This is a genomic window from Laspinema sp. D2d, from assembly GCF_025370755.1.
In the GTDB taxonomy this organism is placed as follows: Bacteria; Cyanobacteriota; Cyanobacteriia; order Cyanobacteriales; family Laspinemataceae; genus Laspinema.
Genome location: NZ_JAMXFC010000006.1, coordinates 1 through 208,584 on the forward strand (window position 1 = coordinate 1; position 208,584 = coordinate 208,584).

General features: G+C 47.1%; 173 protein-coding genes, 2 tRNA genes, 4 pseudogenes and 1 riboswitch. Of the genes and pseudogenes, 100 read left to right on the forward strand and 79 right to left on the reverse strand.

The annotated features are described in order from the left end of the window. Positions 1-149 precede the first annotated feature (149 nt). Positions 150-563: pseudogene (locus tag NG796_RS05695) on the forward strand (transposase family protein); the annotation flags it as partial. Between the two features lie 174 nt (positions 564-737). On the opposite strand, the pseudogene NG796_RS05700 reads toward NG796_RS05695, so the two are convergent. After that, positions 738-1,160: pseudogene (locus NG796_RS05700) on the reverse strand (DUF4277 domain-containing protein); the annotation flags it as partial. Positions 1,161-1,186: 26 nt separating this feature from the next. On the opposite strand from NG796_RS05700, the gene NG796_RS05705 reads away from it, so the two are divergent. Together NG796_RS05705 and NG796_RS05710 are read left to right on the forward strand one after the other, a co-directional pair. Beyond that, complete coding sequence (locus tag NG796_RS05705) at positions 1,187-1,990, forward strand: calcium-binding protein (RefSeq protein ID WP_261205136.1); 804 nt, start codon at positions 1,187-1,189, stop codon at positions 1,988-1,990. Between the two features lie 173 nt (positions 1,991-2,163). Continuing rightward, positions 2,164-2,898, forward strand: coding sequence for a Uma2 family endonuclease (locus tag NG796_RS05710; protein WP_261204952.1), 735 nt, complete (start codon positions 2,164-2,166; stop codon positions 2,896-2,898). A gap of 53 nt (positions 2,899-2,951) precedes the next feature. Here NG796_RS05710 and ilvD read toward each other — a convergent pair whose 3' ends face one another. After that, positions 2,952-4,634 carry a dihydroxy-acid dehydratase gene (ilvD, locus tag NG796_RS05715; RefSeq protein WP_261204953.1) on the reverse strand — a complete coding sequence of 561 codons (1,683 nt, stop codon included), beginning with the start codon at positions 4,632-4,634 and terminating at the stop codon, positions 2,952-2,954. A gap of 354 nt (positions 4,635-4,988) precedes the next feature. Here ilvD and NG796_RS05720 point away from each other — a divergent pair, with 354 nt between their 5' ends. From NG796_RS05720 to NG796_RS05760, 9 genes are all read left to right on the forward strand, one after another. After that, entirely contained in the window at positions 4,989-5,828 is an 840-nt protein-coding gene (locus tag NG796_RS05720; protein ID WP_261204954.1) for a pentapeptide repeat-containing protein, read from the forward strand. 376 nt (positions 5,829-6,204) lie between these two features. After that, on the forward strand, positions 6,205-6,849 hold the full coding sequence (locus NG796_RS05725; RefSeq protein ID WP_261204955.1) for a hypothetical protein: 645 nt from the start codon (positions 6,205-6,207) through the stop codon (positions 6,847-6,849). A gap of 96 nt (positions 6,850-6,945) precedes the next feature. Further along, complete coding sequence (locus NG796_RS05730; protein WP_261204956.1) at positions 6,946-7,560, forward strand: CP12 domain-containing protein; 615 nt, start codon at positions 6,946-6,948, stop codon at positions 7,558-7,560. Positions 7,561-7,884: 324 nt separating this feature from the next. Next, entirely contained in the window at positions 7,885-8,889 is a 1,005-nt protein-coding gene (locus NG796_RS05735) for a pentapeptide repeat-containing protein (protein ID WP_261204957.1), read from the forward strand. A 657-nt stretch (positions 8,890-9,546) separates the two neighbouring features. Beyond that, positions 9,547-10,539 (forward strand): pentapeptide repeat-containing protein, encoded by a 993-nt coding sequence (locus tag NG796_RS05740; RefSeq protein WP_261204958.1) that lies wholly within the window; start codon positions 9,547-9,549, stop codon positions 10,537-10,539. 978 nt (positions 10,540-11,517) lie between these two features. Continuing rightward, on the forward strand, positions 11,518-14,376 hold the full coding sequence (locus tag NG796_RS05745) for a COR domain-containing protein (protein ID WP_261204959.1): 2,859 nt from the start codon (positions 11,518-11,520) through the stop codon (positions 14,374-14,376). A 147-nt stretch (positions 14,377-14,523) separates the two neighbouring features. Then, on the forward strand, positions 14,524-14,670 hold the full coding sequence (locus NG796_RS05750) for a type II toxin-antitoxin system HicA family toxin (RefSeq protein ID WP_261204960.1): 147 nt from the start codon (positions 14,524-14,526) through the stop codon (positions 14,668-14,670). A 38-nt stretch (positions 14,671-14,708) separates the two neighbouring features. Then, complete coding sequence (locus NG796_RS05755) at positions 14,709-15,491, forward strand: leucine-rich repeat domain-containing protein (protein WP_261204961.1); 783 nt, start codon at positions 14,709-14,711, stop codon at positions 15,489-15,491. Positions 15,492-15,585: 94 nt separating this feature from the next. Next, positions 15,586-15,765 (forward strand): hypothetical protein, encoded by a 180-nt coding sequence (locus NG796_RS05760; RefSeq protein WP_261204962.1) that lies wholly within the window; start codon positions 15,586-15,588, stop codon positions 15,763-15,765. Between the two features lie 9 nt (positions 15,766-15,774). On the opposite strand, the gene NG796_RS05765 is transcribed toward NG796_RS05760, so the two are convergent. The 4 genes from NG796_RS05765 to groES all read right to left on the reverse strand — a co-directional run bounded on the left by NG796_RS05765 (position 15,775) and on the right by groES (position 18,459). Next, positions 15,775-15,993, reverse strand: a complete 219-nt coding sequence (locus NG796_RS05765; protein ID WP_261204963.1) for a hypothetical protein — start codon at positions 15,991-15,993, stop codon at positions 15,775-15,777. Positions 15,994-16,000: 7 nt separating this feature from the next. Next, the gene (locus NG796_RS05770) at positions 16,001-16,273 is read right to left on the reverse strand and encodes a BrnT family toxin (protein WP_261204964.1); all 273 of its coding nucleotides are present in this window, start codon (positions 16,271-16,273) and stop codon (positions 16,001-16,003) included. A 148-nt stretch (positions 16,274-16,421) separates the two neighbouring features. Next, on the reverse strand, positions 16,422-18,056 hold the full coding sequence (groL, locus tag NG796_RS05775) for a chaperonin GroEL (protein WP_261198494.1): 1,635 nt from the start codon (positions 18,054-18,056) through the stop codon (positions 16,422-16,424). A gap of 91 nt (positions 18,057-18,147) precedes the next feature. After that, complete coding sequence (groES, locus tag NG796_RS05780; protein WP_015147152.1) at positions 18,148-18,459, reverse strand: co-chaperone GroES; 312 nt, start codon at positions 18,457-18,459, stop codon at positions 18,148-18,150. A 284-nt stretch (positions 18,460-18,743) separates the two neighbouring features. Here groES and NG796_RS05785 point away from each other — a divergent pair, with 284 nt between their 5' ends. Beyond that, positions 18,744-19,196, forward strand: a complete 453-nt coding sequence (locus NG796_RS05785; RefSeq protein WP_261204965.1) for a (2Fe-2S) ferredoxin domain-containing protein — start codon at positions 18,744-18,746, stop codon at positions 19,194-19,196. Between the two features lie 435 nt (positions 19,197-19,631). On the opposite strand, the gene NG796_RS05790 is transcribed toward NG796_RS05785, so the two are convergent. Beyond that, positions 19,632-19,763 carry a hypothetical protein gene (locus NG796_RS05790; protein ID WP_261204966.1) on the reverse strand — a complete coding sequence of 44 codons (132 nt, stop codon included), beginning with the start codon at positions 19,761-19,763 and terminating at the stop codon, positions 19,632-19,634. A 39-nt stretch (positions 19,764-19,802) separates the two neighbouring features. On the opposite strand from NG796_RS05790, the gene NG796_RS05795 reads away from it, so the two are divergent. The 3 genes from NG796_RS05795 to NG796_RS05805 all read left to right on the forward strand — a co-directional run bounded on the left by NG796_RS05795 (position 19,803) and on the right by NG796_RS05805 (position 23,635). Further along, on the forward strand, positions 19,803-20,450 hold the full coding sequence (locus tag NG796_RS05795; RefSeq protein WP_261204967.1) for a response regulator transcription factor: 648 nt from the start codon (positions 19,803-19,805) through the stop codon (positions 20,448-20,450). A 931-nt stretch (positions 20,451-21,381) separates the two neighbouring features. Continuing rightward, on the forward strand, positions 21,382-21,903 hold the full coding sequence (locus NG796_RS05800) for an NYN domain-containing protein (protein WP_015147155.1): 522 nt from the start codon (positions 21,382-21,384) through the stop codon (positions 21,901-21,903). Between the two features lie 124 nt (positions 21,904-22,027). Continuing rightward, on the forward strand, positions 22,028-23,635 hold the full coding sequence (locus tag NG796_RS05805; RefSeq protein WP_261204968.1) for a 2-isopropylmalate synthase: 1,608 nt from the start codon (positions 22,028-22,030) through the stop codon (positions 23,633-23,635). 193 nt (positions 23,636-23,828) lie between these two features. On the opposite strand, the gene NG796_RS05810 is transcribed toward NG796_RS05805, so the two are convergent. The 3 genes from NG796_RS05810 to NG796_RS05820 form a co-directional block, all read right to left on the reverse strand. Further along, positions 23,829-24,365, reverse strand: a complete 537-nt coding sequence (locus NG796_RS05810) for a Uma2 family endonuclease (protein ID WP_261204969.1) — start codon at positions 24,363-24,365, stop codon at positions 23,829-23,831. A 216-nt stretch (positions 24,366-24,581) separates the two neighbouring features. After that, on the reverse strand, positions 24,582-25,460 hold the full coding sequence (locus tag NG796_RS05815; RefSeq protein ID WP_261204970.1) for a M28 family peptidase: 879 nt from the start codon (positions 25,458-25,460) through the stop codon (positions 24,582-24,584). A gap of 75 nt (positions 25,461-25,535) precedes the next feature. Further along, positions 25,536-26,189, reverse strand: a complete 654-nt coding sequence (locus NG796_RS05820; protein WP_261204971.1) for a response regulator — start codon at positions 26,187-26,189, stop codon at positions 25,536-25,538. Positions 26,190-26,305: 116 nt separating this feature from the next. Here NG796_RS05820 and NG796_RS05825 point away from each other — a divergent pair, with 116 nt between their 5' ends. Beyond that, positions 26,306-26,608: a hypothetical protein gene (locus NG796_RS05825; RefSeq protein WP_261204972.1), complete on the forward strand. Its 303-nt coding sequence runs from the start codon at positions 26,306-26,308 to the stop codon at positions 26,606-26,608. Positions 26,609-26,971: 363 nt separating this feature from the next. Further along, positions 26,972-27,343 (forward strand): response regulator transcription factor, encoded by a 372-nt coding sequence (locus tag NG796_RS05830; protein ID WP_261204973.1) that lies wholly within the window; start codon positions 26,972-26,974, stop codon positions 27,341-27,343. A 424-nt stretch (positions 27,344-27,767) separates the two neighbouring features. Here NG796_RS05830 and NG796_RS05835 read toward each other — a convergent pair whose 3' ends face one another. From NG796_RS05835 to NG796_RS05855, 5 genes are all read right to left on the reverse strand, one after another. Further along, positions 27,768-28,253: a DUF2721 domain-containing protein gene (locus NG796_RS05835; RefSeq protein ID WP_261204974.1), complete on the reverse strand. Its 486-nt coding sequence runs from the start codon at positions 28,251-28,253 to the stop codon at positions 27,768-27,770. A 46-nt stretch (positions 28,254-28,299) separates the two neighbouring features. After that, positions 28,300-29,049 (reverse strand): sirohydrochlorin chelatase, encoded by a 750-nt coding sequence (locus tag NG796_RS05840; RefSeq protein ID WP_261204975.1) that lies wholly within the window; start codon positions 29,047-29,049, stop codon positions 28,300-28,302. A 206-nt stretch (positions 29,050-29,255) separates the two neighbouring features. Further along, a complete protein-coding gene (locus NG796_RS05845; RefSeq protein ID WP_261204976.1) occupies positions 29,256-29,615 on the reverse strand; it encodes a rhodanese-like domain-containing protein in 360 nt (119 codons plus the stop codon). A 131-nt stretch (positions 29,616-29,746) separates the two neighbouring features. Then, positions 29,747-31,318 (reverse strand): serine/threonine-protein kinase, encoded by a 1,572-nt coding sequence (locus NG796_RS05850; protein WP_261204977.1) that lies wholly within the window; start codon positions 31,316-31,318, stop codon positions 29,747-29,749. 92 nt (positions 31,319-31,410) lie between these two features. Then, positions 31,411-31,779, reverse strand: coding sequence for a DUF4359 domain-containing protein (locus NG796_RS05855; protein ID WP_261204978.1), 369 nt, complete (start codon positions 31,777-31,779; stop codon positions 31,411-31,413). A 152-nt stretch (positions 31,780-31,931) separates the two neighbouring features. Between NG796_RS05855 and NG796_RS05860 the strand changes: the two genes are divergently transcribed. Together NG796_RS05860 and NG796_RS05865 are read left to right on the forward strand one after the other, a co-directional pair. Next, positions 31,932-32,004: transfer RNA gene (locus NG796_RS05860), tRNA-His, on the forward strand. Positions 32,005-32,125: 121 nt separating this feature from the next. Continuing rightward, positions 32,126-33,061, forward strand: coding sequence for an RluA family pseudouridine synthase (locus tag NG796_RS05865; protein WP_261204979.1), 936 nt, complete (start codon positions 32,126-32,128; stop codon positions 33,059-33,061). Positions 33,062-33,180: 119 nt separating this feature from the next. Here NG796_RS05865 and rnc read toward each other — a convergent pair whose 3' ends face one another. After that, entirely contained in the window at positions 33,181-34,323 is a 1,143-nt protein-coding gene (gene rnc, locus NG796_RS26420; RefSeq protein WP_317619276.1) for a ribonuclease III, read from the reverse strand. Positions 34,324-34,454: 131 nt separating this feature from the next. On the opposite strand from rnc, the gene NG796_RS05880 reads away from it, so the two are divergent. Both NG796_RS05880 and NG796_RS05885 read left to right on the forward strand, forming a co-directional pair. Next, positions 34,455-34,658 (forward strand): hypothetical protein, encoded by a 204-nt coding sequence (locus NG796_RS05880; protein ID WP_261204980.1) that lies wholly within the window; start codon positions 34,455-34,457, stop codon positions 34,656-34,658. 525 nt (positions 34,659-35,183) lie between these two features. After that, the gene (locus NG796_RS05885) at positions 35,184-37,259 is read left to right on the forward strand and encodes a thioredoxin domain-containing protein (protein ID WP_261204981.1); all 2,076 of its coding nucleotides are present in this window, start codon (positions 35,184-35,186) and stop codon (positions 37,257-37,259) included. A gap of 120 nt (positions 37,260-37,379) precedes the next feature. Here NG796_RS05885 and NG796_RS05890 read toward each other — a convergent pair whose 3' ends face one another. Together NG796_RS05890 and NG796_RS05895 are read right to left on the reverse strand one after the other, a co-directional pair. Continuing rightward, entirely contained in the window at positions 37,380-39,329 is a 1,950-nt protein-coding gene (locus NG796_RS05890) for a peptidoglycan D,D-transpeptidase FtsI family protein (protein WP_261204982.1), read from the reverse strand. A 123-nt stretch (positions 39,330-39,452) separates the two neighbouring features. Then, positions 39,453-40,049 carry a hypothetical protein gene (locus NG796_RS05895; RefSeq protein WP_261204983.1) on the reverse strand — a complete coding sequence of 199 codons (597 nt, stop codon included), beginning with the start codon at positions 40,047-40,049 and terminating at the stop codon, positions 39,453-39,455. A 713-nt stretch (positions 40,050-40,762) separates the two neighbouring features. On the opposite strand from NG796_RS05895, the gene NG796_RS05900 reads away from it, so the two are divergent. The 3 genes from NG796_RS05900 to glgB all read left to right on the forward strand — a co-directional run bounded on the left by NG796_RS05900 (position 40,763) and on the right by glgB (position 44,435). Next, the gene (locus NG796_RS05900; protein WP_261204984.1) at positions 40,763-41,032 is read left to right on the forward strand and encodes a hypothetical protein; all 270 of its coding nucleotides are present in this window, start codon (positions 40,763-40,765) and stop codon (positions 41,030-41,032) included. A gap of 351 nt (positions 41,033-41,383) precedes the next feature. After that, positions 41,384-41,746 carry a hypothetical protein gene (locus NG796_RS05905; protein ID WP_317619277.1) on the forward strand — a complete coding sequence of 121 codons (363 nt, stop codon included), beginning with the start codon at positions 41,384-41,386 and terminating at the stop codon, positions 41,744-41,746. 379 nt (positions 41,747-42,125) lie between these two features. After that, entirely contained in the window at positions 42,126-44,435 is a 2,310-nt protein-coding gene (glgB, locus tag NG796_RS05910) for a 1,4-alpha-glucan branching enzyme (protein WP_261204985.1), read from the forward strand. Positions 44,436-44,571: 136 nt separating this feature from the next. Here glgB and NG796_RS05915 read toward each other — a convergent pair whose 3' ends face one another. From NG796_RS05915 to htpG, 8 genes are all read right to left on the reverse strand, one after another. Beyond that, a complete protein-coding gene (locus NG796_RS05915; RefSeq protein WP_261204986.1) occupies positions 44,572-45,105 on the reverse strand; it encodes a Tfp pilus assembly protein FimT/FimU in 534 nt (177 codons plus the stop codon). Between the two features lie 143 nt (positions 45,106-45,248). Beyond that, the gene (locus NG796_RS05920) at positions 45,249-45,860 is read right to left on the reverse strand and encodes a Tfp pilus assembly protein FimT/FimU (RefSeq protein WP_261204987.1); all 612 of its coding nucleotides are present in this window, start codon (positions 45,858-45,860) and stop codon (positions 45,249-45,251) included. A 92-nt stretch (positions 45,861-45,952) separates the two neighbouring features. Further along, positions 45,953-46,858 (reverse strand): PilW family protein, encoded by a 906-nt coding sequence (locus tag NG796_RS05925; RefSeq protein ID WP_261204988.1) that lies wholly within the window; start codon positions 46,856-46,858, stop codon positions 45,953-45,955. A gap of 181 nt (positions 46,859-47,039) precedes the next feature. Further along, complete coding sequence (locus NG796_RS05930; RefSeq protein WP_261204989.1) at positions 47,040-47,690, reverse strand: type II secretion system protein; 651 nt, start codon at positions 47,688-47,690, stop codon at positions 47,040-47,042. A 116-nt stretch (positions 47,691-47,806) separates the two neighbouring features. Beyond that, entirely contained in the window at positions 47,807-52,519 is a 4,713-nt protein-coding gene (hpsA, locus tag NG796_RS05935; protein WP_261204990.1) for a hormogonium polysaccharide biosynthesis protein HpsA, read from the reverse strand. Between the two features lie 282 nt (positions 52,520-52,801). Then, positions 52,802-53,038: a 50S ribosomal protein L28 gene (gene rpmB, locus NG796_RS05940; protein WP_261198468.1), complete on the reverse strand. Its 237-nt coding sequence runs from the start codon at positions 53,036-53,038 to the stop codon at positions 52,802-52,804. 173 nt (positions 53,039-53,211) lie between these two features. Continuing rightward, positions 53,212-53,346, reverse strand: coding sequence for a hypothetical protein (locus tag NG796_RS05945; protein WP_261204991.1), 135 nt, complete (start codon positions 53,344-53,346; stop codon positions 53,212-53,214). 165 nt (positions 53,347-53,511) lie between these two features. After that, positions 53,512-55,488, reverse strand: a complete 1,977-nt coding sequence (gene htpG, locus NG796_RS05950) for a molecular chaperone HtpG (protein ID WP_261204992.1) — start codon at positions 55,486-55,488, stop codon at positions 53,512-53,514. A 161-nt stretch (positions 55,489-55,649) separates the two neighbouring features. On the opposite strand from htpG, the gene NG796_RS05955 reads away from it, so the two are divergent. Beyond that, complete coding sequence (locus NG796_RS05955) at positions 55,650-57,125, forward strand: MBOAT family O-acyltransferase (RefSeq protein WP_261204993.1); 1,476 nt, start codon at positions 55,650-55,652, stop codon at positions 57,123-57,125. Positions 57,126-57,129: 4 nt separating this feature from the next. Beyond that, complete coding sequence (locus tag NG796_RS05960) at positions 57,130-58,284, forward strand: hypothetical protein (protein WP_261204994.1); 1,155 nt, start codon at positions 57,130-57,132, stop codon at positions 58,282-58,284. A 74-nt stretch (positions 58,285-58,358) separates the two neighbouring features. Here the strand turns inward: NG796_RS05960 and NG796_RS05965 are convergent, their stop codons facing one another. The 8 genes from NG796_RS05965 to gloA form a co-directional block, all read right to left on the reverse strand. Next, entirely contained in the window at positions 58,359-59,375 is a 1,017-nt protein-coding gene (locus NG796_RS05965) for a sialate O-acetylesterase (protein ID WP_261204995.1), read from the reverse strand. Positions 59,376-59,415: 40 nt separating this feature from the next. Further along, the gene (locus NG796_RS05970; RefSeq protein WP_261204996.1) at positions 59,416-60,021 is read right to left on the reverse strand and encodes a class I SAM-dependent methyltransferase; all 606 of its coding nucleotides are present in this window, start codon (positions 60,019-60,021) and stop codon (positions 59,416-59,418) included. Positions 60,022-60,068: 47 nt separating this feature from the next. Continuing rightward, positions 60,069-60,707, reverse strand: a complete 639-nt coding sequence (locus NG796_RS05975; RefSeq protein WP_261204997.1) for a class I SAM-dependent methyltransferase — start codon at positions 60,705-60,707, stop codon at positions 60,069-60,071. Between the two features lie 113 nt (positions 60,708-60,820). Then, the gene (locus NG796_RS05980) at positions 60,821-61,771 is read right to left on the reverse strand and encodes a glycosyltransferase family 2 protein (protein WP_261204998.1); all 951 of its coding nucleotides are present in this window, start codon (positions 61,769-61,771) and stop codon (positions 60,821-60,823) included. 1 nt (position 61,772) lies between these two features. After that, the gene (gene hpsE / locus NG796_RS05985) at positions 61,773-62,765 is read right to left on the reverse strand and encodes a hormogonium polysaccharide biosynthesis glycosyltransferase HpsE (RefSeq protein ID WP_261204999.1); all 993 of its coding nucleotides are present in this window, start codon (positions 62,763-62,765) and stop codon (positions 61,773-61,775) included. A 29-nt stretch (positions 62,766-62,794) separates the two neighbouring features. Further along, entirely contained in the window at positions 62,795-63,826 is a 1,032-nt protein-coding gene (gene hpsE, locus NG796_RS05990) for a hormogonium polysaccharide biosynthesis glycosyltransferase HpsE (RefSeq protein WP_261205000.1), read from the reverse strand. 49 nt (positions 63,827-63,875) lie between these two features. After that, complete coding sequence (gene clpB, locus NG796_RS05995) at positions 63,876-66,668, reverse strand: ATP-dependent chaperone ClpB (protein WP_261205001.1); 2,793 nt, start codon at positions 66,666-66,668, stop codon at positions 63,876-63,878. Positions 66,669-66,880: 212 nt separating this feature from the next. Continuing rightward, complete coding sequence (gloA, locus tag NG796_RS06000) at positions 66,881-67,270, reverse strand: lactoylglutathione lyase (protein ID WP_261205002.1); 390 nt, start codon at positions 67,268-67,270, stop codon at positions 66,881-66,883. Between the two features lie 292 nt (positions 67,271-67,562). Here gloA and eno point away from each other — a divergent pair, with 292 nt between their 5' ends. Further along, positions 67,563-68,861: a phosphopyruvate hydratase gene (gene eno, locus NG796_RS06005; RefSeq protein WP_261205003.1), complete on the forward strand. Its 1,299-nt coding sequence runs from the start codon at positions 67,563-67,565 to the stop codon at positions 68,859-68,861. A gap of 310 nt (positions 68,862-69,171) precedes the next feature. On the opposite strand, the gene argC is transcribed toward eno, so the two are convergent. Continuing rightward, complete coding sequence (argC, locus tag NG796_RS06010) at positions 69,172-70,230, reverse strand: N-acetyl-gamma-glutamyl-phosphate reductase (RefSeq protein WP_261205004.1); 1,059 nt, start codon at positions 70,228-70,230, stop codon at positions 69,172-69,174. A 459-nt stretch (positions 70,231-70,689) separates the two neighbouring features. Then, entirely contained in the window at positions 70,690-71,220 is a 531-nt protein-coding gene (locus NG796_RS06015) for a GNAT family N-acetyltransferase (protein WP_261205005.1), read from the reverse strand. 66 nt (positions 71,221-71,286) lie between these two features. Here NG796_RS06015 and NG796_RS06020 point away from each other — a divergent pair, with 66 nt between their 5' ends. The 3 genes from NG796_RS06020 (at position 71,287) to NG796_RS06030 (ending at position 73,737) form a co-directional block, all read left to right on the forward strand. Beyond that, positions 71,287-71,430: a hypothetical protein gene (locus NG796_RS06020; RefSeq protein ID WP_261205006.1), complete on the forward strand. Its 144-nt coding sequence runs from the start codon at positions 71,287-71,289 to the stop codon at positions 71,428-71,430. A gap of 512 nt (positions 71,431-71,942) precedes the next feature. Continuing rightward, entirely contained in the window at positions 71,943-72,668 is a 726-nt protein-coding gene (locus tag NG796_RS06025; protein ID WP_261198450.1) for a hypothetical protein, read from the forward strand. 211 nt (positions 72,669-72,879) lie between these two features. After that, positions 72,880-73,737 carry an alpha/beta fold hydrolase gene (locus tag NG796_RS06030; protein WP_261205007.1) on the forward strand — a complete coding sequence of 286 codons (858 nt, stop codon included), beginning with the start codon at positions 72,880-72,882 and terminating at the stop codon, positions 73,735-73,737. A 98-nt stretch (positions 73,738-73,835) separates the two neighbouring features. On the opposite strand, the gene tsaD is transcribed toward NG796_RS06030, so the two are convergent. Next, positions 73,836-74,891, reverse strand: coding sequence for a tRNA (adenosine(37)-N6)-threonylcarbamoyltransferase complex transferase subunit TsaD (gene tsaD, locus NG796_RS06035; RefSeq protein WP_261205008.1), 1,056 nt, complete (start codon positions 74,889-74,891; stop codon positions 73,836-73,838). Positions 74,892-75,177: 286 nt separating this feature from the next. Between tsaD and NG796_RS06040 the strand changes: the two genes are divergently transcribed. Then, positions 75,178-75,660 (forward strand): Photosystem I reaction center subunit III, encoded by a 483-nt coding sequence (locus tag NG796_RS06040; protein ID WP_261205009.1) that lies wholly within the window; start codon positions 75,178-75,180, stop codon positions 75,658-75,660. Positions 75,661-75,750: 90 nt separating this feature from the next. Continuing rightward, on the forward strand, positions 75,751-75,876 hold the full coding sequence (locus NG796_RS06045; RefSeq protein ID WP_261205010.1) for a Photosystem I reaction center subunit IX: 126 nt from the start codon (positions 75,751-75,753) through the stop codon (positions 75,874-75,876). Between the two features lie 138 nt (positions 75,877-76,014). Here NG796_RS06045 and gmk read toward each other — a convergent pair whose 3' ends face one another. The 3 genes from gmk to NG796_RS06060 all read right to left on the reverse strand — a co-directional run bounded on the left by gmk (position 76,015) and on the right by NG796_RS06060 (position 77,317). Beyond that, entirely contained in the window at positions 76,015-76,575 is a 561-nt protein-coding gene (gene gmk / locus NG796_RS06050) for a guanylate kinase (RefSeq protein WP_261205011.1), read from the reverse strand. 122 nt (positions 76,576-76,697) lie between these two features. Next, positions 76,698-76,949: an extracellular matrix/biofilm regulator RemA gene (gene remA, locus NG796_RS06055; RefSeq protein WP_261198444.1), complete on the reverse strand. Its 252-nt coding sequence runs from the start codon at positions 76,947-76,949 to the stop codon at positions 76,698-76,700. A 194-nt stretch (positions 76,950-77,143) separates the two neighbouring features. Beyond that, the gene (locus tag NG796_RS06060) at positions 77,144-77,317 is read right to left on the reverse strand and encodes a hypothetical protein (protein WP_261205012.1); all 174 of its coding nucleotides are present in this window, start codon (positions 77,315-77,317) and stop codon (positions 77,144-77,146) included. Between the two features lie 139 nt (positions 77,318-77,456). Between NG796_RS06060 and NG796_RS06065 the strand changes: the two genes are divergently transcribed. From NG796_RS06065 to NG796_RS06080, 4 genes are all read left to right on the forward strand, one after another. Next, positions 77,457-79,208: an NFACT family protein gene (locus NG796_RS06065; RefSeq protein WP_261205013.1), complete on the forward strand. Its 1,752-nt coding sequence runs from the start codon at positions 77,457-77,459 to the stop codon at positions 79,206-79,208. A gap of 646 nt (positions 79,209-79,854) precedes the next feature. Continuing rightward, positions 79,855-81,576, forward strand: a complete 1,722-nt coding sequence (locus NG796_RS06070) for an ABC transporter ATP-binding protein/permease (RefSeq protein WP_261205014.1) — start codon at positions 79,855-79,857, stop codon at positions 81,574-81,576. Positions 81,577-81,881: 305 nt separating this feature from the next. Continuing rightward, a complete protein-coding gene (locus NG796_RS06075) occupies positions 81,882-82,160 on the forward strand; it encodes a BrnT family toxin (RefSeq protein ID WP_261205015.1) in 279 nt (92 codons plus the stop codon). Continuing rightward, entirely contained in the window at positions 82,147-82,434 is a 288-nt protein-coding gene (locus NG796_RS06080; protein ID WP_261205016.1) for a hypothetical protein, read from the forward strand. Before NG796_RS06075 ends, NG796_RS06080 begins: the two co-directional genes overlap by 14 nt. A gap of 170 nt (positions 82,435-82,604) precedes the next feature. Here NG796_RS06080 and NG796_RS06085 read toward each other — a convergent pair whose 3' ends face one another. From NG796_RS06085 to NG796_RS06095, 3 genes are all read right to left on the reverse strand, one after another. Continuing rightward, complete coding sequence (locus NG796_RS06085; protein WP_261205017.1) at positions 82,605-82,733, reverse strand: hypothetical protein; 129 nt, start codon at positions 82,731-82,733, stop codon at positions 82,605-82,607. Between the two features lie 167 nt (positions 82,734-82,900). After that, positions 82,901-83,149, reverse strand: a complete 249-nt coding sequence (locus tag NG796_RS06090; RefSeq protein WP_261205018.1) for a hypothetical protein — start codon at positions 83,147-83,149, stop codon at positions 82,901-82,903. A 278-nt stretch (positions 83,150-83,427) separates the two neighbouring features. Then, positions 83,428-84,708 carry a glycosyltransferase family 4 protein gene (locus tag NG796_RS06095; RefSeq protein WP_261205019.1) on the reverse strand — a complete coding sequence of 427 codons (1,281 nt, stop codon included), beginning with the start codon at positions 84,706-84,708 and terminating at the stop codon, positions 83,428-83,430. 141 nt (positions 84,709-84,849) lie between these two features. Further along, positions 84,850-84,987: riboswitch (cyclic di-AMP (ydaO/yuaA leader) on the reverse strand. A gap of 377 nt (positions 84,988-85,364) precedes the next feature. On the opposite strand from NG796_RS06095, the gene NG796_RS06100 reads away from it, so the two are divergent. The 7 genes from NG796_RS06100 to NG796_RS06130 all read left to right on the forward strand — a co-directional run bounded on the left by NG796_RS06100 (position 85,365) and on the right by NG796_RS06130 (position 92,560). Further along, complete coding sequence (locus NG796_RS06100; RefSeq protein ID WP_261205020.1) at positions 85,365-85,961, forward strand: DedA family protein; 597 nt, start codon at positions 85,365-85,367, stop codon at positions 85,959-85,961. A 250-nt stretch (positions 85,962-86,211) separates the two neighbouring features. Further along, positions 86,212-86,409 carry a 50S ribosomal protein L35 gene (rpmI, locus tag NG796_RS06105; protein WP_261205021.1) on the forward strand — a complete coding sequence of 66 codons (198 nt, stop codon included), beginning with the start codon at positions 86,212-86,214 and terminating at the stop codon, positions 86,407-86,409. Between the two features lie 163 nt (positions 86,410-86,572). Then, positions 86,573-86,929, forward strand: coding sequence for a 50S ribosomal protein L20 (gene rplT / locus NG796_RS06110; protein WP_261205022.1), 357 nt, complete (start codon positions 86,573-86,575; stop codon positions 86,927-86,929). Between the two features lie 39 nt (positions 86,930-86,968). After that, positions 86,969-87,784: a transporter substrate-binding domain-containing protein gene (locus NG796_RS06115; RefSeq protein ID WP_317619278.1), complete on the forward strand. Its 816-nt coding sequence runs from the start codon at positions 86,969-86,971 to the stop codon at positions 87,782-87,784. Positions 87,785-87,843: 59 nt separating this feature from the next. After that, positions 87,844-88,377, forward strand: a complete 534-nt coding sequence (locus NG796_RS06120; protein ID WP_261205023.1) for a tetratricopeptide repeat protein — start codon at positions 87,844-87,846, stop codon at positions 88,375-88,377. Positions 88,378-88,670: 293 nt separating this feature from the next. Then, complete coding sequence (locus NG796_RS06125; protein ID WP_261205024.1) at positions 88,671-89,072, forward strand: late competence development ComFB family protein; 402 nt, start codon at positions 88,671-88,673, stop codon at positions 89,070-89,072. 860 nt (positions 89,073-89,932) lie between these two features. Further along, complete coding sequence (locus tag NG796_RS06130) at positions 89,933-92,560, forward strand: CHASE domain-containing protein (RefSeq protein ID WP_261205025.1); 2,628 nt, start codon at positions 89,933-89,935, stop codon at positions 92,558-92,560. 119 nt (positions 92,561-92,679) lie between these two features. Here the strand turns inward: NG796_RS06130 and NG796_RS06135 are convergent, their stop codons facing one another. The 3 genes from NG796_RS06135 to NG796_RS06145 all read right to left on the reverse strand — a co-directional run bounded on the left by NG796_RS06135 (position 92,680) and on the right by NG796_RS06145 (position 95,658). Next, complete coding sequence (locus NG796_RS06135) at positions 92,680-93,909, reverse strand: DUF445 domain-containing protein (protein ID WP_261205026.1); 1,230 nt, start codon at positions 93,907-93,909, stop codon at positions 92,680-92,682. A 76-nt stretch (positions 93,910-93,985) separates the two neighbouring features. Continuing rightward, positions 93,986-94,714: a bifunctional demethylmenaquinone methyltransferase/2-methoxy-6-polyprenyl-1,4-benzoquinol methylase UbiE gene (ubiE, locus tag NG796_RS06140; protein ID WP_261205027.1), complete on the reverse strand. Its 729-nt coding sequence runs from the start codon at positions 94,712-94,714 to the stop codon at positions 93,986-93,988. Next, complete coding sequence (locus NG796_RS06145) at positions 94,711-95,658, reverse strand: response regulator (protein WP_261205028.1); 948 nt, start codon at positions 95,656-95,658, stop codon at positions 94,711-94,713. Before NG796_RS06145 ends, ubiE begins: the two co-directional genes overlap by 4 nt. A gap of 329 nt (positions 95,659-95,987) precedes the next feature. Between NG796_RS06145 and NG796_RS06150 the strand changes: the two are divergent. The 15 genes and pseudogenes from NG796_RS06150 to NG796_RS06225 form a co-directional block, all read left to right on the forward strand. Then, a pseudogene (locus NG796_RS06150) lies at positions 95,988-96,140 on the forward strand (single-stranded DNA-binding protein); the annotation flags it as partial. 666 nt (positions 96,141-96,806) lie between these two features. Continuing rightward, complete coding sequence (locus NG796_RS26425; protein ID WP_317619279.1) at positions 96,807-97,484, forward strand: reverse transcriptase N-terminal domain-containing protein; 678 nt, start codon at positions 96,807-96,809, stop codon at positions 97,482-97,484. Between the two features lie 118 nt (positions 97,485-97,602). Further along, a pseudogene (gene ssb / locus NG796_RS06165) lies at positions 97,603-97,830 on the forward strand (single-stranded DNA-binding protein); the annotation flags it as partial. A gap of 76 nt (positions 97,831-97,906) precedes the next feature. After that, positions 97,907-98,479, forward strand: coding sequence for a Uma2 family endonuclease (locus NG796_RS06170; protein ID WP_261205029.1), 573 nt, complete (start codon positions 97,907-97,909; stop codon positions 98,477-98,479). Between the two features lie 51 nt (positions 98,480-98,530). Next, a complete protein-coding gene (locus NG796_RS06175; protein ID WP_261205030.1) occupies positions 98,531-99,103 on the forward strand; it encodes a Uma2 family endonuclease in 573 nt (190 codons plus the stop codon). A 66-nt stretch (positions 99,104-99,169) separates the two neighbouring features. Beyond that, the gene (locus NG796_RS06180) at positions 99,170-99,742 is read left to right on the forward strand and encodes a Uma2 family endonuclease (RefSeq protein WP_261205031.1); all 573 of its coding nucleotides are present in this window, start codon (positions 99,170-99,172) and stop codon (positions 99,740-99,742) included. A gap of 148 nt (positions 99,743-99,890) precedes the next feature. After that, complete coding sequence (locus NG796_RS06185) at positions 99,891-101,540, forward strand: bifunctional metallophosphatase/5'-nucleotidase (protein WP_261205032.1); 1,650 nt, start codon at positions 99,891-99,893, stop codon at positions 101,538-101,540. After that, complete coding sequence (locus NG796_RS06190; protein WP_261205033.1) at positions 101,537-104,209, forward strand: DEAD/DEAH box helicase family protein; 2,673 nt, start codon at positions 101,537-101,539, stop codon at positions 104,207-104,209. The genes NG796_RS06185 and NG796_RS06190 overlap by 4 nt, the downstream gene beginning before the upstream one ends. Positions 104,210-104,250: 41 nt before the next feature. After that, complete coding sequence (locus NG796_RS06195; RefSeq protein ID WP_261205034.1) at positions 104,251-105,660, forward strand: class I SAM-dependent DNA methyltransferase; 1,410 nt, start codon at positions 104,251-104,253, stop codon at positions 105,658-105,660. A gap of 95 nt (positions 105,661-105,755) precedes the next feature. Further along, positions 105,756-106,010: a hypothetical protein gene (locus tag NG796_RS06200; protein ID WP_261205035.1), complete on the forward strand. Its 255-nt coding sequence runs from the start codon at positions 105,756-105,758 to the stop codon at positions 106,008-106,010. Positions 106,011-106,032: 22 nt separating this feature from the next. Beyond that, positions 106,033-106,212 (forward strand): hypothetical protein, encoded by a 180-nt coding sequence (locus NG796_RS06205; protein WP_261205036.1) that lies wholly within the window; start codon positions 106,033-106,035, stop codon positions 106,210-106,212. Beyond that, entirely contained in the window at positions 106,205-107,695 is a 1,491-nt protein-coding gene (locus NG796_RS06210; protein ID WP_261205037.1) for a restriction endonuclease subunit S, read from the forward strand. Before NG796_RS06205 ends, NG796_RS06210 begins: the two co-directional genes overlap by 8 nt. 74 nt (positions 107,696-107,769) lie before the next feature. Beyond that, on the forward strand, positions 107,770-108,681 hold the full coding sequence (locus NG796_RS06215; RefSeq protein WP_261205038.1) for a hypothetical protein: 912 nt from the start codon (positions 107,770-107,772) through the stop codon (positions 108,679-108,681). A gap of 112 nt (positions 108,682-108,793) precedes the next feature. Beyond that, complete coding sequence (locus tag NG796_RS06220) at positions 108,794-109,144, forward strand: hypothetical protein (protein ID WP_261205039.1); 351 nt, start codon at positions 108,794-108,796, stop codon at positions 109,142-109,144. Then, the gene (locus NG796_RS06225) at positions 109,137-109,529 is read left to right on the forward strand and encodes an HNH endonuclease (RefSeq protein WP_261205040.1); all 393 of its coding nucleotides are present in this window, start codon (positions 109,137-109,139) and stop codon (positions 109,527-109,529) included. The genes NG796_RS06220 and NG796_RS06225 overlap by 8 nt, the downstream gene beginning before the upstream one ends. Before the next feature lie 189 nt (positions 109,530-109,718). Here NG796_RS06225 and NG796_RS06230 read toward each other — a convergent pair. After that, a tRNA-Gly gene (locus tag NG796_RS06230) sits at positions 109,719-109,789 on the reverse strand. Between the two features lie 221 nt (positions 109,790-110,010). Between NG796_RS06230 and NG796_RS06235 the strand changes: the two genes are divergently transcribed. The 7 genes from NG796_RS06235 to NG796_RS06265 all read left to right on the forward strand — a co-directional run bounded on the left by NG796_RS06235 (position 110,011) and on the right by NG796_RS06265 (position 119,965). Further along, positions 110,011-110,643, forward strand: coding sequence for an RDD family protein (locus tag NG796_RS06235; RefSeq protein ID WP_261205041.1), 633 nt, complete (start codon positions 110,011-110,013; stop codon positions 110,641-110,643). A gap of 165 nt (positions 110,644-110,808) precedes the next feature. Next, a complete protein-coding gene (gene rpmG / locus NG796_RS06240; protein ID WP_015147530.1) occupies positions 110,809-110,997 on the forward strand; it encodes a 50S ribosomal protein L33 in 189 nt (62 codons plus the stop codon). A 110-nt stretch (positions 110,998-111,107) separates the two neighbouring features. After that, the gene (rpsR, locus tag NG796_RS06245) at positions 111,108-111,323 is read left to right on the forward strand and encodes a 30S ribosomal protein S18 (RefSeq protein WP_015147529.1); all 216 of its coding nucleotides are present in this window, start codon (positions 111,108-111,110) and stop codon (positions 111,321-111,323) included. A gap of 81 nt (positions 111,324-111,404) precedes the next feature. Next, a complete protein-coding gene (locus tag NG796_RS06250; RefSeq protein WP_261205042.1) occupies positions 111,405-113,420 on the forward strand; it encodes a ribonuclease catalytic domain-containing protein in 2,016 nt (671 codons plus the stop codon). A gap of 353 nt (positions 113,421-113,773) precedes the next feature. Beyond that, positions 113,774-114,151, forward strand: coding sequence for a PIN domain-containing protein (locus NG796_RS06255; protein WP_261205043.1), 378 nt, complete (start codon positions 113,774-113,776; stop codon positions 114,149-114,151). Between the two features lie 141 nt (positions 114,152-114,292). Beyond that, a complete protein-coding gene (locus NG796_RS06260) occupies positions 114,293-118,423 on the forward strand; it encodes a DUF2157 domain-containing protein (protein ID WP_261205044.1) in 4,131 nt (1,376 codons plus the stop codon). 159 nt (positions 118,424-118,582) lie between these two features. Next, positions 118,583-119,965, forward strand: a complete 1,383-nt coding sequence (locus NG796_RS06265) for a 1-acyl-sn-glycerol-3-phosphate acyltransferase (RefSeq protein WP_261205045.1) — start codon at positions 118,583-118,585, stop codon at positions 119,963-119,965. 62 nt (positions 119,966-120,027) lie between these two features. On the opposite strand, the gene NG796_RS06270 is transcribed toward NG796_RS06265, so the two are convergent. Continuing rightward, positions 120,028-120,261 carry a Nif11-like leader peptide family natural product precursor gene (locus NG796_RS06270; protein WP_261205046.1) on the reverse strand — a complete coding sequence of 78 codons (234 nt, stop codon included), beginning with the start codon at positions 120,259-120,261 and terminating at the stop codon, positions 120,028-120,030. 431 nt (positions 120,262-120,692) lie between these two features. Between NG796_RS06270 and dxr the strand changes: the two genes are divergently transcribed. The 4 genes from dxr to NG796_RS06290 all read left to right on the forward strand — a co-directional run bounded on the left by dxr (position 120,693) and on the right by NG796_RS06290 (position 124,730). Next, positions 120,693-121,928 carry a 1-deoxy-D-xylulose-5-phosphate reductoisomerase gene (dxr, locus tag NG796_RS06275; protein WP_261205047.1) on the forward strand — a complete coding sequence of 412 codons (1,236 nt, stop codon included), beginning with the start codon at positions 120,693-120,695 and terminating at the stop codon, positions 121,926-121,928. A gap of 129 nt (positions 121,929-122,057) precedes the next feature. Further along, a complete protein-coding gene (locus tag NG796_RS06280) occupies positions 122,058-122,741 on the forward strand; it encodes a tetratricopeptide repeat protein (RefSeq protein WP_261205048.1) in 684 nt (227 codons plus the stop codon). Positions 122,742-122,761: 20 nt separating this feature from the next. Next, entirely contained in the window at positions 122,762-123,001 is a 240-nt protein-coding gene (locus NG796_RS06285; RefSeq protein WP_261205049.1) for a hypothetical protein, read from the forward strand. Positions 123,002-123,329: 328 nt separating this feature from the next. After that, the gene (locus NG796_RS06290; protein ID WP_261205050.1) at positions 123,330-124,730 is read left to right on the forward strand and encodes a hypothetical protein; all 1,401 of its coding nucleotides are present in this window, start codon (positions 123,330-123,332) and stop codon (positions 124,728-124,730) included. A gap of 34 nt (positions 124,731-124,764) precedes the next feature. Here NG796_RS06290 and NG796_RS06295 read toward each other — a convergent pair whose 3' ends face one another. Then, positions 124,765-126,480: a YcjF family protein gene (locus tag NG796_RS06295; protein WP_261205051.1), complete on the reverse strand. Its 1,716-nt coding sequence runs from the start codon at positions 126,478-126,480 to the stop codon at positions 124,765-124,767. Between the two features lie 16 nt (positions 126,481-126,496). On the opposite strand from NG796_RS06295, the gene NG796_RS06300 reads away from it, so the two are divergent. After that, on the forward strand, positions 126,497-126,649 hold the full coding sequence (locus tag NG796_RS06300) for a hypothetical protein (RefSeq protein ID WP_261205052.1): 153 nt from the start codon (positions 126,497-126,499) through the stop codon (positions 126,647-126,649). Between the two features lie 31 nt (positions 126,650-126,680). Here the strand turns inward: NG796_RS06300 and NG796_RS06305 are convergent, their stop codons facing one another. The 5 genes from NG796_RS06305 to NG796_RS06325 all read right to left on the reverse strand — a co-directional run bounded on the left by NG796_RS06305 (position 126,681) and on the right by NG796_RS06325 (position 139,982). Next, the gene (locus NG796_RS06305; protein WP_317619280.1) at positions 126,681-129,248 is read right to left on the reverse strand and encodes a CHASE2 domain-containing protein; all 2,568 of its coding nucleotides are present in this window, start codon (positions 129,246-129,248) and stop codon (positions 126,681-126,683) included. A gap of 357 nt (positions 129,249-129,605) precedes the next feature. Then, positions 129,606-130,358, reverse strand: coding sequence for a DUF928 domain-containing protein (locus NG796_RS06310; RefSeq protein WP_261205054.1), 753 nt, complete (start codon positions 130,356-130,358; stop codon positions 129,606-129,608). Positions 130,359-130,962: 604 nt separating this feature from the next. Next, positions 130,963-133,611: a CHAT domain-containing protein gene (locus tag NG796_RS06315; protein ID WP_261205055.1), complete on the reverse strand. Its 2,649-nt coding sequence runs from the start codon at positions 133,609-133,611 to the stop codon at positions 130,963-130,965. 286 nt (positions 133,612-133,897) lie between these two features. Further along, positions 133,898-136,861, reverse strand: a complete 2,964-nt coding sequence (locus NG796_RS06320) for a beta strand repeat-containing protein (RefSeq protein WP_261205056.1) — start codon at positions 136,859-136,861, stop codon at positions 133,898-133,900. A 163-nt stretch (positions 136,862-137,024) separates the two neighbouring features. Next, positions 137,025-139,982, reverse strand: coding sequence for an S-layer family protein (locus tag NG796_RS06325; RefSeq protein ID WP_261205057.1), 2,958 nt, complete (start codon positions 139,980-139,982; stop codon positions 137,025-137,027). A 280-nt stretch (positions 139,983-140,262) separates the two neighbouring features. Here NG796_RS06325 and NG796_RS06330 point away from each other — a divergent pair, with 280 nt between their 5' ends. Then, positions 140,263-140,790 carry a DUF937 domain-containing protein gene (locus NG796_RS06330; protein WP_261205058.1) on the forward strand — a complete coding sequence of 176 codons (528 nt, stop codon included), beginning with the start codon at positions 140,263-140,265 and terminating at the stop codon, positions 140,788-140,790. Positions 140,791-141,107: 317 nt separating this feature from the next. Here NG796_RS06330 and NG796_RS06335 read toward each other — a convergent pair whose 3' ends face one another. The 3 genes from NG796_RS06335 to NG796_RS06345 all read right to left on the reverse strand — a co-directional run bounded on the left by NG796_RS06335 (position 141,108) and on the right by NG796_RS06345 (position 144,860). Then, the gene (locus tag NG796_RS06335; RefSeq protein WP_261205059.1) at positions 141,108-143,363 is read right to left on the reverse strand and encodes a transglycosylase domain-containing protein; all 2,256 of its coding nucleotides are present in this window, start codon (positions 143,361-143,363) and stop codon (positions 141,108-141,110) included. 355 nt (positions 143,364-143,718) lie between these two features. Continuing rightward, positions 143,719-144,204: a signal peptidase II gene (gene lspA, locus NG796_RS06340; protein WP_261205060.1), complete on the reverse strand. Its 486-nt coding sequence runs from the start codon at positions 144,202-144,204 to the stop codon at positions 143,719-143,721. Positions 144,205-144,290: 86 nt separating this feature from the next. Next, entirely contained in the window at positions 144,291-144,860 is a 570-nt protein-coding gene (locus NG796_RS06345) for a biotin transporter BioY (RefSeq protein ID WP_261205141.1), read from the reverse strand. 50 nt (positions 144,861-144,910) lie between these two features. On the opposite strand from NG796_RS06345, the gene NG796_RS06350 reads away from it, so the two are divergent. Continuing rightward, positions 144,911-145,063 (forward strand): hypothetical protein, encoded by a 153-nt coding sequence (locus tag NG796_RS06350; protein ID WP_261205061.1) that lies wholly within the window; start codon positions 144,911-144,913, stop codon positions 145,061-145,063. Positions 145,064-145,178: 115 nt separating this feature from the next. Here the strand turns inward: NG796_RS06350 and bioB are convergent, their stop codons facing one another. Together bioB and NG796_RS06360 are read right to left on the reverse strand one after the other, a co-directional pair. Then, positions 145,179-146,267, reverse strand: coding sequence for a biotin synthase BioB (gene bioB / locus NG796_RS06355; RefSeq protein WP_261205142.1), 1,089 nt, complete (start codon positions 146,265-146,267; stop codon positions 145,179-145,181). A gap of 386 nt (positions 146,268-146,653) precedes the next feature. Continuing rightward, on the reverse strand, positions 146,654-146,824 hold the full coding sequence (locus tag NG796_RS06360) for an NblA/ycf18 family protein (protein WP_015147507.1): 171 nt from the start codon (positions 146,822-146,824) through the stop codon (positions 146,654-146,656). Positions 146,825-147,053: 229 nt separating this feature from the next. Here NG796_RS06360 and NG796_RS06365 point away from each other — a divergent pair, with 229 nt between their 5' ends. The 6 genes from NG796_RS06365 (at position 147,054) to NG796_RS06390 (ending at position 156,647) form a co-directional block, all read left to right on the forward strand. Continuing rightward, positions 147,054-147,665 (forward strand): phycobiliprotein lyase, encoded by a 612-nt coding sequence (locus NG796_RS06365; RefSeq protein WP_261205062.1) that lies wholly within the window; start codon positions 147,054-147,056, stop codon positions 147,663-147,665. Continuing rightward, a complete protein-coding gene (locus NG796_RS06370) occupies positions 147,622-148,287 on the forward strand; it encodes a hypothetical protein (RefSeq protein ID WP_261205063.1) in 666 nt (221 codons plus the stop codon). The genes NG796_RS06365 and NG796_RS06370 overlap by 44 nt, the downstream gene beginning before the upstream one ends. Positions 148,288-148,552: 265 nt before the next feature. Then, positions 148,553-149,314 (forward strand): phycobilisome rod-core linker polypeptide, encoded by a 762-nt coding sequence (locus NG796_RS06375; RefSeq protein ID WP_261198539.1) that lies wholly within the window; start codon positions 148,553-148,555, stop codon positions 149,312-149,314. 469 nt (positions 149,315-149,783) lie between these two features. After that, positions 149,784-151,139 (forward strand): ATP-binding protein, encoded by a 1,356-nt coding sequence (locus tag NG796_RS06380; protein ID WP_261205064.1) that lies wholly within the window; start codon positions 149,784-149,786, stop codon positions 151,137-151,139. Further along, on the forward strand, positions 151,136-155,962 hold the full coding sequence (locus NG796_RS06385; RefSeq protein WP_261205065.1) for a hypothetical protein: 4,827 nt from the start codon (positions 151,136-151,138) through the stop codon (positions 155,960-155,962). Before NG796_RS06380 ends, NG796_RS06385 begins: the two co-directional genes overlap by 4 nt. Positions 155,963-156,044: 82 nt before the next feature. After that, a complete protein-coding gene (locus NG796_RS06390; protein WP_261205066.1) occupies positions 156,045-156,647 on the forward strand; it encodes a hypothetical protein in 603 nt (200 codons plus the stop codon). A 112-nt stretch (positions 156,648-156,759) separates the two neighbouring features. Here NG796_RS06390 and recG read toward each other — a convergent pair whose 3' ends face one another. From recG to rpsB, 4 genes are all read right to left on the reverse strand, one after another. Beyond that, positions 156,760-159,282 (reverse strand): ATP-dependent DNA helicase RecG, encoded by a 2,523-nt coding sequence (recG, locus tag NG796_RS06395; RefSeq protein WP_261205067.1) that lies wholly within the window; start codon positions 159,280-159,282, stop codon positions 156,760-156,762. A gap of 18 nt (positions 159,283-159,300) precedes the next feature. Continuing rightward, entirely contained in the window at positions 159,301-160,161 is an 861-nt protein-coding gene (locus NG796_RS06400; protein WP_261205068.1) for a hypothetical protein, read from the reverse strand. Positions 160,162-160,332: 171 nt separating this feature from the next. Continuing rightward, complete coding sequence (tsf, locus tag NG796_RS06405; protein WP_261205069.1) at positions 160,333-160,992, reverse strand: translation elongation factor Ts; 660 nt, start codon at positions 160,990-160,992, stop codon at positions 160,333-160,335. Positions 160,993-161,217: 225 nt separating this feature from the next. Beyond that, positions 161,218-162,024 carry a 30S ribosomal protein S2 gene (gene rpsB / locus NG796_RS06410; protein ID WP_261205070.1) on the reverse strand — a complete coding sequence of 269 codons (807 nt, stop codon included), beginning with the start codon at positions 162,022-162,024 and terminating at the stop codon, positions 161,218-161,220. Positions 162,025-162,852: 828 nt separating this feature from the next. Between rpsB and NG796_RS06415 the strand changes: the two genes are divergently transcribed. The 3 genes from NG796_RS06415 to NG796_RS06425 all read left to right on the forward strand — a co-directional run bounded on the left by NG796_RS06415 (position 162,853) and on the right by NG796_RS06425 (position 164,935). Then, complete coding sequence (locus tag NG796_RS06415; RefSeq protein WP_261205071.1) at positions 162,853-163,476, forward strand: PEP-CTERM sorting domain-containing protein; 624 nt, start codon at positions 162,853-162,855, stop codon at positions 163,474-163,476. An 85-nt stretch (positions 163,477-163,561) separates the two neighbouring features. Next, positions 163,562-164,221 carry a PEP-CTERM sorting domain-containing protein gene (locus tag NG796_RS06420; protein WP_261205072.1) on the forward strand — a complete coding sequence of 220 codons (660 nt, stop codon included), beginning with the start codon at positions 163,562-163,564 and terminating at the stop codon, positions 164,219-164,221. Positions 164,222-164,332: 111 nt separating this feature from the next. Then, positions 164,333-164,935: a PEP-CTERM sorting domain-containing protein gene (locus tag NG796_RS06425; protein WP_261205073.1), complete on the forward strand. Its 603-nt coding sequence runs from the start codon at positions 164,333-164,335 to the stop codon at positions 164,933-164,935. A 39-nt stretch (positions 164,936-164,974) separates the two neighbouring features. Here the strand turns inward: NG796_RS06425 and NG796_RS06430 are convergent, their stop codons facing one another. The 4 genes from NG796_RS06430 to NG796_RS06445 all read right to left on the reverse strand — a co-directional run bounded on the left by NG796_RS06430 (position 164,975) and on the right by NG796_RS06445 (position 170,053). Beyond that, positions 164,975-165,913: a glycosyltransferase family 2 protein gene (locus tag NG796_RS06430; protein WP_261205074.1), complete on the reverse strand. Its 939-nt coding sequence runs from the start codon at positions 165,911-165,913 to the stop codon at positions 164,975-164,977. Between the two features lie 713 nt (positions 165,914-166,626). Beyond that, positions 166,627-167,259, reverse strand: coding sequence for a hypothetical protein (locus tag NG796_RS06435; RefSeq protein ID WP_261205075.1), 633 nt, complete (start codon positions 167,257-167,259; stop codon positions 166,627-166,629). Positions 167,260-167,278: 19 nt separating this feature from the next. Then, on the reverse strand, positions 167,279-168,532 hold the full coding sequence (locus tag NG796_RS06440) for a glycoside hydrolase family 10 protein (RefSeq protein ID WP_261205076.1): 1,254 nt from the start codon (positions 168,530-168,532) through the stop codon (positions 167,279-167,281). 258 nt (positions 168,533-168,790) lie between these two features. After that, complete coding sequence (locus NG796_RS06445; protein WP_261205077.1) at positions 168,791-170,053, reverse strand: glycoside hydrolase family 10 protein; 1,263 nt, start codon at positions 170,051-170,053, stop codon at positions 168,791-168,793. A gap of 218 nt (positions 170,054-170,271) precedes the next feature. On the opposite strand from NG796_RS06445, the gene NG796_RS06450 reads away from it, so the two are divergent. Further along, entirely contained in the window at positions 170,272-171,966 is a 1,695-nt protein-coding gene (locus NG796_RS06450) for an ABC-F family ATP-binding cassette domain-containing protein (protein ID WP_261205078.1), read from the forward strand. Between the two features lie 140 nt (positions 171,967-172,106). On the opposite strand, the gene NG796_RS06455 is transcribed toward NG796_RS06450, so the two are convergent. After that, positions 172,107-172,628: a hypothetical protein gene (locus NG796_RS06455; RefSeq protein WP_261205079.1), complete on the reverse strand. Its 522-nt coding sequence runs from the start codon at positions 172,626-172,628 to the stop codon at positions 172,107-172,109. A gap of 113 nt (positions 172,629-172,741) precedes the next feature. Continuing rightward, positions 172,742-173,593, reverse strand: coding sequence for a hypothetical protein (locus tag NG796_RS06460; protein WP_261205080.1), 852 nt, complete (start codon positions 173,591-173,593; stop codon positions 172,742-172,744). 274 nt (positions 173,594-173,867) lie between these two features. On the opposite strand from NG796_RS06460, the gene NG796_RS06465 reads away from it, so the two are divergent. Further along, a complete protein-coding gene (locus tag NG796_RS06465; protein ID WP_261205081.1) occupies positions 173,868-174,326 on the forward strand; it encodes a pentapeptide repeat-containing protein in 459 nt (152 codons plus the stop codon). Further along, entirely contained in the window at positions 174,327-174,476 is a 150-nt protein-coding gene (locus tag NG796_RS06470; protein WP_261205082.1) for a hypothetical protein, read from the forward strand. It begins immediately after the preceding gene. 51 nt (positions 174,477-174,527) lie between these two features. Here NG796_RS06470 and NG796_RS06475 read toward each other — a convergent pair whose 3' ends face one another. After that, a complete protein-coding gene (locus tag NG796_RS06475; RefSeq protein WP_261205083.1) occupies positions 174,528-175,301 on the reverse strand; it encodes an RNA polymerase sigma factor SigF in 774 nt (257 codons plus the stop codon). Positions 175,302-176,110: 809 nt separating this feature from the next. Between NG796_RS06475 and NG796_RS06480 the strand changes: the two genes are divergently transcribed. Beyond that, positions 176,111-176,674: an Npun_F5560 family protein gene (locus tag NG796_RS06480; RefSeq protein ID WP_261205084.1), complete on the forward strand. Its 564-nt coding sequence runs from the start codon at positions 176,111-176,113 to the stop codon at positions 176,672-176,674. Then, entirely contained in the window at positions 176,667-177,371 is a 705-nt protein-coding gene (locus tag NG796_RS06485) for a hypothetical protein (RefSeq protein ID WP_261205085.1), read from the forward strand. Before NG796_RS06480 ends, NG796_RS06485 begins: the two co-directional genes overlap by 8 nt. Before the next feature lie 113 nt (positions 177,372-177,484). Here the strand turns inward: NG796_RS06485 and NG796_RS06490 are convergent, their stop codons facing one another. The 4 genes from NG796_RS06490 to NG796_RS06505 all read right to left on the reverse strand — a co-directional run bounded on the left by NG796_RS06490 (position 177,485) and on the right by NG796_RS06505 (position 181,547). Next, positions 177,485-177,856, reverse strand: coding sequence for an STAS domain-containing protein (locus NG796_RS06490; RefSeq protein ID WP_261205086.1), 372 nt, complete (start codon positions 177,854-177,856; stop codon positions 177,485-177,487). A gap of 493 nt (positions 177,857-178,349) precedes the next feature. Further along, positions 178,350-179,555, reverse strand: coding sequence for an argininosuccinate synthase (locus tag NG796_RS06495; RefSeq protein ID WP_261205087.1), 1,206 nt, complete (start codon positions 179,553-179,555; stop codon positions 178,350-178,352). A 484-nt stretch (positions 179,556-180,039) separates the two neighbouring features. Further along, complete coding sequence (locus tag NG796_RS06500) at positions 180,040-180,438, reverse strand: response regulator (protein WP_261205088.1); 399 nt, start codon at positions 180,436-180,438, stop codon at positions 180,040-180,042. 245 nt (positions 180,439-180,683) lie between these two features. Then, entirely contained in the window at positions 180,684-181,547 is an 864-nt protein-coding gene (locus NG796_RS06505; protein ID WP_261205089.1) for an EamA family transporter, read from the reverse strand. 126 nt (positions 181,548-181,673) lie between these two features. Between NG796_RS06505 and NG796_RS06510 the strand changes: the two genes are divergently transcribed. From NG796_RS06510 to NG796_RS06540, 7 genes are all read left to right on the forward strand, one after another. Next, complete coding sequence (locus NG796_RS06510; RefSeq protein ID WP_261205090.1) at positions 181,674-182,780, forward strand: TRAP transporter substrate-binding protein; 1,107 nt, start codon at positions 181,674-181,676, stop codon at positions 182,778-182,780. 670 nt (positions 182,781-183,450) lie between these two features. Continuing rightward, entirely contained in the window at positions 183,451-187,179 is a 3,729-nt protein-coding gene (smc, locus tag NG796_RS06515) for a chromosome segregation protein SMC (RefSeq protein WP_261205091.1), read from the forward strand. A 51-nt stretch (positions 187,180-187,230) separates the two neighbouring features. Then, positions 187,231-188,250, forward strand: a complete 1,020-nt coding sequence (locus NG796_RS06520) for a PRC-barrel domain-containing protein (protein WP_261205092.1) — start codon at positions 187,231-187,233, stop codon at positions 188,248-188,250. A gap of 275 nt (positions 188,251-188,525) precedes the next feature. Beyond that, complete coding sequence (ndhL, locus tag NG796_RS06525; protein WP_261200467.1) at positions 188,526-188,759, forward strand: NAD(P)H-quinone oxidoreductase subunit L; 234 nt, start codon at positions 188,526-188,528, stop codon at positions 188,757-188,759. A 101-nt stretch (positions 188,760-188,860) separates the two neighbouring features. Beyond that, the gene (locus NG796_RS06530) at positions 188,861-189,187 is read left to right on the forward strand and encodes a DUF3007 family protein (RefSeq protein WP_261205093.1); all 327 of its coding nucleotides are present in this window, start codon (positions 188,861-188,863) and stop codon (positions 189,185-189,187) included. Between the two features lie 183 nt (positions 189,188-189,370). After that, the gene (trpA, locus tag NG796_RS06535; protein WP_261205094.1) at positions 189,371-190,165 is read left to right on the forward strand and encodes a tryptophan synthase subunit alpha; all 795 of its coding nucleotides are present in this window, start codon (positions 189,371-189,373) and stop codon (positions 190,163-190,165) included. A 459-nt stretch (positions 190,166-190,624) separates the two neighbouring features. Continuing rightward, positions 190,625-191,857, forward strand: a complete 1,233-nt coding sequence (locus tag NG796_RS06540; RefSeq protein WP_261205143.1) for an HhoA/HhoB/HtrA family serine endopeptidase — start codon at positions 190,625-190,627, stop codon at positions 191,855-191,857. A gap of 40 nt (positions 191,858-191,897) precedes the next feature. On the opposite strand, the gene NG796_RS06545 is transcribed toward NG796_RS06540, so the two are convergent. Beyond that, the gene (locus tag NG796_RS06545) at positions 191,898-192,266 is read right to left on the reverse strand and encodes a DUF760 domain-containing protein (protein WP_207089587.1); all 369 of its coding nucleotides are present in this window, start codon (positions 192,264-192,266) and stop codon (positions 191,898-191,900) included. Between the two features lie 803 nt (positions 192,267-193,069). Here NG796_RS06545 and NG796_RS06550 point away from each other — a divergent pair. Beyond that, complete coding sequence (locus NG796_RS06550) at positions 193,070-193,588, forward strand: DUF3122 domain-containing protein (protein ID WP_261205095.1); 519 nt, start codon at positions 193,070-193,072, stop codon at positions 193,586-193,588. A gap of 50 nt (positions 193,589-193,638) precedes the next feature. Here NG796_RS06550 and NG796_RS06555 read toward each other — a convergent pair whose 3' ends face one another. Further along, the gene (locus NG796_RS06555; RefSeq protein WP_261205096.1) at positions 193,639-194,106 is read right to left on the reverse strand and encodes a GNAT family N-acetyltransferase; all 468 of its coding nucleotides are present in this window, start codon (positions 194,104-194,106) and stop codon (positions 193,639-193,641) included. 477 nt (positions 194,107-194,583) lie between these two features. On the opposite strand from NG796_RS06555, the gene NG796_RS06560 reads away from it, so the two are divergent. Together NG796_RS06560 and NG796_RS06565 are read left to right on the forward strand one after the other, a co-directional pair. Further along, complete coding sequence (locus tag NG796_RS06560; protein ID WP_261205097.1) at positions 194,584-195,378, forward strand: radical SAM protein; 795 nt, start codon at positions 194,584-194,586, stop codon at positions 195,376-195,378. A gap of 216 nt (positions 195,379-195,594) precedes the next feature. After that, entirely contained in the window at positions 195,595-201,126 is a 5,532-nt protein-coding gene (locus NG796_RS06565; protein ID WP_261205098.1) for an ATP-binding sensor histidine kinase, read from the forward strand. Between the two features lie 180 nt (positions 201,127-201,306). Here NG796_RS06565 and NG796_RS06570 read toward each other — a convergent pair whose 3' ends face one another. After that, positions 201,307-202,356, reverse strand: coding sequence for an NAD-dependent epimerase/dehydratase family protein (locus tag NG796_RS06570; protein ID WP_261205099.1), 1,050 nt, complete (start codon positions 202,354-202,356; stop codon positions 201,307-201,309). Positions 202,357-202,689: 333 nt separating this feature from the next. Continuing rightward, complete coding sequence (gene hemE, locus NG796_RS06575) at positions 202,690-203,754, reverse strand: uroporphyrinogen decarboxylase (protein WP_261205100.1); 1,065 nt, start codon at positions 203,752-203,754, stop codon at positions 202,690-202,692. Positions 203,755-204,286: 532 nt separating this feature from the next. Here hemE and NG796_RS06580 point away from each other — a divergent pair. From NG796_RS06580 to NG796_RS06590, 3 genes are all read left to right on the forward strand, one after another. Further along, positions 204,287-206,476: a helix-turn-helix domain-containing protein gene (locus NG796_RS06580; RefSeq protein WP_261205101.1), complete on the forward strand. Its 2,190-nt coding sequence runs from the start codon at positions 204,287-204,289 to the stop codon at positions 206,474-206,476. A 104-nt stretch (positions 206,477-206,580) separates the two neighbouring features. Further along, positions 206,581-206,916, forward strand: coding sequence for a type II toxin-antitoxin system RelE/ParE family toxin (locus tag NG796_RS06585; RefSeq protein WP_261205102.1), 336 nt, complete (start codon positions 206,581-206,583; stop codon positions 206,914-206,916). A 10-nt stretch (positions 206,917-206,926) separates the two neighbouring features. Next, positions 206,927-207,223, forward strand: coding sequence for a transcriptional regulator (locus NG796_RS06590; protein ID WP_261205103.1), 297 nt, complete (start codon positions 206,927-206,929; stop codon positions 207,221-207,223). Positions 207,224-207,267: 44 nt separating this feature from the next. Here the strand turns inward: NG796_RS06590 and NG796_RS06595 are convergent. Then, positions 207,268-208,584, reverse strand: a 1,317-nt coding sequence (locus NG796_RS06595) for a calcium-binding protein (RefSeq protein ID WP_317619281.1), incomplete at its 5' end; no start/stop codon positions are given.

Here is a 208,584-nt window from a genome sequence, read left to right on the forward strand (position 1 = left end):
GCATTTTAGAACAGGTCAAAAAAAAAGTGGGAGATCTAGAAGTAGTCAAAGAAATACTCACGGTTTATGAGTTAACAATAGATAGCACTGAACAGCCCATAGAACGGCCCACTGACAACGAAGAGCAAAAATAACACTTTTCAGGAAAGAAGAAAACTCATACTCTTAAAAATCAGTTAATTGTTCTCCCCAAAGGTAAAGATATTGTGGATATAAAAATTGGGAAAAAAGGACCAGTTAGTGACATAAAAATATTTAAAGAGCAGCAAACAAAGTTTGACCCCAATCAAAAGTTTAAAGGGGACAAGGCTTATGTCGGGGGATTTCAAATCTCTACTCCCCATAAAAAGCCTAGAAATCAAGAACTAAGTATCGAACAGAAAGAAGAAAATAAAGTGTTTTCATCTAAGCGAATTTTTGTAGAACATCTAATTAGAAAGCTAAAAATTTTCCGTGTTGCTTCCGAAAGATTTAGGCTAAAGCGCTCAAATTACGAGTCGGTAATTTCTACGGTGTGTGGTTTGGTAAGATTACAAATAGGGGCCTTAATTTTGCCTAACTAAAACTTGTAAATTGTCAACTGCATATACCGATTAATAAGGGCCAATAATTTGGCGATTTTTAACTCAAATCTCCTTAAACCCCTATATTCTCGTAAAAAATCAATGCAGATGAAAAATAACCGATAAGTTTAGAATCTTTTTCTGGTAATGTTTTGGAGTTTTTGGAGATGTCTATTGCCCATGAACATGAAACGATGTTGAATCAAGCTGCTTACTCTGGGTATTTACTCGGAACTTTTTAGCCGCAGCCAAGGCTACTTTGACAAATAGTTGAGTGATGCCTACTTTATAGAGTTCATCTAGGACTCTACCTAATCGGTCATCATTGAGCAACTCTGGTGTTATCCCCTCGGATAGAAGATGTTCTGTGGCTTTGCCGACAAAGAATTGGGAAAATAAGTACAAGGGGGCGCTCACCAACCCTAAACCATTGAGAATCATTGCTTTGACCACGATTCCTGGACTTACCAGGGTGAGGGGGTGGGGTTCGAGTTCCCGGTTAATCAGCTCGACGAGTCCTATCTCATCAATGATGCCCGCGACTATGCCACAGTGGTCAATATCGTGTACTATGATGTTAGATGCTATGTCTGTCATGGTTTTAGAATATTCCTAGCTCTCCCATTTTACCTGCGGAATGTAGGTTCAATGGATTTGGCGGCAAGGACTTCCTACATGGATTGTCCGGTAACGATAACCTCTTGGGAAGTGAGGGCAATGATCTCATTCACGGTAACCGAGGTAATGATTACATCGAAGGCGGTAACGGCAATGATGTAATTCATGCGGGTAAAGATGATGATGTTATCCTCGGTGGCGAGGGAGATGATCAGTTGTATGCCAATTACGGCAACGATATCATCCTTGCAGGTAATGGCAACAACTTCGCCAATGGGAACCAAGGCGATGACATTGTAAAGGGAGGCAATGACAACGATATCTTACATGGAGGTAAAGGAGATGATACCGTCATGGGCGAAAATGGCACAGACCTTTTGTTTGGTGACCTGGGCAATGATATAATCTGTGCGGGTAGTGGCAATGATTTCGTCTCTGGCAACCAAGGCGATGATACTTTAGAAGGTGGTGATGGGGAGGATGTGCTTTGGGGTGGCAAAGATAATGATATCCTTATCGGTGGCAATGGTGATGACTGGTTGTTCGGAGATTTAGGATATGATCTTGTCATGGGCGGTGCAGGAGGCGATCGCTTTGTAATTCGCCACCATGCGGGAACCGATTTAATTCTTGACTTTACCGATGGAGAGGATTTAATCGGGTTAGTACAAGGATTAACTTTTAATGATTTAACCCTGACTCAGCAGAACAACAGCATATGGATTTATGCTGGAAATGACTTACTCGGCATTCTCAATGGTCTCAATGCTTCTACCCTGAATCAGCAGGATTTCTTTACGGTTGTTTAACCAATCTGATCCAATTTTTACGGGAGGGACAGGGTAATGCCTTGTCCTTTTTTTCTATTTGAATTTCCTGAATGCGTTTATTACCAGATAGAAAGGTAAAAAAGAGCGTCACACCCCCTCATCGGGAATCAATCGGTTAAAATAGAACCACAACTTTATCAATTCCCCAAATTATGGTAAATTACAATTTTCTGCAAAATTTACCTGATGCAGATGAACTACCAGACTCTGATGATACTCCGGTGGATAACGAACTGCAAGCTTTAGTTCCGGGCTTACTCCGAGCCATTTTAAGCTATCTTTGGTCCAGTCGCCAAGATTGGTTTTTTGGGTTCAATATGGGGGTTTACCATGCTACGGGAGAGAATCCCCGGGTGGCGATCGTCCCCGATGGGTTTCTGAGTTTGGGAGTACCGCATCGGCGTGACTCCGAGGGACGCAAAAGTTATATTGTTTGGTTGGAAAATAACATTCCGCCCATTTTTGTTTTAGAATGCGTTTCCCATACTTATGGGGCAGAATACGATGACAAAATGAAAATTTATGCTAAGATGGGAGTTAGCTACTATGCAATTTATAATCCCAATTTTTACCGACGCGATCGCCATGAAGTTTTCGAGGTGTATCAGTTAGTCGATGGAGACTATATCCGCCTATCTGGGGAACCCGTTTGGATGCCGGAAATTGGATTAGCCATTGGACGCGGAATCGGGACGTTTGAAAATTGGCAGCGGGAGTGGTTGTACTGGTACGATGCTGAGGGGAACCGATATCCCACCCCGGAGGAAATTGCCTACCGGGAACGCCAACGGGCGGATGCAGAACAGCAACGGGCGGAGGCAGAACGCCAACGGGCCGATCGCCTCGCCCAACTCCTGAAAGAACAAGGTATTAATCTTGATGACTAAGCCAAATCAAGAGGGACAAGGCATTACCTTCTCCCTCTCTCACAACAGGCTAATTACAAATCTAAATCTGTAACTGCACCGAGACTGCTAGATGAAACTAACTTAGCATATTTCGCGAGTACCCCTTTTGTATAACGGGGGGCGCGAGGTTGCCAGTTGGCATGACGACGGGCTAATTCCTCATCGGATATATTTAACTGCAACTTACGATCGCGGGCATCGATGGTAATCATATCCCCTTCTTCCACTAAGGCGATCGCCCCGCCGACGGCAGCTTCAGGGGCAACGTGACCCACCACTAGACCGTAAGTCCCTCCGGAGAAACGGCCATCGGTGATTAATCCCACCTTATCCCCTAAACCTGCGCCAATAATGGCCGAAGTCGGGGCCAGCATTTCCCGCATTCCCGGTCCGCCTTTCGGACCTTCATAGCGGACCACCACCACATCACCGGCACTAATTTTGCCATCCAAAATTGCTTTGAGGCACTCTTCCTCGGAATCAAATACCCGGGCGGGACCCTCAATTACCGGCGTTTTCACCCCGCTAATTTTAGCAACAGCCCCTTCAGAGGCGAGATTGCCTTTCAGAATCGCCAAGTGACCCTGACGATACATCGGGTTATCCCAGGGACGAATTACATCCTGTCCTGTTGGGGGTTCGGCGGGAATATCCACCAACAATTCTGCAACGGTTTGGCCGGTAATAGTTAGCGCGTCTCCATGCAATAAATCATGGACCAGGAGCATTTTCATCACCTGGGGAATGCCGCCTGCTTTGTGAAGGTCCGTTGCCACATAGCGCCCACTGGGTTTGAGGTCACAGAGCACCGGAACTCTACCGCGAATGGTTTCAAAATCATCCAGGGTGAGGGGGACTCCCATCGCCCGGGCGATCGCCAGTAAATGGAGCACCGAATTTGTGGAACCCCCAACCGCCATAATCACCGCAATGGCATTTTCAAACGCCTTGCGGGTGAGAATCTGACTGGGCAAAATTTGCTTACGAATGGCCTCGACTAAGACATGAGCCGATTTTTGGGTACTGTCGGCCTTTTCTGCATCTTCTGCGGCCATTGTCGAGGAGTACATCAAGCTCATCCCCATTGCTTCAAAGGCGGAAGACATGGTATTGGCTGTGTACATCCCACCACAGGAACCCGCACCAGGACAGGCATGGCGTTCCACTTGTAGCAGTTGCTCTTCGTCAATTTTACCGGCGCTGTATTCCCCAACTGCCTCAAACGCACTGACGACAGTGAGGTCTTTTCCGTCCAAATGACCCGGTTTGATGGTACCGCCATAGACAAAAATTGCGGGAATATTCATGCGGGCGATCGCCAACATGGCCCCCGGCATATTTTTATCGCATCCGCCAATAGCTAGGACCCCATCCAGACTCTGACCATTACAAACGGTTTCAATGGAGTCCGCAATCACTTCGCGGGACACCAGGGAATATTTCATCCCCTCGGTTCCCATTGAGATGCCATCACTAATCGTAATCGTGCCAAAAATTTGAGGCATTCCCCCGGCCTCACGAACCCCATTTTCCGCCCGTTTTGCCAGGATATCCAGCCCCATATTGCAGGGAGTAATGGTACTGAATCCATTGGCAACACCGACAATCGGTTTGACGAAATCGGGGTCAGAAAAACCAACCGCCCGCAACATAGCTCGGTTGGGCGATCGCGCGTGTCCTTGGGTGACGGCTTGACTTCTAAGGTTATCAGGCATTCTTTTTTCCGGTAAACGAGAGCAAATCTCCAGGGGCTAATGTAGAGTAGGGTTTGGTTATAGCTGTTTGCCTCCCAACTTTCGCTTCTCCCCCTAGGATCTATCTTTAGATTGTCTCAGAATCCCACCCCATTTGTCATTTCCCTTTCCCCATCTCCCCAATCCCCCCAATCTCCCCCATCTCCCCCATCCTCCCCATCTCCCCCATCTCCCCATCTCCCCATCTCCCCATCTCCCCATCTCCCCTTTCCCACTTTCAATTCCTCTTAAAAGTGATTTGTGACATTGAAGACGATACATTGGAAGCACCCACCACTAGACTTGCACAGAGCGATAGCAAAGAGGCGACAGGACATGGATGTAAATGAATTACTAGAGCGATATGCAACTGGAGAACGAGATTTTCGGAACCTAAACTTGATTGGTGCCAACTTAGCCGGGTTGGACTTAAGTGAAGTTACTTTTCGCGATGCTGACTTACGTCAGGCCAACCTGACCGCGACCAAACTCACGGGGGCAAACCTGCGAGAAGCTAATCTCGTGGGGGTTACCCTTCATCAAGCCAACTTGCGAGAAGCCAATCTGATTAATGCCAACTTAAGTAGAGCAGACTTAAGTGAAGCAGACCTAAGTTTGGCAAATATTAGCCGAGCCATTGTAGAACGAGCCAATTTACAGAAAGCTAAAATGGTACAGGCTCTTGCCAGCGAGACTAGGCTGGGTTGGGCAAATCTCAAAGAAGCAACCTTGAATCAGGCCAATCTCAGTCGAGCGAACTTAAGTGAATCCGACTTGACCGGCGCGAATTTAGAAGGGGCCAACCTAACGATCGCCATTTTGATTCAGGCGATTATGGAAAAGGTGAATCTGACCAATGCTACTTTAAATGGAGCCAACTTAACGGGGGTCAATCTCCGAGAGTCTGACTTGAGTCGGGCCAATATGAGTGGATCCAATCTAGCCGGAGCGGACTTAACAAAAAGCCAACTCCGGGGAACCAACGTGAGTTGGACCACCATGCGCGGGACGAATTTAGAAGGAGCCAGTCTATATCGCGCTAACTTGGGTTGGTCCAACCTCACGGGAGCCAACCTCACCAATGCAATTTTAATGGATACGAATCTGTATCGGACAAACCTCCGGGATGTCAACTTGACGGGAGCCATTATGCCCAATGGGTTGACCCACCAATAGCACCTGTTGCGTGAGTTGCCCAGGTATTTTGCCTCTTTTGACGGGAGGCAGTCCGAATTGTCCTGGAATTGAGCGCCTAGGGTCTGGGATCAGCCAGTCCCCTGCTTAGGGTGCAAAGGCATCAGGTATCGACCCTCCAACCGTTGCGATCGGACCTCGAACAATTGGCCCTGTTGTCCAGTCTATCTTCTCTAGGGGCAACATTCACAGCACTGACCCGATGTGCTGTAACCCCTATCTACTGAGTTTTTACCCCGTTTGGCGCGATCGCTGAAACGGGGATGACGGGGCGATCGCCCCAGACTATATTTTAAAAACGTTTCGTGCCACGTTTGGCCGCATCACGGGTGCAGGAGCCTTTGTCAGGAATCGAGCGATGATTTTGATTAGTCAGGTTAGCGTCATCAGTCTTGTCCTCATGGGACTTTCGGTTATATTCGTGCATTCTCCCGCCTTCTCTCATCCCCAGGCTATCGGACCCAACCCCGGTCCGGTGTCCCTACTCTCGATCATTCGAGAGTCTAACCCCTTTGAAGAACCCACCCTTAACCCAGAAAACATCCCCTGCCGTCAGGAACCCATCGGCTTAGGAATTCCTGGATTTCAACCGGGAATTCATCAAGATTCAGTCTTCCGAATGTTTGGCTTTCCCAGTCAAACTCTGCCCGGATATTGGCCCAATACTCACGCCGTCAGTTATGACCTGATCCCTCATGAGGTCAGTCTCGGATTCCTGTTCGATCGCCAATCCCTACTCTTGCAGCAAACCGAAGCTTCCTTTGCTCAAAGCGTCAACACGGAAATTATTCTAGGTACCTTAAACAGTATGTTAGGTTGCCAGCTTAATGAAGAAATCTCCTCGGGATTTCAACAAGTGTGGCGGGGTCAGGTACGCCGGTACAGCTTTGCGCTGGGTCACCTCAAAGGGGCGATCGAATGGGAGATTCGTCCCACCTCCTCGGGAAATCCACCAGCACAGCGCGTTTACATTGGAATTTGGCAAAAAGGTTTACACCGCTAACGGACTCAACTTGTTCCCTTTGCGCTGCGGATGCCCCATTCTATTATACGATCGATCAAGAACCCTAAAAATAATTGGCCCCGAGGGGAAGTAAGAATGATGAAAGCTCAAGATATCATGACCAAAGAGGTGGTGAGCATTCGCGGCTCTGCCACCGTTGCAGAAGCCGTTAAGCTCATGAAAGAAAAGGGCTTGCGGGCGTTAGTCGTATCCCGTCGCCATGATGGAGATGCCTATGGCATTGTGACCGAAACGGACATTGTTTACAAAGTAGCAGCGTTTGGACATGACCCGAAACAGATGCGGGTGTATGAAATTATGACCAAACCCTGTATCGTTGTCAATCCTGATCTCGGTGTAGAATATGTGGCCCGGTTGTTCGCCAATACTGGGATTCGTCGTGCTCCGGTCATCAAAGGAGACTTGCTCGGAATTATTTCCGTGAGCGATATTCTAACTAAGAGTGATTTTGTAGAGAAACCGAAAGTCAAACTGTTCGAGAGTGAACTGGAAAAAGCGGTTCAGGAAGCACGTGCTATCTGTGCAGAAAAAGGCCCAACTTCTAAAGAATGTGCGGCTGCTTGGGATGCAGTAGAGGAACTACAAGCTGAAGCGTCTCATCAACGGGCGATGAAACCCGTTAAGAGTGCATTTGAGGAATACTGCGAAGAAAACCCCGAGGCAGATGAAGCTCGGCTGTATGACGTTTAAGTTTCTAAGGCATTGAGGCGGGTTCGACGGGATGACATGACGATGAGTTCAGGGATTCAAACCGATCGCTGATGATAATCCCTCCGATGTGCTAAGGTCGAATTCCTACAATTTTTAAGCTGTGCGATCGCATTTTTGGCGATCGCACAGTTGTTTTTATTTGACTATTTAAGTGAGGGGCGCAACCCACATAGTTGATACCCGACAGCAAAACCTTAAAAGAAACCCATTATTTTACGAAATGTTTCGCAGAGTATGATATTGCCTACTCACCCGGGCATTCTAAATAATAGATATTTAGGGCAAAATAGGGCGAGGGCAATTATGGATGGGTATGAATTACTAAAACGCTACACGGCAGGCGATCGCGATTTTCGGGGTTGGAATCTGAATTTAGCCAACTTGATCGGCGCAACCCTGCAACAGGTGAACCTTTTCGGTGCAAATCTCATTGACGCATCCTTGGCGCGGGCTAATTTAAGTCGCTCCTTAATGATGGAAGTCCAATTATCCGGTGCATTTCTCTACGCCGCTGATTTAACCTTCGTCAAATTAAAAGGCAGCCGACTAATTGAGGCAGATTTAACCAAAGCGAACCTCCAAGGCGCTCAGTTAGCCAATACCGATTTAACCGGCGCAAAACTCAGTGGTGCTATTCTCAAATGGGTCAATTTTTATCGCTCCAATTTAATGGGAGTTAACCTCTCCGGTGCTAACCTCAATGGAATTAATTTCCGAGGGGCAAATCTGACTCAGGCTAACTTGAATTGGAGTAACCTCAGTGGTGCTAGACTCAGCGGCGCTTGTCTCAAAGGCGCACTCTTAAACGGAGTGAAACTCACCGGGGCTTTTTTAAATGGCCTCAATTTGGAAGGGATTAATTTTAGTGGACTCGAACTCAACGAGGCTAAATTAAGCGGAGCAAACCTGCGTGACTCTAACTTTATGGGTGCAGATTTGCGGGATACTCAAATGCGATTTACCGATTTTGAAGGCGGAAATCTTAAACAAGCCAATCTACATGGCAGTATTCTCAAAGGGGGTCATTTCAGTCGGGCCAATTTGATGAAAACTGACCTCATGGAAGCCGACTTGCGCAATGCCGATCTCCGGGATGCTAATCTCAATTTAGCCAAATTAACTGGAGCCGATCTCACCAATGCCAACTTAGAAGGGGCCTATTTATGGGGAGCTGACCTGGATGGCGCTTGCTTGCGGGGTGCAAATCTCCGGGGAGCCAGTCTGCGGGATGCGGCCCTGGTGGGTGCAGACTTGCAGGATGCGGATTTCACGGGTGCGGTGATGCCCGACGGAACTCTGCATTCCTAAACCCATTGCCAAGAGGATCAAACAGGGTGCTGAAAACTAATGAGATCTAGTGTTTACCAGAGTTATCCGGTCCATTCTTTTGGAGTGCGAGCATCGGGCTGGCTCTTGACAAGAGCGCGCCCGATGTGATGCCTCCAGCACACTTATAGAAGGCACACCTTTAACTATCTACTGGGGCTGTGCCATCCGGTTATTCTCTTTCTGTGATGGGATACCGACGCTCTATACCATCGCACTTTGAACTCATCTAAAAAATATCGGTCTATAAATACCTACCCGGATTTTCACTAATCCCACCGGGAACAGTCCATTTCTAATCTATTGAGTATAAAAACCCTTAAGCGGTTTGAAACGAAGCAAAAAACGGGAGATTAACAACCAACGGGGTGCAAAAAGCATCTCACTCATTCACCGTTTATTCTCAACGTTATTATCCCCGTTAGCGTATCTACTAAATTGCTTCCTGCTCTTGTTTTTTATCCTTGCTAATGCTTTAATAGAGATAGGAATAGTTTATGTCAAAAAAAATCCCATTTTTTCCATAAAAAAACCGGGACGGCAAGCCCCAGCGATGCCCAAATTGAATTCAGTGCTTAGGGGGCAACGGACTCCAGTAAAGAATAAGGGGCTTTTAAGCCATAAGGAGAGTAACGTAAAATGGATACTAATGAACTCCTCGAACGGTATGCAGCAGGAGAGCGATCGTTTAGAGATGTTAATTTAAACGGAGCCAACCTGGAACGAGCTAACCTAGCCGGATGTGATTTTTCTGGGGCTTATTTTGTCGGGGCCAACTTATCTCGGGCGATCTTGACTGGGGCCAATTTACACCTCGCTTTTTTACATCGTGCTGACCTGAGTTTTGCTAAATTAAATGAAGTGCGATTGACTCATGCAGATTTAACCAAAGCTAACTTAAAAGGTGCGTATCTGGTTAAGTCTATTCTCACGGCAGCGCGACTCAGTGGAGCAATCCTGTCCGGGGTGAATTTGCGGTTAGCTAATTTAGGCGGGGTGAATTTTTGTGGAGCGGATTTGCGCGGAATTAATTTGCGAGCCGCCAACTTAGTCAATGCTAACCTAAATTGGGCCAACCTCAGCGGTGCTAGATTGAGTGGGGCATTGTTGCGGGGAGCATCATTAACGGGAGTTAATCTCACACAAGCTTATCTGAATGGGGTAGACCTCAATAGCGTCCAGTTGGAGGGAGTCAACCTCAGTGGAGCAAAACTCAGCGGGGCCAATCTCTCCTTAGCCAATTTAAGCGCTGCAAACTTAAGTTCAGCCCAGATGCGGGTGTCATTTTTGTTTCGGGCGAACCTTCACGCTGCCTGCTTGAATGGCGCAAATTTGACTCGGAGTGACCTCTGTGAGGCAAACTTGAGTAAAGCGGATTTATCTTATGTGAACCTCCAAAATGCAGACTTGACGGGAGCCCTTTTGGTACAATCCAATTTGTTTCAAGCCAATTTAACCGATGTGAGCTTGCAGGGCGCTTGTTTATGTGGTTCAAACTTTAATGTAGCCGAATTGCGAGGGGCCAATTTAAGTGAGGCGGATTTGCGAGGAGCCTATTTTGAACCCTCACATTGGGAAGATATGTCCCTGCCTGATACTCGCGAGATGCAGGATGGCCGAATTTACGAATAGTCAGAAATTCATCCGGTTAGGCAAAATGCCGGTACAATTTCCCCAAATATAATCTAAAAGTAGGGACAGGGAAAAACCCTGTCCCTACTTTTAGATTTACCGCCCTGTAACCGATAGGCGATCGCTTTCATCACGTCGTTAGAGCAAATATCGGGAAGGATTTATAATACCCCAGGTAAAATTCATGAAAGAATCAGTTGGGTCATTAAGAGCTTTTTTGGGTGTAGTTGGGATACTCAGTATCCTCAACAACTTGGGTGACCTTTATCTATATCTAAAGTGGGATAACCAAAATTTAATCGGCATTCTTTTGACAATCATTGGCTTAGGGCTGTCCGGTCTTTTCGTATATTTGAGTTTTAATTTAAAGCCGTTACTCTTGAATTCATTTCATTTTGTGAGAAGAGTAATTTTCGCGAGTACAGTATTTCACCTATTTTCCTTTGTCTTCTATTGCCTAGTTTACCCAGGAGTTTACAAATTTATTCAGCCCTTTTATGGGATGTTAATGTGTTGGTATCTTTTCGTTACCATTAATCGGTTATCTCGTTCCTTGCAAGAGGAACTTGTACAAATTGTGAGTGAGAATAACAAGCCATCCGAACGGTAACAAGAGTTGTTTCTAAACCTTACAGAATAGAGGCGATCGGCCTGACTGACAGCAACAGCGCGCCTTCCTCTCTCCCAGTCCCCTACTCAGCGTTTCCCCCCATCTTCCCCCAAGCGCCAAATATTATAGATTTCCCACAATCTGTACACCCAACAAAACTAGACCAGGGAATACCCTACAATAAAAACCAGAGCGGATATTCCGCAGCGCCAAACCCAAGTAGAAGCGAAGCATTCCCCCATAAATCGGACAATTGACCGAAAATGCACCCACCGAATGCCACCCCTCCCCCGGCAACCCAAGCGCCACCCCCCTATTCCATCCGCCTAAGTCAAAAAAAGCCCACTAAGCAACGCTGAGGTTGAGTGATGACAGAAGAAGAACTACTGCAAATTATCCAAAAAGCTGCCGAGGATGAGGTAACCTCCCTCGACCTTTCTAACAAGAAATTGAAAAAGCTGCCGCCGGAAATTGGGCAACTCTCCCATCTGACACAGCTAAACCTCTGGGAAAATCGACTCAGAGCACTGCCGCCGGAAATTGGGCAACTCTCCCATCTGACACAGCTAAACCTCGGATATAATCAACTGAGTGAGTTGCCGCCGGAAATTGGGCAACTCTCTAATCTGACAACCCTCGACCTTTGGGACAATGAACTGAGTGAGTTGCCGCCGGAAATTGGGGAACTCTCCAATCTGACAACCCTCGACCTCCGCAACAACCAACTGAGTGTGCTGCCGCCAGAAATAGGGCAACTCTCCAATCTGATCCAGCTATCACTCGACGGCAATCAATTGATTGCGCTGCCCCCGGAAATTGCCAATCTCACTAACCTCAAAGCTATCAACCTTGAAGAAATACTAGAAGACGCCCCCTTCCTAATCTACCTAAGACATCGGAACAAGGGCCGCTTCCTCCTTGAAGAAAAACCAGAAAGAAGTTCGGAAGACACCCTCTTCCTCGGTAGCAACCTCCTCACTTCCCCACCCCCGGAAATCTTAAACCAAGGAATTGACGCCACTTTAGCCTACCTACAAGAAGCACTCCCCACACAAAAACCCCAATGGGTATCCAAACTTATTGTGGTGGGCGAGGGGGGTGTGGGCAAAACCTCTCTATTAAAAGTCCTGCGCAGCGAACCATTCAACCCCCAGGAATCCACCACTCATGGCATCGATATCCGCATCCTGGAATTCCCCCATCCTAGTAAACCCGAGGTCACGATGCAACTGAACGCTTGGGACTTTGGCGGACAGCAAATCTATCATGCTACCCATCAATTTTTCCTCACCAACCGCTCCTTATTCCTCCTCGCCTGGAATGCGCGCTATGGCTATGAACAGGGTAAACTTTATTATTGGCTCGATACTCTCTCCTCCCTTGCTCCCGACTCTCCGATTCTGCTGATTGCCACCCAAATCGACGATCGCCATCCCAGCATTCCCCTGGCCGAACTCCAGGGCAAATATCCCCAAATTGTCGGACAGTGCGAAATCAGCAGCAAAACCGGAGAAGGAATCGACAATCTGCGCGACTGGATCACCAAAACTGCCGCCCAACTGCCCTTGATGGGGGAACTCTGGCCGAAAACTTGGCTTGATGCCGCCAATGACATTCGTTCCCTCTCGGAAAAATACATCACGCCGCAACAATTGGAAACCCGGATGACCGAAGCAGGGGTTTCCCCGGATAGCATTCCCATTCTCAGAAAATATCTCCACGAACTCGGCGAAATTCTCTATTTCCACGATAATCCCGCACTCAATGAAATCGTTATCCTCAAACCGGAATGGGTGACGGAACATATCAGCCGAGTTTTAAGCAGTGAAACGGTCAAACAGCGCCAGGGCATTCTCACACGCACGGAAATGAACCAACTCTGGCAAGACCTCGACCCCTTCATGCGCCAGAATTTCCTCCGCTTGCTGGAGCAGTTTGACCTCTCCTACATAATTCGCAACGAGGCAGAATCTGTTCCCGAAGATGCCAGCTTAATCGTGGAATGTTTGCCCTTAGATCCGCCGAACTATCAACCCCGATGGGATGGAATTCTCACCACCGGCAACTGTCAGGAAATGTCAATGAAATGGCAACTCAATACCATCCCGGCAGGAATTCCGACCTGGTTTATCGCCCGATCGCACCGCTTTTCCACCGGCATCCACTGGCGCAACGGGGCCTTACTCGCTGATAGCAACTCCGCAAAACATTTAGCCTTAGTCCAGGCATTTCCCCAACAAAACTATCTGCAATTAACCGTGCGCGGTGCCACCCCGCAGAATTTCTTCACCCTCCTGCGCGACGGCATAGAATTGACCTTAAGCCGCTTTAAAGGATTGCAGGTGAAACGCACCATACCCTGTTCCGTTGTCGGCTGTCCACAGGGTTCACAGGAATTTGACCAGCAGAACTTACAAAAGCGCTGGGAAAACAATCGCTTAAGCCTGGAATGTCCGGACTGTATGGACAATATCTCAGTGGTTAAATTGCTCTATGGGTTAGACATCAACCCGCAAAATCTCGCCGCTTCTCCTGCCAATGCTGACAAACAAACCGCCGTTTTATTATCCCGTCTTGATCAATTAGAGCAAAATGTCATTACCCGACAAACCGAAATAGCAACGGGAAATCGGGAATTAGTCCAACGTGAGTTTACCAAAATTTTCCACATCGAACAACAAAAAATCGAATCCCACTGTCCCAGTGTATTTGCCTTGCGTCCCCGCGATAGCGCAAACTGGAAAAAGAAGCTATTGGGGCAGAAGTCTGAGTTACAACTGTATTGCGAAGCACCAGGAGAATGGCATCCGGCACTTGATGGCGGTTTGTATGAAATAGACGATCCCGCCGAATGGTTTAAAGTCATGGCACCGCACATTCAGAAGTTAGCCAAAATTTTAAAATATGCCAAGCCATTGATTCAACTGGATGTGGAACCCTACGAAAAATTGCTGGCGGAAAGAGATATCGAATTCATGGAACATTTAGCAGCAGAATTGCCCAAATTACAAGGTGCGGACCCACAGAATTTGCTACACCCTGCGGGGACGGAAACCCGAAAACATTATGACCTAGAACGCCTCCAGGGAGCTGCTCTACGGAGGTTGCGGCAACTTTTGGACGAAAAAGACCCGCCTCAGCATTGGGGTGGCTTGCGGAAGGTTTTGACGCCGGAAGGACATTATTTGTGGTTGTGCGAACATCATGCCAAACAGTATCAGCGGTAATTGGGGAAAATTGGGTGAGGAGAAGGCAGTGCCTTGTCCTTAACTCGCGCCACAATTCGCTAAAATTGCGATCGCAACCAACCAGACTCCTTGGAAACCCTCGGCGATCGCTTTGATTGCCCGTTAGTAGTAGGGCAATAGTTAATCATGGGTAGACTGGCTGGATTTGGCGATCGAGAAATTGTCAAAATTCTAAAATTGTTGGGCTTTGTTTTTGACCGGCAAGCGGCAGGAAGCCATGAAATTTGGTATAATTCCGAAACCAAGCGCCACCCCCCAACCCCATCCGCCTGAGTCAAAAAAAGCCCGACAAGCACCGCTGAGGTTGAGTGATGACAGAAGAAGAACTGCTGCAAATTATCCAACAAGCTGCCGAGGAAAAGGTAACCTCTCTCACCCTTTCATCCCAGGATTTCACAACGTTACCGCCGGAAATTGGGCAACTCTCCAATCTGACTGAGCTATACCTCAGCAGTAATGAACTCAGAGCGCTGCCGCCGGAAATTGGGCAACTCTCCAATCTGAGATGGCTATACCTCAACAACAATCAACTGAGTGTGCTGCCGTCGGAAATTGGGCAACTCTCCAATCTGACTGAGCTATCCCTCGACAACAATCAACTGAGTGAGCTACCGCCGGAAATTGGGCAACTCTCCAATCTGACTATGCTATCCCTCGGGGACAATCAACTGAGTGAGCTACCGCCAGAAATTGGACAACTCTCCAATCTCACTGTGCTAACCCTCTGGGAGAATCAACTGAGTGCACTCCCCCCAGAAATTGGGCAACTCTCCAATCTGACTATGCTAGATTTCTTGAGCAATCAACTGAGTACACTCCCCCCGGAAATTGGACAACTCTCCAATCTGACTGAGCTATTCCTAGGGGAAAATCAACTCATTGCGCTGCCGCCGGAAATTGGGCAACTCTCCAATCTAATACAGCTAGACATTTGGAGCAATCAACTGAGTACCCTCCCCCCGGAAATGGGGCAACTCTCTAATCTGAAATGGCTAAAGCTTGATAAGAACCCACTCACCTTCCCACCGTCAGAAATTGTCAGACAAGGGCATGAAGCAGTTTTAACCTACTTGCGCGAACAACTCCAGATCTAACAATCCCAATGAATAGCCAAACCTATCGTCGTGGGTGAGGGGGGAGTGGGCAAAACCTCTCGCACGGCAACACGATCGCACTGTAGAAGCGGAAGTGAAAGCAATTTTAGAAGCAGCCATCGAAGCGGAATCCGTCAAACAGCAGGCGATCGCAGCACAAGCCTGGGAAAAACTTGATCGCGCTAGAGCGAAATATGCAGGATGCACCTTTAGCGATAGTGCAGAACTTTTGCGAGAGGACCGAACCCAATTTTACCATCCAGCAATAGACTGAAATCTTCCCCTACCCATCCCCTTGTTTCGTGGGAATAGGGGGTTGATTTTCCTGAGTTACTCTAATCAAAAACCGTAGAGCCTCATTCACCGCTTCTGCATCTGGGAACACCTCCGCTACATCCGGAGCGAGTTGAATAGTTGTCCCACCGAAACTTTGGCGCTTTGACCCCATTTTTCTCACCCGTAAACTGCGTAAATCGTACTCCGGGCGAAGTTCATCTGTCATCGGTTCCTCATCCCTCTTCATAAGTTCTCCGTTCACTCTGGGTTACAGTTCTTGCACTAATAATCCGAATTCCCTTTCCTCGTTCCGTGTAAGCCACTAGCAACAAACGTCCCTGCTGCGATTCTCCCATAATAATATAGCGATCTTCCTCTTCGGAATGATCCGGATCGTAGAAATCTACATACAGCGGATCCGCGAACACTGTCTTCGCTTCCTCAAAGGACACCCCATGTTTTACAAAATTAGAAGCCGCTTTTGCTTCATTCCATTCAAATTCCATACCTAGCAGATGCCCTTACAGTTTAACCCCCCAAAACAAAAGGGGGGCAGGCAATAGCCTATCCCCCTTTTATTTTACGGTGCGTTAATTAATTGTAACGCCACCCATTCAAACCTTAGTAGTCGAAGTCACCGCACCCATTCAAACCTTAGTAGTCGAAGTCACCGCCGCCCATTCCCGCACCTGCGGGAGCGCCTTCTTTGGGTTCGGGTTTGTCAACCACGATGCACTCGGTGGTTAACACCATACCGGCGATGGAAGCTGCGTTTTGCAGAGCAGAACGAGTCACTTTGGCAGGGTCAACAATACCGGCTTCAAACATATCCACAAATTCATTGGTGGCAGCGTTGTAACCGACGTTGAATTCTTTCTCTTTCACACGTTCGGCAATCACAGCACCGTTTTGTCCGGCATTTTCAGCAATCCGCTTCAGGGGAGCAGCGATCGCCCGAGCCACGATTAAAGCTCCGGTTAACGCTTCACCCGTTAAGGTGGAATTGGCCCATTCTTCTAACACTGGGGTCAGGTGAGCCAAGGTGGTACCACCGCCAGGAACGATGCCTTCTTCAACTGCCGCTTTGGTGGCGTTGATGGCATCTTCTAAGCGGAGTTTGCGGTCTTTCATTTCGGTTTCCGTTGCGGCACCGACTTTGATGACGGCAACACCACCGGCGAGTTTGGCTAACCGTTCTTGCAGCTTCTCTTGATCGTAGGAAGATTCGCTTTCTTCCATCTGACGACGGATTTGCTCGCAGCGGCTCTTGACGGCTTCTTCGTTACCTTCGGCCACGATAGTGGTGCTGTCTTTGGTGATGGTGATGCGGCGGGCTTTACCGAGCATATCCAGCTTGGTATTGTCCAGTTTCAAACCAGCATCTTCGGTGATCAGTTGACCGCCGGTGAGCACGGAGATATCTTCGAGCATCGCTTTACGGCGATCGCCAAATCCAGGCGCTTTCACAGCAGCCACATTCAGCACACCCCGCAGGCGGTTCACCACCAAGGTTGCTAAGGCTTCTTTTTCGATATCTTCAGCGATAATCACCAGGGGACGACCGGCACGAGCGACTTGCTCTAACACGGGCACCAAGTCTTGGACGAGGTTGATTTTTTTGTCGGTGATCAGGATGAACGGCTCATCGAAGACGGCTTCCATGCGCTCGGTGTCGGTGACGAAGTAAGGGGAGATATATCCCTTATCGAAGCGCATCCCTTCGGTGATTTCCAGTTCAGTGGTCATGGATTTCCCTTCTTCCAAGGAAATCACGCCTTCTTTACCGACTTTATCCATTGCTTCAGCGATCATTCGTCCGACTTCTTCATCGTTACCGGCAGAGATGGTTCCGACTTGGGCGATGGATTTGGTATCTTCGACCTGACGAGCATGAGCAGCAATCTTTTCAACTAAGAATGCAGTTGCTTTGTCAATTCCACGTTTGAGGGCGATCGCATTGGCACCAGCGGCGACGTTGCGGAGTCCTTCTTTAACCATTGCATGGGCCAAAACCGTTGCAGTGGTGGTTCCATCACCAGCGGTATCGTTGGTTTTGGAAGCGGCTTGGCGAATCAGAGCTACCCCGGTATTCTCAACGTGGTCCTCCAGTTCGATTTCTTTGGCAATGGTGACCCCATCATTGACGATCTGAGGTGCGCCGAATTTCTTCTCTAGCACCACGTTACGGCCTTTGGGTCCTAGGGTGACGGCAACCGCTTCTGCCAGGATGTCCATGCCTCGTTCCAGAGCGCGACGAGCATTTTCGTTGTAGATAATACGTTTAGCCATAGGTGTCCTTTGCTGTTTGTATGAGGTGTACTATTTCAGATGAAGTTGAAATCAGATGTAGGGTAAAACTTGTTGAGGGGGTTTACCCGTTTTAGCCGACGATCGCTAGGATGTCTTTTTCGGCAAGCAGGACGAACTCATCGGTGCCGAGTTTGATGTCGGTGCCTGCATATTTGGAGTAGAGCACTTTGTCACCGACTTTGACTTCTAACTCTTGGCGAGAACCATCGTCGTTGCGTTTGCCAGGACCAATTGCTGCAATTTCACCAACCTGGGGTTTTTCCTTGGCGGTGTCGGGGAGCAAAATCCCACCGGCAGTTTTTTCTTCAGAAGCACTGACCTTGACAAACACGCGATCGCCCAAGGGTTTAACGGTAGAAACACTTAAAGAAACAGCAGCCATGTAAAATCCTCCTTATCCATATCTATAGTCGATTCGGGTGATAGCGTTGGCCTTATCCTCTCCAAAGTCTTGACTGGCTTGAGTTTTATCTCTTTTCAGTCTTCCTGTGAGCGGTAGGTTTAGCACTCTCGACCCATGAGTGCTAATTTAACGGAATGTTTGTACTGAACGCAACTATTTGTTCTGTACGGGTTCCCGAACTTTTTGGAGGGGACCTCTGGACAGAGGGTGGGGAAGTTGGGAGGAAAACCACGGATTGCACCGATTTTTACGGAGAGGAAAGGATGATAGAAAAACCAATTCCGGAACAAGTTACCTGTAAACCTGGGGATGAGAGTCCTTTAGAGTCCTGTGTTGAGACTTTGGGATTAAAACAGATTCAAAGGCACGTTTTTATCTGTGCCGATCAGACTTTGGCGAAATGTTGTTCTCAAGAGGAGGGTCTGGCGGCTTGGAATTATTTGAAACAACGGCTAAAAGCGTTAAAGCTCGATCGCGTCACGCCGACTCGTCCCGATTGTGTGTTTCGCACGAAAGCCAACTGTTTGCGGGTTTGCTGTGATGGACCAATTTTGGTGGTCTATCCCGATGGGGTCTGGTATCGTTCGGCCACGCCAGAGGTGATTGAACGGATTATCCAAGAGCATTTAATTGGGAACCAGGTGGTGCAGGAGTATGCATTTCTAACTCATCCATTACCCACTCCTGATGCTGAAAAGAGGAGGTTGAACGAATGAAAGACGTAATCCCCTTTCCCCTTTTTGACCGCTCTGGGGGCCCGACGAGGGGTAGGACAACCGGAGAGATTTCTGGCGAGAATGGGGAGTCCAACAACGGGATCAGCCTTCGGTGGAGGTGGCAAGGTTGGGGAAAAAATTGGATGAGGGAGGAACAAGTATCCCGACTCAAGGGTACAATTAGTCCGAGGGTTTGGGAGGGGGCGATCGCGTCGTTCTATCCTGGTTTTTTCCTTTGATTTCTCGGGGTGAAGCTCATCCTAGGGATGCCTGGGTTGAAAACCCTTTAAACCATAGGACAATCCGTTATAATCGATAGCGAGCTAAACCTGTATGGCGAGTAATATTTATTAATAGATTAGTTTTGTAGAAACCCACTAACCGGATTACTCCTGAGAGTAAAGCGCTCGCAGCGGGTAGTTTCGAGCCAATCGGTTAAGGGCTAAAAATCAGGGAAGGCAGGGAATCAAACTCACGCGATCGCCAACGGAGAAATTCGGTCTCTAACACTCCGATGGGGATTCCCCACCGGATTTCATCAAATTTCCAGCGTAAGGCTCGAACCATCTACATTTAATCCATTCAAAATTTGGTACTGAATAACACATGACTGAACCCAGTATAGGCGCTCAAAAGAGACTTCTGCTGATTGACGATGACCCCAACTTAATCCTGTTAGTTAAAGACTATCTGGAATTTCGGGGGTACGAGGTCACCACGGCAGAAAATGGCCGGGAAGCCCTCGACATTTTAGAAAAAGAAATGCCAGACATGATTATCTGTGATGTCATGATGCCAGAAATGGATGGCTATGCCTTTGTAGAACAGGTTAGAAAAGACCCCCGCACGAATTGGATTCCGGTCCTGTTCCTTTCCGCCAAAGGTCAAAGTCAAGATCGGGTCAAAGGCTTAAATACTGGGGCTGATGTTTATATGGTTAAGCCCTTTGAACCGGAAGAACTGGTCTCTCAGGTGGAAGCATCCCTCAAGCAAGCCGGTAGATTGCTTCAGCATCAAATCAAATTGGGTACGAATGGGCCTAAAATTCAGGTGCCCTTTGATGTGGAACTGACGCCTACAGAAACCAAGGTGGTTCAGTTTGTGGCTAGGGGAATGGCAAATCGGGAAATTGCGGAGGCGATGAAAGTCTCCCAGCGCACCATTGAAAGTCACGTTTCCAATATGCTGGCGAAAACGGGTCTGCATAACCGGACGGAGTTAGCACGGTGGGCCATTGAAAGTAAAATGGCTTAGGGCCTGGGTATAGCGAGGGAAGACCAACCGGGTTTTTTGACCTCATCTCTCCTCAGTCCGCCACTTTTTTGAGCAACAGAAACCCGGTTTCTTGTCCCCTGGGTCGAATCCCGAGATGATTGTCCCGTTTAACTGACCCAGTGGGATCAGCCGTGACGCCAGTTGTACTCCGATCGATTCTCCCAAAATCAAGCTTCTTGGAGGCGGCTAGGACGGGTTGGGATTTCTGCTAATTCTTGACACATCGCGCAGCGGCTGTTCTGTCCCTAGACGCAGCAACAAGGCGGCTACTAGGGTTATGGAGAGGCGATCGCCCCCTCCTATTTGAAATTGGTCAATCAGGAACTCGGTTTTAGCGGTAAAGTGATAAAGAAGGATTTGGGCCTCCCCGAATTCATCAAGTTGTTAATGAGATACGAACGCTACTCAATCAGTGACCGGAGGTGATAGGGCCAAACTCAACCCAGCATATATTTATTTAATCCCACATCACAAAAAATATCCATATCGCGATTTTATAACGGGCAATGAAGTAGAATGATGCTATTTCCTAAACAGACTTATGATAGAAAAAACTCTAACCTATTCACAACTGCTGTCTTAAGCATTCAAACTTCTTAGTTCGGCCCGTTTTAACCCTCGATGGGTAGCGCCAAAAATACGGCTTTACCTAGGTTGGCGTGGGACTCTCATATTCGGATCACTGCTGAAGATTAATTGGCGTACCAAAGCTCAGAACCCCCAGCATTCAGGATAAAACTTCCTGAACTGTCAATTGCTGGCTCAGGGGATTCCGTCGGGTTGGCTGATATTAGCCAACCAACGCTCTGCTCTTTTGGTAACTCCATCCAAAGCGGTTTATTTTGATAAACCCGCAGGGATTCACATTTCAAGGTTAATTATTTTCTACTAATATTAGGTCTAAGTTTCTATGGGTTTTTTAATGAACCGTCTGTCTATTTTTGTAGACGGGAACAATATGTTCTACGCTCAACAAAAGAATGGTTGGTTTTTCGATCCCAGAAGGGTGCTAGAATATTTTACCCAAGAGCAGCCTGGGATTATGTTAATTAATGCCTTTTGGTACACCGGGCTCAAAGATCCGCAGGACCAACGGGGTTTTAGAGATGCACTGATTAGTTTGGGCTATACGGTTCGCACGAAAATCCTTAAAGAATATTATGACGACACCTCGGGCCGTTATTCTCAAAAAGCCAATTTAGACATAGAAATTGTCGTTGATATGTTTAATACCGTAGAACAGTATGACCGAGTGGTGCTATTTAGTGGAGATGGAGATTTCGAGCGGGCGATCGAACTATTACGCTCTAAAAATACTCATATCACTGTCGTTTCAACGGAAGGAATGATTGCCCGAGAGTTAAGAAACGCCACCGATCGCTATATTGACCTGAATGATATTCGCGACCACATAGAGAAAATCGATTATTAGAAGTCAGAAGTCTAAATGGGCGGTTAGAATCAGAATACGGCAGTGCAACAAACGCACCCCTAACCGCCCGCTTTCGTTGTCAACGGACAAACATTAGCTCAACATGGACTAGGAGGTACATTCCATGACAACTCAACCCGATCGCATCATTATTTTTGACACGACCCTTCGCGATGGTGAACAATCGCCTGGGGCCAGTCTGAATGGAGAGGAAAAACTGACCATAGCGCGGCAGTTAGCGCGACTGGGTGTGGATGTCATCGAAGCAGGATTTCCCTACGCCAGTCCGGGAGACTTTGAAGCGGTTCAAAAAATCGCCGAATTGGTCGGGGTCGAAGGTGGCCCCACAATTTGCGGATTAGCGCGGGCGACTCGCGCGGACATTGAGGCGGCAGCAAAGGCCCTCAAACCCGCTGCCAAGGGTCGAATTCATACCTTTATCGCCACTTCGGATATTCACTTAGAGTACAAACTCAAAAAGACCCGTTCTGAAGTTGTAGCGATCGCTGAGGAAATGGTTGCTTATGCCAAATCTTTTGTGGATGATGTGGAATTTTCCCCAGAAGATGCGGGACGATCGGACCCCGAATTTCTGTATGAGGTTTTGACCAAGGCGATCGCCGCTGGGGCCACCACCATTAATATCCCCGATACCGTCGGTTACACCACCCCGGGCGAATTTGGTGCTATCATTCGCGGCATCAAAGAAAATGTCCCCAACATTGATGATGCTATCATCTCCGTTCATGGTCATAATGACCTCGGTTTGGCCGTTGCTAACTTCCTAGAAGCGGTCAAAAATGGGGCACGACAACTGGAATGTACCATTAATGGGATTGGCGAACGGGCGGGAAATGCGGCCCTAGAAGAATTAGTCATGGCCTTGCACGTCCGTCGCCAGTATTTTAATCCCTTCCTCGGACGTCCGGCGGATTCTCAAGAATCGTTAACAAATATTGACACGCGACAAATCTACAAAACCTCGCGGTTGGTGTCGAATCTCACCGGGATGTTTGTGCAACCCAATAAGGCGATCGTCGGTGCAAATGCCTTCGCCCACGAGTCAGGAATTCACCAAGATGGGGTGCTCAAACATAAGCAAACCTATGAGATTATGGATGCACAATCCATCGGATTGACCGACAATCAAATTGTGTTAGGTAAACTCTCGGGACGTCATGCTTTTGCCAGTCGCTTGAAAGAGTTAGGATTTGAACTCTCGGATAGTGAGTTAAATAATGCCTTTCTCAAGTTTAAGACGGTAGCGGATAAGAAGAAAGAGGTTACGGATTGGGATCTCGAATCCATTGTGAATGCGGAGATTCAGCAACCCCCGGAAATTTTCCGATTGGAGTTGGTGCAGGTTTCCTGTGGCGATCGCGCCCGTCCCACGGCAACGGTAACCCTACGCACTCCCACAGGAGAAGAACTCACGGATGCGGCGATCGGGACGGGTCCTGTGGATGCGGTGTATAAAGCGATTAATCGGGTGGTGAATGTACCGAATCAGTTAATTGAGTTTTCGGTACAATCGGTAACCGCTGGAATTGATGCCTTGGGAGAAGTAACGATTCGGTTACGTCATGGCGATCGCATTTTCTCCGGTCATTCCGCGAATACCGATATTATTGTCGCCTCCGCTCACGCTTATGTCAATGCCCTAAATCGCTTGTATGCGTTTTTAGAGAAACAGCAGGAAGCAACTCCAGAACCCGCAACCGCAACACTTTAACCTGAATTTCAGGAGTGCGAGTCATTAGTGCTTGCGATTGATTGATTAATAGAAAAACAGCCTGCTTGTGCGGGCTGTTTTTTTAGGAGGATGACATAATTTAGGCTGGTAAATGATAGTTCTCTATCCATTTGTTTTCTAATTTTATAAAATAGGGATTCTTGGATGTTTAAACCCGCTTTGTTACTTTTAACTATCCCAATAATTCATCCAGGGTAATCTTAAATCCCTCCAGAACCACTTGAGTGCTCACAGTATCGCCCGATTGGAAGGCTAGGGTCTGATTTTTTGTCAGGATTAAAATTCGTCGTCCTTCCGGGAAAACTAGCCAGACTTCTTGACAATTTGAGTCTAAATATTCTTGAGCTTTTGCTAACAATTCCTCCGCTACATCTGTAGGAGAAGCAATCTCAGCTACTAAGGGCGGACTCTGGGGTAAGGTTGGCTCATTTCTATAGCGTTCTAGCAGTTCTGGTGTGAGGTAGGAAACATCGGGTCGGCGTCCCTGTTTTTGGGTGCGACAAGGCATTTCTACATAAACCTCGCCTCCTTGTCCAGATTCGGTCTTATAATTTCCCCAGTACCGAGATAGTCTTGATTGAATTTCGCTATGTCTGAGTGTCATTCCTGTTTTCTCCACCAGTTTCTCATCCACCCATTCCATATTTTCGGGAGGATTTTTCATGAAGTCTTCTAGGGTGAACTGTTCAGTTTCGGTAGTCATTACCATAAGAACTTCCTAGCTATTAAATGGGCTTACTTTATCCGGTTTACAAAACCTCTTTTCTACTCCACGCCCATGCAGGCGGGCTTCGTTTGTGGAGCCAGACCCTTTAGGGTAAGGGTTTTCTCTATTAACGGCCATGATAACATAATTTTCAACGATTGGATTCCCGGGAATCTCAATCCAACCTAATTTATCTAATTCTACTACAAATGTAATGGGTTACAACTTCCGAATACTGGCAATTAATCCCTGGCAAACTCCCGTTAAAAAGTCTAAGTCTAAAGTTTCTATCGTGTCACTGGGTTGATGATAATGGGGATTTCTGAGGTTTGCAGTATCGGTAATCATCATGGCTGGATATCCTAAATCCCAGAATGGAGCATGATCACTGCGGCGGGTATCGGGGACGATGTTGCCTTTTTTACCGGCGGGTAACCATTGGCAGGGGAGGCCAGTTTTTTTAATAATTCGGCTGATTCTAATGAGGTCGATTAGGGTGTAAATATTGCCGATTAAGGCGATATAATTTCCCTGATTTGGGTAGATATATTGTAATCCGGGAGGATACTTTTGGGAATGGGGTTGAGGGTTACAGTACCCCAGCATTTCTAGGGAAATCATCAGGCGCAGGGGTTCTCGTTTTGCGGCGAGTTCGGTGGCGTAGGCGGTACTGCCAGATAATCTGTACTCTTCCATATCAAAGGCGATGAGACGGAGGGGATAGCGGGTGGTTTCGGTGGCGAAGATCCGGGCTATTTCTAATAAGACGGCGATGCCGGTAGCGTTGTCGTCGGCACCGGGAGAACCGGGTACGGCGTCATAATGTGCGCCAATTAAGATGGGGGGTTTGGGTTTGCTGGTGCGATCGCCTCCGGGGAGATTTAACACTAAGTTTTCATGGGTTCTACCACTGATTTCAAAGGAGTGAGTTTCTACAATGCCATACTGTTGGAACTGTTGGCGGATGTATTCTCGGACATAGAAATAGCCGCCTGTGGCAAAGTAAGGATCGCGATCGCGAACCACTTGGACGAGATGGGACTGCAAGTTCGCTTTCAACTCTCGGGTTGTCTCGTCGAGGGGATGATTCTCCGGCATAATTAGTTTGTTCCTTTAAAAATAATCCGCAGTAACATAATTCAGAGTCCGGTATTTGTTGGCAACTGTTCTAAATTACGAATTTTTCTCAAAAAATACGGCATGAGCAACGATCGCCGCTTGAGTGCGATCGCGCAGATTCAACCGATTTAAAATATGAGTCACATGATTTTTCACCGTTCCCTCAGTAATATACAATTGTTTAGCAATTTCCCGATTACTCGCACCTTGGGCAATGAACCGCAACACTTCCAATTCCCTCGGGGTCAATTCTTGCCATCCCAGGGGAACATTCGGTTTGCGAAGGGGCGTTGTCTGGACTTTTGCCATCACTTTGGTGACTAAACCGGGTCCAATTTGAGTATAGCCCTTGTGAACCGTGCGAATGGCATGGGCTAACTCTTCCGAGGGTGTATCTTTGAGTAAGTATCCCCGCGCACCCCCGCGCAGCGCTTCCGCTACCGACTCATCATCATCCACCGTGGTAAGCACCAAGACTTTAACCTCGGGAAATTGCTGACAGATTGCCTGGGTTGCCTGTACCCCATCCATCACCGGCATATAAATATCCATGAGTACCACATCCGGTAGGAGATGGTTCACTTGTTCGATCGCGAGTTGTCCATTTTCCGCCTCTCCCACCACCTGCAAATCCGTTTCTGCTTCTAGCAATGCCATCAACCCCCGACGAATCAGATTCTGATCGTCTACCAATAAAATGCGAATCATTGGGACCCCTTCACAAATGCAGATATCAGCCATAATCCGACAACCCGTCGCTTCGATAGGAGACGAAGGACTTTCACAGAAGGTAGGCGGAAAACTGGCATCTAGCCGATATTACGATGAAATCTCGGATTTCGGGAGGCGATCGCACCCCCGGAATTGTCGCGATCGCCGGAAATATTCCTCTCTCTTCCTTTGGGTATCACCCTATTCCCCCTGTCGCCGTTCTGGTTTTTCTCAATCAGGGTAAGCACTTAAGTCGATTCATGGCAACAGGCAAAAGCGTTAGTGTCTCCACAGGTTATGACAAAAGTCATCCTTTGCCTTCGCACTTTTGTCATAGAAAAAGTTGTGCCTTTTGCCCGATGCGCTTTCTCCCCGGCTTTTTTTACAATATAGGAAACAACCAATCAGTGCGTTGAATATCCCTAGTTAGAGGTTATGATATTACACCCGTGATGCCCAGGTTATCCCAATATCCTCAACCCTAAACGAGTTGAGGATAGAGCAAACTCTCAAGCAGCGACTCTCCCGATCAAAAGGCGATTTAAGGGAGATGCCTCCCACCTCCGTCAAACCCATTTGCGCTCAATCTAACGATTCCAGTAGGGGTGAGACACAGGAATTTTCGCCGTGCAATTCCTTCTAAAGGAAAGAGTAGAGAGGGTTAGGGTTAGTTCAGGGGAACTCACTCGCTCAATTTTGCTTCGAGGAAACTTGTCAGATAAAATAGATCACGTTCCTATTCGGTCAAGGTTTAAAACCCAGCATAAACAAAGGTCATTATGAGTACGGTATTGATTGTGGACGATAGTGCTACAGCGCGGGAAATGCTCTCATCTATCCTCCAAAATGTGGGAATGAAAGTCATTGAAGCCCGGGATGGGGTCGAGGCTCAACAAAAAATTACAGACAGTCCTCCAGATATCGTGGTATTAGATATCATTATGCCTCGTATGAACGGGTATGATTTGTGCCGGTGGCTGAAAAAAACTCCGAATGGTCAAAATATTCCGGTGTTAATGTGTTCAAGCAAGGCAGAACAGTTTGACCGCTACTGGGGAATTAAGCAAGGCGCTGATGCCTATTTGACCAAGCCTTTTCATCCTTCAGAGTTGATTGAAACTGTAAAAAATTTACTGCGTTCTCTGGGTTAAATGGGGAGGGATCTAAGGGGAAAGCTCCTTACCCTAGGGCGTTGGTACATTAGGGGTGGTAAATCGGGTTTAGGCCCAAAAATTTCGTGCAATTTGCAAGAAATATAAGGTAGAAATCTGGTTTGTAGGGTTGAATCCTGTATCGGCGTTTTAGTAGGGGCAACCTATTATAACTTGCTCCTACTGCTGGAAGAAAACGACAGAAGTTGTTACTACGAATTTAGGTTCTTGAAGAGGCTTCATTCCCCAATTCTGGTTGAGTCAGCCAACTCCCTGAAGATCCCCCTCCCGTCCCCCTTAAGAAGGGGGAAGCCAGAAGCATAAATTTTTATTTGCTGGGGCTGGGGGAAGCCAGAAGCATAAATTTTTATTTGCTGGGGGAAGCCCGGGGCATAAAGTTCTGAGGAAGAGGTTTAGAGTTTAGCTATTTGGGGTCTTGCTCATCTTTCATTTCCATGAGAATGACGGAATAGGAAATGAGTTCATCAACTCCAGTAAAGGTAACTCCTCCTAAAAACATTAACATTCCTAGGACAAAGAGAGATAGAGGAAAATCTTGATTAACTGGATTTTCCCCTAAATAATCTAGCCCGATCGCCAAGGAACTTAAAATAAATAAGGTTGCAGCAATAATATTGCAAAACACTGAATTTCTAACATATTGAGCGCGGCGTAGTAGGAATCTCAGTTGACTTCTAACACTCATTAATCGGATTTCTTCTTCCCGTTCTACTTCTTGATTATGGTTGAGTTTTCGGGTCAGTTTTCGGCGTTCATCGGTTAGCAGTCGAATTCGACTCAACAAGGAGGAGTGTCGAGCATTTAATCCCAAAAAAAACAGAGAGCTTGAGGAAATCATGACAGCCGGTGCTACAAGTGCTTGAATGGATTCAGTTGCGGTTGATTGCATGAATCGGGACCTCTGGATTGACTAATAGGGAAAGGTTGTCTCTTATTTACGCCGTCAGTGTTAAGATTAAATCCGCTAATTCTGGCGTTGCGCCGATAGGGTCAGCTAACTGGATATCGAGTTGCGGTTCGCGTTGAGAATGTTCTCGGGCAAGTTGCCCGATCGCATCGGTGATCCCCCCGGAAAATAGAAAATAGGGGAGGATACCCAAATGCCCGTGCCCCGCTTGAATTAACTGTTCCATTGTTTCTTCTAAATTAGGAGAAATGGACCAGTAGGCGGGGATTGCTTGCAGTCGGCTTGCTAAGTCTTCCACCACCTGTTTACTCCCCACACGCCGCGAACCATGAGATAATATAATCCACAGCCGATCGCCAGAATTGCTGTCCAGATTCGGGTGAATTGTAGATTTTAATAATTGGCTCAAGCGGTTAATTTGACTCCCTAAATGCGGGCGTAAATCTAACTGAATGGTCTGCCCTAAGATGGAGTGAGCTTTGGCAATTTCCGCCGGAATATCTTCCATTACATGAACCCCTTCCAAGAGAAAAAGGGGTAAGATTTGGAGGCGATCGCATCCCACTGCACGGGCGCGATCTGCAAACGCTGTGATTTGTTGGTGTAATGGCAAGGGATGCAATTCTAATTGTGCAGTTCCTACCATTGGCAAAGTGGACTGACCCTGTTCTTGCTGCAAGCGATCGCGCAATAAACAGGCTAACGTTTGCATAGCCGCTTCTGGACGCGGATCGCGACTGCCGTGGGAAACCAGTAAATAAGCCGAAGGGAATTTCAAAATTGTTTTATCCAAAGTATGCGATCGGGACTCGGTTTAAATGTCATCAAATTATCATGACAGGGTTCCTATTTGAATCAAATTCACGCCCTTTAACGGGGGAAAAAATCCCTCCGGGTCCTATTCCCTCGGGCGACTGTCTCTGATTTCTCAATTTAAGAAATTCAGGTTTAGGGAGTCTCCCTCTCCAGGAAATCTGAGGAAAATTAGTACCGTGGCACAGTCGGATCTACCAGTTGGGAATAGGCATCAATACCGCCACTAATATTTTTAACCTGAGTGAATCCCTGGGTTTGTAACCACTGGCACATCTGAGCCGATCGGATACCATGATGGCATAACACAAGGGTTTCCATCTCCGGATCCAAGTGGGTGTAAATCTCTCCGGACCATTGGGAAAACTCACTCAGGGGAAGGATTGTAAACCCGGCGATCGCCGCGATTTCCACCTCGTGGGGTTCGCGAACATCAATCAGTTGCAACCCGACAGGTGCGCTGGCAAGGCGATCGGCGAGTTCTTGGACAGAAATTTGAGGCAGAGGGGGACGAGGATTCGATTGAACCATGAGATCCTAAGAGTCTGTAATAGACTAACAAAACAACATTCTCACTCAAATTGTGCCTTGTTTAGGGTCGATTTGCCTACAATTACCCCGCTTTACATCACCCCCTACAGTAAAACTTAAATCAACCCCCCTTATGCTTCGGATAATCCTGTCTCCGGTTTGAGTTCGCACTGTTCCAATTTCGCGGCGATCGCCCCAGCGTGTCGCCACCATTTGGAACCGGCGGACCAACTACGGGACGGTAAATGACCAATCGGGGCTTTTAAATTAAATTGAATCCCTTCGTAGGGAAGCGATGGATTGTAGGTTTTCCACCCAATGCGATCGCAAAATGCCCCATAATCTTTCCCCACCCCTTCATAAATTCGCGATTGGATACTAAACCCAAACCGGGAATCACTATAGTTCACCCATAACCGATCAATCGTCTGCAAATCTTCACAGGGCATTTTTGCAATATCATCTTCAAATAAATAACCTCTCGGGTATTTACCAGCCGCTTGACATAACAAAGTCCGGGTTTCTTCATCCGCTTGTTTCCACTTTTGATCGGCCAGTAAATCTCGCAATCGACTATAATTAATGCCGAGGCTGGAAGTGAGGATATCCGGTTCACGGACTGGATTGGAAGACGGGACCACTCCAGACCAGAACTGCTCGAAAGCATCCCGCCAACGGGTTGCGCGGGGCGGAACTGGAGCCGCTTTGGACTGAATTGGCGATCGCCTCCCAGGAGGAGTCGCAGAGGGAGCGATCGCTGGGGAGGGCGATAGGGCAAGTGAGGCGACAGGAGTCGGATTCAGGTCTCGTAGCACTTCCACCGCCGATTGATAGCGCTTAGTGAGAGCATTTTCTACCATTTTATCCAAAATTCGCCCTAAATCTGCACTGACGAGTTTATCGGTGCGGACAAAATCCCGCCACCTCCAACGGTCCTGGTTTGCATCGTATAAATGAGTCGGGGACATTCCGGTGAGTAAATGTAGGCAAGTTACTCCTAAGCTATACAAATCCGTAGCAGGAACAACTTTACCCCGGTTTTGTTCCGGGGCCATATACTCGGGAGACCCGATAATTGTCCCGGTTTGCATCATCCCTGTCGCACTTAACAGCTTGGCAATGCCAAAATCAATCAGCACACTTTGTCCGGCTTGTTGCTCCTGAAAAGAGGGGCGATCGCTGCCGATGCGGCGAATGATATTAGCGGGTTTGATATCTCGGTGTACAATCTGGCGATCGTGAATAAAAGTGAGAACCGGGAGTAAATCATTCAGCAAGGCGCGGATTTCGGCTTCTTGATAAGCCCCCTTTTGCTTCAGTTCCGAGGAGAGAGTCGGTCCTTCGATAAACTCTTGAACCAGATACAGTCGTTGATTTTGCTCAAAATGGGCCAGGAGGGAGGGGATTTGGGGATGATGCCCCAGATCGTCTAAGCGCACTGCTTCATGATAAAAGAGGTCTTTCACCTTATGGATATGCTGGGTTTCCCCTTTTTGAAAAAACAGTTGCTTGACGACACATCGGGGTTTAGAGGGAATATCTTCATCCACCGCCAAAAAGGTCCGACCAAATCCCCCCTGTCCTAGGGCCTGAATCGGTCGGTAGCGGGCTTTCAGGATTAATTTACTGCCGCAGCTTTGGCAAGTTTTTGCCGATTCAGGATTTTCGGGTTGGACGCATCCGGGAATAACGCAGTAGCTCATGACTTTGACCAGGGGGCGATCGGGTAAAGTTAGACTCCACAGGGTGTCATTCCCGGTATAACATGGTCTTGAGGATTTACCCCCAAATTTTGCTACTGTTTTTTATATTCGTAGGTGTAGAAGCTCTGGAAGGCCCCTACGGTTTCAAACTGATAAGCGGGAATTAAGGGCAGGGGCAAAGATAGGTCTGTTTTATAAACGCTCCACAATAGAAAGTTTTGTCGCTGAGTATTGCGGCGAATGAGGTCCTCAATGTCACTTTGGAGGGATCCAATCGCTGCAACACAGGACCCTTTGGCAATGGGTAATCTGTCACAGGCATTTGCTTGGGCATACTCCATCAGTCGTTGACTGGCATAGTTATGATAAGACTCCGGACCCGGGTTGGTCACCGCCATTGCTACCCCCAACCCGACTAATACTGTACCCGTGACCGCCGCGATCGCATTTATTTTCTTCATCAGAACTCAACGTACCCATTTCTTTGTTTAGACTTCCCCATTCCCCCCCTGAGTTCAGCACCCATTTCCTACAATTTTTCAAAATTTTTGATTTTTTTTTGAAAAAGGGTAGATCAAATCCACAAGGGTGTGTTATAGTAAAAAACGTGGTGGCGGGCGTAGCCAAGTGGTTAAGGCAGTGGATTGTGATTCCACCATTCGCCGGTTCAATCCCGGTCGTTCGCCCTCAGATAAGTCAGGGACACAGTAGTTCTGTATCTCTGACTTATTTTATTTTAGTCGAATTTTAGATCAGGGGTTTTCCAAACCGGGAGAAATGCCCTCAATAATAGGGACTTAACCTGGAATGATGGCAAGCAGAGAAATTAATTTAGAAGTCAATGAGGGGACCGATCGCCTTGATCGCTATCTCGCCTCCCAACTCCCGGACCTGTCCCGGTCACGAATACAGCAACTAATATCACAAAATTGCGTAAAAGTCAATGGTCAGGTTTGCGCCTCGAAAAAGATCAAGGTAGAAACCGGCGATCGCCTCTGCATCGAGATTCCCCCCGCAGAACCCTTGGAGATCGGCGCAACCGAGATTCCTCTGGATATTCTTTATGAAGATGACTGCCTGATTATCATCAATAAACCCGCCGGTTTAGTGGTTCATCCGGCACCGGGACATTCTGATGATACTTTAGTCAATGCCTTGTTAGCGCACTGTGAGAACTTGTCTGGGATTGGTGGGGTACAGCGTCCAGGAATTGTTCATCGCTTGGATAAGGATACCAGTGGGGCGATCGTCGTTGCCAAAACCGATCACGCGCATCAACATTTACAAGGTCAAATTCAAGCTAAAACGGCCCGTCGCGACTATCTGGGGATTATTTATGGAGTCCCGAAAACCGAAAGTGGAACCATTGATGCACCGATCGCCAGACATCCGCACGATCGCCAGAAAATGGCGATCGTTCCCGTTGAAAAAGGCGGACGACAGGCGGTGACCCATTGGCAGATTAAAGAACGCTTGGGGAATTATACTTTAATTCATTTTCAACTAGAAACCGGACGAACTCATCAAATTCGCCTTCATAGTGCCTATATCGGACATCCGATCGTCGGTGATCCAGTCTATTCCAGTGGGCGATCGCTGGGGGTGAATCTACCCGGACAAGCATTACACGCCTGGAGTTTGACCCTAGAACATCCCGAAACCGGGGAAACCATTCAGGCGATCGCCCCCTTGCCGGATTATTTGCATACCTTATTAGAGGTCCTGCGACGGCGATCAAATTAAAGTGATCATCCAGTCAAAAGATTCCAGAAATCGGGTTTCTTCCCCTCATCGGGGGTAAGATCCAACCCGGAGTTCAGAAACCTGATTTCTAGCCCCAGAGGTGATAATTTAGCGGGGTTTTAGAGTGCGCCAACCTGTTTTAAGGCCAACTCAGCCGCCCGTTTTTCCGCCTCTTTTTTACTCCGTCCTTTACCTACTCCATACACTTGATTTCCTACCTTTACCTCCACGGTAAAATCTGGTGCATGATCCGGTCCCGATTGGGCGATCGTTTCATATTTGGGTTGAGTCGGACCGAGATTGCCTTGAACCCACTCCTGAAATCGATTTTTGGCATCTAAGAGAATACTAGATTCAGCCTTCAACTTGCGATCGAGAAGACCTTCTGCCGCCGATTCAAATAAAGGTTCGACAAAATTGCGGACCGACTCAATCCCTGAATCCAGGAAATAGGCACCAATAATCGCTTCAAACGTATCACTCAACAATGAGTCATTTTTTCGGGCTTTATCTTTGATTGCACCTTTCCCCAACTTCATTTTTTTACCCAACTCCAAATAATTGGCAAAATCGGCCAGTTGGGTTTCATCCACCAAAGCCGATCGCAATCGAGTCAATTGGGATTCATTCAAATCGGGATAAAGCCGGTAAATAAAATGGGTACTCAGGAAATTGAGCACCGAATCGCCTAAAAACTCCAGGGTTTCATTATTCTGACCCACTTCGGGATGTTCATTCGCATAAGACCGATGAATTAAAGCTAAATTCAATAACGAAAGGTCACGAAAAGCCGGTAATCTAGGGACATCCTCTAAACTTTCGATAATATGAGATTCATCAGCCATATCCAGAAGGTCAGGGCTAAATCCCCCCCGTTGAACAAACATAATCACCTTCTTTTGACGGCTTTTTAAAATATGGCCTAAACTCGGAAAATTCCCGTCTCCCGATACAATAATAAAAATTTCAGCCGCATCAGGTTCCACCGCATAATTCACACAATCAACAATCAATTTGTGGTCTATCCTATTTCGGCCACCGGAAGGAATATCAATTTGTTGAAATCCCAGGGTTTTTAAAGATTCGGCGTAATTCGGACTTTTCTCTGTCCAATTAAAGTAAGCATGGCACAGCACCAATTCTCCCTGGTTTCTTGAAAACTCTACCAAAAAATTGGCTCGTTCTGGACTGATTTTGAGAGTTTGACAATCCCAATAGAGCGCGACTCGCTTAGAGTTAGGATTAACTGTTGATGTTGACAATCCTTTTTTAGAAGGCATAAGCGTTAGAGTCTGTCTTGATTAGGTGATGAAAGAGTTGATAAATTGGGTCCAATGATTAAAAACGGTTAATTATTGGATTACCCCTGAGTTTTAACTCAATTAAGCTGAATTTGTGGTGTAGTTACACAGTCTTTGAGAAAAAATTTCCTCTATCCAGCTTGGATTTAGATTATGTAACTACAGCACAGATCCAACCCGAGAAACGACGCCGTTGCACCGTTGCTTGGGGAATCAATGGGGTCAAATGGAGTGGCGATCGCACTTTGGCCCGTTCTCAATGTGAGAAGCTAGACCGCCAGAGCACCAGCAATTAATCACCCACTCCTGATGAGACTGATGCCGCCACTTTGACAAGGGATCGATGATCGCCGATTTAAAGTGCGTTCATTCAGCAATCATCGGAGAGGGTTATCATTAACCCATCGATGGACAAACCGCCAGATTACGACTTGAGACTGGAGTGATGATAACATAAAAATTTTCGTCCTGTGTTTGTAGCTTTTCCAACTATTTCCAGTGATTTGGGTCAAAAGTTTATAGGGGTTGATGAGGGGGGATTAGCCGAGACTAAATAGAACCTGAAGGGATTTGAAAACGATTGAAGTCAGACCACTGAAGTGAACAACCGAATCGGGAAAGTCTGGTTTTGAGTCGGGTTTGAACCGATCGCCTAGGATTAGGCAGCAGTTTGAACCTCCGACAGACTGCTGGGGATCTGATATCTTAGATGGGGTATTGCTTCCAGTCCAAGGCGCTTCAACCTTTGAGCGATATTCCCATTGTTTCCGCTGAGGAATCCCCTCCTAGAGTGATCTACCCATAAATCTAAGGACCCCATTATGACAAATCATCTGGCACAGACTCAAAGTTTGTATCTTCGCAAACACGCGGAGAACCCGATCGATTGGTGGCCCTGGTGTGACGAAGCATTAGCAACCGCCAAGGCACAGGATAAACCTATCTTTCTATCCATTGGGTATTCCAGTTGCCACTGGTGTACCGTCATGGAAGGAGAGGCGTTCTCCAACGAGGAGATCGCCTCCTATATGAACGCCAACTTTCTGCCGATTAAAGTCGATCGCGAGGAACGACCGGATATCGACAGCATCTATATGCAAGCCTTGCAAATGATGACCGGCCAAGGCGGTTGGCCCTTAAATATTTTTCTCACTCCCGATGACCTTGTTCCCTTTTATGGCGGGACTTACTTCCCCGTCGAACCCCGTTATGGCCGTCCTGGTTTCTTAGAATTGCTGCAAGCCATTCGGCGCTACTATGATCGCGAAAAAGGCAAACTCGAAGCCTTCAAAGAAGAAATTATGGGTCATCTCCAACAGGCGGCGACCCTCCCAGGAACCGAGGATCTTCCAGAAGAACTCCTGTGGAAAGGATTGGAGACCAGTGTAACCGTGATTGCCCACCGGGAGTATGGACCCAGCTTTCCCATGATGCCTTATGCTCAACTGGTCCTGCAATCGACTCGCTTTGACCGGGAATCGGAATATGACCAGCGGAGTGCGATCGCCCAACGGGGTTTTGATTTGGCCTCCGGTGGCATTTATGACGCCGTTGCCGGTGGATTTCACCGCTACACCGTCGATCCCACCTGGACGGTCCCCCACTTTGAAAAAATGCTTTATGATAACGGTCAGATTGTCGAATTTTTAGCCAATCTCTGGAGTGAAGGTATCCAAGAACCGGGATTTGAATGGGCTGTGACCGGAACTATCCAATGGCTGAAACGAGAAATGACTGCCCCGGAAGGCTATTTTTACGCCGCACAAGATGCCGATAGTTTCATCACTCCCCAGGATAAAGAACCGGAAGAAGGTGCTTTTTACGTCTGGACCTATCAGGAATTAGAAAGTCTCTTAACAACCGAAGAATTCACCGCCCTCAACCCACAATTTTTCCTCACCCCCGAGGGAAATTTTGAAGGAAAAATTGTCTTAAAACGGACCAATCTTCAGGCCCTCAATCCCACGGTAGAAACTGCATTAGCCAAGCTATTTAAAGTGCGTTATGGGGCTTTACCCGCAGCGGTTAAAACCTTTTCCCCTGCTTGTAACAATCACGAAGCCAAAACCCGCAATTGGCCCGGTCGGATTCCTCCAGTCACTGACACCAAAATGATTGTTGCTTGGAATAGTTTGATGATTTCGGGGTTGGCAAGAGCGGCGGTTGTGTTTCACCAGGAAGAATATGCCTCCCTAGCGACCGCTGCCGCGAATTTTATTCTGGACCATCAATGGATTGAAGGGCGGTTGCATCGCCTCAATTATGAGGGTCAAGCAGCGGTGCTCGCGCAATCAGAAGATTATGCTTTGTTTATTAAAGCATTATTGGATTTAGAACAAATGGAACAGGTTCATGCTTCTAATTCCAATTGGTTAGAGAAAGCGATTCAGGTTCAGAAAGAGTTTGATGAGTTTCTCTGGAGTGTGGAATTGGGGGGATATTTTAATACCGCGAAAGATAACAGTAGTGATTTGATTGTCCGGGAACGGAGTTATACCGATAATGCGACCCCGGCAGCCAATGGAGTGGCGATCGCCTCTTTAATTCGCTTATCTATGTTGACCGAAGACTTGACCTATCTCGATCGCGCCTTTAATGCCCTCAAGTCCTTTGGGGCCATTATGGACCGCGCACCTTCCGCCTGTCCGACTCTGTTTGGGGCCTTGGATTGGTATCGCCATCACACCCTAGTCCGCACGTCTGACAGTCGTATTCCCGGGTTAATGTCCCAATATTTTCCCACTTGCATTTTTCAAGATCAGTCAGACCTCCCCCCGGAGGCGATCGGCTTAGTCTGTGAGGGCCTCTCCTGTCGCGAACCCGCCACCACTGCCGAACAACTGTTAGAACAGATGCAAGGTGCTCAAGTCAGACTCTCCCAGCGATCGGGCGTTTAGTTTCCCGTTCTCCCCCCTTACAGGTTAGAAACCGGGTTTCTGCTATAGATTATCAGTCTGACCCAGAGATTTAATGAAGAAACCCGGGTTCTGGTCCTTGAGTCCCATGCCAATGCCAGGTTACTCACTCAACTCCTCACCCTCGGGGGTTTGAACCTGTTCTGATGGGGGGATCCCCTCAACTTGAATCAGAGATTCCATGATTTCTTTGACAATGGGGGCGGCGACGGTTCCCCCGTAACCCCCCACGGGTTCATCCACGGCGGCGAGGACGACGTAGCGGGGGTTATCGGCGGGTAAAATTGCCACAAAACTGGCAATACGGGCGTACTCGGAGTAACCTGTACCATCATCGGATGCTTTTTGAGAGGTCCCGGTTTTTCCAGCAATCCGATATCCAGGAATTTGGGCGGCGGTCCCGGTACCGTCGGTGATGGCATCTTCCATCATTGCCACAACCGCTTGAGTGGTGGAGGGAGAAAAAACTTGGCGCTTGGGACGGTGGTCCGGTTGCCAATACTGGCGTCCTTGACTATCGAAGAGTCCCCGGACGACATGGGGGGTGACGAGATAGCCTTGATTGGCTAAAGCGCCGTTAATTTGGACCAGTTGTAGAGGGGTCAGAGAAAGACCTTGACCGAAAGAGGCGGTGGCGGCATTCACGGGGGATGCCATAAATTCGCCTTGCGATCGCAGTTGACTGGCTGTTTCAAAGGGTAAGTCTGAGCCGATAATATCACCGATCCCAAGACGTTGTAGCCAACTATAAAAGACCCGCGATCGCATCTGTTCGATAATATGGACCATCCCCACGTTACTTGAATACCGGATGATTTCGGTCACGGTAAGATTGCCTCGACCCGCCCCATCGGAGTTGGAAATCGGCCATTCGTCCACATAAATTCGCCCTTCATCATAAAAGACGCTGTTGGCTTCAATGGCACCGGCTTCTAAGGCGATCGCCACGGTAATCGGTTTAAAGGTCGATCCCGGTTCGTATAAATCTGTAAGCGCCCAGTTTTTAAATAACTCTACATTTGCTTTAAAATATTCGTTCGGGTCGTAGGAGGGGTCGCAGACTAGGGCTAAGAGTTCTCCGGTTTTGGCATCCATCACGATCGCCGTGCCCCGTTTGGCATTCCACTGTTTCCGATGTTTCTCTAGGGCAACCCGCGCCGCTTGTTGCAACCGCGAATCTAGGGTGATTTGCAAATGCAAATCGTCCAGGCGCATAAATTCTGCCGGTACCGGGTCGGGGATCAGCGAGCCCCATAAACGGCGGTCCAGTTCTAAGGAAGCTTCCCGGGCGAGTAAGTGCTGGTGGCTGGCTTCTATCCCCGCTTGACCTTGCCCTTCTGTATCCACATATCCCACCACATCGGCAGCTAAGTTTTGTTGGGGATAATAGCGGGCGCGATTTTGCTCTAGTTCAAGTCCATCAAGGAAGATATCTCGGATGCGATCGGCATTTTCCTCAGAAATCCCCATCGCCACAGTAATTCCACTTTCCGATTCATTGAATTTTCCGAAGAGTTCTGCACTGGTTTGATTCAGAATCGGGGAGAGGGTAACCGCCATCTCTTCCTTAGAGATTTTAAACAGTTTGGGATGGGCATATAGGGTATAAACTGGGCGATCTAGGGCTAAAACATTGCCACTGCGATCGACGATCGCCCGTCGGGGAATAAACGGCTGCAATTTCACATCTTGCTGCTGTCTGGCTTGTTCTTGTAAGTCCTGCCCATTCACAATTTGCAGTCGATACAAATTCCCACTCAATCCCAGCATTCCCGCCATTAAAACCCCCCAGACTACCGCAAACCGAATGCGCGGATTTCCCAAACGGGTTAGGGCACGGACGCCTCGCCTCACTCGCGGCGAGCTATTCAAATTCTCCAAAATTAATAATAAAAAAGCCAAGGGTAACAGTAAGAGCAAATTTTTATCGCTCTGTTGTCCACGCTTATTCCGAGCCGTCCCCCGGTTGATTTTTTTCGGGCGTTGAGAGGGGGTTTTACGATGAGACTTCCGCTGCAAACTTCCCCCAGGGTGTGGAATCCTTGATGCCATATTCCGCTCGTACAGTGTAATCAGGTTGGAGAATTTGAAGGCTGTTGCTCAGGGATTGATTCAGGCAATATTCCCCGGTTTAAGTCCGATAATAAGTCGGGTTTAATCCTGGACTTTTACAGGTTAATATCCCACAGGTCGGGTATCGGGAGTTGGGAATTCTTCCCCGATGATTTCTTCCGCTGCTGGCGTTTCTACGGCGGTGGGTTTTAAAAAGAGCATTTGTTTTAAGTTCGGGGGGACTAAACCGCTTCCTGGTTCTTCCGCTTTTTTGGAAAATTGGGTTTTTAAAGTTTCGTTGGTTGTGGTCAGTTTTCGCTCTTGGCGGCGCAAACTTTCCAACTCTCGGAAGGATGTCCCCCACTGTTGCTGATAGTAGACGGTGCTGCCATAGATGAATAAGGCAGCACTGACGAGAAGGAAGGTGGCGAAGGATGAAACGGTTTGTGCTTTCACAAGCGATCGCAACCAAAAGGGAATAGCCCACGGATTTAAGGTAGACTGATTTCTCGCGGAGGTGTTCTTTCTGGGTTCGGTGGTCGTCGGGTTAGAGGTTAATCCTTCTCGGACTCGGGGACTGGATTGCGCCGATCGCAAAGGAGTCACTTGCCCTCCGGTTCTTGGTGCAATTTCAGGGCTTTCTTTGGCTTTTCTCTGCCTAGTGGCGATCGAGGTTACTTTACTACTGGATGTTCCTGCCGAAGTTGGGCGGGACCTCATTTTTCTCGGAGCATTTGGGGGTCTGAATGCAACTGTCATAACTTTAACCAATATTAGGCTGGGCTGTTAATAGATCTATTTATATCGGTTTCCTTCTCAGTCCCAAGGAGGATTGAATCCCTGGGTCAATTGAGTGGAGAATTCCGATGTTCGTCCTCTTGCGGATTTCACGGAGACTCCCCCATCCTAACACCGGCTTGTCTGTAAGTCTTTTGCAGTTAGGGAACTCTCATTTCAGGAGGGCGATCGCTGAGGTTCCCATGATTTCCCTCTCCTTGGGGAGTTGTTGAATCGCCTCAATTCCGATAAAGAGGATATTCCCTAACTCCAGAGGTCACTGGATAGGGTCCATCCGTACCCAATCTCCCAATGGATTGTAACAACGAGCACGCCTTGCAAACTCAGGCTGATTTCCGAAACTTGCTCTCCAGGGTCCAAAAGTTTAGGTCCCACCCCCCGAGCGATCGGGGCAGATTGACCTCATCTATAAAAATTTTTAAAGATAGATGAAAATTTGTAACTTTTTTCGTAAAAATGCCCTATTCTATACTACTAGCAGATTTTGAGGCGGGTTTCCTCGGGACCTTCCCAGGAAAACCACCTTGAAACCCTGCTTTAGATTAGGTTCATTAGCAGTGGTTCATTTTTGAGAACCGACTGAGGCAGTCTGGGTCCTTAGTCATCCCTGATTCATTCACCCCTAAATATCCACAATGAAAAACAAAATCGCCAGTTTAGCTGTTTTACTCGCTTTGTCTACCTCTGTTGTAGCCTGCAATACCAATGAACCGGAGACCCCTGCTACGACTACCCCCACAGAGGAAGTTCCTGTAGACCAAACAGCCCCTGAAGCCACTCCGACGACTCCGGCAACTCCCGAAGCCACTCCAACGACTCCGGCAACTCCCGAAGCCACTCCGACGACTCCGGCAACTCCCGAAGCCACTCCGACGACTCCTGAAACCGCTCCTTCTGCTCCTTAATACTGAGCACCGACGGGTGTAGGAATTGGAATAACAATAACTACAAACGATTAACTTCAGAGTAAGGGCCTCAACCTCGTGCCCTTGCTCCAGTCATCCGAGTCAGAACCCCTTGACAAATGTCAAGGGTTATTTTTTTAGGATTTAGGACAGGATTGAGTTGTGCACCCTCCTTGGACAGGTAAAGTAGGGTTCCCTCAATGGAGCCAGCAATTCGGTCATCCCCTCTATAGGAGTTGAGTCCCTGCTATGATTTGAGGGGATTTGGGTTGACGTATTTATCACCTAAGACTGATAGAAAAGGGCGGAAAATATGCTAGTAAAAGTTAAGCAGATCATCGATGAATTTGTATGAGCGATCGCCACCCACCCATCGGGTTTAAACTCTCTTGTCACTCTCTTTCAATTCCATTAATTTTAATCGGCGGAATGGGGCTGGGGATCACCCCACGGGCTACCGCTTTACCTCCAGCCTCTGATGTTCCCGAGGAAATTTTGCGAACTGAAATTATTACCCAAGGCCGATCGCCCGTGGATGGAACCCCCCTGACCCCGGCTGAATATGCCGCATTGCTCGAAGATCCGGCATTTCGAGGGACGATCACCCCGAACGATGGCAGCCAACCTACAGCGATCGGGCCTATCTCTCCTGGACAGATCATGATTAATCGCTTGCCCGTCAGAGAGTTACTCCGGGTGATTTTTCCGTTTTAAACGTGCCATTTTAGTTTACAATCCTTAATATTTCTGGTGTATTGATAGAACAGGACCAAGCCATCACCTGAAGTAGATAGAAGATGCCTTTCATCGAAAAGCATCGCTCCTATCGGGTTAAATCCCATGAACAAGCGTCAGTCCTGTAAAAGAGTTGCTCCCGCTAAGGAGGCGATCGCCAGGGCATTAGGGAGCCGATGTGTCAGCCAACCAGCACCCTTCATCCCCGAGACCCAAAACCCTCTAGGATGAAGCCATCATCAACACCCCCACCCGAGGCGATCGCAATATCTAACCCTTGTGCCTTAACCCTAATCCCGGGTTAATCAACCGCACCCATATCCAAACCCTTTCATGAACTGTATTTAGGCAACACAACATGACCATAACAATCGCCCCGGATCAAGTCCATCAGATAGTTGGAAATCAACATCAAGACCCCTTTGAAATCCTCGGCGCTCATCCCATCCAGGACAACGGCAAAATCTCTCATTGGGCTGTCCGCGCCTACCTCCCCAATGCCGAGAGCGTTTCCGTCATCGTCCCGGAACAGCGCCAAGAATATCCCATGCAGTCCGTGCATAACCCCCACTTCTTTGAATGCATCATTGAAACCGCTGAACTGGCAAACTACCAATTTCGCATCAAAGAAGGCGACCATGAACGGGTAATCTACGACCCCTACGCTTTCCGATCGCCCAAACTCACCGACCTCGACATTCACCTCTTCGCCGAAGGCAACCACCATCGCATCTACGAAAAACTCGGTGCTCATACAATGGAAGTCAACGGCGTTAAAGGCGTTTACTTTGCCGTTTGGGCACCCAACGCCCGTAACGTCTCCGTCCTTGGCGACTTCAACCACTGGGACGGACGCAAACATCAAATGGCTAAACGCGGAAACGGCGTCTGGGAACTCTTTATTCCCGACATCGGCGTAGGCGAACATTACAAATATGAAATCAAAAACTCTGCCGGTCACATTTACGAAAAATCTGACCCCTACGGGTTCCAACAAGAACCCCGCCCCAAAACCGCCTCCATCGTCACCGACCTCGACACCTACGCCTGGACCGACCAAGACTGGATGGAAGAACGTCGCAACAGCGACCCCCTCACCAAACCCATCTCCGTCTACGAATGTCATTTAGGCTCCTGGCTCCATGCCTCCGCCTCGGAACCCGCCAAACTCCCCAACGGAGATACCGAACCTGTTGTCATCGTCTCCGAACTCAAACCCGGGGCCAGATTCCTCACCTACCGCGAACTCGCCGAGAAACTGATTCCCTACGTCAAAGAACTCGGTTACACCCACATCGAATTACTCCCCATCGCCGAACATCCCTTTGATGGGTCCTGGGGTTATCAAGTCACCGGCTACTACGCCCCCACTTCCCGTTTTGGCACCCCGGAAGACTTCATGTACTTTGTGGATTGCTGTCACAAAGAGGGAATTGGCGTCTTGGTAGACTGGGTTCCCGGGCACTTCCCCAAAGATGGACATGGATTAGCCTTCTTTGATGGAACTCACCTCTACGAACACGCTGACCCCCGCAAAGGCGAACATAAGGAATGGGGAACCTTAGTTTTTAACTACAACCGCAATGAAGTTCGCAACTTCCTCGTTTCCAACGTCTTATTCTGGTTTGACAAATTCCACATTGACGGCATCCGCGTGGATGCTGTCGCCTCCATGTTGTATTTAGACTACTGCCGCAAAGAAGGGGAATGGGTCACCAACCAATATGGCGGACGGGAAAACCTAGAAGCCGCAGACTTCCTGCGCCAAGCCAATCATCTGCTATTTTCCTACTATCCTGGAGTCCTCTCCATTGCCGAAGAGTCCACCTCCTGGCCGATGGTTTCCTGGCCGACTTATGTTGGGGGTTTAGGGTTTAACTTGAAATGGAACATGGGCTGGATGCACGATATGCTGGATTATTTCAGCATGGATCCTTGGTTTCGCCAGTTCCATCAGAACAACATCACCTTTAGTATGTGGTATCACCACAGCGAGAACTTCATGCTGGCCCTGTCCCATGATGAAGTGGTGCATGGTAAGAGCAATATCATCGGCAAAATGCCGGGCGATCGCTGGCAAAAATTAGCCAATGTCCGTTGTTTATTTACCTATATGTTTGCTCACCCCGGCAAGAAAACCCTGTTTATGAGCATGGAATTCGGCCAATGGAGTGAGTGGAATGTCTGGGGCGATTTGGAGTGGGAACTGTTGCAATATGAACCACACCAACAGCTTAAAACCTTCATGACCGACCTGAATCACTTATATTGTTCAACCCCCGAACTTTACACCCAAGATTTTGGACAAGAAGGGTTTGAATGGATTGATTGTTCTGACAATCGCCATAGTGTCGTTTCGTTTATCCGCTGGGATAAAAATAAGGAAGATTTTGTAGTAGTGGTTTGTAACTTCACCCCGCAACCGCACAGCCACTATCGCGTTGGGGTTCCAGTTCATGGATTCTACAGCGAAGTTTTTAACAGCGACTCCGGCAAATATGGCGGCAGCAACATGGGCAACCTCGGCGGTAAATGGGCCGACGAATGGTGGTTCCACAGTCACGCTTACTCAATGGATTTGTGCTTGCCTCCGTTATCAGTGTTGGTGTTTAAGTTAGATAAAGAGAAGACTGAAGAAGCGCGCAAAGCCTGGATGTCTCAAACTTAAGCTGTTAGGTGAAGGGTATAGAGGGGGACAATAGTGAGCATCTTGCTCGCACTTGCGATCTCCTCTGTACCCCGTGATACCAAATCCGGTACTTCTAGCTCAGATTTGGTATCACCCTTGAGTCCCCAGACCGAACTCAAGTACATTTTTCCGTTTTTCGCATTGCCCCTAACAGGGTAGAAACAAACACACACCGCTGTTTATTGCTGTTACTATTGCGCAGACGAACCGTCACCCGCCCCAGCCGACCATTGGAGTTTCCTCTGTAGTTAAATTGCATTCGCCACACCCCATTTGTAGAGTATTGATAAAGGGTGGTTTTGCTTTCGTCAATGGTGATAAAAGAATTGAGATTTTGCCAGTGTTGCTCGGTGGGTTCAACCGAGGCGGGATGAACAGCCCATTGAGCGACATCACCCAACTCCCGGAAACTAGCTTGATAGGTTATTTTTTGGTGAGTGGCTTTGGTTTTAGCATTTAATAATACCCCATACACTTCATTTTGACCTGCATTGAGACGGGTTGTCTGCACCCAATTTAGCCAACTGGGAATGCCTATAGCCGCTAAAATAGCGATAATAAAAACAACAATTAACGCTTCGAGTAATGTGAATCCGCTGGTCTGTGAGTTGCGCAACCGACTTCTGATTTGATGGGGAAATTGCATCATTTCAGCACCCTGACTATTGTTTTAAAATAAAATAAATCCTCGCGGGAGAAATTGGGAGGATTTTTAATATTTTTTTACAATTGTGATAAAAATGCAGGGTTTGCCAGGGACAAAAGCGATTTTAGTGGTAAGTAGGGATTCCTCTAATTGCAATCAACCCCTTCCGTTTTATGGACATTTCCTAAAAGGGTTTGAAGAATCACACAGCGTTCTCCGCCCCCATTCTGAAAAACGAGGGTTATTTTTTGCGGGCTATCCTGATTCGCTTGTTGTGGATCAAGTAGCTCACCTTTGTCATTAAATTGAACATTCCAGGGAGGAATCGCTGTATTGGCCGCTGCTAAATTAGTTTTAGTTTCATCAATTCTAATCATTCCTTGACCATTAAAATCTTGCCCGATATGTTGCCAGCTATTGTCACCCGGTGGGGTAGCAACTGGGTGAACAGCCCATTCCATATCATTTCCATTTTGCCTAAAGCTAACTTGCCATGAACTTTTTCTCTGCTTTGCCCGAGATTGACCTTCACTAATGGCTAAGGCAACGGCATCCTGTGCTCTACCGAGACGGCTTTTATTCAACATTGATAGCCAACTTGGAGCAGCGATCGCCGATAAAATTCCAATAATAAAAACGACGACCAGAGCTTCTAGCAGGGTAAATCCCTGCTCCAACTCCTGAGAGTCTCCTGGCTTTATAAGTTTGGTTGGCCTAAATTGAAGGAGTTGGCGACAGTAACTTTCTATAATCATCATAATTTTCCCTATACATAACTTAAATATGAAGTTGATACGGTTTTTCAGGTTCTGGGGACTGTTAGTAAGTTATTTCAGCAGTCCCCTCAAAATTATTGTTGACCAAATCGGGTTCGGGCTTGCACACGAGTTTGTAAACTCGGCAAGTAAATTGGGTTACGGGAACCTTTAGCGCCAGCTCTTTGGGCAGCATTACCCCTCAGAAAAACGACCGCTTCTTGAACATTGCTTCCTCCAGGATTACTGATACAGGCATAAAAACTACTTAAGTTGTCAATTGTTGCATTAGCCGGAGGAGTAGCAGTATAATTGTCCGGGCAGTTTACTCGCCCTGGATTTAACCCCAAGTCTACCCCATCTACTAAAACTACATCATTACTAAAATTAATATTTGTAGAGTTCCAAGTGGCAAAACTACCCGTAAAGTTATTATAGCCTGGTGTTTCCGCTGTTGTGTCTTGTAAATCTTGGTATTTAGGAAGAGTAAATCGGGTAATTCTTCCTAAGTTTTCTTGCCAAATACTATTAGGTGTATTGGGTCTTATAGAGTAAATAACAAGAGTGTAAAAGGCTAAATTAGTTTGAAGAGTAGTATCCTCATTATCAGCACTCAACTCATCAGCCTCAAACCTTTCAAGTTTCCAGAAAGCTAAAACGGGCTGGACATTTGGGGTATTTGTAACAAAATTAAAGTTTGGACAGTTTGGAATATTTCCTGGCTGAAAACAATCGCCTGGATAAATATAAACTGCCTCGCGTAGTTCTGCTGCCATATAATCGAGAGCTTGGGCCATTTCTTGTTGGGTTTGGCTTTTCGCTGTTTCACGCTGCTCAGTTGTTAGAAGGCTCACGACTAAGGATAAAACAGCATAAAGTGCTATTCCGGCGACGACCATTCCCACTAGCAGTTCTGGTAATGTAAACCCGGTAGCTGTTTTGTTCCGAGATTTAGTAGCGAGGTAATGGAATAAAATATACTTTGCTTGATTGATAGCCATTGTTTGATACCGAAAAAACTTCTGATATTACTCAACCTAATCAATCGAAATTGATAAGATGGCTTGATTGAGGATGAAAATGTAATTTGATAATTAGCTCACCCAGTAGAGTTATACCAATCATCCTCTAGGGGTTTAACTGATAATTCCCGACAATCCAACAAACAGGGTTGTGTTTCTTTTATCCTCCCTCGTTAATGTCATTTAAAAATTGTTCATATTGGTTGAAGGCATTTCTCGTTTCTGATTTAACAATTGGTACAGAAAAAGCTGCTAAAGGTAAACGACTTTGGCTAGTTGCTGCTGATAATGCTAAAGAAGCCGTTCCAGAGGGGGGACTTTGTAGGTTTCCTGAGTCTATAGAACCCCGGGTATAGACTCGCACAGTCATGACAAAGGCAGCGACTCGATTACCTTGGATTGTTGGAGTAAAAGTCCTAACCCGTTGAATAGCCATATCCCACTCACCGTCGTCGTCTAGGTGAACATGACACCAAGCATCGGAAAGATTTTCATGGCAAGGGTTAGTAGGATTTGGTGTGGAAACTGGTATATCTTGGCGCTTGATTTTTCCTAAATCTGGGGGTAAAAGTGCCTCATTATCTCCCAGGGTATTGTCATTATTTTCAACAAACAGCCTTACTCGATCAATTTCCCCCTGAGCTAACTGCATCGCTTGCTGAGCTCGGTGAGCACGAACCCGTGTCGCTATAGATAGGGCGATCGGGGGACTAATCGCCACGACAGATATAGCTAGAATTATGACGGCCGCTAGAGACTCGATTAAGGTCAATCCTTCTTCTGTTGGTTTGGTTGATTTGTGGTGTTTCATGGTGAACTCCGTCTCCATTAAGGGGAATGAGGGGTCAGCCGTCCATAATCTCAGTCATAATTTTGAGCATGGTTTATAGCTGACACCCCCTAGATGTTACTTAGACTTCCTGTAGATTATGGACAAGGGTAGTTAATCTCTGGAAGTGCGCGCAGCTTACAGATGTAAGCATTATCCGCAGACGGTTCGCGGTAGAACTCATCCCGTTTACTAGAAACCTGGCTCATCCGGCGAGCCGCAGGACCTGCAGGTGCTTTTTGCAGTGCCACATCGTAACCCCAATTTCGTTGAGGCTCAACGTAGTATTTGTAAACGGGTGCTCCGGGTTTCGGAGTTTGTGGGGCCGCGCCTCCTGCTGGGACGACTGGATATTCCCAGGCGTCTTGATCAAAGGGAGCTGTTGCATAGTTGCTAAAGTACAACTGAATTAGAGATCCTTGGATCGTCAGAGGAATATTCTTCCAGTTTTCCAGCACTCTGGGAAAGTTGTGGAAGCCGCCATTAATTTGCTGAGTTCGAGAAGGGATCATCCCGCTAATCAGAACCATGTTAGTTGTCGTATCGGCAGCGGTGATTAATTGTCTGTCTTGCCCGAAGGTGTTATAGTTCCCTGGATATCGAGCCAGAGTTGCAAAATCTACTGTTGCATTGTATTGATTCGCTGCGGGATAAGTGATAGTCTGCGGAATACCATTTTTGTCAATGGCAATAGGAGAGGTAGGCTGATAGTCAGGGGTTGCAGTTGGTCTGGGAATTTCCCAGGGGTTTTCCCGTGCCCAATAAGTATTAGCTAAAAGTGTGGTATTCGGACGGTTTTGGTTAATGAAAGAGGTATTTGTTGATCCTTGATTACAACCATATAGCCGCTGCCGATTTGCAGCATCTAGTCGGCGGTTGCTATTATACCCAGTCGGTGCAGTTGTTGCCGGATTAGCAATCCCTGCAAAAATGATGCCATCTTCAATGCTTCCATCACAAAAGTTATTAGACAAAATCGTGATGGAGTCAGCAATAATTTCTACATTGCGCCACCAATCTTGAGATGGATCGGCAAAATTTACATTCCGATTATTGGCAGAGCGACCATAGAACTGAGGTGCGGAAAACGTGGAAGTCAATGTCTGAGTAAATTCCTGGATCGTATTTGCAGTTCCGGTAGCACTATTGCTGTGCAGGTTGAACTGACCCTGGGTATAAACTGGATTATCAGTGACGAATGTCATCCCCCGAGATAAGTTACTTCCTTCTCTGCGCAGGGTTGTACCATTTTTAAAGCGGAACCCGTATGGACGTCGGTCCGGGTCAGCATAGTAATCAACGGATTTGAGATTTATCTGTCCTTCTCTGTCCCCAGGTATGTCTACATACTCATCAATGTTTGCAGGACGAGATATGGCATCTTCCCGAACCGCATCTTCGCGGAACGCATAGACAATTCCACCGTTTTCTTCAGGAATCAAGAAGTCACCGTTGACCTTGCTTTGACGGAACATATTCATGTCTAGGTTTAACACCCGAACCGTCATGTTTTCGCGACCATCATAGAGTGCAGAATCTTTGATGGGTACTTGCCGAAGTTGATTGCCGACCAAAATTAGCTCTTGACTGCTGCTATTGGGATTAGTACCTGCCGGTCCGTTCTTATTAGGCAGTACCCAATCAGAGAAGTCAGTCTTTCTCGGCTGAAGGGCAATGCTGCTCAAATCGTCTGGATTAGCGGAATCTAAAACTTGATACTGAGCTGCTGCATTGGATGCAGTAATATAAGCACTGGAAATATAAGGTTCAGCAGCAGGTTGGGTATGGTCTACTCCACCGCTTCCAGTTTCATTATCTCCATTATAGTCGTGGTTAAATTTGGGGAAGAGGTAGTAGAGGGCAGGAAATTTAGGTTCGTTAGAGCAGAGGCGGGATAAACCGATTAAATGCTGCTGGTCCGCGATTACGGGTACTGAAAGAAGAGATCCACCACCAGTCGGATCTTGAACCGTGATTCCAAAATATCCATTACCCGTTGCATTAGTTACATCACAGCTGATGTTAATACTCTGCGGACTCGGCGGAGGATTTCCCGGAGCCTGATAGACCAACTGGAATGAGCGAGCATTTAACTTAAAACCATAAGTGCGATCGCGATTCACTTGCTCCTTACGCATAATTAAGTGAGCCAGCGTGAGGAGTTCGGCATTTGCCGGATCCTTTTCTAGCTCTTTTATATAGAATTCTGGGGGCTTATCTACATTCGTGGGGGCTAGGTTTATGATGTCCCATAGCTTTGTAGCTAGAGCGTCTAATCCTTTCTGGTTTCCTCCATTTAATCCTGTTGATTTATTCTGGGGATTACCATAATCGTAATCCTCCAGATTTTGAATGTTGTAGGCCAACATACCCAAGGTTGCTGATGCCGTGTGGAGGGTTGACTGGTCAGCAATACTTAAATCTGGGGAAGATACCCCAGGAGAAACTCCTCGGGGATACATCCGCTGATTTGCGTTCAAGTCAGCCATAATTTGGCGCAGTTTGGAGTAATCTCCAAACATTGTTAACTGAGGAGAGGGATATCGGGGGACATCTGCGGTGGCGCTAGGCGGTGGGGCCGCAGGAAAGGCTCCATTAGGGTCGCCCGCGAAATTCGCTAAATTTTGTAACGCTCTTCGTAACGGCGTTGCACCATTGATTTGGGCAGCAAAGTCTGATTCATCCTCAAACAAAGGAGCAAATTCCCAGCCATTGGTACCTTTACCACTAAAGAAGTCTACATTCAAGCGTGTAACCGACTGATTGTCCCCATCTTTAAAGGTAATTTCATTAAACGTAGCACTATCTCTCAGGGTCGTTGGTGTTCCTGGATGTACAGTTGTCGCGACATACCCACTGGGATAAAATCCCTCGCTGCCGTCTCCATGAGTGTAAACAGCCGTAGCTTGCACGGCTGCTAAATTGTCATATAGAGTTTTCCGTTGCCGTAGCTCGTTTTGCCGCCCATTCATTGGCGCATAGGCAGTCGTCAAGTTAAACGGATTAAGGGGATCTGTTCCATAGTTTTTATCTCCGAGATCAATTACGTCTCCATCGCGATTAAAGTCCCGGACCCAGCCAAAAGCATTCCCTAATTCTAGGCGCTGTCCAACAATAATCCGAGTCCCTTGATCTCGCGCACGTCTTTCCCAATAGCCATCTAACCCATACTCATCGGGCTGATCTGCTGAAGGCGGGTCATTACGAAGCAGTAGTGATTTGTCTGGTTCTGGGGTTAGTTCAGCTATGTATTCTCCATAGTCAAAATATTGCTCGACTGACTCGGTGGTATCAATGGTACAGTTTCCATCATCATCTCGTGCCGCTCGGCTATAGATAGTTTTTGGACCAAACCGATCATCCGCACGATAAACATCGTCTAAAGTAGGCGGACAAGTCTGATTTTCAGGATCGAGGGCAATGCGACTGGATAACATTGGATTATCAGCACTCCAAGTATTAATGGGTTTCCAGCCTGCTGTACTCCGAGGTTCTGAGGCATTAGGATTGAGCAAAATCTGTTTCGGGTCGATCGCGATGTTGATAGCAGCAGTAGCCCCACCTGTTAAATCCACCGAGTCATTCCCAGCATTCAATTGGGGCCACCCAGTGGAACTATCCCCTTGGGGAGCTACTGGGCTGGTTGGATCTCCTTGTTCATGAACATCAATATAAACAGGTCCTTTGAAAGCACTATCGAGATCCGGAGCAGCGGGAACAGCAAAAACAATTTGATTTTTAGCACTCAGTTCTGAATTAAGGTCTGGCTCATAAAAACAAGAGCCTTGAGAGCTAATCAAAAAAGAATGAAAGCCATTTGCGTGCAAAGCTTTCATGAACATACTGCCTTCCGTGTGCATGGCTCCGTTCCATTTAAACTCTGGACCGGGATATACCTCCATATCACTGCGAAACCAAGCTCCCCATTTATTCCCCTGCTCGTAGTATCGGTCCTGCTGATACTCAATGGTGGAGAGCATGGGGTTAGAAGCAGAATTATTCCCAATCATCCGATTAGGGAGAGTCAAGGCGTAAACTTGAAAATTCTTTTTCAGAATAGAAGAACTCAGGGGGAACCATCCTTGCCTTATTTCTTCACCCGCCTCATCAATAACTCTACAAGTTGGGTCGTTTGTCGCATTGGTGGTCAGGATAGGACCACTGCGGACCAGCATTGCGTCAGCTTTTTCTTGGTCACTCTTTAATAACTGATTTCCCCCAGTATTCGGATTCATTGTTTTACCCCCTCTATCCGTTCGGGAGAGAATGGTATAAACCGTAACTAAATCATCTGGATCATCAGTTTTTCCATTGTTATTGGCATCGGTTCTAAATAACCATGCCGGAACATTTTCGCCATCATTCGTAGAGAGACTAACAGCAGTTTCACCGGGAAAAGTATAGCTCAACGTGCTATCTGGATTATTTTCCAGTAGGCTGTTTTCCAGCACGGTTTCTGTAGGTACTCCTGGGGCTAGATACCTAGGGTCGAACATTTGCTCTAACTTAGCTCGGGCCCGTTCGATCGATGGAGTAGCAGCATTGAGGAGTTCCTGCTTCTGGTAGTCACCAATGACTTCAGTTGATCGCTGATAAGAGCGGAACATTAAAGTGCTGACCACTAACATCATCACGATGATGAGTAGAGTAGTTGTTGGCAACACAAAACCCGCCTGCAATCGACGGCGTGAGGTGACGAAGGCAGTGCGGAGAAAACGATAAGTATTTCGACTTGTTAGCTTTTGAGCAAATCGAATGATTGCTTGCACGAGGTGCGTTAGCGCTTTTTGGATTTTGTGCTTTCTAGCCATAGCTACTCCGTGAGTGCAGGTGCCATTAATTGAGAAATGGAGAGTCTTTTTTCTGTGGTAGCTTAAAAATCTCCGAATTGACTATCCGTATATTTCCGGAGATTGTTGTTAAACTATTGTATTATCTAGTTTTTAGGTTACCCAGCTAGATAGAAAAATCAATCAGCCTAGGGTTAGAAAGTTTGTCCAGAGGGCCCCAAGAAATTGCTTCTGGGACCCCAATAGGCAAAGAGGCACAGCAATGCTGCGCCTCATCGGAAAGATTCCCTAGGAGTTGGGGTCTTAGTATTTGGACAGATTGATTCCCGCTTCCTTGGCGTAAGCTTGCAACCCCTTGTTATTGAGGGTTTTGATAGCGGTAGTAGATAGGCGCAGTCTCACCCAGCGGTTTCCTTGGGGCCACCAGACCCGTTTCCATTGCAGGTTGGCTTCTTGCAGCTTATGGGTACGGCGGTGGGAGTGGGAAACGGCCATTGCATTATTCGCTTTTTTGCCGGTGAGTTGACATTTGCGGGACATGGTTTCTCCTTAGATAAGTTGGGCTACGTTGAAACGCGATCTCTTATTGTACCGAGTTTTGGAGAAGGATGAAGTTTGGAGTGGTTTAACTTCATTTCCGGTCCCCTCCCCTTGGCAAGGGGAGGGTTAGGGTGGGGTCCTCTGGGAGGCGATTCCCTACGGGATAGCTCCGCTTACCGCGCGTCACGAGAAATCGGTGGGTGGAGGGTGTCGGTGGTGACGTGCGATCCAGCCTTACGAAAAAAGAGGTTGGACCAGCCTCCAGGCGCGATCGCCTCCAAGAGTACGTTATGTGGCGATCGCCACATAACCAGGACCCCACCCTAACCCTCCCCTTGCCAAGGGGAGGGGACCGGAAATGAAGTTAATCTGAGCTAAATCACCCTGAGCGTAAAAACCCGACCCTTGTAAGACCCCACCCAACCCTCCCCTTAGCAAGGGGAGGGCTATGAGTAAGGTGTTATCGCTTTTCCCTAGGACCGTTGCTCAGTTAGGCGGGTGAGCAGACGGTTGGACCTTTCTACGAAGGTGGTCATGCCTTCGGCGTCAAAGCCTTTTTGAGCCATCAGTGCTAAATCATAGACATGATGACAAATCATGTCTGCCAGTTCTGCTGAGGGAGATTTGCCTTCCCCTTGGATGATGCCGCTTTGGGAGAGTTCGGTCAGGTGTTGGATTAGGGGATGGGCGGTGTTTACCAGCAAGATATGCTCGTCGGGGAATTTGGCGGATTCCTGGGAGACTAAGGCGTTCATATCCCGGAGGCGGCGCAGAAACTCGGGGAGGAGGACAATTGCCGGGGGAGTGCCTTGGGGGTCTTCGGATTTGAGGGCTTCGGTACGGATGGTCAGTTTGGGTTGGTTGAGCGCTTTTTCAAAGATTTCTTTGATTTGTTCGCTGCGAGTTTTGTTGGTAGTAGGATCAACGATTTCTGAGGCTTTGTCTTGTTCGATGAGTTTGTCGTCAATCTCGGCATCCACCCGGGAGAATTTCACTTCGGTATGTTCCCGTTCTAGGAAACTGATGAAGTGGGGATCAATGAAGGAGTCCATAAATAGGACTTCTAATCCCTGACTCTTGTGCAGTTGCACATAAGTGGCTTGCGCTACGGGGTCAGTGCAGTAAAATGCCTGGTTCTCGTGGCGCGCTTTGTTGCGTTCTAAATACTCGTCTAGGGTGGTGTAAGAGGGTCCCTCGGTTTTGCTGTCCGATGAGACTTGTTTCCAGGCGTCTCCTTCTTCGGCTTGCACTTCTACGGCAGGTTGGTCGGATTCTGCCGGTTTCAGGTCGGCTGTGGTGCGGTAGATGATGATATCTTCGAGTTGCTTTTTGAATTTATCATCGTTGAGGCAGCCGAATTTGACGAAGGTGCCGATATCTTGCCAGCTTCGGATATATTCTTGGCGGTTGTTGTTGTACTGTTCTTTGAGTCGGTCCGCGACTTTTTTGGCGATGAAGTCTGCGATTTTGCGAACGGTTCGGTCCATCTGCAAGGCGCTACGGGAGACGTTCAGGGGAATGTCGGGACTGTCTAGGACGCCGCGCATGGGGAGGAGGAATTTGGGGATGATTTCCTCGCAGTGGTCCGAGACAAAGACTTGATTGCAGAACAGTTTGATTTGTCCTTTGGTGACATCAACATCGGGACGGAGTTTGGGGAAGTAGAGGATGCCTTTGACAAGAAAAGGATAGTCTGTGTTGAGGTGGACCCACAACAGGGGTTCTTCTTGGAAGGGATAGAGGTAGCGGTAAAAGTCGAGGTAATCTTCGTCGGTGAGGCTGCTGGGAGATTCGCGCCAGAGGGCTTTTTGCCGGTTGATTTGTTCGCCATCCATTTTGATGGGAACCGGCATAAAGTCACAGTAGGTTTTGACGAGTTGCTTGATCCGGGAGGCTTCGGCGTATTCTTTTTCTTCGTCCTGGAGGGTGAGGGTGATGGTGGTTCCGTGGGTGGTTCGGTTGGAGTCTTCAAGTTTGAAGGAGGGGGACCCATCACAACTCCAGTGAACAGCTTCTGCGCCTTCTTTGTAGGAGAGGGTATCGATTTCGACGGTTTTGGCAACCATGAAGGCGGAGTAAAAGCCGAGTCCGAAGTGACCAATGATTTGCCGATCGCTGGCGGATTGATATTTGGTGATGAACTCTTCAGCGCTGGAAAAGGCGACTTGGTTGATGTATTGTTTAACTTCATCGGCGGTCATGCCGATGCCGGTGTCGCTGATGGAGAGCGTGTTTTTTTCAGGGTCGATCGCAATGGTAATTTCCGGGTTGCTAGTGTCCCCGCTAAATTCTCCCGCGTAGGAGACCATGTTGAGTTTTTCAATGGCATCGACAGCGTTGGAGACAAGTTCCCGCAAGAAGATTTCATGGTCGGAGTATAGAGACTTCTTGATAATGGGAAAGATATTCTCGGTATGGATCGTGATTTGGCCTTGTTCCAATACGGTCATAGTTTTCTCAGTTTAAGGGTAAAGTTTAGTTCAGTATTGATTTTGGGCGATCGCGCGGTGCTTGCAGATCAGGGGAACCCCCCGCAAAGGATTCGGATCTCCCTACTTTTTGAGTTGAAGCTAGGTTCGGGGTTGAGTCACGGTATAGAAGGCGGCTGCTTGTGTTATTCAATTCTTATGTTTTCATTTTTGGGTTTCTCCCGGTCACCCTGTTGGTCTATTTTGGGTTGACTCGGTTGCGCTATGTGAAGGCGGCGATCGTTTGGATGGCGATCGCCTCGTTGTTTTTTTATGGCTACTGGAATCCTCCTTATTTGCTGTTATTCCTGGGTTCCATCAGTTTGAACTATGGGTTTGGCAGGGCCATCGCGGCTAGTCCCTTAAGGGGCGATCGGTCGAAATTCTTGCTGATTGTGGGCATTAGTATTAATTTAATCTTCATTGGCTATTACAAATATGCCGAATTTTTCCTAAGTTCCCTCAATCAAGTCTTAAACTGGAATTGGCAGAGTACCCCAATTATTCTCCCTCTAGCCATTTCATTCTACACCTTTACTCAAATCGCCTATCTGGTCGATGCCTACCGAGGAGAGACCAAAGACTCAAAGTACGATTTAGTTACCTACAGTCTGTTTGTTTCGTTTTATCCCCAATTAATCGCCGGTCCGATTCTGCGTCATGATGAACTCATTCCCCAGTTGCGATCGCTCAGAAATTTTATCTTTTCTGATAAAAATTTTGCTAGAGGGTTAACTTTGTTTATCCTGGGATTATCCAAAAAAATGCTGATTGCGGATAATTTATCCCCTTGGGTAGCCCAGGTGTTTAATAATGCCGATTCGGTAACTTTTTTGGAAGCCTGGATTGGGGCTTTGAGCTATACGTTTCAACTTTATTTTGATTTTTCAGGATATTCCGATATGGCGATCGGCTTGGGGTGGATGGTAAATATCAATCTACCGATTAATTTTAATTCTCCCTATAAAGCCAGTTCGATTATTGACTTTTGGCGGCGCTGGCATATCACCCTTTCTGCCTTTTTGAGGGATTACCTTTATATTCCTCTAGGCGGTAGCCGGAAGGGAGAAACCCGCCGTATTGGAAATTTAATGCTGACGATGCTGTTAGGGGGTTTGTGGCATGGTGCCGGTTGGACTTATGTGATTTGGGGAGGACTACATGGGTTATTTTTAGCTATCAATCATGGTTGGCGTAAGCTAGGAATTTCTCTACCGAAATTTGTAGGAGTGACTGTCACTTTTTTGGCAGTGGTTGCCAGTTGGGTGTTATTTCGGGCCACTACCTTTCAAGAGGCTTTAGAACTTTTACAGGCAATGGTGGGGATTAAATCTGTGATATTACCAACCCATTATCAAGGGTTTTTGGGCTGGTTAAGTCCGTTGGGATTACAATTTAAGCCGGTTAAGGCTTTCGCTTATTTACCCCGAGGCGGGGTGGAGTTAAATGGGTTAATTCTTTTAGGAGTTTTATTGATTGTGATGCTGTTGCCAAATACCCAAGAAATGGTAAAAAACTTTAAAACGACTTGGGGTTGGACTCTGGCAATTGCCAGTCTAGCAGCAGGATGTTTTATTTCTCTCAATCAAGTGTCAGAGTTTCTGTACTTTCAGTTTTAAGTCCATGTCACATTACAAAGATTATCGTCGTTATGGGTTCAGACTATTAACCCTAACCGCTATTTTTTTGGCAATGATTGCCGGTTTTAATGGATTTTTCGACCCGTATGAGGTGCTGGGTACTCCCACAATTAAGAGGTTGAATCAGGTTAAGCGAGAGAAAGATATTCAGGTTAGATTGTTTAAAACCGTTGCGGTGAACAAAATTGAAGCGAAAAGCCTATTTTTAGGGTCATCGCGGACGGAATTTGGTTTAGATACCCATCATCCTGCGTTGAGGCATCAGCAACCGGGGTATAATTTAGCGATTACCGGGGGAAATATGTATGAAGTCCGGCGCTACTTTGACCATGCGATCGCCACTCAGCCCGAGGTCAAAGAAATCGTCTTAGGACTCGATTTTTTCATGTTTAATCAGATCCGACAAAATACCCCAGATTTTAAGGAACACCGCTTAGAAACCCGCGAGTTATTTGGGGGAGACGTGTTTGAAATATTGTTGTCAAAACAAGCACTCATTAGTAGCTTGAAAACGTTTAAAAATAGTTTTTTGCGGCCAAACAATCCAGGTTTTTTTTATGCTGATGGCAGACGCCACCCTGATTCCACTATTGAACAGGTTTATTTTAATCAAGGTGTTATCCCTCGATTTAGAATGGTTTTAAGAGATTTTTTAGTTCGACCCGATCTGTATGGAATCTATGAGCTTTCTCCAGATTATTTAGAAGATTTACAGGCCATTATTACAACCAGTCAACAGCGGGGAATTCGGTTACACTTGTTTATTTCGCCAAGTCATGCAATGCAATGGGAAGCTATCCGAGTGGCGGGACTGTGGTCCGAGTTTGAAAACTGGAAGCGAGCCATTGTCAATCTATCACCCATTTGGGATTTTTCGGGGTACAATAGCATGACCACAGAGGCGATCGCAAATCCGATGCAGTATTATATTGAGAGTTCTCATTACCGCAAAGAACTCGGGGATTTGGTCCTGAACCGGATTTTGGATTATCAACCCGAAACCGTGCCCTCGGATTTTGGCCTATTACTGACACTGACTAATCTGGAGACTCATTTGGAACAGATTCGGCGCGATCGCGAAGTATGGGCCAAGGAAAACCCTAAATGGGTCGAATTTGTGGAAGCCTTAAAGCCTTAATTTATGATAAAAAATAGCTCTTAAAACATCAATAAAATGCTCCCAGTCCTGCAATGAAAAGCTTTAGAAATTTGCTACCAAGGGGCTACAGTGGGTGAGTTTGAATGAATTATTCCTGAATTCAAACACTGCCTTCCTATAAGATTTAACGGTTCAAAAGGCAAAATAGTAGACGGTTTGGTCCAGTCTAAGACAGGATGGCGAGAACAGGGGGAACCGCATTGCATCTGCAACCATTCGAGGCCAAAATTATGACCTAAGCTCATCAATCCGAGGGAATTTAAGTGAAGATTATCGGCATATCGAGAAAAATAGAGAGTTTCTACGACCCGAGTTTGAGCAACGGATTGGAAGACGTGAATTTGAGCCTCGCGAACCCTATCCCCATACTCAAAAGTACCAAAGGGCGTGGTAGATTGCTGGTTGACGATGGGAATTAAACCATAAATGACTGGGAGTTCAGGTTGATTTAAATCCTGCCGCAAGCGGGAGATAAAATGGGTAAAGTTTTGGGCATAATTAGAGGCCATATAGCGATCGCTTTTGGCGTCGGATTCTCCCTGCATCCAAAAAAATCCAGCAATTTCTACTTGGTAACCAAGACTAGAGAGATCGGCGATCGCCTGTTGCACTCGGTCTAGCATTTGATGATACAGCGAACCCTCAATATACGGATTCCACTGAGTCTCCAAATTTGTGCCATTTTGGGCATATTTAACCAATGCAATGGGTTGGTTGAAATGCGTAGAAATCGTGGCAGCTAGGGTGATTTCTGGGCCAAATCCTTGGGAATTCGCCACCCCCTGACTAAAGGGTAACGGTTCGGTAGGGGCTTGCAGCGTGACCCATTCATCCTGGCGATCGTACCATAACACAGAGGACTGAAGCTGCTGTAAATCCGGGGGTAAATCGTCCATAGTGGACCGATATCCCACCATGTTTGATTGTCCCGCTAAGATAAAGAGTTGGATAGATGCAGTTCTGCCGGATAGGGAGAAGCTAATGACAAAGGTGCTCGTTAGAACCGTCAGACTTATTCCCTTAGCGGCGATCGGTTTCAGCCATTTCCCAACCCATTTAGGATAGAACATAGCAACTCTGTAAACAACGGGGAATCTTCTCTTCCTTTATCTATTTCTTTTCTAAAACAAAAAAGTAATGATAGGGATAAAGCGGGTCTTGATATTCCCGTTTGAGTTTGAGACCACCATTTTCTAGGGAGGCAACAATTCGTTTTTTAGGATAGCCTTTTAATCCAATTTCCCAGCAATGTTCATCCGGGGTATAGGCTTTGTTGCTCCAAAACTGAGGAATTTGGAGCAACAAACTCCGGGGACGCTGATTAAAAGAAAAGTGAAATTGCAGGGTAAAATAGGCGGTATTGTAAGGGAGAGAAATGACGACAAATTTTTTCGTAGCTTGGGCAATTTTTTGGACTGCTATTTCAAAATTTTCATAAGGGATATGTTCTAGGACTTGAAAAAGAACGATCGCATCAAATGTATTGGGTTCAATTTGAAAATCACTTTTCAGATCCAGGATAATATCTGGCTTTAAGTTAGGGTCAAAATCGGCCCGAACCACTTCATAGCCTTCTCGTAACAAAATTTCAGAGAATAAAGAGTTAAAAATCCCTATTTCCAAAATTTTATGAACGGATTTACCCAAAGACTGGATGATTCGTTTTTGGTTGTAGTAGCTAATCAGTCGGAGTTTTGTTAAATATTCTACGGCCATAATAACTGTTTGTTAAGAGGGTGAAGTTTTAAGGAAGTTGGGACAGATTACTTTTGGGCGATCGCCCAAGTAACAATCGGCCATATCGGGTCATTTCGCATGGCAATTTTGTGTAGGGGATGCCAGCTTGCCTCGGGAATACCCTCATATCGTAAGCCAATAGAATCGAGGACCCAAGCATATTTATTCCCCCAGCCTCCCACCTCAATCAGAGTTGAAAATTTGTCTTCCAGGAGCAACTTTAAAGCCAGAGGAGTAAACCGCCAAAAATCCCCAGGGTAATCATGAATGGGATTGATAAAGCAGGTGGTATGGATGGCTAATCCCCCCGGTTTAAGGACACGCCAACTTTCATTGATGGCTTGTTGCGGGTCTCCTGCTACGTGTTCCAAAACTTGATCACTCACCACATAATCAAATTCAGAATCGGCAAAAGAGAGAGACAGAAAATTATAATCCGGATAGTTTGCTTCAACCAATTTGGACTGGGTTAAATCAAAAAACTGGTGACAAAGGGCGGTAGAATGACTGATGGATAGAATTTTACCAGGCGGGGTTCTGGACTTCAGAACCTCCGAGAGATGCTGATACATATAATAGCGCGTTACGTGAGGGCCTTTTTTTAGACCCGTCATCGAACCCATCAAAATATTTTTTAAGATAAATTTAGTCGGTTTTGCTAACATAATGATAAGAGTAAATAGATTGATATTTTAACAGTTTAATTAGGTTGTCTGCCTAGGCATTATCACCGCAACTCTTAACCTACAATTTTTTAACCCCCTAGTTTTCTGTTTGTTCATTGTTGTTTACTCTTTTTAAGGGAGTTAATAAAAAGACCGGCTAACTGCGGCGGGAGTAGTATCCTGATAAAAATTTTAAGAATAACGAGCCAAATCACTTGATTTGTCAGTAAATCGGGTTGATTTTTTATGGCTATCCATAGAAATCTAGCCGCCATAAAACTGTACTTCCGATTATCTCCCGATTCTAACGCATCAAATGTTAAAAATTTATAACGATTTGCAATAATTTGGCTTCTCCGATTTTGGATGGATTCGGGCGCATTAGCTAAAGATTTTTCAATAACCTGGTTATATCCTTTCTCTTGTCTTTCCAGATTAGCAGACCAGGAGTGAGCCGATTGTCGATATAAAACCTGAGTTGCCGTAACGACGGTAAACTGATATTTTGAGGCTAATCTCAGCCACATTTCCCAATCTTGCCCTCCCAGTAATGATTCATCGAAATTTCCCACTTGTGAAAACGCCTCTTTGCGAATTAAGGGGTTAGATCCACTGCCAATAAAATCACCGAGTAACAGTCGTTCATACACTTGATTCGTAAATTTAAAATGGTGACCTCCTGGTAAGCAGTTCCCCGATTCATCAATATAATCGGTCCAGCTATAAGCCACCCCAGCCTCGGGATTCTCTTCGAGGGCTTTGAGTTGCCGTTCTAACTTATCGGGAGTCCATAAGTCATCCGCATCGATGAAAGCGACATATTCCCCAACCGCCTGCTCAATTCCTCGATTTCTGCTTTTTTGAGCGCCGGAATTGGGAAAAGAAAAAACTTGAATTCGTGAGTCTTTGATGCTAGAAATAATTTCCAATGTGGCATCGGTTGACCCATCATTAATGATAATTAATTCAAAGTCTTGAAAGGTTTGTTTTAAAACCGATTCAATTGTTTCTTGAATTGTCTTTTCAGCATTATAGGCAGGAATAATCACAGAAATAGTTGGCATTTTATTTTTCCTCTGCCTTATTTAAGGGTCTGGATTGTCCCTTTTTTGTCCATTTTATCCAATAAAATGAACTCATCAAGCTACCCCGATAAAATTCCATTTCAAAGGCAGGAATTAGCTGATGTTTAAGGCTGTCTCCATATTTCCATTGCTGCTGAACTATCCGGCGCAGATTTCCTAAAATATTTTTCGCCCAAATTCCCGGTTTATCTCTGGTTTTAGCATTAATCATTCGTAACTGACAGGTCGCTAATCCACAAGCACGGGCTAGAGATAATAAATAGTCTCGTTCCAGTCGCCAATGGGGAATTTGATGATTCATGTGCATGGCGGGATTGTACCAAATTTCCCACCCGGCTTTGTGCAGATAGAGCAAGACTTCGTAATCCTCACCTCGGACTAAAGCTTCTTTCTGAGTACCGGCAATTTTAGGCGTATTGGGAACTGCATCCTGCCATGCTTGTCGGCGAACTACTAATCCGGCACTTGGGGGTAAATGTAAGTTGTCGGGGTCAAAAATAAAGGCTTTGGGTCCATGTTCGCGAATGGCTAAAAATGCCGCAATTTTTTTAAAGTTTTCTGGGGGATTGACTTCAAATTCTCCATGAATTTGACCGCTGAATGCTCCAGCTTGAGGATGGTTATTTCCAAATTCATAAGCCGATGCAATCCAATCCGGTGCTGGGATGTTATCATCATCTAAAAAAGCGACATAGTTGCCCTTAGCTTCTTGGATGGCGCGCCCTCTAGCAAAGGCGGGTCCTTGGCGCTCTTCCAAATAGTATTTTAGGGGATAGCTTTGCTGCCAATTGCTTTGATAATCTTTAATAACTTGAGCCGTGTTGTCCCGACTATTGTTATCAATAATGATAATTTCCCAAGCTATTTGTTCGGTATTAATTTGATGACGCAGAGCTTCTAAAACCTGGGGTAATCGAGTTGCACTGTTATAAGTGGGAATGGCTACGGTTAAATCTAACGCAGGGAGATTCATAACTGAAGACTACAGTTTTAATAGGAATGTTACAAGGTTATTTTTGCTTTAGAATTTGAGTCTGTATTCAGACTGATCGCCCTCTTATCATCAACGTCTATAACCTTCTTTTCGGGCTTTAAATATCCATTTCGCCACAGATAAAAAAAGCTCTGCAAACTACTGACTAATAACTCTCGTTCACAAGCGGCGATCGCATCGGTTTTGTCAATCCCATATTTACCAAGATGTTGGATCAGTTTGCGCAAGTCGTTGGCGAAGTACGCGCAGGTAAAAATTGGCCTCAATATCGGTTTCACTGGCACCATCCGGGTCACATACCGACTTAATCCAATCCCTCTAAAAAACGGAATTAAATACTCCATTTCCAAGCGCCGACTAGGGATTTTATGGGTAATTTTCATCGCCGGATTATACCAAACTTCCCAGTTTTTTAGTTTAATATAAGCCAAAGCTTCTAAATCTTCTCCCGTTAGCATACTCCCCGGAGTTCGGCCACTGAGAATGCATTGTTCCGGAACACTTTGCTGCCATGCTTGAGTGCGGACTATCAATCCTGCCGACGGCGGCAATAAATTTTTATCCCGGCGATAAAGTAAGGGTTTTGACCCTCGCTGGGTAATAGCTAAAAAGGGCATTAGGCGCTTAAAATTCGGGGGCGGTTCTATTTCAAATTCCCCTTGAATGTAACTACCAATAGCACCGGCATGAGGATGTTCTTGCGCGAATTTGTAAGCAGCGGACACCCAATCTCGGGCTGGAATATTATCATCATCGAGAAACCCAATTAAGGGACTCCTCACCTCTTTAACAGCCCGTTTACGAGCGTAAGCAGCCCCCTGATTTAGTTCTAAACAAGAGCGTAAGGGAGCGATCGCATCCCATTTGGCTTGATAGTCTTCCAGAATTTGGGGAGTATTGTCGGTGCTATTATTATCAACCACGAGAATTTCCCAAGTAAACTCTTCGGTATTGATTTGCATCTTAAGTGCCTCTAACACTTCCGGAAAACGCTTTTCCCCGTTATAAGTACAAATGACAACTGTTAAATCGATCCCCATCTTTTGATACTCCCCTTGCCCTAGAAAATGCTACGGTTTCTCTGCCCTATTATGGAATCGTCTCTCCCTTAACATCGATCGCCTCATCAACAAATCGACTCAGCAGCGGTTCCGTTTTGATTTCGGGCACCGATTCAGTCGATTCCGGAGGATCTGGCGTTTCAGACTTTGGGATTACAGGTGGTTCTTCCCGGGGGACCGGCGGTTTGGTATCAAACACCAATTTTGTCGGTCCTCGGTCAATATAAATCGTATCCCCTGCCACAAATTTCCCTTCTAATAACAGGGTTGCGATCGGGTTTTCCAATTCTCGTTGAATGGCCCGTTTGAGGGGTCTCGCCCCATAAACTGGATCATACCCAACTTCGGTCACATAATCTAACGCCTCATCCATCAGATTCAGGGAGATTTTTTGGTCTGCCAACAGCTTATCTAAGCGCTTAACTTGAATCTTGACAATTTCGCTCAATTGCGATCGCGTCAAAGCATGGAACAAAATAATCTCGTCTACCCGGTTGAGAAACTCCGGACGAAAATGCTTCCGTAGGGCCATCATCACCCGTTTCCGCATTTCCTCATAGCGCCCATCATCCCCGGCTAAATCCAAAATGTGGTCACTGCCGATATTGCTTGTCATCACGATGACGGTATTTCTAAAATCCACCAACCGCCCTTGGGAATCGGTGATTCGACCATCATCGAGCACTTGCAACAAAATATTAAACACATCGGGATGAGCCTTTTCCACCTCATCCAACAACACCACCGAATAAGGATTCCGGCGCACGACTTCCGAGAGTTGGCCCCCTTCGTCATAGCCGACATACCCCGGAGGCGCACCCACTAACCGCGAAACCGAGTGCTTCTCCATGTACTCAGACATATCCAGACGCACGAGGGATTCCTCGGTGTCAAATAGCACCTGAGACAGAGCCCTCGCCAATTCGGTTTTACCCACCCCAGTCGGTCCCATAAACAGGAATGACCCGATCGGGCGTCCGGGGTCCTTCATCCCGGCCCTTGCCCGCCGAATGGCCGCTGCAACGGCTGAAACGGCTTCTTGTTGTCCAATCACGCGCTGATGGAGGAACGATTCCATTTGCAGCAGTTTTTGCCGTTCCGATTCCAACAGGCGGTTAATGGGAATCCCCGTCCATTTGGCAACAATTTCGGCAATATCCGCTTCGGTGACTTGTTCTCGCAGTAAAGTAGAGCCACTGGCTTGCATCTTCAGCAGTTCCGCTTCCTTGGCTTCGCGATCGCGCTGTAACACTTCCAACTTGCCATATTTCAACTGCGCCGCCTTGTTCAAGTCATAGTTGCGTTCGGCCTTTTCAATCTCCACGCGCAACCCGTCTTCCTGTTCCTTCAGTGCATTAATGGCATTGAGCAAATCCTTCTCTGTCTGCCATTGATTGCTTAGTTTCTGCTGTTTCCCCGTCAGGGTGGCAATCTCCTGGGTAATCCGCCCTAAGCGTTCCTGAGAAGCGCGATAAGCACTGGTTCCCACCACCCCTGCGCCTTCTCCTTCCAAGGAGAGTTTTTCCATTTCTAACTGCATCAACCGGCGATCGGCAGCTTCTAATTCCGTAGGTTTGGAGGTAATCTCCATTTTCAGCTTGGCTGCTGCTTCATCTACCAGGTCGATCGCCTTATCTGGGAGGAAGCGATCGCTGATATATCGATTTGACAAACTCGCCGCTGCCACCAATGCCGCATCCAGGATTTTTACCCCATGATGCACTTCATAACGCTCCTTCAACCCCCGCAAAATGGAAATCGTGTCATCCACCGTGGGTTGATCGACGACCACCTGCTGGAATCGACGCTCTAAAGCGGCATCTTTTTCGATATATTTGCGATATTCATCCAAGGTACTCGCCCCAATACAGCGCAATTCCCCCCGGGCTAACATCGGTTTAAGCAGATTTCCCGCATCCATCGTCCCTTGTCCTGCACCCGTGCCCACCACGGTATGCAATTCATCGATAAACAGGACAATTTGACCATCAGAGTCGATGACTTCCCGCAGAACTGCCCGAAGTCGGGCCTCAAATTCCCCGCGAAACTTGGCCCCAGCAATCAAACTGCCCATATCCAGGGAAATCAGTTGCCGATTTTTCAGAGATTCGGGGACATCGCCATTAACAATCCGTTGGGCCAGGGCCTCAGCGATCGCGGTTTTACCCACCCCCGGTTCTCCAATTAACACCGGATTATTCTTGGTCCGGCGCGAGAGGACCTGAATTACCCGCCGAATTTCCTCATCTCGGCCAATTACCGGGTCGAGTTTACCTTGTTTGGCCTGTTCGGTGAGGTCCCTTCCATAGCGTTCTAAGGCTTGATATTCCGTTTCGGGACTTTGGTCCTTAACTTTTGCACTCCCCCGAATTTCTTTAATAGCCAAATCCAGTTGTTGTTGCTCAAACGGGGTGCGGGCGTCCACAGTAGAGGCTTTCAGGGCGCGACGTCCGAGGCGATCGTCCTCGGCGAAGGCCAGTAAAATATGCTCAATGGAGATAAACTCATCTTCGAGATTTTGCCTTGCGGTTTCGGCTTTATCTAATAACTGATCTAACCCGCGACCGAGGTAAAGTTGGCTGGTATTCCCGACTTTAGCTTGGCGCGAGGCAAAGGTACTAATTTGTTGTAAGAGTTTCTCTGGCAGGATTCCGGCTTTGGTGAGGATCCGCAGGGCGAGTCCTTCCGGTTGTTCTAAAAGGGCGATCGCTAAATGTTCGACTTCGAGTTGCTGATGTTTGTAGCGACGGGCGATATCTTGGGACTTGACAATCCCTTCCCAAGCGCGGTCTGTAAATTTGCTGGCGTCAGTAGGCTGCATCTTTTAAGTGCTGTTGGCCTCCAAAGGTCGTCTTTTAAAATAAAGGGTTAACCGGCTGCAAATCGCATCCGGACTCTATAGCTATGGTATCTTATCGGAGTTTTTCGCTCCGGTCACCGTTCTTGGGAAGGAGGAATGGGGAAGATTGCGCGGTTCAACGTCACGACTCTCAGTCGTGACGTTGAACTTCACAGCAGAACTGAAATTGTTGATTATGCAGGTTTGGTTTGAATCAGTTCGATTTTATAACCATTGGGGTCTTCCACGAAGGCAATCACCGTGGAACCATGTTTCATCGGACCTGGTTCGCGGGTGACTTTCCCCCCTTGAGCTTTAATGCGATCGCAGGTGGCGTAAATGTCATCCACCCCTAGGGCAATATGACCATATCCCGTCCCAATATCATAATGGTCTGTATCCCAGTTGTAAGTCAGTTCGATCGCCGCTTCTTCCGATTCATCGCGATATCCGACGAATGCCAAGGTGAATTTTCCCCCGGGATAGTCTTTCTGCCGCAATAGCTTCATATTAAGAACGTTGCAGTAAAAATCCAGGGATTTTTCTAGGTTGCCCACTCGCAACATCGTGTGTAAAATTCTCATGCTTTCTCCAAGTTTCCTGACTTTACTCTTATTGTAAAGGGCCGTTGAGTTCCGGTCCGAAACCTGTTGGTATTCTGTAGGGGTAAGGGTTTGCTGACTCAGATGGGGTCGAACGACTGCCTCGAATCGCGATCGGGAAACTTTATTAAATCTGTGCCTCTACCCCGAAGTTCGCTGTATCGTAAAACGTTGAGGCAATGATTTGCTTTTTGGGGTTTGACGGTGAGGCAGAACTTAAAAACTCACCGAGGTTCAGCCCAGTGATATCTCAAATGTCAGGAAAGACTGAAGAATGAACGGAATTGACAGCACAGCAATTGAACTGATTCGCGCCCGGGAAATCCTCGACTCTCGGGGACGTCCCACAGTGGAAGCGGAAGTCTATTTAGCCAATGGTGCAATGGGTTTGGCCCAGGTCCCCAGTGGAGCCTCGACGGGAAGTTTTGAGGCCCACGAACTCCGGGATGGAGACAAGAAGCGCTACGGTGGCAAAGGGGTAGCGAAAGCGGTTGAGAATGTCGAAAATAAAATCGCGCCCAGTTTGGTGGAAATGGATGCCCTCGATCAAGGGGCGATCGACTATGCCATGATTAAGTTAGATGGTTCCCCCAATAAGTCCAATTTGGGCGCGAATGCCATTCTCGGCGTTTCCCTAGCAACAGCTAAGGCGGGCGCAAATGCCCTCCAGATTCCCCTCTATCGCTATCTAGGCGGTCCTCTGGCGAATTTGTTGCCAGTGCCTTTGATGAATGTGATTAATGGCGGTGCTCATGCCGCCAATAATGTGGATTTTCAGGAGTTTATGATTGTCCCATCCGGGGCCTCTTCCTTTAAGGAAGCCCTGCGCTGGGGTGCAGAAGTATTTGCCTCTCTCAGCAGTGTTTTGGATGAGAAGGGATTGCTGACTGGGGTTGGGGATGAAGGCGGGTTTGCCCCCAATTTAGAGTCGAATCAAGCGGCGTTAGAGATCTTGATGTTAGCGATTAAAAAGGCCGGATACAAACCCGGGGAAGAAGTTTCTCTGGCAATGGATGTCGCCGCCAGTGAGTTTTACAAAGATGGCAAGTATGTTTATGAGGGAAGTGCTCATGAACCGAGTGAATTAATCGATTATTTGGCGAAGTTAGTCGATGAATATCCAATTGTTTCCATTGAGGATGGATTGCATGAGGATGATTGGGAAAACTGGAAATTGTTGACCCAAAAGTTAGGCGATCGCGTTCAATTAGTCGGGGATGATTTGTTTGTAACCAATCACACTCGTCTGAAACGGGGAATCGAGATGGGTGCCGGAAATGCGATTTTGATTAAGCTCAATCAAATCGGCACATTAACCGAGACTTTGGAAACGATTGATATGGCAACTCGCAATGGGTTCCGGTCCATGATTTCCCACCGTTCTGGGGAAACGGAAGATACCACGATCGCTGATTTAGCAGTGGCAACGAGGGCCGGTCAAATTAAGACAGGTTCTCTCTGTCGTAGTGAACGGGTGGCGAAGTACAACCGCTTGTTACGAATTGAGGATGAGTTAGGCGAACGTGCCGTATATGCCGGAACTGTGGGATTAGGACCAAAGAGTTCTAAGTAATCCTTAAAATAACAAACCCCTGAGTTTTTAATCCCGGGTTTGTTGGCAGTGTTGCCAGCAGGTTGATTGTTTTAAATTGAACCATCAGGCGGGGGTTTATAACTCCCGTCTATTTTTTTCAACAGTCTTTGGGCCAAGGAAGCAAAAAATTACCGGGCTTAACACCCGGTAATTTACAATAAATTCCTTAAAGCAATTATCCCCAGAGTTTCTGCATTTTAACAGTCAAAATTGACAAGATTCTCATCAATGCAGTAGCCTAAACTGGATAATCTTTCCCCTGATATTACTGGGGATTTTGCCTTAATTCCTAGGGATAGAAACCGAGTTCGGGCAATCCAAGGGTTTCATCCCAACCCATCATAATGTTGAGACATTGGATGGCTTGACCGGCTTGACCTTTAAGGAGATTATCAATAGCGGAAATGACGATCGCGCGATCGGTGCGTTGGTCAATTTCTACCCCGAGATAACACATATTACTGTTCATCGCCCACTTGGTTTGAGGGTAGACCCCTGCCGGGAGGACCCGGACCCAAGGACTATTGCGATAAAATGCCGTGTAAATGGTGACTAAATCTTCCCGAACTAGACCGGGATCTCGGAGGGTGGCGTAGACGGTAGAGAGGATTCCCCGGACCATCGGCATTAGGTGGGGGGTGAACTGGACCAGGATATCCTGTCCCGCGAGATCACTACCAATGGACTCGATTTCTGGGGTGTGGCGATGACGCGCTACCCCATAAGCAGCGACGGAGTTATCGGCTTCGGCGAGGAGGAGATTGGTTTTCGCTTGGCGTCCGGCACCAGAAATCCCCGATTTGGCATCAATAATGGCGCTATTGGGGACAATCATGCCTTGTTTGAGAAGGGGTGCCAAGGCAAGAATACTGGCGGTGGGATAGCAACCGGGACAGCCGACGAGTTGGGCATCCTTGATGCGATCGCGATATAATTCCGGCAAGCCATAGACAGCCACCGCAGCGGTTTCAGCATCCGCGCGATCGCCACCGTACCAATTTTTATAGGTTTCTAAATTACTAAATCGATAGTCGGCGGAAAGATCGAGAACCTTGCAGCCTTTTTCCAGTAACCGGGGGGCCATTTGGTAGGCTAACCCATTGGGTAAGGAGAGAAAAACCACTTGACAGCGATCGGCGATCGTGTCAACATCCACTGACTCAATCATCAAGTCAGTGGCATGAGAAAGATGGGGATACAGATCCGAGAAGGGTTTACCCGCACTGCTATCACCACCTAAGTACACTAAATCCAGTTGGGGATGATCTCTAATCAGTCGAACGAGTTGGACGCCACCATATCCTGATGCCCCAACAATGCCAACCCGCATAGTTTCTAATTCACCCATCACCTTACTCCACTCCAAATATAGAGATCTTGAGCGGTCTTGATCGCTCTAGCTGTTGCATTCTAGTACCAAACGGTAAAAGCGATCGTACAAATCCCTACAGCTTTTCCACTTTCAATGGAGGATGTCTGCTAACCTAACCCGAAAGGAGGTGACAGCCTCTATCCTCCTTGCAGTTTCCCAGGTAAAGTGACAAAAATTCCAATTAGGAAAATTTAGATCATAGGTAGAGTAAAAGGAAGCCAACCGGGTTTCTTGAAAAATCTCTGCAAAGAAAGCAACAAATATGGACGAGAAACCCGGTTTCTGGTCCTTTGTCAGTAGGTAGACCTCATTAATTACACCTACCTATCCTCCAGGACAAAAAAAGCCTAGATTCGTGTCGGGATGAGAATGACTGTCTTTTCCATAGGGCATCTATAGTCAAGTTATTGATGTCCATATCGGAGGGTGGATACCCTATCGATTGGGATACCAAAACATTCCTTTAATGCCTTCGGGATCGGACATAAATCCCAAGGTTCGGTAGAACTCGACCACATGGGGATCTGCAAATAAGGTGATATTGCTAATATCTTCACTCCGAAGACGCTTGATGGTGTAATTCATCAAGGACTTGCCGAACCCTTTGCCTTGGAATTCGGGATGAACTACGACATCCCAGATGGTGGCATTAAAAGCATGGTCTGAGGTGGCGCGGGAGAAGCCGATTAAGCGACGAGTTTTCCCGCGCATTTCCCACATAGAAACCACGAGAAAACTGTATTGAATTGCTTTTTTAACTTTACGCAGAGGGCGACGAGACCAGCCGACTGCATCACAGAGTTCTTCTAGTTCATAAAGGTCAATATCTCGATCTGTACTGAAATAGACACGAGGATTGGTGCCGGGGCGATCGCTAGTCCCGGCAGATTGATATCCCTCGATTTGCGCCGCGATCGGCGCAGAAGATGTATCAGAACCGCTAAATAAATTTTTCCAAAAACCCATGAAGGTTTGGTTAGGGTAGGAGAACGGGGTGGACAAGCGCTATCCCCCACCGAGGATAAGCATGGGATGCCAAGAGATCGCCCCAATTGGGTCGATCGCAAGGTTGAACAAACGATAAACTGCTGCCTGACGGTGCAACGGAATGGCGTACCCGTCTATGATTGTACAGTGGCAAGTCGCGACTTACGCCAATCGCCAGGAAGATGCTAACCCTTACCCCAGGAAAATGGCTAGACTGAAATCCCTTGGAGTCGGAGGGATGAATGGCCCAAAGTTTCAGCCAAAAGCCAGAGAGAATCGTAATCCCCCGTAGCGATCGGCGCAGTGTCCCCCATGATGGCATAGGATTAATATAGCAATCTACCTCAGCCCAGTTGATGTAACCCTGTCTTGAATTAGGCCCCCAATTGCGATCGGGAGCTGACGAGACCGGGTACGCCCCCTTTGTCCAGATTAGCCGAGGCTCAACCCGTCCCCCGAGATTAGCCTCGGCTTGAACTTGTCAACAGGCCCTCCTTGGGTTGGGGAGATGCAAAAAGAGCATATCGTTGCGAGTCGTGCATTGGCTCGGATCCCAGGGTATGACAGTTCCAGCCAGGGTTAAACATGACGAAACTATCCTAGCTTTCGCCATCCAATCATTGTTCTATCGGAAAGGACCCCGGGCTGCTGTCTTCCTTTGTGTTTTTGACAGGAGCTAGCGAGTTCTCCCACACCCCAATATGGCACCGGGTTTAAAATCATCCACGATGGACCTGCTCAAACGCTTTAACCGAGCGTTTCCGCAGTTCTACGAACAATTTGTCAGCAGTGAAATTCAGCTCCAAAACCTCAAGCTCGCCTACCAGCTTTACCGAACTAAACAAGCGGTCATTGAACTCAGACCCGAAGGGACCAAAAGTGCTCTGCATTTTGCCTACCGCAATCAATCTTTTTTGCTGAGTGACATTTTTGGAGTTCTGGCTGCCTATGGACTCACGATCCACAGTCTGAGTCTTTACGGCCAAATTTATCCACCGATGTTGGTCTTTATCAAGTTGGTGGTGTCTCGGGGGGGTAAAGCACTCACAGACAAGACCGCAGAAAATGTCTGTCGGGCTGTTCGTGAAGCCCTGGCGGGTCACTTTGAAGTGGAAGAGATGCTGGCTGTAGAATTCAATCTGGATGCCGGTTTAGAGGACGTGGAAACCGAGTTCTACGTCGATCCGGTTTTCCATCTTCCCGCCCTTCTGATTGAAGCCGATAACCAGCCGGGATTGTTCTATAAAGTGATGTACGCCATCTGGCAAGAAGATTTGCTCGTCGTCAATGCGAACTTACTGGTTTGGCGAGGACGAACCCGCCTGATTCTGTATTTACTGGGACCCAACGAAAGTCTGATTCCCGAATACCTCGGACAAAAGATTGCTGAAGGCGTGCGGCAGCGATTGCTCGGGAGGCGCTTTTGAGAAAGCACTTTGGCCCTCGCCATCCCCTAGCCTATCCCAACCTTGAGCCTGAAAACCCAAGGGTTTGATTCTCGATAAAACCGGAGGTGCTATTCTGTGCCCGGTACTCTGGTGGTCCCCTTGGACCGGCTGTGTCGATCGCTGGCTGCTCCCTCGTCTGCGATCGCCTAAGTGATTGTATTCAGACGATTTCTTCGCTCTTGATAACAACATGGAAACGATTGACATCCTGGGGGTTCCTCACGCTTATGAACTCACAGATCCTCGCCCCTCTCCCCATGTTCTGGTTTTTATCCACGGTTGGCTCCTCAGCCGCCGCTATTGGCAACCCCTAATCGATCGCCTGTCGGTGGATTACCAGTGCCTCTCTTATGACTTGCGCGGATTTGGGGATTCTCAACCCTATGCCCACCCCACCCCCCAGTTCCATGCAGGCTACACCCCTAGCGCCTATGCTCGCGATTTAGAAGTCTTGCTGGACAAGCTCAATATCTCCACCGCATGGCTGATTGGTCACTCCCTCGGGGGCAGTATCGCCTTGTGGGGCGCTTCTCAACTTCCCGCCAAGGTGCAAGGGGCGCTCTGCGTCAATTCGGGAGGCGGCATTTATATCAAAGAAGAGTTTGAACGCTTTCGGGCGGCAGGTCAGGTTTTTGTAAAAATGCGCCCTCGTTGGCTGTGCCATCTCCCGGGCATTGATTGGTTATTTACGCGCGATAGTGTCGCCAGTCCCCTCCCACGCCATTGGGCAAGGCAACGGCTGCTGGATTTTGTGATGGCTCACCCAGAGGCGGCGATCGGGGCTTTGCTCGATTCCACGACGGAAGTGGAGGTACACCGCCTTCCTCAATTGGTTTCCCAACTCACCCAGCCGGTTTATTTCATCACTGGCACCAAGGATAAGGTGATGGAACCGAAATATGTTCGCCATTTGGCAAGTTTTCACGCCCTCTTTGAAGATGAGGGGATGAATGTGATTGAAATTCCGGACTGCGGCCATTTATCGATGGTGGAGCAACCGGAGGTGGTGGCGACTGAAATGCTCCAGATTCTGGGTAATCATGGTTAGTGCCCTGCTTGATCAGTTGTTGCTCTTGCAAAATAACGGATTGATCTCCCCAACCCCCCTTAAGAAGGCCAATCGGCTTTTAGAATGTTGCAAGAGGTCTATGTATTGGTGTTCCCTAAATAAAGCTGGTGGGCATCGGTTAGGGCCATGCGGGATTGAGCGCCCAGGGTTAAGGGGCTGCGATCTCCTCGGTTGAGGCGATCGGCTGCGGCACAGGCAATCATCGCCGCGTTATCGGTGCAGTATTTTAAGGGGGGAAATAGCACTCGGAGATTGTAAGGGGTTGCATCGGCCAGCAGGTGTTCTCGTAGGGCGCTATTAGCTGCAACTCCACCCCCGACAACGATGGTATCCCGACTGCGATCGCGGGCGCAGGCAACGGCTCGTTTGCTTAAGGCTCTCGCCACCGTATCCTGAAAACTGGCAGCAATATCGTTGACGGGGAGTTCTTCTCCGGTGGCTTTGAGTTTCTCTACTAAGCGCAGAACGGCGGTTTTTAAGCCACTAAAACTGGTGTCATAAGGATGATATCCCCCGGATGGTAGTCCAATTTTGCCTTCGGGGAGCTTAAATGCTTTGGGGTTCCCGGATTTGGCAAGGCGATCGATGATTGGCCCTCCGGGATACCCCAGCTTTAACAATCGCGCTACTTTGTCAAAGGCTTCCCCGGCAGCATCATCCCGGGTTTGTCCCAAGGTTTCATAAACGCCCCCGGCTTGGACATCAATTAAGCTGGTGTGACCCCCGGAGACTAACAGGCAAATAAACGGGGGTTCTAAGCTGGGTTCGGTGAGGTAGGAGGCATAGAGATGTCCTTCTAGGTGATGGATGCCTAGAAAGGGTTTTTGATGCAGCATGGCGAGGGTTTTGCCAGCAGTGAGGCCGACTAAGAGAGCACCGACGAGACCCGGGGTGCAGGTAGCGGCGATCCCATCAATATCGGACCAACTGAGTTGGGCTTCCGCTAAAGCTTGGGCGATCGCCCCATCAATGACTTCTAAATGCGATCGCGAAGCCACTTCGGGTACTACCCCTCCATACTGCTGATGCACTGCAATTTGCGAGGAAACTACATTGCTGCTCACTTCACGATTCTTTACAATTGCTACGGCAGTTTCGTCACAACTTGTTTCAATTGCTAAAACGGTTGCCATTGGCTGGTAATTTTTGGAATATTAGGTTAACTATTGCCTAGCTTAATCTTTACGAGGTTGTCTTAGCAGAGTATGATTTTCTGGAAGTTCCCAGAACTCACCTGCTCTTACCCGATCGCGTTTTATCCTCGGTGTCACCCTCCTGTCCGGGGGAGAATGACTTCAACCCTCTTTCTCCCACAGCTTGAGCAAAAGAACCCACAGATCGATAAACTAGATCGAGTAACAAAGCAGCCTCCGGTTTTGTTAACAATCTTGATGTTTCGTAACAAAAGGAAACAATTCTATGGGACGATTGTTCGCGTTGGTTCTGACGATTTGCCTTTGGTTCAGCTTTGCCCCTGCTGCATCTGCTGACTTATACCAAAACCTCACTCCTTGTAGTGATAATCCGGCATTCGTTCAAAAGGCTAAGAATGCTAAAACTCCAGGCGCAAAAGCTCGCTTTGAGAAATATTCCACCTTGCTGTGCGGTCCAGAAGGTTATCCTCATTTGATTGTGGATGGCAACTTGGCCCACGTTAATGAGTTTGGAATTCCTAGCTTGCTGTTTCTCTATATTGCAGGCTGGATCGGCTGGGCTGGCCGTTCCTACTTGATTGCAGTTCGTGACAGCGGCAGTGCTGAAGAAAAAGAAATTATCATTGACCTTCCTTTGGCAATTAAATGTTCTTTAGGTAGTGCAGTTTGGCCTTTGGCCGCTTTAGGCGAATTTACCAGTGGTAAATTAACCGCCAAAAACAATGAGATTACTGTCTCACCCCGTTAGAAAAGCACCGTTGAAAGTGATTTTAGATTTTAGCTCAGCTAAGATCTAAAATCTCAATATTAACCCTTGTTCAATTTAGGAGAAGCGTTCATGGATTCTTTCGTTAAGTATCTATCGCTCGGACCCGTTGTCTTAATGGTATGGTTGTCCTTAACAGCCGCTGTCTTGATTGTTGCCAACAAAATCTATCCTGATGCTTTGGTTCCTCCGTTCTAAGGTTGGCTAAAGAGGAATCAAGTCCAACTGGTTTGGATTGATTTAAACAAAAAGCGATCGCCTCTCTTAAATTAGATAGAAGCGATCGCTTTTTGTTGAAGACCGATTTAGGGTAACGGCTCTCGAAGCTAATCAGGCTTAAGAAACTGCGGCAAATAAGGCCATTTCGATCGCCTCTAATGCCCGGTCAAAATCATCATTCACAATGGCAATATCAAACTCATCGGCAGCGGCGATTTCAACTTGAGCACGGTGGAGACGACGGGCGATCGCCTCCTCAGAATCCTGACCCCTCACTCGAATCCGCCGTTCCAACTCCTCCGGCGACGGCGGTAAAATAAACAATTGCAACGCCCCGGGAAAGGTTTCGCGAACTTGCCTCGCCCCTTCTAACTCAATTTCCAATACCACTAATTTCCCCTGGGCGATCATCTCTTCCACCGGGGTTCGGGGAGTCCCATAACAATTCCCGGCAAATTCTGCCCATTCCAACAATTGACCCGTAGCAATTAACCCTTGAAATTGCTCCCGGTTCACAAAATAATAATGCCGCCCCTCTATTTCTCCCTCCCGAGGTGCACGAGTGGTCACCGAAATCGATAACTCCAGTTCCGGGTGACGTGCCAACAGCGATCGCAGCAAGGTTCCCTTCCCCACACCACTCGGACCCGTAAATACAATTAATTGACCCATCTGCATCACTTCCCTAACCCTTTACTAGACCCAAAAATTACTCAGTTCTCCGAAAACAGGCCGCCGGAACGTTAAACAACTCAAACGCCAACCTCTTGGAGAACCCATCAAATTTTTGCTAAATTTGCTTAACTATCTTTACTGGAAACGAACCGATTGGCAACCGTCTCCGGCTGAATGGACGAAAGAATCACATGACTCGAATCCATAATAATTACTGCCCTTGTCCGCCTTCCGTAAGTCGCATCAATCAGCCGATTCCCCTCCCGCGCCTCCGTAACAATTCGCTTGATGGGGGCAGATTCTGGACTGACAATGGCAATCACTCGATTAGCACAAATGATATTACCAAACCCGATATTAATCAGTTGAATATCCATAAATAGGACCATCCTCGGGATGTAAAAGGTTTTTTCTTCTCAAAGCTGTTTGAACCCTAAAAATTTAGATCTGAGGAGATTTCGGGTCCGGTAACCCCCTCCGGTCCCCCGGTTGGGGGGAGGATTTTTGCTAAAAACGCTGAAAACCTTCTCAGCAGGCAGGTTTTTCAACTTGTGGGATAGGATAGCCGTTTTTAAGAGACAGCAGCGGGCATCGGAATTGAGTAACCGGGAATGATACCCTGAATAGGGGCAGAATGAGTATTCCCTCGCCGTCCCTGGAAGGAGCCAAATGGCGATCGCCACCCAGAGTCAGGAGCGATTTCAGACTCTTCCGTGATTAACCCCGATCGCACTCTAATTTCCATAGTATCTACAAAATTTGGGCGAACTCGACAATCCCCTGCAATCGGCAAGGCAATTCATGGATTTTTGAGGGGTTTGGGGTGCTTTTTGAGAATTTGATGACTTGGATTGTAAATTTACGGGTATTTTGGACCATTAGCGATGCAACCTGTTGACTTGACTACCCTGATCGCCTCCTATTGCGAGTTGCGAACCACTTGGTTACCGGCGCGACTCGAACAGGTTTATCAGCGCGATCGCCATACCATTTTTTTAGCCCTGCGAACCCTCACCGGGCGCGGATGGTTGGCGGTTTCCTGGCATCCCACCGCTGCCCGGTTGCATCTGAGTGACCCTCCCCCGCGCAAACCGGATACCTTTACCTTTAGTGATCAACTCCGCCATCAACTCGGGGGGTTGGCATTTGTGGCGATCGCCCCCGTCTCCCCCTGGGAACGCGCCCTGGACCTCCAATTTGCCAAACGTCCAGGAGACCCGATACTCTGGCATTTATATATCGAAATCATGGGCAAACGCAGTAACGCCATACTCGCTAATGCCGACAATCAAATCGTCACTGCCGCCCATCAAGTCAGCGAAAAGCAGTCCAGTATCCGCCCCATCCTCACCGGCGCACCCTACGCCCTGCCTCCCAGTTTGACGGACCCCATCCCCAGTCTGACGGAACCGCAATCGCGCTGGCAAGAACGGATTGCCCTGATTCCTGATGCTTTGGGACGGCAAATGCTCAAAAGTTATCAAGGTTTGAGTTCCCATCTGGTGAAAGCGGCGATCGCCTCTGCCAAACTCGACTTTGAACAATCCACCCACAGTCTGACCCCAGAGGATTGGAACCGCCTCTTTGCCTCCTGGCAACAATGGCTAAACTTTATCCAAACCTGTCAAACTGGCGATTTATCCGCAATCTATCCCCATTGGACAGAAACCGGATATCAAGTCATCAACTGGAACCACAACCCAGAACCCCCGGATTTCAAGTCAGTCCAAGACTTATTAAATCGGTATTATACCGATGAACTGAATCGGTTTGACTTTAAGCAACTGCGCCATCAACTCAGTCAAAAACTCTCTAATCTCTTAAATAAATTGCGAGTCAAAGGGCAGGGATTTGAAAACCGCTTGCAAGAATCTTCCGAAGCGGACGACTATCGGGCAAAAGCGGATTTATTGATGGCAAACTTGCAGGAGTGGCAACCGGGAATGAAGGCGATCGCCCTTCCCGACTTTGAAACCGGCGAACCCGTCACCATTCCCCTGGAGTTAGAAAAAAATGCCGTCCAAAATGCTCAATCTCTCTACAAACGTCACCAAAAACTCAAACGGGCAAGGGGTGCAGTAGAACCCTTACTTGCTGCGGTTCGCCAGGAAATCGACTACTTAGAACAGATTGAAGTCGCCATTTCCCAAATCGACGACTATCGCGAACCCGCAGATTTACAAGCATTGGCTGAAATTCGCGAAGAGTTCATCCAGCAGGGATATCTCAGTGACCCCGAGTACAAGCGTCAAACCCAGGAATCTACCCCAGAGTTTTACCGCTTCGTCTCTCCCAGTGGGTTTGAACTCCTGATCGGGCGGAACAATCGCCAGAATGATGTGTTGAGTTTTCGGGTAGCGACGGATTATGACTTGTGGTTCCACACCCAAGAGATTGCCGGAAGTCATGGGTTGTTGCGCCTACCCCCGGGGGCCGTTGCTGATGAACCGGATTTACAATTTGCAGCAGACTTAACCGCTTACTATAGTCGCGCCCGTCACAGTGAGCAAGTCCCGGTAGTCTACACCGAACCGAAAAATGTTTATAAACCCAAGGGGGCGAAACCCGGAATGGTCATTTATAAGCATGAGCGCATCCTCTGGGGCTGTCCTCAACATTTTACCCCGCCGACTTAATGTTTGATTATTGAAGTCAGAAGATTGGATAAAATTTACTGACTTATAGGGAAAAATACGGAAGAAAGCGATCGTGTCTTCTGTTACAATACGCCTTGAGGAAAAGATTTAAGAATCAATCGCCTTCTGCAAGGTTGGGAACGCGCAGTTAGGATTTCCTCGAAAAGAAACGACAACGCAAAGGGTATTTTTTTATGCTGACCAGCTAGAATTTTAGCTGGTCTTTTTTTCTTTCTAGGCACAACCCTACTTTCTAGCCGCTCACCTAGAGTCAGAAACCCGGTTTTTAGCCCCAATACCTTCGCGGATCTAATGGCCCTTGGGGCGAAAGCACTGGTGGTGAATACCGCCCAGACTGCATAAGGGTTTAAAAATCTGACTTAGTAAAACAGGGTCTTCCCTCGGCCAATGTAGAGTTCAATTGTAGCTGTGGTAAGCAACAAGTGTTCTAAAGTTAGCCTTCCCTCAAGTTGGCTAGGCAATTGGTTTAAGCTAAATGATATATCTATAAGTCTTAACAAAATATACTTAATTGATTTGGATAGAGTAGGTAAAATATAACTATATAAGACTCACGGATTGGTAACAACTCCGTGAGTCTTATATCCTCAAAAATAACTCCTCCAGAACAAATTAAATAACCCCTATGAAAAGGTTAAAACTTGACTTTAGTGCTTTTCAGCGTTTTTGGGCGGTAGCCAAGCCATACTGGTGGGATTCTCAAGAAAGGTGGAAAGCTATTAGCTTAATGTTATTTATGATGTTTTTATTAATGCTTCAAGCCAAGATGAATATTCTCCAAAACGGCCAAAAAGGAGAGTTTACATCAGCCCTAGCGGAACAAAATGCAGGCAGATTTTGGCCAGCTGTCCTGACATATCTGGTGGCTTGTATGCTTTTGACTACTTTGCAAACTTTTCGTCAGTATTTACAGGATAAAGCTGGGTGGTTTTGGCGCGGTTGGCTGACCAATTTTTATCTACAAAAATACATGAAAAATCGCAATTTTTATTGGTTGGGTTTTTGGAGGGCAAAGATTGATAATCCAGACCAGAGAATTTCTCAAGATATTGAAAAATTTTGCTATATGTCTCTGGATTTGTTTATGCACTTTAGCTCATCTTTGGTTAATATTATTGCTTTTGGGGTCGTTCTTTGGTCAATATCTCACAATCTGGTGATTGTATTGATCGTGTATGCTTGTATGGGAATGGTGATCACGACGGTGGGATTTGGCAGGATTTTAATTCCCCTAAAAACCGAGCAACTCAAACGAGAAGCTAATTTCAGATTTGGCTTGGTACGGATTCGGGAAAACGCTGAATCGATCGCATTTTATGGAGGAGATAATCGAGAGTTAAATAATGTTAAGGAGATATTTAAGGGGGTTTTAAGTAATTTTAACAAAATTATCCGCTGGGAGAGAAACTTAGAATTTTTTAGCAGTGGCTATCAAGTAATTACTTGGATATTTCCGGCTGTAATTCTCGGTCCAAAGATCTTATCTGGGGAAACTGAGGTGGGAATTTTGATCGAAGCAAGAGGGGCTTTTAACATTGTATTTACCTCTCTGATTGTGATTGTTAGAGAGTTTGGAGGTATAACTCATTTAGTGGCAGGACTTGAGCGGTTAGAGAGCTTAGAAAAAGTTTTAGAAGAACCCAAAGTATTACCCCTAGATGAAAATACGACTATTGATACGATAGAAGATTTCAGTTTAAGCTTAGAACATATAACTTTGCAAACGCCCAATTATCAACGAACTTTGGTGAAGGATGTATCTATAGAAATGCAAGGGGGAGAAAGATTGCTAATTGTGGGGGTAAGCGGTTGTGGCAAGAGTTCAATTTTACGAGCGATCGCCGGTTTGTGGAACTCGGGAACTGGGACCATTCACCGACCAAAATTAGGGGAAATTCTTTTTTTACCTCAACGTCCTTATATGATTTTAGGTTCTCTGCGCGATCAACTGCTTTATCCCAGCACAAACCTGAATATTTCTGACCTAGAAATATATGAAGTATTAAAACAGGTTAATTTGCCCGAGTTAGTGGAAAGGTTCGGTGGGTTAGATGCGATCGAAGACTGGGATCATGTATTGTCAATAGGAGAACAACAACGAGTCGCTTTTGCTCGGTTGTTGCTGACTCATCCTCGTTATGCCATTTTAGACGAAGCGACGAGTGCTTTGGATGTGAAAAATGAACAAAGTCTCTATCAGCATTTGCAAAAGCTATCTACAATTTATTTGAGTGTAGGACACCGCCCGACGTTGTTGCAATATCACGACAAAGTTTTGGAAGTCCATGACGATGAAACTTGGCGCGTGATTTCTGCCCAAGATTATAATTTTATGTCAATGAATTAATCCGGAGATAACGCTGAAACGCTAAACCGGGCTTTACCCAGGTTGATTAGTTTGTTTCCGAAAAATCGTCAGGTCATTTTGAAGTTAGCCGCCAAGAAACCCTGTTTCTGGGGTTCTTGGGGTTCCTGGATGGGGGAAAGAAACCGAGGGCGGCGATCATCTTTGTATTCTAACCAAGATGTTCGGAAGAAACGCGGCTTCGGGGACCCGAGAGATAAGAAGCCTCGTTTTTGGGATAATTTATATATCCTACACCGAGATTTTCGTCAATTACCCGGTTTCTCAATTCTCCAAGAGGTGATGATATGCATTTGAGGTTTGAATGGCATGAAGAAAAAGCCGAAAATAACCTCAAAAAACACGGAATTAGTTTTGAGGAAGCAAAAACCGTTTTCAATGATTCATTATCGATAACGATCGCTGACACCCAGCACTCGGATAATGAAGAACGCTATATTGATATTCGTCGGTCTAGTCAAGGTCAGTTACTTGTTGTAGTTTACACAAAACGTCAAGCGAACATTCGGATTATTAGTTGTCCTCAAGCTACCAAAACCGAGAGAAAAATCTATGAACAATTATAATTTTGATCAGCCAGATACCACCGATGATAAAATGCTTTCAGAATATGATTTTACCGGCGGTTTGCGCGGCAAGCATTACGAGGCATATCGCCGAGGACATACTGTCACCATTCATCAAACCGATCGCCCGGATATTGTTCAATATTTTACCCTGAAAGATGGAGCAATTATGCTCGATCCAGATGTGCGGGAATATTTCCCTGATGCTGAAACGGCGAACAGGGCTTTACGCACGTTGATTAGTTTGTTTCCGAAAAATGGTCAGGTCATTTGAAGTCAGCAGGAAAGAAACCCGGTTTCTGGGGTCGCGAAGAAACTGGGTTTTCATTTTAAATCCGTAAAAATCAGAGTAAAACCTTCTTGAGCAAAATGTTTATCGTGAGTCAGAACTTCTGTGATGCCCATCTGTTTCATCACTATCATGGAAATGCAATCCGTTAGACTCTAACCTTTGTCTAAACGCTGACCAGACAAGCTCAGTCCTAACTCGCGGATTTCTGGTGTATAAGCAATCACTTCGATGGTTTGCTCTCGCCGCATTTGTAAACATATAGCAAGTCCTTTTTGTCGCATTAGGCTACCTTTAGAGGCGGCGTGGGCTAAAATCTCATCAATTACACCATCGGTTGTAATGATTGGTACCTCTGGATAGTTTTGCGCATAATTTAGAGCGACTTGATGCCAGTTATCTCATGGGTTCAACAGAGCTATCCCATAAAAGGTATTCCCAAAAACTCGCTTCATAATTCACGCTTGGGAGTTCCATAAATATAATGATCGTGTTGTTCAGCTCCAGCGGTCGGTAAGGTGGCTAAAATATCTGGAGGAATATCAGAAACAAGCTCTTGAATAAATGAGCCAAATGGCTTGGATTGTTCTTGTTGGCGGTGATATTTCAATTTAGCCAATAATAAAAAGTCAAAAACTTTTTCAATGACGATATCAGGAGATTGTTCAATTTCGTGAATCAGTTGTTCTTTTATTGTCATAAATTTATGTTTTTTGATTTAAGCATCAGTTATCCTCTGAGATAGTATAACTTATAAAGAAACCGGGTTTCTAACCTCTCCCACTTCGGCAAAGAAGAAACCGGGTTTCTATGACAGGTCTTGCTGGGTAGCAAAGGTTGTCTGAAGAAACCCGGTTTTTGGACCTAGGTTTTGGGGTTAATTGACGCAGGCAAAGAAGAAACCGGGTTTCTTTCCCAAATCTGTGGCAAGCACGCCAAAATATAGGTAGAAACCCGGTTTCTTGTCCCTTGATTTCTCTAAGCGGCGAGGACTGGGGAAGTCATGGGAACGAGGGGTTCGGACAGGAGTTGGTTATAAACGAGGGCGAGTCGATTGGCGACACTCTCCCAGCTAAAGGCTAATTCTACTCGCAGGCAACCGGAACCTCCGAGTTCGTCTCGCCATTCGGGATTGCTGAGGATGCGGTCGATCGCCACTGTAAAGGCGCGTTCATCTTTGGTAGGGGCCAAGAGTCCGGTGATTTCCGGGACGACGGTGAATTTTAATCCGCCGACATCGCTGGCAACGACGGGAGTCCGACTCGCCATTGCTTCGATCGCCACTAATCCAAAGGGTTCATAATGACTGGGTACGACGCAGACATCGGCAGCGGCATAGTACAGATGTAGATTCGTTTTACCTAACTGTCCGGGGAAGGTGGTAATATCATCAATTCCCAGTTCTTTAACGATCCCATGAATGCGATCGCGTTCGATGCCATCACTTTGACCCGGACGATAACCGCCTCCGATAATCAGTTGCAGGTTATCACGATCGCTTTCTAATAAGGTAGACTGTCCAACTGCACGAACCAGGGTCTCAATTCCTTTACGGCGATCAAATCGACCCACATAAAGTACAACTTTCGCATCAGGTTTAATCCCTAATTCTGCACGCGCTTGTGCCCGACTAACACTGCCAAATCGGTGGATATCCGTGCCACAGGGAATCACTTCGATTTGACCCTTGGTTGAAACGAGTTTCCTCATGTGTTGTTGTTCTTGAGGACTGGTGGCAATGATGCGATCGGCTGTTTCTAAACAAGCTTTTTCTGTTGCCAGTCGGGTGGTGGCGATCGCTGGTTTATCCGTGACAGATTGATACTTAACCGCACCCAAGGAATGATAGGTATGCACCAGTTTTAGGGGTTGATGCTTAGATAGTTCCATTCCCACCCAGGAAGATAACCAGTAATTGGTATGAATCAGTGAATATTGAATACCTTCTCTGCGTTGGAATTCCTGGAACGCTTTTACAAACTCAGGCAGATATTCAAATATTTTATCTCGACCAATAAACCGCGCAGGTCCTGCATTGAGTCGGATAGTTTGACAATTAGGATGATGATGCACAATTGCCCCTTGTTCAGGATGGTTTCGGCGGGTAAACATATCCACTTTCCATCCGAGTTTGGCAAGGGCCAAGCCGACTTGGAGAACGTACACGTTTTGGCCTCCGGCCTCTTCCTTACCGATTTCTGCAGCGGGGTCGCCCGTAACAGAAATTAAAGCAATCCGATTTTTGTTTAGGTTTAGCATAACTTTGATCTTCACCTCATGCCTTGCTAGATTGCTGAATTGCTCAATGGAATTGATTCCATGAGGTTCAGACAAACCGAACAAATTACTCGTCTAAGGACACTAATGAGATCGCGCAAATGAATAAAGTTTACCGATCTTTCAGTCTCGTCTCAATGCCGACGGGGTTAGCTGATGGGCGAGGATTGAGAGATATCCCTTTTCTAGGCTTAGAAAATAAGCCCCGGAGTTGGTTCCCCCGCTTCAGTTGTTAGATAGGATTAGTAGCGCTTATCTCGATGATTAAACCGAGTTATGCAAACCCCCAACTGGATTAGGCTGACTTATTTGAACTACGGGTAATATAACCTACTCCTCTGGAAATTTTCCATACCTCTGTAGATAGATTTGATAAACGGCTTTAAGGACTCTGATACATCTATCTAAAGATAGAGGTAGAGGTCTGTCTATGGGCATAAATGAGGCGTTTAATGCGGAAATGGAGTAAGGGGCGATCGCTCACCATAGAGCAGCCCCTAGAATTAAATCACTGATGCCCTAACTCTGGCCTATAGCCCCTCCAGGATTTCTAGGATTTGAGGTATAATGTTAAGGATTGATGCTGTCTGGGACACAAATTTCGGAGACAGTATTTTAACTTTATTATTTTGTTTCTTATGCTAGATTGGATTACCAACACCATTACTGCGCTTAACTACTGGGGCATTGCTTTATTAATGTTCCTAGAGAATATTATTCCGCCCATTCCTTCGGAACTGATTATGCCATTGGCTGGATTTACAGTATTCCAAGGTAAACTCGTCTTTTGGGGGGTAGTTGTTGCGGGGACAATCGGCTCTCTTTTGGGGGCATTACCTTGGTATTCTGTGAGCAGAAAGCTAGGGGAAACTCAATTAAAAGCCTGGATAGACAAATATGGAGGCTGGCTAAAATTGACCAATGAAGATATTAATAAATCTCAAGATTGGTTTAGAAAATACGGGGCCATAGTTGTTTTGTTTGGACGACTCATTCCAGGGATTCGTACTTTTATTTCGATTCCAGCGGGTTTGCAAAAGATGCCTTTTATTGAATTTTTAGGGTACTCGTTGATTGGGTCACTTTGCTGGAATCTTTTGCTGACTTATGCGGGCTTTGTATTGGGTCAGAATTATGGGCTAGTTGAGAAGTTTTTAGGTCCAGTTGCAGCAGTGGTGCTGGTGGCGGTGGCACTTTTTGTGATTGTTTGGGTAGTCCATCGGAAAAAGCCTTAGCAGGATAGGGGTTTGCGCTGTTATGAACAGGACTTAGGGAGAGTCTCAAAACTGGACAGGTGTGGAGTAGATTAGTCTCAAACCCCAGGGACAGGGGGTCTGGGTGAGGCGGAAATCATGTAGGAACAAGCTGAGGATGACCAGGAACAGGAGGGCAGTTTAACCCCCGATCGCCAGTTCCTGGTATTTTCTTGTGTAGAAGTCAGGGGGTATGATATATTAATTGATTGTGCTGAATTAATGGAAGTCCATGCCTAAACTGAAAACCAGAAAGGCTGCTGCCAAGCGCTTTAAAGCCACAGGCAGTGGTAAGATCAAGCGTCGGAAAGCCTACAAAAGCCACCTACTCGAACACAAATCGGCTACTCGCAGAAATCGGTTGTCCAAGAGCGCCCTTGTCAGCGAGCAGGATGAAAAAAACGTGCATTTAATGATGCCGTATTTGTAAAAAGTTAGACGCTCGATTTGTGGCGACAGAAGTCAGTAAACTTTCAGACCCCTCTAAGGTTGGATAACCTCTGGCTTCCTAGCCCGGTAGCGGGGTAGAACCCTTCTCCAATCGAGAGAATTGATTCAGTGTTCAGATTTGTACAAATAAAGGAAAGTAACTCATGACACGGGTAAAACGCGGGAACGTTGCTCGCAACCGCCGCAAAAAGATACTGAAAATGGCGAAGGGATTTCGGGGTTCGCACTCGAAACTATTCCGGACAGCCAATCAGCAGGTTATGAAAGCCCTGCGGAATTCCTATCGCGATCGCCGCAATCGCAAGCGTGATTTTCGCCGTCTGTGGATCGCCCGGATTAATGCCGCCTCTCGGATGCATGGCATGAGCTACAGCCAATTGATTGGTAATCTCAAGAAAGCCAATATTCAGCTGAACCGCAAGATGCTCTCTCAAATGGCAATTTTAGACCCGGCGAGTTTTGCCAAAGTTGTAGAACTGGCCGCTCAAGCCAAATCATAAATGATGATGCAGCCAGAGGGCAAAAGGATCAAGGGTTTTTTGCTTGTTGTTGCCTTTTGCCTTTGGCCCTGGGGCCAAGTGGTCCAAGCGGCGGAATTCGCTGCAATTCAGCAACGGGGTCAACTGATTGTGGCGGTGAAAGATAATGTCCGCCCAATGGGATTTAGAGAGGGCAGCGGCAATCTGCAAGGCTTTGAAATCGATATTGCCCGACGATTAGCCCAGGAGTTGCTGGGGAGTCCCGAGGCGGTGGAACTGGTCCCGGTAGAGAATCGCGATCGCCTTGCGGTGGTGATGTCCGGTGAAGTGGACCTGGCGATCGCCCGAGTAACGGCAACGCCATCGCGATCGCGGGTGGTTTATTTCAGCCCGCCCTACTACCTAGATGGGGCCAAAATTATCACCCGAGACCCCTCAATTCGTCAACTCTCCGACCTAGCCGGTCAAGCGATCGCTGTCCTGAATGCCTCCAGTACCATTCCCCAGTTGGAGTTTCGACTTAGACAAGCCCAGTTAGTCCCCGTAGACTCTTACCAAGAGGCACAACGGCTACTCGAATCCGGTAACGCCCGCGCCTTCGCCGCCGATGCCAGTATTTTGACCGGATGGGTGCAGCAATATCCCCAATACCGACTGCTGCCAGTCCAGTTGTCTACTCAACCCCTGGCGGTGGTGATGCCGAAAGGATTGCAATATGCCCAACTGCACTCCCGAGTCAATCAGGCGATCGCCCAGTTGCATCAAGAAGGCTGGCTACAAGAACGGGCCGAATACTGGGGTTTACCCGTGGTAGAAGTCACCCCGAGTCGCCTCTCAAGTGAGGGTCAACCCCTCATTCCGGAACCCTCAAGATAATCAAAATAAACAAGATAATCAAACTTCTAGGGCAGTTGAATCAGTCAATTTAAAACGGCATGGATACCTCTCTTCCGCTTCTTTACCTCTCGATTTTGCTGGGATTACTCGCAGTTGCGGCTTGGGCTGTGGTGCGTCAAGTGCTTAGAACTCGCCAGATTGAACTCAACCTGGCTCGATTGCAACAAACCCTTTCCAAAGACAAAGGAACTGCCGAAGAATATTATGAACTCGGCAGTATTTATTTGGATAAGCAACTCTATACCCAAGCCCTTGTTCAGTTCCAAAAGGCTTTAAAATCTAAAGCCCCGATTGATGAGGAAAGTAAAGCGCTCATTTACAATGCTTTAGGGTATAGTTATGCTGCATTGGAGCAGTATGATTTAGGGATTCGTCAATATAAAGAAGCATTAAAGCTGAATCCTGAATATGTCACCGCCTGGAATAATCTCGGCTTTGCTTTTGATCGCAAAGGGTTAACTAATCAGGCATTAGAAGCTTACGAAAAAGCCCAGGAACTTGACCCTAACAATAAAACTGCTACGAAACGAGTAGCTTCCCTTCGCAAGCGATTACCAACGGCAACCTCATAAACGCGGCTCAGTCTAAAGTGAGAGGGAAGAGCGGCATCGTTCGCCCTCTTCCCTCAGACGGGTAATTCTAGCCGCCTCTTGTCCAGTGGTTCGGCGCGTCACTGGGGGATTAAAGGAGAGCTGGGTGGGTTCCCTGACTCAAGGGCCGAAATATATTGTTTTATTAAAAAAAACCATACTGTGGAAGGTGTCCTATAAAAAAAGGGTACGTTATGATCTCAAGAAGTGCCGTGTAAATCAATCCCCCTACAGGGGAGAGATTATTTAACCTTGCTCGGTTTGGAGAATCATTCATGACCAACGTACCATCGAATCATACGCCCCTGTACCGGAACGCCCTTGAACCCCTCGTAGTTGAAGAATCACAACGGCAATTGCGGCAACTCCCGCCGAAAATGCTGGGGTCTCTGAAGCCTGAGCGAGTTTTAGCTCAGGTTGTGGCTTATGCGCTGAATCGACTCCCGGCGTTGTATGCCACGAGCGATCGCGGCTGGCAATTTCAACAACATCAGGCCCAAAAGTTAAGGCCCCAAATTGTGATGGCCGTCCGTCAAGGATTTGCGGCTGTTCAACGGGATCCGCTGACCCCGGTTTGGAATGATGCTCCCGAACCCGAACCTGAAGCTTCTGATACCAATGAAAAGCGTGCACAAGCTAGACGTCGGATCGCTTCATACCGCTCTTTTAATGTTTAAAAACCCGAGAAATCGCACGGAATAAGTGCTAAATTTTAAGATCATCAATTCCTTAGCGACTGTCTAAAAAGGAAGAGTGTATTCAGTAACAAAGTCAAAAAATTGGAACATTGGATAGAGTGGCGATCGCATCAGGGGTCATCTATATAAAGCCGTCGTCAATGATTTAGAACGAAGCCAGCGAGCAAGATGTGATGCATCCGTCACCCTATTCCATTTAGCGATCGCAAAGCCTGGGCTTGATGCCTGTAAGCGTTGCCTACTTGCTTGAAGCGCTTACCAGAAATTGAACAGGAAATCCATAACATTCCGGATTAAGGAATGCGATAGAGTGGCCTCAATAATTCCCGATGATGAGAAAGGCCATTGGTTTTTTAATTGATTTGAAAGGACTAGATGCAACTGCGGCTCGATTTTGGGTGCATCCGACCCGGCGATCGCACAGTTTCTCTGGCTGTTTATCCGACCCACTCCGCTTTTTAAATCTTCCCCTTTTCCTCTCCAACTCTTGATACTCGTGGGTTTAAAAACTTAAGGGAGAGCCTGCCAAATTTCTATCCAGGGATAGAGGAGACCCAGAGTATCCTAACAATAGCTTTGTGGTATTATAACAGCACAGGGGATCGGAACTTTGGGCCAAAATGGGGACTCCATAAAACCCTCTCCATTCTCAACCGAGGGGAGGACCGAGGAAGCCGTCAATAAAAATTTAGAATCGCTCTATGAACTCCCTAATATTAGTCATATTAGCGCCGAGTTTTCCTAAGCCTAGTCTGAATTATCCCCTGACCCATCGAAACCGACCTCAAACGTCAGTCAAAAAATGTCAGGCCAACCCATCATAAACAGAAAAAGCACTCATGAGATCGGACCTATCCTGGAAATCGGCAGGCTCGCGCCGGACATGGATCCCGTATTTCGTGTTAGTCGTGACGTTGCTGCTGACTGCCCTGGCTTCTTATACGGTGGACCGAACTTCCCAATCTAAAGAGCAGTTGCGATTCCAGAATGCAATCGAGCGAACCACGGATAGCATTAACAAGCGGCTGGACACTTACCTAGCTTTACTGCGTGCGGCGCGGGGATTATTTGCCGCTAATCCGACGGTGAGTCGAGAGCAATTCCATCAATTTATTGATAATCTGGAACTACCCGAACGGTATCCAGGAGTCCAGGGGGTTGGCTTTTCTGTGCGGGTCACACCGGAAGAAACCCAGCAGATCCTGGCAGAAATTCAAAGCTACAATCCAGGGCGTTTAGCGATTAGCCCCGAGTATGAGCGATCGGAATATCATGCAATTTTATATCTTGAACCGTTAGATGCCCGGAACCGAGGGGCGCTCGGATACGATATGTTCAGTGAGCCAGTGCGTCGCGCGGCAATGGAACGAGCAAGGGATACGGGAGTAGCGGCAGCATCGGGTCCGGTGACGTTGGTGCAGGAGGTTGAGGAATATAAACAGGCGGGATTTTTGATCTATCTGCCGATTTATCGCAGTGGCGTCATACCTCAGAATGTGGACTCGCGCCGATCGCAATTGCGGGGTTTTATCTACAGTCCCTTTCGCGCCGATAATCTCCTCACGGGAATTTTTGCTAAAGAGCAATATCCCACGGTAGATTTTGAAATTTATGATGGAAGTCAGCTCAACCCGGAATTTTTGCTGCATTCCTCCCACCAATACCAAGGAAGAAATAGCCAATCCCATCGCCCCACATTTAGAGGAATGCGAACCCTGGATGTGGCGGGACGAACCTGGACGATCGCCTTTGTCTCCACTCCCGAATTCGACCAACTTTCCGGTAGAAACCTCGTTCCCTATATCTGTGGCAGTGGATTGATCATCGCTTCTATCTTATTTCTCGTCACGCGATCGCAAGCCCAAGCTCGTTATGCGGCTGAACGAGTCGCCATGCAACTGCGTGCTTCCCAAACGGCTCTCCAGGAAAGCGAATTGCGACTCCGCCGCCTCGTGGATGCCAATATTATCGGCATTATCATCCACGATACCCAAGGCAACATTGTCGAAGCTAATGATGCCTTTCTCAACCTTTTGGGATACGCCGATACCGCCGTCTCCCAATTGAATTGGTGGGAGATTACCCCCTTGGAATATCGCCCCACCGATGAAGAGGCGATCGCAGAAATGAAAGCTACAGGGTCTCATCCCCCCTTTGAGAAAGAATATATCCGCCAAGATGGCAGTCGAGTTCCCGTACTCCAAGGCAGCGCCTATTTAGGTGGGACCGATGAATTAGCCGTGAGTTTCGTCCTCGACTTGAGCGAAAATAAACAAGCCCAGCTTTCTCTGAAAAATTCTGAAACCCGTTTCCGAACCTTAATTGAGCAGTCTCCCTTAAGCATCCAAATCTTCTCACCCCAGGGTCAGACACTCCAGGTAAACCGCGCCTGGGAAGAACTCTGGGGCATCACTTTAGCTGAACTGGGAAATTACAATATTCTCCAGGATCAGCAACTCGTCGAAAAAGGCCTCATGCCTTATATCAAAAAAGCTTTTGAGGGAGAAGGAGTCGCGATTCCCGCAGTCCTTTATGAACTCCATAAAACCTTACCTGAAACGGTTCCGGATCCCACTAAAAAGTATTGGGTTCAAGCCTATATGTATCCCGTCAAGGATCGGGACGGCAATATTCGCGAACTGGTGATCGTCCATGAAGATATTACGGAACGCCAGAATTTAGAGGCACAATTGGCCGCAAGAGCCGAACAACTGGCCCAAGCGAATCGGATGAAAGATGAGTTTTTGGCGACTCTATCTCATGAATTGCGAACTCCGCTGAATTCTATGCTGGGGTGGAGTCAGTTGTTACAAATGCGGAAATTAGATCTGACTACTACGGGAAGAGCCCTGGAAAGCATTGAGCGCAATACCAAGGTCCTGACTCAATTGATTGAGGATTTGTTGGATGTCTCGCGGATGATGACGGGTCAGTTTCGGATTCAAGTGCGTCCGGTGGACTTGACTGAACCGATTGAAAATGCGATCGCCTCGGTGCAACCGGCAGCAGATGCTAAAAAAATTTCCATTTGTGCGGCTTTTGCGCCCGAAGTCACCCCGGTTGCCGGAGATCCCATGCGCTTACAGCAGGTGGTGTGGAACCTGTTGTCTAATGCGATCAAGTTTACTCCCATTGGAGGACGGGTGGATGTGGTTTTACAAGGCGATCGCACCCAGGCTCAAATTATTGTTCGGGATACGGGTTCAGGAATTGCACCGGAGTTTTTACCCTATCTATTTGAACGATTTCGCCAAGCGGATAGCGCGATTACCCGATCTCATGGGGGTCTAGGCATGGGATTGGCGATCGTCCGTCATTTAGTGGAACTCCACGGGGGCACGATCGCCGCTGAAAGTCCTGGACTGGGACAGGGTGCAACCTTTCAGGTTACCCTTCCCAAAGCGGCGATCGAGCCTTCCCCCCAGGGCCTGTCCGGGGAAAATTTTAGGACCTCCGAGGGCTTTTAAGGGATTTCCATAAATAAAGTGGGGCATTAGAAGTAATGCCGAATTATTCAAGCCGATTGGCGTTCTCTTTTGGGGGGTTGGGGGGATCTCTCCGAGAAAATTTTATTTGTTGGAATACCCTAACGCAACAGCAGAATCACCGTTTGTAACATCCCGATCGCCAATCCGAGGATTCCCCCTAAATTCACGATCGCCTGTAACTCACTTTTGACAATGCCTTGAATCGCGCTTTCCAGTTCTTCGGCGGAAGTATTCCGCACCCGTTCCACAATCACGCGATCGATATTCATAATCGGAATAGCTTTGGCAACCAGGGTTTCTAAATCTCGTTCCAAATACCGCTCTAAAATTAAAGCTAATTCTTTGCTAACCAATCCTAACGAAGCATTCACCACCGAAGAGGCTTGCAGACGCTTCAGAATTAAAGTAGCCACATTTTCCCAGTTCACAGAATGAGTCAACCCCTGAATTAAGTCCCCCCCGCGCGTTTGGACATAAGTGCGGATACTTTCTTTCAGGGTTTTTCTCAGTTGGCGGACGGTAGAAACGGGTAAATTTTGCAGGGAAAGATTGTGTAACCATTCCTGCAAACGACCGCGTATCCCCAAAGTCTTGATTAATTCAGCAATTCTCGCATTAGCATCTTCTTTCTCATCTAGGCAAAAGGTCCGCAGACGAGTTAGGGTATTGCGCAACCCCAATAAATTGGCAACCACCCAGTAAGTCCCGCTACTTTTTTCTCGAAACCCCTCGTCGATCGCCGTAATATTGCGATCGGTCAGAAAATCAACCAAAGTTTGCCGAACCACATCCGCAGGCAGAACCGCCGTGAGTAACCAGTCTGACAGTTGCTGGGCTTGATTTTCAGTGAGTTGAAACTCCAGCAGCACCAGGTCGAAAATTTGGTTAATCTGGGGTTCTAGGAAATCTTCTGATCGGGCTAAGACGCGAATCATGCGCGGGAAGGATTCTCCCAGCAAATCCCGCAGGATGCCGGAGAGGATTTTAGCCGTTTTCTGTTCCGTATCCGATTTGAGTTGCGTGAGGGCCAGTTCCAGTAACCAGAGAATCGCCGCCTGGATTCGTTCGGTTTCCAGCAGTCGTTTTGCCAACTTTTGCAACTCTGTTGGCGTCAGCAGGGACCCCATAATCGTATCGGCAATCCGTTCAGCTAATCGTTCTTGGTTGCGGGGAATCAAACCGGGGGTAAACGGAATTCGCCGTCCCTTGAAAGAATAGGCACGGTAGGGACGGAAGAGCATTTTGATGGCTAAATCATTGGTGAAATAACCAATAATTCCCCCGGCGATCGGGGGTAAAAGGTAAGGCCAAAGAGTCAAGAGATCCATTCGCTATCAGCGTTTACTCGTCAAGCATCGTGAGTTAACGGGTAACAGTGAACGGTTAACCCCTCCTCCTCAACACTCAACTCTGACGTTTAGTGACGACTAATACTCCCATGATGCCACCTGAGATGGGGTAATGTGTGGCTTGGGCAAATCCAGCTTCTTGTGCCAGCCGGATTTGTTCAGGTCCCTGGGGGAATTTTTCCAGACTGGGGAGGATGTAGGCATATTCATCCTGGAGTCCATTGGCAGTGGCAACGGGGACAACGATGGTTTGAAGAATCCACTGCTGAACGGCGTAGAGGGTGGGATTGCTGGGGCGATGGAAGTCCAAAATAGCTGCGGTTGCACCGGGTTTGAGGACGCGATGGAGTTCTCGCAGACTGCGTGGGATATCGGTGACGTTGCGCAATCCATATCCCATTGTGGCGGCATCAAAAAAGTTGTCGGCAAAGGGGAGATGGAGGGCATCGGCTTCAATCCAGTGGATGGTTCGAGGGGGGTAGTGGTTTTCCCCTCGCTGACGGGCGATTTCCAGTTGAGCACAGGAGAAATCCACGCCGAATACTTGTCCAGTTTTGCCGACTTGTTCCCCCAGCAATTGAGCGAGGTCCCCACTGCCACAGCAGAGATCTAAGCAGGTATCGCCGTCTTGGGCTTGACTCCATTTGACGGCCATCAATTTCCAGATCCGGTGTTGTCCCACGCTTAACCAATCGTTGAGGCGATCATAAACGGGGGCGATCCGGTTAAAGAGGGCTTGAATGCGATCGGCGTCTGTGGTTGTTTCAACAGTAGGAGAGGTCATGGATGATATCGAGTACAAGTGAGGGCCAGGGCCACCTGTTGGGCGGAAAGATGCAACAGTTCTAGTTCATCCTCGCGCAGGATCGAGGGTTCTTTCCATTGCAGGGATAAAACGGCGATTTGCTCGTTGCGGTAATCAATGGGGATGGCGAGATGAGCTTGGATCCCAGAACTTTGGTAGTGGGGGACTTGGGCGAGAGTGGGGTCTTTAGCAATATCGACGGCGATCTGAACATTTCCCGTGGCGATCGCCTGCTGAATCAACGGGTCATCCTGCAACCAGTTCTCTACAATGCCATCTTTACTGTAGGTGCTTTGGGCTGGGGCTAAGGCATTTTTCTCCACCAACTGTAAAATACAGTAATCTGGAGAAAAGTTCTCCCCAAATGCCTGAGCTAAGGGGGGTAGACAAGCCTCTAAACTGTTAGCAGAGCGAGCAACCCCGACAATGGTCATCAGGAGATTGGTTTGCGCTTGAGCACGCCGCAGTTCCTCTGTCCGTTGTTTGAGGAGTTCGTAGGTTTCTGCCGCCCGTTGAACTACGGTTTTGAGTTCATTGGGGTCCCACGGTTTAGTAATGTATTTATAGACTTGTCCGGAGTTGATCGCTTCAACGAGATCCTCAATATCCGTGAATCCGGTGAGGATAATCCGCACCGTATTAGGAAACTGGGGGACCGTTTTACTGAGAAACTCAGTTCCCTTCATTTCCGGCATCCGCTGATCGGAGATGATTACCGCGACTTCCCCTTCTTGAGAGAGGATTTCTAAAGCACTGGCTCCACTATCCGCCTTCAAAACCTGAAACTCTCGCCGGAACGTGCGATAGAGCAAATCCAGGTTGTCTGGTTCGTCATCGACGACCAGCATTTTCGGTTTTTTTCTTCGCTCTCGACTTTTCAATTGACTCTTAATGTTATCTAGTTCAGGGATTGCGTTATCCATAACACTACAATAAACTCCTTTCGCCCCACAGTCCGGGTAACAGCCCTCAATCAATAGTACCCAATCTGGGTCAGGGGGTAGAAAATCCAACGGAAAAGTTGCGATCGCCCTGGGAGGAGAGTCCCTTTTCAGTGCGCTGATCCCTTGATTTGTCTTGGGGTTACCCGTTTAACCTGGGGTTGCTTACGCCTGTCCCCACCCGTGATCGGGATCCCTTGCCCGGATTCCTGTGGCAGGTGTGCAGGGGCGATCGGCTCAAATCTCTTCCTTTCACTTTCTCCACAGAACCAAATGCTAAACTAATAAATTGACCCTTACTCGTCATGCTTATGAGTTTAAATGTAGTCACCTTAGTTGGTCGAGCAGGCCAAGATCCAGATGTCAAATATTTCGAGTCTGGGAGTGTGGTTTGTAACTTAACCCTCGCGGTGAATCGTCCTACTCGGAATAGTGATGCCCCAGACTGGTTTAATTTAGGTGTGACCCGTTAGTTAGAAACCTTATTTTACAAAAATAAGGGGGATTAACTACAAGGAAATGGGAAAAATTCCCAAAGCCTTGATAACTGAATGTTCATGTTGGTGAGAGTTATTAATATGCCGTTGAAGAGAAAATAAAATCCTTCAACCCCTCAAGTCCAACCCTCTCGGATGCAAGAGTGAAAGCATCCTCCTCATCTTTGAAACTAGCACATTCAACGGTGGAAGCAAAGGAGGAAACGGAGGTCATTCGGACCCTTACCGAAAATCCCTTCTAGCAAGAGGTTATGGGTAGCTGAATGCAAAGGTATGTAACCGTCGTTAACCAGTCCCAGCGAAAGAGGTTGATACGCTGGCGTCAAAATGACCTAGGGTTAAACTGTCATCTTCAACCGAAGTTCGACCGCTTGGAATTGCTCATCTAAATGGAGCAATTTGCATCCCCCACACCCTCGGCGGATAGTACCACCCTAACGCCTCAAAACAATGAACATTCGGAACGGGGAGTCTATGACATTTCTTAAAATCGGTCGATATTTTAAGTAGGTGCTAACCGGATAATGTCATCAGACGAGGATTGAGACCCAAGCCAAAGCCTAACTGTAATGGTTATGGATATGCTAATAGTCTCACGGTGATTTGGAGATAAATTCATCAACTGCAATGCAAATGTCTAAAACCAGTCAATTGACTCGGGTGGAATGGAACAAACTCAACTGGCGTAAGCTAGAACGAGCCGTGTTTAAGTTGCAAAATAGAATTTTGAAAGCCGCTCAACGGGGAGATACAAAAGCCGTTTGTAAGCTGCAAAAAACCCTGACACGCTCTTGGTCCGCAAACTATCTGGCGATTCGGGAGAGAATCACAGCCGAAAAGCAGCAAGGCTCACCTAAATTAGCCTCTAAGATTTCCCAGGTTAAATCTAGTGTTACCCCGGCTAAAATTAGTTCATGTTCTGATAGGAAGTCTCGGCAAAATCAACAGAAAGGGATAGGCAAGGCTTGTGGCGCGAAACCGGGCGATCGCGTTTTAACCTCTGCCGAAAAGAGTCGGAGTTGTACCCAAATTCTCTCTTTTCTACTTAAGGCCAATAAAACCGCCAAGCTAGAAGATTTAATCCCAAAAATCAACCAGATAATTCATACTTGGCTCACCCATAACCAACATCAATGCAATAGCAAACTCCTTAAGAGAATCTATCATGATTTACACCAAATCATTATGCATTGGGGACGCCGCAGGACCGGGAGTTATCACAGAGCGTATCATCTCTACTGGCAGCAGCTAAATGGCAAAATTAAACAGGGAAAAAAACCCAATTACGGGCATTCCTTAACCGAAAATTGATCCAGAATAGAGGCTTTCTATCTCATTAAACCCAATCACTGAGGAGCCGTATGAGGGGAAACTCTCATGTACGGTTTTGAATCAGCGGTTAGCAAGGTGACTGGCTAATCGACTGTAACAAATCTGGGGTAAAACGGCAGAAATTGCCGCTCAATATGTCCGAAAAGGGAGTTTAATCGGTGTTAGCGGAAGTTTAAAGTTTGAATATTGGAATGACCGTTCCACCGGCACTCAACGTTCTAAACCCGTCATTTCTGTTGAACGCCTCGACTTGCTCGGTTCTAAACAGGATAACGAGCAGGGGGGAGGAAATATGAGAGGGGGTTATCAAAACGATGAATTCTAAGTGCTAAAAAACACAGGTTAGGACAGGGTAAATCCTTGTCCTGCCTGCCTAATTTAATAACAATCGAGGAGGGATCATGGCGGTTACTTTAAATTTACAACCTGCGCTAAAAATGACCGTGGAAAAGTTCGCAGAATTAGCGCAAATTAATCAAAATTTACAGTTAGAACTAACAGAAACTGGAGCGTTAATCATTATGCCACCAACGGGAGGAGAAACAGGCGATCGCAATTTTGAATTAAGCGGCCAATTGTGGGATTGGAACCGTCAAAAACGCCTGGGGAAAGCCTTTGATTCCTCCACTGGGTTTCGGTTGCCCAATGGTGCAGTGCGATCGCCTGATGTCAGTTGGCTCAAACTAGAACGATGGCAGGTATTAACCCCAGAACAACGCAAGAAATTTTTACCCTTATGTCCCGATTTCGCCGTCGAATTAGTTTCCGAAACCGATGAGATTCAAACCACCCATTTAAAAATGCAGGAATACCTCACCAACGGATTGCGCTTAGGGTGGTTAATTGACCCCGAAACCAAAACCGTTGAGATTTATCGTCAAAATCGTCCAGTAGAAGTCTTGCAGTCTCCTTTAACTTTATCCGGGGAAGAAGTCTTACCCGATTTTATTCTAACTTTACAACCGATTTGGTAAACCGTAACTCATAAAAAATTGAAATAAAGCATCAAACCTTAGGAGGATATCATGATTACCAATCCAGACCGGAATTATATGAGACCCGAGGAATACTTAGAATGGGAGGAAAACCAACCCCTCAAACATGAATATATGAATGGCGAAGTCGTTGCCATGACTGGGGGAACAATTGCTCATAATGAAATTGCCGTTAATTTAACCACAACACTCAAAAATCACCTCAGAGGAAAAGGGTGCAAAGTATTAATGGCAAATGCCAAATTAGGGGTGTCTGAATCTGGACCTTTTTACTATCCCGATGTCATGGTCACCTGTAATGAACAGGATAAACTTGCCAAAACTATGATTAACTTTCCTTGTTTAATTGCCGAGGTTCTGTCTCCAGGAACTGAGGCATTTGACCGAGGCCAAAAATTTCAGAACTATCGGCAGATTTCCACCTTACGCGAGTATCTGCTAGTGAGCGCAAACCAAAAAATGGTGGAGTGTTTCCGATTGAATGAAAAAGGGTTATGGGAACTCTCAATTTATGGAGAAGGAGAGGAGATAGAACTGGAAAGTGTAGAGTTTCGGGTTCCCGTAGACTTGATTTATGAAGATGTTATATTTAGTGTTAATTAATCCTATTTCACTCGAAATATAAAAATATCGACTTTAAAAGAAATTTTCAAAACCCAGGAGAATATCATGATTGCCAATCCAGACCGGAATTATATGAGTCCAGAAGAATACTTAGAATGGGAGGAAAACCAACCCCTCAAACATGAATATATGGATGGCGAAGTCGTTGCCATGACTGGGGGAACAATTGCTCATGCACTGGTGGCTAGTAATTTATTTTATCAGTTAAAAACTCATTTGAGAGGGGGGTCTTGTCGTCCGTTTATTTTTGATGCCAAAGTTGGTATTTCTGAATCAGGCCCCTTCCACTATCCCGATGTCATGGTCACCTGTAATGAACAGGATAAACTTGCCAAAAATGTGATTAACTTTCCTTGTTTAATTGCTGAGGTTCTCTCTCCAGGAACTGAGGCATTTGACCGAGGCCAAAAATTTCAGAACTATCGGCAAATTTCTACCTTACGCGAGTATGTCCTAGTGAGCGCAAACCACAAGATGGTTGAATGTTTCCGATTGAATGAAAAAGGGTTATGGGAACTCTCAACTTATGGAGAAGGAGAGGAGATAGAACTGGAAAGTGTGGAATTTCGGTTTCCTTTAGACTTAATTTATGAAGAGGTTGTTTTCAGCGAGACCTAACCAAACCTCACAATTTAAAAACATTGGCTTGGATACAGTATTTATTATAAACCATAAAATAAATTGCTATTTATAGTATTATTCTATTCCAGGCTTTTTAACCCCTTAAAATTTCGTTGTTCCGGTCTTGATGATAACGAGGTGACTCATGAAACGCTTAAAGATGGGGAACATTTGCAGTATCATTTTATCCGGATTCAGTATTCTGGTCACCACTCCCGTTCTTGCTGAAATTGTTAACCTTAACTTGCTTCATCTCAATGACATCAATGAAATCACTCCTCCTCAGAATGAAAATGGGCGGGGGGGATTGGCAAGAGTGGCGACTTTAAGGCAACAATTACTAAGGGAAAATCCCCATACTTTTACCCTATTGGCAGGAGATTTATTGAGTCCTTCTGGACTTGGAAATGCTCAAATCGAGGGACAGGCGATCGCAGGTCAGCAAATGATCGCCGTAATGAATACCCTCGGACTCGACTATGCCACCTTTGGCAATCATGAATTTGACCTCAGAAAAGAACAATTTTATGCTCGTTTGCAAGCGTCTAATTTTCAGTGGGTTTCTACGAATGTTTCCACTGAATCAGGAGAACCCTTTGAGCAAGTTCCTCGGTCTATCATCTTTGAAATAGCGGGGGAACAAGGTACAGTGGTTAGAGTTGGATTAATCGGGTTAACCCTGGATTTCAACCAGAGAAATTATGTAACCTATGCTGACCCTATCCAATCGGCAAAAACTCAAATTCAGCAACTTCAAGGCCAAGTTGATATTTTAGTCGCTCTCACTCATCTTTCCCTAGAACAGGATAAACAATTAGCTGACGCTATCCCAGAAATTGACTTAATTCTCGGGGGTCATGAACATGAAAATATCCAGGTCTGGCGCGGTGCTAATCTCACCCCAATTTTTAAGGCGGATGCCAATGCTAGAACTGTTTATGTCCACCGTTTAAGCTATGATACGACTACGCAACAGCTCAATATTGTTTCCGAATTATTTCCTATTACTCAAGCCATTCCTGAAGATTTAACTGTTAGACAAATTATTAATGAATGGCTAGAAAAAGGATACCAAGCCTTTCGAGACAATGGATTTAATCCTGATGAAGTGATTGCCACCCTCACGGAATCCTTGGATGGGTTAGATAGTCGCATTCGCCATCAACCCACTAACTTAACAAGATTACTCACCCAATTTCTGCTGAATGAAGTAGAGACTGCTGATTTAGCTATTTTGAATAGTGGCGCAATTCGGATTGATGATGTGATTGAACCGGGTCCGATTACTCAATATGATATCTTGAGACTTTTGCCCTTTTCCGGTATTGTGAGGGCAGTTGAAATGAAAGGAAGTCTCTTAGAACAAGTTTTGACCCAAGGAATAGAGAATAAAGGGACTGGCGGTTATTTGCAAACAGCCAATGTTAAGCAAGATATTGATAATAATTGGATGATAGCCGATCGCCCTTTAGACCCCAATCAAACTTACACCGTAGTTCTCCCTCAATTTTTAGTGGAAGGCAGAGAACAAAACTTAGAGTTTTTAACCTGTGAACACCATGAAATTCGCTGTGGGGAAGAACTCAGAGATATCCGGTTGATTGTAATTGAACAATGGAAAAAACTGTCTTCAGTGACGTTTAATTCTCCGTCAAGACGATCGCCTTTAGAAACACTAATGGGAACTAGGGGCGATCGCCTGTTGAGAGGTAACCTAGGAGTGAGTTTTTTACCAGTTGATGTAGGGTTGCATCCCATTCATGACCTTTGGACTTCTGTAGCAACACAATCATGAGTAACGAATCTGAATCTATCACCCGACGCGATCGCATTAACAAAAAGCTGAAGGCACTCAATCCCCCTTGGCAGATTATCCCCTATCGGGATGGGTTGGATACCCGCCAATTGGGATGCCATGCCGTTGAGGAATATCCGACGGCGAGTGGTCCTGCGGATTACGCTTTATTCGTGCAGGGTCGGTTGTTGGGATTCATTGAGGCTAAACGGGTTAGCGTCGGGACTGAGGGGGTTTTAAAGCAAGCAAAGCGGTATTCTAAAACAACATTTCAGGGGGTGGGGAATTGGCGCGGGTATCGAGTGCCGTTTTTGTTTTCCAGTAATGGAGAATTGATTTATTTTCTCGATGTGCGCCAGGAAAATAATCTGTCTCGTCAGATTAGCACCTTTCATTCTGCCGATGCCTTGGCGGAGTTATTCAAGCGGGAGGATGAAAGCTGCGATCGCTGGTTTTTGGAGAATTCTATTGCTGAAAATACCCGGTTGCGTCCCTATCAGGAAAAGGCGATCGCAACAACGGAACAGGCGATCGCCCGAGGGTTGCGCCATTTATTGATTGCGATGGCAACTGGAACCGGGAAAACTTTTTGCACCGTGTCTCAAATTTATCGGTTGTTGGCATCCAAAAAAGCTCGCCGGATTTTATTTTTAGTCGATCGCCGTGCTTTGGCGGCCCAAGCTGTCAGAGAATTTGCCTCATTTGATACCCCTCGTGGCAACAAATTTAATAAAGAGTATGAAGTTTACAGCCAGCAATTTCGGCGAGAAGATTTTGAGGAAGAGGAATCCTTTAAGCCGGAAGTTTTACCGAGTGCTTACTTAACAAATCCGAACGAAACTCATACCTTTGTCTATGTCTCTACCATTCAACGGATGACTATCAATCTGTTTGGGAAAGGGACAGGTGCAGCTGGGGAAACGGGGGATATGGAAGAGGAAAGCGATGCGGAAAAACTGGATATCCCCATTCATGCCTTTGATTTAATTATTGCGGATGAGTGTCATCGGGGATATACCTCTAGCGAGGTGGGTTCTTGGCGGAAAACCATTGACTATTTTGATGCGATTAAGATTGGCTTGACTGCCACCCCTGCGGCGCATACGGTGTCTCTGTTTCGTGAAGTGGTATATCGATACACGACTCAACAGGCAATCCAAGATGGCTGGTTAGTGGATTATGAGCGCATCGATATTCATTCCGATGTCCGGTTAAATAACACCTTTCTTCAAGCGGGAGAAATGGTGGGGCGAATTGACCGAGAAACGGGAGAAGAGGTTTATGATGAACTGGAAGATGAGCGAGAATTTACTACGACTGACATTGAGCAGCAAATCACCATACCCGATAGCAATCGCAAGATTATTGAGGAGATTGCCAAATATGCCGATCGCCATGAACAAGAAACTGGGCGGTTTCCTCGAATTTTGATATTTGCGGTGAATGATTTAGCCCATATTTCCCATGCAGACCAAGTAGTGAGAATTTGTAAAGAAGTCTTTGCCCGAGGGGATGACTTCGTGCAGAAAATCACCGGGAAAGTGGATCGACCTTTGCAATGTATCCGGGAGTTTCGCAACCGTCCTCAGCCTAAAATTGCCGTTACCGTGGATATGCTCAGTACCGGGGTAGATATTCCGAGTTTAGAGTTTATTGTTTTTATGCGTCCGGTGAAATCTCGCATTCTTTGGGAGCAAATGTTGGGACGGGGAACTCGCTTATGTGGGGATATTCATAAGACTCATTTCAAAATTTTTGATTGTTTTGGTGGGTCATTAATCGAGTATTTTGCCGACGTGAGTCATTTTAAAATCGAGCCACTGCGTCAGCAGACTGTTTCCGTGAAAAAAGTGATGGAAAATATCGTTAATAATTGCGATCGCCCCTATTATCTCAAAGCCTTTACCAAACGGCTGCATCGCATCCATCGCGGCATGAGTGAAGAGGCGAGACAGATGTTTGCTGACTATATCCCGGATGGGGATATTGGGGGATTCGCCCGCAGTCTGCCGGAACGGATGGAAACCGACTTTGCCAATACCCTGAACTTGCTGCAAAACCCAGGGTTTCAGGATGTTTTGGAGAATTACCCGAAAGCCAAACAGACCTTTTTAGTGGGGTATGAGGTTGAGGATCAAGTCTCCTCTCAAGTGGTGATTCAAGGCAAAAAACCTGAAGACTATCTGGATAGCTTTTCTCGGTTCGTCCAGGAGAATAGTTCCCAAATCGAGGCGATACGGATTTTGCAGGAACGTCCCCAGGGTTGGAATACCCAGGTCCTGGAGGAACTGCGGCAGGTTTTGCAGAAAAATCAGTTTCCTGAAGCGCAACTTCAACGCGCACACCAATTGGTGCATAATAAAGCCTTGGCGGATATCATCTCAATGGTGAAACACGCCAACCGCCCAGAGGAACCGATTTACACCGCACAGGAACGGGTAAACCGGGCATTAGCGCGGGTAATGGCAAGTAAGGATTTTAATCCGGAACAGTTGCAGTGGTTGGGTTACATCGGCGAATGTCTCGTGCAAAACTTGACAGTTGAGATAGATGATTTTGAAGAAGTCCCGATTTTCGCGCGTTCGGGCGGATTGAGGAAGGCCCTAAAGGTGTTTCCGGGACAGTTAGAGGCGTTAATTGCCGAAATTAATCGGGAAATTGCCGTTTAGAACCCCTTTCCCCGCGTTGTCAGCCAAGTGGATATTTAAGAATGGATGTCGTAAATAAACTCTGGGGATTTTGCAATACCCTACGCCATGATGGGATCGACTATGGCGACTATATCGAACAATTAACCTATCTGCTGTTTCTGAAAATGGCGGATGAGAAAGGGATTGCGATTCCCCAGGGGTGTGAGTGGGACAATCTCAAGTCCTATTCCGGGACGGATTTGGCTGACTATTACTTGGATATCCTGCGGCAATTGCGGGAGGAACGGGGATTGCTGGGAGATATTTTCGCCCAGGCGATGCCTCGGTTTAACAATCCGGTAAACCTCAAGCGCCTGATTGCCATGATTGATGAGGAAGAGTGGACCTCCCTTGATGTGGATGTGAAGGCGCAGGCGTTTGAGGGATTACTGGAAAAGGCGGCAAGTGAAGGGAAAAAGGGCGCGGGACAGTATTTCACCCCTCGGGTACTGATTCAATCCATCGTCCGGTTAATGAAACCAGACCCTCGGGTGAGTCCCCATTTCAAGATTTGTGACCCTGCCTGTGGCACCGGGGGTTTTTTGGTAGCGGCATATCAGTGGTTGATGGAACAGACGGGGGGTGTTTTTGACCGCAAGGACCTGAAGCGCATCAAATCTCAAACCTATTACGGCCAAGATTTGGTCCCTCGTCCCCGACGTTTGGCCCTGATGAATCTATTTTTACAGGGGTTAGAACCGACAATTTATCTCGGGGATGCGATTTATGAGAGCGATCGCGCCGAGCGGTATGATTGCATTTTGACCAATCCCCCTTTTGGCACGAAAGGGGCCAATCAAGTGCCGGGACGGGATGACTTTACCATTGAGACGAGTAACAAACAGTTAAATTTTATCCAGCACGTTTTGACGACCCTCAAACCCGGGGGACGCGCCGCGATGGTGTTGCCAGATAATTGCTTGTTTGAGGATAAGGCGGGGGAAGTCTTTAAAATTGTGATGCAGGATTGCAACGTGCATACGGTGTTACGCTTGCCTCGCGGAACCTTTACGCCTTATTCTCAAGGGGTAAAAGCGAATGTGGTCTTTTTCCAGAAGGGATTACCGACTCAGGCAGTGTGGATTTTTGATGCTCGTTCCAATGTACCGGGGGTGACAAAGAAAGAGCGCCCTTTGACATTTCAGCATTTTGCTGAATTCGAGCGCTGTTATGGGGATGACCCGGATGGGAATGGCAAGCGGGAAGATTTGGGACTGGAGGGGCGCTTTCGTCGGTTTTCCCTGGCGGAAGTCAAGGAACGGGATTACAAACTGGATTTGACTTGGCTCAAGGATGAAAGTTTAGAGGATCCGAACAATTTGCCAGAACCGCAAGACTTGGCAAGTGAGGCTATTACAGAGTTAGAAGCAGTGGTAGATGATTTAAAAGATATTTTAGCCTTGATGGAATTGGATGGAGATGAATTGTGATAAACCTTTGATGAGGATGGATAAATCCAACCCGTTAGATAAAATCGCTCTATAATTTTTTTCAAATTCTATAAATTAAACAGGAAAAATATAGGATGGAAATTCTAAAACTCAAAATCCGGGCTGATGGTGAAGGCAAAGTAATTTTACAAGTCCCTCAAGATTTAGCAAATCAAGAGTTAGAAATAGCTGTTATTTATCAACCCGCTTTTCCAACCCCCGTAACTCAAACCCCAGAGGAATTAGGCTGGCCTCCGGGTTTTTTTGAACAGACCGCAGGCTGTTTAGCAGAGGAGCCGTTGGTCAGATATGACCAAGGGGAATATGAGTTTAGGGAGGAAATTGATTGATTTATTTACTGGATACAAATGTTTGTATTCTCTACCTAAATCGGCGCAATCCTGTTTTCCAGAAGGGTTTACCGACTGGGGTGATGTAGTCACTTCTCTGAAATCGCAAGACTTAACAAGTAAGGCGATCGCTGAGTTAGAAGCAGTGGGGGAGGATTTAAAGGATATTTTAGATTGGATGAAGTTGGACGGAGATGAGTAATTCATTTATTACTTTCAATAGCAAAGAATTACCGTCAGGATGGCTTAAAGTTAAGCTTCCTACGATTGCCGATATTATTATGGGTCAATCACCACCATCATCTACTTACAATGAATTTTGTGATGGTTTACCTTTTTTTCAAGGTAAAACAGAATTTGGCAAACTTTATCCTTCTGTAGTAAAATATTGCACGCAACCTAAAAAAATTGCTGAAACTGGAGATATACTCATTTCGGTTCGTGCGCCTGTTGGCCCAACTAATCTTTGCCAAGACAAAGCAGCGATTGGAAGAGGTTTAGCCGCTATTCGGCCTCTTACAGTTATTTCAACATTCTATTTATTGTTTTACCTAAGAAGTATAGAAGAATCGCTGTCTGAACAGGGAACAGGTTCAACTTTTACTGCTATCAGTAAATCCCATTTGAACAACTTAGATATAATCATTGCCCCCCTCAAAGAACAACGGCGCATGGTTGCCAAACTGGAAAAGCTACTAGGAAAAGTGGACACCTGCAAACAGCGACTAGAGAAAATCCCCACCATCCTGACTCGCTTTCGTCAATCGGTCTTAGCTGCGGCTTGTTCCGGTCGCCTCACCGCAGATTGGCGCGAACAAAATGAGAGTAACGATTTTGAAGAAGACGTTCCTTGGCACTGGAAAAAAGTAAACTTAGATGATGTAGTAGCCTCTTTACACCAAGGGTGGAGTCCTAAATGTGAACTTCATCCCTCTCCTTCCGAAGAGATTTGGGGCGTAATTAAAACAACGGCTGTTCAACCACTCGTTTTTGTAGACCAAGAAAATAAACAACTACCCGACTATTTAGAACCTCGACCCGAATTAGAAATTAGAGAAAATGATATCCTAATTACACGCGCTGGCCCTAGAGTTAGAGCGGGAGTTTCCTGTTTGGTATCTTCAACCCGTTCAAGGTTAATAATTTGTGATAAAGTATATAGACTGCGAGTTAAAAAAAATAAGATATCTGCGGCTTATTTAGTTTATTTTTTAAATTCTCCATCTACAATTTATATAATTGATGAATTAAAAACGGGAATATCTGACAGTGGTGTTAATTTAACTCAAAAAAAATTCTTAGCTCTTACATTATGGATACCCCACCTCGCTGAACAACAAGAAATAGTGCGGCGCGTGGAAGCGCTATTCCAAAAAGCCGATCGCATCCAACAACGCTACGAAAAAGCTAAAGCGCATATTGACCAACTGACCCAATCCATTCTCGCCAAAGCTTTTCGGGGTGAACTCGTCCCCCAAGACCCCAACGACGAACCCGCCTCCGTACTCCTCGATCGCATCCGCGAGGAACGCGCCAACCAACCCCAAGCCAAAACCGCTAAAAAATCCACTGAGAAAACCCCCAAAGCAACAGGAAAGCGGGGACGGAAGAAAGCACAACCGCCAGAACCCCCCGAATCGGACAACGCAGAACCGATTCAGTTAAAGCTACCGGGAATCGAGTAGGGTGGGGATTTTCCACGCTCAACCGCTTAAAATACTAATTGGGTGAATGATTCGTTTTTATTGGAGATTCCTTCATGCCTAGAATTACTATTGCAGTCCCAGACGAACGTTCGGGACCAGCGAGACCCCTCAGCAATATTCAGCCGACCTATAGAACCCAGTCTAGCGATACTAATATCAATGCCGAACTCCATCAGTTTAAGTTGTGGCGATCGCTGCCTTTATGGAAAAAAGCGGAGATAGTCAGCGGTTGGACAAAAGGAGTTTGGGAAATGTCTCTCATGGCGATTCAAAACCGCTATCCTCAAGCGAGTCTATTAGAAATTCGTCATCAATTCGCACTTCGCACCCTAGATGATGAAACCGCTTTAAACGTTATTCGCCAAAACTTAAATCAACCCGTTATGATTACTGACCCAATTTCTCTGGTACTTGTGGTAACCGCAATTCTGGACGAACTGGGTATCCCTTACCTCATCAGGGGTTCCGTTGCCAGCAGTTTATTAGGAGAACCTCGCAGCACTCAAGATATCGATTTGGTGGCCGACTTAACCTTACCCCAAGTTAAACCCTTAGTAGCCGCATTGCAACCTAGATTTTATGTGGACGAAGAAACCGTCAAATCGGCAGTCTGCTATCAAAGCTCATTTAATATTATCGACAATGAATCGATTGTTAAATTTGACATTTTTATTTTAAAAAATAACCCTTTTAGCCAATCTGAATTTGAACGGCGTCAAGTGCAAATCGTTCGCACCAACCCAGAACAAACCGTAGTTTTACCGACTCCTGAAGATATTATTTTACAAAAGTTACTGTGGTATAGAGATACCAATTTTAGCTCAGAAAAACAGTGGAGAGATATTTTAGGGGTGATGAAGTTACAAGGTGCTACCCTTGATTTTGAGTATCTGCGATATTGGGGAGAACAACTCAAGTTAGTAGAAAATCTTGACCGAGCTTTAGGCGAATCAGGATTATTATAAGCGAGCGATCGCAAACTCTAGGACTGGTAAAGCAGATTTTTAGAAAGGCGATCGCAGGTTCTCCACTCCCAAATTGCTATAATCAAGTAACTATTTTCTTAGAGGTTCTCCAATGTCTATCATTACCATTGAAGTTCCAGACGAACTTTCGGGACAACTGACACAAATGGGCGATCGCCTGCCTGAACTGCTGGCCCAATTTCTCCAACAACCGACAATCCCGGTCCATATTTATCGCTATATCCTCAATTTTCTCGCCAGCACACCCACTCCAGAAGAAATTGCAGATTTTAAACCCACACCTGAAATGCAGGACCGCTTACAAACGTTGCTATCTCGTAGCAAAATGGGGCAACTGACACCCGCCGAACATCAAGAATTGGATGAGTACGAACAAATTGAACATCTAATAATTATGCTGAAAGCTGGCAATCTTCATTATTTAAACCCGGTAAATGAGTGAAAACTATATCAGCGCATCACTTCGCCGTTTGGTTGAAAAACGAGCAAATTATCGCTGTGAATATTGCTTACTTCCGGCAAATGTTGCATTTTTTTCTCACGAAATCGACCATATTATTGCCCAAAAACACGACGGTATCACCGAGGCAAATAACCTGGCTTTGACCTGCTGGCGTTGCAATCGCCACAAAGGTAGCGATCTGGGTTCTTTCGATCCAGAAACTGGGGAATTCAGTTTTCTATTCAATCCCAGAACCCAGGAGTGGATAGAACACTTTACTCGGGAACAAGTGACAATTTTGGGGATGACTCCCGAAGGACGCACTACAGTTAAACTACTTCAAATGAATACCCAGGAACGACTGACAGAAAGACGGCGATTGTAAAATAGCTAAGACTTGATTTGATGGATTTCCAAGGTAGCATTTTCGCCAACAGCGCCGCAAATCGCCCACCGCGCATGGCCGTTTCTCTATGTGCAACATAAGGAGGTAATTCGTTGAAGATTCGCCTTGATGACAAGAATATGTCAACGGTGACAAATGACAAATAATGTGGAAACCGACAATAAAAAAAGCGGGCAGCGAGAATCGAACTCGCATCAATAGCTTGGAAGGCTATGGTTTTACCACTAAACTATGCCCGCAGTTGGCAACGTTAGCTACATGATCCAATATAGCATGAGTTTTCTAAATTGCAACATATTTTGTTAACAAAGGCTGAAATTATCTCGGGGAGGGGGTTTCGGTTGTGGTAACTGGATTAAAGGGGCCAGACAACCTGGGTTCGATTTGGTGGGGTGATTCCACAGTGGACTAAGGAGCGTGTCACTATAGAGGGGTAAGCATTCAGGACTATTCCAGGATCATGGATACGGATCCTCTTTATAAGCGCTTTCCTAAAGTTGAGATCCCTCGACGGGGGGCGGCTTTTGTGATTGATTATTGGATTGTGTGGCTGTTGAGTTCCCTGGGGGCCGATCGCACCGTTGAAGGGATGTCATGGGGTCAATCTTTCTGGTTCCTTCTCCTGTGGGTGGTACTGCGGGTGTTCCTTCCCGGGCGCAATCACGGCCAAAGTGTAGGACGCTGGGCGCTCGATATTACCCTGGTTGGGTTGCGATTTGGGCGCACCCCGTTATTGCTGGATTTATTTAAGCGGGAGGCGATCGCCGGTATCGGTGCCGTGTTGGTGGCGATCGGGTTGAGTCACCTGAATCCCGGGCATGGTGTGGGGATGCTCTTGCTCGTTCCCTTGGCGATCGACTGTAGCGCGGTTTCCTCGGACCCTTTTCGCCGACAAGCGTTTCACGATCGCATTGCCAATACCATGATTGTCGGGACCCTGCGAGGATTTTCCCTCGACATCAAGTTAAAACGAGCCTATCGCCAACTCCGACGAGCCTACCAAGAATTTAAGCAAAATCGCGGCAGTCGCTCCTTTGAGGATACTCGCCAATATCGAGGCGATCGCGATAACTTTGATGACTTCGAGGACTAGATTTAGCCGGAGTCGGGAGAGCAAATCCCCGTGGGTTAACGATTGTTAACCGAGAGTCTGACTGATAAGAAAACTTAATTTAGGGAAAATGGGCGAAATAGCCGATTCTATGAGATAATCATAAATCGTGTCTAAATCTGTCCTTATTGGGAGCGGGGAGACCTAATGGCTAAAGGTGTCCGAATCATTATTACCTTGGAATGTACCGAGTGCCGGACTAATCCGGACAAGCGCTCTGCTGGAGTGTCTCGGTACACCACTCAGAAAAACCGTCGAAATACGACTGCACGGTTAGAACTTAAAAAATTCTGCCGCTACTGTAACAAACCGACGGTGCATAAAGAAATCAAATAGATGAGGCGTTTATCCTCAAGGCAACAACTGGGGCTTTGAGGTGGCGTCTCCAAATTTGTTAAGAGTCCCTGACTTGTCCATTCAAAAAACTGTACAGAGATTGAACTGCTATGGCATACTACCGTCGGCGTGTTTCGCCAATTAAACCGGATGAACCCATCGACTACAAAAATGTAGAACTGCTGCAAAAATTCATCACCGAGCGCGGAAAGATTCTGCCTCGGCGGATTACAGGCTTAACCGCCAAGCAGCAGCGGGAACTCACCCAAGCAATTAAGCGCGCCAGAATTGTCGCCTTGTTGCCATTTGTGAACCAAGAAGGATAAAAATAGTGGCACTGAAGGCTTTTAGATTTTAGGTGCGATCTGATATCTAAAGTCTAAAACCTAAACGCTGGGGTATCGATCGTGGAAAAGGGAACGCTGCTCGAATATCGGCTGAACGGGGACCGACGTCTAGCCGTAGCCGACCGTCCGGATGGCAAAAAGAACTGGGTTGTGGTGGATGAACATGGTCAAGCCAATAGCATTCCACCCAGACAAATCGCCTACGAAATCGGTGGAGGTTCCTATAAACCCTCCGATATCCCGAATTTCCGCAAGGAAGTAGAGAAATATCTCGACCCGGATAGCTTAGAGGTGGCGTGGGAAATCTTGGTTGAAGAAAACCGGGGGGTTGACCCCGGGGAAATGGCGATGTTGCTCTTTTCAGAAAATGAGCCGCCTAATCGCTATGCCTCATACTTGTTGCTGTCTGAGGATAAGCTCTATTTCAAGCAAAAAGGGGACCGTTATGAGCCGCGATCGGCCAGCCAGGTTGCGGAACTCAAGCACCAACAGGAAGTAGAAACCCAACGACAGCAAGAGTGGGGCAATTTTGTAGCCCGGGTGCAGCAACGACTCGCCGGGGATCTGGTGGAGTGGGAAAATAGCGATCGCATCCGCATCGAAGCCCTAGAAAAGTATGCAGCCTTGGCAGAAGAAGCGCGAGAACGCAATCAGGCCAAGGAAACTCTCTCATCTCTAGGCCGGACCGACACGCCCCAAGCTGCCTTTAAGCTTTTGGTAGAGTTAAAGGTATGGTCTGAACACGAAAATCTATTTTTACGGCGAACTCAGATCCCAACTCATTTTTCTACCAAGGTACTGGAAGTGGCCCACCGGTGTTTGAATTTTCCGCCTCCTGATCCCGATGCGAACAACCGCCTCGATTTAACTCATCTCAAGGTTTATACCATCGATGATGAAAGCACCCTAGAAATCGATGATGGGGTGAGTTTGGAATATCTCGAAGATGGGCGGCAACGGCTGTGGATTCATATCGCAGACCCCACACGCTTACTGTCTCCGGGAGATGAATTAGATTTAGAAGCTCGTCGGCGCAGCACAACGGTTTATTTGCCGACGGGGATGGTGCCTATGTTTCCCCATGAATTGGCAACAGGGCCGATGAGTTTGGTGCAGTCGCAACTTTGCGCGGCCCTGAGCTTTGCGGTGATTTTAGATGACCTGGGGGCGGTAGTGGAATCCAGCATTCATGTCACCACAATTAAGCCTACTTATCGACTGACTTATGATGATGTCGATGAGATGTTGCAGTTGGGGCTACAAGCGGAACCGGAAATTAGCGCGATCGCGGCTTGGTCGAAACGTCGCCATGCTTGGCGGGTCTCCCAAGGGGCCATTAGTATTTCCATGCCGGATTCTTCCATAAAGGTAGATGAGAATGAGGAAATCACCGTTCAACTCTTGGAAGATTGCCCGTCGCGGCAATTGGTAGCCGAAATGATGATTTTAGCCGGGGAAGTGGGAGCACGCTACGCTCAAACCCACAATATTCCGGTCCCTTTTCGGGGCCAACCTCAGCCCGAATTGCCCCCGGAAGAGGAATTGCTCATTTTGCCTCCGGGTCCGGTGCGATCGAGTGCAATCCGGCGCTGTATGCCAAAAAGCGAGATGGCAACGACTCCCTCCCGTCATGCCAGTTTGGGATTGGATGCGTATATCCAAGTTACGTCTCCCATTCGCCGGTATAGCGATTTGTTAGCGCATTTCCAGATTAAGGCTCACCTGCGAGGGGACCCGCTGCCGTTGGCTGTTTTGGAAGTGCAGGAAATTGTCCAAAGTATCGGGATGGCAGTGAAAGAGGCGTCTTTGGTGGAACGCCAAACCAACCGCTATTGGATTTTGGAATATCTGCGCCGTCATTCTGGGGAAGTTTGGCAGGCGGTGGTATTGCGGTGGTTGCGTGAAGATGAAAACCTGGGTTTGATTCTGCTGGAAGATATCGGAATCGAGTTAGCATGGCGGTTCCCTCGGGCAGTGTCCCTGGGCGATCGCCTGGATTTGCAAGTTGCTTATGCCGACCCCCGTGAGGACCAGATCCATTTCCAAGAAATGGTCTATCAAACGGCTCAATTGTAAACACTTTCTCCCTGAATCCATATCCAATGGATTCAGGGTATTTAGGTTAGAGTTGCTAATTGTTAACTGATGATTTTAAGAAAAGCAACACCCTAACCTAGACCTCAGAACCCTATTTCGTCTATTTCGATTGTTTCGTTTATTTCACTATTTGAGCAATTTTTCTGTTAGGGAACTCCACAAAATAAAATCTTCTATCAGAGATCCCCCCAACCCCCCAAAAGAGAACGCCAATCGGCTTGAATAATTCGGCATTACTTCTAATGCAGAAGTTTTTTTATGGAAATCCCTTATTCTTATTAATAAAGACTTAGACAATCTATTCAAACCGAGGAGGTTGTAGAGACTTTAGTTTGAAACCGACCGATAGGGAGGGATCTGTAAATCTCACTAGATATGAACTTGATTTCGGCGAGGGCTTACCCGATCCAGGCGATCGCCACGTTTTAGCGGCGGCGATTCGTTGCGGTGCGGAAATTATTGTGACCTTTAATTTCTCTGATTTTCCTCCAGAGTCCCTGGAACCCTACGAGATTGAAGCGATGCATCCTGATGATTTTATTGTTAATTTAATTGATATCAGCCCGAAAGCCGTATGCAAAGCGTTGGAAACTCAACGCTGTAGGCTGAAAAACCCACCCAAAACCCCCGAGGAACATCTGAATACTCTGCTTGAACAAGGACTCGCACAGACTGTTACTTTGCTTCGTGAACTGTGTTATGAATTTTAGAAAAGGCTAGAGTAGAGGACTCATGAAGACGGGGGGAGAATGACTGAAGTCGTTACTACAAACTGAAGAGGGGGCTGGGGGTGGTTGGGGGTTGTGACAGTTTATGAATTTGGCTCTGGGCGATCGTCTAATTGAGAAAAGATGGCGCATAATCTTGATAAGCGCTATGAGGGCCTCCCCATGTCTTCTGACTTTGAGCTGTTGATCGAACTTGAAGTAAAACTCCGACTCCGTGAACCTGGTCTCTTGGGAAAGCTCGATGCTTTAGTGAGTCTGGGTTTGGTCTCTGATGCACAGGTAAAAGTGCTGTGCCGAACCTATCTGAGCGAACCGTTACCGGAACCCCAGGTGATTGTATCACCGATCGCTCAGAAGGTGGAGGAGGAAGAGTGGGCTCCAGAGCCTCTACTCCCTCCGGTTTTATCTCCTGTAGTCCCAACTCCCACCCCAACTCCGCGTCAACCTCAATGGATACAGTCTCTGATGGCGGAACTTAGTGTTCGCTGGTTACTGTTTCTTGGGGTCTTTATGGTGGTGCTCTCCTCGGGGGTCCTGGCGGCGACCCAATGGGAGCGATTTCCCCCAGCCGGTCAGTATTTGGTCTTATTTGCCTATACGATGATTTTTTGGGGGGTGAGTGTTTGGGCGCAACGGCAGTCTCAATTACGGCTGACGGCTCAAACCTTGCAATGGGTGAGTCTGTTGTTGCTGCCGGTGAATTTTTGGACAATGGATGGCTTTGGTTTGTGGGAGTCGCCCTTGGGATGGGGGGCGATCGCCGTTGCCACACCTGTTCTGAGCTTCATCGCTTGGCAGGTTCTTCCCCTGGTGTTGGGGGAGCATCGCCCATCCCGACAGACCCTGTTTCCCCTAGGGGTTTACCCCGTCCTGTGCTATCTCCATTGGGGATGGTCATTCCCGGGATTGCCGACGATCGCGGTTTATCTAGGAACCATTGCCACCGCTTTAGCTACCGTGTATCCCGGGAAGAAAAAATCAGGGGTGAACGCTGAATCCCTCTCACCCTCTACCCTTCAGCTTTTTAATTCTTTTAAGATTTTCCTGTTTTGTTATGCCCTAGCCATTCTCTTTGGACGGGCAATTTTTGGAGTTGGGGTGCCGATCGCTCAGTTAGGATTGGCGATCGCTGTTGGGGGTTGGATTATCTTGGAATCGAGCCTCACCAAACCCATGCCCAAGGTGAGAGACCCCATATCCCCAGTTATCTCTCAAGAGGAGGTAGATATTCTGGCGTGGGAAGTGAGTGCGAATCCCCCTCAACTCTTCGGTTATCTGGGGGGATGGTTGATGTTTGCCGGTTGGTTAGTGTCCCTGGGAGACCAACCCGGGCAGGCGATCGCCGTTAGTGTTCTAGCCTTATGGTGGCTGAGTCGTCGCCTCCCCCGATTTTTCCACTTGTTTGATACGATTGCAATTTTTACAATCACGTTACAAGGCTATTGGTTAATTCGCGATATTATTCCCCCAACTGTTCGCACCAGCGCGATCAACACCGGGGCACAACTGGCTCAGGCTCAACAGAGTCCTTGGGCATTACTGGGCTTAACCTTCTTTCCCTATCTACTCTTTGTCGTCTGGCTCACTGACTGGTTGCATCGTCGCACACCGGCTCAGTTAGCGCAGGGAGCGAAAGTTTCAGCCCAAGCCGGGGATATCTGGTCTTTGGGATTTGGGGTTATTCTCACCCTGTTGAGTGTGCCAGTCTCTTCCATGCGATCGCTGAATTTATTAGCTTCTACCCTCACTTTGGCGGTGGTGACCGATCGCCGGTTAAGCTGGCGAACTCACAGCCCCACGCCTCCTCGCGCCCTCCGTCCCGGAGAGTTGGGGCGGTTTGAATTTTGGGTTTATTTGAGTCATTTGAGCGGATTGCTGGCGCTCTTTTCCTTTGTGCATTGGGGATTTCCCCGCTTACCAATTTCCCTTTGGGGGCTAATTTTCTTAGCCTTAGCCCTGGTAGAATGGGCAGTTTCTCTCACTTTAGAATTAAGGCCCGATTTGGCTTTGAATCTGCGAATTGCAGCCTGGATTGAAAGTTGTTGGCCCCTTGGTTTAGGATTGGCGAGTTTAAGTTATGTATTCTGGTTGGGAAATTATGAGGGGTTATCGACCCTTAATGCCGCATATTGGGGAATTCTCTGGTTTGCGACTCCCTTGGCATTGACGGCGATCGCACATTTTTCTCCCGATCGTCGCGCTGTGGCAACGGGCTTGAGTATCACTACGTTAATTTTGGCCCAACTTTTAGTCTTCTTGAACCCGGGAACCTTGTTATTGGGATTGGGAATCGCCACAGTGTTGATGGTGGTGAATACCCGGTTATTGCGATCTACTGCTGTGGCGGCGATCGCCATTGGGTTTGGATTAGGTTTTGGGGTTCATTTATTAAACATCGGGGGATTTGGGTTACCGTCCGTTGCTGGAGAGGGTTGGTTTGTTGTGAGTGCGATCGCCGTTGGTACTTTGTGTGTCAGTTATGCCGTGACGAGTCAGCGTTCCAGTTCTCTGGCTCAAATTTATGCAAAAGCCTCTCAAGGATGGGCGATTGGGTTGGGAGGTTTAGGATTAACGGCAATTTCTACTCATGCCTCTAGTTTATATTATTTCCGGGGATTTCTGGACTCCTCGGTGCCGATTTTAATTGCCACGATTTTAATCGCGCTCACCCTCACCTATCGGATGTGGTTATCTCCGGCGGCTTGGACATTTTATGCCTTGGGTTGGGCGGTTGAATTAATTGCGGCTGAAACCTTGCTATTTTTCGGACGATCACTGATTAGTTTGGCGATCGCTAACCTGATTCTCGGACTGGTTGCCGCCTTAGCCGGTGAGTGGTGGATTCGTCGGACGGGTAGACCCCTTCGCACCAGTTGGAAGGTAATTCCCTTAATTTATGGGGTGTTAGGACAGGCATTACGCTGGGGAACTTTGACCAGTTGGAGTGGATTTACTACCTTGACATTGGTGGTAATTGCCTTAACCATTGGACGCCGCAGCCGGGAAATGAAACCCTTGGTTTATTTAGCCTTAATTGGCATTTCTGTTTCGGCTTATGAGTTTCTTTATTATCAAATTTCGGGGTTACCCGATTCGGCTCAATTCCTAGCCATTGCAACTTTAGGTGTAGGGATTGTTTATAACTATCGCTGGTTAGAACCTTGGTTAACGGATTACCTGAATTTGACCAAAAAGGAAGTCGAATTTTTTGCTCACACTCACTGGGGTTTGAGTAGTTTTATCTGGTTAAGTGCGATTCTACTGTTCTCCACAAGTGAGACAGGAACCAGTTCTCTCGGGTCAATTGACCTGATTGGAGTGGGAACGGGGGTATTTTTAACCAATTATGCCCTCCTCCAGGGACGGTTCCCAGAATTCAAAGAGGGTGAAACCGATCCTCGCGATCGCCGCGAAGCAGTTCAAACCGCTGAAACTTGGGTATATATCAGCATGGCTGAAGCTGCCGCCGTCGGCTGTTATGTGTTTGGATATCTTCCTAGTAATTTACAGGAAATGTTCATCGCTTGGGGGGGTGCGATCGCCTGTGTTGCGGCTTACTTCTTAGATGTTTTCCCCTGGGACCGTTGGGGATGGCCCCTGAGACCCTGGCGGCTGATGGCGCGACTCCTCCCCGGATTGGCAATTATTGCCACGGGAATGGGGTTTTTCGGGGGCATCAATCAAGTGTGGTCCGTTTCTGCACTGATTGTCGCGGCTTTTTATGTGTACCTCAGCTATATCCATCGTCAAATTCGGTTGACTTATTGGAGTGCTATCCTACTCAATTGGGTGATTCTGCTGAGGCTTGTGGAGGCATTCGTCACTGAACCGATCGCCTATATTATTCCGATGGCTGCCGCCGTTTTATACTTTGCTCAGGTAGAACCGACACTCCAAACTCCCGATCGCAAAGCAATCCGTCACGGAGTCAGGGTCCTGGCGATCGGCAGTATTAGCTTTACCTCCTTAATCACCAATCACTGGCTGATTTCAGGGATTGTTAGTTTATTGATAGGTGTGGCTGGGTTAAGCTTGAGAATCCGCGCCTTTCTCTATGTTGGAACCGTCACCTTTTTAGTCAATGCCATCTATCAATTGATCATTCTCAACGCCCTTTATTCATTTCTGCGATGGGTAATTGGATTATTGGTGGGGATTGGCTGTATTTGGATTGCCGCCACCGTAGAAACGCGGCGAGAACAACTGGTTACCCTGCTCCAAAATTGGCGCGTAGAGTTAGAATCCTGGGATTAAATCCTCCCCTGCCTTTCGCTCTACTTTTCTTCGGTAGAATTCAGATAAAGGATTGCACTGTTCCTCTGGTTCTCTAACGGTTGAGTTGGTACAACTGACGAGGAACAGACTCATTTCAGACCCATCTCCCACTTTGAATTGCGGCTTGTTTCTAACCTCATGATTAAATCCATTGATGGCGCTCACCCCCCTTTAGAATTTATTCCCCCCAATTTTAATCCCTTGGTGTTGCAAGTAGCAAAATTTGGGATGCCTTTGTGGAGAAAATTTCGCACGCCCATTACGCAAATTAAAGCAGAAAATGTCGAACAGTTGGTGGAACTGTATCAGAAGTTTCAAGGGGATAAAGTTCGGTTTTTGATGGCATTTCGCCATCCGAGTACCTACGATCCCTTTCCCATTGCCCACTTAATTTGGCAGGAAGTTCCGCAAATGGCGCGGTGCAAAAATATTGCCCTCGCTTCTCCAGTGCATTTTCATTTTATGTACGATCGCGGCATTCCGTTATGGGCGGGAAAATGGTTGGAATATCTCTTACCCAACTTGGGAGGGACTCCCATTGTGCGGGGCAAAATAGACCGCCAAGGGTTGCGATCGGCCCGGGAACTGTTTGCTAAAGGTCAATTTCCTCTAGCTGCTTCTCCGGAAGGAGGGACGAATGGACATAATGAAATCATTAGTCCTCTGGAACCGGGAATTGCTCAATTAGCCTTTTGGTGCATGGAGGATTTACAGAAGGAAAATCGCGGCGATCGCGTGGCAATTCTACCGATTGGAATTCGCTACAAATATGAAAAAGAAGAATGGGAGGCGGTAGCGGCATTACTGACTAAAATGGAGTTAGATTGTGGTTTATCTTCTCTCCCCATTCCTGGAGAACCTCCGGGTGAGGTTTTGCCGCCTGCTCTCCCCTCCCTTTATCCGCGTTTAATTCGATTGGGACAACATCTATTGTTGTTAATGGAAGATTTTTATCGCCGCTTTTATCATCGAACCTTACCGGAAAAAGCAGGAGAACCCAACGATTTAACCACCCGACTTCCTGCACTGCTGGATATGGCATTACAGGTGGCGGAAGACTATTTTAAGCTACCGTCTAAGGGAACAGTCATTGACCGATGTAGACGGTTAGAACAAGCGGGATGGGATCGGATTTATCGAGAAGATATAGAGAATATTGAGGCATTGTCTCCCTTGGAACGCGGACTTGCCGATCGCGTGGCGGAAGAAGCGAATTTGCGGATGTGGCACATGAGATTAGTGGAATGTTTTGTGGCAGTTACGGGACAGTATGTGCGCGAAAAACCCACCTTTGAGCGGTTTGCCGAAACAACCCTCTTGGTGTGGGATACCATTGCGCGGATTAAGGGAGAACGTCCCCCTTCTCGTCCCGAATTAGGCAAGCAGTCGGTTCAGTTAACCATCGGTGAACCGATTTGGGTGAGCGATCGCTACGATTCCTACAAAACCAGTCGGCGATCGGCTATTTCTGACTTAACCCAAGACTTGCGATCGGCGTTAGAACAAACCCTTGCTGGTTAAGTAAAAACCCGACACTCTATGCAGGGTGTCGGGTTTTTGGAAACCTGGGAATCTGTGAAAAATTACCGGCGAATTAGGTGTTCCCGAGGGGCAATGCCTGGATTGATCATGCGGGATAACTCTTGTGTAGATAATTGGCTGATTTCATGATTTAATTCTTCATCGGTGAAGCTATAGCCTCGTTCTTGAGCCATTTTTTTGATAGCTGCTGGATCTTTAGCCGCTTGCATTTGTTGTTGAAGTGCTAAATCTTGTTTAACGGCTTTGAAAAGGGCTGCTGCGTTTTTCTGAGTCATAAATCTAAACTCCGGGTTAATCAAGTTTTAAAAAGTGGCCGTCCAGCAGAGTCTCTATCCCCTCAAATCAGGGTGGGTAAAAGAGGGTAGAAAATACCCATCCTCTTCAGATAAGTATCTTTACCCTCTTGACTTAAGATGTCGGCTGAACGACTGATGTAGTGACAGCATAAACGATTTAAACCAAAAATTCATGATTCCTTGACAAAAATTAAAGATTTTCGAGAGAATTTAACATAACTTAAATATTGGCTGTGATAAAATACAAAATTTTTTGAAACCCCTCCCCAGATTCTGACTCATTTTGAGCAAAACTGCGGACTGACTCAGGGGACCCACCAGGTAGGCGTAGGAAAACCGGGATCACCTCTGTTAAGAGGGAGACCAAAGAATTTATAGTGGAGGGGCAGAAAATCATAAAAATTAAGATTGTGAAAGCGATTACTCTCCTCGGATCCACTGGTTCAATTGGGACTCAGACATTAGATATTGTGGAACACCACCCCGATCGGTTTCGGATTGTGGGGTTGGCAGCTAGGGGGAATGTGGAACTGTTGGCGCAACAAATTCGCCAGTTTCGCCCAGAAATTGTCGCCATCTGTCAGGAAGACAAGCTGCCGGAACTGAAAGCGGCGATCGCCGATTTGGACCCGCAACCGATCCTCCTGGCGGGAGAACAGGGGGTGGTAGAAGTGGCACGTTACGGCGATGCCGAAGCGGTTGTCACGGGAATTGTCGGTTGTGCTGGGTTACTTCCTACCATCGCGGCGATCGAAGCGGGTAAAGATATCGCCTTGGCGAACAAAGAAACCTTGATTGCTGGGGGACCTGTAGTCAATCCCCTGATCGAAAAGCATGGGGTCAAGTTACTCCCAGCAGACTCGGAACATTCGGCCATCTTTCAATGTTTGCAAGGGGTCCCGCCTGGGGGGTTACGTCGGATTATTTTAACCGCTTCTGGAGGGGCTTTCCGGGATTGGCCGGTAGAGAAATTAGCCACGGTGAAAGTGGCGGATGCACTGAAACATCCTAACTGGTCAATGGGTCGTAAAATTACCGTTGATTCCGCCACTTTAATGAATAAAGGCTTAGAAGTTATTGAGGCGCACTATTTATTTGGAATGGATTATGATGATATTGATATTGTGATTCATCCTCAGAGTATTATTCACTCTTTAATTGAGTTACAGGATACTTCGGTTTTAGCCCAATTGGGTTGGCCGGATATGCGGTTACCTTTGCTTTATGCATTGTCTTGGCCGGAGCGAATTTATACGGATTGGGAACGGTTAGATTTAGTGAAAGCGGGAGATTTGACCTTCCGATCGCCAGATCATGACAAGTATCCCTGTATGCAATTAGCTTATGCTGCGGGTCGTTCCGGGGGTTCCATGCCTGCGGTTTTAAATGCCGCCAATGAGCAGGCCGTTGAGTTATTTTTAGATGAGAAAATAGAGTTTTTAGATATTCCTCGGGTGATTGAACGGGTTTGCGATCGCCATCAGGCGGATAACTGTGCCGAACCCGGTTTAGAGGACATTCTAGCTGCCGATCGCTGGGCTAGACAAGCCGTTTTAGAGGCAAGTGCTACCCTGAAAGCTGAGGCTAAATCCTTCACCAGTGAAGTTAAGCCCTTGGGGAGTGTGACTCCGGCAACCGCTGGATAGTCAAGTCTCCGCCGGAAAAAGCCCCACCCGTTCCGGGTGAGGGCTGAATTTTCAATCCGGTAAAGGATAAAAGAGCGAGTAAACTCATACCATAGGCGTAGCCATTTTTTTCTGGAATCCAAGTAAGCTATGAAGACCCTTTATCCGAACATTGCTCTGTTAGGACTCCTCGCGGTTTTAGGCGGAATTTCTCCGGTTTTGGGGACAACAGTACCCCCCAGAGTAATCGCCCAAAATAATGCTCAGAATTGGCTGACTTCCGCACAGCAAAAAGCCAATCAGGGGGATTTCCAAGGGGCGCTTCAGGATTATGCGCAGGCGATCGCCCTAAATCCCAATAGTGCGGAAGCCTATATTAGTCGGGGAAATTTGCTGTCACGCACAGGAGATCAAGCCGGGGCGATCGCTGATTATACCCAAGTATTGCGGTTAAATGGCAATAACATTGATGCCTATATTGGACGCGCCAGTGCCCATTCTGTGATGCAAAATTATGATGCAGCCTTGGAGGATTATGATGCTGCATTACGGCTCAATCCCAATTATGGTGAGGCTTATATTGGTCGCGGTGGGGTGTATGCTTTCCGGGAAGATTATAAAAAGGCAATGGATGATTTTAATCAAGCCTTACGCCTAAATCCCGCTGAAGCTGCGGCCTATTATAATCGCGGTGGAGTCCAGTTGTTGCAGCAAAAAAACCAAGAGGCGATCGCGGATTTTCAACAAGCCGCCGAACTGTTTCGCGCTCAAGGCAATCAGGCTTTAGCCCAGCGTTCAGAAGCCATTGCTCGTCAAATTCAAGAAGGTAATTAACCTCGCATAGTGGTCAGGTCATGTCCATTGATTTACTCATTCTGATTGCGGCAATCGTGGTTTCTTGGCTGATTTTTACTTGGCTGGTCACCGTCCTCAAAGCCACGGTCAAAACTGCGATTTTGATTGCCCTGTTCGTGTTAGGATTGCAGCTTATTTTTGGCATTGGTATGAGTGAGTTATGGGGTCCGTTTCAAGGCTTTTTATCTCAAACCTGGGAGAAAGGCGAAAAAATGTTAGCCCCATTTTTGGGAAAATAAAATCGGGGTTGTTGACAACCTAAGCCGTTTCTTCTGTTGAGGGGGATAATCAGGGTGCGGGATTAATGACAACTGCACCACTTCAGAGATTCCCTCTCCGGCTTATTTCTACAGGGTTAAGATCCCCAGAGGAACGAGAGTCATTTCCGGGCGAAGGCTGGGTTGATCGCGCAATTTGAAGATGATCCGGTTCAACTCTCCAAGTGAGGGTAACATCATTTAACTCCCTTCGTCAGTCCATTTCATCTCATTCAGGGCAAGCATTTACAGGTCATCTTATCCTACTGATTCCGGGTTTAATTATCCCTTATTGACGCCTTTAATTATTATGATTAATTTAGTTTGCCCTACCCTCGATCTATTTGTGTATCATCTCCAAGAAGGATGGTTTAGGGATGCAACCCACCCTGAATACTGCGGTTTAAATATTGTAGAACAATTTACCCAAACCCTGGGGCAGTATTGCGGAGATCTCAGCAGTCGATATCAGTCCAAACCCCTTGATTTTTTAGAAGTGACCCGTTTTGATAAATCCCTTGTTGAATTTGAGGGGAAGTTAAAAACACTCAACCGGATTAATGGATCGCTTCGTCAATTTGCCCTGGATGAAAATTACGGATTAGCTTTAAATATAGCCATTGAAGGCAAGTTTATGGGCGCGGAATTAGTCCAATGCCTGGAGGTGATGTTGACCTTGATTCCAGAACTGAGTAATTTACCAGGTAAATTAGGCCAAACTTTAATGGTATCGGGTTGGGTGGAAAATCCTGAGAAGGATGATCGCGAGATTTTAGCCCATGATGTTTACAAAACCTTAATTAACCAAGGATGGCAATATCAAGAAAAAGGTCAATTTTTAGGAGGAACAGTTTTTGAGTTTTGGCGTTCTTTCCCCCAACGTTGGGAAAAAATGGAAGCTGAAAGTCATCTGGTCCTGATTCTATATCCTAATCAAAAAGCAATGGAAACTGGGGCTGAATTTCATCAAGATTGGAAAGCGTTATTTTGCTACCGAAATAAAATCCTTTGGGCTTACGGTCAAAGCCGGGAATTGAAAGAGCAAATGGTTGATGAATTTAATGAAATGTCTACTTCTATTAAAGGATTATATAATTTAGAGCTACCAGAACTAAAATTAGCGTTGCAAAATAATTCATTAGCTTTATCAAACTTTGTCAGAAATATTAATAGTATTGAAGTGAGACAGCATGAAATTGAGCTAAATTTGCATCAGTATGAAAAATCGGTTCAATCCATTGCTAAAAAAGCAGGGAATGTGTTTCAAGTGAGTAACGATTTTAAGTTTTTACAAGAGTTTAGTGCCATTGTCAAAGCTAAGTATCAAAAGCAAATTGAACAAGATTATGCCAGTTTGCGTCCGTATTTGAATATCCTAGAAAATCTGCGGGGGACAATTACCTCCATTGTGGAGATATCCCAAGCGCAAAGCGATCGCGATTTTCAAACCTTTGCTTGTCTCGCCGGGACCGGAATCGGGACTGCCGCTTTAGTTGCTTCTTCGTCATCGTCTTGGGTGATTCCCCTCAAACAGTCTCCCACGATCGCCGCGACTCTGGATCGGTTACAAGTCCCCGAACCCTGGACCAATTTTAGCCTCGCTTTGTCCTTAAGTGCGATCGCCGGGTTGCTGGGATGTCTTGTGGCATCGGTTTGTATCGCTTGGTTTTGTCCCAAACGTCTTGTGATTAAAAGCGATCGCCTGCGGTGAGTCTAACGGATTCTTCTCATCCCTAAACCCACATTTACCAATCATCCCGTCGGCGATCAACTTGCCAATCATCCTCGGGTTCATCTCCTAAGTAACGAACCAACGGTGCTCGTTCTGGATAATCTGGGCGATCGCGAATTACAGGGATTTTATCATAATCTCGGTCATAATCCCGGTCATAATCCGGTTCATACCCTTTGGGTTCATTATCATAATTGTCATCATCCTCGGACTCCAATGCCTCTTTTAACGGATCAACCACCCGGGCGATCGCATCTTTGACAAATACCTTGACAAACTCTTCTTTTTTCGTCAATTGAAATTGTCGCTGCACCACTTCGGTGATTCCCCCATCCCCCCAATCTTGGTCATGGCGGAAATATTCAATAAAACTTTTTCCGGCAATTCGGGTTAAATAAGCTGCTGTTACCCCTTGAATGGCTTTGCCTACCACAAACGTTCCTAAATTCAACTGTAGGGCGGCGGTTACTAACTTTATCGCCCCTTCGACAATCCCTAAACTTGCCAAAGTTTTGCCCAAAGATAAGGCTAATTCTCGTCCCCGATCCAAATTAATTTCACAGCCGTAAATTTTACCAATTTCTACCACCATTTGAGCATTAACTGCGGCAGTGGCGAGGACATCAATCACCGGGACGGGAGTACAAGCAATTACCCCTGCGCCAATCCATTGAAAGCGATCGACCACTTTTTCGGCTTGGCGGCGACGCTGGGAATCAATTAACCGTCGCGCTTCTTCCCCCAGGCGTTGAGATTGTAATAAAATATTATCGGCTACTAAATCCTCCCCTTCTGCCCGCAAAATAGCCGCCATGCGACGAATTAAAGGCATGATATCCGGGTCCGCTTGGAAAACACCCCCATTATCTAAGGGAACCGCTTTGGGATTAGCGGCGATCGCCACCACATCCATTGCGGAAATAAATCCCGTCACGCGTTCCCGGAGTTTGGCTAAAATATATTCTCGTTCTTCGTCGGGATAGAGGTCAATTTTATTTAAAACCACAATGGATCGTTTGCCAATTTGGGCTAAAACTTCCAAAGGTTGATGTTCTGATCGCGTTAAATCATTATCAACCACAAATAATAATAAATCCGCTTCTGTTGCCAGCGATCGCGCCAATTTTTCCCGTTCAGTTCCGGCAATTCCTGCCTCTAAAATTCCCGGCGTATCTGTAATTACAATTTCTCGTTCTAGTCCTTGCAGTTGTAACCGATAGGTTTCTCCTACCTCCGTTGTCCCCATCGGTGCATCCACTCGTCCCACCATCCGTCCTAACAAGGCATTAATCAGAGAGGTTTTCCCCGAGGATCCGGTCCCGAAAATCACCACCTGAATGTTCCCTCGGGAGAGATTTTGTTCCAACTCTCGCGATCGCTGCAATAAGGCTTTTTTAGTGACTTCATCTTGGATGCGATCGACCTGTTGACGCACGACCCGTAAGGTTTGTCCTGCCGCATCAGACTTGCGTTCCGGAATTTTGACCCGGCGTTTTCCTCGACCCCGACGCGACGAAGAACCCCCGGCAAACAGTTGGAGATAGTAAATAAACGCCCCAATCAGGACGATCAGCAGGGCGATCACCAGTAACAGCAGCAAAGTTGCCAGCAGAGGGGCGGTAAAGCTAATCTGCACATAAAGCTGGTAAATGGAACTCACCAGCCAGAGGACCATCCCCAAAATGAGGATGATTCCGCCGAATAGGGTTAACAGACGAGTTAAACGCATGGAAGTTGGGGATGGGATGGAGTCTGCTTTGATCTTAATGCTTGGCTTGGTGGATGTGGTGGCAGGGGCCGATCTAATCGGGCGATCGCCCCTGGGACATCGGGACGGGATAGAAGGACAAGAAACTGGGTTTTTATGCAGAATCTGGGGCAAGAAACCCGGTTTCTGACCGTTACTCTACCGACATTTTGAGGGAAAGATTAGGAGTGATTTTCGGAATGTTCAGGATTATCCAGGAGACTTTCGGCCTCTTTTTGGTGACAGCGATCGAGGTAAATTTGGGCAACGGTATCTCCGGGGTGGATACTCAGACAATGTTGAAATAAAACTTTGGCTTCCCGAAAATGATTCAAATAAAACCATAAAATCCCTTGTTCAAAGTCAGGTCGGGTTTTTAACTTGCCTTCGCGAACCTCGGGCAAATCCGCATCAAAAACTTCATAGACGGTGACTTCTTGGGATTTGCCTTTGACCGTGACCCGATCAATCAAACGAATATGATAATGATTGGGATTTTCTAAATTTAAAAAGGTTTCTTGGGTGATTAATAAAGAAACTCCGTAAGATTTGGTGAGGGTTTCAATGCGGGAGGCTAAATTCACCGCGTCCCCAATTACCGTCCCATCAATTCGGTTTTGTCCCCCGACAGTTCCTAGCATTAAAGAGCCAGTATTGATCCCAATGCCAATTTTAATTTGAGGCCGTCCCGGTCGGCCTCGGGTGGTGTTATATTCGGCTAATTTTTCTAACATGGAAATTGCGGCTTTAACGGCATTATCCGGTTCTCCTCCAAATAAGGCCATAATTGCATCGCCAATATATTTATCAATAAAGCCATTGTTTTCGATAATGGCCGGTTCCAGACGGGAAAGCACGCCATTAATAAATTTAAAATTTTCATCGGGAGTCATGCTTTCGGAGAGGGTGGTAAAGTTGCGGATATCAGAAAATAACACCGACATTTCTTGTTCCACAGCATCACCGACTTTGACTTCGACAAGGCTTTCATAGCCTAAGAAGGAGAGGAATTGATTGGGGACAAAGCGTTCGGCGACTTCGGTTAAGCGTTCTTCTGCATCTAAAGAGCGTTCTAAGTCTTCATTGAGTTCACAGAGTTTTTGAACGAAGGCTTGCCGTTCGGATTCAGCTTGTTTGCGATCGCTAATATTTTGAAAGGCAACAATTGCAAAGGCTACATTACCTTCTTCATCATAAATTGGGGTTCCCCAAGCTTCGATGGGAATGATTTTATCCCCTTGCCGAATTTCGATATCATTCGCTGTGGCATACTCTCCTTTTAAAGCACGACTCACCGGCAAATTGGCGAGGGGATAGAGATGTTCTGTCCCCGCTAAATAGTTATGATAAAGGGGTTGTTTGCCCTGATTTTGCTCCGATGCAATCACCCCGGTTCCTAAGATTTCTGTAGCTTTTTTATTGATAAAATAGGAGTGGCCTCGGGCATCAACGATGGAAATCCCCACGGGCACTGCTTCTAAAAATTCCGTGAGTTTGCGATCTCGATCGCGCAGCAATTTGCGACTGTGATAGTCTGTTACCACAATGGCAGACCCAACTAAGGCAACGAGGGGAGTAACCACAGGAATCCACCAACTGTACAAAAAGGCCAGGAATCCAATGGCAATGGTACTAAATCCCCCGAATAAAACATTGACAATTAGAAGGGGAGACCAGATTCTCTTCTGTTCCGCCACACTACTCGATCGCCACCGCCATGCGATCGCCGCACCAATGCCGGACCAAACGATAATCCAGAAAACTTCGACCCCATTGGACCACACCTGTAAAAAAGGTCGTCCTTCTAAAGCCCCACTGAGCATCTGCGAGATGGTGTTGGCATGAATGACAATTCCCGGGGTCCGTTCTGAGTTGATTAACAGATTGCGGTTTCGGTGAAACCCACTGATAAACGGGGTGTAGAAAAAATCATTGAGGCTGGGTGCTTTGGCCCCAATCAGCACAATGCGATCGCGCATCAGATCCGGTGGAATCTGGTTTTCTAAAACCTCCGTCATGGCAATCTGCCCAAACTGTTGCAATGGCCCTCGGTAATTCAGCAACATCTGATATCCTCCGGCATTGGCACGAACATACCCCCCATCATTGCGACTAAAGGGGATAAATAGGGCTTTTCCCAATCTCAAATGCTTTTTGTCAGGATCAACCATTTCCAAATGAATGTCTTGTTTTTCCAAATAAAGCAAGCTCAGAAGTGCGGGAAAACTTAACTGGGTTTCGTCGGATTTATTGGGGTGAGATAATAAAGTCCGGCGGATTTTGCCATCGTCATCTAAAACCACATCGGCAATCCCCACCTGTTCTAACTCCTTTAAAGTCGGTTGCGCCGCAACACTGGCACCAATGACTTTCTCCACGCCGATGAGATTCTCAGTGGACTTAATGACTTGTACCAGTTCTTGATGTCCCGGTTCCACCGGAAGATCTCGATAGAGATCCAAGCCAATAGCAGCCGGTTGTTGTTCTTTGATTTTTTGAATTAATTGGGCTAACTGGCGATCGGGCATGGGCCATTGTCCCACTTTTCGGATGTCCGACTCATCAATAGTGACAATGACAATGCGTTCCTCTGGTGCTTCTTTCGGACGCCAGCGAAAAAAGCGATCGAGCATTCCCAACTCCTGAGTTTCCAGCCATCCGAGGGAGTTGATTGCGATCGCAATCCCGGCTACCACAGGTGCAGTAATCAATGGAGCACGCCATTGCCATACTTTTCGTTTGAAGCTCACTGTGAGCTTGTGGCACATAGATTTCGCTGAACCCAGAATTGATTTTGATCCCTCAAAGAAAATAGGTCATGATCTCTAGGTATCATTCCTCAGTTTCTCCCCCACTTTACATTCTAAGGATAACCCAAGGTTTTCAGTGTCCTGCTCTATCTTCTCAATGTCTTTCCCAGTTCCACGGATTGCGGTATTCCAGATAGCAAAATCGGTCCGGGAATTAATTGCCGGTGTATGAAATTCTCGGGCCCTCTGTGAACGCTTTGCAGGGATGGAAAAACCCGGCTTCGTAAAAAACCGGGTTTCTGTAGAACGGGCTGTTACACTCAACGTCTTGAGTGGTTTTTACAAGTCTGGGGGGTCTTAGGGTTCCAAAATCGGCTCGTTGGCAACGTTTTCGAGTCCGACCGAACTTAAAAAGTCTACCCACTCTTGAGTGTAGGTTTGGGGCTGCGATCGCCGCAGATCCGCTAAGGTAGTCACCGCATCATACCAAATCCCCTCAGCTCCGTAGGAAGTGGCTGCTTCAATCGACTCTACTCCTTCGTAACTATTCAGCTTCGCCGTGGGTTCAACTCGCTGTAACCACCCCTCAACCCGGGGACTATCCGCTCTTGCCGGACGTTCGCAAGCGACAACAAAGGACCACTGATAGGTTGTCCCCACTTCTAGGGCCGGAGCACTTTCTGGAAGGGTGAGGCGGACGATCCCTCCTTCCTGGGGAATGTTGACCTGGGTTTGGTAATAATAATCTTCTGTTTGGTCTTTGAGGATAAAATAGCCTTGCTCTGCCTTGGTTTCCGGAACGTACACGAACAACGTGGGGCGCTCAGATACCGTTAACCCTTCCTTGGTTTCCGGCAAAATAGGCATTAACGAAGGACCTTCCACCATCCCATCCTGGGGGCAGAATCCGCCTTGACGAGAGGCCCCTCCGGCTGAATCGTTCAGACGTTCCCGGGTAGGGGGCTCAAAGGTCACTCGGGCGAGGAGTTGAGGACCGGGCAACGGGGAAGAGACTTGTGCTCGACTCGGTAAAGCGGCCAGAAAAGCTAAGTTGAGAGATAGGGCGATAGAACAGAGTACCCAGGAACCCTGGTAATTGTTACGGGCCATGATTTTGCTACCTTTTAATGATTCGATGGGGGGACTCAGGGTCAGCGCCTCTCTAAGGTTTCTCAATTTTAGGGATCAAGGTTGCTGGTCATAGCACCGCAGTGATCTCTAAAATAATTTGGCTCAATCGGCACGTCATGTTCTCAGGAACTGAGGACCTTTGCTGATTTATTGACTCGATTGGCTTGCCCTGTCTAGTTATCTACAAATAACCACAAAATAAGTGGCTGAATGAATCCCAATGGATTCATCTCCCAAATTTAGCACCCGATGGGTTTTTATACGCTTACTATAACAAGGTAAATTAGCCCTGTCTATAGGCGATCGCCCCCTTTGTAAAAATTTTGATTAGACTCCCGGTCAAAAGAGCTACTTGAGCTTTCTTAGACAATCCGACTCAACCCTTGAAGGCAACAGCTTACGCAGAAAACCGAGACGTTAGAACTAAGCCAGTCGGCTTCGTGATTCGGGTTGGAAGTTCATCAAACTTTTACAATGCGATCGCTTGAATTTTCTGGGCCAGAGAATTACAAAACTTAAGCAATATTTTCGATTTCACGGTACAGATCCTATTTTACTTGGGGAATGTAGGTTCCCCGAGTCATTAGAGCCAATTTCCCACCAGGACAAAGGGGGCCCAATAAAAGGGATGCTCATATTTGGGGTTTTGTAATAAGGTTAACTGACTCTGACGCAGGGCTTGAGCTTTACTCATCGGCAATTGTCCAGATTGGGTGATTTCATCTGCCGTTGCCAAGCCCACCAAATTGCGGTAAAATTCCGTGACTAACAGGGCGGTAGATTCGTCATTCACCGCCCAAAGAGTGGCTAAGGTAGACCTTGCGCCGGACCGCACTGCAACCCCCGCCAATCCTAAACCCGCTTGCTTATCTCCAGCCGCCGTTTGACAAGCACTCAGCACCAGTAATTCAATAGGATTGGTCAACCCCAATTCCCGAGTTTGTAGCAATTCTTCAAACTCCGTGACCCGAATTTTATCATCCCAAGTCAGAATAAAAGTTTGTTCGGAATCGGAGCTAAATTGACCGTGAGTGGCTAAATGAATCACCGGGAAATCAACAGCAGAAATGGCCGCAGTCAGGTTCAATTCTGTAAATTCGCTATCCAACAAGACTTTGGCATTCGGCACCGAATCTCCTATCTGCTTTAATTCAAGTTGTACTCCGGGTAAGGCACTGAAACCCTGCCTTGCATCGGTCAGTCCTGCACTCAGAACTTGAATTTTTTCCCCAGTTAAGGGTCGCGGGGCGAGGAGTTGTAAGCCTGGAGTGAGGGCAACATTATAGCGTTCAATGACATAGCGATCGCCATCATGGAGAGCCGACATGGGTAGATTTCTCAAGAACCCGTCCAGGACAAAAACTAAGGTTTCTACCCCATTTTCGGCTAACGCAGGTTCCGCCGGTCGAATTAACCAATCATAGATTTCTTGGGACAATTTTAGCCGCTGGCGGTTAGAAAAAGCGGGGTTCAAAAATTGCTGAAATTCCTCTAGGGTCTTCTCAATTTCGGCGGCAGGTTGGCGAGTTTCATACTGGATAAGAGGTTGTCCGGAAATGGAGACAATCACCGCCAAGCGCTCGGATAAAATCATCGGATAAAGTGCCGCCGCTTTCGGGTCTACTTCATCAATTTGTTCCGGCTGCACATCCAAACAAGCATCTTTAAAATAGTTATCTAATTCGGCCAGTTGCAGGGATTCAATGGTGGCCCGAGCTTCTTTGAGATACTCTTGCGCGGGTTTTTGTTCCACTTGTTTAGCGCGATCAAGCAATAAACTCACCAGTTGTCGATAGAGAGGTTCGACGCGATCGCGGAAAGAAAACTGCACCTGACGATCAATCGCCACCAAATCACTACGGAGGGATTGTAAGCTATTCACCGCTTCACTATAAGCGGCGATCGCCCCGGGTTGATCGCCACTCTGAATCCGCAGTCTTCCTAATTGCCATTGCCACTGATAAGCTATATCAGAGGCTTGAAGAGTTTGAGCAATATTTAAGGCCGTTTCACTATATTGTCGGGCTGTATTAACCTCGCCCATTTCTTCATAAATTCTCCCTAAATTTCCCAAGGCATAAGACTCAGCCCGTTGATCCCTAATCTCCCGGGCTGCCATCACAGCTTTTTGTAATAAAGGAATCGTTTCCCTGGTTTGAAATTCCCCCGGAATGGGATTTTCTTCTTCTTGTCCCAGGCAGTTTGCTTTTTTCTGTTCTAGACAAATCAGATTTTTTGCAAAATTCACTTGGGCATAAATCCCCGGTCGAGAAGCCGATAATAGGGAAAGGGGTTCAGAAATTTCCCCACTCAGTTGGCGGGCTTTTTCCCAATTGCCTGTTTCAATCAATAAACTGAGTTGATTTAATTGGGCTTGCAGTTTAATTTGAGGAAATTGAGTTGCCCTTTCTGCCGCAGTTTGATAAAGTTGAATCGCTTCTTCTGAATTATTTAAAGCCCGTAACGTATTGCCTAAACTTAATAAAATTCCCCCGGTTTGTTCCGTCGAAGCCCGGTTGTTTTGTAAACTTAAGGCTTGGCGTAACAGTCGTTCTGACTCCTGAAATGCGCCACTTGCTCGCCGGATCTCTCCCAGGTTCAATAATCCTACTGCTTGAATCGAGCGATCGGGCTGGTTCTGTAATCGTTGTTCCACCTGTTCTAAGAGGGTGGTTGCACGGCGATAGAGTCCTAATGCTTGCATCGCCCGGGCTTGATTAATTTGGCTGAGAATTTCCCCGGTGGGGTCTTCAGCTTGGCGATAGGCAGCGGTAGCTTCTTGCCAGGTGCTTAAGGCGGCAGCGGCATTGCCTCGGAAGAATTGTAAACGACCTTCTGCATTCAGAATTTGGGCGCGGACGGTTTCCCGATCGCCCCGATCGCCTTGAGACACTTGGGCAATTGTTCCTTGTGCGGAGGCGATCGCCTCCGTTGCTTTGGGATAATCTCCTAAACTCTGATACGCTAACGATAAAAAGCTCAAGGCTTGAGCTTGACCCAATAAATTCTCTTCTTCTGAAAAGGCGATCGCCGCCTGTTCCCAAAACTGCACCGCCTCCGAAAACTGTCCCGCTTCATAGCGACTTTTTCCTTCGGTTAATAATTCAGTAACAGCTTGGGCATTCACACTCACCGAGGATGCTCCCTCAGGACTCAACCCCCATGCTACTCGAACCGTGAGGCTTAAACTAAAACCCAACAAAGCAACAATAATAAACCGAATTCTCTGCATTTTTTGATGTCCTTTGGGAATGAATGGTGATAATTTCTTGAACCCGAAACAATAAAATAGACTTTCTGTATAATTCCGCCTGAAAAGTTCAGGGTTTTGATACATCCGAGACCTCTCCCCGGCCCTCTCCTCTGAGGAGAGGGAGAAGAAAAAATAAATATCCTTGCCAGGAGGACCTTTCCGCCTCCCCCTTCCCTACGAGGGAAGGGGGTTGGGGGGTTAGGTTTCCTCTCCCCAGACACCAGCAAGAGCTATTACACCCCAAAATTAGAGTTCCCTCACAAGTTTAATCTCCTGATTCCCTACAATTTACCCCGGAACTAACCCAGGAACTGTGCGGGCTGACCCGAGGGGTTTCCATCACCAGAACCACTGCCCCTCCTGAGTTCAATCGCCAGCCTTGCGCTTCCACTAAAGGCGGTTTCTCGGGGAGGTTCTCCAAGGTGAGGCTCTCTTCTGACCCACCTTGACCCGCCACCCGTCTTCCTGCCGTAGGAACAAGGCGCAAATCATCTAAAATGACTGATGGATTGAGAGTTTCGGTAGGAGAGGCAGGCAACCCCCCCCGTCCCGTAACGGTAAAGCGACTCCCTTGACCCTTGGCGCAGAAGTTTTGGGCAATCAATTGGGCAGCATCTACAAAAGTCTCTTGCAATGGCACAATTCCTAAACTCGAATCCGTATCTGGGGTATTCAGTTCCACAGAACCGCTAAACTCCGGTCCCAGTTCAGAGGTAGCGGTAATGTCACTGCGGTTCGTGGGTGTCTCTCGAAAGTCCGTCCCGAAGATGCCTTCAGCATCAATACTAACTCGTCCACCGCGTCCAGCCAGTGCATTGGCCGTCATATCACTATTGCCCAAGGCAGTCAAAACTCGGGTCTGGATAGTAATATTTCCGCCATTGGTATTCCCGGCGTTGGTGGTGATATGACTGCCATTGGAGAGGAAAATATCCGGCGATCGCAGTTGAATATTGCCCCCTGCACCGGAAACGGTAGTGGCATTAAGACTCCCTCCCCTATCCAGACGAACCGACTCCGCGACAATTTCTAAAGTGCCTGCATTCCCCGGTCCCAAACTCCTCACATCAATATTCGCCCCATCCCGAACCTGTAACCGTCCGGTAGTGATCCGGAGGTCCCCGGCAGATCCGCTAATATCCTGATTCGCGAAATCGGCACGTCCTGAAGAAGAATCCAATCCCGTTGGCAGTCCCGTAATCGGCGATTTCCCGGAAATATCCATTCCTACGGTGGCATACACCGTCAGGGTTCCGCCACTCCCCGAACCAAAGGTCCCGGTAGAGACAATTCCCCCGTCCGTTAGGGTTAACTGCCCGGTAGAAATAGTGAGATCCCCGGATGAAGGCTCACCAAAGGTACTGGTCGCAATACTACTGGTCACTGCTCCATCGGGGGAGACTCCCACGATTTCTATTGACTCCCTTGCCTCTATCTGAATATTCCCCCCAGGTCCTCCGGCAGCTAGGGAACCGACGTTTGGACCTGTTCCGGTACTGGTGACAATTAATGCCCCTTCACGAATGCTCAACTGTCCGGTGGTAATTTTAATATCTCCCCCGGTCCCGGACCCAAACACGGTGTTATTGAGAATGCCTGTGGGGAGGAGGTTTTCGGGTAGGGTACGAGAGATGGCTATCCCCTGTGAGGCATTAATGGTAATATCTGCACCGGGTCCACTGCCCAAGGTAGAACTCGAAATGATGCTCCCGTCTTGAATCCTCAGATGACTCGTTTCAATCTCAATATTGCCCGCTGATCCCGCACTTCCAAGGGCAGTGGTGGAAAAAATTCCACTGGCGATCGCCTCAATGCTTTGGTTAGCCCGCATCTGAATTTCCCCGCTAGATTCGGTTCCAAAGGTGGGACTGAAAACGATCGCCCCATTATACAATCCCATTCCATTCCCCGCCTCTAAGGTGATATTCCCTGCCGGGGCCAACCCGACGGTTCCGGCAAACAATCCACCAATGCGATCGCCCGGTTGTAATTGTCCGGTTAATGCGCCCCCCAGCACCTGTTCTAACGGTCCAAATCCTACCCCAATCAGGGTAATGGAATCTGCCGCATGAATGCTGAGATTTCCCCCTGCACCCGATCCAAAGCTACTCGCGGATAAAAATGCGGTGCCTTGGAGTAAAAATTGTCCCGTTGCGATCGTCAAGTCTCCCCCAGTCCCCAGGCCCTGACTATCGCTCACAATTGCACTAAAATGATCGGGATCAGCGCCGGTAAGTGCGACTAACTCCGTGGCGGTGATTTTTATAGGTCCCCCGGGTTGGGAACCCGTATTCAGGGCCAAGACTTGAGACCCTTCCGTAATACTAATTTGCCGTCCTTGCAGATGAATGGTTCCCCCCCCTTCTCCACTGGTATTCAGCCGACTCTGTTGGGTGAGTTGAATGTCTTGAAAACCCTCTACCCCTTCATATCCGGCTTGAATTCCCCGTTCTGTGGGGATCAAACTGATCCGGCTATTGCCTGCCACACTCCCAATTTCAATCCGTCCTCCGGGCGATCGCACTTGTCCCCCCGCTAGGACCACATTCCCCCCAAATAATCCCAAGGTTTGCCCGGGTGACCCTTGCAATCCTCCCCCGTCTCCGGTCTTATCTATCCCGTTAGATTGCACCACAATAGTCCCCGGATTTCGCCCAAATTGTAACCCCACTGGTACGTTGAGCGTCAGCAGGGGAGGTGATTCTGGGGTGATCGCACTAAATAAAACCCCATCCTCCAAAACTATACTCTCGGCGGTACTTGCCAAAAATGAACCTCCAATATTTAATTCAGCATTGGAACCAAAAACAATCCCGTGAGGATTGAGTAAATAGAGATTTGCATTACCATTGGCGCGGATGATGCCATCAATTGTGGAAGGACTTTCTCCCGTAATTCGGGTGAGGATATTTTCTACCCTCCCTGAATTTTCAAACCAGGCCGTATTCCCGGTCATTAGAGAAAATTCCTGGAAGCTATGGAATAGATTTTTTCCCATTTCTGTGCCTCCGGTAATTCGGTAAGTCGTGCCATCGGGGGTAACCAGGGTGGGGTTATTCAGGCTGGCATCGGGTATGATTTGTGCCTTGGCTGGGGCAGTGCATCCCCCTAACCCACTCCACAGGATGAGCACTCCTGAAACCCTTATGAAATAGCGAGACTTGAGGCAGAATAACTTAGGAAACAATCGGCTCAAGGGATGATAATTGACTCGGCTGAAATGAATCATTCATTTTACCCTTTTTAAAAGGAAAAGAGCGCGCGATTTTTCCGCTAATGGGTTATTCGCGACCTCCACCAGGGTTGTAGCACAAAATGAGCGATCGCCCTTATTTATTCCCCATTTTCAACCCACTGGCCCAAATATCCCCCTCTCCCCTTTTATTTCCCTTCTAATCTCTACAATTCTGTTGCTTCACCCAAGAATTGTGCGGGGTAACCTGGGGGGCTTGGGCCACCAGCACTACCCTTCCTTCTGGGGTGACACTCCAGCCTTGAGCTTCTATCAGGGGATTGGGTTGAGGCATTTTTGCTCCCGTGATCTCCCGGGATGGATTAGATTGACTCTGGAGTGCTGTTCCCTGAGTCTGCACCACGCGCAAATCATCTAAAATCACCGTGGCATTCAGCAGGTCCGTGGGAGAGGCGGGCAATCCTCCTCGTCCCGTCACGGTAAAGCTACTCACTTCTCCTGTAGCACAAAAGTTTTGAGCAATGAGTTGATCGGCATTCACAAAATTATCTTGCAGTGGCACAACTCCCAAGCTGGAATCGGCATCCGGGGTGTTTAGTTCCACCGTACCGCTAAACGCCGGTCCTAGGTCCGAGGTGGCGGTAATATCACTACGCGGGGTGTCTGCTTCGCGAAATTCCGTACCAAAGATCCCCTCGGCACTGATGCTGACTCGTCCTCCCCGTCCCGCTAAGGCATTGGCGGTAATATCACTATTATCCAGGGCGGTTAAAATTTGGGTCTCGATCGCAATGTTCCCTCCATCGGTATTCCCGGCATTGGTGGTGATATTACCACCGCGACGTAAGAGCAGGGTAGGCGATCGCAGTTGAATGTTCCCCCCAGCACCGGAAACCGTTGCCGCATTCAAACTCCCCCCAGTATCTACTCGCACCGAGTCGGCGACAATTTCTAAGGTCCCGGCATTCCCCGTCCCAATACTCCTCACATCCAAGGTTGCTCCATCCCGAACCACCAATTCTCCGGTACTCACGCGTAAGTTCCCCCCGGACCCGGTAACTTCCAAATTGGGAATATCCGCCCGTCCCGAGGAGGAAACTAAGGTACTCGGTAATCCCGTAATCGGCGATCGCCCAGAAATATCAATCCCTTCTGAGGCATTCACCGTTAAGGTTCCCCCATCCCCACTATTAAAAGTCGCTGAGGAGACGATCGCTCCCTCGCTAATGGTTAACTTTCCCGTAGAAATCGTTAAGTTTCCCGCCGGATTCTCACTAAATGTCGTCGTTCCCGGACCACTGGTGACGCGTCCATCTGGGGACACGCCGGAAATCTCCACGGACTCACTCGCTTCAATGTTAATATTCCCTCCCACTCCTCCAGATGTCACCACTCCAGTGCTAATATTTCCCCCCCCACTATTAGTCGTAATCAATCCACCCCCGCGATTAATTAACCGGGTGGTTTTAACCGTCACATCACCCCCGGTCCCCGTCCCAAAGAGGGTGTTATTTAAAATTCCCGTCGGTAGCACATTTCCCGGTACAGTTCCGCTGATTTCCACCAATTCTGACGCATTCACAACAATATTCCCCCCCGGACCATTCCCCAGGGTTCCACTGGAAATCACTGTACCATCGGAGATCAGCAGGTTGCGAGTTTCAATGGTAATATCCCCGGCAGAAGCGGCACTCCCAAAGGCAGTATTCGATAACACCCCAGCGGCGATCGCTTCTATCTTGTTTCCCGCCCTCATCAGCAGGTTACCCCCTGCCGCATCCCCAAAGGTCGGACTATAAATTAATGTACCATTATACAACCCAATCACATTCCCCGCTTCTAAGGTCATATTCCCCGTAGGTGCTTCTCCCACAGTTCCCGTTACCAATCCCGGGATGCGATCTTCGGGTTGCAGTTGTCCGGTTAATGCGCCTCCAATTAATAACTGTAAGGGATCAAATCCTACCCCAATCAGGGTAATGGAATCGGCGGCCTTTATGGTAAGATCGCCTCCAGCCCCTGGACCAAAGCTGCTGGCAGAGACCAATCCGGTTCCTTGGACTAAAAATTGTCCAGCTTCAATGGTCAAGTCTCCCCCGGTCCCGACTCCCCGCGTATCGCTCACGACTGCGGTAAAATTATCCGGGTCAGCACCCGTAATCGCCACAACTTCAGAAGCTTTGATATTCACAGGTCCCCCCGGAAGCGACCCGACATTGACTGCCAGGACCTGCGACCCTTCCCCGACAGCGATTCGCCGTCCTTGCAGGTGAATGGTTCCTCCCCCATCCCCACTGGTGTTGATCGCACTCTGTTGCGTCAGTTGAATATCCTGGAAGCTTTCGACCCCTTCATATCCTGCCTGCATCCCCCGTTCCGTGGGGGTCAAACTAATCCGGCTATTGCCTGCCACACTCCCAATTTCTATCCGTCCTCCGGGCGATCGCACTTGTGCCCCATCTAGGAGTACGTTCCCCCCAAATAGTCCCACGGTTTGCCCGGGAAACACTTGCCATCCACTCACTTCCCCGGTACTGTCTACCCTTTGGGACTGAATCCCAATATTCCCCGGATTTGCCCCAAATTGTAACCCTACCGGCACGTTAACGGTCAGCAACGGGGGGGCTTCTGGGTTGATCGTACTAAATAAAGTCCCATCCCCGAGGACTATACTCTCGGCGGTACTGGCAAAAAATGAACCTCCTATATTGAGTTGAGCATTAGGACCGAAAACAAAGCCGTTAGGATTGATTAAATAGAGATTTGCACTGCCATTGGCACGGATGATTCCATCAATTAGGGAACTGTTTGTTCCGGTAATTCGGGTGAGGATATTTTCTACGGTTAATGAATTTTCAAAAAAGGCAGTATTCCCAGTCATCAGAGAAAATTCTTGGAAGCTATGGAAGAGGCTTCCTCCAATTTCTGTCCCTCCCGTAATGGTTTGAATAGTCCCATCATTTGTTACTACGCTTGGGCTGGGCAGTGTGGCATCGGGAAAGATTTGAGCTTGGGCTGGACTGCTGAGGGTAGAGAAAAAACTTCCTAGGGCGATCGCGACAGAAATTCTCAACCCATTTCGCCTATTTAGGCAGAATTTACTCATCCCAATATCAGACCCTTCGGGAATATTTACTCGCTTTAAGAAATTATTCATGTTGCTTATGAATAGTGATTCTCTACAATGTAGCACTTGGAATTGAATCGCGGGAATCTTCTCCCCTCTTTTCTCTTAGGTGGCGATCGCATCTTGGACTCCCTACCCTAGTTTGGGCTACCTTCATTCCCTCGGGACGCCCCCATCTTCTCCAATACCCTTTTCCTCCCTCCACCAATCTCCCTGATTTCGACTATCGTAAGAGTAGAGTGACCTACCTGGCGGCTTGTCTGCCATTGGGTTCTCGATTTTTTGTTTAATTCTTTTGGAGTCACCATTCATGGAACTATTTAACCAAATCGTGAGTGCGATCAGTAATCCTAACCAAGAAGCCAGTACCAATCAAATTGGCAGTGTGATCAATGCGGTACAGCAACTGAGTCAGACTTACCATACCGACCCCGGAACGACTCAATCGATGCTATCGATTGTTAGCCATTTTGTCCGGTCTTCTTTACAAGAAAAACGGGCTACAGGCGGCAATAATTCGGTTCAGGCTTTGGTTAATCAGTTTAGTGGAACGACGGCTAATTCGGCGGCGATCGCAGCGTTGTTTTCTGTCCCTCAAGTCAATCAAATGATTTCTGCGATCGCCTCCCGCACAGGCTTGGATCCTCAGCAAATTCAATCGATGTTACCCTTATTAATCCCGGTAGTTCTCCAATTGTTACAAACCGGAGCGAGTTCTGAAAATCCTCAAACGGGTTCTAACCCAGTGCTCAATCAATTTTTAGATGCCAATAATGATGGGGATGTGAATATTGGTGATGCCATTCAATTAGCCAGCCGTTTTTTAACGAATCCTTAGTCCTCTGTTTCTTAGTTTTCTGTTTGATGAGGTTCCCTACAAGGAACCTCCTTTTTTAACAGTACGGCCAAAATTTCTAAACAGCAATTTGAAATTTTGACGACTTTTTTTTCAAAAGTCTTGCGTTTTCTCTTGACTTTTGTTAAAATTCTCTTATAATGAGAATATTGACAATTTTTAAATTATTGAATATGTCTCCATTATTTCATATAATAACATCAATTAAACCATTTTTCTTTAAAAAAAGAAAAAATTTAGGCGGCGGCCTGATTGGAACATTTCTTAATGCGTGAGAGCGCCTGAAAACATCAACTCCATTAAGGAACAAGTTGACGCATATAATCCCGCCAAAGTTGGGCCGCTTGAGCGCTACTCCCAGCAGTGGGACTATTATCATCATTTCCCAACCAAACCCCAGTGACTAATTCTTCCGAGGGGACATACCCGACAAACCACAAGTCTACATTATCGTTAGTCGTCCCAGTTTTCCCCGCTTCATCCAAACCGAGGGAGGCATTTTTGCCGGTCCCGCCACGAATCACCCCTTGTAATAAAACCGTGAGGGTATCGGAGACTTCTCCGGAGAGAACATCCACATTCGCAGTGCGATCGCTCTGATAATCGTAAATGACCCGACAGGTACTCAAGTCATCGCGATCGCTGCAATCACTGGTGTCAAAAATCCGCTGAATGGCATGGGGACGATTGCGAACTCCGCGATTGGCGATCGCCCCAAAAGCACCCGTCAACTCCAGGACCGTCACCTCACTCTGACCGAGGACCAACCCGGGAACCTCCTTCAGTTCTGACTGAATCCCTAGACGACGGGCCATTTCTACCACCCGATCTAACCCCGCATCTCGGGCAATTCGCAACGCTACGGAATTTTCCGATTGCGCCATGCCTTGATACATATCAATGGAACCGCTACTGCGTTCGCATCCACTATAAGATTGACCCGACCAACTGAACGGTTCACAGGAAAAAGTCTGACCCGGGGATATCCCGCGATCGAGGGCGGCACCGTATGCAAACACTTTAAAGGTCGAACCCGGTTGACGTAACGCTTGAGTAGCGCGATTAAACTGACTTTCGCGATAGTCAACCCCTCCAGTCAGGGCTAAAATTTCCCCAGTCCGGGAATCCAGGGTAACGATCGCCCCTTGAGAAAATCCAAATTGCTCACCCGCCGTCGTCACACTATTTTGTAACGCCTTTTCTGACTCAGTTTGAATCGCCGGGTCTAGGGAAGTTTCCACAATAAAGTTCCCTTCTCGGGCCAGTTGTTCCCCTAATAATTGTTCGAGTTCAGCAAAAACATGACTGTAAAAATAGGGGGCGATTGTACTGCCGAGAACTTCGATGGCCCGGGGGTTAACTTCAATACGCGATCGCCTTGCGCGATCAGCCTCTTCTTGCGACACCATGCCCAACCGCCGCATCCGATAGATTACCCCGTCGCGGTATTTGACCGCGAGTTCATAATTTTGCACCGGATTAAACGCATTCGGCGCAGGCAAAATTCCCACCAAAGTTGCTGCTTCTGATAACGTCAAATCAGTAGCAGACTTGGCAAAATAAAATCGGGCCGCATCTTCAAATCCATAGAGGTCAATCCCTAAATAAACCCGGTTTAAGTAAGTTAACAGCAGCTCATCTTTACTGTAAAACGTTTCTAATTTTAAAGAAACGATCGCCTCCCGAATTTTGCGACCCGCCGAGTCTTCCGTTCCCACATAATCCCGAAACAAACTACGGGCGAGTTGTTGGGTGAGGGTGCTACCCCCTTGGAGACTACCCCCGCGTAAATTTACACTCAACGCCCGCAGGGTCCCAATTGGATCAACCCCAAAATGCCAATAGTAGCGACTATCTTCTGAAGCCACTAAAGCATCGGACAAGTAGGGGGAAAATTCAGATAACCGATCCAGTTCCCGGTGAGCGTTATTAAAGGGTGGACGCAGGGGGGTAGATCCGTCCCTTGCATAGATAACCACCGGACCTTGCAGAGAAATGGGGAAAGGGCGCACTTGAAATTTTTGCCATTCCACCCCGAGAAATACGGCAACTAACCCCGCTACCCCGCTACTGGTATAAAAGGTCCATCTTGCAGCGCGGACATACCAGGGGGGTGGGTCAATGTATTGGACCTGAACGCAATCGGCGAGTTCCGGGGGTCCGAGGGTAAAGGTTTGACGGTGGCGGATGGGGGTCGAGGTAATGCGCCGCTTGCCGCGAAAAATGCCATTGGTGGAGTTTTCGTCTTTGAGATAGAAGGGAGTATTGCGACGATTCGTATCCCGGGAGAGGGAGGCATGAGTTTGACTCACCACGGGATTGCGGATAACAATATCGCTCGTTTTGGACGATCGCCCAATGATATAGCGATCGCCCAACAGGGGATAAACCTCGGGTTTCGGCGTACCCGCATCTTGAACCCAAAGTTCTGGAACTCTGGCATTGGGTTTGAGGGCCAGTCGGGAAAAATGAACCTTTGCCAAAACCGTCTGGGTGACTTGGGTAATCGTACCCAGGAGAGTTTTGGGCTGTTGGGGGGGCTGCGGTGGACTCATGGGCTATACTTGCGCGCTTATATCGATAACCAAGGACAATAAGGACAATATTGAATAATAAATAGAACGGTAACCGGGTCTCTTTGGTTAATCAGGGGTTGCCAAGCAAACAGAGATTGTGTCAAGAAACCCGATTTATCTTCCCGTTACTGTACCAAAGGCTTAGGGAATGTCAACGCAACTACAACTTAGGGACTAGCTTTTCCCGAAGCTTGGGGGCGATCGCGCCCCAAGGACCCGCGTACCCAGGTAGACCCCGGCCTGGGAAAATCATGTTCTTTCTATTTTAGGTTTTCTCTCCCGAATTTGAAGTGTAACCACCTCCATCAACCGTCCCCTCTCCCTCATCCCTCTTTCAAGGGCTGGTAGGCCCCTCACTCCGAGGGGGAGAGGGTCGCACCATCACCACCAACAGACAAAAAATCCCAATATTAATGGAGACATCCGCTACATTAAAAACGGGAAAATTAATTAAGCGAAAATCCAGAAAATCAATCACTTCACCTAACAAAAATCGGTCAATTCCATTTCCGACAGCACCGCCTAAAATTAATCCAAACCCGACTTCTTCCCATCGGTTCATCCTCGGGCCAAACCAGGCTAACGCCATTAACCCCAAACTAACTGCCAAGGACAGCCAGCGCAACCAAGCTCCATTATTGCTAAACAAGCTAAAGGCGGCTCCAGTATTGGTGACATAAGTAAAATGAAAGACCCCTTCCCATAAAGGCCAAGATTCTCTGAACTCAAAATTTTGTACGACCCAATATTTCGTCAGTTGGTCGAAAATTACACTAATAGCACCAGCAATCCAAAATAGCGAGTTGTTTTTGAATTTCATTACCAACAATGGAGAGTCAAGAGGACAAGGGTTACGGATCTTCTGTGCTTTCTGCTAAAAGTCAGGGACAGCTAACAACTGACCGTTCAATAAAACATGAGTCTTCGTAGGATAAATGCCAAGACAGTGACGGCACAAACCACCGCTAATTGTCCAGGTAAGGGAGAGACGGAATATTTGAACACTCCATCGATCAGAGTTTGAGGATCTGAGAGTAAGTTAATCGCCAGGTAAATTAGGCCGATCGCATGAACACTGAGTAAACCACAGACACAGCTAAAGGCTAGACTTTCCAGACGCAGAGCCATTTTAAAGGCTAGCCACCCACAAACCCAGGCCCCTGGAATGAACCCCAGTAAATACCCAAACGTCGGCTGCTTGATATACTCCAGTCCACCGCCTTCAGTAAACACCGGCAGCCACATCAATCCCAGGGCCACATAAGCAATTTGTGACAAGGCACCCGCATTTTTACCCCCCAGACATCCCACCAGGAGCACCGCTCCAATTTGATAGGTGACACCCAGGGAATGGATGGGAATACCCGCCTGGATTCCATTCCAAGAAGGACTAGCAATTGAGGCTTCTAAAAAAGTGCCCCCAATGGTAAGCAATAGGCCAATCAAAGCCCATATCAGTTCAAGTGGAGGAGACACGGTGGTCATTGGTCATTGGTCATTGGTCATTGCAAGGGGAGGTGGGGGAGATGGGGGAGATGGGGGAGGTGGGGGAGATGGGGGAGATGGGGGAGATGGGGGAGATGGGGGAGATGGGGGAGATGGGGGAGGTGGGGGAGATGGGGGAGACCGCCATCGAGATGGGGGAGATAGGGGAGATGGGGGAGATAGGGTGGAAATGACAAGAAGCCGTTACTACAAACTTACCTATCCTCCCCATCCTCCCTATCCTCCCTATCCTCCCCACCTCCCCTATCCTCCCCATCCTCCCCATCCTCCCCATCTCCCCTATCCTCTTTAACCGTCAGTCTTTCCCGTAGGAACAGGGGCTTCATTGCCTTGTAGTCCTAACTGTTCCAGCATGGCACGGTCTTGGTCGGGGGGTTGGCCTAGGGTGGTCAGATAGTGACCGATTAACATAGCGTTGATCCCAGCTTTCAGTCCTAAATGTTGGAGTTCGCCCATGACCGATTCTCGTCCACCAGCATAACGAATTATTTGCTCTGGAAGGATGAGACGGAAGATGGCGATCGCTTTTAAGGCTTCGTAGGGATCAAGTTTGGGGAGATTACCCAAAGGCGTATCAGACCGGGGATTGAGCAGGTTGAGGGGAACGGATTCCACTTCCAATTCCCGCGCCGCTAAGGCTAAATCAATCCGGTCCTCCCAGCTTTCTCCCATGCCAATAATCCCTCCGCTACAGGCTTGGATGCCTGCGGCTTTGAGATTTTTGATGGTAGCGACGCGATCGCCCCAAGTATGGGTTGTGACAATTTCTGGGTAAAAGTTTTCCGAGGATTCTAAGTTATGGTTGTAGCGCGTCACCCCAGCTTGAGCTAAAGCTTTAGCTTGTTCTGGGGTCACTTCACCCAAGGCACAGCAGGGTTTGACGTTAGTCTCCTCAATAATCTGGCGGACCGTTGCCAGGATTTCTTCAAATTCTTTGGATTTGGGACTGCTGTACTTGGGACCTCTACCTTGGGAAACCAAGCAAAACCGGCTGGCACCAGCAGATTCGGCGGCTTTTGCTTGGGCGAGAATTTCGTCCCGGGGTTTGAGTCCATAAATAGGCGAATCGGTGCCGGGATGATGGACGGATTGGGAGCAAAAGCCACAGTTTTCCGAGCAATTGCCAGATTTGACGTTGATAATGCTACATAAATCAACGGTATTACCGCAGCAGGCTTGGCGGACGGCATCTGCGGCTTCGCACAGCAGCAGGATGGCGTCTTGACCTTCAATGTGGGTCAGGGCGATCGCTTCTTCTCGGGTGAGGCGATGCCCAGCAATAATGCGATCGGCCAGTTGCTTGAGGGACTCGCCTAGGGTTTCAGTTGTCCCTCTGGCGGCGTCATGCTCGGCAACTTCTGCGGATGGATGGGAAATTTTGGATACGGGTGCTTGAACCACTTTCAGCCCTTCTATGACAGTTCCTGAAGTTCTGGCATTTTACCATCGGGGCTTTACCGTTTTCGAGGGGATTTTGGTAATGATGGGTTAAGGCAATATTTTTAGGCGTGAGAAATGAACCATTTGGGTGTAACCCTAACCCATGACAAATCAAGCTAAATTACGGCCTGGGGACAAGGGGTGTGGAAGAAAAAATCATGAAGTGCAACCTCACCTCCCTAGGGAAATTCTCAAGGTTTAGTCATTAATTAATTTGGAAATTGGCACTCACCCGGGTGTGGCCTGCAAAATGACAGATCGATTAGGCCCTGCAAGAGTCAGAACATTGGTGACCAGGGGACTTTGCCCGCTGATGCGCTGCACTATGCTGACTTTTTGAGCAGGTATTTGAACATATTATCTTTGACCATATTTTGCCGCAGGACTTCGAGTAAATATTCCTGGGCTTGCTCTTGAGTCAGGCCCCTGACTTGTTCTTTCAGTAGTTGGAGTTTAAATTCTTGTTCCAAGCTCAAATTTGTTGGCATATCCATTGGTTTGCTCCTGGTGGTTTCGTTGGTTATTTTTATTTACTACAGGAATAGACGGGTGATCCGTTTAGTTTGCTCCTGGTAATTGTAAAGTATCATTAAGTTTGCTTGACAAACTGTCCAAAACGTACATTTTAAGATTTATTTTCGCTACAAAAGTTTATCAAAGCCCTGTAAGCCTTATTATAAAAGGGAAAAAGCGCGGAAACATCAGCCAACGGAGATAAGCCTAATGGACGCAATGGAGTTTTTTCGCCGGAGTGCAGGGAAGTGGCGATCGCAGCGCACGACCCATCACCTTGCTTTCCGACGAGCGGAACTAGGAGATTCAGAAATCCAGGTGGAAACCTTAGACAAAGATCATCCCCAAGTCGTAGAAATCTGCGAGTTACATCAAATCGATCCCCAACGGGCAGTCGGTGGAGCCTTTGTCACCTGGGCGGGTTCAATGGAATGGGACCAGAATGATGAAAATCACTCAGGCTCCACCGTCTTTGCCTTGGTCCCAGAAGAGGACAACCCCAAAGCTGGAAAACTCCTCAGAGAGCGGGGTTATGCGGAGATAGTGCCCGTGGCCGGTTTGTATGAAATGGATGAGGAAGAAGGTCTGATTCTAGTGACGGAATATGAAACCATGAGTGTCGTAGAACGGTTCTGGTTTGCCAGCCCGGATCTGCGCCTGCGAACAAGTACCGTCACACGGTTTGGGGGGTTCAGTACGGCTTCATTCTGTAGCGAAAGCCGGATCCAGGTCGAATCCAACTCAGGTAGCAGTGATTCCCCCTCTGACTCTGACAAGAATGCCCGAACCACCCCCCAATTCCAATCCGCCTTCGGCTGGTAATCAAAAGGAAGACCCGGGGAGTCCCGAAAACTCCCCCATCTCCCCCATCCCCCCTATCTCCCCCATCCCCCCCATCATGTCAGACCCCCTAGTCCGAGGGTCCGATTATCTCAATGCGGTGCGTCAGATTGCGATCGATCCGAGTACCATTTGGTCTGGTGGGGATATTATCGAGCGGATCCAAGTCTGTACCTGGATTGGAGAGCATATCGAAACGATTAACCAACAACTCCGGGAGTATCTGGAAGCCTGCCATCAATGTTTTCCCGCATCTGAACGGCGGGAGGTCGTGATTTTTGCGGCCCCGATCGCCCCAGACTATGGGATTGATGCCCTCTGCAATATCCTGGTAGATCCGGTGGCGATCGTCATTGATGTGGGCCGGACAGCACCTCAAGACTGGTTAAGCATTGTCGTCCATGAATATGCTCATGCCTATTTGAGGTCCCCCGGACATGACTCCCGACTATTGGAGGTCCTGACTCATCTGTGTTTGGGACTGGGACTCGAACCCCCCAATGCTACGGGGATGGATGAGAGGGCGATGGATCGGATGTTAAGAAATTGGCCGCACTGTAACGCAACTCCTGAACCCCTGGCCTTCTGGCAAGGTAACGGATAATACTTTTTGTGGCGAAATATTACAGATTGTTGCGTTCGGTGAGAAAAATGAAACTGATCTTACCGTCATCCCGTAATCTGAAGGATGTCTATTTATTGAAATCGGCAGTCAGTCGGTAGCAGTGACCGTTGAGCGCTACGGGTTCAAGCCATCCCTAGAACAGACCCAATTTGTCTTTCTAGGGGGTTCCCATACCTTAAGGGCCAATTCGCTGCATCTGCCACTGAAAGCAGAAGTTAAAATTTGAACTTACGGAGATTCTGACGTGGCATTACCTTTGTTACAGTACGCTCCTAAGAGCCAAAACCAGCGGGTTGCTGGATATGAAGTGGGAAGCGATGAGCAACCCAAAATCTATACCACCGAAAACCTGCCCTCTCCTACCGAGATGGATGAGGTGATTTGGGCCAGCTACCGCCAAGTGTTCAGCGAACACCAAATCCTGAAGAGCAACCGCCAAACCTTCGCGGAATCTCAACTGAGATATGGTCAAATCACCGTTCGCGACTTCATTCGCGCTTTGGCGACTTCGGATGCCTTCATTCGGCTCAACTACGAGACCAACAGCAACTACCGTTTTGCCGAAATTTGCGTACAACGCATTTTAGGCCGCGACGTTTACAACGAACGCGAAAAAATTGCATGGTCTATCGTCATCGCCACCAAGGGTGTCGAAGGGTTTATCAGTGCTGTCCTCGATAGCGAAGAGTACCTGAACAACTTTGGGTACAATACCGTTCCCTATCAGCGTCGCCGGATTCTACCCCAACAGGCTAAAGGTGAAACCCCCTTCAACCTGAAAACTCCGCGTTATGGCGAATACCATCGCGCTCAGTTGGGCTTCCCACAAATCATCTGGCAAAGCCAAGTGCGCCGCTACGTTCCTCAAGACAAGGTGGCTCGTGCAGGCGATCCGGCCCTCTATATGGATATGGCGCGTAACCTCAACAACGGGAAAGGTAACCCCCCCAGCCGCGTTTCTACGTTCAATATGAATTACGAAGCGTTGGTCCCCCGTAAGAAGTAATTGCATTTTGCTCTGTTGAGCAATGTAATTCCCTCATCCCTGAAGTTAGGGGCTAGAGTCTGGGAAATTGTGGCAAGCTAAACCATAATTCTTAGTCTTTGGCCCCTAACTGTTTTAGGGCTGAGGAAACCCTTTGGAGGGCTTTACCCATTCTTCACATTTCAATTCAGGCCGTTGTTCGGGTAGCTCGTCTCAAAATCTTTACCTAGTCTGGATTTGTTATAGATTTAGCCTAAAAACTACTTTTTATAACAGCATTTAAGCCGGTTATCTTTATTAAAACTTATTAATTTATCTCTTGACAATTTGAGTTTAAATAGAGTAAGACAGAAGCAGAAAACAGTTTAAATTAATCTGATTTAAACTGTCCCGAAAACTCAGATATCAGGCTGAAAATAACCATCAGGTCGGCATCTAGCCCCTAACCCCCATCAGGTGGGTTTTATCCCTCATTAACAGGGCCAGCATTATGATGGTTGATGCAAAGCAATTTTTTGATGCGACGAGTCCGAGTAAAACCTTATTTGTCGCTGATTCTGAACTGGATCAGAAATATTATATTGACTTTTCCTCCGTGCGCGGGGGCAAAATTATTGAGGATTTAAGGGATAACATTACTCTCTGGTCCCCGGAACAGCCCACCTGTCAACTGTTGACGGGACATATTGGCTGCGGGAAGTCTACGGAATTACTGCGCCTCAAAGCGGAGTTGGAACGGGAGGGCTTTCATGTGGTCTATTTCGAGTCATCTAAAGATTTGGAAATGGGCGATGTGGATGTCGGAGATATTTTGCTGGCGATCGCCAAACGAGTCAGCGAAAGTCTCGATCGCCTCACCCTAGAAGAACCCAAACGGCTGAAAAGTATCCTTCAAGGTGCAGCCAAACTGTTACAAACAGAAATTACATTAGATGAAGTGGGCGGCACAATAGGTCCAGCTCAATTCACTGCCAATCAAGAAGGTATCACGGTTGTAGCAATGGGGATTGCTAAAATTACCGCTAAGGTGAAGCACAGTCCTGATCTGCGCAGCAAATTAAGAGGATATCTGGAACCCCAAACCAATGGGATTATTGAGGCGATTAATAAAGAAATCCTTGAACCGGCGATCGCCAAGCTCAAGTTGCATGGCAAAAAAGGACTCGTGGCGATCGTCGATAATTTGGACAAGGTTGATAGTTCCCGGAAACCTTGGGGACGTCTTCAACAAGAGTACCTATTTGTCGATCGCGGTGAACAGTTGCGATCGCTCCACTGTCACCTGGTTTATACCATGCCTCTGGCGTTGCGCTTCTCCAATGACTTCGGCACCCTGATGGAACGCTTTATGATTAAACCCCAGATGCTGCCGATGGTCCCGGTGCAGTGTCGAGATGGGAGTGAGAACGCCGAAGGCATGGATCTCCTGCGTCAAATGGTCCTCGCCCGAGCTTTTCCCCAGTTGACTCCAGAAAAGCGTTTGGAAAAAATTACGGCACTCTTTGAAGATGCACAGACCCTGGACCGCTTGTGCCAAGTCAGTGGAGGTCATGTCCGCAATATTTTACGAATCCTCAACGATAGCATTAAAAAGCAACGGGGACTCCCGATCACCCGTCAAACCCTAGAAGAGGTGATAGGTGCCTATCGCAACGAACGCACCTTAGCCGTAACTGATGAAGAGTGGGAATTATTACGGCTGGTCATGGAACGAAAAAAGGTGTCGGGAGATGACGGCTATCACACCTTAATTCGCAGTATGTTCGTCTACGAGTATCGGGATGCGGCAGGGTCTTGGTTCGATATTAACCCAATTTTGGCATCAGCACAGGAGTGGAACTCATGAGTGAGAAGAGATCTGATGCGGATGTCATCAATCAGAATCAGCGGGCGTTGGCCGAACTGATTTGGGCGATTGAAATGTCTCAGGGACAATTTAAGCTGATGTTAGTGCGATGTAATTATATAACATTGCGCGAGATGTTGGTGCAACAACTCCATAGTGAGTGTTCTTTAAACATTCGGGAGATTGTGCTAGAACCTACGGTCAAACAGGTGTATTCCACCTTGGGCGATCGCCTAGGGGATGAAATCCCAGATGCTTTGATGGTGTTCGGGTTAGAGTCGGTGATTGCCTTGGATTCGGTGCTAACTTCTCTCAACCAAGTGCGAGAGGAATTTAGAAAAAACTGCCCCTTTCCTGTCATATTTTGGATCAATGACGAAGTGTCGGTGAAGTTGACTCGGTTAGCACCGGACTTTGAAAGTTGGGCCAGTTTGACTCATTTTGCGATCGCCCCACATGATTTACTCTCTGCCTTGAAGGAAGAGAACGATCACCTGTTTGCGGAAATTTTTGCTGCCGGGAATCAACGATTTGTTACAAATCAGGAGATTTTTGGCAAGCGCTATCCGTTTGAAATGATATTAGCATTGCAGGATTTAGAAAAGGCTAAACAGCCATTGAGTCCTGAGTTCCAAGCGAGTTTGCAGTTGGTGTGGGGTCGTGATGCTTATCGGAGCGATCGCATTGAGGAGGCGTTAGATTACTATCACCAGAGTTTACAATTTTGGCAAACTTGTGATACAAAAGGCTGGAAAGAGCGGGCGGGAGCAGTTTTTTATCATATTGGTTTGTGCTATGCTCGGGCTTCAGAACGCGATCGCCATCAGAATGACAGTTATTGGCATCAAGCGCGACAGGCGTTTCAATCCGCTTTAGATTGTTTTGAGGAGGCGGAAAGACCCGAACTGGTGGGTCAGTTTATCGGTCAGCTTGGGGAAGTATTGCGCCAATTGAACGACTATGCCAGTTTGGAGGAACTCGCTCTAAGTGCGATTCAATTGCACGCAAAATTAGAGAATCGGGTAGAGTTGGCGCGGGACTATGGGTTTTTAGCGCAAGTGGCCCTCCATAAGCAGGAGTGGGATCATGCTAAGGAATTAGCAGAAAAGGCGCTGGAAATTTTAGCGTCGGACCCTCAGCAGAAACAATATCAGGGATTATATTTGCTCCTGTTGGCGCGGAGTTTGCGACAACTGGGGGAACCGGAGGAAGCGGGCGATCGCCTGGAAGAAGCGGCGAACGGTGACCCAGAGGATAATCCCCAATTATATATTGAAATTTTGGAGGAGTTGCGATCGCTGTACTATGAGCAATCGCAGTATGTGAAAGCGTTTGATCGCAAACAAGAACGACTGTCCATTGAGCAGCAATTTGGGTTGCGGGCGTTTATTGGTGCAGGACGATTGGAACCCCAACGACAAGCGCGATCGCAACCGATGCCAACAGAGTCTGCCGGAAGTGTGGCGCGAGAGATTCTTGCTTCGGGACGGCAAAAGGATGTGGAACGGTTAATCCAACGGATCGGCAGTACCCAATATAAGCTGACGGTGATTCACGGTCCCTCGGGGGTGGGGAAAAGTTCCCTGGTGCAAGCGGGATTAGTTCCCGCATTAAAACACAAGGTGATGGGCGATCGGGATATGTTACCTGTTTCCCAACGCTTATACACGGATTGGGCAAAAACTTTGGGGCAATTACTGGGTGAGGCCCTGGCACAACGAGGAATTCAGATTGAGACTATTCCTGATTCATTGGATCGGGTCCTGGAACAGTTGCGTCAAAATGAATCGAATTATCTGCTCACCGTGCTGATTTTTGACCAATTTGAAGAGTTTTTCTTTGTGTGTAAGGAACCAGAAAAGCGCTTAAAATTCTTTGAGTTTTTGGGAGATTGTTTTCAGATTGGTTTTGTCAAGGTCGTGCTATCCCTACGAGAGGATTATATCCATTATTTATTGGCCTATAATTCCCTGCCTAGATTTGTGGCAATTAATAATGACATTTTGAGTAAGAATACGCTCTATGCCGTTGGAAATTTTTCAACGGCAGATGCAGCAGATATTATTCGCAGTTTGAGCGATCGGGCGCATTTCCCCTTAGAACCGCAATTAATTGAGGCAGTTGTCACAGATTTAGCTCAAAATTTAAATGAAGTCCGTCCCATTGAGCTGCAAATTGTCGGCGCTCAACTGCAAACCGATGATATTACAACAGTGGCAGAATATCGGCAACTCGGCCCTAATCCTAAAGAACAATTGGTCCGCGCTTATTTAGAAGAAGTGGTCCAAGATTGCGGTCCCCAAAACAGAGAAGTGGCTGAACTAATTCTGTATTTGCTGACCGATGAAAATAATACTCGCCCCCTAAAAACTCGCAGCGAATTAGAAACAGATTTGAAAGTTTTAGTCACTGATTTAGTGAATGAACCCGACCGAATTGATTTGATTTTGTATGTTTTGGTGAATTCAGGGTTAGTGTTTTTGTTGCCCGAATGTCCGAGCGATCGGTATCAATTGGTGCATGATTATGTCGTAGCGTTTATCCGCCAAAATCAAGGTCAGCAAGTCAAAAAAGAACTAGAAGAAGAACGGAGCAAAAGAAAACAGAGTGAAGAACGTCTACTGATTTTGCAAGATGCAAATCAGATATTAGCTGAAGCCCAAAGGAAGGCAAGACGAATCGTTCGATTAGGGTTACTAGGATTCACGCTGATATCAGTCGGGGCCGGAGTTCTCTTATGGGAAGTCATGCAACAAGCTCAACAGACAGCAATCCGAGCTTTTAATTCTGAGTCAAAGGCACTATTATTATCAAATGCTCGCCTTGGAGCATTAATAGCAAGTATCAATGCCAGCCAAATAGTTTTACAAACAAAAGCCTTGCCAAATAAGCTTAAACATGACACTATCCAGCAACTCCAAAAGATAGTTATGACTGACATCCAATCAAGAAATACTCTGGTAGGACATGATGAGGGAGTTAGACGGATCAGTTTCAGTTCTGACGGCCAGACTTTGGCTTCTGCAAGTATTGATAAAACTATCAAACTGTGGAGCCTGGATGGAACTATAATTAATACCTTCATAGGACATACCGATAAGGTCATTGATGTTAGTTTTAGTCCTAATGGTCAATTGATTTCCTCTGTCAGCTTTGATGGAACCATCAAACTTTGGAAACCTAATGGGATGTTAGCCCATTCGATGGCTGGAGAAAAGGAGGTATTCAATAGTGTGAGTTTTAGTGCCAACAGCCAGATAGTTGCAGCAACTACCTCATTTACTAATCGAATTAAACTCTGGAAAACAGACGATGGTACTTTGATTCGTACCCTTGAGGGACATGAAAATTGGGTGACCGATAGCAGTTTTAGCCCTGATAGGCAAACTTTAGTTTCGGCGGATTATAACGGGGTTATTAAACTTTGGCGAGTAGATGGAACTTTACTAAAAACTTTCCAAGGGCATAATGATCGCATTTATCGAATCATCTTTAGTCCAGATGGTCAGCAAATAGCTTCCGCCAGTATGGATAAAACCATTAAAATCTGGAAGTCAGATGGGACACTTATCACGACTCTAGTAGGCCATCAGGATAGAGTCAGTAGTATCAGCTTCAGCCCCGATGGAAAAACCCTTGCTTCTGCCAGTAATGATCGAACAGTTAAGCTATGGGACATACAACTTGGCGTCGTCCGATCAAGTTTACAAGGACATGACGGTTTTGTGTGGGATGTCCGTTTCAGTCCGGATGGAAAAACCCTGGCTTCTGCGAGTAACGACCGTACTATCAAACTTTGGCGACTGGACAGTCCCTGGGTCAAAATCTTGTCAGGGCATACTAATGGAGTGACCAGTGTGAGTTTTAGTCCTGATAGTACGTTAATTGCTTCTGGTAGTTATGACAAAACTCTCCGAATTTGGAATCGCAAGGGTAATTTTAGGCGGGAAATTCCTGCTCATAATAAAGAAATTTCTAGCGTCAGTTTTAGCCCAGACAATGAAATTATTGCATCTGGTAGTTATGATGAAAAAATAAAATTATGGAACCCTGATGGGACGCTGATTAAAGTATTAGACAGCCATACAGGAGTTATTCAGAGTGTGAAATTCAGTCCAGATGGTCAACGAATTGCTTCTGCTAGTCATGATAAAACTGTAAAAATTTGGCAAAAAGACGGTAATTTGATGCTCACCTTAAAGGATTTTAGTGAGGTTATTTCCGTCGTTAATTTCAGTCCTGATAGTCAGATTCTAGCCGTGGGTAGCGGAAATGTGGTTAGCCTTTGGCAACTGGATGGCAAGCGAGTGGCAATACTCGATCAGCATACTCAAAGAATTAATAGTATCAGTTTTAGCCACGATGGTCAATGGATTGCGACAGCGAGCGCAGATAAAAGCATTAAACTTTGGCGGCGAGATGGTACATTCGTTCAAACTTTAAATACTACGAATGGAGCGGTATATGATGCTATCTTTAGTCCTGGCGATCGCACTCTTGTCTCAGCTCACCACGATGGTACGATCTCATTATGGCGTCGCGAATTGGATTCTGAAAAGTGGGAAGAGAGTCCGTACCAGATTCTTGCAAAGCATGAAGAAAGTGTCTATACCTTAAGTTTCAGTGGTGACGGTCAGACCCTGGCATCGGCCAGTCAAGATAGGACGGTAATTCTGTGGAATTGGCAGAATGTGGAGTCAGCGACACTCTCTACGTTAATCCAGTCTGGCTGTGCAGAATTACAGGACTATTTACAGTATAACCCCTCGGTTAGTCCAGCAGACAAAAATCTTTGTTCTAATATCCGGAAAATTATGAAATAGAAGCGAATAGAAGCAACAGAAGATAATTTTTATTTCGATTATCAGTTCAGTTCACACTTTCATAAAGATAAGGAGTAAAATCATGCCTGATTCATCTAACCCTTCCGTTGAAACTATTCTGCCACAAAATTATATCAGCCAGACGGCAGCGATTGTTCTACTTAGAGAAGTATTACAAGAAGAGTCCATTAATGAAGAAATAAAGCACAGAATTTTGGATCAATTTAGTCGGAATTTAGAAGAATATTCTCACATTAGTGATGGGCTGCAAGATTTATCTCTGACTGTAATTTCAAGCCTGAATAGCGTCAAAATTATAGGACCCCAAGGATTCCAATATAAATTAGGGGAAGTAGCACAGGAATCTTTAGAGCTATTGGAAGGAGAATCAATATTTCAATTACATATTTATCCGTTGAAAGAATGCCCAGATCCAATCGATTGTCCTGTCTTATTACACCCACAAATTATTATTCCGCACTCGGGATCTGATCTAAAAATCGATATTATTATGATGCAAAACTCACAGGAGGTTATGCTGATGGGGGATCCGATTGATGGTCCCCCCTCGCAGGATGTGATTAAGGATTCACCACCGGGGGGTTTTCTGCTGATGGACGTGATTGATGGCCCCCCCTCGCCGGATCCGCTAGATACACCACCTACCCCTACCCCAAAACCATAAACCGTTGCAATTCAAAATAGTTAAAACTGACGAATAATATTGGGTTCTAGGGTTTTGAGGGTTAAGGAAGGAGGAGAGCTTAATCGCCCTCCTTCCCCCCCTTTCTTTACTCCTACGTCAAAATCGCCCCGCCCAATAACTTCTCATACCGTTTATCTAACTCACTTTTTAACACCGGCCATCTCTCCAAGGTCGGGTCTTTTTTAATCACTTTTTCTGCTGCATCTCTAGCTAAAATTAATATCTCTTTATCCTCAACTAAACTCGCTAATACAAAATCTGGGAGTCCTGATTGTCGGGTTCCCATGACTTCCCCGGGGCCGCGCAATCTCATGTCCATTTCGGCGATGAAAAAGCCGTCTTGTGATTGTTCCATGACGTTGAGGCGATCGCGCGCATCGGGAGTGGCTTTGGGATGGGTCATTAAGATACAATAGGATTTATCTGCACCGCGTCCGACTCTTCCTCGCAATTGGTGCAATTGGGATAGTCCAAATCGTTCGGCATTTTCAATTAACATGACGCTGGCATTGGGGACGTCTACTCCTACCTCAACTACGGTGGTTGAGACTAAGATTTGGGTATGTCCATCGCGAAACAGTCCGATCGCCTCTTCTTTTTCTGCTGAGGACATCCTCCCATGTAGCAATCCCACTTGAAATTCTGGGAAAATCACCTCTTGCAGTTTTTGATATTCTTCTATTGCTGATTTTAAATCTAATTTCTCTGATTCTTCAACTAACGGCAACACGACATAAACCTGCCGTCCTTGGACAACTTCCCGGTTGATTAAATCATAGGCATGGGTACGTTCTTTCCCGGATAAAATGGTAGTTTGAATGGCTTGTCTTCCAGGTGGCAATTCATCGATTTGACTGACATCTAAATCTCCATGTAAAGTAAGAGCAAGAGTGCGGGGAATGGGAGTTGCCGTCATGGTTAAAACATGGGGGTCTTCGCCTTTTTGTTGAAGTTTTGCCCGTTGTCCTACTCCAAATCGATGCTGTTCATCGATGACGATTAAGCCGAGTTTGTGGAAGTTTACGGGGTCTTGAATTAAGGCGTGGGTTCCCACTAAAACGGGCAGTTCTCCGGTTTCTAATTGGGGGAGGATTTGTTTACGTTTGGCTGTTTTTGTGGACCCTGTGAGGAGTTCGACGGGAAGATGCAGGAGGTTAAACCAACTGACTAATTTTTTATAATGTTGTTCGGCTAAAACTTCCGTGGGTGCCATGAATGCGGCTTGATATCCGGCTTGAATGGCGGCTAAGATGGCAACGACGGCAACGACGGTTTTACCGGCACCTACATCCCCTTGAACGAGTCGATTCATGGGTTTGGGTTTTTGCAAGTCTTCGAGGATTTCCGCAATGACTCGCTGTTGAGCATGGGTGAGTTTGAAGGGAAGGAGTTTATAAAATTTATTGATGAGTTTGCCTTTGCCGGATAAGACTGCGCCGGTTTGGGTTTCTCGGAGTCCTTGGCGACGGTGGAGGAGTCCGAGTTGCAGGTAGAAGAATTCATCGAAGACGAGGCGGCGGCGGGCTTCGTCGAGGATGTCCCGATCGCGCGGAAAGTGGATTTGAGAAACCGCATCCTGCAATCCCATCAACTGATAGCGCGATCGCAGGCTGTCTGGCAGCGGGTCAACCAATAAACCAACATGGGGTATCACACTCTGTACCCCCTTTCTCACAACATCGGCGGTGATCCCTTCGGTTAAGGGATAAATCGGCACAACTCGTCCGACGTTCAGGGATTCGATGGTGCCGCTTTCATCGAGCACTTCAATTTGGGGATTATCTAGGGATACGCCATATTTACTGGTTTTGACTAACCCCGATGCGGCAACTACGGCACCTGTTGGATACGTTCGCTTTTGAATTTCTTGCCACCCGCGATTGCTTTGGCGTCCGGCAAAAAATCGACTGAGTTTAATTTGCCCGGTACTATCTTTAATCACCAGATTTAAAATGGTTAATTTCGGATTTCGCGGACTGCTAAAGCAATCACAGCGTTTAACCGTACCAATAATGGTGACCGTTTCTCCCGCTTCGAGTTCTTTGATATTCACCTGGCGGGCATAATCAACATGGTCCCGAGGGAAGTTGTAGAGGAGGTCATAGATAGTATAAAGCCCCAATTTGGCTAACTTGTCGGCGTTGCGTGTTCCAATGCCGCTAACTTGACTTAAGGCTTGGTTGAGGGTGACTGGGGTATTGGAACGGCTGGTGTTAGACTGGCTGGCTGAGAGGGTTTCTGCGGGGGAGAGACTGGGCGATCGCATCGCCGATCTGGAGGTGGGTTCGGCTAGTCGGGATGCGTTGGCGGTGCCGTTTTGAGGGAGTGGAGTTTTGGTACAAATTCGTTCCATATCCAGAAGAAACCGGCGGGTATCTGATACCAAAGCTTGTCGCTTTTCTAAGTTCAGTTCTGGATATCGCCCAAATTCTGCGGCTATGCTTTGCCACCGGCGTAGATCTGCCGAGACGAGATTGGCAGGGGAGTCTTTTAAACTAATCTGGAGAAATTCGCTAAAGCGATATTGACTGCCGACAACATCAGTAAATCCCCGTTGTGCTTCGACAGACAAGGCTTTTTGCAATCGACCCCAATCTAGTGATTCTGCGTTCACGGTTTCCCCCCTACCTGATTAGTCTTCAAACCAGCTTGAACGCCATGCAGCTTCTGCTTGGGCGATCGCGCGTTCCCGTTGTTTTTGATGATAGTCTCGTTTGAGTGAATTTAGCCGTCCCGAGAGGGTGCGAATTTGTCCTCGGGATGCACTCAGACGGGAGTCGGCAAACTCCAGATCGGTTAATCTTAAATGAACGGCCATGATATGAACGGGCCCTTTTAGCAAGGAGGCTAAACCGGGCATTTGGGGTAAATCGTCGGTCCCTTGTGCTTCTAGGGTCAGGGTGACTAGATTGGGTGGCCCTCCGATCGCCTCGTTATTGGGCAGTTTTTCCGCAGCTTCTAGCAACATGGCGGGAACGTTTTTGGACCCAATTCCAGCAGCGTGTAGGACCTGGTTGGTGTCATGGGAGACTTGTTGCAAGAGTTTGACAATTCCCGATTCTATCCGATCTTGCCAATTGGATAAATTTTCGGGGTCGGCAATTTCTTCGAGGGGAGTGAGTTCCTCTTCGACTAGGGTAATGTCTTCGGGAGGAGTTCCCTCTTCGGAAAGCCCTTCGACGATGAGGACCACTGGGCTATCTTCAGGATTAGGGTCTTCCACGAGGGCGATCGCCTCCGATTCTGCTTTCTTGACGATGGACCTGAGTTTGGATTGCAGTTGTTGTTTTTGGGGTAAGGATAAGTCCAGAAAATGCTCGGGATATCCTTGGGTGCAAATATGATATCCGGCTAAAATCAGTTGCTGCCGCACCGCTTGTCCCAAGGCCGTTAAATAATGGCTGTAGCTCTTTTGAAATTGTCCGGCGAGGTCTTGTGCGGACTGTTCTAGCTCTGCAATGTCTTGGTCAATCAGTTCGAGGGGTCTTGCCATAGCCTCTAATTTGGATCCGATAGCAATATTAAGGTCTTTTCTAACAATAGCGGCTAGAAAAACAGAAGGCAGGTCATGCTATGGTTTGACCTGCCTCTGCTTCTAGCAGTCTTTTCCACCTCTCGGGAGAAACCCGGAATGAGGGGATACCACCCCCACTCTAAATCGGGTCTATTTTGCGCCGGTTTGCGCGGCTACTTCGTCGGCAAAGTTGGTTTCTTCTTTTTCAATCCCTTCACCCAAAACAAAGCGGGTAAAGCGACGAACCCGAATGTTTTCACCCAATTGGGCGATCACTTGCTTGATGAGTTCGGCGACGGTGATGTTTTGATCGCGAATGTAGGGCTGATCCAACAGGGTCAGTTCTTTCAGTCGCTTATCGATCCGCCCTTGAACGATTTTTTCTTTGATATTATCGGGCTTGTTGCCTAAATCGTCCCGTCCCATTTCGATCGCCGTTTCGCTTTCGACTAAGGTTTGGGGGATGTCTTCTACGCTGACATATTCGACGTTAGGACAGGCGGCAATTTGCATGGCAATATTGCGAACCAAAGCGTGGAATTCTTCACGACGCGCTACGAAGTCGGTTTCGCAGTTGACTTCCACCAGAACACCAATTCGACCCCCGGTGTGAATGTAGCTATCCACGAGTCCCTCGGCTGCCAAGCGTCCGGCTTTTTTCTCCGCCGAGGTAATCCCTTTTTGCCGTAGCCATTCTACGGCTTTATTCATGTCCCCATCATTTTCTTTGAGCGCTTTTTTGCAGTCCATCATGCCTGCGCCGGTTTTTTCGCGCAGTTCTTTGACCACTTTTGCAGATATGTCCGCCATTTTCTCTTCGTTTTTCTCGATTTACACTGTCCCAGAATTCTGGGGTTTCGCCCTCTGCCTTTAGCCTAAGAATAGACGATTGAAGTATCCCTAGAACACTTGATTTTCAGCTTTTTGTGCAACTTCAGCGATAGGAGAGTATTGCGGGTGAATGTTCCGGGTTTACCCTTGATTCTATCGGTGAAGTTGCCGCTTATTTAGTGCAGTTGTTCCAGGCGATCGCCTTTATGCTTCTTCGCTTTCTTCGTCGCCATCGGGTTGATAGGCTTCTTCCCCTTCTTCGTCATACTCGTATTCGCCTTCTACGCCGTCGTAGTCGTACTCTTCGTCTTGACCACTGGAATCAACTTCTCCATGACGGCCTTCGTAGATAGCATCAGCCAGTTTTCCGACGATTAATTTAATCGACCGAATGGCATCATCGTTACCGGGAATCGGAATATCGGTAAAATCGGGGTCGCAGTTGGTATCCAACAGCGAGACGATGGGAATATCCAGTTTCTGGCATTCTTGGACTGCGTTATATTCTCGGCGCTGATCCACGATCACTACGATATCGGGGATCTTTCTCATGTTTTTGATGCCGCCGAGATATTTTTGCAGCTTGCTGAGTTCTCGCCGCAACATGGAGGCTTCTTTTTTGGGACGCCGGTCCATTGCGCCGGTGTCTTCCATGCGTTCTAATTCTTTAAGGCGATCGGCGCGGGTTTTGATCGTCGTCCAGTTGGTCAACATTCCGCCCAACCACCGTTGGTTGACGTAGTAAGCCCCACAGCGAGAGGCTTCTTGAGCAATAATTCCCGCAGCTTGGCGCTTGGTTCCCACAAATAGGACTTTTTCCCCACGCTCTGAGGCGGATCTCATATAATCGTAGGCTTCTTCCATTAACTGGGCGGTCTGCACCAGGTCAATGATATGGACGCCGTTGCGTTCGGTGAAGATATACGGCGACATTTTGGGGTTCCAGCGTCGGGTCTGATGCCCAAAGTGAACCCCTGACTCTAACAGTTGAGCCAGCGAAACTACTCCCATTTTTTTCTCCTGATTCGGGTTAATCCTCCATCCGAGCGGATTTCTAGGTCGCGATCGCGCCTTGGAAACACCCGAAACCCCGGATGTGCGAGATTAGACAACTTTACTAGAATAACACGAAGTGGTTATTTCTAGCGCTTTAATTTTTACCTTTCTGCGGAGTCTATCGCTCGGACTGCTCCCTCATCCCTCTATCTCGCCCTGCCCTTGACTTGGCGCTGGGGTTTCTCCGCTTGGAGGCCCGACCTCAGTCAGGAGTTCCCTCGGTTAGTCTCCTTATATCGGGCGATCGGTTTTGTTGTATTGCTCATCCTGGATTTTCTCGGTTTCTCTATCTATAGATATAGGTGATAAAAATTGGTTTTTGAAACATCCATCAACAGGAATATTTTAATTCAAATTTTGTACCTAGAAAGATAGATTTTCTAATAATTTCTATCATAAATTGGAAAAAGCTTGTTAAGAAGCGAAGAGATTAATTCCCTACTTGCTAACCAATTCTTTACCGAAAATTTACAGTTAATTCAGTAATTGTACTGACATAAACTCCTTTATATATCTTGATTTCAGCTTGTTTTAAGTATAAAAACTTACTCCATAAAATGATGTTGATTTTGTAAAGTTCAGTAGAAACACTGGGCAGATGAATCGGTAGATTTTAAAATTTTCCCATGACGATGCAACTTCGTTGTTAACTCCAGACCATTGGTGTCTTTTCATTGAAAGAGTAACACAGGAGATCATGCCTCGTTGGGGGAGTTGTCTTTAAATAATGTTGTTTTCTGCTTGTAAAAGCTAACACCTATTTCTAACTTCAGGGAAAAAATCATGAGAGGAAATCTTTTAACCCAATCCACTTTAGCAATCACTGGGGCAGTCTTCAGTTTAGGCGCAGTCGCCATTAATCCCGCCAATGCCGCCCGCATTACTTATGATTTCTCAGTCCCTATTTACAATCGCAACGACGTTTTTAGCAGAGATATGACCCCCTTACCAGGACGGTTCAGCTATGATGATGCAACACAAATTACAACGGTTTATGAATATGAAGGAGAAGGTACTCCACAATGGGGGATATGGAGGTATGAATATCACGTATATGAGGTAGATTTTATAGAGTTTCCTTTCCTAGATCGAGTTTACACCCAAGCCGATGCCCTCTCACCGATTTCATTGCGGATTGAGTATGCAGATGAGCGGGAAATTGGCAAATTTTTAAGTTGGGAAACAGAGGACTTTAGCTTTATACGCAGAAGTTATAGAAGCGAAGATCTTTGGACGGAGTTTGACAGCAAAGCACCCAATATCTACTCTTCTCGGGCCATTGATTTTTACCGAGTCCAAGAAGAACCGACATCCGTTCCTGAACCCAGCATCCTCGCTGCCTTATCCGTTGTAGGTCTCGCGGGACTCTTGCGGAAAAAGCGGGTAAAAGCTCAATTGGTTGATTAAAACTAAGTTTTTTTGACAGGCGTTTCAATTAGCGTTTTGCCCATTGAATTCTTGAAACATTATTTACTAATTCCTGGAGGACAATATGAGTTTAAATCTTTTCACCCGATCCACTTTGGCTATCACTGGGGTAGTCTTCAGTTTAGGCGCAGTCGCGATTAATCCCGCCCATGCTGCCCGCATTACTTATGATTTCTCTGGGTACTTCTCTGGTCCTGATAACTCTGGCCCACTAACAGGGCGGTTCAGTTATGATGAAGCAACGGAAGTTAAAACTATTCTCCATGACTATACTAAGCTCTTTGAGGAGAGTGAAGGCCGAATTCACCCACCGTGGGGGGGGTTGATTTCTCATGCTAAAAGATACAAGATTGATGTTATAGAATTTTCCTTCATTGACCAAGTTTATACCCAAGCGGATGCCCTAAGAGAGATTTATTTTTCGATATTTTATGACAGTGACTTTGAAGTTACCTATGACTACGAAGTTGGAGAAATTTTATCTTGGGAAACCGATGACTTTCGATTTAGCGGCAGAGGCTATAGAGAATGGGTTTGGACTGTATTTGAAAGCCCAAAACCCAATTTCTTTGATTATTTCCATAGTGATGGATCTGTGCAGTTTTACCGAGTCCAAGAAGAACCGACATCCGTTCCTGAACCCAGCATCCTCGCTGCCTTATCCGTTGTAGGTCTCGCGGGACTCTTGCGGAAAAAGCGGGTAAAAGCTCAATTGCCTGATTAAAACTCAGTTTTTTAGGGGAAGGCAACTGGTTTTGGATGACAACAGTTTAATTCACTTATATCCAATGGCTGTACCTCCCCTTAACTAATTCACTAATTTAAGGAGAGAATAATGAGTTTAAATCTTTGGACCCGATCCACTTTGGCTATCACTGGAACACTCTTCAGTTTGGGTACAGTCGCCCTTAATCCCGCCAATGCCGCCCGCATTACTTATGATTTCTCAGTCCCGACCTACGGTTCTGACGGATATAGCTCCTTAACAGGACGGTTGAGTTATGACGAGGCAACAGAAAATGGATGGGTTTATGAATATGAGGGGGAAGATTTTCCACCGTGGGGGGTATGGAGGTATGAAAGTCAACAATATCAGGTAGATTTTATAGAGTTTTCTTTTCTGGATCGCGTTTATACAAAAGCGGATGCCCTATCATCGATTTTATTTCGGATAGATTATGCGAGTCATGGGGAACTTGGCAAAACGTTATCTTGGGAAACAGAGGATTTTAGTTTTGTGGGCGGAAGTTATAGAATGGAAGCGATTTGGACAGAATTTCACGGCAAAAAAACCAATTTCTCTGATTCTTGGACTGTTGATTTTTCCCGAGTCCAAGCAGAACCGACTCCAGTTCCAGAACCGAGTATTTTAGGTGCTTTCTCGGTACTAGGTCTCGCCGGACTATTGCGGAAAAAGCGGGTGAAGGCAATGGAATAATTGGGGACATTTAAAAGAGCCGATCGCCTCTTAACTCCCTTACTCTTTCCCCTCTCCATTCGCCGCTGCATAAACCGCTTTAACGTTGTACCAATTTAAGAATATTCGGGCAACTTCTAAGGCAACCTGCGATTTTCCTTGGTTGATTAACCATTGCAAAAATCCAGCCATTGTCCGTTCATTTAATCTCCCGCCCAGGGACAGGATTCCCCACAAAACTCGATGCAATCCAGTCATCTGAATCATCATCCGTACTTCCCAAGTCGGATGTTTTTTGTAGAAAATAACTCCCATTTTTCCTCGTTCAATTTCTCTGTTAATTGCCTGAGGTAAATCCTCCAAGGTAAAAGGCGGATGCCAATGATATCCGGCAGCTTGGGGACATTTTATCAATTTTAAGCCTAATTTTTTTAGGCGAACTCCCAATTCTAAATCTTCCCACCCATACAAGGAAAAGGAAGGGTCAAATCCTCCCGCTTGTTCCAACCATTTTCGAGCGATCGCCACATTGCCTGTCGCAAAATAAGCAGCAGAAAAATCGGTGATTTTATACGGTTCTGCCGTCGGATTCTCAAAATTGCAGGTATTAATCACATGACCATAAGTAAACAGGCGATCGCTTTTTATTTTCTCCTCTCCCTCCATCAACCCATCGGCATGAGCTTCGATGAAATTCTCAGTCACTACTAAATCACTATCGATAAAAATAATGATTTCCCCTTGGGCAGCTTCTATCCCTCGGTTTCTCGCCGTTGCCGGTCCTTGATGCACTTGTTCCAAGCAACGAACATGAGGAAAGTCTTCCCGATTTGCGGCTAACCATTCTAAGGTTCCATCGGTTGAACCATCATCGATGACGATGACTTCATAGCCGCTAATTTGACTGGGGGTTCTGAATTTTTGTCCTTCTAATGCTCTAAGGCATTTCTCTAAAATCGGTCGGCGATTATAGGTTGGAATAATGATGCTAAAAAACACGGGTTCCCCTCAACTGCAAGTCTCGACTTTCGCGATCGCTGCGATGTGCCAATCTCCTCTATTTTAGAGGCTTTCCTTGTCCCTGGAAAGGGTGGTCCCTAGTTGGAGGGTTCCCATTATCATAGTTGGGGACATTTGTCAAGGGCGGTATTTGGAAGGGTTGGAAAATTTGTGCAAGACGAGTGATAGTAGGGAGTGGAATTTTTGCGTTTACCAAGGATTCGATAACGATTTTTCAAAGGTTTTGACTGTTGCGAAAGGTGTCTTCCTGAAATTAGACACAGTAAGCCCTTGGTTTACGCCTCTGATTATAGCCTATAACCCTTGTCACTGCGTTAAGGGATTGGGGCAATTTTTAGGGAAATTTAGGGTTTTTGATTTAAAGATTTAATGGGTTTTCAGAAATTTACTGAATTTGTCTAATCTTTCGGTAGATGATGGCTAGTTCTTGAATTGCAATTCTGAGATTTGCGATTGTATGTTAACAACAGCATTAAGAGTTAGAAGTTTCTCGGGTGTATTTAGGCAATTTGTCTAATCTTTCAGCAGATTAGGGGTAGTCCTTAAGTTGCAGCTTTGAGATTTGCGATTGTATGTTAACAACAGCATTAAGATTTGAAAATTCCCTGTGGGATTGATGTTTGAGGAAACGACTGAAGTTGTTACTACGAACTAAGAGGAATAACGACTGACGTTGTTAGGGTGTGGCGCTGCTATTGGATGCCATTGTGATGGAGGAGGCGAAGGAATCCTAAACCGGAGAGGGCAGCGATCGCCAGCCAGGTGATGGTTAAACCGATGACTTCCGTAAAAAATAGGCCGGTGTTAGAACGGAGGATGCCGCCGATGACCCATCCGGAGGGTAAGGCGAGTGCCCAACTGAGGGAGGAGATGGGTAACCACCAGGCGGCGTTGGGGAAGTAGCGATTTAGGACAAACCATTGGCCTAAGCCTAGGACAATGCCGACGATCGCGCCATCGATGAAGCCATAGAGGAGGCGGAGGGTGAGGAGTTCGGTGCGGGGTGCGATCCAACCTAGGGCACCGAGACTGCTACTGCCAATTAGGACCCAAGCGGTGATAGTGGCAATCATCCACCAGGATATGTGGGAGAGGCGTTGCCGGAGGACAAACCATTGGGCGATCGCAATGAAACTGCTACCAACTGCCCCCGAAATTCCCCCGAGATGAGGTCTGACGCCGATTTCTACAAACAGCAAACTGACTAGAAAACCTAGCCCTGTAGCTAACACCCATTGCACCCAAAAACTCCATCCAAACCGGATAGAACTTTCGGGAGTTGGAGGAACTTTCAGTTGTTGAGGGATCCGGAGATAGGGCGTCATGAATTGAAACCGGGAACACTTAAGGGATGGGTTGAGAAAAGAGGTCCCGGAATACTTTTCGACGTTCTGGGGGTGACTCTGGGGTGAGATAACTCCAGAGGGTTTCCCAATAAAAAAAGGATACCCCATTTAAGCGGCGATCGCGCACTACTTGGACCTGTTCTTGAATTTGTTTGATGGGAACTGAACGGACCAACGTGCCGGTGAGGATGCCGATACCAACGGGAATTTTCTGTTGTGCTGCTTGGATTGCCGGTTGGGCTAACTCAGATTTAAACACGTTTAAATCATTGCGATAGACCTGAACGAGCAGTTCATCCACCCAACCGCGTTTTACCCAGGTTCCCCAATCTTGGAGATATTTACGATAGGCAAAGTCTTGGGAGTTAGGAGATAGGGAGACGATGCAATCAGGATTGACGGATTTAATGGCTTGATACAGGGTTTCCATAAAGGCGGAAATTTTATCTGCACGCCAGCGCATCCATTCGGGATCGTAGGGGTTATCCGGTGGGGGTGAACCTTGATGTTCTTGGCGATACAATTCCACAGTAAAACTATCATAACCCGATTCTACAGGCATTCCAAAATGGTCATCGAGTTGGATACCATCAATATTGTAGTGACTGACTAATTCGACAATTAGTTCGAGGATAAAGTCTTGGACATCAGGATGTAAGGGGTTTAGCCAAACATTTTGAGGGACGAAAAATTGTTGCCAGTTTTGTCTTGAAGCGGGAGGGTTGGGAATATCAGCGGGATTAAGTTCATCGGGGATTTCGGTTTCAGTTGGTTCACCTTGTTGGGTGGCACTCAGCCATTGAGGATGCAATTTAGCTAAGTTAGAGTTGCGGGGGGTCATGAATCCATATTCAAACCAAGGAATAATTCGGATGTCATGGCGATCGCCTAATTTAATCATTTCATCTAAAACATCTGCACCTAAATGAAACAGGCGCAAGAAAGGTGCTTGAGACCGTCCAGTTTCTCGTTTAGCAACAGCACTTTGATAAAAGGTGTTGCCGCGATTCCAGACGACTGGGTAAAGGGTATTAAAATTTTGTTCCGCAAGTTGATGCATGGCGAGATGCACTCCCCAGGGAGTAAAAAGTACCCCACTGGCAACATTCGTTAACCACACGCCTCTAATTTCTGTAGAGGCAGGAGTTTGGGGTTTGGTTGCTTCTAAGGATAAGGAAGGAAATAGGAACCAGGTAATTAGTACACCTAGTATTACTCCGTATGCCCATCGGATCCAAGTTTGTTCGCGCATCAATCTCAAGGATACCCGATTTTAGATTAGCCAACGGGTAATGATATCATAAAATGAACATTTTCTCGATTAATCTGAAAATTTAGGGATTTTGGGACAATATTTTATGAGTCTCGGGGTAGCGGTAATTTTAGATGGGTTGGGATAGCTTATTTCTTATTTGAGTAGGTGAGGGGTTAGAAGGAGACAGATCTTCCGATAGGGAATTCCCACCGCAGAGGGAGGTAACGAGGATGGAAGTTTGAGTATTTTGGGGCGTTAAGTTTGAGGATTGTCCTCTTTTTTGGGTTGCGATCGCACCGGGACGGGGGAAATAGCCGGTTCTGAAAATAGGGCTTGAAAACTGTTGCGCCGCTCTTCTGAAGATTCCGATGCCACCTTTCCCCACAGACTTTCCCAATAGAAAAAGGCGAATCCTGCAAATTGGCGATCGCGCGCAACTTTGACCCGATCTTCTATCTCTGCAAAGGAAATCGGACGTTTCATGGTTCCCGTTAAAATCCCCACCCCCACCCGCGTTAAATTCCGGGCATACGAAACTGTGGAAATATCTAATTCGGTCTGAAATCGACTCAATTCTGAATGATAGACTTGTAAAAATAACTCATCAATCCATCCTGATTCCACCCAGGTTAACCAATCTTGCAAATAGTGGTTATAGGCAAAACTTTGAGAATTGGCTGCCAAGGAAATCGCACAATCTGGATTAACAAATTGCACCGCTTGATAAATGCGTTCCATAAAATCATTAATCTTATTCGCCCGCCAGCGGACCCATTCATAATTATAAGGATTACTTGGCGGAGAGTCTCCCCAATGTTCTGATTGATAGAGGGCGATAGTATAAGGGTCATATCCTAACTCAACCGGCAAGCCAAAATTGTCATCAAATTGAATCGCATCAATGGGATAATTAGCTACTACTTCCACAATTAAGCGCAGGAGAAAATTTTGCACCTCGGGATGGAGGGGATTTAACCAAACCTGCTGAATCGTTAAGGGATTTTCAACAAAAATTGGGGCTAATTCTTCCTCTCGCAGATTCTGACTGTTATCTTGATGTCGAGTTACCCAGCTTGGATGCCGTTTAACTAATTCTGAGTTGGCGGGTGCCATGAACCCATACTCAAACCAGGGAACCACCCGCAACCCCAAAGACTGCCCATCAGCGATAATTTCTCCGAGAACGTCGTTACTGCCCTGCATCAGGGAGAGTAACCAATCCTGCGATCGCCCCGTCACCTGTTTGGAGGCTACACTAGGATAAAAAGTCTGTCCTCGATTCCAAACCACGGGATAAACTGTATTAAAATTAAGGTCGGAGAGTTCCTGCAAGGCGTGATGAACGGCCCCAGGCACAAACAAGACATCACTCCCTACATTCGTCAACCAGACCCCCCGAATTTCTTCCCGCGTTGGAGTTTGGGATGTAGCCATATTGGGGATAAAACCAATCGACCAGGCGATCGCCATCAGTAAACCCAAGACGACATTTAAGCATCTGCGAACTTTGCGGTTCATTTCGTAGCCACACTTAACCGTTGATCTGGACCTACCCTGCCAAACTTTATGAAAACACCCATCTAACTGCGATCTCTAGTCGTTAATTTTTGTTAAGATTAACCCAACACAGCCCACACCGGACGGATAGTGCGGCCCCCAGATGCCCCGATCGCGTCTGTTTTTTCCGGAATCCGTCGCTGAACTTGCCTTTGTTCCCTCTGCCTTGGAGATATTGGATGCTACGACTCGAACATATTAGTAAAATTTACCCGACTGGCGAAGTTCTCAAAGATATTAACTGGGAAGTCAAACCGGGCGATCGCATTGGTTTAGTCGGCGTCAACGGGGCCGGAAAATCTACCCAACTCAAAATCGTTGCTGGGGAAATTGAACCCACTGCCGGAGAAATTATCCGTCCGTCCAACCTCCATATCGCCTACCTCACCCAAGAATTCGAGGTAGACCCCACCCGGACAGTCCGGGAAGAATTTTGGACAGTCTTTACCGAAGCAAACCAAGTCCAGCATGACTTGTTGCACGTCCAACACGCAATGGAAACCGCTTCCGAGGCAGAACTGGACAAACTCATCCACAAACTGGATAAACTGCACCGCCAATTTGACGCCTTAGATGGTTATACCTTAGAAGCGCAAATCGAGAAAATCCTGCCCGAAATGGGATTTCTCCAGGAAGATGGCGATCGCCTCGTCAGCGCCTTCAGTGGCGGCTGGCAAATGCGGATGAGTTTAGGGAAAATTTTGTTACAAAGTCCTGACTTATTGCTGCTGGATGAACCGACAAACCATTTGGACCTAGAAACCATCGAATGGTTGGAAACCTACCTCAAGGGATTAATCACCCCAATGGTCATCGTTTCCCATGACCGGGAATTCCTCGATCGCCTCTGCACCCAAATCGTCGAAACCGAACGAGGCGTCTCCAGCACCTACCTCGGCAACTATTCCTCGTATTTAGAGCAAAAAGCCTTCAACCGCGAAGCACAAATGAGCGCCTACGAACGCCAACAGAAAGAACTAGAAAAACAACAAGTCTTCGTTGAGCGATTCCGTGCGAGTGCCACCCGCAGTACCCAAGCGAAAAGCCGGGAAAAACAACTCGAAAAAATCGAACGCATCGAAGCACCCGAAGGTACATTAAAAACCCTCCGCTTCCAATTTCCCCCCGCCCCTCGCAGTGGACGAGAAGTCGTAGACATCAAAAACTTGGTTCATACCTACGACGACAAAATCCTATTTTTAGGTACTGATTTGTTTGTCGAACGAGGCGATCGCATCGCCTTTTTAGGACCCAACGGGTGCGGCAAATCCACCCTCCTGCGCATGATTATGGGCATGGAAACAGCCAAAGAAGGTAGCATCCAACTCGGACAACATAACGTTATTCCCGGCTATTTTGAACAAAATCAAGCCGAAGCTTTAGAACTAACTAAAAGCGTCATGGACACCATTCATGACGAAGTACCCGAGTGGAAAAACGAAGAAGTTCGCACCTTACTCGGACGATTTCTCTTCAGTGGAGACACCGTATTCAAACCCGTAGAAGCCCTCAGTGGGGGAGAAAAAGCCCGTTTAGCCTTAGCAAAAATGCTCCTACGTCCTGCCAACTTGCTACTCCTAGACGAACCGACAAACCATCTGGACATCCCTGCTAAAGAGATGCTAGAAGAAGCCCTCCAAAACTACGATGGCACGGTAATCATCGTCTCCCACGACCGTTATTTTATCTCCAAAGTCGCCAATAAAATCGTCGAAATCCGTGACGGTGAATTCCGACCCTACCTCGGCGACTATCACTACTATCTCGATAAAATAGCCGAAGAAAAAGAGCAGGAACGTCAAGCAAAAATAGCCGCTGAAAAAGCCGCTAAAAAATCAGCAAAACAATCCAAAGCTACTGCGAAAGGGAAGTAGTATTTATCGGCCCCACCCGCACCCATGCATGGTGGGGCTACACAAACAAAGCCCGCCTATGCGGGCTAAAATCCCACAATTTTCCGCGAAATCCTAATCCGTGAAAATCCGTGAAATCAGTGGTTAAAATCCTCAAACAATCATTTATAATAATGCCCTTGAATTGCCACCACATTCGCTGACCATAACGTACAATCTGGCGGTGAACTCCCGGCAGGAACTAAAGTCCCTTCAATCCGTTCCGGCGAAACCATCACCCCCTCAAATCTCATCATGCCACCTTGACAACAAGACCCCGTATAATACATCGTCCAGGTAACTCGATTTCCTTCAACTGTCCCCAAGATTTCCGCATCTGAACAAGCATTTTGATCCACATTAAGAATTCGCCCCGATAATTCTATCCCGTTTTGTTGCAGGGATGTCACCATCGAGTAGTTGGGCTGGGTACTCACACTTAAGTCCGTATGTGCAGTCACCTCAATAGCCAGCCTCCATTGTCCACTCACAGGATCTACATTGTTTTGACTGATTTGGATAGACTGTTGTGCCGGTAAGGGTTTAATCTCTAAATCTCGGGCATCCGCACTCATGATACCAGCAAAAAACAGGAATCCCAAACTGAAAAAAACGCCAAGGGATTTTAATGAATTTAATCTCACAATTATCCTCCGAGAACACCAAAGTTGATAGGTTCACCCTATGGGAGTTCTCGGGGAGGCGGATTTTTTTTGACCTGATGTGAACTTTTATTAAAAAAACTTGTGTTTTAGCCCTATTTACGATATGTTCCACCATGCTGGGTACTCGGTACTTGCTCTCCCTTCCACCAAGCAAACCCACGCAGGGAGCGACTGGCACGGATACCCATCTTGTAATATTCGGCAAGGGCGCGATGAAAGGCGGTGGATTGTTGCCGAATCCCTGGATTTTTGAGCGCGACAAATTGGCAGACAAATAGGGTGAACCCAAACCAGGAAAAGGTCACTTTGTCATAAACAATCTGATTTTTGAGTTTATCCCCTGTCGAGGGTTTCTGTTCGGGATAACTGCCATCTTCGTTCAAATTTTCAAATTGCTCTTTTAGCAGTCCGGTTGCGGTTCGCCATTTCTTCACCGGAACGACATAATAGGGTTGTAACGACCATTCAACGGGTGCATTGACCTCTTCTTCCAGGGTTTTTGAAAACAATTCCCAGGGGGTGACAAAGGGATAGCGCGCTTTAAACCCGGGGGACAACAATTTATGCCAGAAGGGTAAAACCTGGAAGAATTTGGGATGTTTTTGAGTCTGTTGATAAATTGCCTGATGCCATGCTTGAATATGGGGATGAGCAATTTTAATCAGTTGCCATTGTTCTCGATAGAGATTGACTCTTGAGTTCATTAAGTCATGTTTATGTGGGGAAATTTTGCCCTGATCTAAAGTATCGGCAAGGGGATCACCCAATAATCGGCCACTAAATTTCGCCCGCCAACAGTCCGCAATCATCTCCTGATTCGTCCTGGAGTTATGCCATTCTGCCTGTTGTTCCGGGGTTTGACACTGTTCTAAGAGGCGATCGCGGGGTAAACTAGCGATTAACTGGGCAATTTTCTCCACTTCATCCGGGGTCATGGAGTTCATGTTTTTGACCTCAATCGCAGTTTTTCCCGTAATTTATACCTAAATTTATCCTAATTTATAGCTAAGTGAGGGGTGAGACACCTCATCAACCGCGCCTTAATTCCCTGTAAACCGCGAAATATCTTTGCTAATTATACCAGAGTGGGAATTTTTTGCAAGGACGCCGATCGCCTAAATATGACCAATATCTCACTCCCATTTGGGGTGAGCGATCGCTGCATTATGTCCCCAAAGCAGCGAAAATATAAATATAGCATTAAAGGAGAAAACTCCAATGAAAGCCACCCTTTTAAAAATCGCTGCACTCTCAATCACCCTTTTATCTACCACCCCTGCTTTCGCACAAAATCTCACCCACATTAACCAATTAATCGAAACCAATCTCTGTGCCGCTTGTAACCTCGCCGGTGCCGACTTAAGCGGTGCCCATCTAATTGGTGCCGACTTGCGAAATGCGGACCTCTCTGGTGCTAATCTCCAAGATGTCAACCTCGAAGGTGCCGATTTAACCGGCGCAAATTTGCAAGGAGCCAATCTAAAAGGGGCCTTTATCAACAGCGCCACCTTAACCCGAACCAATCTCGAAGGCGTCAATCTCACCGATGCCAATCTCTCCTTTGCCGATCTATCCGATGCGAACTTAAGTGCTGCCAATTTGTCCAATATCAACTTAATCGGTGCCAATCTCCAGGATGCGGTCATTCCCAAAGAGATGTTAGGATTAGTTCAATAAATGGGAATGATGGTAATAGACCTCAACAATAGCTGCGGTTCGTCCCTTCAAATGCTCCCCTTACCGCAGTTATTCGCACCCCCTTTTCCAGGGGATGCCCGGTTCAAACAGACATGGCGCGATCGCCTCTCACGGTGCGATCGCGCTTGATACTACGTCTATTAATTCTTCTATTTTTTTATACCCTAAGCAGTTTTGGAGCTATTCCGCTCCTCCCATCAATTTCTTGAGGGACGTTAGACCTTTTTTCACCCGACGAGAAACGGTTACAGAACTAATCCCCATCCGTTCCGCTGTTTCTTTCTGGGTCAAATCATGCAGAAATACAAACTCTAGGACCTTGCGAGTCCCATCCTCTAGTTTGCCAAGGGCCAACTGGAGGCGAATTTGGTCTTCCTGTGCTAACTGGAAACTACGATACCCGGCATCCGGCACTAATTCCCCAAGGGATGCTGCGCCTTCATCATCATCCTGCACTGGAGCATCCAAACTCAGGGGAGCTCGGTTGCGGCAGGCGAGTTTGATTTCTTGCCATTCGGTAACAGAAATTTTTAAAGCCGATGCCACTTCCCCATCAGAAGGATGGCGATTTAGACTTTCTTGCAGTTTCTGGATTTCCTTGGTTGCCTGCCGTTGCAGGGTTAACCAATGGCGGGGAATCCGGACTGATGGACTTTTATCCCGCAGATAATGTTGAATTTCCCCACGAATGTAGGGAACTGCAAAGGAACTGAATGCGTGTCCCTTCGACATATCAAACCGTTCGATCGCCCGAATCAAGCCCAAGCATCCCACTTGCAGGAGGTCGTCATAAGTTTCCGTACACTGTTGCATCCAGTGATGGACTTCTTTACGAACTAGCCCTATATTCAGTTGGACAATTCGATTCCGCAGATGGGTCGTAGGAGAAGTTTGGTATTCACGCAGGAGTTCCAAACTCTCACTCTTGAGTTCTTTGTTGACTGTTGTAAGCATTTTGACACCCCGGTAGGTTGCTCCCTAGCCTAGTATCTTACAGGTTGGTGGTAGCCGCAGTGATCTCTAACACAGAATTTTTACTGAATTGATGACCTGGCCTTGTTTTGGCTCCCCCTTAATTCTACCGATAACCCCGGAAAATCTGAGGGGTTGGGAGGAAAGAAATTAGGGGGTTTTCAAGAGGCCGAAGAACTGAGGATGGATTGATAATTCCCCTTAGAGGTGATCATCCAACATTCAGCCTTTTCTACATCCTTTTCAACCTTGCGATCGGGCAGTTTTACTCATCAAGTCAGCGAGGACCCGTGCTAGACAACTGGACTGCTGCTGTTTTTGTTTCTGGCTAAGAGCTATTTTAACTTTTTTTGGCTTCATAGCAATAGCCACAATCATAACTATACCGAATTAATGAATCAATCTCAGATAAAAATTGTGTAAAGATTTATGGAGGCAGGGCTTCAGGCCCCTTCTCTCGGACTAGGTATCGGTCGCAAAAATGGGGTTCCTCCCCTAAATTGGGAAGCGATCGCCCCGAATCTTGATCCAAAACTCCAGGTTCTCAATCTAGGCAGTTCCCGCAGACTAGGGATTCGAGGTTAGGGCCTCCAGGTTTCTAGGAGCCTGGGACCCCTGATTTTTGATGAAATGCTGAAGTTTCTTAACAGAATGTTTAAAATTAGTGCCAATCTCGAAGCGAAATGGTAAATTAACACAGAACACCGATTGGGGGAGGATGACGATCGCCCCCGCTTCCGCTAACAATTACATAAACTGATATTTAGTTAATTAAGGAGCTGCGAACGATCGTGAGCCAATCAGAAACCCCGAGCCTACATTCCCTACAGGCAGAAGTATCTCAACTGCGCGAAGAGTTGCAGATGCGTGACCAGCTTGTCGAACAACTCTCCCAAGAACTCTTTCGGTTAGTCAAGGGCAATAACTCCCTACTCCCGGCATCTCAAGATGTCCCCGAGGAATACCTGGCTCAAATGCGGTCCTTGCGCGAACAACTGCAAGGGGTTGAGGAACAGGTGACCTTTTATCAAGAGCAGATTGCTCAAAAAGATGGGGAGGTTTATCATCTGCGCCAATCGGTTCAGGAATTGACCGATCGCGCCCGGATGCTGGAACAGGTGGTCCAGGAATTACCCGAAATTTATCGCCAGAAGTTCGCCGATCGCATGGAAGAAGTCAAAGACAAGGTGGAACGGCTGCAACGGGAAAACCGGCAACTCCATGCCGAACTCCAAAGTGTCAGCTATCGCTTGGCCGTTAGAAGCAAGCGCAAAACTGCTGGACATCTGGAGTTACCCAGCATTTCGGGCGGCGATAGCGGCGATATCAGTTTACCGTCCTTGGGCAATGCCTAGTCGGGTCTGGATTGTTATCGAGGATGAGGCGTCAGCAATGGGGTTCCCCCAAGCTGACTCCGAGGCGATCGCCCGGATGGTGGAAGCCCTCCAAGGGGCGATCGCTCAAACCCATCCCGGTTGTGAGGTAAAGGCCGTCTCAATTTCTCACCTAAAAAACTTATCTACACCGGATAGTGAGGTACTTGTTTGTCCCTTAAGCCTCAACGTCCCCGACTCCGTAATCGGTCAGTTTCAGCCCCTGTATCGGGCTTGTCGGGATGTGGAAGGGTTGCGCACCTTAGTAGCGGAGCGGTGGCAGGTTACACCGGGAACCGGAAATCTCTGGTTGCCCGTAGTGCTGACGGCAAAAGGGCCGATTTATGGGGAGGCGATCGGACGGGCGGACCAGAACCAACCGGGCCTTGAAGAGATGGCCCCGTACATCCAGCCGGTGCATTTGCCCGACCGTTGGCGACAACCGATTTATGCCTTGGGACGACGGCTGCTCCAGTGGCTAGAAGCGCCCCCGGCGACTTATTTAATTCAGTTTGGATGGGGTGAGGAGGGTCTCTGTTTCGATCGCCTCTGGCCCTTTCCAGGCATTCCCTCCCTAGGGAGTTTGGGGATTCAAGACCCGGATTTGTTGACCTGTCATTGGTACTGCCTGACAGGACAGCCGATTTATGACCTCACTATCGTTCCTCGGGTAAAGTGAGCCAATTTAAGTGAGAATTCAGCCGAAGCCCGAGCCAATTGAGAGGGTAAATTTACCCGCTCCTCTCAACCGATGGCTTGAGATAACACCCAGATGGTTAAAAGCCGAAGAAGTTAAGCGGCAGCGAGGTCAGAATTGGGGCTAGAAGAGGACAAATCGGGTGCGATCGCGGCCATCGCAGCTTCCTGGGTATCAAAAATTTCAAAGAGGCGATCAAGCTGCGTAATTTCAAAAATTACGCGAACCGGGCTTTTGAGATGGTAGATGGTGAGGCGGGACCCATGCTTTCTAGCGGTTCTCAGAGCCGAAACCAGGGTAAATAATCCAGGACTGTCAATAATATCCACCTGACTCATGTCAATTGCGAATAACGTCCCGCGATCGCACTGGGCAACAGCTTGTTCGATGGTGGCGAGAGTTGCTTCATCTAAACAGGTTTGCGGCTGAAATACGATAGGTTGACGGATGGCTTGTGAGGACGTCATAGGTTTACCTCAAAAAATATCTTAACCAGGACTTGATAATAAACACGCACTGAAGAGTGCAGCACGCTATTTGTTCCAGCATCCATCTAATTTGCCTCATGAGGGTTGTCACCCATCACTGCTAAGTTGTGAATTCAATCACCCCGAACGCCAAAGTGACCGATGCTGGCTTTTATCAGTCCGATTCTAAGCGCTCTACTCACCCAAAGTAGGTAGCCTAGTACACTCTTTTAAAATTTAATATAATTAACCTGTGTTTTAATCACTTAACAACATGGCACATTGACCCGCATCATCCGTAGGGAAGGTGCATAGCACTAGGGAGCAAGCTTCCTCCCACTCCTTTCACTCCTTTAAGGAATAATTTAATCCATGTAGACGCACTATATATTGAATAACTGAATATTGAATTATAGAACCCGTAGATAACCCTGATGGCAAAAGGCAAAAGATAACGCGCTTCTTTTGCCTTCTTACCATTTAAAGGGTGAGATTAGTTGCCTCTAACCTTCTCCGACCAAATCCGCGTCGGCAGACCCCAGACATAAATAAACCCTTCTGCTGCTTTATGGTCGAAAGTATCCTCCGCCCCATAAGTCGCCAGATCCGGCGCATAGAGAGACTGGCTGGACTTGCGCCCGACAATATTTGCCGTTCCCTTGAACAGTTTAATCCGGACCGTGCCGGAGACGCGCTCTTGGGTCTTTTGAATGAACGCATCCAGGGCCATTTTGAGGGGACTATACCACTGACCGTTGTAAACCAATTGGCTGTAGGTTTCCTCGATGCCGCGCTTGTATTGGGTGACATCTTTGGTGAGGGTGAGACTTTCGATATCTCGGTGAGCCTGAATCAGAACCAAGAGGGCCGGGGATTCGTAGATTTCCCGAGATTTAATGCCTACTAGACGGTTTTCGATCATGTCGATACGTCCGACCCCGTGACGACCCACCACCTCATTCAACTCCGTAATTAGGGCCACGGGAGAGAGGGCCTTGCCATTCACATGGGTGGGAAGACCTTCTTCAAAGGTGATTTCCACATATTCCGCTTCATTCGGAGTATCGGCGATCGCCTTCGTCATCACATAGATTTCTTCTTCCGGTTCAGTCCAGGGGTCTTCTAGGGGACCTGCTTCCACACTCCGTCCCAACAGATTACGGTCAATACTGTAGGGAGAGGACTTTTTCACCGGAGTGGGGATACCAAACTTTTCACCGTAGGCAATGGTTTCTTCCCGACTCATGCCCCATTCCCGGGCTGGTGCGAGGACCTTGATATTGGGATTAAGCGCGGCGATCGACACATCAAACCGCACTTGGTCATTTCCCTTACCTGTACAGCCGTGGGCCACCGCATCGGCCCCATATTTTTCCGCCGCTTCCACCAGGATTTTAGCGATTAGGGGTCTAGCTAGGGCCGTTCCCAGGGGATAACGGTTTTCATACAGCGCATTTGCTTGAATAGCGGGAAAAGCATAATCTTTAACAAAGATTTCCGTCACGTCTTCCACCAGGGAGATGCTGGCACCGGAGGTTAGAGCCTTTTCCTTAATCGGGCCAAGTTCTTCCCCTTGTCCCAAATCTGCCGCTAGGGTAATCACGTCTTCAACGCCCCACTCTTCTTTTAAGTAGGGAATGCAAACGGAGGTATCAACTCCTCCAGAATATGCCAGGACGACTTTGGTAGCGCGACCCATTACTTTTTGCCTCTACTGCAATACCGATCAATTGTTCATTATTCACCAAGTTCTGCGGATTTCATAGCCTTTTTGTCAGGGATTCCCTAGATTTGTAGGGGAGGGATTTGGAAGTTTAGAGGGGAAATTTTAGGGGGTAGGGTTTAAGTTTTATCAAAGCGATTGAGTGGGGGTGACTCAAGGGGTTGAATCTCTAGGGGAGAGGGTTTTGAGGGGACTGACCCTGGAATTGAAGGAACTGCTGCGATCGCCGGGATGAAAAACCGGATCAAAAGTAGCAACAACTTTCCCATTTGCCCCAGCCGGAGTCTGTGATCGAAAGGGTAATCATCTGGGATTGGGGAAACGGCGATCGCCTGATTTTCTCCTCGGGAGTGATTCTAGCTATCCCTATAGATCTTGCTCATTGGTGTGTTAGGGAAAATCCACTCATTTGGGAATCCCCATTCAGTGTGAATGGGGAAAAAGAGCTTCTTGGTTAAAATTACGCGCTTTGCTTGTTAGTTTGGTATATTTCAGCCGCTGTTTGAACAAGTGCCTTGAGGTCTTGAGTATCAAACGGCTTACTGATGCATTTAAAAACATTAGCTTTATTCATCATATCTTCCGAGGCTTCTAGGGCATCCTCACTGTACCCAGTTAACAGAATGCCGATGGTATGGGGGAAACGAACTCTCGCCTTGCTCAACAATTCCAGACCCGTCATTTCCGGCATACTCTGATCCGTAATAATCACCGCCATTTCCCCTTCTGTATCCAGCAGGGCGATCGCATCGAGAGGGCTTTCTGCTCTGTGTACCTGAAAGTCACGGCGAAACGTCCTGTACAGTAAATCCAGGTTGTCTCGCTCATCATCCACTACCATGAGTCTAAGTTTGGACATAGATTAAAGTTGCTCCAGCCATCTCTACTTTCCCATTTTATTCGGATTCGGAGAAACTCTCGCGGAACCGATCGCGAACGAGAGACCACAGCTTGAGTGCAGCACCCTCCCCTTGGCATCTCAGAATAGCACTACGGGTCTATCTTCGATTGTTCTTCATTTTACTGGGGAATGTCCCCCGGTTGAGAAGGGGCTGAAAACCCCAATCCTCTCTGGGGTTGAACCAGGGACGCGGATCAAAGGGGTTAAAACACCGACATTAAAACAACTCCCAACAACATCGTGGTTGCTCCCCAGAAGCGATCGCGAATCCCCGACTCCTGAAACAGGAACTTACCCCACAACACCCCGAATAGAACACTGGTCCGTTTAATAGCGATCACCTGAACCACCAACGTTAGTTTCAGGGCCTGCATTTGAAACAGCACAGCGATCGCCGTACAGAATCCCATCAAACTCAACCCCAGCCAATATTTGACAATCTGACCCCCCGGGTCCTGATATTGGCAGAACAATAAGGGAAATTGCAACAAGGCGATCGCTGAAAACACCGCAAAACTCCAAAATAAAGGCGAAGAATTTTGGACCCCCACCTTATCCACATTAGAAGTAATACTCCACAGAAACGCCACCCCTAACATTAATTTCGGCCCCCGTTCGCTCACCAGAGCCTGAAACGGTGCAAAATATCCCCGCCTGCGGTCCTGGAGATTTAACAAATAAGACCCACCGACAATCAACAGAATTCCCAACCCATCGGCCCAACTGAGCCATTCCCCCACAATAATGGGAGAAGTAATTGCCATAAACAGGGGAGAAAAGGCAATCAGGGGCAAACAGAGGGATAAATCCGAGGTACTAATTGCCTGAATATAGAACAAAAAGGCGATCGCATTCAGCACACTCCCCACCCCCAGGGCCACCCAAAATTGACCCCCCAAATCCGGAATTCCTACCAAAACTTGCACCGGCAGTAACACCAACGCCGTAAAAAATGACCAAGACCAAGCCACAATCGTTGCATCGATATTTCGTAGGGTTTTTTTCCCTAAAACATCTTTGAGCGACGTAAAAAAAGCCGTTGAAATTGCTAAAAAAAACCAGAGCATGGGGAGTTTAGAGTTTAGAGTTTAAATGGGTGATAAAATCAGGATCCCGGACAAACCTTCGGACGTAGATCATCCGGTGTTTGCCAGCGCAAAACCCTCAACCCTCCTGCAAGGTAAAAACACACTATGAAACGTAGAAAGCTCATCGGTCATGGAGCCATTGGTGCCCTGAGTGCGGCTGCCGCCACGGCCTGTAGTCCTGCGGCCAAAGGTCCTGCCGCATCTCGGGATAGCTTGCCCAGAATTCGCTGGAATATGGCGACCAGTTGGCCCGCCTCCCTAGATACCATCTATGGGGGCGCACAAACCATCGCCAAACGGGTCGCCGAGATGACCGATAACCGCTTCGAGATTCGCCCTTATCCCGCTGGGGAACTGCTTCCGGGATTGCAGGTCCTCGATGCCGTGCAAAGTGGCACCGTCCAATGTGGACATACCGCCAGCTATTATTACATTGGCAAAAATCCCGCCCTTGCCTTTGCCACCTCAGTTCCCTTTGGATTAAATGCCCAACAGCAGAATGCATGGCTGTATCATGGCGGGGGATTAGAGGCTATCCAGAGACTCTATAGCGATTTCAATATTATTAATTTTCCCGCAGGCAATACCGGGGTACAGATGGGGGGCTGGTTCAAGCGCCAAATCAACAGCGTCCGGGACCTGAATGGTTTGAAAATGCGGATTCCAGGACTGGGGGGGCAGGTGATGGAAAAATTGGGCGTCAACGTCCAAGTGTTGCCTGGAGGGGAGATTTTTCTAGCCTTGGAACGGGGGGCGATCGATGCAGCAGAATGGGTTGGTCCCTACGATGACCTCAAATTGGGATTAAATAAAGCAGCGCAATTCTACTATTATCCGGGGTGGTGGGAACCCGGACCGACCTTGGATGTATTGGTGAACAAGTCGCAGTGGGAGCAACTGCCCAAAGATTATCAAGAAATTTTTAAAACAGCGGCCTATGAGGCTAATTTGAATATGCTGGCCCGGTATGAAGTGCTCAATCGCGAAGCCCTAGCAACCTTAAAAACTGGGGGGACTCAGTTACTTCCCTACAGTCAAGAAATTATCGACGCTGCGAAGAAAGTTACCTTTGAGTTATATGCACAGAATGCCAGCCAAGATGCCACCTTTCGCGGGATTTATGAACAATGGAATAAATTTCGTGAAGAAATATACCAATGGACTGCGATTACGGAGTTGAGTTATGGCAACCTCGTGATTCCCAAACCCTAAGCAGGTAAGAGGCAGCGCCTCCCTTATGGCATTCCCAGGCTGGAACCCATTCGTGACAACTTAAGAAGATGTAGAGAAAGTTAAATCCGGCAAAAGAAAGAAGGTTAACGATTAAACGCCTTGTTTTTTGCAAAGCTTTGAGAGTGCCAAATTGCCGGTTTTAAACTTATAAAAATACTCAAAATAAGACTAATGACTGCCCTGAAAAGTAGGGGTGCAATGCTTGCTATTGAATATTGAATTAGGAGTAAATTTAATAACGAAAAATCGTGATTTCTTGTAGGGGCACAATGCTTGCGCCCTTCCTTCCTTGGGGCCTGCGCATTGCGCCCCTACACACCTTGACAGGGCTAATCTATAAAACCCCGCACCCTCAAAGGTGGGGCTATACGAACAAAGGCAGCGGGCGCGGGCTAATTCATACAGAAAACGAACTTTTTGCAACCGTATTGGGCATGGATCCTTTATGCCTAGCCTTTGACCCATCCCAGGACCCCTTCCTCAATCTCCTCCTTCAGGTAGATGTCAAGCCTTCCCCCTTTCCACGCCTAGGGTACGGTTTCAACCCCCTTTCCTCCCTGGATTTCTTCGTGCTAATCTGTGAAGAATCGCTAAACTAGATTAAGAAGTCAACACCCCCAAGGGGCAATTCTGTAGCCCTCTAACCGATATGGTTCATATCACGCGCCTGGAACTGAGCAACTTTAAATCCTTTGGCGGCACGACGAGCATTCCTGTCTTGCCCGGGTTTACCGTGGTTTCAGGTCCTAACGGTTCGGGGAAATCCAATATTCTCGATGCCCTTCTCTTCTGTCTGGGCATCTCGACTTCTAAAGGAATGCGGGCGGAACGCTTGCCCGATTTAGTGAACCACAATCAATCCCGCAGTCGTGGCACTGTTGAGGCCAGTGTGACAGTGACGTTTGATTTGGGAGATTCGTTTGGGTTAATTGATACCACGGATGCACCGGCAACTACGACACAGGATGAGTCCCCAATGGAACGGGAACCGAGTTTAGAACCGGAAGCAACGGAAGAACCAGAACCCCACTCGGACAATGGCAATGGGTCCAGCGCATCGGAACCCTCAGCAGCGGAAACTCTTGCCGCCACAGGCGATCGCGAATGGAGTATCACCCGGAGGTTACGCGTCACGAAAGGCGGTACCTACACCTCCACCTACTACATGAATGGGGAATCCTGCACCCTCACGGAGTTGCACGAACAAATTAACCGCCTGCGGATTTACCCGGAAGGTTATAACGTGGTGCTTCAAGGGGACGTTACCGCCATTATCTCTATGAATGGCAAGGAACGCCGGGAAATTATTGATGAACTGGCAGGGGTGGCAGCTTTTGACCGTAAAATCGTGCAAGCTAAAACCAAATTAGATGAAGTTAAGGAACGAGAAGACCGCTGTCGCATCGTTGAAAATGAGCTAAGAGTCCAGCTTGAGCGTCTTTCCAAGGACCGGACTAAGGCGGAACAATATAAAAAATTGCGCGCTGAGTTGCATGAAAAAGAACAACTCGCGGCAGTGTTGGAATGGCGACAGTTGAAGCAACAAGAGTGGAAACTGCGGGAGCAAATTGAAGGGGGCGATCGCCAAGTGACCCAACTCGGCGACCAAATTACCACCCTCAGCGGCGAAATTCAACAAGCCAGCACCCACCTGGAAGAACTGAATAATCGCGTCAAAGCCCTCGGGGAAGAGGAACTGATCGCCCTGCAATCCACCCTCGCCACCCAAGACGCGGAACACCGGCAATTGCAAAACCGCAAAGAGGAACAATCAGCCAACCGCCAACAGACCCTCGCTCAGATAGCACAAACCGAGCAGAATATCAAGGAATTGCAACAAGCCTTGCAAAAATTGGCGGAGGACCGGGAATTAGAAAAAAATATGATTGTTTCGGTGCAGGAAAACCGGGACAGCACCCAAACCCTGTTGAACCAACGACGGGAACAGGCGAGTGCGATCGCCTCCGCTTCCGAGGAGTGGGTGCAGCAACAAACCAACCTCCACCGCCAAATCGAAACCCTGCAAAAAAATCTCGACCCCCAGCGCACAGAACAAGCCCGTTTAACCGAACGCCGGGGACAACTTGAACAGAAAATTGCAGAACAACAGGAGTCCTTGGAAACCTCCCGTCAGGACTTGATGAACCAGCAATTTGCGCGCACGGATATCGAACAACGGCATCAGTTAGCGGTGCAACAGGTGCAATCCTTGGCGCAAACGGTTTCTGCCTTGGAACAAGACTTGCAAGTGCAGCAGGAAACCCAGAAACGACTATTGGAAGAACAACGGGACAAACAACGCCGTTTGGACAAGTTGGAAGCGCAAAATCAAGCCCAGCAAGAAGCCAGCGGCACTGGGGCGAGTAAGGTGATTTTACAGACTGGGTTGCCGGGAGTCTGTGGGTTGGTGGCGCAACTGGGACGGGTGGAACCCACCTATCAAATGGCGTTGGAAATTGCTGCTGGTGGGCGGTTGGGGTATTTGGTGGTAGAGGATGATGGGGTTGCCGCTGCGGCGATCGAACTGTTGAAGCAAAAACGGGCAGGACGGGCGACGTTTTTACCGTTAAATAAAATTAAACCGGGACGATTTTCGCCCATTGAAGCCTTGCGGAATGCCCCAGGGTTTGTGGATTATGCGGTGAATTTGATTGAATGCGATCGCCCCTATCTACAAATTTTTGCTTATATTTTTGGCAATACGGTTGTTTTTGAAAGCATCAATTTAGCCCGTCCTTATTTAGGACAAGCGCGGATTGTCACGTTGGATGGGGATTTATTAGAAAGCACGGGGGCCATGACTGGGGGAAGTACGCCCCATCGGTCCAGCTTGCGGTTTGGGACGGGTGGGAACACCGAATCTGGGGAAGTGACGGCCCTGCAAAATCGTCTTCAGGAAATTGAGACTATTTTAGACCGCTGTACCAGTGCGATCGCCACTGCTGCGGAAACCGTGAAACAGCGATCGGCGCAATTGGTGGAAGCGAAGCAGCAACAGCGGGAATTGCAGCTTAAATTTGAGCAGTTAGAGAAAGAGATTAATAATTTAAATGGGGCGATCGCCCAGTTAGAGCAACAATTAACCAAAAACTCCCAAGAATTAGAAACGGCGATCGGGCAACTCGAAACCCTTGCCGCTGACTTACCGGACCAAGAAGTGCAGCTAGAACGCTGGCGACTAGAACTCTCTAGCATGGAAGAATCGGGAACCAATAGCGAATGGCAACAAATCCAGTCCCAAGTCCGGGAACTGGAGAGTCAGCTACAGGAATGGGAACAGTCCCTGAGTGCAGCACAGTTGCGGCAACAGGACTTAGGCAGTCAGTCTCAGCGGTTAGAGGAGAAAATTCAAGATGGACAAAAGCAGTTAACTCAGTTACGGAAACAGGAGATTACCGGAACAGAGGCAATTGCTCAGTTGCAGCAGCAACTCACGAGTTTGGGTCAGGAAATGGCGCAAACTCAGGGTGCTTTGGCAGAAATTGAGTCCAAACTGGGGGAAGAAAAAACCGCCCGGGACCAAGCTGAAGCCAAATTGCGGGAATTGCATTTAAGCCGCCAGCAACTGGAATGGCAACTGCAAAAACTCCACGAAACCCAACAGGGACGGCGGGAACAACTCGTGAATATGCAACAAGAATTGCAACAACGGGAAGCGGAATTACCCGACCCGCAGCCGCCAGTTCCTGAAGCGATGGAGAACCGTTTGGCGACCGTATTGCAGGAATTGCAGAAAGAAGTGCGATCGCTGCAAAAACGGATTGAAGCAATGGAACCCGTAAATATGTTGGCCTTGGAAGAGTACGATCGCACCCAAGCCCGATTAGAGGAACTCAGCCAAAAACTCGCCACCTTAGAAGGGGAACGCACGGAAATTCTGTTGCGGATTGAAAACTTTACCACCCTGCGACTCCGGGCCTTTAAAGAAGCCTTCGATGCCGTTAACCAGAACTTTCAAATCATCTTCGCTGAACTTTCTGACGGCGATGGCTATTTGCAACTTGACGACCCTGAAGACCCCTTTAGCAGCGGTTTGTCCCTCGTTGCTCATCCCAAAGGGAAACCTGTACAGCGGTTAGCCTCCATGTCCGGGGGAGAAAAATCCCTCACCGCCCTCAGCTTTATCTTCTCCCTACAACGGTATCGCCCATCACCGTTTTACGCCTTTGATGAAGTGGATATGTTCTTAGATGGGGCAAATGTGGAACGATTGGCTAAAATAATAAAACAGCAAGCTGACGTGGCTCAGTTTATCGTCGTCAGTCACAAAACTCCCATGCTCAAACTGGCCGAGCGGGTGATTGGCGTAACCCAAGCCCGGGGAGCCTATACCCAAGTGATTGGGCTACAAATTGAGCAAAAGACTTCGGCTGTATGATTTTATGGATAGTAATATTAAAGAGAATTCGCTATTAGGATTCAACTAAGAATGACATCTGATACCATCCGTCTCCGCTCCGACTTGTTAAATACTCAAGTGATCACCCGCGACACCGGCAAGCGCCTGGGAGTCGTCAAAGAACTGTTGGTAGATATTGACCGCCGACAGGTCGTAGCCTTGGGTCTGCGAGATAATCTCCTATCAGTCGCCGGAATGCCCCGATTTATGTTTCTCAGGAGCATTGAACAGATTGGCGATGTGATCTTGGTTGAAGATGAAGACGTCATCGAAGATATTGACGTAGATGCCTACAGCCGGGTAATCAACAGCGAAGTGATTACAGAAACTGGCGAACTGTTGGGACGTGCCCGAGGGTTTAAGTTTGACCTGGCAACGGGGGAATTGGTGTCCCTGGTGATTGCCTCTTTGGGACTGCCGCAAATTCCCGACCAAGTGATTAGTACCTACGAACTGCCGGTTGAGGAAATTGTCAGCAGTGGACCCAATCGCCTGATTGTGTTTGAAGGGGCTGAAGAACGACTCTCGCAGTTGACTGTGGGATTCTTAGAGCGTTTAGGCATTGGCGAACCCCCTTGGGCAAGAGAAGAAGAGGCCCTGATCATGCCGACAGCGCGACCGGAAAATCAACTGCCGACGGGGATGGCAGTTCCAGCGCCGGAACCCCTGCGATCGCCCTCCCGAGTGGTGGAAGAGGCTTGGGATGAGGACGAATCCTGGCAACAACCTGTAGTAGAACCTTTACGCCAGAGTCAGACAGCACCGATTTACTACCCAGATGATTTAGAAGAAGATAACTGGAGCGAAGCCACGGCCCAGGATAGCTACGATATGGATTACAACGATCGCTATGACGAGCCTTACGAGGAGCCCCGCTATAGCACGGCTCAGGTCTATGAAGAACCTGAAGATGCCGAGGATTATGAATACAGCGACGTAGAATCCGATGCCTGGGCGCAAGAAGATGATAAGTCCTACAATCCGCCTCGGATTAATATTCCTGAGAAAACCAAAGTGCAGGAATACGAGGAAGAACCGGGCGGTTATTAATCCACCCCTCTCGTGTCATGGCTCTGCCATGACATGGGCCTTCTGCGGCTCTGCCGCCTAGTAGGGATTAGGAGGCAGAGCCTCCAAGAGGGCATGACTCGGCAGAGCCAAGTCACGAGGAACAAGAGGGACAGGAATTAGTACCTGGAGACCCTAGCAAGCTACAATACGGACGTGGGCGAGTTGAGCCAGTGCGAACCCCTCCAGAAATGGGGTAAACTCCTTGCATTAAGGCGATCGCGCCGCGTTATTGTAAAACCCTCATCATTGCCATCATGCCGATTCTAAACGACACGACTATTGCCTTACTGTTGTATGTGATTTTAGGCGGGACTTACCTATTGGTTGTCCCCTTAGCCCTTTATTTCTGGTTACAAAAGCGGTGGTATGTCGCCAGTTCTTTTGAACGGGCTTTTCTGTATTTCTTAGTGTTTTTCTTTTTCCCGGGAATGTTAGTTCTTGCTCCCTTTTTGAACTTTCGACCCAAACGCCGAGAAATTAACGTTTAAAACAGGAATGAAGAGATTGGGAAATCAACTGCTAGTCATGCCTTGATTCCCGATTTCTTCGTCCTAGAATTATGCATAAAATTTAGATAAAAAACGCAATTATGCGAAGAATTGATGTATTAGGAATTGGCTTGGGTGTCTTCCTGGCTGGAGGTTTAGCTTATCTGGGATTCCAGGGAGCCGGGTTAGATAGTATTACTGCCGGAATTTGGAGCCAAGTTTTATTAGTGGGTGGATTAGTGGGTTGGTTACTCACCTATTTATTCCGCGCCGTCAACGGAGATATGACCTATCATCAGCAGGTTGAAGAATATAAAACAGCGGTTCTACAAAAGCGCTTAGAAGAATTGACGCCGGAAGAATTGGCTAAAATTCAAGCGGAAATTGAGGCGGAGAATGAGGCGGAAAAACTGAAGGCGCAAGATTAAGGGCAATAGTAAAGAAACGACTGAAGTCGGGACGTTGAACTCAGAAACTTCAGCGGTTTGGAGTAATGAGTGCAGTCGTTATCTGGCTGGACCCCCGAAAGTTACTCCCGATAGGATTGGATAACTTAACAGCCCGGGCAGATGATACGCTAGTTAATCTATCCAAGCTAGGTAAGTTATAAAATGACATCGGTTTCCCAGTGCTTTGCGTCCCTGCGCGATCGCCAGCAGTGTGCTTTGATCCCGTTTATCACCGCAGGGGATCCAGATTTGCAGACCACCGCTAAAGCCTTGCAACTGTTAGATAGCAAGGGTGCGGATTTAATTGAATTAGGGGTTCCTTACTCCGACCCCCTGGCTGATGGACCCGTGATTCAAGCTGCCGCAACTCGGGCACTGCAACGAGGTACGCGCTTGGAAGCTGTCTTAGAAACCGTCAAAGCTGTCACGCCAACGTTGCGATCGCCCATCATTTTGTTCACCTACTACAACCCGATTCTCAAACAGGGTGTAGATACGTTCCTCAAAAATGCTGCCGATGCTGGAGTCCGAGGTTTAGTGGTCCCGGATTTGCCCCTAGAAGAGTCAGAGGACATCCTCAAAAAAGCCGATGACCGGGGGATTGATGTGGTGTTATTAGTTGCGCCCACGAGTCCAAAAGCCCGGATTGAGGCGATCGCCCGTCAGTCCAGAGGATTTATTTATCTCGTCAGCGTCACCGGCGTTACGGGGATGCGGTCCCAAGTCCAATCTCGCGTCGAAGATATTCTCGCCGAAATGCGCCAAATCACGGACAAACCCATTGGAGTCGGATTTGGCATCTCCTCTCCAGAAATGGCGCGCCAAGTCAAAGACTGGGGTGCAGATGCCGCCATTGTCGGGAGTGCCTTTGTCAAACGATTAGCCGAAGGAACCCCAGAAGAAGGATTAGCCTCAATTGGCGAGTTTTGCCAGAGTTTGAAACAGGCGATCGGCTAAAAAAATCTCTCCCCGCAACTCCCTCTGGTCCCCTCCCCTTGGCAAGGGGAGGGCTAGGGTGGGGTCCTCTTCGCCCCCATCAATCTCTCGCGAAAAATCAACAATTCTTGATTTTTTGGGGTTGGTCATGGAGTCTGAGAAAGAATCCGTCCCATAAACTGAAAGGCTGAAAATTCAAACTCCTGGACACCCTTGCAGGGGAGGACAAGAAACCCGCTTTCTAACCTGGGTGCGATCGCCACGTTCCACCTTGCTCAGATTTAACTAACTTTTACCCAATCCACTCCCTGAACCCTCGCCCCAAACCTGAGAATTAGGCTACAGTGGGAGAAAATAGGCTACCCCACTGTCGGGATCTGCTTATTGCTAAGATTTAATCCACAGGCTGTTTTTGCCAGCCTCAAAAATTGTGTGCCATCTCGGGATGAGTTGTATCGCTATCGCATGGGGAAACCGGCTATGGGTCAAGTATTAAAGCGGCTAATTGTGGGTTTGAACTTGTTAGTCCTTGGTGGGAGTGTTGGCACGATCGCCAGCCGATATCTCTTTAGGGATGGCAGTCTAGGAACAGAACCCATTGCTATGCCGGTGATACTCCAGGAGACTACAACTCCAGTTAATAGCGATGCTGACTCAGATCTTGAAACCAATCCGGCTTTCAGGGAACAGCCCATTGACCGCAATTTTATCGCTTCGGCGGCGGCAAAAGTGGGTCCTGCGGTGGTCAGAATTGACGCCCTTCGGTCGGGAATACCCGTGGAGGAGAATGACGAAGCAAATCCCTTTTTTCGGAAATTTTTTGGGGAAGAAATGCCACCCCCGAGACAACAGGGAAACCACGGGACGGGATCTGGGTTTATTTTGAGCGCTGAGGGTCAAATTATCACCAATGCTCATGTGGTAGAAGGAACCCAGGTGGTGAAAGTGACCCTGAATGATGGGCGCATTTTTAAGGGAAAAGTGATGGGGATTGATTCCCTCACTGATTTAGCGGTGGTCAAAATTGAAGGGACTGGGTTGCCAAAGGTGAAGTTAGGCAATTCTGAGAATTTGGTCCCCGGACAATGGGCGATCGCGATCGGGAGTCCCCTGGGATTGGATAATAGTGTCACTGTGGGGATTATCAGTGCAACCGGGCGATCAAGTTCTCAAGTGGGCATTTCTGATAAGCGGGTCCGGTTTATCCAAACCGATGCAGCGATTAATCCGGGGAATTCTGGGGGACCCTTACTGGACGATCGCGGGGAAGTGATTGGGGTGAATACGGCCATTCGTGCGGATGCGCAAGGATTAGGATTTGCTATCCCCATCGAAACTGCCAAACGGATTGCCAATGAGTTATTCACAAACGGTCAAGTCTCTCACCCATTTTTGGGCATTCAAATGGTGGAGTTGACTCCCCAAGTCCGAGACAAATTAGAAGAACGCCTCGAAGGGGTGAAGATTCTCACCGAAACTGGGGTAGTGATTATGACGGTGTTACCTAATACTCCCGCCCAGAAAGCCCAGTTGCAAAAAGGCGATGTGATTCAAAAAATTAATGGGGTGGCGATCGCCACAGCCAGCGAAGTGCAAGAATTGGTAGAAGCCACCCAAGTTGGGGGACTCCTGCAAGTGGAAGTCAACCGCCAAGGGACCACCGCCACCATTGCCGTGCGTCCTGGGGCGTTTCCCCCCGATCGCCGGAATTAAGGGGCGATCGGGATAAACTTCCCCAGGTTGAATGGGTTGTCTACCGAGAACCATGTTTCCCTGAACCGCCACCAGCGGAGTCGTTCCCCAGGGAACTAACTTGGGATAACCGTTCCTCCAAATGCATCCGTTGTTCCATCTTGTGCAGGAAATAACCCGTCATCATGGCGGATGCCAACAAACCCGACAAATTCTCTCGGTTCGTCGTAATTTGAACCTCAAAGTTCTCCGACGGCAGGACACCCACCAGTCCCTGAACGTTCTGAGAGATAATTTCCTTAATTTCCGGGCTGACTGACTTGGCAACCCGCGCCAACACTTCGGGCGGTTGATGCTGTAAGTATTTCAGCAGCTGATTCGCTTCGACATCTTCATCGTGGGAATTCAGAAAGTCAGGTTGATAAACCATGAGGATCCTAAGTAGCTCAAGTGCTTATTTTCTACTTTAAACCATTGTGCTGGGCAGATGCCTCCTTCCCGGTTGGGATTCCAAACCGGCTCAGAGCAAGCATTATCACACAAATAAAAGTCTGTCAACTCCTCAAGAGGTAAAAATTTCCACCCTCGCCCAGATTCCCCCTCAAAACACCGCGAATTCATAAAATCCGGTAAATTTAGGATTGACAGTTGACTTAGATAGAAAAATCGTGCATAATAGCTATGCTTTGGCGAAATGCTTAATCTTACGGGTTCACACAACCCCATCCGATTAAACTCTAGCCGAATTGCTCGGGGGCGTGGCGGAATGGTAGACGCTACGGACTTAGAAAACTGAGCCTTATTGGAGAAATCCTTTAAGTGACCGCTCTCAAATTCAGGGAAACCTAACTCTGGTAACAGACAAGGCAATCCTGAGCCAAGCCGAAATTTCGGAAGGTGCAGAGACTCGACGGGAGCTACCCTAACGTAAAGCCGAGGGTAAAGGGAGAGTCCAATTCTCAAAACCAGTGTTCTGGCAGCAACGAAAGTTGCGGGAGAATGAAAATCCGTTGGCTGGAGACAGCCGTGTGGGTTCAAGTCCCACCGCCCCCATACTAATCTAAAATTAACTCAAGTCGTTTCTATCCAGTTGGTAGTCACGACTTTCGTTTTTATCTGGAGTCCCCGGGTCACAGTCACTGCGATCGCCCTCAGCAGTTCAAACCCCGTCGGTATTGAGCGTCCCTATCTCCACTACGATAGAAGCATTACCTTGAAAACAATAAAATATTTATGTGGCCTCGCATCAAGTCCATCCTGTCTAAACTGCTGCTGGTCCTTTCTCTGGTAGCCTTCTTCATTTTAGGAGAAAGTCACTTAGCGGTCCAACCTGCTTGGTCAGAAATCCGCCAAATCGAAGAAGCACCGGGTCAAGTCCTTTATCAATCTCAACATAGCTTACGAGATCAGGCCGGGTATTCTTGGCAAGTTGTCCTTTTTAAACAAGTTAAAAACGCCACAGTGACGGGAGTCAATCTCCGATTAGTGGGATTTCCAGGAGTCGCGGAGTTTTCCCATCCCCAACCGCTTCAAATTAAGATAGAGACCGGGGAAATTTTCACCGCAGAAGATGAGTTTGGGGACCAGTCTCCCGCCCCAAATGTGGGGCAGTACGATTTTAAATCCCTGCTGTTGAAACTGCCCATTAATCAGCGAACTGTATTTCTTTTACCTCTGGCAGGCGATCGCGTGACTACCCTACAAATTCCCCCTTCTATCATACTAGAATGGCAAATAATCGCTCAAAATTGAAACTGTTCCCGTGATCTAGGCTTGCTGAATTCAGTGTAACCGCCTGTTATTTAATTTATGGCTCCAAAATTCATCATGCACATTCCTTCCATGATATTAAAATCATTTTTCTGATAAAAATCAAAAGGAAAGCCATCCTTAGATGTAAATAAAATAATAGTTTTAATATCTATTATTTCGAGATGGTTTTTTAATGCAGCCATTAATTTAGACCCGACTCCCTGTCTTTGGCAATGAACCGAAACAAACATTTCTTTCAGGTAAAAATAGTCCCCAATATAATAGGGTTCTATATTTCCCAAACAAGCCCCTAAGAGATTGTTGTCTCGAATTGCCATCCATCCCAGAAATTTAGGGGAATTATAAAAACAAGTCAATTTTTCCCAAGCTTTTTCTTTAGTCCACTGGTCATTCCACGGTTCCGCATTATAAGCTTCCATTAATAGCTCAGCACATTTTTCTAAGCTTTGAATTGATTCAATTTTCTCTATTCTGAAACCGTCGATTCTATTTGCCATTGTTGGGATATTGAAGGTGTAAAAAATAACTGATTTTCCTATCAGAGCGTGTTAGACTAAGGGGATATAATCAAAGTCTACTGCTGTCAAGTTATTATATAGAAGTTCCTGGACTTAGGAGCTACCGATCTCTCGTGAGCAAGATACTCCCACGAGATCCCCATCCTATTTGTACCTTACTCGCCTGGGAAACGCTATAATTAAAACTCTAGCTTTGGCTTTGTAAAGTCCATTTTACCTCTTAGTCCATAAGTTAGCAATGCTACGGTTTAAGTTGATTAAACGGCTAAAATACGGACGCGACTCAGATTTAACGGGGTGGAACAGGGAGCAAGAATACCTAATTAAACGCTTAGGCGCTTTAGTCTGGATCTATAATTTCATTTCATAGCTTCACCTCTCCCGCGCAGCACCCTTGTTCTCTTTAAAATTTTTAAGGGTCTGATTCTTTATTGATGGAGTGCTTTATTAACAAAAATGAACGCAACTCAAACCTTTTCCTCGGTCTATGGACCCGTCTCCTCTTGGCGGTATGGCCGATCGCTGGGGATTGACCCCATTGGTAGTATTTCGACTTGTTCCTTTAATTGTGTTTACTGCCAACTGGGAGAAATTGAGCAGAAAACGGGCGATCGCGCTATTTATATTCCCACCCAACAAATCCTCGACGAACTAGAAGGGTTTGCACCTTGGGATGTGGATGTAATTACCCTCAGTGGCAGTGGAGAACCCACGTTAGCGTTGAATTTAAGGGAAATTTTACAGGGAATTGCCGATCGCACCCATCGTCCCACATTAGTGCTGACCAATGGGACAACATTGGCGGATCCCGAAGTTCGGAACGCCTTGGCGATCGCGGACCGGGTTTCTATTAAACTTGATGCCGTATCGGAACGCCGATTTCAAGGGGTAAATCGCCCTATTAAGGGGATCAATTTGGCAGATATTTGGGCAGGAATTGAGCAGTTTTGTCACGATTATCCCGGAGAAATTGGTATTCAAACGATGCTATTGTCTCCGTGGGATGCTCAGACAAAAGCAGAATATATGAGTGCAGTGCGATCGCTCAGGGTGGATGAAATTCAACTGAATACTCCCACCCGTCCCAAACCTATAAACCGGCAATTAGATGGACGGGGAAATCATCATCCCCAGGAATTTCGCCCCTATCCGGTGCAGATTTTGCCCTGTCTCAATCCCGAGGTTTTACAAGACTTGGCGAGGGAGATTGCTGAGACAACAGGAATTGCGGTGCGATGTGCTCCGGCATAATTTTGGCGATCGCCGGTCCATCCCGAACAAGGTTATCATTTCTTGATGGCTGAATGAGGGCGATCGGTCAATATATCCCTGAATACCAGGAATTCGCCGTTCATGTTTTTCCTTGAATTGATCCCATTCAAGGGAAACTCAATTTAAGAAATTTTCCAGTTGTAGACAATTCAATGATACCCTAAACTCAATATATCCATTGATATCACTGAATTTATGAGCCTGATTCCAGGGTATTCCCAAATCCAGGAAATTCAATCCGGCCTGAGAACGGTCATTTACCGTGCCTATAGTAAACGGACGCAACAACCCGTTATTATTAAAATCCTCAAAGCAGAATTTCCGCAAGCTCAAGATATTGCCCGATTTAAGCATGAATATGAAATGATTCGGGGTCTGAATATTTCAGGCATTGTGAAGCCTTACTGCTTAGAAAAGTATCAAAATGGTCTAGCTTTAGTGGTAGAAGATTTTGGGGGGCATTCTCTCAAAATTTATCGGGATAACCACGAGATTAATCTAACAGAATTTTTACAAATTGCGATTCAACTTGCGACAACTTTAGCCCAACTTCATCACAATCAGATTGTTCATAAAGATATTAAACCTCATAATATTATTATTAATCCTGAGACTGGGGAAGTAAAAATTGCAGATTTTAGTATTGCAGTTTGTGGGGCGAAAGAAACTCAGGAGGTAATTGCCGTCGATGCAATTGAAGGAACGCTGGCTTATATGTCCCCGGAACAAACAGGGAGAATGAATCGGGCGATCGACTATCGCACGGATTTATATTCATTAGGGATTACCTTTTATGAATTGCTCACGGGACAGCTACCCTTTCAAGCCAAAACCCCCTTAGAATGGGTTCATCAACATATTGCTAAAAAGCCAATTCCCCCAGATTTTCGTAACCCAGAGATTCCAGCGGTTCTCTCGGAAATTGTCATGAAATTAATCGCGAAAACTCCCGAAGACCGCTATCAAAGTGCCTGGGGGGTAAAGGTTGATTTAGAAATTTGCCTACACCAATTGCAAACCCAAGGCAGCATTGATCCCTTTCTGATCGCCCAAAGCGATCGCACTGGAAAAATAGCCAGTCCCAGAAAAATTTACGGACGCGATCGGGAAATTGCAATTCTTCAGTCTACCTTCACGCGCATCAGTCACGGTTCTCGGGAAACCCTCTTAATTGCAGGACATTCGGGCATTGGTAAATCCGCTTTAGTGCGACAACTTCAGCCTTGGATTCGACAACATAACGGGTATTTTATCTCCGGTAAGTTCGATCACTATAAACAAAATATTCCCTACCGGGCCCTGGTGAGTGCCTTTCGAGAATTAATTCGCCAACGGTTAACGGAACCCCAAGATATCCTCGAAGAGTTTATTGAAAGTCTCCAAAAAGCGTTAGGAACCAATGGCAAAATCATTGCTGATGTGATTCCCGAAATTGAACTGGTAATCGGGGAACAGCCCGAGGTTTCGGACCTATCTCCCACGGAAGCTCAAGCGCGCTTTCATCGGACTTTTAAAGCCTTTGTAGAAGTTTTTACCCAAGAGAAACATCCCCTCTGTTTATTTTTAGATGATTTGCAATGGGCGGATTCCGCTTCCTTAAAATTAATTCAGCTTTTGATGACTGAACCGGAGAGCAAATATCTATTGTTAGTAGGAACTTATCGCTCCAATGAGGTAGATGCTACGCATGGGTTAATTTTTACCTTAAATCAAATGCAAAACAATGGGGCTGTGGTGAATGCCATCCCTTTGAGAGGATTGGAACCTCAAGATATCCAGGACCTCCTCAGCGATACCCTGAATGTGGCGGGCGATCGCATCGAATCTTTGGCTCAATTTATTTATAATAAAACTGATGGCAATCCGTTCTTTTCCATTCAATTACTCCAGTCTTTAGCCCAGGATAATTTATTAACTTTTGATTTTGAAAAGGGAGAGTGGCAGTGGGAGATCAATCGCCTCCAAGGGACAGAAATTACCGATGATGTTATCGAACTCACCCTCACCCAAATTCACAAGCTGCCCGAAGCAACCCAAGTGCTTTTAAATTTAGCCGCTTGTATTGGCAATCGCTTCGATTTAAACGTCCTCACCTGGGTGAGTGAAGGCCAAACCTCGGACACAATTCAGCAATTATATCCCGCCCTCCAGGAAGGGTTAATTGTTGCCGTCAGTGAACCGGAAATTATTCCTGAAATGGTCCAAGATTTAGAGAGTTTGGTTTTACTTGATGTGGCAGCGATCGAAACTTCCTACAGATTTATTCACGATCGCGTCCAGCAAGCCGCTTATTCCCTGATTCCTGAAGACAAAAAGAAAATTGTTCATTTAAAAATTGGACGGTTACTTTTGCAAAATGTCCAAGTAGTGGAGTTAGAAAACAAGATATTCGATTTGGTCGAACATCTCAATTTGGGGTATGAACTGATCAGCGATCGCCGCGAACTTTGCAACTTGGCCCAACTCAATCTAGCTACAGGTCAAAAAGCAAAAGCAGCAACCGCTTATGAACAAGCCCTAAGATATTTGAATTTTGGCCTACAACTTCTGGGTGAACTGGGTTGGGAGGAAGAGTATGAACTGACGTTCCACTTATGCACTGCTGCTATAGAAACCGAATATTTACAAGGCCATTTTAATCAAGCAGAAGAGCTTTATAATGCAGCGTTTAACCATGTAAAACTTTTATTAGATAAAGTTAGACTTTATGAATTAAATATTCAAATCAATGTGGCTAAAAATCGTCCAAAAGTAGCCTTAAAAACTGGTTTGAAAGTTTTAACGCTTCTCGGAGTACCCCTACCCACTCAAGATAAAGCAATTCGATCTTATGCCAATCACCTCTTCCAAGAACTACCCCAAGATACTCATCAAATTGAAGCCTTAGCCAACTTGCCCGTGATGACTGATCCGCATAAAATCGCAGCTATAAGGGTACTGATGACCATGACTCCTGCGGCTCATCTGATCAGTCCGGCTTTATTACCTTCGGTTGTTTTTACGATGGTTAAACTCTCAATTGAATGGGGCAACTCCCCCCTCGCCGCTTATGCTTATGGCATTTATTCCATGTTGTTATGTGGGATACATTTAAAAATTGAAGCCGCCTATGAATTTGGACAATTATCTATGCGGGTACTCAATCAATTTAATGCTCCTGAATTAAAAGCTAAAGTTAATGTATTATATAATGCTTTTATTAAAAAATACAAATTTCCTGCCATTTTATCTCTACAACCCCTAGAGGATAATATCCAAACGGGTTTAGATACTGGGGATATAGAATATGGCTTTTATAGTGCCCTTCATCATGTCAATTTTATGTTTTTTCTCGGGGAGTCCTTAGACGTAGTACAGCAGAAACAAGGACAGTATCTGGAGAAAATGGAGCAGCTTAAGCTAGAATTTCATATGACCTACGCTCAAATCTGGCGGCAAATGGTTCTAAATTTACAGGGAGAATCGTCCGAACCTTGTGCTTTAGTAGGGTCGAGCTTTAATGAACGAGAAATCTGGGGGATTTGGATTGAACAAAATCAAGTTATGTTACTGTTTATTGCCTCGTTTTGTAAAACCTTTTTAGGCTATCTCTTCGAGGACTATTCCCAAGCAGTCCAATCGGGAGAATTAGCAGAAAAATATGGAAAAAAAGGATCGGCTTTACCCTATTGGTCTGAACATAATTTTTATTATTCTCTGTCTCTCTTAGCCCATTGCGATCGCCTAGATAAACGGGCTAGACAAACCACACTCCGGAAAGTCACTGAACACCAAAAACAGATGCAACTATGGGCAAAATTTTCTCCCACAAATTTCCGACATAAATATGACCTAGTAGAGGCAGAAAAAGCACGGGTGAAAGGGCAAACCTTACTTGCAATGGAGTATTATGACCGCGCCATTCAAGGGGCTAAAAAATATCGATATATCCAGGAAGAAGCCATTGCCTACGAACGCGCTGCCCTTTTTTATTCTCACCTCGGGCGAGATGAAATTGCCCAAACTTATTTGAAAAAAGCCCATTATAGTTATGGACGTTGGGGTGCAACAGCTAAACTCAAAGCCCTAGAAGCAAAATATCCAATGGGGATGGTGCAATCCACTCCCCTAGATGAATATGCCCATTTCGGACAGATTACCAGTACCTCCACCTCCACCAGTACCAGTGCTCATAATCGCGGTTTAGATTTAGCCAGTGCCTTGAAAGCATCCCAGGCGATCGCCTCAGAAATTGTTTTGGCTAAACTGATTGAAACCTTGATGACCATTCTCCTAGAAAATGCCGGTGCTCAAACTGCTTTTCTGATTTTAAAACACAACGGTAAATTAGGATTAAAAGCTACCGCTTCCGTAGAAACTTCAGAAGTTATCTTGCACGACTATACCCCAATCACTGAGGATTTAATCCTGCCTTTATCGGCAATTAATTATGTAATCCGCACCAAACAAAGCCTGGTTTTAAATGATGCCCGCTATGAACTCACCTTTAGCACCGACCCCTATATTCTTAAAAATCAGCCTAAATCTATTTTATGTACCCCCATTCTCGATCGCGGACAACCGATCGGGCTACTTTATTTAGAAAATAATAGTGCCAAAAGTGCGTTTACCCCCGAACGCCTGGAATTTTTAACCGTCCTCTCTTCCCAACTGGCTATTTCCCTAGAAAATTCCCTGCTGTATGCCAATTTAACTGCCGCCAGCGAAGAACTAAAACGCGCCAATGAGCAATTAGAAGAAGCGAACCAAACCCTGGAACTGAGAGTGCAAGCGCGTACCCAACAACTAAAAGATAAAAATCAGCGTTTAAAACACGCAATGCAGGAACTTAAACAGACCCAGACTCAACTGATTCAAACTGAAAAAATGTCGAGTCTCGGCCAAATGATTGCCGGAATTGCTCACGAAATTAACAATCCCGTTAATTTTGTCTATGGGAACATTACCCATGTTGGGGAATATATCCAAGATTTGCTTCACTTAATCGAACTGTATCAAGAACACGCACCGGAAACACCTCAAGATATTCAAGAAGAAATCGAGGCGATCGAGCTTGATTTTATTTTGACCGATTTGCCTAAACTGCTTTCTTCTATGAAAATTGGGGCTGAACGGATTCGGTCCATTGTTCTCTCCTTGCGCAATTTTTCGCGCTTGGATGAAAGCGAAATGAAACAAGTCGATATTCATGAAGGGATTGAGAGTACCCTGCTGATTTTGCAGCATCGCCTCAAAGGAAATCCAGGACATTGCTCCATTGAAATCATCAAAGACTATGGTGAACTCCCCCAAGTCGAATGTTTTCCAGGACAGCTAAATCAAGTATTGATGAATCTATTAGCCAATGCGATCGATGCCTTAGAATGCTATAGAAAAGAGGACGCAGAGACTGGATTATCGGAACTTCCGGGGAACGGGGAACCCAGTTCGCGCCGGGGTCCAACGATTCACATCCACACGACAAAAGTTAGTCCAAATTCAGTCTCGATTCGGATTGGTGATAATGGACCGGGTATTCCCAAAGCGGTGCAAAAACGCTTATTTGACCCCTTTTTTACCACGAAACCCGTGGGGAGTGGTACGGGGTTAGGGTTAGCTATTTGCTATCAAATTATTGTGGAAAAACATGGAGGTCAAATTCATTGTAGTTCCCAACCCCCCCAAGGTGCAGAATTTACCCTGGAAATTCCGATTAAGCAACCCCTACATCGTCGGGTAGAGTCCTGATGGATCAAAAATTAGAACTGGATTCGTGGGACTAGGAAAAACAAACCAGGTTTTTTGACAAAGTTTTTGCTGAACTCCTACAAATTGCAGCGGTTAAAAACCGGGTTTTCTTGACAACATCGATGCTAATTGCCTAAAGTTAGTGCATAAACCCGGTTTTTGGTCCCCATTTAGTTACAGTTAATAATGTGGACTCTCATCGGAATTTCTTTCATTAGTAGGAGAGAGGTCCTCTGGTAATTGCGCGATGTCTTCAATCCTTTGCAACTTCACCGTGTTGTAAGTCTTGACCAAATCTCGTAGGGTCCCATATTCCGTCGTCATGCCAAAGGTGGCGGGAGTCACCGGGTCCTTGTAAGTAAAATGGCGATAAGTCAAACAAAATCGGTCCCAAGATGACATCTGAATCCGAAAAATTTTGATAAATAATTCGACCAAAAACCCAGCTAGGGGAATGCGAAAGATGATATTCTTATTTAGGGTGGCGCAGATTTCTTCTATAGCGCGGTCAACGGTGACTGCTGGATTTCCTAAGACAAAAGGTCCGGCGGGTTCGGGAGGATTGTCTACCAGATGAACCACCACTTTGGCAATATCGCGAGCATGGATGAAGTGAAAACTGCCTTCGGCTTTAAAGAAGCGAATCAGATTAATGTGTTTAAGGATTTCTGGCATTCCCCCTGCAACGTGCGAGTAAGGTTTGTGTTCATCTCCTCCAAAAACCAGCGTTGGATATAAGGTGGTAATGCGTGAGGCGATCGGCAATCGAGTGAAGCGGCGCAAACAGTCAAATTTAGAACGGATATATTCCGTTCCCATTTGTCCTGATTCTTTGAGTAATTCGTTATTTCTATCCAGAATACTGGCAGTAGAAAAATAGAATACCTGTTCACAAACTTCGGGATCTAAAAGCTCTAACAATTGCAAAGTTTTGTGGACATTAACATCAAAAACTTCCTGTGCACCTCCCCAGGCAGTGGCGACTAAAATCGCCATATCCATTGTTTTGAGAAGCTCCCCATACTTATCAATCTCGCGCATATCCGCTGGGACGATGGAAATACCGGGTCGAGCCTCTAAGTCCACTCGGAGTTTCTCCGGATTTCTGACTAATAGAAAGAGTTCATGGTCCGTTTCTTGAATTAAAGCCTCGGTTAGGTAGTGACCAATACAGCCACTTGCGCCGGTTATGAAAATACGCTTTTTGGGTCGATAGTAATTTGAATACACGGGAGGTATGGCGACTAGGGTGGTGTGGGAGCGTCAGATTGTCGAACGTAGATTTTAGATTTTAGAGTTTAGACCGTTTTTTGTCAAAAAGGATAGTCCATAGAGGGGGTTTGACCCCATCTGATGGGGGAAAGGGGCGATTAGAAGGGGCTAATCCCTGGGCGATCGCCTCGATTGAATCCTTTGGGAGTGGGTACAGGATTCAATAGGATAGGGCAAGAACCCGGGTTTCTTGCCCTCATTTGTGGCTAAGTGCTACAAATGAGGTGAAGAACCCCGGTTAGTCTGGCCTTGACGATACCGGGGTCTGGGAGGCGATCGCCTCAATGGGGATTAGCTATGAACTGCCAATAATTTATCCGCCTGCTTTGCCGTTTCAAAGAAGAACGCCACATTTTCCTCGGGGGTGCCTTGTAAAACACCATGCCCCAGATTCAAGATATGACCTTGATTCCCTGCTTTGCGAATGGTATCCAGGATGCGATCGCGGATGAAATCATGGGACCCAAATAAGGCACAGGGGTCAATATTCCCTTGCACACCGATATTTGCACCTAGTCGCTTGCGTGCCTCAGCCATATCCACAGTCCAATCCACGCTCACGATATCAACGCCTGACATCGCCATCCGTTCCAGAATCCCCGAACTGCCATTAATGTACAGAATCATCGGGGTTTCCGGGTGGGCTGCCTTCACCTGATCCACCACCCGTTTTTGATAAGGCATGGCAAAGGTTTCGTAATCTTGGGGACTCAGTTGACCCGCCCAGGAGTCAAACATTTGGATCAACTGAGCACCGCAATCGATTTGGTAGCAGGCATAACGGGCGATCGCATCAGCGATTTTTGCCAAAAACGAATGCAACATCGCCGGTTCTCTAAAAGCCATGCCCTTAATCACGGTATAGTCCTTAGAAGACTTACCCTCGATCGCATAAGCCGCCAGAGTCCAGGGCGCACCCACAAACCCCAACACCGTGGATGCCGTCCCCACTTCCTTGCGTAACGTCTCCAGAATCGGACGAATAAACGGCATCGTCTCCTCCGGTTCCAGGGGATACAGCTTATCAATCTGTTCCTGAGTCCGAATCGGGGGGTCAATAATCGGTCCCCGACTTTCGATAATGTCGAAAGGAATGCCAATTCCCGGCAAGGGAGTCAGGATATCCGAGAACAGAATCACCCCATCCGGTTGAAACGCCCGCCAGGGTTGCAGAGAGATTTCGATCGCAATCTCCGGATTTTCCGAACGTTCCCGAAACGAGGGGTATTTATCGCGCAGATCTCGATAAACCTTCATATAGCGCCCCGCTTGGCGCATCATCCAAACGGGGGGACGATCTAATTTTTCCCCGCGCGCTGCTCTTAGTAGATAAGGAACTGGGCTAGAACCAGCCATTTAAACTTCACCTTAAATTTTACTTAAATGCCATTGTTCAGCTTACCATTCTGCGTCAATTATTTTTGTTTTTTTGCAGGGGCTTCCAGATAAAGGCTTTTAAAAGTTAGGCGATTTTAAATATCACATTTTTGACTATTTAACCGGAGAGTTAATATTTTGTAATATTTGGGGTTGGGTAGAGAGGTCGGTTTATTTTAACTGTCCCTGGTGTATCTCCAAAGCCAGTGGAGGGAAAGGGGTAAACCTGTTTAGGCGATCGATCGGGCAAAAACTAGGCCAGTTATTGGAAATAGCGTTAATCTACCGGGGCGATCGCCCTTTCTGTGAAATGAACCCAATCCAAGCGCAAATGCTCCCCAGATGGAAGTGGGCGAGGGGTAGTGAATTTTGATGCGGGGAGGGGTCTCTCGGGATTCCAGCCCGTTATGCCCCCTTGTTTGCATAAAAATTAAAAATTTTACAAAAAATGTTTATATATGCAGGTTGACAAGTCTAATTTTTTTACATTATGCTAAATATGACCCTTGTAATGAAAAAAAATATTCTCTATATGGCAGATAACCGATCTAAGTGGCCGTCCGACCTAGGGCCGACCCTAGCGAAGATAAGAAACAACGCAAGTCTCAAGCAAGGTCATATTGAGGCTGCTCTTGAAGAGCAGGATGTCACCCTCGCTCAAAGCCGGATCTCCCGCATTGAGAAGGGCACGGTCAACCCTTTAAAGCCAGAAATAGAGGCATATCTGAGTGCGATTGGTACAGATGAGGCCGAAGATTATCGTCAATTCCTCGTCGATCAATCTTGGGAGAATCTCGAGCCCCCTTCATTCTGGAATCCACAGCGTAAAGACTTGTGGGAAGCCGAGACTTGTCTAAAAAAACTCAAGCGATCAATCTCCGCCGAAGCGCCTGAGTATATACGCCGTCAAGCTGAGATGCATCAAGAACGAATTCAGCAAGAAGCCGAATATTTGGGATCTCTTAAACATTCCATTGCTTATGTGGGTTCTATTGGTGTTGGGAAGACAACAGCGATTTGCCATATCACAGGGCTGCTCATTCCCAAAGCCAAAAGACCAGCACTTAAAAACGCTCTTTCAGTGGCTGCTGGCCGTACAACTGTGTGTGAAGTTAGCATTAAAGTTGGACCGAAGCTGGGAATCCGAATTAAGCCCCAGACTCCGGAAGAAATTGATAAGTCAGTAGATGATTTATGTGCTAAGCATTTTTCAGAAAATCAAGAGCAACAAGACGGGGAACAAGCAGATCTGGTCGGAATTGTTCCCGCAGAAATAAAGCGGTTATTTTTGAATATGGCAGACTTAAATGAGGAGAGTTTGTCAGAGTTGGCAAAATCTTGTCAAAGCCAAAATAGTTTAGTAGCAAAATTTAAGGAAAAACTAAGGCTACATGACAGGAAGCGAGAGGAAATCTGGTTTGAAGAGGAAAATTACAACTGGACGGAGATGACATGGCTACAAGAAACATTTAAGGCTATCAATTATGGAAATAACAAAGAAGTTACAGTTCCGAAGCAGATTGATGTTATCGTACCGGCTGGAGTAGTCCCAGATTCTGACTTTGAATTAGAAATTATTGATACCAGAGGTCTGGATAACGAAGGAACTACGATCCGCCGGGACATCATCGACTGTCTTGATAATTCCCGAACCCTTACGGTATTATGTTCTAAGTTCGCCGATGCACCCAGTTCTCAGATATGCGATATCATCGATCATCTGATTAACGAAGGTTCCCAAAAGGTATTGCAAGAGCGAACAGTCATTCTATGTCTTCCTCAAAATGCTGAGGCTGAAGACATTACTAATCCCGAAACGGGAGATTTTGTCGAGTCCACAAAAGAGGCTTACGAGCTAAAGAAAAAGGAAGTCGATAATAAAATACGGCCAAAGCTAAAAAACTGGGACGAAAAGGATATTCCAGTTTTATTTTTTAATGCGCAATCAGAAGAGGACGAGCCATCGGAAATATTTGCTGATTTACTGAAAAAGATTGGTGAGTTACGTGAGGCGTCATGTCGTCGATTACAGAATGCGACTAATGCCCTCCTTATTCTGATTCAAAATCAAGAAGAAGAAGATGCTAAAAAAGCCTATGAAAAAGTCAAAGAATCGGTCAAAAACTTTTTGGATGAATATGGTCAACAACCTTTAAAGCTATACACAACTTATCGATTTCTCCTACAAGAAATAGAAAAAAGTCACCAGAAAACAATTCGGGCAACGATGAGACGACAGGGGCGATATGATAATCTTGATATTTATTTGCTTCTGGGAAAGGGGGCAAGAGAAGTAGCTTGGGTAGCTACTTATGTCATTTTTCATCGTTTTGAAGGTATGATTGATGATGGCTTAAAACGCGAACCGATTGTTAAAAACTATGCAGAAACATTTTTGAATGAAATTTTAGTCAACTGGAAGATATGGCATGAAGATTTTTTAAGAAAGACAGAATACTTGGGTGAAGAAATATACAAAATGCGGTTAATTTCTTCTTATTTGCTATGGTGGGAGTGTAATGAATGTCAAGGTCGAGGCTATAAAAAAGAGGTTGTAAAAAAAATCAATGATTGGTTTAGAAAACAAGAGGATTTGGAAAAGAATTTAAACCATCAAATTCAAGAGGCATGGCAGGAAAAGGTTTTGGCAAAGTTGGCAAGGCTAATAGAGGATGAAATAGAACTAGCAGAGACAGATTGAAATTAGACATTGCTCAAAGGGGGCGATGCCCCCTCTAATGCTGGTTTTCCCTTTGTTTTCGATTAAGAAAGAATCGAGATGTGATAGGATAAATTAATAAAATAATGGATGTTATCTTTAGAACCAGCAAACTCAAAAAAGAGTTTAACGATCGCCATCTCCTAGAAAAGCGCCAAGGCCAAATTCGAGCTAAACTCATACACAGAAGACTGGATGACCTCCGAGCAGTAGATATACTAGAAGATATGCGAAATCTTCCAGGGCGCTGTCATGAACTGCGGGGTAATCGGAGTGGACAGTTATCTTTAGATTTGGATGGCCCTTATCGCTTGATTTTTAAGCCTGCCAACGATCCAGTGCCTCAAAAACCGGATGGGGGACTCGACTGGAGTCAAGTCACTGCTGTTACAATTATTGATGTGGAGGATACCCATCAATAATTTCAGAACCATGACCCAACCCATAGTCAATCAATATCAACCTAACTTCGTGTCGCCTCCAGGGGAAACTTTGCTGGAGACGTTGCAGGAACGAGAGATTCCAGTCGAAGAATTAGCTGCAAAAATGGGAATTTCTGAAGTTGCGATCGCCTCTCTAATCAGCGGTAACACACCCATTACCCCAGAAATTGCCGTACAGTTAGAGCAATTTTTAGGCATACCGGCTCATTTTTGGAATAATCGCGAACGCCATTATCGCGAGTATTTAGCCCGATCGCAATCCCAGGCGATCGCAGATAAGCTGTAGAAACTGGGTTTCTTCTCCCTGCGATCGCCTACTTTACTAACGCGCTACACTCCAGTTATCCCAAAATCTTGGGCGGTGAGGTAGGTAACACCTTGGAGGATGGCAAGCACTTTACCGCCACTGCTGATGGTGGTGACTCCTCCTTGGGACTGGATGGAGAGTTGACCCCAGGTTAAATGAGGGGCTAAAGTGAGTTGATCGATGCCGGATTCAAAGTCCGCGATCGCCTTAGTCCCTCGTCCATTGCCAACTATAAAGCGATCGCTACCGCTACCTCCGATTAGGGTGTCATCGCCATCTCCGCCACAGAGGATATCATCACCCTGCTCGCCTATGAGGATATCGTTGCCGTTACCTCCGCTTAGAAAATCATTCCCCTTGCCACCGTGGAGAGTGTCATCTCCCTCTCCGGCACAGATGATATCATCACCCTGGTTGCCATTGATGAAGTCCTCTCCAGATCCACCACTGATGTAGTCGCCTCCATCTTGATCCGCCAGGGAAGCGTCTGATGGACCGCCGTAGATGGTATCATTGCCTGCATCACCGATGAGGGTATCACTGCTGCGATCGCCATAAATTAGATCGTGATCGGCTCCCCCCCAAGCGATATCATTATCCTGGCCGCTGTAGATGGTATCATTGCCTTCATTGCCGCTGAGGTAATCATCCCCTTGATTGCCATAGAGAATATCTCCCTCATCGGTTAGTAATTCGGAGTCAGTCCAACTCCCGCCAAAGACGGTATCACTGCCTTTATTGCCGTAGAGGACATCCCTGCCGCGATCGCCCCAGATTAAATCCTCATCCTTGCCACCATATACCGTATCATCCTCTTGACCGGCAAAGATAGTATCGTTTCCTTGGTTGCCGTGGAGTTCGTCACTGCCTTTGCCACCTTCTAGGCGATCAGCATCTCCCGGGTTATTTTCCCGTTCACTCCCTTTCCCTCCGCGTATCGTATCATTGCCATTCGCTGCATACAAATGATCATCACCATCTTCGCCATACAAATGATCATCCCCAGCATTACCCAACAGCGCATCATTCCCATGACCCCCAATTAACAGATCCCCATCCTCACTGCCAATGGCGATCGTCTCGGTTGGGTTATATCCCCCAACTGTCGAAAAGTTAGGTGACTCGGGAAGATTCATCTCGCCGCAAGGTTTCCCGTCTTCCCCAAGTTCGTTCGCTTCCCAAGGCAGTGAGCCCTTATTTTCGCCTTCCCCAACCATCACAGGAGGAATCGTCTCAGAATTACCTCCGGGTGGAATTATCCCAGAATTATCTTCTGGAGGAATCTCTTCTGAATTATCTTCTGGGGGAATTGCTTCAGAATTATCTCCGGGTGGAATTAT

What these genes read in the sequence shown, in the direction of transcription:
- NG796_RS06070 (WP_261205014.1), top strand. Translation starts at nt 79,855, where the DNA reads ATGAAAAGGTTAAAACTTGACTTTAGTGCTTTTCAGCGTTTTTGGGCG.
- NG796_RS06285 (WP_261205049.1), top strand. Translation starts at nt 122,762, where the DNA reads ATGTCCATTGATTTACTCATTCTGATTGCGGCAATCGTGGTTTCTTGG.
- NG796_RS05755 (WP_261204961.1), top strand. Translation starts at nt 14,709, where the DNA reads ATGACAGAAGAAGAACTGCTGCAAATTATCCAACAAGCTGCCGAGGAA.
- hpsE (WP_261204999.1), bottom strand. Translation starts at nt 62,765, where the DNA reads ATGAATCTCCCTGCGTTAGATTTAACCGTAGCCATTCCCACTTATAAC.
- rpmG (WP_015147530.1), top strand. Translation starts at nt 110,809, where the DNA reads ATGGCTAAAGGTGTCCGAATCATTATTACCTTGGAATGTACCGAGTGC.
- NG796_RS06065 (WP_261205013.1), top strand. Translation starts at nt 77,457, where the DNA reads ATGCAACCTGTTGACTTGACTACCCTGATCGCCTCCTATTGCGAGTTG.
- NG796_RS05970 (WP_261204996.1), bottom strand. Translation starts at nt 60,021, where the DNA reads ATGGCCGTAGAATATTTAACAAAACTCCGACTGATTAGCTACTACAAC.
- NG796_RS06370 (WP_261205063.1), top strand. Translation starts at nt 147,622, where the DNA reads ATGCCCGAACCACCCCCCAATTCCAATCCGCCTTCGGCTGGTAATCAA.
- NG796_RS06195 (WP_261205034.1), top strand. Translation starts at nt 104,251, where the DNA reads ATGGATGTCGTAAATAAACTCTGGGGATTTTGCAATACCCTACGCCAT.
- NG796_RS06025 (WP_261198450.1), top strand. Translation starts at nt 71,943, where the DNA reads ATGGCACCGGGTTTAAAATCATCCACGATGGACCTGCTCAAACGCTTT.
- tsaD (WP_261205008.1), bottom strand. Translation starts at nt 74,891, where the DNA reads ATGGCAACCGTTTTAGCAATTGAAACAAGTTGTGACGAAACTGCCGTA.
- NG796_RS05865 (WP_261204979.1), top strand. Translation starts at nt 32,126, where the DNA reads ATGATGGCAAGCAGAGAAATTAATTTAGAAGTCAATGAGGGGACCGAT.
- NG796_RS05740 (WP_261204958.1), top strand. Translation starts at nt 9,547, where the DNA reads ATGGATACTAATGAACTCCTCGAACGGTATGCAGCAGGAGAGCGATCG.
- NG796_RS05765 (WP_261204963.1), bottom strand. Translation starts at nt 15,993, where the DNA reads ATGACAGATGAACTTCGCCCGGAGTACGATTTACGCAGTTTACGGGTG.
- NG796_RS06180 (WP_261205031.1), top strand. Translation starts at nt 99,170, where the DNA reads ATGATTGCCAATCCAGACCGGAATTATATGAGTCCAGAAGAATACTTA.
- NG796_RS05900 (WP_261204984.1), top strand. Translation starts at nt 40,763, where the DNA reads ATGAAAAACAAAATCGCCAGTTTAGCTGTTTTACTCGCTTTGTCTACC.
- NG796_RS06485 (WP_261205085.1), top strand. Translation starts at nt 176,667, where the DNA reads ATGCCTAGTCGGGTCTGGATTGTTATCGAGGATGAGGCGTCAGCAATG.
- NG796_RS06335 (WP_261205059.1), bottom strand. Translation starts at nt 143,363, where the DNA reads ATGAGTCCACCGCAGCCCCCCCAACAGCCCAAAACTCTCCTGGGTACG.
- NG796_RS06210 (WP_261205037.1), top strand. Translation starts at nt 106,205, where the DNA reads ATGAGTAATTCATTTATTACTTTCAATAGCAAAGAATTACCGTCAGGA.
- NG796_RS05805 (WP_261204968.1), top strand. Translation starts at nt 22,028, where the DNA reads ATGACAACTCAACCCGATCGCATCATTATTTTTGACACGACCCTTCGC.
- NG796_RS05730 (WP_261204956.1), top strand. Translation starts at nt 6,946, where the DNA reads ATGATGAAAGCTCAAGATATCATGACCAAAGAGGTGGTGAGCATTCGC.
- NG796_RS06465 (WP_261205081.1), top strand. Translation starts at nt 173,868, where the DNA reads ATGAAAGCCACCCTTTTAAAAATCGCTGCACTCTCAATCACCCTTTTA.
- NG796_RS05725 (WP_261204955.1), top strand. Translation starts at nt 6,205, where the DNA reads ATGATTTTGATTAGTCAGGTTAGCGTCATCAGTCTTGTCCTCATGGGA.
- rpsB (WP_261205070.1), bottom strand. Translation starts at nt 162,024, where the DNA reads ATGGGAGTAGTTTCGCTGGCTCAACTGTTAGAGTCAGGGGTTCACTTT.
- NG796_RS06260 (WP_261205044.1), top strand. Translation starts at nt 114,293, where the DNA reads ATGGCGCATAATCTTGATAAGCGCTATGAGGGCCTCCCCATGTCTTCT.
- NG796_RS06470 (WP_261205082.1), top strand. Translation starts at nt 174,327, where the DNA reads ATGGGAATGATGGTAATAGACCTCAACAATAGCTGCGGTTCGTCCCTT.
- lspA (WP_261205060.1), bottom strand. Translation starts at nt 144,204, where the DNA reads ATGAAATTCAAAAACAACTCGCTATTTTGGATTGCTGGTGCTATTAGT.
- glgB (WP_261204985.1), top strand. Translation starts at nt 42,126, where the DNA reads ATGACCATAACAATCGCCCCGGATCAAGTCCATCAGATAGTTGGAAAT.
- NG796_RS06320 (WP_261205056.1), bottom strand. Translation starts at nt 136,861, where the DNA reads ATGATTCATTTCAGCCGAGTCAATTATCATCCCTTGAGCCGATTGTTT.
- NG796_RS05945 (WP_261204991.1), bottom strand. Translation starts at nt 53,346, where the DNA reads ATGTGGCGATCGCCACATAACGTACTCTTGGAGGCGATCGCGCCTGGA.
- NG796_RS06080 (WP_261205016.1), top strand. Translation starts at nt 82,147, where the DNA reads ATGAACAATTATAATTTTGATCAGCCAGATACCACCGATGATAAAATG.
- NG796_RS06075 (WP_261205015.1), top strand. Translation starts at nt 81,882, where the DNA reads ATGCATTTGAGGTTTGAATGGCATGAAGAAAAAGCCGAAAATAACCTC.
- NG796_RS06500 (WP_261205088.1), bottom strand. Translation starts at nt 180,438, where the DNA reads ATGTCCAAACTTAGACTCATGGTAGTGGATGATGAGCGAGACAACCTG.
- hpsA (WP_261204990.1), bottom strand. Translation starts at nt 52,519, where the DNA reads ATGGCTAGAAAGCACAAAATCCAAAAAGCGCTAACGCACCTCGTGCAA.
- NG796_RS06120 (WP_261205023.1), top strand. Translation starts at nt 87,844, where the DNA reads ATGGATACCTCTCTTCCGCTTCTTTACCTCTCGATTTTGCTGGGATTA.
- NG796_RS06020 (WP_261205006.1), top strand. Translation starts at nt 71,287, where the DNA reads ATGCCAAGAGATCGCCCCAATTGGGTCGATCGCAAGGTTGAACAAACG.
- NG796_RS05975 (WP_261204997.1), bottom strand. Translation starts at nt 60,707, where the DNA reads ATGTTAGCAAAACCGACTAAATTTATCTTAAAAAATATTTTGATGGGT.
- NG796_RS05830 (WP_261204973.1), top strand. Translation starts at nt 26,972, where the DNA reads ATGAGTACGGTATTGATTGTGGACGATAGTGCTACAGCGCGGGAAATG.
- NG796_RS06270 (WP_261205046.1), bottom strand. Translation starts at nt 120,261, where the DNA reads ATGACTCAGAAAAACGCAGCAGCCCTTTTCAAAGCCGTTAAACAAGAT.
- NG796_RS06060 (WP_261205012.1), bottom strand. Translation starts at nt 77,317, where the DNA reads ATGGAAATTAGAGTGCGATCGGGGTTAATCACGGAAGAGTCTGAAATC.
- NG796_RS05800 (WP_015147155.1), top strand. Translation starts at nt 21,382, where the DNA reads ATGGGTTTTTTAATGAACCGTCTGTCTATTTTTGTAGACGGGAACAAT.
- rpmI (WP_261205021.1), top strand. Translation starts at nt 86,212, where the DNA reads ATGCCTAAACTGAAAACCAGAAAGGCTGCTGCCAAGCGCTTTAAAGCC.
- remA (WP_261198444.1), bottom strand. Translation starts at nt 76,949, where the DNA reads ATGGATATTCAACTGATTAATATCGGGTTTGGTAATATCATTTGTGCT.
- NG796_RS06045 (WP_261205010.1), top strand. Translation starts at nt 75,751, where the DNA reads ATGGATTCTTTCGTTAAGTATCTATCGCTCGGACCCGTTGTCTTAATG.
- ubiE (WP_261205027.1), bottom strand. Translation starts at nt 94,714, where the DNA reads ATGACCTCTCCTACTGTTGAAACAACCACAGACGCCGATCGCATTCAA.
- gmk (WP_261205011.1), bottom strand. Translation starts at nt 76,575, where the DNA reads ATGCAGATGGGTCAATTAATTGTATTTACGGGTCCGAGTGGTGTGGGG.
- NG796_RS06495 (WP_261205087.1), bottom strand. Translation starts at nt 179,555, where the DNA reads ATGGGTCGCGCTACCAAAGTCGTCCTGGCATATTCTGGAGGAGTTGAT.
- NG796_RS05915 (WP_261204986.1), bottom strand. Translation starts at nt 45,105, where the DNA reads ATGATGCAATTTCCCCATCAAATCAGAAGTCGGTTGCGCAACTCACAG.
- NG796_RS06365 (WP_261205062.1), top strand. Translation starts at nt 147,054, where the DNA reads ATGGACGCAATGGAGTTTTTTCGCCGGAGTGCAGGGAAGTGGCGATCG.
- NG796_RS06290 (WP_261205050.1), top strand. Translation starts at nt 123,330, where the DNA reads ATGATTAATTTAGTTTGCCCTACCCTCGATCTATTTGTGTATCATCTC.
- NG796_RS06420 (WP_261205072.1), top strand. Translation starts at nt 163,562, where the DNA reads ATGAGTTTAAATCTTTTCACCCGATCCACTTTGGCTATCACTGGGGTA.
- NG796_RS05890 (WP_261204982.1), bottom strand. Translation starts at nt 39,329, where the DNA reads ATGGCATCAAGGATTCCACACCCTGGGGGAAGTTTGCAGCGGAAGTCT.
- NG796_RS05810 (WP_261204969.1), bottom strand. Translation starts at nt 24,365, where the DNA reads ATGGTAATGACTACCGAAACTGAACAGTTCACCCTAGAAGACTTCATG.
- NG796_RS05980 (WP_261204998.1), bottom strand. Translation starts at nt 61,771, where the DNA reads ATGCCAACTATTTCTGTGATTATTCCTGCCTATAATGCTGAAAAGACA.
- NG796_RS05750 (WP_261204960.1), top strand. Translation starts at nt 14,524, where the DNA reads ATGGGTAGACTGGCTGGATTTGGCGATCGAGAAATTGTCAAAATTCTA.
- NG796_RS06095 (WP_261205019.1), bottom strand. Translation starts at nt 84,708, where the DNA reads ATGCTAAACCTAAACAAAAATCGGATTGCTTTAATTTCTGTTACGGGC.
- NG796_RS06125 (WP_261205024.1), top strand. Translation starts at nt 88,671, where the DNA reads ATGACCAACGTACCATCGAATCATACGCCCCTGTACCGGAACGCCCTT.
- NG796_RS06475 (WP_261205083.1), bottom strand. Translation starts at nt 175,301, where the DNA reads ATGCTTACAACAGTCAACAAAGAACTCAAGAGTGAGAGTTTGGAACTC.
- NG796_RS06505 (WP_261205089.1), bottom strand. Translation starts at nt 181,547, where the DNA reads ATGCTCTGGTTTTTTTTAGCAATTTCAACGGCTTTTTTTACGTCGCTC.
- rpsR (WP_015147529.1), top strand. Translation starts at nt 111,108, where the DNA reads ATGGCATACTACCGTCGGCGTGTTTCGCCAATTAAACCGGATGAACCC.
- argC (WP_261205004.1), bottom strand. Translation starts at nt 70,230, where the DNA reads ATGGGTGAATTAGAAACTATGCGGGTTGGCATTGTTGGGGCATCAGGA.
- NG796_RS05820 (WP_261204971.1), bottom strand. Translation starts at nt 26,189, where the DNA reads ATGATTCGCATTTTATTGGTAGACGATCAGAATCTGATTCGTCGGGGG.
- smc (WP_261205091.1), top strand. Translation starts at nt 183,451, where the DNA reads ATGGTTCATATCACGCGCCTGGAACTGAGCAACTTTAAATCCTTTGGC.
- NG796_RS06565 (WP_261205098.1), top strand. Translation starts at nt 195,595, where the DNA reads ATGAGCCTGATTCCAGGGTATTCCCAAATCCAGGAAATTCAATCCGGC.
- NG796_RS06015 (WP_261205005.1), bottom strand. Translation starts at nt 71,220, where the DNA reads ATGGGTTTTTGGAAAAATTTATTTAGCGGTTCTGATACATCTTCTGCG.
- NG796_RS06325 (WP_261205057.1), bottom strand. Translation starts at nt 139,982, where the DNA reads ATGAATAATTTCTTAAAGCGAGTAAATATTCCCGAAGGGTCTGATATT.
- NG796_RS06490 (WP_261205086.1), bottom strand. Translation starts at nt 177,856, where the DNA reads ATGACGTCCTCACAAGCCATCCGTCAACCTATCGTATTTCAGCCGCAA.
- NG796_RS06400 (WP_261205068.1), bottom strand. Translation starts at nt 160,161, where the DNA reads ATGGCAAGACCCCTCGAACTGATTGACCAAGACATTGCAGAGCTAGAA.
- rpmB (WP_261198468.1), bottom strand. Translation starts at nt 53,038, where the DNA reads ATGTCCCGCAAATGTCAACTCACCGGCAAAAAAGCGAATAATGCAATG.
- NG796_RS06090 (WP_261205018.1), bottom strand. Translation starts at nt 83,149, where the DNA reads ATGACAATAAAAGAACAACTGATTCACGAAATTGAACAATCTCCTGAT.
- NG796_RS06185 (WP_261205032.1), top strand. Translation starts at nt 99,891, where the DNA reads ATGAAACGCTTAAAGATGGGGAACATTTGCAGTATCATTTTATCCGGA.
- hemE (WP_261205100.1), bottom strand. Translation starts at nt 203,754, where the DNA reads ATGGCTGGTTCTAGCCCAGTTCCTTATCTACTAAGAGCAGCGCGCGGG.
- NG796_RS06200 (WP_261205035.1), top strand. Translation starts at nt 105,756, where the DNA reads ATGGAAATTCTAAAACTCAAAATCCGGGCTGATGGTGAAGGCAAAGTA.
- NG796_RS06435 (WP_261205075.1), bottom strand. Translation starts at nt 167,259, where the DNA reads ATGACGCCCTATCTCCGGATCCCTCAACAACTGAAAGTTCCTCCAACT.
- NG796_RS06585 (WP_261205102.1), top strand. Translation starts at nt 206,581, where the DNA reads ATGGATGTTATCTTTAGAACCAGCAAACTCAAAAAAGAGTTTAACGAT.
- NG796_RS06545 (WP_207089587.1), bottom strand. Translation starts at nt 192,266, where the DNA reads ATGGTTTATCAACCTGACTTTCTGAATTCCCACGATGAAGATGTCGAA.
- NG796_RS06130 (WP_261205025.1), top strand. Translation starts at nt 89,933, where the DNA reads ATGAGATCGGACCTATCCTGGAAATCGGCAGGCTCGCGCCGGACATGG.
- NG796_RS06580 (WP_261205101.1), top strand. Translation starts at nt 204,287, where the DNA reads ATGAAAAAAAATATTCTCTATATGGCAGATAACCGATCTAAGTGGCCG.
- NG796_RS05710 (WP_261204952.1), top strand. Translation starts at nt 2,164, where the DNA reads ATGGTAAATTACAATTTTCTGCAAAATTTACCTGATGCAGATGAACTA.
- NG796_RS05925 (WP_261204988.1), bottom strand. Translation starts at nt 46,858, where the DNA reads ATGGCTATCAATCAAGCAAAGTATATTTTATTCCATTACCTCGCTACT.
- clpB (WP_261205001.1), bottom strand. Translation starts at nt 66,668, where the DNA reads ATGCAGCCTACTGACGCCAGCAAATTTACAGACCGCGCTTGGGAAGGG.
- NG796_RS05835 (WP_261204974.1), bottom strand. Translation starts at nt 28,253, where the DNA reads ATGCAATCAACCGCAACTGAATCCATTCAAGCACTTGTAGCACCGGCT.
- NG796_RS06350 (WP_261205061.1), top strand. Translation starts at nt 144,911, where the DNA reads ATGGGGGAGATGGGGGAGGTGGGGGAGATGGGGGAGATGGGGGAGATG.
- NG796_RS26425 (WP_317619279.1), top strand. Translation starts at nt 96,807, where the DNA reads ATGTCTAAAACCAGTCAATTGACTCGGGTGGAATGGAACAAACTCAAC.
- NG796_RS06030 (WP_261205007.1), top strand. Translation starts at nt 72,880, where the DNA reads ATGGAAACGATTGACATCCTGGGGGTTCCTCACGCTTATGAACTCACA.
- NG796_RS06135 (WP_261205026.1), bottom strand. Translation starts at nt 93,909, where the DNA reads ATGGATCTCTTGACTCTTTGGCCTTACCTTTTACCCCCGATCGCCGGG.
- NG796_RS05855 (WP_261204978.1), bottom strand. Translation starts at nt 31,779, where the DNA reads ATGAAGAAAATAAATGCGATCGCGGCGGTCACGGGTACAGTATTAGTC.
- NG796_RS06315 (WP_261205055.1), bottom strand. Translation starts at nt 133,611, where the DNA reads ATGCAGAGAATTCGGTTTATTATTGTTGCTTTGTTGGGTTTTAGTTTA.
- groES (WP_015147152.1), bottom strand. Translation starts at nt 18,459, where the DNA reads ATGGCTGCTGTTTCTTTAAGTGTTTCTACCGTTAAACCCTTGGGCGAT.
- NG796_RS06190 (WP_261205033.1), top strand. Translation starts at nt 101,537, where the DNA reads ATGAGTAACGAATCTGAATCTATCACCCGACGCGATCGCATTAACAAA.
- NG796_RS06100 (WP_261205020.1), top strand. Translation starts at nt 85,365, where the DNA reads ATGCTAGATTGGATTACCAACACCATTACTGCGCTTAACTACTGGGGC.
- NG796_RS05920 (WP_261204987.1), bottom strand. Translation starts at nt 45,860, where the DNA reads ATGATGATTATAGAAAGTTACTGTCGCCAACTCCTTCAATTTAGGCCA.
- NG796_RS05720 (WP_261204954.1), top strand. Translation starts at nt 4,989, where the DNA reads ATGGATGTAAATGAATTACTAGAGCGATATGCAACTGGAGAACGAGAT.
- NG796_RS06330 (WP_261205058.1), top strand. Translation starts at nt 140,263, where the DNA reads ATGGAACTATTTAACCAAATCGTGAGTGCGATCAGTAATCCTAACCAA.
- NG796_RS06295 (WP_261205051.1), bottom strand. Translation starts at nt 126,480, where the DNA reads ATGCGTTTAACTCGTCTGTTAACCCTATTCGGCGGAATCATCCTCATT.
- groL (WP_261198494.1), bottom strand. Translation starts at nt 18,056, where the DNA reads ATGGCTAAACGTATTATCTACAACGAAAATGCTCGTCGCGCTCTGGAA.
- NG796_RS05960 (WP_261204994.1), top strand. Translation starts at nt 57,130, where the DNA reads ATGTCACATTACAAAGATTATCGTCGTTATGGGTTCAGACTATTAACC.
- NG796_RS05815 (WP_261204970.1), bottom strand. Translation starts at nt 25,460, where the DNA reads ATGCCGGAGAATCATCCCCTCGACGAGACAACCCGAGAGTTGAAAGCG.
- tsf (WP_261205069.1), bottom strand. Translation starts at nt 160,992, where the DNA reads ATGGCGGACATATCTGCAAAAGTGGTCAAAGAACTGCGCGAAAAAACC.
- NG796_RS05735 (WP_261204957.1), top strand. Translation starts at nt 7,885, where the DNA reads ATGGATGGGTATGAATTACTAAAACGCTACACGGCAGGCGATCGCGAT.
- NG796_RS06280 (WP_261205048.1), top strand. Translation starts at nt 122,058, where the DNA reads ATGAAGACCCTTTATCCGAACATTGCTCTGTTAGGACTCCTCGCGGTT.
- NG796_RS06560 (WP_261205097.1), top strand. Translation starts at nt 194,584, where the DNA reads ATGAACGCAACTCAAACCTTTTCCTCGGTCTATGGACCCGTCTCCTCT.
- eno (WP_261205003.1), top strand. Translation starts at nt 67,563, where the DNA reads ATGAACGGAATTGACAGCACAGCAATTGAACTGATTCGCGCCCGGGAA.
- NG796_RS05785 (WP_261204965.1), top strand. Translation starts at nt 18,744, where the DNA reads ATGATAGAAAAACCAATTCCGGAACAAGTTACCTGTAAACCTGGGGAT.
- NG796_RS06445 (WP_261205077.1), bottom strand. Translation starts at nt 170,053, where the DNA reads ATGAACCGCAAAGTTCGCAGATGCTTAAATGTCGTCTTGGGTTTACTG.
- NG796_RS06265 (WP_261205045.1), top strand. Translation starts at nt 118,583, where the DNA reads ATGATTAAATCCATTGATGGCGCTCACCCCCCTTTAGAATTTATTCCC.
- htpG (WP_261204992.1), bottom strand. Translation starts at nt 55,488, where the DNA reads ATGACCGTATTGGAACAAGGCCAAATCACGATCCATACCGAGAATATC.
- NG796_RS05905 (WP_317619277.1), top strand. Translation starts at nt 41,384, where the DNA reads ATGAGCGATCGCCACCCACCCATCGGGTTTAAACTCTCTTGTCACTCT.
- NG796_RS06555 (WP_261205096.1), bottom strand. Translation starts at nt 194,106, where the DNA reads ATGGCAAATAGAATCGACGGTTTCAGAATAGAGAAAATTGAATCAATT.
- NG796_RS06215 (WP_261205038.1), top strand. Translation starts at nt 107,770, where the DNA reads ATGCCTAGAATTACTATTGCAGTCCCAGACGAACGTTCGGGACCAGCG.
- NG796_RS05795 (WP_261204967.1), top strand. Translation starts at nt 19,803, where the DNA reads ATGACTGAACCCAGTATAGGCGCTCAAAAGAGACTTCTGCTGATTGAC.
- NG796_RS06540 (WP_261205143.1), top strand. Translation starts at nt 190,625, where the DNA reads ATGGGTCAAGTATTAAAGCGGCTAATTGTGGGTTTGAACTTGTTAGTC.
- NG796_RS06590 (WP_261205103.1), top strand. Translation starts at nt 206,927, where the DNA reads ATGACCCAACCCATAGTCAATCAATATCAACCTAACTTCGTGTCGCCT.
- NG796_RS06170 (WP_261205029.1), top strand. Translation starts at nt 97,907, where the DNA reads ATGGCGGTTACTTTAAATTTACAACCTGCGCTAAAAATGACCGTGGAA.
- NG796_RS06390 (WP_261205066.1), top strand. Translation starts at nt 156,045, where the DNA reads ATGCCTGATTCATCTAACCCTTCCGTTGAAACTATTCTGCCACAAAAT.
- NG796_RS05770 (WP_261204964.1), bottom strand. Translation starts at nt 16,273, where the DNA reads ATGGAATTTGAATGGAATGAAGCAAAAGCGGCTTCTAATTTTGTAAAA.
- NG796_RS06175 (WP_261205030.1), top strand. Translation starts at nt 98,531, where the DNA reads ATGATTACCAATCCAGACCGGAATTATATGAGACCCGAGGAATACTTA.
- NG796_RS05745 (WP_261204959.1), top strand. Translation starts at nt 11,518, where the DNA reads ATGACAGAAGAAGAACTACTGCAAATTATCCAAAAAGCTGCCGAGGAT.
- NG796_RS06510 (WP_261205090.1), top strand. Translation starts at nt 181,674, where the DNA reads ATGAAACGTAGAAAGCTCATCGGTCATGGAGCCATTGGTGCCCTGAGT.
- ilvD (WP_261204953.1), bottom strand. Translation starts at nt 4,634, where the DNA reads ATGCCTGATAACCTTAGAAGTCAAGCCGTCACCCAAGGACACGCGCGA.
- NG796_RS05790 (WP_261204966.1), bottom strand. Translation starts at nt 19,763, where the DNA reads ATGGTTCGAGCCTTACGCTGGAAATTTGATGAAATCCGGTGGGGAATC.
- NG796_RS06440 (WP_261205076.1), bottom strand. Translation starts at nt 168,532, where the DNA reads ATGCGCGAACAAACTTGGATCCGATGGGCATACGGAGTAATACTAGGT.
- NG796_RS06085 (WP_261205017.1), bottom strand. Translation starts at nt 82,733, where the DNA reads ATGCGACAAAAAGGACTTGCTATATGTTTACAAATGCGGCGAGAGCAA.
- NG796_RS05885 (WP_261204981.1), top strand. Translation starts at nt 35,184, where the DNA reads ATGACAAATCATCTGGCACAGACTCAAAGTTTGTATCTTCGCAAACAC.
- trpA (WP_261205094.1), top strand. Translation starts at nt 189,371, where the DNA reads ATGACATCGGTTTCCCAGTGCTTTGCGTCCCTGCGCGATCGCCAGCAG.
- NG796_RS06460 (WP_261205080.1), bottom strand. Translation starts at nt 173,593, where the DNA reads ATGAACTCCATGACCCCGGATGAAGTGGAGAAAATTGCCCAGTTAATC.
- NG796_RS06310 (WP_261205054.1), bottom strand. Translation starts at nt 130,358, where the DNA reads ATGGCCCGTAACAATTACCAGGGTTCCTGGGTACTCTGTTCTATCGCC.
- NG796_RS06425 (WP_261205073.1), top strand. Translation starts at nt 164,333, where the DNA reads ATGAGTTTAAATCTTTGGACCCGATCCACTTTGGCTATCACTGGAACA.
- NG796_RS06235 (WP_261205041.1), top strand. Translation starts at nt 110,011, where the DNA reads ATGGATACGGATCCTCTTTATAAGCGCTTTCCTAAAGTTGAGATCCCT.
- NG796_RS06550 (WP_261205095.1), top strand. Translation starts at nt 193,070, where the DNA reads ATGTGGCCTCGCATCAAGTCCATCCTGTCTAAACTGCTGCTGGTCCTT.
- hpsE (WP_261205000.1), bottom strand. Translation starts at nt 63,826, where the DNA reads ATGGGGATCGATTTAACAGTTGTCATTTGTACTTATAACGGGGAAAAG.
- NG796_RS06385 (WP_261205065.1), top strand. Translation starts at nt 151,136, where the DNA reads ATGAGTGAGAAGAGATCTGATGCGGATGTCATCAATCAGAATCAGCGG.
- NG796_RS05850 (WP_261204977.1), bottom strand. Translation starts at nt 31,318, where the DNA reads ATGAGCTACTGCGTTATTCCCGGATGCGTCCAACCCGAAAATCCTGAA.
- NG796_RS06300 (WP_261205052.1), top strand. Translation starts at nt 126,497, where the DNA reads ATGGAGTCTGCTTTGATCTTAATGCTTGGCTTGGTGGATGTGGTGGCA.
- NG796_RS06380 (WP_261205064.1), top strand. Translation starts at nt 149,784, where the DNA reads ATGATGGTTGATGCAAAGCAATTTTTTGATGCGACGAGTCCGAGTAAA.
- ndhL (WP_261200467.1), top strand. Translation starts at nt 188,526, where the DNA reads ATGCCGATTCTAAACGACACGACTATTGCCTTACTGTTGTATGTGATT.
- NG796_RS06145 (WP_261205028.1), bottom strand. Translation starts at nt 95,658, where the DNA reads ATGGATAACGCAATCCCTGAACTAGATAACATTAAGAGTCAATTGAAA.
- NG796_RS05930 (WP_261204989.1), bottom strand. Translation starts at nt 47,690, where the DNA reads ATGAAACACCACAAATCAACCAAACCAACAGAAGAAGGATTGACCTTA.
- rplT (WP_261205022.1), top strand. Translation starts at nt 86,573, where the DNA reads ATGACACGGGTAAAACGCGGGAACGTTGCTCGCAACCGCCGCAAAAAG.
- NG796_RS06220 (WP_261205039.1), top strand. Translation starts at nt 108,794, where the DNA reads ATGTCTATCATTACCATTGAAGTTCCAGACGAACTTTCGGGACAACTG.
- NG796_RS06520 (WP_261205092.1), top strand. Translation starts at nt 187,231, where the DNA reads ATGACATCTGATACCATCCGTCTCCGCTCCGACTTGTTAAATACTCAA.
- NG796_RS06360 (WP_015147507.1), bottom strand. Translation starts at nt 146,824, where the DNA reads ATGGATATGCCAACAAATTTGAGCTTGGAACAAGAATTTAAACTCCAA.
- NG796_RS05965 (WP_261204995.1), bottom strand. Translation starts at nt 59,375, where the DNA reads ATGTTCTATCCTAAATGGGTTGGGAAATGGCTGAAACCGATCGCCGCT.
- NG796_RS05895 (WP_261204983.1), bottom strand. Translation starts at nt 40,049, where the DNA reads ATGAGGTCCCGCCCAACTTCGGCAGGAACATCCAGTAGTAAAGTAACC.
- NG796_RS06225 (WP_261205040.1), top strand. Translation starts at nt 109,137, where the DNA reads ATGAGTGAAAACTATATCAGCGCATCACTTCGCCGTTTGGTTGAAAAA.
- NG796_RS06415 (WP_261205071.1), top strand. Translation starts at nt 162,853, where the DNA reads ATGAGAGGAAATCTTTTAACCCAATCCACTTTAGCAATCACTGGGGCA.
- NG796_RS06040 (WP_261205009.1), top strand. Translation starts at nt 75,178, where the DNA reads ATGGGACGATTGTTCGCGTTGGTTCTGACGATTTGCCTTTGGTTCAGC.
- NG796_RS05825 (WP_261204972.1), top strand. Translation starts at nt 26,306, where the DNA reads ATGAAATCTCGGATTTCGGGAGGCGATCGCACCCCCGGAATTGTCGCG.
- NG796_RS06450 (WP_261205078.1), top strand. Translation starts at nt 170,272, where the DNA reads ATGCTACGACTCGAACATATTAGTAAAATTTACCCGACTGGCGAAGTT.
- NG796_RS06530 (WP_261205093.1), top strand. Translation starts at nt 188,861, where the DNA reads ATGCGAAGAATTGATGTATTAGGAATTGGCTTGGGTGTCTTCCTGGCT.
- gloA (WP_261205002.1), bottom strand. Translation starts at nt 67,270, where the DNA reads ATGAGAATTTTACACACGATGTTGCGAGTGGGCAACCTAGAAAAATCC.
- NG796_RS05845 (WP_261204976.1), bottom strand. Translation starts at nt 29,615, where the DNA reads ATGGTTCAATCGAATCCTCGTCCCCCTCTGCCTCAAATTTCTGTCCAA.